This window comes from Nitrosospira sp. Nl5 (assembly GCF_900102495.1).
Classification (GTDB): domain Bacteria; phylum Pseudomonadota; class Gammaproteobacteria; order Burkholderiales; family Nitrosomonadaceae; genus Nitrosospira.
In genome coordinates this window covers 173,015-398,196 of sequence record NZ_FMVQ01000001.1, presented here as the reverse complement: position 1 = coordinate 398,196, position 225,182 = coordinate 173,015, and the positions used below count along the sequence as shown (strand labels likewise).

249 protein-coding genes, 3 tRNA genes and 3 pseudogenes (2 of these 255 running past the window's edge) are annotated in these 225,182 nt (G+C 53.7%); 125 read left to right on the top strand and 130 right to left on the bottom strand.

Translation table 11 applies throughout. The features are described 5' to 3' along the window. Window positions 1-14: the start of a class I SAM-dependent methyltransferase gene (locus BLP45_RS02135; protein ID WP_090369302.1), read on the bottom strand. 775 nt of this gene lie to the left of the window's left edge; 14 of the gene's 789 nt are visible here — the first part of the coding sequence; its start codon is at window positions 12-14; its stop codon lies off the left edge, out of view. Between the two features lie 359 nt (window positions 15-373). Between BLP45_RS02135 and gloB the strand changes: the two genes are divergently transcribed. The 3 genes from gloB to gnd all read left to right on the top strand — a co-directional run bounded on the left by gloB (window position 374) and on the right by gnd (window position 3,904). After that, window positions 374-1,159, top strand: coding sequence for a hydroxyacylglutathione hydrolase (gene gloB, locus BLP45_RS02130; protein ID WP_256327639.1), 786 nt, complete (start codon window positions 374-376; stop codon window positions 1,157-1,159). Between the two features lie 566 nt (window positions 1,160-1,725). Next, window positions 1,726-2,850: a transaldolase gene (gene tal / locus BLP45_RS02125; protein WP_090369298.1), complete on the top strand. Its 1,125-nt coding sequence runs from the start codon at window positions 1,726-1,728 to the stop codon at window positions 2,848-2,850. A 148-nt stretch (window positions 2,851-2,998) separates the two neighbouring features. Next, complete coding sequence (gnd, locus tag BLP45_RS02120; protein WP_090369296.1) at window positions 2,999-3,904, top strand: phosphogluconate dehydrogenase (NAD(+)-dependent, decarboxylating); 906 nt, start codon at window positions 2,999-3,001, stop codon at window positions 3,902-3,904. A 198-nt stretch (window positions 3,905-4,102) separates the two neighbouring features. Here the strand turns inward: gnd and BLP45_RS02115 are convergent, their stop codons facing one another. Then, on the bottom strand, window positions 4,103-4,441 hold the full coding sequence (locus tag BLP45_RS02115) for a hypothetical protein (RefSeq protein ID WP_256327632.1): 339 nt from the start codon (window positions 4,439-4,441) through the stop codon (window positions 4,103-4,105). Between the two features lie 584 nt (window positions 4,442-5,025). Between BLP45_RS02115 and BLP45_RS02110 the strand changes: the two genes are divergently transcribed. The 4 genes from BLP45_RS02110 (at window position 5,026) to BLP45_RS02095 (ending at window position 11,198) form a co-directional block, all read left to right on the top strand. Beyond that, window positions 5,026-8,367, top strand: a complete 3,342-nt coding sequence (locus BLP45_RS02110) for a PAS domain-containing hybrid sensor histidine kinase/response regulator (protein ID WP_090369294.1) — start codon at window positions 5,026-5,028, stop codon at window positions 8,365-8,367. Further along, on the top strand, window positions 8,367-9,260 hold the full coding sequence (locus BLP45_RS02105) for a GGDEF domain-containing response regulator (RefSeq protein WP_090369292.1): 894 nt from the start codon (window positions 8,367-8,369) through the stop codon (window positions 9,258-9,260). Before BLP45_RS02110 ends, BLP45_RS02105 begins: the two co-directional genes overlap by 1 nt. Before the next feature lie 283 nt (window positions 9,261-9,543). Then, complete coding sequence (locus BLP45_RS02100) at window positions 9,544-10,578, top strand: chemotaxis protein CheB (protein WP_090369290.1); 1,035 nt, start codon at window positions 9,544-9,546, stop codon at window positions 10,576-10,578. A gap of 182 nt (window positions 10,579-10,760) precedes the next feature. Beyond that, window positions 10,761-11,198 (top strand): hypothetical protein, encoded by a 438-nt coding sequence (locus BLP45_RS02095; RefSeq protein WP_256327631.1) that lies wholly within the window; start codon window positions 10,761-10,763, stop codon window positions 11,196-11,198. Window positions 11,199-11,380: 182 nt separating this feature from the next. On the opposite strand, the pseudogene BLP45_RS15050 reads toward BLP45_RS02095, so the two are convergent. Continuing rightward, window positions 11,381-11,623, bottom strand: a pseudogene (locus BLP45_RS15050) (type II toxin-antitoxin system Phd/YefM family antitoxin). A 220-nt stretch (window positions 11,624-11,843) separates the two neighbouring features. Here BLP45_RS15050 and BLP45_RS02085 point away from each other — a divergent pair. The 8 genes from BLP45_RS02085 to pgl all read left to right on the top strand — a co-directional run bounded on the left by BLP45_RS02085 (window position 11,844) and on the right by pgl (window position 18,784). Continuing rightward, the gene (locus BLP45_RS02085) at window positions 11,844-12,359 is read left to right on the top strand and encodes a hypothetical protein (RefSeq protein ID WP_090369288.1); all 516 of its coding nucleotides are present in this window, start codon (window positions 11,844-11,846) and stop codon (window positions 12,357-12,359) included. After that, window positions 12,346-15,129: a M64 family metallopeptidase gene (locus BLP45_RS02080; RefSeq protein ID WP_090369286.1), complete on the top strand. Its 2,784-nt coding sequence runs from the start codon at window positions 12,346-12,348 to the stop codon at window positions 15,127-15,129. The genes BLP45_RS02085 and BLP45_RS02080 overlap by 14 nt, the downstream gene beginning before the upstream one ends. 323 nt (window positions 15,130-15,452) lie before the next feature. Continuing rightward, a complete protein-coding gene (locus BLP45_RS02075) occupies window positions 15,453-15,869 on the top strand; it encodes a hypothetical protein (RefSeq protein ID WP_090369284.1) in 417 nt (138 codons plus the stop codon). A gap of 167 nt (window positions 15,870-16,036) precedes the next feature. Beyond that, on the top strand, window positions 16,037-16,633 hold the full coding sequence (locus BLP45_RS02070) for a TetR/AcrR family transcriptional regulator (protein WP_090369282.1): 597 nt from the start codon (window positions 16,037-16,039) through the stop codon (window positions 16,631-16,633). Window positions 16,634-16,694: 61 nt separating this feature from the next. Then, the gene (locus BLP45_RS02065) at window positions 16,695-16,970 is read left to right on the top strand and encodes a DUF4242 domain-containing protein (RefSeq protein WP_090369280.1); all 276 of its coding nucleotides are present in this window, start codon (window positions 16,695-16,697) and stop codon (window positions 16,968-16,970) included. A 25-nt stretch (window positions 16,971-16,995) separates the two neighbouring features. Further along, entirely contained in the window at window positions 16,996-17,184 is a 189-nt protein-coding gene (locus BLP45_RS02060) for a (4Fe-4S)-binding protein (RefSeq protein WP_090369278.1), read from the top strand. A 300-nt stretch (window positions 17,185-17,484) separates the two neighbouring features. Continuing rightward, window positions 17,485-17,889, top strand: coding sequence for a DoxX family protein (locus tag BLP45_RS02055; RefSeq protein WP_090369276.1), 405 nt, complete (start codon window positions 17,485-17,487; stop codon window positions 17,887-17,889). Window positions 17,890-18,019: 130 nt separating this feature from the next. Then, window positions 18,020-18,784, top strand: coding sequence for a 6-phosphogluconolactonase (pgl, locus tag BLP45_RS02050; RefSeq protein WP_256327630.1), 765 nt, complete (start codon window positions 18,020-18,022; stop codon window positions 18,782-18,784). Between the two features lie 229 nt (window positions 18,785-19,013). On the opposite strand, the gene BLP45_RS02045 is transcribed toward pgl, so the two are convergent. Next, the gene (locus BLP45_RS02045; RefSeq protein WP_090369274.1) at window positions 19,014-19,673 is read right to left on the bottom strand and encodes a helix-turn-helix transcriptional regulator; all 660 of its coding nucleotides are present in this window, start codon (window positions 19,671-19,673) and stop codon (window positions 19,014-19,016) included. A 209-nt stretch (window positions 19,674-19,882) separates the two neighbouring features. On the opposite strand from BLP45_RS02045, the gene BLP45_RS02040 reads away from it, so the two are divergent. Continuing rightward, window positions 19,883-20,311, top strand: coding sequence for a hypothetical protein (locus BLP45_RS02040; RefSeq protein ID WP_090369272.1), 429 nt, complete (start codon window positions 19,883-19,885; stop codon window positions 20,309-20,311). A 27-nt stretch (window positions 20,312-20,338) separates the two neighbouring features. Here BLP45_RS02040 and BLP45_RS14525 read toward each other — a convergent pair whose 3' ends face one another. Together BLP45_RS14525 and BLP45_RS02035 are read right to left on the bottom strand one after the other, a co-directional pair. Then, window positions 20,339-20,494: a hypothetical protein gene (locus BLP45_RS14525; RefSeq protein ID WP_176754628.1), complete on the bottom strand. Its 156-nt coding sequence runs from the start codon at window positions 20,492-20,494 to the stop codon at window positions 20,339-20,341. Then, window positions 20,494-21,384 carry an N-acyl homoserine lactonase family protein gene (locus BLP45_RS02035; RefSeq protein ID WP_256327629.1) on the bottom strand — a complete coding sequence of 297 codons (891 nt, stop codon included), beginning with the start codon at window positions 21,382-21,384 and terminating at the stop codon, window positions 20,494-20,496. Before BLP45_RS02035 ends, BLP45_RS14525 begins: the two co-directional genes overlap by 1 nt. Window positions 21,385-21,394: 10 nt before the next feature. On the opposite strand from BLP45_RS02035, the gene tal (BLP45_RS02030) reads away from it, so the two are divergent. Then, the gene (gene tal, locus BLP45_RS02030) at window positions 21,395-22,525 is read left to right on the top strand and encodes a transaldolase (protein WP_090369424.1); all 1,131 of its coding nucleotides are present in this window, start codon (window positions 21,395-21,397) and stop codon (window positions 22,523-22,525) included. Here tal (BLP45_RS02030) and BLP45_RS02025 read toward each other — a convergent pair. Then, window positions 22,497-22,736, bottom strand: coding sequence for a hypothetical protein (locus BLP45_RS02025; RefSeq protein ID WP_090369268.1), 240 nt, complete (start codon window positions 22,734-22,736; stop codon window positions 22,497-22,499). The genes tal (BLP45_RS02030) and BLP45_RS02025 overlap by 29 nt on opposite strands. 295 nt (window positions 22,737-23,031) lie before the next feature. Between BLP45_RS02025 and BLP45_RS02020 the strand changes: the two genes are divergently transcribed. Next, a tRNA-Asn gene (locus tag BLP45_RS02020) sits at window positions 23,032-23,107 on the top strand. A gap of 212 nt (window positions 23,108-23,319) precedes the next feature. Here BLP45_RS02020 and BLP45_RS02010 read toward each other — a convergent pair. The 51 genes from BLP45_RS02010 to BLP45_RS01760 form a co-directional block, all read right to left on the bottom strand. Next, window positions 23,320-23,808, bottom strand: coding sequence for a hypothetical protein (locus BLP45_RS02010; protein ID WP_090369265.1), 489 nt, complete (start codon window positions 23,806-23,808; stop codon window positions 23,320-23,322). 104 nt (window positions 23,809-23,912) lie between these two features. Then, window positions 23,913-24,116 carry a hypothetical protein gene (locus BLP45_RS02005; protein ID WP_090369263.1) on the bottom strand — a complete coding sequence of 68 codons (204 nt, stop codon included), beginning with the start codon at window positions 24,114-24,116 and terminating at the stop codon, window positions 23,913-23,915. Window positions 24,117-24,198: 82 nt separating this feature from the next. Continuing rightward, entirely contained in the window at window positions 24,199-24,525 is a 327-nt protein-coding gene (locus BLP45_RS02000) for a hypothetical protein (protein WP_090369261.1), read from the bottom strand. After that, on the bottom strand, window positions 24,522-25,037 hold the full coding sequence (locus tag BLP45_RS01995) for a lysozyme (protein ID WP_256327628.1): 516 nt from the start codon (window positions 25,035-25,037) through the stop codon (window positions 24,522-24,524). The genes BLP45_RS02000 and BLP45_RS01995 overlap by 4 nt, the downstream gene beginning before the upstream one ends. Beyond that, entirely contained in the window at window positions 25,034-25,216 is a 183-nt protein-coding gene (locus BLP45_RS01990; RefSeq protein WP_090369260.1) for a YegP family protein, read from the bottom strand. The genes BLP45_RS01995 and BLP45_RS01990 overlap by 4 nt, the downstream gene beginning before the upstream one ends. Beyond that, window positions 25,213-25,419 (bottom strand): hypothetical protein, encoded by a 207-nt coding sequence (locus tag BLP45_RS01985; RefSeq protein WP_090369258.1) that lies wholly within the window; start codon window positions 25,417-25,419, stop codon window positions 25,213-25,215. Before BLP45_RS01985 ends, BLP45_RS01990 begins: the two co-directional genes overlap by 4 nt. Then, complete coding sequence (locus BLP45_RS14520; protein WP_176754627.1) at window positions 25,416-25,586, bottom strand: hypothetical protein; 171 nt, start codon at window positions 25,584-25,586, stop codon at window positions 25,416-25,418. The genes BLP45_RS01985 and BLP45_RS14520 overlap by 4 nt, the downstream gene beginning before the upstream one ends. Before the next feature lie 2 nt (window positions 25,587-25,588). Then, window positions 25,589-25,765 carry a hypothetical protein gene (locus BLP45_RS14515; protein WP_176754626.1) on the bottom strand — a complete coding sequence of 59 codons (177 nt, stop codon included), beginning with the start codon at window positions 25,763-25,765 and terminating at the stop codon, window positions 25,589-25,591. A 9-nt stretch (window positions 25,766-25,774) separates the two neighbouring features. Then, a complete protein-coding gene (locus tag BLP45_RS01980; RefSeq protein WP_090369256.1) occupies window positions 25,775-25,996 on the bottom strand; it encodes a hypothetical protein in 222 nt (73 codons plus the stop codon). Next, the gene (locus BLP45_RS01975) at window positions 25,993-26,811 is read right to left on the bottom strand and encodes a heparin lyase I family protein (protein ID WP_090369254.1); all 819 of its coding nucleotides are present in this window, start codon (window positions 26,809-26,811) and stop codon (window positions 25,993-25,995) included. Before BLP45_RS01975 ends, BLP45_RS01980 begins: the two co-directional genes overlap by 4 nt. Beyond that, entirely contained in the window at window positions 26,808-27,833 is a 1,026-nt protein-coding gene (locus BLP45_RS01970) for a hypothetical protein (RefSeq protein ID WP_143002371.1), read from the bottom strand. Before BLP45_RS01970 ends, BLP45_RS01975 begins: the two co-directional genes overlap by 4 nt. A gap of 26 nt (window positions 27,834-27,859) precedes the next feature. Further along, the gene (locus BLP45_RS01965) at window positions 27,860-28,225 is read right to left on the bottom strand and encodes a hypothetical protein (RefSeq protein ID WP_090369249.1); all 366 of its coding nucleotides are present in this window, start codon (window positions 28,223-28,225) and stop codon (window positions 27,860-27,862) included. Next, on the bottom strand, window positions 28,222-28,533 hold the full coding sequence (locus tag BLP45_RS01960) for a hypothetical protein (RefSeq protein ID WP_143002370.1): 312 nt from the start codon (window positions 28,531-28,533) through the stop codon (window positions 28,222-28,224). Before BLP45_RS01960 ends, BLP45_RS01965 begins: the two co-directional genes overlap by 4 nt. Window positions 28,534-28,541: 8 nt before the next feature. Next, window positions 28,542-28,817 (bottom strand): hypothetical protein, encoded by a 276-nt coding sequence (locus BLP45_RS01955; RefSeq protein WP_090369246.1) that lies wholly within the window; start codon window positions 28,815-28,817, stop codon window positions 28,542-28,544. Between the two features lie 2 nt (window positions 28,818-28,819). Beyond that, on the bottom strand, window positions 28,820-29,686 hold the full coding sequence (locus BLP45_RS01950) for a hypothetical protein (RefSeq protein ID WP_090369244.1): 867 nt from the start codon (window positions 29,684-29,686) through the stop codon (window positions 28,820-28,822). Beyond that, window positions 29,687-32,947: a phage tail protein gene (locus tag BLP45_RS01945; protein WP_090369242.1), complete on the bottom strand. Its 3,261-nt coding sequence runs from the start codon at window positions 32,945-32,947 to the stop codon at window positions 29,687-29,689. After that, the gene (locus BLP45_RS14275; RefSeq protein WP_143002369.1) at window positions 32,929-33,288 is read right to left on the bottom strand and encodes a DUF6950 family protein; all 360 of its coding nucleotides are present in this window, start codon (window positions 33,286-33,288) and stop codon (window positions 32,929-32,931) included. Before BLP45_RS14275 ends, BLP45_RS01945 begins: the two co-directional genes overlap by 19 nt. Then, complete coding sequence (locus BLP45_RS01940) at window positions 33,227-33,535, bottom strand: hypothetical protein (RefSeq protein WP_143002368.1); 309 nt, start codon at window positions 33,533-33,535, stop codon at window positions 33,227-33,229. Before BLP45_RS01940 ends, BLP45_RS14275 begins: the two co-directional genes overlap by 62 nt. Before the next feature lie 41 nt (window positions 33,536-33,576). Continuing rightward, window positions 33,577-34,161, bottom strand: coding sequence for a hypothetical protein (locus tag BLP45_RS01935; RefSeq protein WP_090369239.1), 585 nt, complete (start codon window positions 34,159-34,161; stop codon window positions 33,577-33,579). Beyond that, on the bottom strand, window positions 34,158-34,769 hold the full coding sequence (locus BLP45_RS01930; protein WP_090369237.1) for a hypothetical protein: 612 nt from the start codon (window positions 34,767-34,769) through the stop codon (window positions 34,158-34,160). Before BLP45_RS01930 ends, BLP45_RS01935 begins: the two co-directional genes overlap by 4 nt. Next, entirely contained in the window at window positions 34,766-36,784 is a 2,019-nt protein-coding gene (locus BLP45_RS01925) for a tape measure protein (protein WP_090369235.1), read from the bottom strand. The genes BLP45_RS01930 and BLP45_RS01925 overlap by 4 nt, the downstream gene beginning before the upstream one ends. After that, window positions 36,785-37,219, bottom strand: coding sequence for an HK97-gp10 family putative phage morphogenesis protein (locus BLP45_RS01920; RefSeq protein WP_090369234.1), 435 nt, complete (start codon window positions 37,217-37,219; stop codon window positions 36,785-36,787). It abuts the gene before it with no gap. A 208-nt stretch (window positions 37,220-37,427) separates the two neighbouring features. Beyond that, window positions 37,428-37,772, bottom strand: coding sequence for a hypothetical protein (locus BLP45_RS01915; protein ID WP_090369232.1), 345 nt, complete (start codon window positions 37,770-37,772; stop codon window positions 37,428-37,430). Further along, window positions 37,773-38,429, bottom strand: coding sequence for a phage tail tube protein (locus tag BLP45_RS01910; RefSeq protein ID WP_090369230.1), 657 nt, complete (start codon window positions 38,427-38,429; stop codon window positions 37,773-37,775). It abuts the gene before it with no gap. 12 nt (window positions 38,430-38,441) lie between these two features. Next, entirely contained in the window at window positions 38,442-38,906 is a 465-nt protein-coding gene (locus BLP45_RS01905) for a hypothetical protein (protein ID WP_090369228.1), read from the bottom strand. Then, entirely contained in the window at window positions 38,907-39,473 is a 567-nt protein-coding gene (locus tag BLP45_RS01900) for a head-tail connector protein (RefSeq protein WP_090369226.1), read from the bottom strand. Then, window positions 39,470-39,772 carry a hypothetical protein gene (locus BLP45_RS01895; RefSeq protein WP_090369224.1) on the bottom strand — a complete coding sequence of 101 codons (303 nt, stop codon included), beginning with the start codon at window positions 39,770-39,772 and terminating at the stop codon, window positions 39,470-39,472. Before BLP45_RS01895 ends, BLP45_RS01900 begins: the two co-directional genes overlap by 4 nt. A gap of 7 nt (window positions 39,773-39,779) precedes the next feature. Further along, window positions 39,780-41,531, bottom strand: a complete 1,752-nt coding sequence (locus BLP45_RS01890; protein ID WP_090369223.1) for a M14 family metallopeptidase — start codon at window positions 41,529-41,531, stop codon at window positions 39,780-39,782. Continuing rightward, a complete protein-coding gene (locus tag BLP45_RS01885; RefSeq protein WP_090369220.1) occupies window positions 41,532-42,350 on the bottom strand; it encodes a putative Ig domain-containing protein in 819 nt (272 codons plus the stop codon). Window positions 42,351-42,779: 429 nt separating this feature from the next. Continuing rightward, window positions 42,780-43,172, bottom strand: coding sequence for a hypothetical protein (locus BLP45_RS01880; protein WP_090369218.1), 393 nt, complete (start codon window positions 43,170-43,172; stop codon window positions 42,780-42,782). After that, window positions 43,165-43,362 carry a hypothetical protein gene (locus BLP45_RS01875; RefSeq protein WP_090369216.1) on the bottom strand — a complete coding sequence of 66 codons (198 nt, stop codon included), beginning with the start codon at window positions 43,360-43,362 and terminating at the stop codon, window positions 43,165-43,167. The genes BLP45_RS01880 and BLP45_RS01875 overlap by 8 nt, the downstream gene beginning before the upstream one ends. Window positions 43,363-43,405: 43 nt before the next feature. After that, window positions 43,406-44,599 carry a phage major capsid protein gene (locus BLP45_RS01870; RefSeq protein ID WP_090369214.1) on the bottom strand — a complete coding sequence of 398 codons (1,194 nt, stop codon included), beginning with the start codon at window positions 44,597-44,599 and terminating at the stop codon, window positions 43,406-43,408. An 84-nt stretch (window positions 44,600-44,683) separates the two neighbouring features. Next, window positions 44,684-45,412 carry a head maturation protease, ClpP-related gene (locus BLP45_RS01865; protein WP_090369212.1) on the bottom strand — a complete coding sequence of 243 codons (729 nt, stop codon included), beginning with the start codon at window positions 45,410-45,412 and terminating at the stop codon, window positions 44,684-44,686. Continuing rightward, window positions 45,384-46,643, bottom strand: a complete 1,260-nt coding sequence (locus BLP45_RS01860) for a phage portal protein (RefSeq protein WP_090369210.1) — start codon at window positions 46,641-46,643, stop codon at window positions 45,384-45,386. The genes BLP45_RS01865 and BLP45_RS01860 overlap by 29 nt, the downstream gene beginning before the upstream one ends. Then, window positions 46,640-48,160 carry a terminase large subunit gene (locus tag BLP45_RS01855; protein WP_090369209.1) on the bottom strand — a complete coding sequence of 507 codons (1,521 nt, stop codon included), beginning with the start codon at window positions 48,158-48,160 and terminating at the stop codon, window positions 46,640-46,642. The genes BLP45_RS01860 and BLP45_RS01855 overlap by 4 nt, the downstream gene beginning before the upstream one ends. Continuing rightward, window positions 48,148-48,567 carry a hypothetical protein gene (locus tag BLP45_RS01850; RefSeq protein WP_143002367.1) on the bottom strand — a complete coding sequence of 140 codons (420 nt, stop codon included), beginning with the start codon at window positions 48,565-48,567 and terminating at the stop codon, window positions 48,148-48,150. Before BLP45_RS01850 ends, BLP45_RS01855 begins: the two co-directional genes overlap by 13 nt. A gap of 1,009 nt (window positions 48,568-49,576) precedes the next feature. After that, window positions 49,577-49,810: a hypothetical protein gene (locus BLP45_RS01835; protein ID WP_090369201.1), complete on the bottom strand. Its 234-nt coding sequence runs from the start codon at window positions 49,808-49,810 to the stop codon at window positions 49,577-49,579. Further along, a complete protein-coding gene (locus BLP45_RS01830) occupies window positions 49,807-50,172 on the bottom strand; it encodes a hypothetical protein (protein WP_090369199.1) in 366 nt (121 codons plus the stop codon). Before BLP45_RS01830 ends, BLP45_RS01835 begins: the two co-directional genes overlap by 4 nt. 169 nt (window positions 50,173-50,341) lie before the next feature. Then, complete coding sequence (locus tag BLP45_RS01825; protein ID WP_090369198.1) at window positions 50,342-50,620, bottom strand: hypothetical protein; 279 nt, start codon at window positions 50,618-50,620, stop codon at window positions 50,342-50,344. 270 nt (window positions 50,621-50,890) lie between these two features. After that, window positions 50,891-51,199, bottom strand: coding sequence for an HNH endonuclease (locus BLP45_RS01815; RefSeq protein WP_090369194.1), 309 nt, complete (start codon window positions 51,197-51,199; stop codon window positions 50,891-50,893). Further along, window positions 51,200-51,640: a recombination protein NinB gene (locus BLP45_RS01810; protein ID WP_090369192.1), complete on the bottom strand. Its 441-nt coding sequence runs from the start codon at window positions 51,638-51,640 to the stop codon at window positions 51,200-51,202. A gap of 268 nt (window positions 51,641-51,908) precedes the next feature. Continuing rightward, window positions 51,909-52,202: a hypothetical protein gene (locus tag BLP45_RS01800; protein ID WP_090369188.1), complete on the bottom strand. Its 294-nt coding sequence runs from the start codon at window positions 52,200-52,202 to the stop codon at window positions 51,909-51,911. Continuing rightward, the gene (locus tag BLP45_RS01795) at window positions 52,199-52,639 is read right to left on the bottom strand and encodes a hypothetical protein (RefSeq protein WP_090369186.1); all 441 of its coding nucleotides are present in this window, start codon (window positions 52,637-52,639) and stop codon (window positions 52,199-52,201) included. Before BLP45_RS01795 ends, BLP45_RS01800 begins: the two co-directional genes overlap by 4 nt. Continuing rightward, a complete protein-coding gene (locus tag BLP45_RS01790; protein WP_090369184.1) occupies window positions 52,636-52,848 on the bottom strand; it encodes a hypothetical protein in 213 nt (70 codons plus the stop codon). The genes BLP45_RS01795 and BLP45_RS01790 overlap by 4 nt, the downstream gene beginning before the upstream one ends. Then, a complete protein-coding gene (locus BLP45_RS14510; RefSeq protein WP_176754625.1) occupies window positions 52,838-52,984 on the bottom strand; it encodes a hypothetical protein in 147 nt (48 codons plus the stop codon). Before BLP45_RS14510 ends, BLP45_RS01790 begins: the two co-directional genes overlap by 11 nt. A gap of 26 nt (window positions 52,985-53,010) precedes the next feature. Then, on the bottom strand, window positions 53,011-53,250 hold the full coding sequence (locus BLP45_RS01785) for a helix-turn-helix domain-containing protein (protein WP_090369182.1): 240 nt from the start codon (window positions 53,248-53,250) through the stop codon (window positions 53,011-53,013). Then, window positions 53,250-53,678, bottom strand: coding sequence for a replication protein P (locus BLP45_RS01780; RefSeq protein ID WP_090369180.1), 429 nt, complete (start codon window positions 53,676-53,678; stop codon window positions 53,250-53,252). The genes BLP45_RS01785 and BLP45_RS01780 overlap by 1 nt, the downstream gene beginning before the upstream one ends. After that, window positions 53,656-54,396, bottom strand: coding sequence for a YdaU family protein (locus BLP45_RS01775; RefSeq protein ID WP_090369178.1), 741 nt, complete (start codon window positions 54,394-54,396; stop codon window positions 53,656-53,658). The genes BLP45_RS01780 and BLP45_RS01775 overlap by 23 nt, the downstream gene beginning before the upstream one ends. Further along, a complete protein-coding gene (locus BLP45_RS01770) occupies window positions 54,393-56,924 on the bottom strand; it encodes a DNA methyltransferase (RefSeq protein ID WP_090369176.1) in 2,532 nt (843 codons plus the stop codon). The genes BLP45_RS01775 and BLP45_RS01770 overlap by 4 nt, the downstream gene beginning before the upstream one ends. Then, window positions 56,921-57,388, bottom strand: a complete 468-nt coding sequence (locus BLP45_RS01765) for a phage regulatory CII family protein (RefSeq protein ID WP_090369174.1) — start codon at window positions 57,386-57,388, stop codon at window positions 56,921-56,923. The genes BLP45_RS01770 and BLP45_RS01765 overlap by 4 nt, the downstream gene beginning before the upstream one ends. A gap of 190 nt (window positions 57,389-57,578) precedes the next feature. Then, complete coding sequence (locus BLP45_RS01760) at window positions 57,579-57,767, bottom strand: Cro/CI family transcriptional regulator (protein ID WP_090369172.1); 189 nt, start codon at window positions 57,765-57,767, stop codon at window positions 57,579-57,581. A 71-nt stretch (window positions 57,768-57,838) separates the two neighbouring features. Here BLP45_RS01760 and BLP45_RS01755 point away from each other — a divergent pair, with 71 nt between their 5' ends. From BLP45_RS01755 to BLP45_RS01645, 24 genes are all read left to right on the top strand, one after another. Continuing rightward, window positions 57,839-58,315 carry a hypothetical protein gene (locus tag BLP45_RS01755; RefSeq protein WP_090369170.1) on the top strand — a complete coding sequence of 159 codons (477 nt, stop codon included), beginning with the start codon at window positions 57,839-57,841 and terminating at the stop codon, window positions 58,313-58,315. Then, entirely contained in the window at window positions 58,312-58,557 is a 246-nt protein-coding gene (locus BLP45_RS01750) for a hypothetical protein (RefSeq protein WP_090369168.1), read from the top strand. Before BLP45_RS01755 ends, BLP45_RS01750 begins: the two co-directional genes overlap by 4 nt. 36 nt (window positions 58,558-58,593) lie before the next feature. Further along, window positions 58,594-58,836 (top strand): DUF1902 domain-containing protein, encoded by a 243-nt coding sequence (locus tag BLP45_RS01745; RefSeq protein ID WP_090369166.1) that lies wholly within the window; start codon window positions 58,594-58,596, stop codon window positions 58,834-58,836. Window positions 58,837-58,839: 3 nt separating this feature from the next. Further along, a complete protein-coding gene (locus tag BLP45_RS01740; protein WP_090369163.1) occupies window positions 58,840-59,034 on the top strand; it encodes a type II toxin-antitoxin system HicA family toxin in 195 nt (64 codons plus the stop codon). Window positions 59,035-59,046: 12 nt separating this feature from the next. Beyond that, on the top strand, window positions 59,047-59,286 hold the full coding sequence (locus BLP45_RS01735; RefSeq protein ID WP_090369160.1) for a hypothetical protein: 240 nt from the start codon (window positions 59,047-59,049) through the stop codon (window positions 59,284-59,286). A gap of 813 nt (window positions 59,287-60,099) precedes the next feature. Beyond that, window positions 60,100-60,552, top strand: coding sequence for a hypothetical protein (locus BLP45_RS01725; RefSeq protein ID WP_090369156.1), 453 nt, complete (start codon window positions 60,100-60,102; stop codon window positions 60,550-60,552). Then, entirely contained in the window at window positions 60,549-60,815 is a 267-nt protein-coding gene (locus tag BLP45_RS01720; protein ID WP_090369154.1) for a hypothetical protein, read from the top strand. Before BLP45_RS01725 ends, BLP45_RS01720 begins: the two co-directional genes overlap by 4 nt. After that, the gene (locus BLP45_RS01715; RefSeq protein WP_090369152.1) at window positions 60,812-61,006 is read left to right on the top strand and encodes a hypothetical protein; all 195 of its coding nucleotides are present in this window, start codon (window positions 60,812-60,814) and stop codon (window positions 61,004-61,006) included. Before BLP45_RS01720 ends, BLP45_RS01715 begins: the two co-directional genes overlap by 4 nt. After that, window positions 60,999-61,187: a hypothetical protein gene (locus BLP45_RS01710; protein ID WP_090369150.1), complete on the top strand. Its 189-nt coding sequence runs from the start codon at window positions 60,999-61,001 to the stop codon at window positions 61,185-61,187. The genes BLP45_RS01715 and BLP45_RS01710 overlap by 8 nt, the downstream gene beginning before the upstream one ends. A gap of 80 nt (window positions 61,188-61,267) precedes the next feature. Next, entirely contained in the window at window positions 61,268-61,918 is a 651-nt protein-coding gene (locus tag BLP45_RS01705; RefSeq protein ID WP_090369420.1) for an ATP-binding protein, read from the top strand. Window positions 61,919-61,920: 2 nt separating this feature from the next. After that, window positions 61,921-62,535 carry a hypothetical protein gene (locus BLP45_RS01700; RefSeq protein ID WP_090369148.1) on the top strand — a complete coding sequence of 205 codons (615 nt, stop codon included), beginning with the start codon at window positions 61,921-61,923 and terminating at the stop codon, window positions 62,533-62,535. Window positions 62,536-62,548: 13 nt separating this feature from the next. Beyond that, entirely contained in the window at window positions 62,549-63,322 is a 774-nt protein-coding gene (locus BLP45_RS01695) for a hypothetical protein (RefSeq protein ID WP_090369145.1), read from the top strand. After that, complete coding sequence (locus tag BLP45_RS14505; protein WP_176754624.1) at window positions 63,319-63,459, top strand: hypothetical protein; 141 nt, start codon at window positions 63,319-63,321, stop codon at window positions 63,457-63,459. The genes BLP45_RS01695 and BLP45_RS14505 overlap by 4 nt, the downstream gene beginning before the upstream one ends. After that, window positions 63,447-63,626, top strand: coding sequence for a hypothetical protein (locus BLP45_RS01690; RefSeq protein WP_090369144.1), 180 nt, complete (start codon window positions 63,447-63,449; stop codon window positions 63,624-63,626). The genes BLP45_RS14505 and BLP45_RS01690 overlap by 13 nt, the downstream gene beginning before the upstream one ends. A 110-nt stretch (window positions 63,627-63,736) precedes the next feature. After that, a complete protein-coding gene (locus BLP45_RS01685; RefSeq protein WP_218117922.1) occupies window positions 63,737-64,240 on the top strand; it encodes an HNH endonuclease signature motif containing protein in 504 nt (167 codons plus the stop codon). Further along, window positions 64,230-64,481: a hypothetical protein gene (locus BLP45_RS01680; protein ID WP_090369140.1), complete on the top strand. Its 252-nt coding sequence runs from the start codon at window positions 64,230-64,232 to the stop codon at window positions 64,479-64,481. Before BLP45_RS01685 ends, BLP45_RS01680 begins: the two co-directional genes overlap by 11 nt. Before the next feature lie 2 nt (window positions 64,482-64,483). Next, window positions 64,484-64,810: a helix-turn-helix domain-containing protein gene (locus BLP45_RS01675; protein WP_090369138.1), complete on the top strand. Its 327-nt coding sequence runs from the start codon at window positions 64,484-64,486 to the stop codon at window positions 64,808-64,810. A gap of 27 nt (window positions 64,811-64,837) precedes the next feature. After that, on the top strand, window positions 64,838-65,032 hold the full coding sequence (locus tag BLP45_RS01670; protein ID WP_090369136.1) for a phiTE_015 family protein: 195 nt from the start codon (window positions 64,838-64,840) through the stop codon (window positions 65,030-65,032). Beyond that, window positions 65,029-65,370 carry a phage protein NinX family protein gene (locus tag BLP45_RS01665; protein WP_090369134.1) on the top strand — a complete coding sequence of 114 codons (342 nt, stop codon included), beginning with the start codon at window positions 65,029-65,031 and terminating at the stop codon, window positions 65,368-65,370. Before BLP45_RS01670 ends, BLP45_RS01665 begins: the two co-directional genes overlap by 4 nt. Continuing rightward, window positions 65,363-65,590 (top strand): DUF3310 domain-containing protein, encoded by a 228-nt coding sequence (locus BLP45_RS01660; RefSeq protein WP_090369131.1) that lies wholly within the window; start codon window positions 65,363-65,365, stop codon window positions 65,588-65,590. The genes BLP45_RS01665 and BLP45_RS01660 overlap by 8 nt, the downstream gene beginning before the upstream one ends. Next, complete coding sequence (locus tag BLP45_RS15045; protein ID WP_090369129.1) at window positions 65,574-65,777, top strand: DUF4224 domain-containing protein; 204 nt, start codon at window positions 65,574-65,576, stop codon at window positions 65,775-65,777. The genes BLP45_RS01660 and BLP45_RS15045 overlap by 17 nt, the downstream gene beginning before the upstream one ends. Continuing rightward, complete coding sequence (locus tag BLP45_RS01650) at window positions 65,777-66,862, top strand: tyrosine-type recombinase/integrase (protein ID WP_256327627.1); 1,086 nt, start codon at window positions 65,777-65,779, stop codon at window positions 66,860-66,862. The genes BLP45_RS15045 and BLP45_RS01650 overlap by 1 nt, the downstream gene beginning before the upstream one ends. 94 nt (window positions 66,863-66,956) lie before the next feature. Continuing rightward, a tRNA-OTHER gene (locus BLP45_RS14500) sits at window positions 66,957-67,031 on the top strand. A 103-nt stretch (window positions 67,032-67,134) separates the two neighbouring features. Then, complete coding sequence (locus tag BLP45_RS01645) at window positions 67,135-67,317, top strand: hypothetical protein (protein ID WP_090369127.1); 183 nt, start codon at window positions 67,135-67,137, stop codon at window positions 67,315-67,317. On the opposite strand, the gene BLP45_RS01640 is transcribed toward BLP45_RS01645, so the two are convergent. From BLP45_RS01640 to BLP45_RS01630, 3 genes are all read right to left on the bottom strand, one after another. Beyond that, entirely contained in the window at window positions 67,310-67,753 is a 444-nt protein-coding gene (locus tag BLP45_RS01640; protein ID WP_090369125.1) for a Pycsar system effector family protein, read from the bottom strand. The two genes, BLP45_RS01645 and BLP45_RS01640, sit on opposite strands and share 8 nt — an antisense overlap. Window positions 67,754-67,855: 102 nt before the next feature. Further along, window positions 67,856-68,548 carry a hypothetical protein gene (locus BLP45_RS01635; RefSeq protein ID WP_218117921.1) on the bottom strand — a complete coding sequence of 231 codons (693 nt, stop codon included), beginning with the start codon at window positions 68,546-68,548 and terminating at the stop codon, window positions 67,856-67,858. A 39-nt stretch (window positions 68,549-68,587) separates the two neighbouring features. Then, on the bottom strand, window positions 68,588-68,854 hold the full coding sequence (locus BLP45_RS01630) for a hypothetical protein (protein ID WP_176754623.1): 267 nt from the start codon (window positions 68,852-68,854) through the stop codon (window positions 68,588-68,590). A 691-nt stretch (window positions 68,855-69,545) separates the two neighbouring features. Here BLP45_RS01630 and BLP45_RS01625 point away from each other — a divergent pair. The 4 genes from BLP45_RS01625 to BLP45_RS15040 all read left to right on the top strand — a co-directional run bounded on the left by BLP45_RS01625 (window position 69,546) and on the right by BLP45_RS15040 (window position 70,731). Beyond that, entirely contained in the window at window positions 69,546-69,746 is a 201-nt protein-coding gene (locus BLP45_RS01625) for a hypothetical protein (protein WP_143002365.1), read from the top strand. Window positions 69,747-69,748: 2 nt separating this feature from the next. After that, the gene (locus BLP45_RS01620) at window positions 69,749-69,979 is read left to right on the top strand and encodes a hypothetical protein (protein ID WP_090369122.1); all 231 of its coding nucleotides are present in this window, start codon (window positions 69,749-69,751) and stop codon (window positions 69,977-69,979) included. Window positions 69,980-70,282: 303 nt separating this feature from the next. Then, a complete protein-coding gene (locus BLP45_RS01615) occupies window positions 70,283-70,546 on the top strand; it encodes a DUF1902 domain-containing protein (protein WP_090369121.1) in 264 nt (87 codons plus the stop codon). Continuing rightward, window positions 70,543-70,731, top strand: a complete 189-nt coding sequence (locus BLP45_RS15040) for a type II toxin-antitoxin system HicA family toxin (protein ID WP_090369119.1) — start codon at window positions 70,543-70,545, stop codon at window positions 70,729-70,731. The genes BLP45_RS01615 and BLP45_RS15040 overlap by 4 nt, the downstream gene beginning before the upstream one ends. A gap of 22 nt (window positions 70,732-70,753) precedes the next feature. On the opposite strand, the gene BLP45_RS01605 is transcribed toward BLP45_RS15040, so the two are convergent. The 3 genes from BLP45_RS01605 to BLP45_RS01595 are packed head-to-tail and all read right to left on the bottom strand — an operon-like array spanning window position 70,754 to window position 73,115. Beyond that, entirely contained in the window at window positions 70,754-71,032 is a 279-nt protein-coding gene (locus BLP45_RS01605; protein ID WP_090369117.1) for a hypothetical protein, read from the bottom strand. 56 nt (window positions 71,033-71,088) lie between these two features. Then, window positions 71,089-72,363 (bottom strand): three-Cys-motif partner protein TcmP, encoded by a 1,275-nt coding sequence (locus BLP45_RS01600; protein WP_090369115.1) that lies wholly within the window; start codon window positions 72,361-72,363, stop codon window positions 71,089-71,091. A 5-nt stretch (window positions 72,364-72,368) separates the two neighbouring features. Continuing rightward, window positions 72,369-73,115 (bottom strand): DUF5131 family protein, encoded by a 747-nt coding sequence (locus BLP45_RS01595; protein ID WP_090369114.1) that lies wholly within the window; start codon window positions 73,113-73,115, stop codon window positions 72,369-72,371. A gap of 327 nt (window positions 73,116-73,442) precedes the next feature. On the opposite strand from BLP45_RS01595, the gene BLP45_RS15035 reads away from it, so the two are divergent. The 4 genes and pseudogenes from BLP45_RS15035 to BLP45_RS01575 all read left to right on the top strand — a co-directional run bounded on the left by BLP45_RS15035 (window position 73,443) and on the right by BLP45_RS01575 (window position 75,553). After that, complete coding sequence (locus BLP45_RS15035; protein WP_090369112.1) at window positions 73,443-73,880, top strand: VOC family protein; 438 nt, start codon at window positions 73,443-73,445, stop codon at window positions 73,878-73,880. Between the two features lie 282 nt (window positions 73,881-74,162). After that, window positions 74,163-74,441 carry a hypothetical protein gene (locus tag BLP45_RS01585; protein WP_090369109.1) on the top strand — a complete coding sequence of 93 codons (279 nt, stop codon included), beginning with the start codon at window positions 74,163-74,165 and terminating at the stop codon, window positions 74,439-74,441. Window positions 74,442-74,643: 202 nt separating this feature from the next. Continuing rightward, a pseudogene (locus BLP45_RS15030) lies at window positions 74,644-74,757 on the top strand (DUF2442 domain-containing protein); the annotation flags it as partial. 271 nt (window positions 74,758-75,028) lie between these two features. Beyond that, entirely contained in the window at window positions 75,029-75,553 is a 525-nt protein-coding gene (locus tag BLP45_RS01575) for an SRPBCC family protein (RefSeq protein WP_256327624.1), read from the top strand. Between the two features lie 267 nt (window positions 75,554-75,820). Here the strand turns inward: BLP45_RS01575 and BLP45_RS01570 are convergent, their stop codons facing one another. The 5 genes from BLP45_RS01570 to BLP45_RS01550 all read right to left on the bottom strand — a co-directional run bounded on the left by BLP45_RS01570 (window position 75,821) and on the right by BLP45_RS01550 (window position 79,125). Beyond that, window positions 75,821-76,006, bottom strand: coding sequence for a CsbD family protein (locus tag BLP45_RS01570; RefSeq protein ID WP_090369107.1), 186 nt, complete (start codon window positions 76,004-76,006; stop codon window positions 75,821-75,823). Between the two features lie 378 nt (window positions 76,007-76,384). Further along, complete coding sequence (locus tag BLP45_RS01565) at window positions 76,385-76,888, bottom strand: NUDIX hydrolase (protein WP_090369105.1); 504 nt, start codon at window positions 76,886-76,888, stop codon at window positions 76,385-76,387. A 516-nt stretch (window positions 76,889-77,404) separates the two neighbouring features. Next, complete coding sequence (locus tag BLP45_RS01560) at window positions 77,405-77,893, bottom strand: DUF4385 domain-containing protein (RefSeq protein WP_090369104.1); 489 nt, start codon at window positions 77,891-77,893, stop codon at window positions 77,405-77,407. A 19-nt stretch (window positions 77,894-77,912) separates the two neighbouring features. Continuing rightward, window positions 77,913-78,122, bottom strand: coding sequence for a hypothetical protein (locus tag BLP45_RS01555; protein ID WP_090369102.1), 210 nt, complete (start codon window positions 78,120-78,122; stop codon window positions 77,913-77,915). A gap of 151 nt (window positions 78,123-78,273) precedes the next feature. Next, a complete protein-coding gene (locus BLP45_RS01550) occupies window positions 78,274-79,125 on the bottom strand; it encodes a CAP domain-containing protein (RefSeq protein ID WP_090369100.1) in 852 nt (283 codons plus the stop codon). Window positions 79,126-79,856: 731 nt separating this feature from the next. Between BLP45_RS01550 and BLP45_RS01545 the strand changes: the two genes are divergently transcribed. Next, entirely contained in the window at window positions 79,857-80,015 is a 159-nt protein-coding gene (locus BLP45_RS01545; RefSeq protein ID WP_090369097.1) for a DUF3309 family protein, read from the top strand. 234 nt (window positions 80,016-80,249) lie between these two features. Here BLP45_RS01545 and BLP45_RS01540 read toward each other — a convergent pair whose 3' ends face one another. The 4 genes from BLP45_RS01540 to BLP45_RS01525 form a co-directional block, all read right to left on the bottom strand. Then, a complete protein-coding gene (locus BLP45_RS01540) occupies window positions 80,250-80,525 on the bottom strand; it encodes a hypothetical protein (protein WP_090369095.1) in 276 nt (91 codons plus the stop codon). A gap of 647 nt (window positions 80,526-81,172) precedes the next feature. Beyond that, on the bottom strand, window positions 81,173-83,077 hold the full coding sequence (locus tag BLP45_RS01535; RefSeq protein ID WP_090369093.1) for a glycosyltransferase family 2 protein: 1,905 nt from the start codon (window positions 83,075-83,077) through the stop codon (window positions 81,173-81,175). Window positions 83,078-83,430: 353 nt separating this feature from the next. Next, window positions 83,431-84,096 (bottom strand): LuxR C-terminal-related transcriptional regulator, encoded by a 666-nt coding sequence (locus BLP45_RS01530; protein WP_090369091.1) that lies wholly within the window; start codon window positions 84,094-84,096, stop codon window positions 83,431-83,433. Window positions 84,097-84,123: 27 nt separating this feature from the next. Beyond that, window positions 84,124-84,606 carry a response regulator gene (locus BLP45_RS01525; RefSeq protein WP_090369089.1) on the bottom strand — a complete coding sequence of 161 codons (483 nt, stop codon included), beginning with the start codon at window positions 84,604-84,606 and terminating at the stop codon, window positions 84,124-84,126. An 824-nt stretch (window positions 84,607-85,430) separates the two neighbouring features. Here BLP45_RS01525 and BLP45_RS01520 point away from each other — a divergent pair. Then, a complete protein-coding gene (locus BLP45_RS01520; protein WP_090369087.1) occupies window positions 85,431-85,667 on the top strand; it encodes a hypothetical protein in 237 nt (78 codons plus the stop codon). A gap of 269 nt (window positions 85,668-85,936) precedes the next feature. Continuing rightward, the gene (locus BLP45_RS01515) at window positions 85,937-86,152 is read left to right on the top strand and encodes a hypothetical protein (RefSeq protein ID WP_090369086.1); all 216 of its coding nucleotides are present in this window, start codon (window positions 85,937-85,939) and stop codon (window positions 86,150-86,152) included. 214 nt (window positions 86,153-86,366) lie between these two features. Here BLP45_RS01515 and BLP45_RS01510 read toward each other — a convergent pair whose 3' ends face one another. Further along, window positions 86,367-86,960 (bottom strand): hypothetical protein, encoded by a 594-nt coding sequence (locus BLP45_RS01510; protein WP_090369084.1) that lies wholly within the window; start codon window positions 86,958-86,960, stop codon window positions 86,367-86,369. A 48-nt stretch (window positions 86,961-87,008) separates the two neighbouring features. On the opposite strand from BLP45_RS01510, the gene BLP45_RS01505 reads away from it, so the two are divergent. From BLP45_RS01505 to BLP45_RS01490, 4 genes are all read left to right on the top strand, one after another. Next, entirely contained in the window at window positions 87,009-87,455 is a 447-nt protein-coding gene (locus tag BLP45_RS01505) for a carboxypeptidase-like regulatory domain-containing protein (RefSeq protein ID WP_090369082.1), read from the top strand. A gap of 250 nt (window positions 87,456-87,705) precedes the next feature. After that, on the top strand, window positions 87,706-88,230 hold the full coding sequence (locus BLP45_RS01500; RefSeq protein WP_090369080.1) for a hypothetical protein: 525 nt from the start codon (window positions 87,706-87,708) through the stop codon (window positions 88,228-88,230). Between the two features lie 99 nt (window positions 88,231-88,329). Then, window positions 88,330-89,403, top strand: a complete 1,074-nt coding sequence (locus tag BLP45_RS01495) for a DNA topoisomerase IB (protein WP_090369078.1) — start codon at window positions 88,330-88,332, stop codon at window positions 89,401-89,403. 386 nt (window positions 89,404-89,789) lie between these two features. Next, window positions 89,790-90,278 carry a hypothetical protein gene (locus tag BLP45_RS01490; RefSeq protein ID WP_090369076.1) on the top strand — a complete coding sequence of 163 codons (489 nt, stop codon included), beginning with the start codon at window positions 89,790-89,792 and terminating at the stop codon, window positions 90,276-90,278. A gap of 78 nt (window positions 90,279-90,356) precedes the next feature. On the opposite strand, the gene BLP45_RS01485 is transcribed toward BLP45_RS01490, so the two are convergent. Next, window positions 90,357-90,746: a hypothetical protein gene (locus tag BLP45_RS01485; RefSeq protein ID WP_090369074.1), complete on the bottom strand. Its 390-nt coding sequence runs from the start codon at window positions 90,744-90,746 to the stop codon at window positions 90,357-90,359. A gap of 424 nt (window positions 90,747-91,170) precedes the next feature. Here BLP45_RS01485 and BLP45_RS01480 point away from each other — a divergent pair, with 424 nt between their 5' ends. Beyond that, complete coding sequence (locus BLP45_RS01480; RefSeq protein ID WP_090369073.1) at window positions 91,171-92,184, top strand: methyltransferase; 1,014 nt, start codon at window positions 91,171-91,173, stop codon at window positions 92,182-92,184. 186 nt (window positions 92,185-92,370) lie between these two features. Continuing rightward, window positions 92,371-93,060, top strand: a complete 690-nt coding sequence (locus BLP45_RS01475) for a PEP-CTERM sorting domain-containing protein (RefSeq protein ID WP_090369071.1) — start codon at window positions 92,371-92,373, stop codon at window positions 93,058-93,060. Window positions 93,061-93,190: 130 nt separating this feature from the next. Here the strand turns inward: BLP45_RS01475 and BLP45_RS01470 are convergent, their stop codons facing one another. Next, on the bottom strand, window positions 93,191-93,778 hold the full coding sequence (locus BLP45_RS01470) for a diguanylate cyclase (protein WP_090369069.1): 588 nt from the start codon (window positions 93,776-93,778) through the stop codon (window positions 93,191-93,193). 2,527 nt (window positions 93,779-96,305) lie between these two features. On the opposite strand from BLP45_RS01470, the gene BLP45_RS01450 reads away from it, so the two are divergent. From BLP45_RS01450 to BLP45_RS01435, 4 genes are all read left to right on the top strand, one after another. Further along, window positions 96,306-96,668 (top strand): hypothetical protein, encoded by a 363-nt coding sequence (locus tag BLP45_RS01450; RefSeq protein WP_090369062.1) that lies wholly within the window; start codon window positions 96,306-96,308, stop codon window positions 96,666-96,668. Window positions 96,669-97,097: 429 nt separating this feature from the next. Further along, window positions 97,098-97,772, top strand: coding sequence for a PEP-CTERM sorting domain-containing protein (locus tag BLP45_RS14840; RefSeq protein WP_176754622.1), 675 nt, complete (start codon window positions 97,098-97,100; stop codon window positions 97,770-97,772). 90 nt (window positions 97,773-97,862) lie between these two features. Beyond that, window positions 97,863-98,552: an esterase/lipase family protein gene (locus tag BLP45_RS01440; protein ID WP_176754621.1), complete on the top strand. Its 690-nt coding sequence runs from the start codon at window positions 97,863-97,865 to the stop codon at window positions 98,550-98,552. Window positions 98,553-98,654: 102 nt separating this feature from the next. Next, window positions 98,655-99,746, top strand: coding sequence for an aminopeptidase (locus BLP45_RS01435; protein ID WP_256327623.1), 1,092 nt, complete (start codon window positions 98,655-98,657; stop codon window positions 99,744-99,746). A gap of 16 nt (window positions 99,747-99,762) precedes the next feature. Here BLP45_RS01435 and BLP45_RS01430 read toward each other — a convergent pair whose 3' ends face one another. Further along, on the bottom strand, window positions 99,763-101,727 hold the full coding sequence (locus BLP45_RS01430; RefSeq protein WP_090369055.1) for a GumC family protein: 1,965 nt from the start codon (window positions 101,725-101,727) through the stop codon (window positions 99,763-99,765). Between the two features lie 605 nt (window positions 101,728-102,332). On the opposite strand from BLP45_RS01430, the gene ygiD reads away from it, so the two are divergent. Continuing rightward, entirely contained in the window at window positions 102,333-103,160 is an 828-nt protein-coding gene (gene ygiD / locus BLP45_RS01420; RefSeq protein WP_256327622.1) for a 4,5-DOPA-extradiol-dioxygenase, read from the top strand. A 20-nt stretch (window positions 103,161-103,180) separates the two neighbouring features. On the opposite strand, the gene BLP45_RS01415 is transcribed toward ygiD, so the two are convergent. The 3 genes from BLP45_RS01415 to BLP45_RS01405 form a co-directional block, all read right to left on the bottom strand. Beyond that, window positions 103,181-104,269 carry an NAD(P)/FAD-dependent oxidoreductase gene (locus BLP45_RS01415; protein WP_090369048.1) on the bottom strand — a complete coding sequence of 363 codons (1,089 nt, stop codon included), beginning with the start codon at window positions 104,267-104,269 and terminating at the stop codon, window positions 103,181-103,183. 41 nt (window positions 104,270-104,310) lie between these two features. Beyond that, window positions 104,311-104,769, bottom strand: coding sequence for a hypothetical protein (locus tag BLP45_RS01410; protein ID WP_090369411.1), 459 nt, complete (start codon window positions 104,767-104,769; stop codon window positions 104,311-104,313). A 153-nt stretch (window positions 104,770-104,922) separates the two neighbouring features. Next, a complete protein-coding gene (locus BLP45_RS01405) occupies window positions 104,923-105,942 on the bottom strand; it encodes a PEP-CTERM sorting domain-containing protein (protein ID WP_090369046.1) in 1,020 nt (339 codons plus the stop codon). Window positions 105,943-106,186: 244 nt separating this feature from the next. Between BLP45_RS01405 and BLP45_RS01400 the strand changes: the two genes are divergently transcribed. Both BLP45_RS01400 and BLP45_RS01395 read left to right on the top strand, forming a co-directional pair. After that, a complete protein-coding gene (locus tag BLP45_RS01400) occupies window positions 106,187-107,191 on the top strand; it encodes a phosphotransferase (protein ID WP_090369044.1) in 1,005 nt (334 codons plus the stop codon). A 6-nt stretch (window positions 107,192-107,197) separates the two neighbouring features. Next, window positions 107,198-107,926 (top strand): HAD family hydrolase, encoded by a 729-nt coding sequence (locus tag BLP45_RS01395; RefSeq protein WP_090369041.1) that lies wholly within the window; start codon window positions 107,198-107,200, stop codon window positions 107,924-107,926. Between the two features lie 44 nt (window positions 107,927-107,970). Here the strand turns inward: BLP45_RS01395 and BLP45_RS01390 are convergent, their stop codons facing one another. Together BLP45_RS01390 and BLP45_RS01385 are read right to left on the bottom strand one after the other, a co-directional pair. Continuing rightward, window positions 107,971-108,810 carry a hypothetical protein gene (locus BLP45_RS01390; RefSeq protein WP_143002364.1) on the bottom strand — a complete coding sequence of 280 codons (840 nt, stop codon included), beginning with the start codon at window positions 108,808-108,810 and terminating at the stop codon, window positions 107,971-107,973. A 393-nt stretch (window positions 108,811-109,203) separates the two neighbouring features. Continuing rightward, the gene (locus BLP45_RS01385; protein WP_090369038.1) at window positions 109,204-109,389 is read right to left on the bottom strand and encodes a hypothetical protein; all 186 of its coding nucleotides are present in this window, start codon (window positions 109,387-109,389) and stop codon (window positions 109,204-109,206) included. A 186-nt stretch (window positions 109,390-109,575) separates the two neighbouring features. Between BLP45_RS01385 and BLP45_RS01380 the strand changes: the two genes are divergently transcribed. From BLP45_RS01380 to BLP45_RS14265, 10 genes are all read left to right on the top strand, one after another. Beyond that, window positions 109,576-109,890, top strand: a complete 315-nt coding sequence (locus BLP45_RS01380) for a phage protein NinX family protein (protein ID WP_090369035.1) — start codon at window positions 109,576-109,578, stop codon at window positions 109,888-109,890. Between the two features lie 92 nt (window positions 109,891-109,982). Next, the gene (locus tag BLP45_RS01375) at window positions 109,983-111,581 is read left to right on the top strand and encodes a phospholipase D-like domain-containing protein (RefSeq protein WP_218117920.1); all 1,599 of its coding nucleotides are present in this window, start codon (window positions 109,983-109,985) and stop codon (window positions 111,579-111,581) included. A 447-nt stretch (window positions 111,582-112,028) separates the two neighbouring features. Then, window positions 112,029-112,829 carry an XrtB/PEP-CTERM-associated transcriptional regulator EpsA gene (epsA, locus tag BLP45_RS01365; RefSeq protein WP_090369029.1) on the top strand — a complete coding sequence of 267 codons (801 nt, stop codon included), beginning with the start codon at window positions 112,029-112,031 and terminating at the stop codon, window positions 112,827-112,829. Window positions 112,830-113,343: 514 nt separating this feature from the next. Next, a complete protein-coding gene (locus BLP45_RS14835; protein WP_256327621.1) occupies window positions 113,344-113,880 on the top strand; it encodes a PEP-CTERM sorting domain-containing protein in 537 nt (178 codons plus the stop codon). A gap of 201 nt (window positions 113,881-114,081) precedes the next feature. Next, window positions 114,082-114,579, top strand: a complete 498-nt coding sequence (locus BLP45_RS01355) for a hypothetical protein (protein WP_090369026.1) — start codon at window positions 114,082-114,084, stop codon at window positions 114,577-114,579. A 40-nt stretch (window positions 114,580-114,619) separates the two neighbouring features. Then, window positions 114,620-116,005 carry a Dyp-type peroxidase gene (locus BLP45_RS01350; RefSeq protein ID WP_090369024.1) on the top strand — a complete coding sequence of 462 codons (1,386 nt, stop codon included), beginning with the start codon at window positions 114,620-114,622 and terminating at the stop codon, window positions 116,003-116,005. Between the two features lie 631 nt (window positions 116,006-116,636). Beyond that, window positions 116,637-117,788: a PEP-CTERM sorting domain-containing protein gene (locus tag BLP45_RS01345; protein WP_090369022.1), complete on the top strand. Its 1,152-nt coding sequence runs from the start codon at window positions 116,637-116,639 to the stop codon at window positions 117,786-117,788. 151 nt (window positions 117,789-117,939) lie between these two features. Next, entirely contained in the window at window positions 117,940-118,413 is a 474-nt protein-coding gene (locus BLP45_RS01340) for a CreA family protein (protein ID WP_090369020.1), read from the top strand. Between the two features lie 327 nt (window positions 118,414-118,740). Beyond that, the gene (locus tag BLP45_RS01335) at window positions 118,741-119,187 is read left to right on the top strand and encodes a CHRD domain-containing protein (RefSeq protein ID WP_090369018.1); all 447 of its coding nucleotides are present in this window, start codon (window positions 118,741-118,743) and stop codon (window positions 119,185-119,187) included. Window positions 119,188-119,429: 242 nt separating this feature from the next. Beyond that, window positions 119,430-119,669: a cell wall protein gene (locus tag BLP45_RS14265; RefSeq protein WP_143002363.1), complete on the top strand. Its 240-nt coding sequence runs from the start codon at window positions 119,430-119,432 to the stop codon at window positions 119,667-119,669. Window positions 119,670-119,716: 47 nt separating this feature from the next. On the opposite strand, the gene BLP45_RS01330 is transcribed toward BLP45_RS14265, so the two are convergent. After that, on the bottom strand, window positions 119,717-120,994 hold the full coding sequence (locus BLP45_RS01330; protein ID WP_090369409.1) for a c-type cytochrome: 1,278 nt from the start codon (window positions 120,992-120,994) through the stop codon (window positions 119,717-119,719). 136 nt (window positions 120,995-121,130) lie between these two features. After that, the gene (locus BLP45_RS01325; RefSeq protein WP_371128723.1) at window positions 121,131-121,874 is read right to left on the bottom strand and encodes a c-type cytochrome; all 744 of its coding nucleotides are present in this window, start codon (window positions 121,872-121,874) and stop codon (window positions 121,131-121,133) included. 364 nt (window positions 121,875-122,238) lie between these two features. On the opposite strand from BLP45_RS01325, the gene BLP45_RS01320 reads away from it, so the two are divergent. Next, window positions 122,239-123,744, top strand: coding sequence for a RimK family protein (locus BLP45_RS01320; protein ID WP_090369405.1), 1,506 nt, complete (start codon window positions 122,239-122,241; stop codon window positions 123,742-123,744). A gap of 476 nt (window positions 123,745-124,220) precedes the next feature. Further along, window positions 124,221-124,415 carry a hypothetical protein gene (locus tag BLP45_RS01315; RefSeq protein ID WP_090369016.1) on the top strand — a complete coding sequence of 65 codons (195 nt, stop codon included), beginning with the start codon at window positions 124,221-124,223 and terminating at the stop codon, window positions 124,413-124,415. Window positions 124,416-124,587: 172 nt separating this feature from the next. Here BLP45_RS01315 and BLP45_RS01310 read toward each other — a convergent pair whose 3' ends face one another. Together BLP45_RS01310 and BLP45_RS01305 are read right to left on the bottom strand one after the other, a co-directional pair. Further along, window positions 124,588-125,148 (bottom strand): NADPH-dependent FMN reductase, encoded by a 561-nt coding sequence (locus BLP45_RS01310; RefSeq protein WP_090369013.1) that lies wholly within the window; start codon window positions 125,146-125,148, stop codon window positions 124,588-124,590. A 10-nt stretch (window positions 125,149-125,158) separates the two neighbouring features. Then, window positions 125,159-126,157, bottom strand: a complete 999-nt coding sequence (locus tag BLP45_RS01305; RefSeq protein WP_090369012.1) for a glutathione S-transferase family protein — start codon at window positions 126,155-126,157, stop codon at window positions 125,159-125,161. Between the two features lie 179 nt (window positions 126,158-126,336). Here BLP45_RS01305 and BLP45_RS01300 point away from each other — a divergent pair, with 179 nt between their 5' ends. Then, window positions 126,337-126,693: a hypothetical protein gene (locus BLP45_RS01300; RefSeq protein ID WP_090369010.1), complete on the top strand. Its 357-nt coding sequence runs from the start codon at window positions 126,337-126,339 to the stop codon at window positions 126,691-126,693. A gap of 91 nt (window positions 126,694-126,784) precedes the next feature. After that, window positions 126,785-127,291, top strand: a complete 507-nt coding sequence (locus tag BLP45_RS01295) for a GNAT family N-acetyltransferase (RefSeq protein WP_176754620.1) — start codon at window positions 126,785-126,787, stop codon at window positions 127,289-127,291. Window positions 127,292-127,499: 208 nt separating this feature from the next. On the opposite strand, the gene pelG is transcribed toward BLP45_RS01295, so the two are convergent. The 7 genes from pelG to BLP45_RS01260 form a co-directional block, all read right to left on the bottom strand. Then, window positions 127,500-128,870 carry an exopolysaccharide Pel transporter PelG gene (pelG, locus tag BLP45_RS01290; protein WP_090369006.1) on the bottom strand — a complete coding sequence of 457 codons (1,371 nt, stop codon included), beginning with the start codon at window positions 128,868-128,870 and terminating at the stop codon, window positions 127,500-127,502. After that, window positions 128,867-130,459, bottom strand: a complete 1,593-nt coding sequence (pelF, locus tag BLP45_RS01285) for a GT4 family glycosyltransferase PelF (protein ID WP_090369004.1) — start codon at window positions 130,457-130,459, stop codon at window positions 128,867-128,869. Before pelF ends, pelG begins: the two co-directional genes overlap by 4 nt. Beyond that, on the bottom strand, window positions 130,444-131,541 hold the full coding sequence (locus tag BLP45_RS01280; protein WP_090369001.1) for a protein PelE: 1,098 nt from the start codon (window positions 131,539-131,541) through the stop codon (window positions 130,444-130,446). The genes pelF and BLP45_RS01280 overlap by 16 nt, the downstream gene beginning before the upstream one ends. Then, complete coding sequence (locus tag BLP45_RS01275) at window positions 131,541-132,821, bottom strand: protein PelD (protein WP_090368999.1); 1,281 nt, start codon at window positions 132,819-132,821, stop codon at window positions 131,541-131,543. Before BLP45_RS01275 ends, BLP45_RS01280 begins: the two co-directional genes overlap by 1 nt. Continuing rightward, window positions 132,818-135,550 carry a tetratricopeptide repeat protein gene (locus BLP45_RS01270; protein ID WP_256327620.1) on the bottom strand — a complete coding sequence of 911 codons (2,733 nt, stop codon included), beginning with the start codon at window positions 135,548-135,550 and terminating at the stop codon, window positions 132,818-132,820. The genes BLP45_RS01275 and BLP45_RS01270 overlap by 4 nt, the downstream gene beginning before the upstream one ends. After that, window positions 135,501-138,221 (bottom strand): endo alpha-1,4 polygalactosaminidase, encoded by a 2,721-nt coding sequence (locus tag BLP45_RS01265; protein WP_090368997.1) that lies wholly within the window; start codon window positions 138,219-138,221, stop codon window positions 135,501-135,503. The genes BLP45_RS01270 and BLP45_RS01265 overlap by 50 nt, the downstream gene beginning before the upstream one ends. A gap of 450 nt (window positions 138,222-138,671) precedes the next feature. After that, entirely contained in the window at window positions 138,672-139,781 is a 1,110-nt protein-coding gene (locus BLP45_RS01260; RefSeq protein WP_371128722.1) for a CAF17-like 4Fe-4S cluster assembly/insertion protein YgfZ, read from the bottom strand. A gap of 133 nt (window positions 139,782-139,914) precedes the next feature. Here BLP45_RS01260 and BLP45_RS01255 point away from each other — a divergent pair, with 133 nt between their 5' ends. Continuing rightward, window positions 139,915-140,391, top strand: a complete 477-nt coding sequence (locus BLP45_RS01255) for a protein YgfX (protein WP_176754619.1) — start codon at window positions 139,915-139,917, stop codon at window positions 140,389-140,391. A 154-nt stretch (window positions 140,392-140,545) separates the two neighbouring features. Beyond that, window positions 140,546-141,490, top strand: a complete 945-nt coding sequence (locus BLP45_RS01250; protein ID WP_090368993.1) for a CysB family HTH-type transcriptional regulator — start codon at window positions 140,546-140,548, stop codon at window positions 141,488-141,490. Window positions 141,491-141,536: 46 nt separating this feature from the next. Here the strand turns inward: BLP45_RS01250 and BLP45_RS01245 are convergent, their stop codons facing one another. Further along, window positions 141,537-142,352: a hypothetical protein gene (locus BLP45_RS01245; RefSeq protein ID WP_090368991.1), complete on the bottom strand. Its 816-nt coding sequence runs from the start codon at window positions 142,350-142,352 to the stop codon at window positions 141,537-141,539. A gap of 337 nt (window positions 142,353-142,689) precedes the next feature. Next, the gene (locus BLP45_RS01240; RefSeq protein ID WP_090368989.1) at window positions 142,690-144,519 is read right to left on the bottom strand and encodes an ABC transporter ATP-binding protein; all 1,830 of its coding nucleotides are present in this window, start codon (window positions 144,517-144,519) and stop codon (window positions 142,690-142,692) included. Between the two features lie 128 nt (window positions 144,520-144,647). Between BLP45_RS01240 and BLP45_RS01235 the strand changes: the two genes are divergently transcribed. The 4 genes from BLP45_RS01235 (at window position 144,648) to BLP45_RS01220 (ending at window position 147,089) form a co-directional block, all read left to right on the top strand. Then, complete coding sequence (locus BLP45_RS01235; protein ID WP_090368987.1) at window positions 144,648-144,890, top strand: hypothetical protein; 243 nt, start codon at window positions 144,648-144,650, stop codon at window positions 144,888-144,890. Then, window positions 144,890-145,822 (top strand): zinc dependent phospholipase C family protein, encoded by a 933-nt coding sequence (locus BLP45_RS01230; protein WP_090368985.1) that lies wholly within the window; start codon window positions 144,890-144,892, stop codon window positions 145,820-145,822. Before BLP45_RS01235 ends, BLP45_RS01230 begins: the two co-directional genes overlap by 1 nt. Next, the gene (locus BLP45_RS01225) at window positions 145,819-146,247 is read left to right on the top strand and encodes a hypothetical protein (RefSeq protein ID WP_090368983.1); all 429 of its coding nucleotides are present in this window, start codon (window positions 145,819-145,821) and stop codon (window positions 146,245-146,247) included. Before BLP45_RS01230 ends, BLP45_RS01225 begins: the two co-directional genes overlap by 4 nt. A gap of 299 nt (window positions 146,248-146,546) precedes the next feature. Further along, window positions 146,547-147,089 (top strand): DUF4142 domain-containing protein, encoded by a 543-nt coding sequence (locus BLP45_RS01220; protein WP_090368981.1) that lies wholly within the window; start codon window positions 146,547-146,549, stop codon window positions 147,087-147,089. A 220-nt stretch (window positions 147,090-147,309) separates the two neighbouring features. Here the strand turns inward: BLP45_RS01220 and nadB are convergent, their stop codons facing one another. Further along, window positions 147,310-148,908, bottom strand: coding sequence for an L-aspartate oxidase (nadB, locus tag BLP45_RS01215; protein ID WP_090368980.1), 1,599 nt, complete (start codon window positions 148,906-148,908; stop codon window positions 147,310-147,312). Between the two features lie 251 nt (window positions 148,909-149,159). Here nadB and rpoE point away from each other — a divergent pair, with 251 nt between their 5' ends. From rpoE to BLP45_RS01140, 14 genes are all read left to right on the top strand, one after another. Further along, window positions 149,160-149,762 carry an RNA polymerase sigma factor RpoE gene (gene rpoE, locus BLP45_RS01210; RefSeq protein WP_090368978.1) on the top strand — a complete coding sequence of 201 codons (603 nt, stop codon included), beginning with the start codon at window positions 149,160-149,162 and terminating at the stop codon, window positions 149,760-149,762. A 1-nt stretch (window position 149,763) separates the two neighbouring features. Beyond that, window positions 149,764-150,318: a sigma-E factor negative regulatory protein gene (locus BLP45_RS01205; protein ID WP_090368976.1), complete on the top strand. Its 555-nt coding sequence runs from the start codon at window positions 149,764-149,766 to the stop codon at window positions 150,316-150,318. Further along, on the top strand, window positions 150,315-151,304 hold the full coding sequence (locus BLP45_RS01200; protein ID WP_090368974.1) for a MucB/RseB C-terminal domain-containing protein: 990 nt from the start codon (window positions 150,315-150,317) through the stop codon (window positions 151,302-151,304). The genes BLP45_RS01205 and BLP45_RS01200 overlap by 4 nt, the downstream gene beginning before the upstream one ends. Window positions 151,305-151,643: 339 nt before the next feature. After that, window positions 151,644-153,092, top strand: a complete 1,449-nt coding sequence (locus BLP45_RS01190; protein ID WP_090368970.1) for a DegQ family serine endoprotease — start codon at window positions 151,644-151,646, stop codon at window positions 153,090-153,092. A 31-nt stretch (window positions 153,093-153,123) separates the two neighbouring features. Beyond that, window positions 153,124-153,378, top strand: a complete 255-nt coding sequence (locus BLP45_RS01185) for a glutaredoxin family protein (protein WP_090368968.1) — start codon at window positions 153,124-153,126, stop codon at window positions 153,376-153,378. A 259-nt stretch (window positions 153,379-153,637) separates the two neighbouring features. Next, window positions 153,638-155,434 (top strand): translation elongation factor 4, encoded by a 1,797-nt coding sequence (gene lepA, locus BLP45_RS01180; RefSeq protein ID WP_176754633.1) that lies wholly within the window; start codon window positions 153,638-153,640, stop codon window positions 155,432-155,434. Window positions 155,435-155,483: 49 nt separating this feature from the next. Then, entirely contained in the window at window positions 155,484-156,287 is an 804-nt protein-coding gene (gene lepB, locus BLP45_RS01175; protein ID WP_090368964.1) for a signal peptidase I, read from the top strand. Between the two features lie 45 nt (window positions 156,288-156,332). Continuing rightward, entirely contained in the window at window positions 156,333-157,007 is a 675-nt protein-coding gene (rnc, locus tag BLP45_RS01170; protein WP_090368962.1) for a ribonuclease III, read from the top strand. A 78-nt stretch (window positions 157,008-157,085) separates the two neighbouring features. Then, complete coding sequence (gene era, locus BLP45_RS01165; RefSeq protein WP_090368961.1) at window positions 157,086-158,012, top strand: GTPase Era; 927 nt, start codon at window positions 157,086-157,088, stop codon at window positions 158,010-158,012. Window positions 158,013-158,042: 30 nt separating this feature from the next. Then, window positions 158,043-158,771, top strand: a complete 729-nt coding sequence (recO, locus tag BLP45_RS01160) for a DNA repair protein RecO (RefSeq protein ID WP_090369399.1) — start codon at window positions 158,043-158,045, stop codon at window positions 158,769-158,771. Beyond that, window positions 158,768-159,493, top strand: a complete 726-nt coding sequence (pdxJ, locus tag BLP45_RS01155; protein ID WP_090368959.1) for a pyridoxine 5'-phosphate synthase — start codon at window positions 158,768-158,770, stop codon at window positions 159,491-159,493. The genes recO and pdxJ overlap by 4 nt, the downstream gene beginning before the upstream one ends. After that, entirely contained in the window at window positions 159,490-159,867 is a 378-nt protein-coding gene (acpS, locus tag BLP45_RS01150; RefSeq protein ID WP_090368957.1) for a holo-ACP synthase, read from the top strand. The genes pdxJ and acpS overlap by 4 nt, the downstream gene beginning before the upstream one ends. After that, window positions 159,867-160,916, top strand: coding sequence for a beta-N-acetylhexosaminidase (nagZ, locus tag BLP45_RS01145; RefSeq protein WP_090368955.1), 1,050 nt, complete (start codon window positions 159,867-159,869; stop codon window positions 160,914-160,916). The genes acpS and nagZ overlap by 1 nt, the downstream gene beginning before the upstream one ends. A gap of 117 nt (window positions 160,917-161,033) precedes the next feature. After that, window positions 161,034-161,471 carry an Hsp20/alpha crystallin family protein gene (locus BLP45_RS01140; protein WP_090368954.1) on the top strand — a complete coding sequence of 146 codons (438 nt, stop codon included), beginning with the start codon at window positions 161,034-161,036 and terminating at the stop codon, window positions 161,469-161,471. Between the two features lie 77 nt (window positions 161,472-161,548). On the opposite strand, the gene BLP45_RS01135 is transcribed toward BLP45_RS01140, so the two are convergent. Next, window positions 161,549-163,012, bottom strand: coding sequence for a DUF4139 domain-containing protein (locus BLP45_RS01135; RefSeq protein ID WP_090368952.1), 1,464 nt, complete (start codon window positions 163,010-163,012; stop codon window positions 161,549-161,551). 22 nt (window positions 163,013-163,034) lie between these two features. After that, window positions 163,035-165,605, bottom strand: coding sequence for a glycosyltransferase family 39 protein (locus BLP45_RS01130; protein ID WP_090368950.1), 2,571 nt, complete (start codon window positions 165,603-165,605; stop codon window positions 163,035-163,037). A gap of 485 nt (window positions 165,606-166,090) precedes the next feature. Between BLP45_RS01130 and BLP45_RS01125 the strand changes: the two genes are divergently transcribed. After that, entirely contained in the window at window positions 166,091-166,459 is a 369-nt protein-coding gene (locus BLP45_RS01125) for an exosortase system-associated protein, TIGR04073 family (protein ID WP_090368948.1), read from the top strand. Window positions 166,460-166,598: 139 nt separating this feature from the next. Beyond that, the gene (locus tag BLP45_RS01120) at window positions 166,599-167,678 is read left to right on the top strand and encodes a phosphotransferase (protein WP_090368946.1); all 1,080 of its coding nucleotides are present in this window, start codon (window positions 166,599-166,601) and stop codon (window positions 167,676-167,678) included. 195 nt (window positions 167,679-167,873) lie between these two features. Here BLP45_RS01120 and BLP45_RS01115 read toward each other — a convergent pair whose 3' ends face one another. Next, entirely contained in the window at window positions 167,874-168,317 is a 444-nt protein-coding gene (locus BLP45_RS01115; protein WP_090368944.1) for a hypothetical protein, read from the bottom strand. Window positions 168,318-168,570: 253 nt separating this feature from the next. On the opposite strand from BLP45_RS01115, the gene BLP45_RS01110 reads away from it, so the two are divergent. Further along, entirely contained in the window at window positions 168,571-169,236 is a 666-nt protein-coding gene (locus tag BLP45_RS01110) for a hypothetical protein (RefSeq protein WP_090368942.1), read from the top strand. Between the two features lie 166 nt (window positions 169,237-169,402). Here BLP45_RS01110 and BLP45_RS01105 read toward each other — a convergent pair whose 3' ends face one another. The 9 genes from BLP45_RS01105 to BLP45_RS01065 all read right to left on the bottom strand — a co-directional run bounded on the left by BLP45_RS01105 (window position 169,403) and on the right by BLP45_RS01065 (window position 182,637). Further along, window positions 169,403-170,026, bottom strand: a complete 624-nt coding sequence (locus tag BLP45_RS01105) for a DsbA family protein (protein WP_090368941.1) — start codon at window positions 170,024-170,026, stop codon at window positions 169,403-169,405. Between the two features lie 62 nt (window positions 170,027-170,088). Continuing rightward, the gene (gene typA, locus BLP45_RS01100; protein WP_090368939.1) at window positions 170,089-171,903 is read right to left on the bottom strand and encodes a translational GTPase TypA; all 1,815 of its coding nucleotides are present in this window, start codon (window positions 171,901-171,903) and stop codon (window positions 170,089-170,091) included. Between the two features lie 337 nt (window positions 171,904-172,240). Beyond that, a complete protein-coding gene (locus BLP45_RS01095) occupies window positions 172,241-172,540 on the bottom strand; it encodes a ComEA family DNA-binding protein (protein ID WP_090368937.1) in 300 nt (99 codons plus the stop codon). A 328-nt stretch (window positions 172,541-172,868) separates the two neighbouring features. Further along, on the bottom strand, window positions 172,869-173,861 hold the full coding sequence (locus BLP45_RS01090; protein WP_143002362.1) for a hypothetical protein: 993 nt from the start codon (window positions 173,859-173,861) through the stop codon (window positions 172,869-172,871). A gap of 34 nt (window positions 173,862-173,895) precedes the next feature. Continuing rightward, window positions 173,896-174,975, bottom strand: coding sequence for a metal-dependent hydrolase (locus BLP45_RS01085; RefSeq protein WP_090368933.1), 1,080 nt, complete (start codon window positions 174,973-174,975; stop codon window positions 173,896-173,898). Window positions 174,976-175,017: 42 nt separating this feature from the next. Next, the gene (locus tag BLP45_RS01080; RefSeq protein ID WP_176754618.1) at window positions 175,018-175,650 is read right to left on the bottom strand and encodes a TetR/AcrR family transcriptional regulator; all 633 of its coding nucleotides are present in this window, start codon (window positions 175,648-175,650) and stop codon (window positions 175,018-175,020) included. Between the two features lie 59 nt (window positions 175,651-175,709). Continuing rightward, the gene (locus BLP45_RS01075; RefSeq protein ID WP_176754617.1) at window positions 175,710-179,774 is read right to left on the bottom strand and encodes a translocation/assembly module TamB domain-containing protein; all 4,065 of its coding nucleotides are present in this window, start codon (window positions 179,772-179,774) and stop codon (window positions 175,710-175,712) included. A 34-nt stretch (window positions 179,775-179,808) separates the two neighbouring features. After that, window positions 179,809-181,605, bottom strand: a complete 1,797-nt coding sequence (locus BLP45_RS01070; RefSeq protein ID WP_090368930.1) for an autotransporter assembly complex protein TamA — start codon at window positions 181,603-181,605, stop codon at window positions 179,809-179,811. 261 nt (window positions 181,606-181,866) lie between these two features. Beyond that, entirely contained in the window at window positions 181,867-182,637 is a 771-nt protein-coding gene (locus BLP45_RS01065) for an MlaA family lipoprotein (RefSeq protein WP_090368928.1), read from the bottom strand. 494 nt (window positions 182,638-183,131) lie between these two features. Between BLP45_RS01065 and BLP45_RS01055 the strand changes: the two genes are divergently transcribed. Then, the gene (locus BLP45_RS01055) at window positions 183,132-183,620 is read left to right on the top strand and encodes a hypothetical protein (protein ID WP_090369397.1); all 489 of its coding nucleotides are present in this window, start codon (window positions 183,132-183,134) and stop codon (window positions 183,618-183,620) included. A gap of 166 nt (window positions 183,621-183,786) precedes the next feature. Here the strand turns inward: BLP45_RS01055 and BLP45_RS01050 are convergent, their stop codons facing one another. From BLP45_RS01050 to BLP45_RS01035, 4 genes are read right to left on the bottom strand one after another with little or no spacing between them, the layout of a single operon-like run. Beyond that, window positions 183,787-184,443, bottom strand: a complete 657-nt coding sequence (locus BLP45_RS01050; protein ID WP_218117919.1) for a PqiC family protein — start codon at window positions 184,441-184,443, stop codon at window positions 183,787-183,789. After that, window positions 184,440-186,113 (bottom strand): PqiB family protein, encoded by a 1,674-nt coding sequence (locus BLP45_RS01045; protein WP_090368924.1) that lies wholly within the window; start codon window positions 186,111-186,113, stop codon window positions 184,440-184,442. The genes BLP45_RS01050 and BLP45_RS01045 overlap by 4 nt, the downstream gene beginning before the upstream one ends. Further along, a complete protein-coding gene (locus BLP45_RS01040) occupies window positions 186,110-186,751 on the bottom strand; it encodes a paraquat-inducible protein A (RefSeq protein ID WP_090368922.1) in 642 nt (213 codons plus the stop codon). Before BLP45_RS01040 ends, BLP45_RS01045 begins: the two co-directional genes overlap by 4 nt. A 36-nt stretch (window positions 186,752-186,787) precedes the next feature. Beyond that, window positions 186,788-187,351, bottom strand: a complete 564-nt coding sequence (locus BLP45_RS01035; protein WP_256327619.1) for a paraquat-inducible protein A — start codon at window positions 187,349-187,351, stop codon at window positions 186,788-186,790. A gap of 304 nt (window positions 187,352-187,655) precedes the next feature. Between BLP45_RS01035 and ftsH the strand changes: the two genes are divergently transcribed. Together ftsH and BLP45_RS01025 are read left to right on the top strand one after the other, a co-directional pair. Further along, a complete protein-coding gene (gene ftsH, locus BLP45_RS01030) occupies window positions 187,656-189,503 on the top strand; it encodes an ATP-dependent zinc metalloprotease FtsH (protein ID WP_090368919.1) in 1,848 nt (615 codons plus the stop codon). A gap of 530 nt (window positions 189,504-190,033) precedes the next feature. Beyond that, window positions 190,034-191,413: a DEAD/DEAH box helicase gene (locus tag BLP45_RS01025; protein ID WP_090368917.1), complete on the top strand. Its 1,380-nt coding sequence runs from the start codon at window positions 190,034-190,036 to the stop codon at window positions 191,411-191,413. Between the two features lie 172 nt (window positions 191,414-191,585). On the opposite strand, the gene BLP45_RS01020 is transcribed toward BLP45_RS01025, so the two are convergent. Together BLP45_RS01020 and BLP45_RS01015 are read right to left on the bottom strand one after the other, a co-directional pair. Next, window positions 191,586-191,972 (bottom strand): group II truncated hemoglobin, encoded by a 387-nt coding sequence (locus BLP45_RS01020; RefSeq protein WP_090368915.1) that lies wholly within the window; start codon window positions 191,970-191,972, stop codon window positions 191,586-191,588. Window positions 191,973-192,042: 70 nt separating this feature from the next. Next, window positions 192,043-192,831: a DUF6962 family protein gene (locus BLP45_RS01015; protein WP_256327618.1), complete on the bottom strand. Its 789-nt coding sequence runs from the start codon at window positions 192,829-192,831 to the stop codon at window positions 192,043-192,045. 195 nt (window positions 192,832-193,026) lie between these two features. Here BLP45_RS01015 and BLP45_RS15025 point away from each other — a divergent pair. The 3 genes and pseudogenes from BLP45_RS15025 to BLP45_RS01000 all read left to right on the top strand — a co-directional run. Beyond that, window positions 193,027-193,092, top strand: a pseudogene (locus BLP45_RS15025) (hypothetical protein); the annotation flags it as partial. 301 nt (window positions 193,093-193,393) lie between these two features. Then, window positions 193,394-193,522 carry a hypothetical protein gene (locus BLP45_RS14830; protein ID WP_371128725.1) on the top strand — a complete coding sequence of 43 codons (129 nt, stop codon included), beginning with the start codon at window positions 193,394-193,396 and terminating at the stop codon, window positions 193,520-193,522. A gap of 160 nt (window positions 193,523-193,682) precedes the next feature. Next, a complete protein-coding gene (locus BLP45_RS01000) occupies window positions 193,683-194,699 on the top strand; it encodes a pyridoxal-phosphate dependent enzyme (RefSeq protein ID WP_256327617.1) in 1,017 nt (338 codons plus the stop codon). 272 nt (window positions 194,700-194,971) lie between these two features. On the opposite strand, the gene BLP45_RS00995 is transcribed toward BLP45_RS01000, so the two are convergent. After that, window positions 194,972-195,604, bottom strand: coding sequence for a response regulator (locus BLP45_RS00995; protein ID WP_176754616.1), 633 nt, complete (start codon window positions 195,602-195,604; stop codon window positions 194,972-194,974). A 51-nt stretch (window positions 195,605-195,655) separates the two neighbouring features. Then, complete coding sequence (locus tag BLP45_RS00990; RefSeq protein WP_090368909.1) at window positions 195,656-197,026, bottom strand: cache domain-containing protein; 1,371 nt, start codon at window positions 197,024-197,026, stop codon at window positions 195,656-195,658. A gap of 130 nt (window positions 197,027-197,156) precedes the next feature. Here BLP45_RS00990 and BLP45_RS00985 point away from each other — a divergent pair, with 130 nt between their 5' ends. From BLP45_RS00985 to BLP45_RS00965, 5 genes are all read left to right on the top strand, one after another. Beyond that, window positions 197,157-199,163, top strand: coding sequence for a carbon starvation CstA family protein (locus BLP45_RS00985; RefSeq protein WP_090368907.1), 2,007 nt, complete (start codon window positions 197,157-197,159; stop codon window positions 199,161-199,163). A 21-nt stretch (window positions 199,164-199,184) separates the two neighbouring features. Next, window positions 199,185-199,373 (top strand): YbdD/YjiX family protein, encoded by a 189-nt coding sequence (locus BLP45_RS00980; protein WP_256327638.1) that lies wholly within the window; start codon window positions 199,185-199,187, stop codon window positions 199,371-199,373. A gap of 157 nt (window positions 199,374-199,530) precedes the next feature. Next, complete coding sequence (locus BLP45_RS00975; protein WP_090368903.1) at window positions 199,531-200,298, top strand: glycine-rich domain-containing protein; 768 nt, start codon at window positions 199,531-199,533, stop codon at window positions 200,296-200,298. A 159-nt stretch (window positions 200,299-200,457) separates the two neighbouring features. Continuing rightward, window positions 200,458-200,847, top strand: a complete 390-nt coding sequence (bamE, locus tag BLP45_RS00970) for an outer membrane protein assembly factor BamE domain-containing protein (protein WP_090368902.1) — start codon at window positions 200,458-200,460, stop codon at window positions 200,845-200,847. Between the two features lie 202 nt (window positions 200,848-201,049). Continuing rightward, on the top strand, window positions 201,050-202,207 hold the full coding sequence (locus BLP45_RS00965) for a DUF3466 family protein (RefSeq protein WP_090368900.1): 1,158 nt from the start codon (window positions 201,050-201,052) through the stop codon (window positions 202,205-202,207). 422 nt (window positions 202,208-202,629) lie between these two features. Here the strand turns inward: BLP45_RS00965 and radA are convergent, their stop codons facing one another. Next, a complete protein-coding gene (radA, locus tag BLP45_RS00960; RefSeq protein WP_090368898.1) occupies window positions 202,630-203,979 on the bottom strand; it encodes a DNA repair protein RadA in 1,350 nt (449 codons plus the stop codon). A 351-nt stretch (window positions 203,980-204,330) separates the two neighbouring features. Between radA and BLP45_RS00955 the strand changes: the two genes are divergently transcribed. Continuing rightward, window positions 204,331-204,999: a hypothetical protein gene (locus BLP45_RS00955; protein ID WP_176754615.1), complete on the top strand. Its 669-nt coding sequence runs from the start codon at window positions 204,331-204,333 to the stop codon at window positions 204,997-204,999. Window positions 205,000-205,035: 36 nt separating this feature from the next. Here BLP45_RS00955 and tilS read toward each other — a convergent pair whose 3' ends face one another. Continuing rightward, complete coding sequence (tilS, locus tag BLP45_RS00950; RefSeq protein ID WP_090368896.1) at window positions 205,036-206,424, bottom strand: tRNA lysidine(34) synthetase TilS; 1,389 nt, start codon at window positions 206,422-206,424, stop codon at window positions 205,036-205,038. Beyond that, complete coding sequence (locus BLP45_RS00945; protein ID WP_090368894.1) at window positions 206,393-207,361, bottom strand: acetyl-CoA carboxylase carboxyltransferase subunit alpha; 969 nt, start codon at window positions 207,359-207,361, stop codon at window positions 206,393-206,395. The genes tilS and BLP45_RS00945 overlap by 32 nt, the downstream gene beginning before the upstream one ends. A gap of 297 nt (window positions 207,362-207,658) precedes the next feature. On the opposite strand from BLP45_RS00945, the gene BLP45_RS00940 reads away from it, so the two are divergent. After that, complete coding sequence (locus BLP45_RS00940) at window positions 207,659-209,263, top strand: ABC-F family ATPase (RefSeq protein WP_090368892.1); 1,605 nt, start codon at window positions 207,659-207,661, stop codon at window positions 209,261-209,263. A gap of 132 nt (window positions 209,264-209,395) precedes the next feature. On the opposite strand, the gene ampD is transcribed toward BLP45_RS00940, so the two are convergent. The 5 genes from ampD to ispB form a co-directional block, all read right to left on the bottom strand. Beyond that, the gene (gene ampD, locus BLP45_RS00935; RefSeq protein WP_090369392.1) at window positions 209,396-209,941 is read right to left on the bottom strand and encodes a 1,6-anhydro-N-acetylmuramyl-L-alanine amidase AmpD; all 546 of its coding nucleotides are present in this window, start codon (window positions 209,939-209,941) and stop codon (window positions 209,396-209,398) included. 16 nt (window positions 209,942-209,957) lie between these two features. Continuing rightward, a complete protein-coding gene (locus BLP45_RS00930; RefSeq protein ID WP_090368890.1) occupies window positions 209,958-210,197 on the bottom strand; it encodes a PP0621 family protein in 240 nt (79 codons plus the stop codon). 360 nt (window positions 210,198-210,557) lie between these two features. After that, on the bottom strand, window positions 210,558-210,848 hold the full coding sequence (locus BLP45_RS00925) for a GIY-YIG nuclease family protein (RefSeq protein WP_090368887.1): 291 nt from the start codon (window positions 210,846-210,848) through the stop codon (window positions 210,558-210,560). Between the two features lie 288 nt (window positions 210,849-211,136). Beyond that, window positions 211,137-211,213 (bottom strand) — tRNA-Pro (locus tag BLP45_RS00920). 333 nt (window positions 211,214-211,546) lie between these two features. Further along, window positions 211,547-212,515, bottom strand: coding sequence for an octaprenyl diphosphate synthase (gene ispB, locus BLP45_RS00910; RefSeq protein WP_090368883.1), 969 nt, complete (start codon window positions 212,513-212,515; stop codon window positions 211,547-211,549). Window positions 212,516-212,707: 192 nt separating this feature from the next. Between ispB and rplU the strand changes: the two genes are divergently transcribed. The 7 genes from rplU (at window position 212,708) to BLP45_RS00870 (ending at window position 217,849) form a co-directional block, all read left to right on the top strand. Then, complete coding sequence (rplU, locus tag BLP45_RS00905; protein ID WP_090368881.1) at window positions 212,708-213,019, top strand: 50S ribosomal protein L21; 312 nt, start codon at window positions 212,708-212,710, stop codon at window positions 213,017-213,019. A 12-nt stretch (window positions 213,020-213,031) separates the two neighbouring features. Further along, entirely contained in the window at window positions 213,032-213,289 is a 258-nt protein-coding gene (rpmA, locus tag BLP45_RS00900) for a 50S ribosomal protein L27 (RefSeq protein ID WP_090368880.1), read from the top strand. Window positions 213,290-213,388: 99 nt separating this feature from the next. Further along, the gene (cgtA, locus tag BLP45_RS00895) at window positions 213,389-214,468 is read left to right on the top strand and encodes an Obg family GTPase CgtA (RefSeq protein ID WP_090368878.1); all 1,080 of its coding nucleotides are present in this window, start codon (window positions 213,389-213,391) and stop codon (window positions 214,466-214,468) included. Window positions 214,469-214,473: 5 nt separating this feature from the next. Continuing rightward, the gene (locus BLP45_RS00890; protein ID WP_143002360.1) at window positions 214,474-214,869 is read left to right on the top strand and encodes a DCC1-like thiol-disulfide oxidoreductase family protein; all 396 of its coding nucleotides are present in this window, start codon (window positions 214,474-214,476) and stop codon (window positions 214,867-214,869) included. Window positions 214,870-214,906: 37 nt separating this feature from the next. Then, complete coding sequence (gene proB / locus BLP45_RS00885; protein ID WP_090368875.1) at window positions 214,907-216,025, top strand: glutamate 5-kinase; 1,119 nt, start codon at window positions 214,907-214,909, stop codon at window positions 216,023-216,025. Between the two features lie 97 nt (window positions 216,026-216,122). Beyond that, the gene (locus BLP45_RS00880; RefSeq protein WP_176754614.1) at window positions 216,123-216,455 is read left to right on the top strand and encodes a protein tyrosine phosphatase family protein; all 333 of its coding nucleotides are present in this window, start codon (window positions 216,123-216,125) and stop codon (window positions 216,453-216,455) included. Between the two features lie 644 nt (window positions 216,456-217,099). Next, window positions 217,100-217,849 carry an MBL fold metallo-hydrolase gene (locus BLP45_RS00870; RefSeq protein ID WP_090368869.1) on the top strand — a complete coding sequence of 250 codons (750 nt, stop codon included), beginning with the start codon at window positions 217,100-217,102 and terminating at the stop codon, window positions 217,847-217,849. An 80-nt stretch (window positions 217,850-217,929) separates the two neighbouring features. Here the strand turns inward: BLP45_RS00870 and BLP45_RS00865 are convergent, their stop codons facing one another. The 6 genes from BLP45_RS00865 to BLP45_RS00840 all read right to left on the bottom strand — a co-directional run bounded on the left by BLP45_RS00865 (window position 217,930) and on the right by BLP45_RS00840 (window position 223,198). Continuing rightward, entirely contained in the window at window positions 217,930-218,448 is a 519-nt protein-coding gene (locus tag BLP45_RS00865; protein WP_090368867.1) for a CNP1-like family protein, read from the bottom strand. Continuing rightward, window positions 218,445-219,035 (bottom strand): DUF3501 family protein, encoded by a 591-nt coding sequence (locus tag BLP45_RS00860; RefSeq protein WP_090368865.1) that lies wholly within the window; start codon window positions 219,033-219,035, stop codon window positions 218,445-218,447. Before BLP45_RS00860 ends, BLP45_RS00865 begins: the two co-directional genes overlap by 4 nt. Before the next feature lie 87 nt (window positions 219,036-219,122). After that, the gene (locus BLP45_RS00855) at window positions 219,123-220,451 is read right to left on the bottom strand and encodes a heterodisulfide reductase-related iron-sulfur binding cluster (RefSeq protein ID WP_090368864.1); all 1,329 of its coding nucleotides are present in this window, start codon (window positions 220,449-220,451) and stop codon (window positions 219,123-219,125) included. A gap of 112 nt (window positions 220,452-220,563) precedes the next feature. Beyond that, complete coding sequence (locus tag BLP45_RS00850; RefSeq protein WP_090368862.1) at window positions 220,564-220,983, bottom strand: rubrerythrin family protein; 420 nt, start codon at window positions 220,981-220,983, stop codon at window positions 220,564-220,566. Window positions 220,984-221,255: 272 nt separating this feature from the next. Continuing rightward, a complete protein-coding gene (locus BLP45_RS00845) occupies window positions 221,256-222,206 on the bottom strand; it encodes a D-2-hydroxyacid dehydrogenase (RefSeq protein ID WP_090369390.1) in 951 nt (316 codons plus the stop codon). A 92-nt stretch (window positions 222,207-222,298) separates the two neighbouring features. Beyond that, on the bottom strand, window positions 222,299-223,198 hold the full coding sequence (locus BLP45_RS00840; RefSeq protein WP_090368860.1) for a DMT family transporter: 900 nt from the start codon (window positions 223,196-223,198) through the stop codon (window positions 222,299-222,301). A 104-nt stretch (window positions 223,199-223,302) separates the two neighbouring features. Here BLP45_RS00840 and dapC point away from each other — a divergent pair, with 104 nt between their 5' ends. Both dapC and dapD read left to right on the top strand, forming a co-directional pair. After that, window positions 223,303-224,496, top strand: a complete 1,194-nt coding sequence (gene dapC / locus BLP45_RS00835) for a succinyldiaminopimelate transaminase (protein ID WP_090368858.1) — start codon at window positions 223,303-223,305, stop codon at window positions 224,494-224,496. Window positions 224,497-224,562: 66 nt separating this feature from the next. Further along, window positions 224,563-225,182: the 5' portion of a 2,3,4,5-tetrahydropyridine-2,6-dicarboxylate N-succinyltransferase gene (gene dapD / locus BLP45_RS00830; protein WP_090368856.1), read on the top strand. Its footprint extends 202 nt past the window's final position; 620 of the gene's 822 nt are visible here — the first part of the coding sequence; the start codon lies at window positions 224,563-224,565; its stop codon lies off the right edge, out of view.

The window sequence follows — 225,182 nt, the reverse complement described above, 5'->3', positions numbered from 1 at the left end:
TTTTTTGTTGGCATGTATCACGTCAAAACGACAAAAAGGACTCAATTATCCTAAATCCGGCATTTGGACAGGGTGGAGTGTGCGGTTTTTGGAGTACAGGACAAGGCGCAACGACGCGGAATGGCCATTCCATTCCAAGGAGTTGCAACGCAGCCATGTGCCGCAAAAACCGTGCAATCCGCCCTGTAGCGAACTCACCTTATTTGTGAACGTCAAGTGACATAAAAAATCTTTGTGAATCACTACAACTAAATTAAAAAACGAGCGGTCAACTGACGGATTTAGGATTATGGACTAATATGAATACTTATTTGTTCCTCCAGCCCACCTCATCACCTTCCTCACTACAACATATTCGGCAACTGCCATGACTATTCCGCATATCGTTGCGATTCGCGCTTTCACCGACAATTACATCTGGATGATCCGTGATCACTATCACGCCGCCGTGATCGATCCAGGCGAAGCCTCGCCCGTGCTGGACTACCTGCAACAGGAAGAACTGAAACTCGTCGCCATTCTCAACACCCATCACCACAATGACCACGTAGGAGGCAACGCCGCGCTGCTGCGGGAATTTACAGTACCGGTTTACGGCCCCGCAAGCGAATCCATTCCCACCGTCACGCGCCCTCTGAAGGAATGCCCCGACCATGAGAACGAGGAGGGCAACGCCTATCTCCCGGACTTCTCGCTTACCCTCAGGGCGCTGGATATTCCAGGGCATACCGCCGGGCATATTGCGTATTATGGCGCAAACCTGCTGTTTTGTGGTGATACCCTGTTTGCTTGCGGCTGCGGACGGCTATTCGAGGGCACCGCCCAACAAATGGTTGATTCGCTGCGGAAACTGGCGGATTTGCCCAAGGAAACCGAGGTTTATTGCGGTCACGAATACACGCTGAACAATATCCGCTTTGCCAGGGTGGTCGAGCCCGGCAACCAGGCATTGATCGAACGCGAAATAGCCGTCGAAGCATTGCGCAAACAGAATATTCCCACCCTGCCCTCAACAATCGGGATGGAAAAAGCCATCAATCCGTTCCTGCGTTGCGATCAGCCCGAAATCATCCGGAATGCCGGCGTTTATACGGGCAAGCCATTATCCGATCCTGTCAGCGTGTTTGCGGCGCTTCGGGACTGGAAAAATCATTTTTAGCACGCTCCCGCTATTTCAAGATTTCGCCATCATTCCTTCCGAAATACCTGCTTCCCCTTTACCCTGTCATTCCCGCGAAAGCGGGAATCCAGACGCTGGCTGGAACAGCCGTCATTCTGCAGTAGGTGAATTCGGGCGACCGAGAATCCGTAGATTCCCGCTTTCGCGGGAATGACGAAACTTTGTAGATGGGTGAAGCGAAGCGCAACCCATCAATCAATCGGCTTCCGCACCCCTCCGCGGTCGCTTGTCCCGCCGTGCTCCCCCCATTTCCGTGGTTGGCATGTCTTTTTTATATGGTTTCGATGGATTATGCCCTTGCTCCATCATTTCGGCATAAGCCCTAAACCGCGAATGCGTATAAAGCCCTTATCAAACAATGTGAATGATCGCGCGCTTGCATTGTCATAAGAGTGTGCTTTACTTCGTTAAGCGCGGCAGCGCACCGCCAGGTGCGAATGCAGTCACTCAATCCGGCCACTCGTTGCGTCACGGCGTAAAGGCGGAAATGCCTTTTTCCGCCTGGATTGTTTATCCATAACGACAAACATGGGAGATTAAACTACATGAATCCATTACAACAGGTCCTGCGGTGCGGCCAATCCATCTGGCTGGATTCGATCAGCCGCGATCTCATCAATAGCGGAGAATTGCAACGGCTGGTAAACGAAGACAAGTTGCGCGGCGTGACCAGCAATCCAACCATTTTCGAACAAGCAATCGCTCACGGCAATAGCTACGACAATGCGCTGCGCCAAGTGCTGCGAGCCGACGAGCGGCAAACCGACAAGGCCCTGTTCGAAGCACTGGCGGTCGCCGATATTCGCATGGCTACCGACGTCCTGCGGCCCGTCTACGACGAAACAGACGGTGGCGATGGCTACGTCAGCCTCGAAGTCTCCCCACATCTTGCCTACGATACGGCCGGTACTATCGCCGAAGCGAAGCGGCTATGGGATGCGGTGCAGCGCCCCAACCTGATGATAAAAATACCCGCCACCCCGCCCGGTATTCCCGCAATTACGCAGTCGATCGCCGCAGGCATCAATATCAACGTGACCTTGATGTTTTCGCTCCAGCACTATGCGGACGTGGCGCAGGCTTATATTGGCGGGCTGCGGGCCATAGCGGAGTCACGAGGCAAAGGAACCCGGTGGCCGGTTTCGGTGGCGTCATTTTTTGTCAGCCGCATCGATGGAGTGGTCGATCCCCTGCTGGAAAAAATCAGTTCGCCCGCAGCGCTCGGCCTGCGCGGCAAGATCGCAATCGCCAACGCCAAACTGGCTTACCAGCGCTTTCGGGAAACATTCTACGGCGAGCCGTTTGCAGCGTTGCGCAGCAAAGGCGCACGCATACAGCGCCCACTGTGGGGCAGCACCGGCACCAAGAATCCCGCTTATTCAGACGTGCTCTACGTGGAGCAATTGATCGGGCCTGATACCATCAATACCTTGCCGCCAAAAACCCTCGCCGCATTTCGCGATCACGGCCACGTCCATGAAACACTGACTGAAAATATTGCGCAAGCGGAAGCGGATATCGCGCGGCTGCAGGAACTCGGCATCGATCTGGATGCCATCACCCGAAAACTACAGGATGACGGCGTGGCTGCTTTCGCGGCATCTTACGACAAACTGCTTGCCGCACTGAAACCCAAGCGGCAGGAGATCCTCGCCAACCACGTCGCTTGAGCGTTGCGTAGCGTTATATAGGATGGGTGAAGCAAAGCAAACAACCGCCCCGCCGCCTGCGATATGCAACAAAGCAAAGCGCAGTCATCCATCAAAACCGGGGCATCGCTGCCTCAGGTGCGCTTTTTAACAACATGGGAGGAAATAAATGGAACTCGGAATGATCGGCCTCGGACGCATGGGCGGCAACATGGCACAACGGCTGATACGCGGTGGCCATCGCGTCGCCGGCTTCGTCCGCAACGCGGCAGCGCTCCAGGAAGCAGAAGAAAAAGGCATCGCGCCTGTGACAACCCTGGAAGCGCTAACCAATGAACTGAAAGCACCGCGCGTGATCTGGCTGATGATCCCCGCGGGCGCCGCCGTGGATGAAACGATCGCGGCCCTATTACCATTGCTCTCGGCGGATGACATCATCATCGACGGCGGCAATTCGAATTACAAGGATACCCAACGCCGCGCGCAAATGCTGAAAGCGAACCGGATTCACTATGTCGATACAGGCACAAGCGGCGGCGTATGGGGGCTTGAAAACGGCTATAGCATCATGGTGGGCGGCGACGAACAGGTGGTCGAAAAGCTGCACCCTATTTTCGAAACCCTCGCGCCCGCGCCGGACAAGGGATGGGGGCGCGTCGGCCCGAGTGGCGCCGGCCATTTCACCAAAATGATCCACAATGGCATTGAGTACGGCATGATGCAGGCTTATGGCGAGGGGTTTGCGATCCTGCGCCACAAGAAGGAATTCGACCTGGATTTGCACCAGGTCGCCGAGATCTGGCGCGACGGCAGCGTGGTGCAGTCATGGCTGCTCGATTTGACCGCTGCCGCATTGGCGGAAAATCCCGGCCTTGAAGGGATCGCTCCTTACGTGCCCGATTCCGGCGAGGGACGCTGGACGGTCGCCGAGGCAATCGACCTCGACGTTGCCGCACCGGTCATTACCCTGGCGCTATTGCAACGGTTGCAGTCGCGGGATTCCGAAGCATTCTCGAATAAGCTGCTGTCGGCGTTGCGCAACCAGTTCGGCGGCCACGCAATGAAGAAGGTATAACCACATAAACCGGAAAAGCGGACCAGCAGATCCGCTTTTCGGGTAACCCACCTACTTAAAGGAAATCGGCTGCAAAAGCCTCGGCTCGTTCCTATTTCGCCGCTTTCTCGGCCAATCGAATGACCATTAGCCCTTAAACGTCAAGACCTACTCTCACACCATCACTTTTTAGCTTCGATTCTTCAAGTTCGACAGGTGCTACGGATTAACCACCTGTGCCCTGAATTCAGCGGCCTGCTGAGAGACGAATTTTTCCGCCTGGTTTTTAGGTTTTCCCGTTTTCGAAAAGTTTTCACCGGTTTTGTATCCATTCTTCCAGGCGGCGTTGCATATGGGGTCGCCAAAAATATTCCGCTTTTGTGCGATATTTTTCGCTAATTCGCTCAAAAACTTGTCGCCCGATCCGGAAAAGTAACCGCCTACGGTGCACAAAGGATAGTCCTTCTCAGCGGCCGCGCCTGAACTGGGAAACGCAATACCTAACGCCAGTGAAAAGAATACGGGTAAAGCCGCAAAGCTATTTTTCGTTCCCATCATGATACGTCCTTTCGCATTTTGGTTAACGAGAATCAACATGCCCAATGATCGTATCCTACCGGGGGAAAAATACTTTGTCAACTTATTTATGTTTAAAGTGTATTAAGTGTGAATTGCAACGGCGCCGGGCCGGTTGTAGGGCGTCAATAAGCGAAGCGCATCGCGCCATATAAAAACCCCACCTCCTTTGAAATATGCCGGTTAAAAGGTATCGCAACCCCCCTGTAAGATGTTACAGCTATCCAGGAACAGCTCTCCGTTATCTAATGGTTGATCAGAGCAGGCGGATTTAGGTCTGGCGACGGGGCGGGCGAAGCATCTACCAGGCCTGCCATCAGCCAGATCCGCTTGAGCACGGCTTACCACAGCCATACCTTTACGGGTAAGGCCTGCAAAGCCTTTACATCTTCGTAAATAAAGAATATGAGCCACCGCAGACCCAAACAATACGTACTCGCGCCAGCCGCATTGGCCCAAATCCAAAGCACAGTAGCGAATAATGCTCCGTTTGGCGCAGCGACGGGAGCAAATATCGTTCGTCCTGGAGCTTTCGGCGCAGTGCGGCGCGTGCCGCCGGAGAGATCGTGACAATCCGGAGGTTAAGTAACATCTTTTATCTCGTGACCGGAGTGCTTCTCTCCCTGCTTGTTCTTTTCAGCGTGCTCCGCTTCTTGGGGCAGCGGGAATTGAATCACGTCCAGGACGTCCGCTTTGCGTCGTTCCTCGTTGCCGACGAGCTGCGCCAGTCTTCCGATGATCTGACGCGCATGGCGCGTACTTATGTTGCCACCGGGGACCCGAAGTTCGAGCGTTTTTATTGGGAAATACTTGCAATCCGTAACGGCGAAAAGGAGCGACCGCTGCACTATGAGCGCAGTTACTGGGATCTCATGGCCGGCGATACGGATTTCCAGCCAAGATCAAGCGGACAGAAGATTTCTTTACAGGAGCAAATGAAGGGACTCGGATTCACTGCGGCGGAATTTGCAAAACTTCAGGAAGCCGAAAATAATTCCAACCGCCTGGTCCAGTCCGAATACAAGGCGTTTAATGCGATGAAAGGGCTGCGTCCGGACTCGACAGGCCAATTCGGCGTGAAAGATACCCCCGACCCAGAACTGGCGCACCGCATTATGTATGACGAGAGCTATCACCTCGCGAAAGCCGAGATCATGCAACAGGTAAACAAATTCCACGAATTGTTCGACGCGCGCACGTTCGAGGCAGTTGCGGCCGCACAACACCGCACTCAGCTCTATATTTTCGGTGTCTTCCTCACGCTTGCCCTTCTCGTAGCCTGGCTCGTTCTTTCGTCCCATATCGTGTGGCGAAAGGTACAAAAACTGGTGCAACTCGAAGATGCGACCCGGAACAGCGGAACAACCGATCGTGCCTTTCAATTCGAGATCGATTCGGACGACGAGATAAGTAATCTTGCCCGTGCCTTTACTGCCGCCCAGACGGAACGCGACCGCTACTTTAACGAGTCTCTCAATTTTCTTGCCATCTCGGATTTCGGCGGCTGCTTCAAGCGCTTGAACCCGGCATGGAAAACCGTTTTCGGCTTCACGCAAGAGGAGTTGCTGTCTCGACCGTTCCTGGACTTCGTGATGTCCGGGTCCCGCGCGGAGACCGCGGCGGAATTGGACAAGCTGATCATGGGCATTCCCGTTTCCTTTGAAACCCCGATGTGCTGCAAGGACGGCTCTTCCCGCTGGATTTTATGGAATATAACTGCCGTGCAGGAAGTGCGTGAATTCTATTTTTCCGGCCAGGATATTACGGCAAGGAAGAGTATCGAAACGGAACTGCACAAGGCGCGTAAATCGGCCGAGGCTGCCAGTAGGGCCAAGAGCGAGTTTCTGGCAAATATGAGCCATGAGATTCGCACCCCCATGAATGGCGTGCTCGGCACTGTCGGCCTGCTTTTGAATACTCCGTTAACTGCTTCTCAGCGCGAATTGGCAGGATTGGCGCGCGCAAGCGGGGAGACACTGCTCACCATCATTAACGACATCCTTGATTTCTCTAAAATCGAGGCTGGTAAGCTGGTTATTGCGCCTATTCCATTTGACCTGCTCCAGGCTGTTGAAGATGTAGCCGGCATGATCGCCATGCAGCCAACGAGGAAGAAAGACGTGAATGTCATCGTACGCTACCTTCCCGACGTGCCACGCAATGTAATCGGTGACTTGGGGCGTATTCGTCAAATACTGACGAATTTGACGAACAATGCCATCAAGTTCACTGATAAGGGCCATGTGCTTATCAATGTCGAATCTGATTCTGTCTCCGAAGACGAGGTCACGGTTCGCATCAGTGTCGAGGATAGCGGCCTGGGGATCGCGGAAGCTAAATTGGGAGATCTCTTCAATAAGTTCACGCAGGCCGATACCTCCACCACCCGCCGCTACGGAGGCACCGGCTTGGGCTTGGCCATCAGCAAGCAATTGGTGAAATTGATGGGGGGGACCATCGCTGCGAAAAGCCGTGTAGGGGCCGGATCGACGTTCTGGTTTACCCTCCGCTTGCCGCTGCAGGGGAAACAGCCGGTTGAGGTGAGGTCGCACACGGAACTGGCACGTGTTCGCGTGCTGATCGTGGACGATAACGCAGTTAACCGCCTGGTATTGCAAGAGCAGATCCGCGTCTGGAAGATGCGCATCGGAACTTCCATATCAGCAGCCGAAGCGCTCCGGGCGTTACGTGCTGCTCAGGCCGCCGGCGACCCGTATCAGATTGCGATCCTCGATTATCAAATGCCTGACATGGATGGAGAAATGCTGGGCCAGGCCATCAAAACGGATCCTTTGCTTCACGATATCCAGTTAGTGATGTTAAGTTCGCTGGGACAACAGGGCGATATCAGGGACCGGCTAAAGAGTATCGGTTTTGCCGCCTATCTGGTCAAACCGGCGCGCCAATCGGAACTGTTGTCGACCCTGGTACATGTGTGGGAAGCCTACTGCAATCGCCGGCCCATCGATCTTATCAGCGATCATCAACTCCTTCCAGGAGCCCATGGGGCACATACAAGTGACCTTACAGGTCCGCCGTTTTCCGGTATACGCGTGCTGCTTGCGGAGGATAACATGACCAATCAAATTGTCGGGGCGACAATGCTGCGAAATCTGGGCTGCGACGTTGATGTCGCCACCAACGGCCGGGAAGCCGTGCAAAGGACCGAAACGGCCTCCTACGATATCGTGTTCATGGATTGCGAGATGCCCGAAATGGACGGCTTCGAGGCCACTGCTGCAATTCGCCGCCGGACTGGCAACAAATCCCCGCTTCCAATCGTTGCGGTAACGGCGCAAGCGATGCAAGGAGATAAGGAGTACTGCCTGCTTGCCGGAATGGATGATTACATCAGCAAGCCGGTTAAACAGGAAGACTTTGCGGCCACCCTGAAAAAATGGACGCCTGCAGTACGAGGGGAGCGGAAGAGCGAGGCACAACAGTATCGCACCAGGAATGAGAACGACGCTGCCGTTGAGAGCCTGGTCGCCCCTTTAACTCCGATCTCTTCATTTCTTCCCAAAGTTTCATCTTCGCTAAACGCCGAAGTCGTTGCACGTTTACGAACACTGGGAAAAGAGACCGCAGAACCGACCTTGATGAGCCGGATATTTGCGACTTTCCTGAAGGAGGGCGCCGAACGCATTGTTGTTTTGCGGAATGCTGCGAGTGAGGGGGATGCCGGGCTCCTGGGCAAGACAGCCCACGCCTTCAGAGGAGCTTGTGGCAGCGTGGGCGCGCAGCATTTGGCCGATATTGCCCAGCAACTGGAGGCTCTCGATAAAACTCGCAGCGTGACGGAAGCTGCTGCGCTGATAAAACAGATTGAAGGCGAATTTGAACGGGTGAAGGTCGAAATTGCCGCGCTCGATATGCAGCCCGAACCGTTATCAGGCAAGGCCCTGTGATGAAGATACTGATCGCGGAAGATGATACCACCTCGCGCCTTCTGTTCGGCGCAACCCTCAGGAAACTCGGATACGCGGTAACGGCGGTGGAGAACGGGCAGAAGGCTTGGGATGCATGGAAACAAGACGGGCACTCCCTGCTTATCTCTGACTGGATGATGCCGGATATCGATGGACTGGAGTTATGCAGGATGATCCGTGCCGAACCCAGCCTGCAATATACGTATATCATTCTTCTTACCGCACTGGACAGCAAGGGCAGCTATCTCGAAGGCATGGACGCGGGTGCCGACGATTTCATCACCAAGCCTTTCGATGAAGAGCAGCTGGCAGCCCGGCTACGGGTCGCCGAACGAATACTTGCCCTGCACAAGAAGCTGCATGTGCAGGCGACGCACGACCGCCTCACCGGCGTATGGAATCGTGCCGCAATCATGGACTGCCTGGAAAGGGAGCTGGGACGGGCGGCGCGCGAAAGCAGCCGCGTTGGCGTTGTACTGGCCGACCTCGATCACTTCAAGCGGGTCAATGATACGCATGGACATCCCACGGGCGACGCGGTATTGCAAGAGGCAGCGCGCCGCATGCGCCTGGCGCTGCGTCCTTACGACCGGATCGGGCGTTACGGCGGCGAGGAATTCCTCGTCACGGCGCCGGGGTGCACGTTAAGTGAAGCGATGGCCCTGGCCGAACGAATTCGTGATTCCATCAGCGCAGGGCCTGTCGACTGCCAGTCAGGAGTGATTCCCATGACCGCCAGCCTGGGTGTCGCGGTCGGTGGCAACCGGACTGGCGAGGACGCCGGCATGCTCATCGCCGCCGCTGATGAGGCGCTTTACCGGGCAAAAAGAGCAGGCCGCAACCGGGTTGAATTCTCAAAACGGGAGGTGTAACTCCTGGTAGCAGAATGTTAAAAAGCTGATTCATTGCGGCGCACGTGAGCCCAATGCGCTCCTTCCACTTGATGCAGAGCCTCAAGCCATCCTCCGGATGTAGAGACTACCTCGCTCCTCATAGCGGCTAGTAATTTAATGAAGTTCTGCACGTCCGACCCTATCTCATCCTTGTTATACTTGCGTGCAATCCCTTAAAAAGCGGCATTTTCAATGGCTGGATTCAGGCGAAGAGTTCTTATCCCTTCTCATCTCTATTACTTTCAGCGAGGAGACTAAGAATATGTTGCCAGCACGCATTGTAACCATAGGTGCATCAGCCGGCGGAGTGGAAAGCCTGTCTGCCCTGGTTGCATCATTGCCTGCCGATTTGGATGCGGCAATTTTTGTGGTCTTGCACATTCCTGCAAATTTCGTGAGTACCTTGCCGGAGATCCTGTGTAAAAAGGGGCCGCTAAAGGCAGTACATCCGGCGGATGGGGATGAGATCGAGCGGGGGCGAATCTATGTCGCCGCGCCCGATCACCACTTGCTGATCGAGGCCAACCGTGTTCTCGTAACCAGGGGCCCCAAGGAAAATCGCAACCGGCCATCTGTCGACGCACTATTTCGCTCCGCCGCCTATTCTCATGGCTCTCGAGTCATTGGTATCGTTCTTTCCGGGGCACTGGATGATGGTACCTCCGGTTTGTGGAGTATCAAGCGCATGAACGGAATCACGATTACCCAAGACCCTACTGAAGCCTCCTTTGATTCAATGCCGTCAAGTGCGCTCAGCCAGGTTGAAATCGACCACTGCGTGTCGGTCCATCAAATGGGCGCGCTGTTGAAACATCTTACGCAGCAAGCGTTGAAAGAGCCAACATATGACGTGGCGAACGACAGGCGAAAAATGGGGATCGAAGTCAGCGTCGCTGTGGATGGCGACGCGTTTGAGAAAGGCATCATGGATGTCGGACCTCTCACTCCTTTTACCTGCCCGGAGTGCCAGGGCGTATTGGTAAAGCTAAACGAAGGGAGGCTTAACCGGTTCCGCTGTCACACCGGGCACGCCTATTCCACCAGCGCGCTGCTTTCCGGCGTAATGGAAAAAATAGATGAAAGTTACTGGGCGGCGATGCGCAGCCTGGAAGAAGCCGCCATGCTGCTTGAGCAGACAGGCAAGGATTTCGCCAAGGAAGGAGAGAATAAGGCCGCGGCGGTATTTCTTGAGCATGCGCGTGTCGCGACCGAGCAATCGCGCCTGCTGCGTAACACCGTGCTGTCGAGCGAACGTTTTAGCGGTGATAGCTTGCTCAATAAGGCGGGACAAAAATAGAACAGCGTTTTCCCGAACTGCTAATGAATACCGTGGAGTTACGCTGTCACACTTTCTCTCCTCTACTTTAAACATAATAACGTTGACAATGTCTCGGAGTTTCGGTATTGTTCATCTACGTGTAATTCCCACGCTTGAGAACGTATAGCTCCATTAAGAATACCAGTGAATAAAAAAGTCCGATGATGAAAGCGCGAAATACAATTGTCAGCTTGCCGTTGTTCTGCTTGCTTGCAGGGTGGAGTGCGTTCTCGATCGCGGCCGGGACCGCTGAAGCCCCCGATACTCGTCCCGCTTCCGGGAATGCTGCGCCGCAAAGCGATCCCAAGGCCGTGGTCAAATCCTATGAAGATGAGTCGAGCAAGATGCATGAGGCCGTGGCCAAACACTACGAAGATGTAGCCAAGGAATTACAGGCAAAGATTCAGGAACAAAAACAGCTATTGGCGCATTACGAAGATAAAAGCTATCTTTATGGCAGACGGGCCCAGGATCTGCAAGCCCACGCCGACGCCCTGGTCCGCAAGTACGAGGAAGCCGCAAAGGCAAACCTGAAAGAAGCCGCTTTGCATCGGCAGATGGCTTCGAAGATTAAAGAGAATAGCGGCAAGTCGAGCTGAAGAAAGTAGTTCGACGGCAATGATTCGTTACCTGATCGTTACGTCCTGTTGCGCATATCCGCCCTTCTCCCCCTGGCGGACTCATTCTAAGCACCCTGTCAGAAGCGCTTTCAGTTTCAAATCCGATGCAGCCAGCTTTTTGGCATTGTTTTGCGCCTGCCTAGTGTATACAAGCGGCCAATTCACCAGCCCGGTTCCTCCATGAATGCATCCACGGGGGTGTCCAGGTCGTCCCGAATCGACTCACGTATACCGGGGACTGACAGGAGAGACAACGTTTCCTGTATCGCAGCCCACTCCTCTTCAGCAATAAGAACAGCTCGATTTCACCTGCCCGAGATAGCCAGCGGCTGATGTGAGGACGCAGCAGCATCAATCGGCCGATACAGATTGGCGCGGGCTTCACTTGCTGTCATGCCAGACAGTCATGATTACCTCCAGGCAAGTCTCATCACCGTCATGATAGTACGCTATTCCGTACGTTCGTCGAGAGCCCGGCACAAAGCCCACACGCAGCTGCTGGCGGAAGAGGTCATTTAAAACGCAAAATTCTTTCCTTTTCTGTTTTTTGAACTATAAATGGAAGGAACCAGGCGATTCCAGTGACCAATTTCCACAGCCCCACAGCGATAGGGAGAACAAAACATGGTGAGCCGCAAGATCACATTCCCTTGTCCCGTCCGCCGCATCAGCGTCGTCTGGCGGGAGGGCGCGTGGATTATCGAGAATGATATCCGCGTCAGGAGCATGACCCTTCCCAAATCCGACGAGCTGCCCGAAGCCGCGCGTGGCCGTGGCGTGACAGGCTTCTGGTACGAAGCCGTCGATAGACAGGGCCGCACCATCTACCGGCAAGTGATGGAAGACCCATTTCTCGGTATGGAGGTCTTCGGTGGCAATGGCGGCAATGGTGGCAATCGCGGCAACGGCGGCAATAGCGACAATGGCAGGATCAGAAGAATTAAAACGCTACACCGCCAGGTTAGCCTGGAAATCCTGGTACCGGATGTGCCGGACCTCGACGCGCTTCATATCTACTCAAGCAACAAGCCTTCGCCCCATGAAGTGGAAGCGCAGGAAATGCCCAGGGAACGCAAGGCCGAGCGCATTGCCGTGATACACCTGCACGGCGAGAAAGGAGGCGAACATGGGCATCAATGACGGCATGGTCCTCGGTTCGTCAAAGATCCTCGATAACGGGCCTGACGACCAGCGCATGAATATCGTGCTGGTAGCGGAGGGTTTTCAGGCTGGCCCGCAGCAAACCGAGTTCGATAATTTGTGCGATGAATTCGTCGCCGCACTGGAGGCTGAGCCGTGGTATCCGGCTGTCGGCGGAGCAATCAATGTCTGGAAGCTCAACGTCACATCAACCGATGTGGGCGCAGATGATCCGGCTGACTGTCCCGACCAGGCCGGGGACGGGACCGTCGCCGACACTTACTTCGACGCCACTTTCTGCACCAGCGATATCCACCGGTGCCTCGCACCCGATTTTTTGCTGGTGAAAACAACGCTTACTGCCAATGTCCCGGTGTGGTATGCCGGCGCAGTCATTGTCAATACGCCCAAGCGCGGCGGCTGCGCGTCTTCCGGAGACCGGATTTTTGCCACTGGTTTGGGCGCCAGTTCCGGCGAAAGCTGGACCGACATCGCCCTGCACGAATTTGGTCACGCGGCTTTCAGCCTGGCCGATGAATATCCTTATGGCGAGGGAAACAACGCGCCGGCAGGCGAACCGTTCAAGCCAAACATAACAGCGGCCACCACCCTCGCCGACCTCGCCGCTACCGGCCATCCGGTCAAGCTGCTCTGGACGGAAATGGTGGCACCCGAGGTGCCGATCCCCACCATGCAAAATCCGGACTGTACGGCGGAAGACGAGAGCCCAAACGTCCTGGACAGCGATTTCCAGATCGGCTTATTCGAGGGGGCCGGCTATTACCATTGCGGGCTTTACCGGCCCGCTTATCTTTGCCGGATGCGCGTGTCGAAAGAACCCTTCTGCGGAGTCTGCATTCAGGGAATCGCGGACAGGCTCGCCGAATTTATCTCGCCCACTCCGCGCATGGAAGTTGTTACCGGCAACGGATCGCTGCTGCTGGATTTCGGCCAGGTCGTCCACGGCCTGACGATGCATCGCTTTTTCGAAGTGCGCAATAATCGCGTCGGTTTTCCTGGCACCCTGCGTGTCAACCTCTCGGCCATCACCGGACAGTTCAATTATATTCCCGACACGGACCTGAGTTTCACACTCCCCGCGCCCGTCAACGAGCCCTACACCGCGCGGCGAATCTTCATCGCCTTCACTTCGACCGATGTGGGCGGGCCAAGCTTCCCCGGCAGCCTTCAGGTCACAACGCCTGACGACCCCGCAAATCCCCTGGAGACAGTGGATCTGCTGGCGCAAGCGATACCACCGATGCCCATCGATACCGTACTGGTCTTTGACAGGTCGGGCAGCATGGGCGAACCGACCGGCGTTCCGGGCCAGCGAAAAGTCGACCTCGCCATCGAGGCGGGCAAGCTTTATGCCGCGCTTATCAAGGATAACGATCGTATAGGCGTGGTGCGCTTTAATAACGTTGCCAATGATCCGGGAGACATCCTGCTGGATATGGAAGTCGCCGGCGCGCAGGGTGATGGGATGGGGCGCGATAACGCTACCAATATCCTGACTCCGGCCAATCTTAATCCATCCGGCAATACCTCGATCGGCGCGGGCATTCTACTGGGCAGCGATGTACTGGATGGAGCGGTCGCCGACAGCCGTGCCCTGATTGTCTTGACCGACGGTATTCAGAACACGCCGCCGGATATTCCCGAAGCAACGGCTACAGTCTCAACCAAGATGCCGAAACAACGCGTGTTCGCGGTGGGGCTGGGGCTGAATCAGCTCGAAGACAAACTCGTGCAGATCGCAAGCGTGACCAATGGCGTTGCCCACATCACCGGTGAGCTGGTTGGTTACAAGGAGTTTTTGTTGCAGAAACTCTATGTCCAGATTCTCAGCGATGTCAGCGACGAGGCTTTTGTCAAAGACCCGCTGGGCATCGTGCTTCCTGGCCAGAAACGGGCAACAAAAGTGTACCTGGGCGAAGTCGACGTGGCAGCGGATTTCATCGTCGTCTTCCGGCGGACGTTCGTGTATCCCAAGTACATACGCGTCTGGCTGGAAGCGCCGGACGGCACAATTGTCACCCCGAACGATGCGGGAGCGCTACCCAATGTCGATTTCGTCGCCGGGAAGTCCCACATGTTCTTCCGCTGGGTATTTCCCGCCTTCCCTGACCGGCCGACAGCGCATATCGGACGCTGGCGGGTGTGGGTGGAAAATTTCGCCAGGCAACGGCCGACAGTTGGGACGGCGGCCGGTTCGGCAAGCGGTGGCGAACCTTTTTACTACTCGGTGATGTGCAAGTCGCGCAGCGATCTGCACTTGGGAGGGTACCTCGTTCAATCCAGCTACGCGCCCGGCTCTACCATGACAGTGGTTTTGGAGCCAACCGTATACGGCCAGCCGATCAAGCTCAACACGCCGCCGGAGGTCCAGGTCATCAGGCCCGACAATGTCCTGCGCACGCTGGTGCTCGATCCCGGCGCAAATGGAGAATACCGTGGAAACTTTACCGATACGCCTCTCGTAGGCCCCTATACATTCTCCACCGAAGTGTCGGCGACCTCTCCAGGCGGAAATCGCGTGACGCGCTTCCGGCAGTTCACAGGGCTCATCTTCTATCCCGGCAGGCCGGACGGCCAGGATGGAACCGGCGGCCACGACGATTGCAAAGAGGCACGCGAATTAGTTCGTCGGCTGAACAGGATCATCGAACGCTGCTGTTGCAAAAATCCGCGAATCCCGCAAGCGTCGACAGCGGGGTCTCTGGTGGAACCTGAACCAGGAGCGCAAAAGCCGTCCAGGCCAGCCTGAAAAACCGCCGCTTGCGGTAAAACCTGGCTCACTTCCTCGAAGCCTTCTATTACATCTCCTGTTACCACAATTGATGCGTCTTTATATCTTCCAGGGCACGGTAGAGTGCATCGGTCTAGCTCTGCCGCCACTACAGTCCAACGCTGCCGCTATTTTTGCAAAAAAACCTCAACTTCCGCAATATAAAATAGTTTAAACATAATTAAGTTGACAAAGTATTTTGAATTGGGTAAGATTCGAATCAGGAAAGCTGGAAATGAAAAGAAACGATCTGCCCCTGGGTAAAGACATCCGGGTTAAAGAATAACCTCACGAGATAAATGATGAAGACTAAGAATATTTTTGGAGTCTTATCCGTAATCGGCTTACTGGCAAGCCCGCTCGCAACTGCGACCGAAAATCCGGAAATCCTTAGCGCTGCCAAGAATGCCGTAACCCGCAGCGATCACGAAGCTGTCGCAAAATTCTATGAAGACGAGGCCAGGCAGATACAGGCAAAAGTAGAAGAGCAGAAAGGATTGCTTGAGCAGTATGAGAACAAAAGCTATCTCTATGGCAGGCAAGCACAGGATCTGCAATCGCATACCGTAGCGTTATTGCGCAAGTACGAACAAATCGTGAATGAAGACATAAAGGAAGCCGCCGCCCACCGGCAAATGGCTTCAAGGCTCGGACAAAGCGACCACGCCGCATCTGACTCGCAACAACTTGTTACCGTTGGCGCGTCCCGCTCGGAATAATATCCGTGATAATATCGGAAGTATCGGCAAGCCGGTTATGCTTTGCTAACCCGGCTTGCATTGCGTATTGATCCCGATTTCCTGATTCCTATCAATCCAAGACGTCTGATCCAGCGCCCTTCCTTTTTTTGTTTGACATTCGAGACGACCGGTCATATTATTGCCTTATGCTCACGCCAACCAAAAAAGAGATTAATAGAGAAAGCCTGTTAAGCCAGGGTGTTACGATGTTGATGGAGCAGGGTTATCATGGCACCGGGTTGCAGCAAGTTCTAGCTGCCGTGAATATTCCCAAAGGTTCTTTTTATAATTACTTTGGCAGCAAGGAAAATTTTGGCGCGGAAGTCATTCAACACTACATTGATCCATTTATTACCCAATTAACCGCCCATTTGCAACAATCCGATAAGGATGCGCTGGGTGGAATACAGCGTTACTTCGATGAGCTCATTGCGGAGCTCGAGAAGAACAGGTTTAAAGGTGGTTGCCTGCTGGGGAATTTGATGGGAGAAATAGGAGATACCAGTGATGTCTGCCAAAAATCTCTCCAATCGGCCGTTAATCGCTATCGGGATTTATTAAAATCCGGCTTGGCCAAGGCGCAACAACAAGGCACGGTAAGACTGGATAAATCAGCTGAAGAAATGGCTGACCTGCTATTGAACACCTGGCAGGGGGCTTTATTAAGGATGAAAATAGAAAAATCATCCGCGCCGGTTAAACAGTGTTGCCAGGATTTACTGGGTGATTTTTTCAAGCCTTGATTTTTTTTCATCTATTATAAGACGACCGGTCATATACTAAAATTTTACCAGGAGACAGACAATGCCAAAATATCTTATTGAACGTGAAATTCCCGGGGCCGGCTCACTGACTCCCCAGGATCTACAGGCTATTTCCCGGAAATCATGCGGTGTCCTGAGCGGCATGGGCTCGCAAGTCCAGTGGCTGGAAAGCTACGTGACGGAGGATAAAGTCTACTGTATCTATATCGCGCCTGATGAAGCCGCTGTCAGGGCACATGCCGAACAAGGCGGCTTTCCCGCCAACCGCATTTCTCGCATTAAATCCGTAATCGACCCGACCACCGCCGAAAATTAATTACCACGCCAATAAGAGGACCGCCATGCAAATAACCTGGGATCAGAATATATGTTGCCATGCCGGCGTTTGCGTTAGTTCGCTACCGGAGGTTTTTAAGGTACAGGATGGCAAATTTATTATTAACCCATCCGCAGCAACCGAGGAGGAGATTATGTCCGTTGTTGGCCGGTGCCCGTCAGGGGCGTTGCAAATAGAACATTGCCAGCGATAAAGCCGGAAAACGGAGTATAAGGAACCCTCGTGAATCTCCAACTTCTGCTGGCGCTCCGATGATCTACGCGAACATTCATCGCGCACTGGGATATGAAAATTCATCCATGAATTAAAATCTGAAAAAAATGGAACCGACAGACGTTTGTCCGGGACTAAATATAAAGCCTTTAAACGTTTGCCGGGATCCAATACTTTGATTGTCGTCTTCTTCGTGGAGGCGATAAGCTATCTAAGCAGTTTGTCGCGCTTTTCACCCTATATCTTGAATTCGATCGTTAAACTTTAGAAGGAACGCGCGATGCGCAATCCATTGCAAAATGATGCCTTGGGCAAGTTGATCCTGCGCCTTACGGTAGGCTTCCTGATACTGTTCCACGGAATATTCAAGATACTCAATCCCGGTTCTCTCGATTTCATCAAAGTACAACTTGCGAACATTAATTTGCCCACTGCGCTGGCTTACGGAGTCTACGTGGGCGAAGTCATTGCACCGCTCATGATTATCCTGGGAATTTTTTCACGCCTTGGCGGTTTGCTCGTTTTTGGCAACATGATATTCGCATTGGTGCTGGCACACCGCAGCCAGTTATTTTCGTTAACCGGCACTGGCGGCTGGGCACTCGAATTGCAAGGTTTTTATTTATTTTCCGGCCTTGCGATATTATTCCTTGGTAGCGGTAGAATGGCGATTAGACCAGACTAGTATAGTGAGTCAGAGATATCGTTACTTCCCGGTTTATTCATTTGAATCGGTTATGTAAACGTTCTCTGACTCACTACACTAGCGGCCTGCCGGACTTGAACCTGAATGCGGCAGCCCACTAGGCCATTTTATGGACAAATTGCTAATGGATGTAGGCTCTTCAAAACTCATGAATTCCATCAACGCGAATTCCCCCAAAGCCGATCAGTGCCGGTGGCGTTCCGTCGCCAATCCGGCTGAGCTGAACGATATCGCGTTGAGCATGATTCTCGCCAGCGCCGCTGCGGCAATCCAGAAACGCGGAGAGTTTCACCTGGTACTCGCCGGTGGCGATACACCGCGCGCAATCTATAAAAAACTGCGGGCGGTACAGACCGACTGGTCGGCCTGGCATATCTATTTCGGCGATGAACGATGTGTGCCGCCAACCGATCCGCGGCGCAACTCCCTCATGGCCGGAGAGGCCTGGCTCGATTATGTCCAGATCCCCGCGGACCAGCTGTATACGATTCCAGGTGAACTCGGCGCGGATCTGGCGGCTTGCGAATACGCACAGACCTTGAATAACGTCGGCATCTTCGATTTGACCCTGCTTGGGCTCGGAGACGACGGACATACCGCAAGTCTGTTTCCCGGCCACGAATGGGGAACCGAATCCGACTCACCCGACACGCTGGCGATACTGGATTCGCCCAAGCCACCGCCGCAGCGCGTCTCATTGAGTGCTGCCCGGCTCAGCCGTTCACGGCAGGTAATATTTCTGGTTAGCGGAGAATCCAAGCGGGATGCGGTGGCGCAGTGGCGTGCCGGCGAAAATATTCCTGCAAGCGCAATAGCCTCGGAGACAGGCGTCGATGTGCTGCTGGAATCCGCCCTGCTATCGCCGCAAAAGTAGCCAAGGTAGGATGGTTGAAGCGAAGGGCAACTTATCGTCTCCCAAAAACCTCATCGCTTCACCGCCGCCAACCCGTTCCTGACTGATGTGTGAGTGCGAATAGGCGAACCGGGAATGCGCCTTCGATTCCCTGCCTATAACACTTCGGATGTGAGCCTAGGCCAAGATGGGTAAAACAAACGTAAATCCGCCGGTTAGCGTAACCAGCGGATTTAGTGGATTTGACGGATTAGCGGCTTTCGTCTTTTGGCTCGTCTTGTTCCTTGAATCTGAACCTGCACACATCGCCGCCACGGGCCATGCATTCATGGTGTTCAACCTTGCTGTCGGTAAAGGTTTCCATCAGCCCCATGTCCAGATGGCAAATTTCCACGTCTTTTACCGCCATCCTGTGAAACACGCAGTTATCGGCTTCGATTACCGGCTCGCCCCCCGGCAAGGTGGTATTTTTAGCGTTGTAACCTAGCTGGTCCATTACCTCGGCCAGCTTTTCCACCTTCTCCTTGTGCGTCCTCAAACCGGGATACTCGCTGCGTATCTGCCGTGCAACGCCAGCCCCGATTTCATTCAGGCGCTTGCCCATATTTTCAGCACCTTCTTCATGCTGGATCGATGACACCATTAACTGCGCAAGCCACGAGTATTGGCGCGGAAAAGTTTCTTCGCCACGCTCGGTTATGACGTAAAGCTGTTGGGGGCGTCCTCCCCCTGAAGGCCGCATGGCCCCGCCTTGCACAAATCCCGACCCTTCCAGTGCGGCAAGATGTTGCCGCACTGCGTTTCGCGTAATTTCAAGTCCTTTCGAAAGCTCATCCACACTCAGGCCCGGCTTGCTCCTACGCAACAGCTTAAGCAGCTGTCTTTGCCGCTCTCCCATTGTATTAAGCATTTGGCTTTCCCTCCGTTCTCCCTATTGGTTTAGTTATATGAAATTGTTATGGAACACCTCGTTACTAATGCCACTATATACCATATGGACACTTTAAACATAAAAAAGTTGACAAAATAGCGTCGATCTCTTATAGTTCCCCCAAAGATCGGGATAATATAACTGTTTTTTGCTTTGTCAATGGATCGGATTTTAAAGGAGATACCATTATGAAAACAAGGACATTATTGGCAGCCATGTCTCTCGGTTTGTTGGCTTCCTGTGCTCAGATCACGCCCCTCGAGGCGGTTCAGAACACAAATGTTCGCAAAGCTTCCCAGAACGCCAGAACGCGGGGCGATCACGACGCGTTGGCAAAGTATTTTGAAGATACAGCCAGGGAATTGCATGCAAAGGCTGAGGAACAAAAGAAATTGCTGGAGCATTACGAGGAAAAAAGCTACCTCTATGGCCGGCAAGCCCAGGATTTGAAATCGCATACGTTCGCTTTACTGCGCAAATACCAGGAAACCGAAGAAGCAAGCATAAAAGAAGCGGCCCTTCACCGGCAAATGGCGCAAGAAGCAGCGCAGCGTCACGCAGGCAAAGAGGGCCCGATCGTAAGCGACGCAGCGAAACCACGTGTAGATCACAATTGAAATAGACGAAGCTGGGCTTTCGTTACCTTACCCCTTGCCGGTTGCGCTCGCATGGCGCACCGGACAAGGGGTTTTACGTTTTAAGTTGTTAAAATCGTAAAACCCGCCTACCCATGCGTCATGGACACCAGTTTTCCGCTTGGCCGTTTCCTGCGTTTCATCGAACAAACCTTTCAGTTTCACTAATCTCTCCACGCCGGAAAACCGGGTAAACCCCGGAAGAAATCAATGTCATGGTTGGGCCAGAGCTGGGCGTCTTCCGTTCGTGCCAGCGCTTTCAGTTTACGAATGCTGGCAAGAGCCAGCGCTTCGTTATCTTGCCAGCAGAATCCCGGAGCAATCTCCTCGACCAGATTCTCGCTCAGGTCGGCTGCATCACCACAAAGAATGACCGGTCCGTGCCTCGGCAATTCAATAAATAGCGACATATGACCAGCCGTATGACCCGGACTGGCGATCGTCTGTACACCCGGCGCCACGGCATATTCACCCGTTTTTATCCGCCACTGATCCGCGTTGGCCAGTTCATCCGCAAACACAGCGCCATCCAGGCCGGTACGCGCCGCAGCCAATTCATCGCCCTGGATATGCACGTCGCAGCCCGGCAAATCGCAAAGCCCGCCCGCGTGATCAAAATGCAAATGGCCGATAAACACGAGGTCGATATCGGATGCCGTGAGTCCCAACTGAGCAAGGTAGCTTGGAATGCGTTGTCCTTCCTGCATTTTGGGCGGCTCCACTTGCGGACGCATGGGGTCGAAATACGTGGCACGCAGGGCTGGATCTGCCACCTTACGATAGTCGCATCCCACGTCGTAGAGGATGCGTCCGTGGGATGTCTCAATCAGATAGGCGAGGATCGGCGCGTCGATGAACTCACCATGGCCGCAGTTGCGCGTCGAGATGGTTTTCTCATAGCGAATCGAGCCTGTGAGCAGTGGCCAGACCTTCAGGGCGCGAGGCATGATGAAACTCCTGGAGAAAGTAGTGCGGACTAATGCAAACTCTGGCACAAATACGTTAATCTTCGATACGCTATCGCAAAGCTCTCCGACCTGCAAAACAGTACTCACGAGGGTACTCATGAATATACTACGCCAGTTGAAAGAACACGGGCAGTCTGTCTGGCTTGATCACACCGATCGTCACCTTATCCGCAGCGGTGAATTGAAAGAAATGGTGGATAAAGGAGAAATATGTGGCGTGACCACCAATCCCGCCATCCTTGCAAAAGCGGTTGGTTCTGATGCCGGATATGCTGAGGATATACGCATCCTGTCCAGCCAGGGGCAAACGCCTGCGGCCGCGCTGGAGAAACTTGTCATCGCGGATATTCGCGCAACCGCCGATATTCTGCGCCCGATCCATGAAGCAACGTGCCGGCGCGACGGTTACGTCTCGCTGCAAATCGCGCCAGCCCTGGCCGACGATGCGGGGAAGACAATAGCCGAAACGCGGCGCTTATGGCGGGAAGTCGCCCGCGAAAATCTTTTGATCAAGATCCCGGCTACCGAAGCCGGATTCCCTGCCATTACACAGTTGACTGCCGATGGCATTAACGTCAACGTTACCCTGCTCTTTTCCCAAGCCCAATACGAACGCGCCGCTCAGGCTTATCTGGACGGATTGGAGCAACGCATTGCAGGCGGCGGAAACCCGGCCAACGTCACCGGCATAGCCAGCTTCTTCGTCAGCCGCATCGATACCACGGTCGATGCCATCATCACCTCTCATCTGAATCAGTGCGGCTGGATCAAGATATATGACGCCCTGGAACGGGAATCGCTCAGAAACCTGCTGGGAAAGGTGGGCATCGCCAACGCCAAAGTCGCTAACGAGCGCTATCAAGCTATTTTTTCCGGTCCCCGCTGGGACGTCCTAGCTGCGCAGGGAGCACGGAAGCAGCGGCTTCTCTGGGCCAGTACCGGCATAAAAAATCCCGCTTACCGGGACGTAAAGTACATCGAGGAACTGATCGGTCCCGACACCATAACCACAATTGGTCCCGCGACCCTGGCAGCCTTCCGCGAGCGCGGAAGAGTGCGTGATACCTTGCAGGAAAACATGGCAAACGCAGCTATCCAGCTTAGCACGCTCAAAACGCTGCGCATTTCACTCGACGATATCGCCGGCAAATTGTTATCCGAGGGAGTCAAACAATTTAACGCCGCGCACGAAAAACTCCTCAGTTCGATTCAACAGCCTCTTCCGTAACGTCTGACGGGTGGTGCATTTTCTGATAGAGAAAATGTGCTGAAAGATTCATCGCGAAAGGCACGAGCAGGATAACCACGAGCAGCGCCAACAACACCGTGCTGGCGCTGACCCCGCTTTCACCTTGCATGACCTTCCTGAAAATCCACACGCCCAGGCAAACGAGACCAACCAGGAGTGTCAGGCCACTGATTACAAAACCGGTATCCACATTGTTTCCCTAATTCGATCCGAGAATATTACCGCAATCAGTTTATATTCTACAAAATCATCAGGGTGACCAAACAGCTGGATCGACGTGGTCAACGGAGTGAGCGGTAGCGTTGTGCGCAATTACTCTAAAGAACGACTGCAGTATTCAAAAATTGAAATTCATTCCAGACGTAACAGTTTGAGTATGACGATAGGACCGGACGTAATGCAAATACTCCCCGTAAACCGGGCATTCCGGGCTTATTTAATTGACCGGGGGACCTCAAACAATTAGTATATGCACCTCTTCCAATTCCCCGATAGCTCAGTCGGTAGAGCGACGGACTGTTAATCCGCAGGTCCCAGGTTCGAGCCCTGGTCGGGGAGCCAATAACAGCAAGCCTTTCAGCGATTTCTAAGTAAAAATTCTGCTCCGCAAAATAGGGTTTGCTCCGCAATTATTCTCATTATTCAGTTGTACGAAAAAACCGTACGACTGTAATTCGGTGTAATTCCACCATTTTAAAACCATCGATTTCGAGGGAATTGGGATCATGTTGGTGACGTCAACGAAATGATCCGATATGGGAATTCCCATATCGCTACTCCACTGCCTGCTGATCCCTGACCCACCCTTGCAACCCAATTAGTTGCTCTGTGTTGGCAAGACAGATTTCGGTTTCCCGCTCTTTCTGGCGCTCAACGTCTGTGAGTGTAACTCCTGAGGGGCTTTCATCAATTCCGCGGGAGGCGTCGGGAACTGTCCCTTGATTGGCGCTATTCCACAGGCCGACAAAGTAATTAGGAATGACGCAGCCAGAATCAGTGCGTAGGGTGACTTCATATGGAACCTCTCTGTCTCGATAAACAATACGATCTCTGAAAACTGTCCTGATCTTCTCCTGCACGATTACCGCTTGCGTTCCAGCGTCGGCAGTTACTTCATCCTGGGCCTGATCGATCCTGATCTCTTCTTTCTGAGCCGTGATGGTCTCAGCCTTGTGAGATGCGCTATCCCACTTGACGCCAGCATACATTCCTATGCCAAATGAGACTACGGCGATAATCCCGAAAATAGCGAAAATTGGCATGGTTACCTTACCCTATCCGGCTGTATTTAAATCGATTGTAGGGCTTTATAATCGCCCGATTTTTAGGCAATTGGAGCGCCATTACTGACGCCCCTTTCTTTGCTTTAGCCTGCTGTCGCAGCGGCCTTTTTCGCGGCTCCGGCTTTGCCCAGATTCAGCAATCCGCCTACCAGGCCGACGACTTCGCCTTCCACCGCCAGGGTGGTTTCGTCATCCATGTCAAAACAACGGACGCGAAGATCAGCTTTGACTTTCGCGTTCTCGCTGTCGTCTGCTTTCAGTTCACTTGTGATTACGATTTGAGCCATCTTTACTTCTCCTTTAGGTTGCCATTTGTGTAAGTAACCCTCACGGTCGGCGGGTTGCGGGCAAGACGCCCCATTTGCTACATCAAACCGGAAATACCTGATACAGCCAAACCTTTTTCGGCGCGCATCCGTTTTTGTAGCGCCACCAGTAAACCTCGACATATCCGCGCATCCGGCAAAACTCGGCGATCGCTTTCCGGTCAGCGGTCGTCGGGCCGCGCCTTCCACCCCATGCCTTGATCTCGCATTCGTATTCGTCAACCTCGGCCACCACGCAGGCAGAAAGGACGTCCCCGGGGATCTGGCTCGCGTCAACGTGGAAGCGGAACAGGAAGGACTTTTGTCCCTCTGGCAAGACTTCCACGGTTGTCGCTCCATTGCGCCAGCAGAAGGTAACTGCATGGCTCATGCCTCGCCCCTGCACAACTTGCTTTCCTCCGCCCGCCGTTTCACCAGCCCAGGCAATACTTTCCTACCCGGCCCATACTTGAATGCATTGATGCGCTCGCAGGCTTCCGAATATTTCCCGGCATTGATCAGGTCAATCAGATTAGGCGGTTTGCCGGGCTTTGCCTTGCGGCAGAAGGCCGCAACCCCAATGTTATAAACCAGGCTCACATATGCTTCATATTCGTGCTGGTATAGCGGCACAGTGACGCACTTTTTCACTCCGGCGGCATAGACGCCCTCGACTTCATCGAGCAGTCTTACAAGCGCACGTGGAGGAGTAATGCGGTCGCCCATACGAACGCCATCGGTGCTACCAAAACCGATAGTAGGAACATCACCCACAACAGGAATGTATGCCTCATCTTTATAGCCCTCGTGTACGGCGATCCCGACAAGCGTCGACGCCGCCAGAACCATGACAGCAACCGCGGACCGGGCTTGCCGGATTTGTGTTGGAGATGGCTTGATCACTCGATCACCTCCACAGGAGCGTCCCTCATCGACCGTATTAGCTCTATCGCGCGCTCAGCGCCTTCACGTTCGTTGTACAGTTGCCGCGGATCGATCTTTTCATTATTCGCGGCGACGATTGCGAAGCGCCATTGCCCCGCGTACCGCCCCACTTTCAATTGCTTCAGAACGAATTTCATTTCACGGCCTCCGTAGTCTTAAGCCGCAGGAGCCAGTTGATAGCGTTATTCGCCGCGCATACCAGGAGCAGCGCGACATACACCCAGCCGGGTACAAATTCTTTCAAGAAGCCGGTGAAGAATTCCAGCCCGGCGAGCCCGGTAGATAAAGCGCCAAGCAGACCATTAAACCAGAGCGTCTTACTCTTCCGCTTCTGCTTCAATGTCCGCGCTCCAGCATGCGATCGATTCGCGTATGCGCCTCGACCAGAGATTTTTCGGCGTGTTCAATGCGTTGATGGATGCTGCGTATGTCGGCGCGTATCCCGCCGTAAATCGCAGCTGCCACAATTAACTGTCCGGCAACCCACATCACGACATTCGCATCCACGATTAATAGGCTGCCAGCAGGACAATCAGCGCAATAGCGATCAGGGCGACCCCGCCCAGAATCAGGCCGGTATAGCGCGACTCTTTTACCTTCTGCAGCTGCTCGTCGGCCTTGTCATCCAAAACATCATTGAATTTCTCGGCCTCGGTTTTCACTTTTTCCCACACGGCTCTCGGCATTTCGATCTCCTAAAGTAAAAAGGCCGCAGATGCGGCCCCTATTGCGAAAAATGATAAGTCCAGCGTTCCGACCCTTCGCCAATCCCAATCATGTTGATTCAATTCGCGCATGAACGCGCCGAGCATGACGAGAAGCGCAGCTTCCCACCACGGCAGAGGCCACATGAAAGCGCACATAAAAGCGAACGCAACAGTGAAATGCGCTGTCTGGTCGATGATTTCTTTGTTCACGTTGTCCGCCTGATGGTCGCGGCTTCGAGTGCGGAATGACCGGTTACCTCAAGGTAAGACGATGTGCTGTCGCCAATCACCACGCCTTTGCTGTAACGGACGCGCGTTATCGGCGAGAGCGGACCGTAGTATTTGTAAAATCCCGTCTTGAAGAACGGCCCGGCCGTATCGTTATATGTATTCGGCGCGCCGGTCTCGCTGTAGACCAGCCGGCGATCCTTATAGAGATGAAAGAATCCGTTGGAGCTCGCGGCCCAATTGACGTGCAATACCCACTCGATCCACACCATTTTGACTAAAGGCCACGAACCATGAACGGTTAAGTTCGGTGCGACGAGCGTTGTAGTGGCAGCGGTATCATAGGTGCGCAGGAATTTAATCCGCTGTCCCTGCACGTACATTGCAAATTGCGGGTAATGCCCCGAGTCTGCGACATCGTCATAAGCATGCCCCTGCGCAATGATGTCCTTCGTGCCGCTCAGAAGGCTACTCTCTGCATTGGCGGGTCCGGGTATCTCATCCACCCAATCCGCAGGGAATAAATCCCACCAGGCATACCATAGCTCGCCGAAATCAGGACCGCCGGACACGATATCCTTTTGAAACGGGCGCATTTCCGTGCGCGCTAGTGTGGAGGAAATTGCAGTGAGTTTCGCGACAGGATCGGTCCCAACCGGATCGGTCACGATCTCGTATTGCCCAAGCACCCCGCCGGCATAGGGCGGCTGGTCGTCACCTGACGGCGATAACTCTATGCGGTTGTAAGCGCTGAAATCAGGCGTCGTGGTGAAACGCCCATCGAAAAGAAGCGTCATAAGTCGCTAGCCGATAGGCGGTGATAGCGCGTCGCAGCGATCCGCCGCATCAGCGTGTCAATATTCGAAGGTAGCGAACCAGTCCAAGCGAGCACGTGATAATCGCAGAATCCGGCCGCGTGCGAGTTGGTGGAGTTCACCCCGCCGAGCCGCAGGTCAGTCGTGAAATTCAAAGCTGCTACGGTCGAAAGACTCAGCGAACCGATATTCAGATCCCGCTCGCCATCGATCCACACCGTTGCCCTACCCGTCGGGCCTTCAAGCGCCAGGGCAATGTGATGCTCGGTTGTTATTGAGCAGGCCTCGGCGGCTGACGTGGCGCTGATTACCGTGCCGGCATGCGCGACCTGCAAGTTAAGTTTGCTGGTATCCGCCGAGCCGATGTTAAAGCGCGGGCCGTGGCTCGCACCGCTGACGCCATTCCCGAAGAATGATCGCCCGGCGACGAGCGTGCCGAACTTCGCACGGAAAAAGCAAAGGAATGTATCGGTTGGCCAGACGAATTGCGCGGATAGAGCCGCCACCGGCAGACGACCAACGGAACCATCCACGCTGCCGCTTGAAATCGTGCTCATGTAAGGGAATGTCGCGAACACTTGCGTATCGAAGATGTCGCCGTAAAGCAGGTCATTCCCCTGCCCGCTCCAGTCCTTCACGAACGCCGGATAAATGGTAACGTCACCGGTCCCCTGTGATGTGATATCCACTATGCCAGTTCCGGCGAGGGCTGCCGCTTCCGTCAGGTGCAGAGTTAACCGGTCGGCAGTTGGCTTTCCGGCATAGTAGACGATGGTGGACGAAAGCCCGGCGGGAAAGGTGGCAGTAGCCCTGACTTTTACAGGTGTTCCAGCCACTGCCCAGGCCGACGATGTGAATCCGGTGATCCAGTTATTTGTCGTGTCGATGGCAGCCGTGCCGACCTGAGTGAGAAAATCCCAAGTGGTTGGCGATAGCCACATCGACATCGGCCAATAACCGATGTACTTGGCGCTCGGTACCGCATCGGCCGAGCCTGACGACACGATCAGGTTTGAAACGCGCTCATTGATCATACCGGCACTTTCCCGCCAATCGCTATTTTGCTGGCGCCCGTTTCGGCCGTGTGAGACTTGATATCAACCCGGTAACAGGGCGTCTCCGCGCTGAATTGGAACGTGCGGCGCTCGTCGAGGAACACCGTTTCCCGGCTGGTTGCCACCCCTAGCTTGGTGGCCGCGTCGGCTGTGTCCAGCGCATCGAACACGACATAGATAGCCTTCCCCGCAGCGCTGCCCATATCGAAATAGGCAAGCGTCAGGGAGAGTAGACCAGACGCGAATGTTTTGGATGCCGGTGTTGTGGACTGGTTGTCGATCTCGTCGGACGTGCCGATGCCTTCGACTTCAGCCCGAATGACGACTGGATAACCGCTCATATGACCTCCGCTGTGCAAGTACCGGTGAGCGTGACGCGGATTTCTATTGCGTCAGCGCCCAGGTATGGATATTCGATTTGATTTGTGGCTGCCGCGGCTGTATAGATGTACAGGCCTGCTGTGATCGTCCCTGCCGTATTACGCGCATCGACTGTGCAAGTGCCTGTGCCTTTCAGGAGCAATCGGAAAAGGGATGGAACCTGTTTCCACTCCCCGGTGGGCAGCGTGCGCAGTATGTTTACTGCGTCCAGGTTCGCGTCGTACTCTTCAAGAGTGAGCGCTGACCCCTTGGTTATGCGTTTCGTCACCGCGCCCATTATTTGCGTGTCGCCCGTAGGGCCGCCTGAGCCGCTTTGTGTTCTTCAATTCTTGCTGTATCGCCCTCGGTAATTGCGCGAATTATCTTGAGGTCTGCCGCATCTAACTGAGCATCCACAATTGCATTGAACTCGGCATTTGAAAGAACCGGCGCTCTCAACGCGTCAGCCTTTGCCTTGGTTATGGGCGTTAGCTCAGGCCGTATAAATTTGTCTTGCGAGCCGTCGGATTCGAACTCATAGACGTTATTTTGCGCATCTTTGAAATATTTCATACTCACCTCAGTTCAGTCCAGCCGACTATTGATCCGGTCCCCGCGTTAACCGTGGCCTTATAGGTTTCTCCAGCAGGGACCACCCATGCAACGGCTGAGCCACCTGCTCCGCTAATCGATGATCCTTGGACAACCACTCCTGAACCGAGAGTCAACTGGGCTGTATGGCCAGCAGTCGAGGACAGTTGCACGTTTACTAAAATCGGCCTGCCCGTTGAATTGGTGTAGACGGTGTTATAAGCACGGCTGGCGACTAATTGCTGACTTGTTTGCCCGATGCCAATAACCGTGGCGCCCAAGTTATCTGGCGTGACCACTCGGGCTGCGTCCGTCCCTGCCTGCGCTTCGGCATCCGTGGCGAGTTCCGCCACCCCAGTCGCCGAGGTGGTGGCGGCTTGTTTTATCGCCGTGAAAGCCGCCGCTGCGGTGGCGGCACCGGTCCCGCCTTGAGTGATCGGAGCAATCCTGTCAAGAGCGACAAGCTGCCAACCGTCGAGCGTGCCGCTGACAGAGGCGATAGGCCACGCCATCAATACATCATTCGCCGCCGTGGTGACGCTTGCTCCACCTGGGCAGCGCAGAGTCGTCGCGTTGTGCGTGATCGTCACTATTCCTGCGAACCGAAGCTGAATCGGCCCTCGGTAGGTCGCCCCCAGCGATGTTATGGGCCCGGTCGTGCCGGTGATCCTGAGCTTTGTCGATAACTGAGCGCCAATGTCGAGCGTTGCGGCAGACGCCAGATCGAGTTCAGACTTCTGGAAAAATTCATTGATGGCAGTCCATAACCTGGAAAAACCGAGCCGCGCTGTGGCGTTGCTCGGCAATGGGTAGGTATCGGATACCTCTGTTACTGCTGGCAGTAGTGACATTTAATAGCCCTGAATAAAGAGATCGGCTGTTGCGCCTGAAACTGCGATGTGTGATGCGTTGTAAGCCTTGATCGTTGGCGCTAGTGGAGATGTCTTATCAATCTCGACCGTCACCGCGCCCGAGCCGTTAGCCTGTAGCTGGGCGTTTACAGTTTTGATGCTGGTGAAATCTTTCGTGTAAGGGATGGCCGTCCCGCTAGAACTGATGGCAAGGTCTGCAATGCTCTCGACAATATCCGGCGCATCAATCGTCACCGTCAGGCCCGAAATCTTGCCCTGCGCGTCCCCCGAGCCGACGGTGATCCGGAACTGGTAATCGGCATTCTTCGCGCTAATCTGCCCTGGCCAAGGCAGATACACCGCCGTGCCTGTCCCGTAGAAAGAACCGGTGGAAGAAAACTCCGCCAGATCGACGGCAACGAAACTATCCGGGCTTGCCGGGTTGAAGTTCGCTACATCAACCGCATAAAACGAGTCCGGGTTATTTGCATCGAAGCCTGTCGATGTAATAGCGTCGAACGCCTCCGGTCCCGGGACATAGAAGCCGTCACTGTCAGCGCCATAAAACGATTCGCTGTCCGGTCCGTAGAACGATCCTTCGCCTGAAATCCGATACTCGACAACGACATCCACGCCCTCTGTGACAAGGGCAAGCGTCATTTTCGATCCGGTCAGCACGGATGCGACCGTCATTAGCTCCGTTTCGTAGACCATCTTTCCAAAGCCAGCGGCTGGCTTATAGAAAGAGTTGGCATCCAGGCCAAAGAACGACTGCGCATCGTCTCCATAGAATGAATCGGCAGCGTTCGCAATGACGACGCCATCGGATACGGTGCAGTTATCCAGCGTGCCGGGGAATGTCGGCCCGAACTCGTTTGTCGCTAAAACGTTGGCAACGGGCGCATCACCAAGATTGGCGAACACCGTGGCAACGTTGACCGACTCGTTGCCGCTCGTATCAACTGCTTTCCCCATGATCGTCACGGAGCCGTAGGGCAGCGCGATCAGGTTAAAGGGCGAGTCGGTTACTATGCCGCTGTGAAGCGCAACAGCGGTTCCCCAATCCAGATTTGTACCGAAGTGGTAGCGGAAAACGTACCCGGCCAGATCAAGATCAGTGACTTCCGTCCATGTCAGGATCGCGCCGTCGATGGATAAATCCGTGATATCTGCCGGCGGCTCGCTCTTGCCGAGTACTTCGTGTAAATCCGCATAAACCCAATCGGATTTAACGTTGAAGTACGGATTGACCGTACGCGCTCGCACCACATACCAGACTGCATCTTCCACCGGAGACAGGTAAGCCTCGGTTTCGTCGCCAGTGACTGTCGTTTTACGCCATGCTGTTTCCGAGTCGCGCTTCCACTCGATCTCGATTAAGCCGGACGCCAGCGCAGTCGTGCCGAGGGTGACATGGATCCGCGAAACAACCGTGCCGTCTTGCTGAATCAGCAGCGCGTCAGTGCCTGAATCGCAGGTGACGAAACTCAGCGGAGCCGAGACGAACGGATCGGGTAGATCGGAATTCGGCGTATCGTCAATTGTGACGGTATCGGCCAGGTCCCAGATGCTTGCCGCGTCCTCTTTCATCGTCAGCTCGATTGACGAATCCGGAGAATATTTCTTGTCGGTTACGCGATAGACCTTGAGCGTCTGACCGAAGAAAGCGCCTGTAAATGTAACCCGATCACCTACGTGAATATCCCATGCTTTATACGAGAACTGTGCTTTAAAGGTGAAACCGTTACGTTGGTCTTCTACCTCTATCCGAGCGAGGTTATGCACCCGCTGCGCAGTGTCGGTGAAAGGGTAATTTATGTCAGCGTACTTGTCCTTTCCATCCGAAGCGAGATACGTCGCATTTTGGTAAGGCGGATAGTCCGTGGCGACGTAGAGATTCTCTGCCGTTACATTCTGCCCACGCACCCCGTTCATCAAATCCGCATGAGAAATTCCAGGGGTAACGGCTAAAGAGCCCACAATATCTTGTTGCGTCAGCGCTACTGTTGGTGCGACATACTTGCCGGCAAATATCTCCCATGTGGTAGAGGTGATGCCGCCCGCCATCGAATCAGCCATTGCTTCCAGCACATTGGCTTGATCCTGATCAGCCGTGACCGTGCCGTTGCACGTGTACAGGTTGCCGAATGATTGCGATTCCTCGCAGACGTTCGCCGCGGTGATAAAGTGTGCCGCCGGCAGATCGTCCGCATCGACTCCGCAGAAATCCGACGTCAAATAATCGTAAATGACCAGCGCCGGGTTATCGCTCCATGCGGTCAGGCCGGTGCGCAGGTCATACAGTTTCTTGCCGCGCAGCAATACTTCGACACCCGGCAGCCCGCCTTGGAATGCCGCTTGCCGCAGATCGAGCCGAACAACCGTGTAGCAGAATCCGCGTAGCACCGCGGTCGACGCCCATTTCGCCGGGACTTCAGCCAGCAGCGAAGCGTCCGCCGTATCATCCGCCGTACCGAGATGCCTCTTCACCCTGACTTGCGACGTGTTTTTCTGGTACTGGTAGGTGACCCGGTAATCGATAACCTGCACGCCAACTATCGCCGGGTTTGCCGGGGGCCGTACGGAAACCGTACCGGTCACGGTAATCGTATTTCCTGACCGCGTGTAGGCTGCCTCTCTATGTTCTATCCAGGAGACGCCGGGCCTTAACAAATCCGTGAAGCGTGCCTGGGCGATAACCTTGACCGCGCTGCTCGGCGCATGCGCCAGAGTGAACGGGGATGTAGCGAAGGTCTCGGTTTTATTCTCCGTGGTGGTGGAGTAATACTCCCCGCTGGTGACAAAGCCATCCGCATCCAGCGTGCCAAGCGCCTTGCCCTCGATGTAGATTTCCTCGATTGCATCGCACTCATGCGCGGCATGGATGCAAACAAGGTGTTTAAATTCTTCGTTCTCTCCGCTTGAAAACACGGCGACGACTGCCGATCCTACGCGAGACCGGCCATAAACAAGAACGTGCGGCGCTTCAGTCGCGATGCGTGTGAGCGTGCGCTCTTGCAGCGAGTTGAGAAAATCTTCACGCGCGCGGGCTGCCTGACGTTTCGCTTTCTTGGCAGCTGCTTTTTGCTGGACCGCACCAAATACCGTCGTGCCGATTGTTAGGGCAATGGAGGCAATAGTGGCAACCGTCGACGCAATTGCCGCCTGCGCGGCTGTTAACCCTATCGCAACGAATAATGCGGGGGGCATCGCGTACACCGGCCATGGCAGCAGCAGTAACGCTAACAGCGCCAGGCGCATTCGGCTCTCGTTCTGTCTGCGTACTCCAATCCATTGAGACCGACAGAGACCACATGTCGGCCACTAAACAAGCTGGCGGTGCCGTCGATAATCGTCACGTCGCCGTCTTGAGCCATGTTTGGATTGATGCGTTTTAAGTTTTCGTTGAACAAAAAAAAGAGACCGCCGAGGTCTCTAAGTTTTCTTGCTGCTTGTTTAGCCGTTCGCCACGGCCTATGCTCCGTCAGGTAATCATGCCCTGTTTTAATTTCAATCCATCCCGCTGCAAACGTGCAGCAGTCATTGTCGCCCCACTTGAATTTCTTGGTGAGATGCGAGGTTATGTATTCGTGCAGCGTCATTTACTCTTTTGTAGCCCTTGTCTTTCATGCAAGCGAGCATCTTCTTCTCAAACAGATACAGAAACACATCATTTAATGTGGTGCCCACTTCTTCTTTTGCGTCAGCCCATGACGCATTATGGCAATGAGACTTATCCGCTCTGTATTCTTTGGGAATATCTCCGTCGCGCGTGAAGTTGTAGCCCCATGGGGTATGAGCACATCCCACCAGCACCGCCACCATAAGCACCGCAATCAACCTCATCATTCGCTCCTGTTGAATAACAGGATTAAATTATAACGAGTCGCTCAATTAATACTACGTTGAAATTTCTTTGAAAGCCACACGACCGGGTTTGCAATGATGTCCGTCAGGTAATCGAAACCAGTATCAGTCGGATACTTCTTTTTCTGTTGCGCCGCGTTCAGTCTCAATGCTGGCTGGCGCTTTAATCCGTAGGCCGAGGTCTCGCACTTCAGGCTAATCTGCCCTTCCTGTCCCTCGATGCCAATCGCCATCAGATCCATGATGCCGCGCCAGCATAGCTGCGGCGTGCCGACCATGAAAAACGATTCGTCAAGTGGGCAGAAATACAACTTTGCAGGCAAGCCCCGGTATTCCTCCACATCGCCCACAGCCAGCGCAAGATATGACGGCTGGGCGACATTCAGCGTAAATGTCAGTGACTTCGATTCAACGCCGTCTGATTCCTCAATCGGGCTGATGCCCCCTACCGAGCCTTGGCCGATCCAGTCATGACCGCCCCAGGTGATGGTCTGATTTGCCGAACAGATGTACTGTGTGCCGCTAAGAAGCTGTAGTTCCACAAAGTATACAGTGCGCGTCACCGGCTTCTCAAGCTCGGCCTGCTGCGATGCGGATAAAACGCTCACGTGCGCCAATCCTCGATCAGGTCAAGCACAAAACCATCCACCACCGCGCCGTAATTATTCCATCCGAATCTGCTATCAACGCGCCTGAATAGTGCTTTAGGCTGATCCCATGTAACTGATTCACCGGCCAGGAAAGCGTTGCGCAATGGCGGCTCAACCGTGACTGAGATGATGCCCGAACCGTCGCTAGTCGCATCCTCGACCACCATTACGACTTGCTGGGTCAAGAGGCTGCCTATGCCGAGATAATCGCCCTGCAGGAGCGTTTTGGACGCCTGTCCACTGGCGATAATGGATAGTGTCGTCGCGCCTTGTGCCGCAGCGGAATTCAGCGTCATTGTGCCGCGCATCGTGCCGAGCGGGATAGGCCTAGCCAAATCCCACATAGCAAGCTGATTTGTCTTGCCGCGCAACTGCATACCGAGTGCCTTGAACGGGCCGCCGTTTGATTCCAGACGAGGCGTGCCTTCCAGCGTGACAGCCCACAATGGCCCCGCCGCTTCTACCGCTTGAGAGCCGAACGCGGAACGGAACTCAATATCGTTCCTCACTTGCGCCCAAGTGCATCGGGCTACCTTCAAGGAAGATGAAAACGTGATGACGCTCATATCCTGCCTTGACGCTCAAGCAGGGAGATTAACTCTGCCTGACCTTGCTTATTCACTCTCTGCATGTCCTGCATTACCGATGCCCGGTCTGCCCTGCTATCAATGTGCGTGACCGGCGCATAAGTAACGTGAACTCCCCTGCCGCCGCCGCTCAGAATATCCTTCGTCTGATTGGCATTGAATATGCGTGATGGGCCGGTTGCTTCCAATTCAGGGCCCTGCTCGCCTACCAATCGCAAGCCGCCCATGAAGTCGCCACCAGAGGCGAATTTGGGCCAGAGGAATTGGCCGAAGTTGGACGAGCCGAGTTTTGTGCCGGATTTGCCGCCGCCGAAAAGAGACCCGAGGATGTTTAAACCGCCTTTTAACAATCCACCTTTTCCGTTTGCACCGAATACCGAGTCCGTAACTTTGGAAGCCAAACCGGCGGACACCATACGAAAAAGCAAATCCGTCCACAGGTCAAATATCCCGTCGAAATTTCCTTTCATGCCGTTATACAACCCTTGGCCAAGCGTGCTTTGCACATTCGTCTGAAAGCCGATAGCTGCTGCACTCATCTTGCCGAACTCATCCTTGACCACGCCCGTTGTCTTGCCGATACTTTTTTCCACAGCAAGATTGAAAGTGCGCTGATCGATCACGCCCTTGCTGAGCAGCTCCCGGTAACGCGCCAACTCCGCATTCATCTTCGCCAGCGGATCAACGGACAATTTCAGGCTCTGCCCTTCCCTGTTGAGCGCATCGAGCGCGTCCTGAGAGTCCTTTGCGGCCTTTTCCCTGTCCTTGTGGAATTTGCTGAATATCTCCAGTTCGGATTCCATTTCGTGCTGGAGTAACTTTTGCCGCTCGTCGGCAGCGGCTTTCGCGGCTTTCTCGGCTGCTTTTGCAGCACCACTGTTTACGCCACCGCCAAGCATGCTGCGCAGCCTTTTTGCTGCCGCTTCATCGACTACGGGCGGCTTGATCGCGAGCTTCTTGGGATTGAGTACTTGTTGCTCAAAGGCATCAAGCTCTTTGCGCGCGCGGTCAGCGTCGGCCCTCACAGCCTCGCTGATTGCTACAAAACCTTTTAAATCTCCTCGCCCGAGAGCCGCGAGTTGTCGCCCAATACCGGTTATTTCGTTGTAAACAGTTTTAAAGACGAAGGCGACGTTTGCGCCAAGGACAACGATGGTTTCCAGAGCGATCCGTCCCGCCTCGCCGATGAAATTAGCCGCTTTGCCGCTTGCGCCGGTCAGTTTGTCCAGTTCTCCAATGGTCAGGAGTAGTTTATTGCTCAGATCGGTTAAGGATGCGCCGATGGTATTCGGCAAGGTCTCGGCCTCTTTCAGCAATTGCGGCAGTTGAGAGCCGAGGGCTTCAACGAGTATGTCCCGGGTGATCTTTCCTTCCTGCGCGAGGTTACGCAGCTGCCCGATAGGAACGCCCAGCGCGTCGGCAAGTGCCTTCATTGCTCTTGGCGCCGCCTCGTTGACCGCGTTGAATTCTTCGCCACGCAATACACCAGAGCCGATAGCCTGGGAAAATTGCAGCATGGCAGACGCGGACTCAGCGGCATTCGCTCCGGACAGTCGCAAGGCAAGCGCGAGGGCTTGCGTGGTACTGGCGACCTGCGCTTGCGTGCCGCCTACGTCCAGCAATGACTGCGAGATGCGGGTGTAAAGTATTGCCGTCGATTCGAGTGGACTTTTGGAGCTTTCCGCGATGCGCTTTATATTCTCGTTTGCCTGCGCGAATTCCTCCGCGCCACGCGTAGCGAGTTTCAGCCGGGCCTGGATGTTCTGGAACGAATCGGCCATCGCGCCCAACTCACGTACGCCCAGCGCCGCAGTGAGTCCGCCGAATACATTTCGGATGTTTCCGCCGAGCCGAGCAAAAGACTGGTCAATGTTCCGAGAGGTTCGCTCCGCGTTCGTCTGGAACCTATTTAAATCGTTCGTGACCTTATCGACGGACGAAGTAAATCTGGCTACGTTCGCATTGAAATCAACGGTAACGCCGCGTCCTGCCATTTATAACCCCAATTTACGCGCCAGCAGATCAGCCGAGGCTGTCGCTGTACGCACGATTAAATCTACCGCTGCCGAGCGCTTCTGAACGAATGCGCGGTCTATGAATTTCTTGCCGGGAACGAGCCTTTTCCCTGCTCGCCAGCCATCCTCTTGGAATGGTGCATAGAACGCGCCGTTTTTACCCTTTCGGACGGAGATATAGACGCCGATCAGATCCTGCGAGGCACGGCCTCTGTGGATCTTCGATCTGGAAACGCGGATGCCGCGCCTAAGTTTTCCGGTCTTAACCGGAGCGTTGATCTGGGCCTGCTTTCTTACGAGGTTAGCGCCCTGACGCAACGCGCCGAGAACAACGCGATCCCCGAGCTGTTGCGAGTATGAATACAGCGCTCTCTGCGTCTCCCGTAACCCAGTTACCCTGATCGTTTCGGCCATTCGAAGTCCCTGATTGCGACAAGTTGAATCAGCAAAATTTCTATGTCTGTAACACCGTGAATCCCGCAGAGAACAGGCAGCGCGTCGTAGTCAATCTTCTTGCCCATCATGATCCAAATGATCTTTGCTGCCGCCAGCTCTAGCGGGACTCCGACTTGTAGCGTTTCGCCCGGCGGGACAGGAACCGTTAATTCGTCCAGCCAGGCTGCTATTTTTTTTTCGCTTCCTCGACCTTTGATTGATGCTCAGCAGATTGATCGTTTATCGCTTTGGCAAGTTTCTCCCAATGATCCTGGTGATCCTTGAGCCACCACGAGTAAATCTCTTTTTCGAAAGGAACTGGAGTCGCATCCCCGCCTGGGTAGAAATCTTGCTCCGTAAAGCCATCCCAGGATTCGGAGCAGTGCAGTATCAAGGAAATAAGCGTCTTCCCTATTTCCGGGGTCTCTACGAACTCGCCCAGCAGAGGCCTACGAACAGAAATATATTTACCGGGCGCGACTTCTACGCGCGTCTGTATGGACTGTCTGAACTTCTGAATTAGAGGATTCATTTAGGGTTTACCGTACGTTGGCGCGCCTTCCATCGACACCGCAGCTTGCGTCGTGGTCAGACCTTGGTTGTCGCCACCAGGCATACCTGAATAGCCTACGGTCCCGTAGAAAACGGCGTACTGACCGCCGGGCCATTTGATCTTGAAGGCGCGGGCCTCGCGCTGCTCAAATGCTTCACGCATCGCAATTTGTGCGGCTGCGGACGGGTCCCATTTCATCGTCATGTTGTAGCTCATGGCGGTAGCGCCGACGACAGTCTCTTTGTCGACCAAGTCTGACACTTCGGTCGAATCGACCTTTTTGATCTCGCCGCCGGAAGGCGTAAAGCCTGTGACGCCAGAGAGCGTAGTTCCGAATGTGATGAGCTTAACCGTGCCAGTAGAGAACACACCCCAATCTGTCGTGTCGATTCCGTTAGAACCGGTAGTCGTATCCTTGAATTGGAACGTGTTTACGTCCTTGTTCACGATCTCAAAAATCCGCATGTTTGCTTCCACCATGCCCTGATATTCCGCGAGCACGAAAGCGCCGTCTGAAAGGCCATGAGCGGTTGCGGTATGTATGCCCGGCGCGTCATTGGTTACGCCGGTGACCGTGATTGCTGCAGCTATTGCGCTTTGGAGCGCCAGTACGAGACCAGAATTTGTAAATGCCATAATTAATTGCTCCTAAATGAATGTTTCCGGTGAACCTTCTTCTGTTGAATAGGTGACACGCCATGACGTGACGACCTCGCCGTGATCTATGCCGCCCTCGAAATCCTCTATCACTACATCTATGTCTGTGTTGACCAACTCGAAAGACTCAATCTGTTGAACCTCATCTCTTAATGCTGATTGCGTGAGTTTTGTTTCGATCTCGGCTGCGCATTCATCCATCCGATCCTCAACAGTGTATGTATCGCCGGTACCGGGCAGTTTGAGTAACCCCTTCACTATCACCGTCAATTCCCGCCTGTAATCACAAGGATCGTTGACCGTGGATTGGGTTGGTTCCGACACAGCAAAGACCATGAGGTAGGGCCAGACTTGCCGAGTAGACGGAACGCGAGACTTGTGCACCAACTGCCAGGCAATAGGCTGCCGCGAGAGGATGGTTGCGACCGCCTCTCTGATAGTTTGACGAGCGTGCATTTATAGAAAGTCGAGTCTGAAGCCGTCCAGCATGTCGCGGACTGCGTAAGGTATTCTTGAAATGGTTATGCCGCCCTCATTCTGCGGCTGGTGATTCATCCAGTGTCCAACCAGCAAAATGATTGCCTCTTTGATGAGCGCCGGGACAAGTAAAGCTGTTGCGCCATAGCCAGCGGTAAACTGAATCCGAACGGCGTTTCTCTCCGCGCGCGTAGAAGGCCAGGAAACGCCATAGGCTGCGCGAACGTGCGGAATGAACGTGTACGTGTCCAGAACGTAATCAGATGAACCGAGCGCCGTTTCCGTGCCGTCGCTGTCGATGTATTTCACACTGATAATGGTCAAGGCAGATGGCAATGCATGCTCATCCAAGAAACAATCCCAGCGGATTTCTCTGGTCTGCGTGATAAATGCACGGCCGGTATAACTTTCCGCCCATGAGCGAGCCTCGACAATTCGGCGGGAAATTAGCGCATCGCTGACCGTATCGGTGTCCAGTATGCCGATCTGCTGCTTGACCTCTGCCAAGCTGACCGGCTCGATTGCTGGCTCGGCGATAATCTTCATAGATCGTCCCGAACCGTAACAGTGATCAAATGCACGTTCTTCAGAATGAAACCACCCGCATCGGTGATCTTGACCTCGAAGGCCATGGCTGGCGGATAAAGCTCGCCGGCCAGGAATTTATAGCTGCAAGTCCCAGCGGCAGCCGAGACGATCGTCATTGTCTTGTCAGCAATAGTCCCGGCGGCTTCCTGCCAGCGCAGTTTTATAGTGCAGCCAGTCAGATCAATGGCCGCTCCAGCATCATCAGCACAGGTGAGGAGCAGAGTCGAGCCGGTATCGCCTGAGACGAAATCTGCCATATCGAACCTAGTTAAATTTGACTGAGACGGATTTGCTGCGCTGGAACTTTGTGCTGCGTGCTACTGTTCTGCGGAATATTGCCGTTACCTCCACCGTGGAGAGAATCGGCGAACCGGCGAGACTTATTTCCGCTCCAGAAGATATATTGCCCTGCGTGCTACTCGCCGCCGCCAGAATATGTATCTGAACGATTGCAGATGCTGCCGCTACGTTATCCTGAACGCTTGGCGCATGAACCAAGACGTGCGCCTGAGTTATCCCAGCCGCGCTTGCAACATTGCCTTGTGTCGATGCTGCTGCCGTGAGATTAACCGCAACGCCTAGCGTTACCGCTCCCGTTCCAGCAAGATTCGACTGAGTCGACGCGGGACCGGTTAGAGCATGAGCTTGTGTGATGGCTGCTGTGCTGCTCGCATCGGCTTGAGTTGAGTTCGCGCCGGTTAAGTTATGTTCTGTGGCTAATACCCCACCATCCTGATCCACAACTTCTAACGATTTAAACCAGTTCTGCCCAATTTCCCCGAAGTACGTCTCCGTGCTGCCTGCCATCGATGGCATTTCGACGTTAATAAATACTTTAGCTGACAGGACTTCGCTGCCGAACCACAGGTCCGTGTTGTCGGTGTCGGTTAGAGACAGAGTAGGAGCGTGTCCCCATATCGTCTCACCAGCAGTCAAGATCGCCTGTATTGCCGGCCTGCGTGTTGCCGGGTCGTAATCCAGCGGTCTGAGCCATGTCAGGAAGTTATTGGTCGCGTATACGTCTCCGTGGAAAGAAAAGAACGCATCGCACGATCCGCTAACGTCATTGCTAATCACATGCTTGAGTGTCTGTATTTCCTCTAACGATGATGTGCTGGAAAGGATTGACCAGTTACGGTTCGGGTCATTTGTGTTTCTTGGAGTCGTTCTAGAGCAGCCACCCTCTATGCCGTTTGGGTTGACGTTAAAATATAAATATACATCCCAGTTCGCGCGGAGATTCGCCGCCGAGGTGTCGGCACTCGTTATCAGCCATTTGACAGCTTCAGAAAATGCCCACCATGACTGCGCCTCACCCGCCGCATGGATACCGTACATCGCAACCATCTTGCGCTTGCGCTGCCCATCCGTCGTGCTACCGCCGAAATCGAGTTTAATGGCGTAGCGCGGATGACCGCCGACCGCCTGACCCAGATCGCCATTCTCGACTGTCGAATTGGCATACACACCGCCGGTGTAGGCTGGGTCTGCGGGAGCCGCGATAGCTGCATTGTCCACCAGCAGCCACTGAGCCAGAGCCTCCGCTTCTTCCTGCCTTCCATATACATTATGCGCGATATAACTGCGCCCCGCCGGTAACGCGGCAGCAAATTGGAAGTCGAACGTGCCGCTCGTGCCACCTACAAGCGTAGGTGTGTCGGACTGCGTCCATGTGACAAAATCTGTCGTCTGAACCCCACGCCACTGCGCCAAGTCGTATGTGGTCGACGCGTCCCGATACTGCCGGCTTATCTTGAATACCGGCTTGCGGCCTTCCGCGTTTTCAATTGCTGATGTGAAGTGCCTCCAGTGCCCACTTGTGGCAGCGTTTGGGGCATACCTGCGCTGGTAAAATATCTCCGGCGCGTGGCCCATCGGGTCAACAATCGTGACCGCGGCTTCGTCGAAAGAGCCGTTGTCGATATGGCAAAATACTTGGACGTTCGTAGCGTCAGAGGAATCTGATACTCCGAATATGAGCTTGCTGTGCTCCGTGCTGGTATCAAAAAGATACACTTATGCACCTATATCAACGACGGGCACGCGCCCTGCGAAATGCAGATCATCAGCAGGAGTCGCTCCTGCCTTATACAGCGACAAATACCCGTAATCTCCGACCGACAACGATGTGACGCTATCTATGTCGAGTTCGATAACGCCTGAGCCATCCAGGGATGCCGTATCGGTCTTGAGCAGCGGAGCCCCTGCCGCCGTTGCGGAGTCCCAAAAGCGAGCAGTAATAGCAGTTACTGACACGACCGGCTCCAACGATGCGCGGCTATTAAGCGTTATCTGTATCCCTTTGGTGGACACGATAGCCGCCGCTATGTCGATGCTGAATGTATTTGAATCGGCTGTGCTTGTGGCTGTATCTGTGCCGCGTATGACAATGCCGGCCTGTGTTTCCACGCCTGTTGGAGTGCCGGATATGACGCTGCCAGATAACGACAATCCTGCTGGTAGAGTGCCTGCTTGCAGTGAATAGCTGAATGGCGTCTCACTACCTGAGAAATACGAGCTTACATCGAGGCTGAAAACTGAATCTACATTGCCATTTTGTGTTGCTATCGTGCCGGAAAATGCAATCGTCGTAGAGCCTGTGGTATACGGTAGCGGGTCTGTGCCATCCGTTCCGAAACCTGTTCCGACTCGGGTGAGAACGTGCCCACTACTACCTGTGATGGTCGCCGCGTTCGCGGCCATATCCCACAGCTCGACAATGTTGGCGCTAAAATCGTCCACCAGAACCTTGGTGCCGTTCGCCAATGCAACCAGATCAGCGTCTGACAGGCCAGTACTCAGCAGCGCGACCCAGGATATATGGCCTTGCGCCATCCTAGTGGAGCTCAGGTCAGAGCGGCATCCGATGTATAGATTGCCGCCGTCACAGACGCCAGATTCTGACCTGGCTACCGACTGATTGTGCGTAAAAGTTGAGAGGCTAATCTCTCCCGTACGTACTGACCCGGAAATCCTTCTGCCGTAGCACAAAGCAAACTGCCCAGTGGTCATCGATACTGACGTCTGGACATTCGGACCATTCATCGAATAACCGAGCGAGCTTGTTGAGCTGGCTACAAAAAGGTTAACTGCGTTGGCCGAGTCAATGGGCCCATTGCTCAGAAAATACTTGGGGTTAGTTGAGCTGGCGGTATAAGGCGCCATCACCATGATCCACGTATGATCACCAGAGAGAGTGAAATCAGCGTGATCCGGGCAGGAAAAGTACCTCCCCGTATTGTTTGTTCCGAAATTTACTGACATTTAGGTAGGCTGTTCGGCAGTGTAGGTAAGTGCGGGAAAGTTAACGGTATTCCCGCTTGTTACTGACTGATCGCTTGTTTCGTCCGTGACCCACAGCACTTTACTGTTCAAGGTATCCACGAATGCAATGTGCAAATCATCAACGCCGTTGACCGAATTGCCAGAAGCTACGCCGCTCTTGATCGCGGAGGTCATCACGCGGGCGGCATTATCTGCGCCGGACAACGCAAAATCGCCTGTAGCTACGGCAACCTCACAGATATTGTTCGTGACATTCACCGTCGCATAGGCGTCTGCATCAGCGTAAGCCTTCAGCAGAATCATCTTGTTGCAGTTCACCTTGAAGTAGGTAAAACCGCCATCGAGGAAATCTGCGTGAGCGTATTTAGCCATTCTTTATTCCCTCGCAATAAGCGACCGCGTCAGGATGCGGGTCGACTTGGCCGACCAGCGCATTAAGTAAATCGTCATCAGCCTCGATAATCTGATTCGGCTGGTATGCCACGCCGTTCACTGACAGAGCCAGAAGAACGCGGGCTTTCTTGGTAGCTTTTGCTACCTTTTCACTCTTTATCTTTGCCATTTCTTCCCCTCAGGAAGCGGCCCCGAAGGGCCGCGCCTTATTCTTAGGTGGCGGAGTTCACGTACAACTTCACGGCAGCGGTGTCGAGCAGGTTGCCGCCCGATCGTGTCCAGCCGCAGAATCCGACTTGGTTCGACAGGGCAAACGCGCTGTCGTCGAAGCGGCGCAGAACGGTCGTATTGGCTATGTCGCGGATGGTGTACTTAGAGAGGTCACCAAATGCGATCGACTTGGCGTTTGCGGCCATTACAGCCACGTCATCATTGATGGCAACCGGGAAGCCTAGAAGCGTATCGGGCGCGTCAACAACCACGCTAGGGACCCATATCGGGCGGCCTGTGGTGTCTTTGAGCTTCGACACGACGGCGACCGACAGATCGTTCATCATGAAGCGAGCGTTCTTGCGATACGCGCGGTTCACGGAATGTTTCAGATCAACCAGATCGTCGTAAATGACGGTCAGGGTCTGTCCCGTAGTTCCAGTCTTGCCGGTGCTCGACTTCGGAATCACGCCATCAGGGAGGGTTGTGCCGGCGCCGGTCGTAAAGTGTGTGTTCTGGATGCGCGCGATGCGGGTTGCTAGGCGGTCAACCACGTAGGCCACGACGTCGATGGCGCTGTCCTGGATTAGTTCCAAGGGCAGGGCAATCTTGTTCGAGGTGTAGTAGAACGGATTCAGTCCGATGGTTCCGAACGTGATGTCTGCGGCGTTAACTGCAGTGTTCTGCCCGACGATCGCGCCCACATCCGCAGTGCCGTCCGAGGTCGGCCAGTTCATGTTGACGCCTGTCTCTGTCGTCAGGATGCTCGCAACCTCGCGCATACCTCCGAATGCCTTTAGTTTGTCGATAACCATAGCCGCCACTTCCGACGGCACGGTGTAGCCGCCTTCGGTAGTCGTGGTTGTTGACATCGCGTTACGGATCGCTACAGCCTGCTCTGGGGTAACATCGCTGCCATGGCGCATATACAGGGCAACTGCGGTCAAGGCATCGATTTCATCTTCGCCGCGTTTGCCAATGTCCTTACTGGTGTTCTCGAAGAACTTGTCGGCATCCAGTTCGCGGAGGCGCTCTTCTGCCTTGATCTGACTTTTGGTAAGCTCGATCTCGTTAGCAAGATTGTCAAACTTGGCCTGATCTTCAGAGGTCCAAGTCTGATCGCCCTTTTCGGCAAGAATGTGCTTAGCTTGGGTAGCGAGGTTTGCAATCTTCTCGCGCAATGCTTGAATATTCATCTTTCATTCCTTCATAAAAAAAGCCCCAGAAGGGGCTTAATTGCAAGGGCATCCGGCCCTCTTCGGTGTTATGCGCGAGAAGCGCTAAACAATCTGTAGCAGCCGTAACTTGTTCGCGTTTGTTAGGGTCATGGTTGGTTTCTTATCTGACGGCTTTTCCTCCTGCGCTTTTTCAGGCCCAGGCATTAGTAGGGATGCAGGGGCATTGGCAAATGCCGCAAGATTCCACGTGTTTTTGGCCTTTGCAGTCGTAGCCAACCGGTCAACGAAACCATTGTCGATAGCTTCTTGAGCCGTGAACCAAGTCACCGCGTCCATCCATGCGACTACCTGCTCAGCGTCCTTTCCTGTCTTTGTCGTGTAGTCATTGATAATCGCGCCTTCGATCTTTTCCAGCAGATCGGCAGTTTCCCGCATATCCGTCTTGTCGCCCCAGACCAAGCCGGACGCGTTGTGAATCATGAAGAACGCACCATCCGACATCTCGACCTCATCGCAGGCCAACGCAACACTGGTCGCAGCGCTGGCGCACAGACTGTCGATGTGCGCGATAGTCTTGCCATCAAATCGGCTAATCGCTGCCATGATCGCGCGGCCTTCAAATACGTCACCGCCCGGACTGTTGATGTGAATATGCAGCACTTTCGCATCTCCGGCCTGAGCGATAGCATCGATTACGCTCAGCGCGCTCACACCCCAAAAAGGGTCTATCACGTCATAGATATAGATCGTCGCCTCGCTCTCACTGCGCTGGAGGTTGACGGGCAGCCTCTCGCGATCAGCGTTATCCCGCAGGAGTTGCAGTATTTTCATTTTTTTTCCCGTTCGTTGTGCGCGGATCAAAGATTTCTGCGCAAGCTCCACCAAGCGGCTTCAGACCCTTGGTCTTGCGTATTTCATCAACCATCATCCAGCCCATACCTGTACCAGGCCCACCAAGGGCAGCGCGGTTGTATTCGGCCTGCGCCTTGCTGTCTCCCTCGATCAGATCACCCAAATCGAAGCGGACGAAACGGCCGGTATCGCGAGGAAAAAGTTTACGGTTCAGCTCTTGCTCTAGTCGCTTAAGATGCAAGCGCAACGTGTGCATCACGAAGTCACGAGCTTGCTGCTCATAGCCAGCGCCGACAGCGGAGCTTCCCGTTGTCTCCCCGATCATATGGGGAGGAACGCCAAACGCACGAGCAATGTCCGTCACCTGGAATTTGCGCGCTTCAAGCAGTTGCGCATCTTCCGCTGACAAACTTATTTCTTTGGCGTCCAATCCCTCTGTAAGAATTAGAGGAATCTTATGGAAATTGTCTGGGCCTGAATATTTGCTGACAAAAGATTCGCGAAGCTGCGTTTTCTGATCCTCGCTCATCTTGTTGGGCGCTTTGATTACAATCGAAGGATGCGCGCCGTTGGCGAAAAACTTACCGCTGTATTCGTCCATAGCAAGGGCATTCCCGACTGCTGCCTTCGCCCCATAAGCGATCACGCTCATTGATCTCACGCCATCAAACCCGTGACCAGGGAAATGGAGTATTTCAGATGGGTGCAACCATGTCGTTATACCGTAATCAGGTAAAGAGACGTAATAACGCACGCTTCCATCCTGCTGACGCACCGGTGACACGCCCGACCACGGTAAAGGTAGCAACTCTCGGATGCTGTTATTAGGTGCGCGGCGAATCCACGTATAGCCATCGCCGCGCAGCAATTGAGCAGTGATCGAGTTTTCCCAATGACTCGTAGCCGTAAATTGCGCTGCTGGCTGTTCGTTTAGCTTGTACCAAAGGTCATCACGAGGGAGCCTGACCTCGTTCTCACCATCCTGCATCAGCACATCCAACCGAAGCGTTGAGATGGTGCCTGCGATCTTTTGCACGCAAGCGGAGACGGCAGACACGCGCATAGCAGAGATAGCGTTCACAACAAATCCCGACGAACCGGGCAGAACGCCGAACGCCTCCATCACAGCGTCACTATAAGTAACGTTTTGCGGACGCGAAGACCCCCGCCAGCCTTTAACCGCAGTGGTAATCGCTTGAAATAGGGTCATAGGTCAACAAATGCTTGCGTGTGAATCGATTCACCTTCCATCGACATCGCCATGCCCACCGCCATAGCGAGAGCCACCATGCCGTCAATACGGCCAGTCTGTTTCGCTTTGGTAAATTTGCGATTCTCTGCCGGGTCTTTAACCACCGTGGCATTCGCTGCGCACATCGTTAAAACAGGGTGATTGCCATGTTCTAACTTGCTGGCCAACAGAAGCGATTCCAATTCTCGAATAGCAGGAGACATCGAAACAAACCCCTGCCCGAACTCGATGAACCGCTCCAATTCTTCCTCGGTGAATCCAACGCGCTCAAGCCACGGCTTCAGAAACCGCATGTTGTAACGGTCGAAGGCGATGGCCTTCACGTTGCAATAGTCAAAGACACCGCGCAAGTATTCAGCAACGAACTCATATTCGATTGCGCGGCCGGGAGTAGTCTCAAGAAATCCTTGATTCGCCCAGACATCGTATGCAACGCGATCAGCGCGCGCCTTCTCAGCCAATCCTTCTGAAGGAAGCCAAAAGGTGGGTTTTATGTGCCACGTATCGGCTGGTCTGGCCAGCAGCACCAGGGCGGTTAAATCGGAAACGCTGGATAAGTCCAGGCCGCCGTAAACATCCATTCCGGAGAAGTCGTCAACCGGCTTGCCTGAGTTATCCAACCATACTTGTCGCGAGACGAAAGGTGATCGCGCCTCGACTCGTTGATTCAGTATCAGGTTTCTGTAACCTGCTTCAGACGACGGCATGCGCCTGGCGCTCGCCGCTGATTTCATGACCTCCTTCTTGTTCATGAAGGTGTCGAAATGCGGGTTTGCTTTGCGTATCGTCTCTACGTCGAAAGCGTCAGCATCAAGCGGAGCTGTGTAGAGCCGTACCTTTAATTCTGGATCCGCGCCAGTAATCGCGTCATCAATCAATACGCTCAACAGATCAGCGTCTGTGGGCGCTTGCGTCGATATGATGATCGAGAGAGGCTCTTCCTGTGCGCCGCATGCGGTCTCGATCGCTTCGTACAGCGGAGACTTCGGCCCCTTTACTTGTCCGAGTTCGTCATGCACGACGAATGCCGGCGACTTCCCCATGGAGGTCGCTACATCAGCCGACATTGCGCGGTAAAGCGTTCCTATTTCAGGACAGGCTAACTGTTTCGCCGTGTCCCGGATCAGCACATACTGGGTCAGGTCCGGAGAAAATCTGACGATTTTTGACGCCAGGTCAAAAAGTAACGCTGCTTGTTCTTTGCTTTGCGCTGCGCTGATTAGCTGTGAATTCTGCCGCGCTTCCGGCCCGCACAAGTGGAGCAGAAGCAAGAATGCGGCCGTTGCTGTCTTGGCGTTCTTCCGCGCCATCGACAGGATGAATGTTCTTGTCGGGCTGTCGTATATCGCCCTGATCCATTCTTTCTGATCCGCGGATAGCTTAACCGGCCTACCTACAAACTTGCCTTCCGGTATGTGGCAATACTGCTCGATCCATGCAATATTCCGCTCGGCGCGAGTCTCTACTTTTGCCACGGCCTGGCAATGCCAGCTTTCGCAGATGCTGTTGCGGCTGAGCCTGTCGTGTACCGCGCCTGCTGAGTAAGGCGCATCTTTGTGGCGAAAGACTGAACCAATCGAGCTTGCCGCTCTTGCATGGCATAAAGCTTGTCTTCGTCTTTCAGATCAAGACAATTAGCGAACACCCCAGCTTCTAAAGCGTCAACCCTTGCGGAAATTATCTCGTGTGAGGAAATGGCCTTGACGTACCCGACAAGGAGAGCTTGGGCATCAACAGTGAACCAGTCCGCGGGCTTAGCCGATACGATCTCAACCCACAATTCCTTTTGACGCGCTGTGAGCGACGCCGGCGGAATAAGACGAGAGTCTTTGCGCGGCAGTGTAGAAACCGACGCTAAACTAGCGGCAGATTTTTTAGCCATAAACTTGGATTTTGTTACGATTTATGAAAGGAAAGGATTGAGCGCGGTCTGAAGCCAGAAGCGGTAGACTTTTGATGCCCCCCCACTATATGTAGTGGCCAAAGGTATATAACTCCGCGATTCTCAGCACTCGATACTAGATGTTGTGTCTTCTTTGCGCTCTACCAGGTCAAACGTTCTTGATATAGTCTCAACGCTCACGCCTGGATTAATTAGGAACTCTACTGTGTGTACTGTCGTAGGTTCCCCTGCATTGCACCTGATAGTGAGTTCCTTAATCTGCCTGTCACCAAGCCCAAGCGCGTCGCACAACTCCTTCTCAAACTGTCTGTTCATTATTGAGTTATATCCGTATGATTAGCGAATCCGCTTACTACAGGAGAGAGCTATGCCGGATTGGAAAGTAACTTATCTACCCAGAAGTCCATCAAACGACCCTATTGGTCCATACACAGCTTCTGGTAATACCCGTGATGAGGCGATTGGGAAGGTCTGCACCATGATTCAACGGGAGTTCCCGGACATCGATCTTGCGCAAGATTACAATCCACAACCCGTTACTGAGCCACCCGCCTAACTCCTAACGATTCCAATGATGATTAGGATCAATCGGCCTACCTGACACGTCACATCCAGCTACACGTCCAGACTTCTCCAGCCGTTGCTTGTAGCTGTCATGGCATAGCTTGCACAGCGCTTGGTGATTCGACTTATCCCAGAATCTGGCTTGATCGCCACGATGGGGTGTGATGTGGTCTACTACTGACGCTATCTTGTTGCACTTAACGCAGTACGGATGACTGCGTAGGTAACCTATTCGGTACTTCTGCCACGCAGCGCCATAGCCCCGCTGTGCTGCGGTTGCGCGTGTCTGCTTGGGCATATAGCCGGGGGAATGGGCGTAAAAATACCCGCTCGGCGGCGGGCTACATTTAGGGAGGATTTATCTGTGCGCGGAATACTCACACGGTAACAGAAGCATATCCTATATTGGGGGGCTAATCAAGAGTTATTTTTTTAATGATTGTACGTATCGACGATAAATTTCATCTCGTAATTTAAGCAGTCTGCTTCCATGTTCCGGCAAGTAACCTGGATCGCGCAAATACTCAGAAAACAGATTGGTTATCCGTACCATATCTTCATTCTTAGCAGGATCAGCTTTAGCCATCAATTCTCGCATCGCTTCATCACATCTGAGCAACGCCCGATTCAGTTCCAAACTCGTCGTGTTGTCATTCACGCCACTTCCTCCCGTTTCTTCTCATGCAGCCATTCGAGCGTATTGCCGATCTTAACATATGCCTCAGTCAAACATTCCCGGTAGACGCGCCGAGACCGGCCGAATAGATGCGCCTTGTGTGATTCGCTGATCGCCGTTGACAGGTACTCTGTCCACAGCACAGCTTTGCATAGTACGGGCAGCAACTCATAGGCCTTCTCCGTGATAACGCATTCTGCGTCAATGCCTGGATCCCGGAAATGAGTAGTAGTGGGCGCCAGGCGCACGAAACTGACCTGGGATGGATACCCCAGCGCTACCTGGGTTTGCATCTTCCATTTCGCCCACCTAAGCAAACGATTGACTACCAGCGCCTCGATCATAATCCTCCTTTCGCCTTCCTGACCAAAGCCTTCAGCCGGCGTGATTTATGCTTCCTATGAATTTCGGCCTTCCGCGCCGCTTCTTTCTTCTCCTGCGCTGATTTGGCTATGAGTCCATCTGCTATCTTGCTCGGATCTCCATACATCCAAGATGGAAGAGCTGTGGATTTCATCGGCCAGAAAACTCCAGTTTCTTCTCTGTCTCTTCTGTTTCGTTTAGGTCGCCAGGGCGGATGGGGAGAAGATATTTATCCTCGCAGCCGCACTTTTTCGAGAGATTCGCATGCTCAATAACCCAAACGTCTCTGCAAACCTCCCATTTTTCGGCAGATGTGTTTAGCAGCAGCGCCAAGCGGTGAAAATAAACAACATCGACTATCCACCCATAAGCACTGTGCTCCGGGTCGAGTACAATCGCCATATCGCCTTTCTTGCATCTCAGTGCCATCTCACCTTCCCTCCGCAATCGCACGATTCGTCATAGCCAGCAAATCAGTATCCGTCAGTCTCCACATAGCCTTGAAAGCGCGTCTATGGAGGCCGTGTACGCCTGTTGAGCCTTGGTGGTGCTCTGGGCATAGCGCCGCTACCGCAAAGTCATCTGCAGGCACTGTGTCGTGATGCACATGTACTGGCCGAGTTTCGACTCCGAGCTTATAAAGGCAGATCACGCACGGGAGTTGCGCTACCTTGTCCATGTGGTTTCTGGCGGCTTTACTCATGCGAATAACGCTCCTTGATGAATCGATTTGCGCTCTCGTATTCCCGCCCTGCGCATCACTGCATCATGCGAGTTGTGGCACTTCTGGCAGAGCGCAGCAAGGTTAAGCAGGCTCGATGCCTCTGGCCGATGGTCGTATACGTGCGCAGTGGTCAAAACAACAATGCTGCCAGTGACAGGATGTGGCTTGCCATTCTCAGCGCCGCACCACTCGCACTTACCTTTAGCCCTGAAGAACCGGACAAAGCGACTGCGTAACTTCCAGTCTTTCGGGTAGCGCGCTCGCATCTCAGGACGTATCGGCATTTACGCGTATCTCCTGTTCATCATTTCCTCGTCGCTCTCTCGTTTCGGCTCAGACCAAACCACGCCCTTATCCGCTCCGTAGGCGGCCACATACTCAATCACGCTTGCCATGCGGCTTATGGACATCTGGGCTGATGACTCGCGGATATTCGTAAACTCGCCCTCAAGGCCTGGCACAACATCCGCTCCGATTCCGGTAGCAACAGCGTGACCTGAAATAAACAACACCTTCCATTGATCCTTGGTCAGCCATCGACTCATGTACTTGCACTGCCGCGCTACGTCGCCACACATGGCATGAAACTTCTCGCTCTGCTCTTCCCTGCGAGTCGCTTTCTTTATCGTGCAGACGAAATCTCCGGGCGCCTGATCGATACACTGCTTTGCGAAATCCTTCTGAACTCTGCCGACGAGGAAGATTGGAGGGATACGGTCAGTCATAACGGACTCACCTTCACAAACTTCACCGAGTAATTGACTATGTCCAGTGGCGCGTAATGGTGGGCCGTGATTAGGACTTGATACTCTGGGATCGCGTCGGAGTCCGGCACATAGTCAAACACGTCTCCAAGAGCGACGTACTCAACTACTCGCTCATAAAAGGAATCCGTGGCCCGCACAACCACCACTCGTCCAAGAGCCAATGCAACGACCCCCGGATCCCTGTCTATCAGATCCCGATGAACCGAGAACTTACCTATTCTTCTGCTCACGCCTCCAACTCCTTAACAACCCGCAACACGTCATCCAGTGACTCAACGATGAAATACAGCCCTTTCCAAGAGTGCATGAAGCCCATCTCGCCCTCGGTTAACTGGCGCTTGCTTGGCGGGAGTCTGCCGTCCTTGACCTCAACTGCCGCTGTATGCCCACGTGCCACAATGAGGTCACAGCAATTCTTGAGTTGAGAGATGATGAGGACTGAGCAGCCGAGTTTTCGGAATGCCTCAACTATTTCCGATTGGTTCGCGTCCACCCTTGCTGCTCTACGCAGAACCGTCATGATTGCCCCGCCATGTAGCCGCGCACTTCCATTTCCGTGCGCAATCTGTCCATCGATTGAACATGGATGACATCAAGTGCGTCATAGGCTTGGTTGCGGTATGACGCCGCCTTGAGCATTCCGCAATTCATGGCTTTGCGTATCTCGCGCAGTCCGATTTTTTCCCCGCAGTAGGCCCGGATAATCTTTTCGATGCTCCTGCGGCTATGCAACCCTGTACCGAAGGTGTGCGCCAGATGATTCGAGAGCACCGGAAATCCAGAGGCTTCTCTGCCAAACTGGATGCGCACATAGGCCATATGCAACACCGGCAAGACCCTCTCGCAAAGGCCAATAATCAGCGCGGCCTCGCTGTGCCGGTCTACGTTGTCGCCAATAGGTCTGCTGTTAGTCTCATAAGCCCAACGTAGAGCCCGTTCTGGATTTGCAAACTTCACGCTACCCTCCCCTTCGCATATCCACGCTGCAGCCTGTCCCGGCATGGCGCACATACTCCCTCAACGAGCCGTCCTGACCATTCACCGCAATCCATGCAATCACCGGGCTTACCTACCGGAATATTTGCCGCGGCTTCGCGTACCTTTGCTATCGCTGAATCGGTAGTGGCGATTATTCGGTCATTGGTTAGGTCGATCTCATCGCCCATTTTCTGCCGCCTTCTTAGCCAGTTCCGCGCTATCAAAAAATCCCATAATCCTGTCCTTATCGCCCAGCAGCCAGAGCGTGTATTTCGGCTTGCCGTCTATGAATGCTTTGCTGATGTTGTGAGTACCGTTTGTCATGGCGTAGTCAGATAACCGTGTCCAGGTCATTCAGGGTCATGGTCGAATGCCCTGCGCCCCGCCCTATCCAGAAACTCCCGCCATACGCTATCTGGCAGCTGTCTGAACCCATGCTCGGCGTTCTTGAATTGCTCCGGATCGATACCGAGTTCCTTTGCCACCTCCGCATATGTCCATCTGGCCTGTTCGCGCACCAGAAAGATATTGCGCGGCGTCTGAGGCGTGTTTGTGTCTAGGTAGCTTTCAGCTAGGGTTGAGAAGCCCATTACGCGCTCACTTTGGCGAACAGTTTTTCAGATATATCCCTGACCTTCTTTAAGCCAGCCTCGCGCTCTTCCTTGGTCATCTTGTGGGTGAGCATCGGCGGGAAATCTCTGTGCATCAGTGGGACAACTGTGGTGCAGGCCTTTAGGAATTCAGTGAGCGACGGCGGCCAGTCGTAGAGCTTCCGGCATTGGGCAATCCCGGCTTTAACCTGATGTGGCAGGATCCGTTCATCATCGAACGCCTCTGCCCAGGTATCGCGCCAGTTCTGCACACTGGTTTCGTTTTTGTAGCAGGCTATCCATCGGCCCGGGTACATCGCATCCATCTTGTTGAACAGGTGATCCATCATCGTCACGCCGAGCGTCGGATGGACTTGCAGCCACAAGCTGACGTTGGCTTGCTGGTTAGTGCTCAATGACTTTTTCATCGTACTCACTCGGCTTTTTGGCAAATCGGTTAACGAAAGCAACGGGATCAAACTTTTCGGTTCTCTTCGGCGGTCCGTAATCGTTCTCAAGCCAACTCGCTTTGAATCCCGCCCATCCCTGCTCACAACATCGTCTTAAAACCGCTTCCAGGGAAAGGCCTGATTTCGCGACTTCGTTCACAAAGCCCTCAAGTCCGGTTTCTGTGACAGGCAGACGCTTTGCTTTACGGACTTTCAACCAGTCGTCAACCAGCTTCCTGTCCTGGATTTCTGGAAACACATCAGCGCCAACGGCGCGTGGTTTTGTTTGTTTCTTTTCTTTAATGGTTATTGGTTCTTGGTTATTGGTTGGGATCTGATTCGTTTCTGATATCAGATGTGATTTAAGAGCGAGATCAGATTTATCAGCCTTCCAACGGGATTTATTGGCTGATTTGGCGCGCTCTGCCTTGGCTTTGTAGAGGGAGATTTCTTCATCGCAGCGCTTATTTGTGTAACCTTCTTCTGATTTCAGAAAGAAATCAGATAAGACATCCGATACTTCCTGCATGTGATCTCGCATTCCGATCAGACGCGCCACCTTTTCATGTTCAAGTGGCAATGGCTTCTCGTTCGTGTAATAGAGGTCGAGCATGCGGCGATAAACCAAGTCCTCAATTAGGGTTAAATGCTTCGTATGAGCGGCGTAGTCGCCCAGATGGAACGAATAGAAGTTCATGCTGCGGCCTCTTCAAATGCGAAGAGCGAAGGCATAGAAATCTCTCTCTCAATCGCCTTGAGATACTGAATGCCGTCGAAGAAATACGATGTGTTTAGCTCGCTGGCGCGGCCTTTTCTGCCGAGCTTGATTGCCCGGTAAGGAACAGTCATTAAGCCGCCAAACGGGTCATAGACGACCTCATTAGTGTTGGAGTACCGTTCTATCAACCGATCAACAATATCGAATTGAAGCGGACAAACATGATTCTGTAAGCCGCGCTGAGTCTGCGCGCCATTCAACGTGATCATCCTGTTTACATCATGCCAAACGTCCTGATGATGACTGCCTGGGGCAAGGCTCATGAACGTGGAAGGCAAGGCAGACATTGCCTCAAGCTCTTCACCTATCCGCACGTGGAATTCGTGGTCATAGACGTTCTGCAGGCTGTAATCGGTGAACATCTTGGCAAGCTTGGCCGGACCGTAGCTGACCATCTCTTCCGCGGTGAGTTGCCTGTTGCCGCTGGAGCGCCAGAATGCGTGCGCATCAGTTTGCCACCGGGCCCGGGTGTAATCGCTCTTGCTCTTGGTTACCGGAACATCGGCATACCCTCGCGTACGATCGCTCTGAGGTTTGCGGAACAGCAACACGTACTCAGGTGACCCAACGCCCATCTTGGTGCCGTCCTTGCACTGCTCCGACCAGCCCAGGCGGTAGGTTTGATTGTTCTCGCGCACTACATCAGTAACTACCGTGATCATGCCCATGTAATCGAAGCCGTGTTTCCTGGCATGCATGATCGCTTCGCAGTGAAACGGGCTTACGGTCGGTACGCCGGCGCCGGTCACGTTTCCAAACAGGATCCTGTCCTTGACATGGCAGGCGTACATCCGTCCGGGCTGCAAGATGCGCAGTAACTCGGGCGTAAGGAAATCCATCTGCTCCCAGAAATGATCGTTGTTCTCTGTATGGCCGAAATCGTTGTAGGAAGGCGTGTACTCGTAGTGATTGCTGAAAGGGATGGAGGTTACGATCAGACCTACTGAATTCTCAGGCTGCCGACGCGCTTCTATCACGCAATCATTGTTTGCCACGGCAAAGTGCTCGCCGCTTACCTCGAGTCTTTCGACGCCTATGGTTCGGGTCAGCAGGTCAGCCATGGAAATATTGCTTAATCCATGGAGCTTTATAATTTCGGTCATTTTTTTGGTCATCTCCTCGTGCTGTGCCCACTTCGCCAGCAGCGTCCGCAGGATCTCGCGCTCGGCTTCGCTGTAAACAACGTCGATGCGAACGGGATATGGTTGCTGGAAGCGCTGCACGCGGTGAATTGCTTGAATGAAGTCTTTGAATTTGAAACCGATGCCGGCAAATATCTCGCGGTGGCAGTGGCGTTGAAAATTACAGCCACTGCCTGCAAGAATCGGCTTGGTGGAAAGAATGCGATGTATTCCATTGCTGAAATCTACGATGCGACGTTCGCGCTCATCCAGATCCTGACTTCCCCAAACGCTTACCGCCTCCGGGATGGCTTGCTGAATTGAGTGCCGCTCGGACTCAAGGTCATGCCACACGATGAAGTGATCCTCGGAAGCCTCTTGTATTAGCTCGAGCGTTTTCGCCACACGGGCAGACAGACTGTGGCGCTTTTCGGTGGCGGCTGCGGAAAGCCCTAAAGCAGGATCCGGGAACATCAGCCCCTGCCCTACTTTGTCAGCACCGGCCATTCCATAATCGCTAGGTACTTCGTGATAACGGATGTCCAGCGCGGGCAAGTCATAGCCTTCATCGCTATATCCAAGGTCGGATGGCTTTTGCAAGAAAATAGCCCAGCTGCTCACCCACAACCAGAACTCGGCTTCTTTGTGGGGATACAGCGTCAGGTTGTTGGCCTGGGTGCTATCGCGTTGGAAAAACCGTGTCAGGCATTGGCCTGTATCCATGATGCCGAGATACCCAGCATAGTGAATCAGTTCTTTGTAGCGGTTCGGTGAGGGCGTTGCGGTGGCAACGAATCTGAATTCGACGTCGGCAAATAAAGGCAAGAACTCTTGATAGGTTTTGCTCCCGTATGAGCGCAGCACATCGGCTTCATCCAGTGATGCGGCTCCAAACTTGCGCGGGTCCAATTTCCCTTCCCGCACGGATTCGTAATTTGTGAAGTACAGCGTGCGTTCGTCATCGATCTCGCTATCGGAGCGGATGAAACGCGCACTGATTTGATAGTCGTCCTGGAAGCGCAACTGTATGTCACGTTTGAATTCTTGGCGCACGCCGAGCGGCATAACTATCCCGCGTAAACATGGGCGATGAATCCCAATGAGCCGCATGATTTCAAGCTGCGTAGCGGTCTTGTGCAGGCCGAACTTCGCAAAGATGGCGCGCTGTCCGCCCTGCAGGGCCCACCGTACGATGTCTCGAGTGTGCGGCTTTAGGTTTGGATTGATCTCTTCTGGAGAAACGTCAAAGCCGCGTAGGTTTGCAAGCCGGACTTTCTTCCGCAGGAAATCGATGTAATCCTGATGCGACACAGGGCTCGGGTTCATTTCTCCCTCGCCACTTTCCGTCTTTCCTGAACCATTCCATCGATACGGCTTGTTAACTCGGCAATGATCGCTATGTGGTCACGTGATTCCTTCTTGATTCGGGCTGCCTCGCCCGGGTCGATCCTGCCGTCAGAGAGTGACTGTTGAATCGTCTTGAGCCAATCCGCCTTTTCGACTTCCATGTTTATAAAGAGGTCGAGCAACTCCATATCAGAGGCGCCCTGATGTTCGGTAATGTGGAAACAAGCCATGTTCCGACGAGCGCAGTACTCTTTGGCAAGATCGTCCGAATCCGCAAGATCAGCGATCTGAGCCGCCTCTTCCGCATACGTGTGATGCGTGTCGCAATTCGGATTAACTTTGTTTTGAAGAACCGCGGGGCTTTTATCCATCCTAGCGGCGAGAGCTTTAATCCCACCTGGATAGCCATGAGCGATGCGATAAATGACGTCGTTTATGCTCACGGTGAAACCGTCCTGTGATTAACGTGTTTTTCCGATCCGGAGAGGCGCATGATTCGATCATGCGATTTCACAGACATACCGCCGAGCAAAGAAAAACCCCGACCAAGGCGCGAACGATGGCCGGGGAAAGTGGAGGTATTTCCAGCACGTGTCACGTGCGTAGAAGGCTTACGAACCGAGCCAGCGCGGGTCATGCGGCTTCCTTTGATTTGGAGGGGGTGTCGAACGCGTCGGGACGCAGTAGCTTGAGATACATGAGGCGTGCCTTTGGTATTCCATCGGTTCGCCATTGAGACACGGCGCCGACAGTTACCTCGCAAAGCTCAGCAACAGCGGAGGAACCGCCAAGAGAATCTATAATTTGGTCATCTGTGATCATGGGAATTATCTTAGCAAACTAAGAATAATAATGCAAGCATACTAAGATAAATTTTCTTTACCATACTAAGAATGGAAACGCTCGCAGATCGCCTTAAGAAATCGCTCGCCAAATCGGGAAAGAAGAAGACCGATATTTGGAAGAAGTGCAAAGTCAGCTCTAGCGCGGTGACGCACTGGTTTAATGGCTCAACTCAGGAGTTACTAGGGGAGCATCTCTTGTGTGTTGCGCGAGTGCTAGAGGTCAATCCTGATTGGCTGGCAACAGGAGAGGGGGATGCATCGCTCTCCGCTACTGCAAAGTTTAAAAATCAGATAGTGGAGTCACTCGCGACGATGCGGGAAGATGACGTGCGGCATGTGGCCGAGTTGTGCGAGAAGCTCACTCGCAAGCAAGGATCCGCACGAGACGAGAGGAAGCATGTTTCGTCGCACGCTCCAGAGCGACGATTGGGGCCTAATATCCCCCCCGATACCTACGATACCAGCTTATTCGAACATGGCCGGACAGACGAGACCGACCGATTACAGGAGAGAAAAAAGAGATGACAAAACCATTTACTTTTGTTCGCGAGACCATCTCTCACGATACTGCCGAGGCCTTTGAAAACCTTGCGGCCAGAGCCAGGAGCGGAGAAATAACTGGGGGGGCGGCAACATTTACCACCAGAGACAAAGGGTTTGGTACAGTGGCAACCGGGCTTTTATACGAAAGCAAGACCTTTGCTGTTGGAACAGTTGTAATCCTTCTCTACCGTATGGTGATGAGAGCAGTCGGGCGAGACAAGTGATAGCATCCTGCTTTAAACCCAACCATAGGAAAGAAAATGGAAACCAAAACCCCGTTAATCGTTAATGCTATGTGGGATGAAGAAGCTGGTGTGTGGGTAGCCACAAGCGAAGATGTGCCTGGCCTGGTTGCCGAGATGCGCACTATGGAAGGTCTGGTGGAGGAGCTAAAGGGGATGATACCGGAACTTCTTAATCTAAATGACCGAAGCAGTGATGATGAGATTCCCTTTCAGGTAAATAGTCAACTTACCGCTGTTGCCCACCGCCATGCAGCATAAGCCGTGGCTGACTTTACAGCACCGCTAAAAAAGATTTTGCGCGAGCATAATTGCTACTACGAAAGGCCGGGGAAGGAAGACCATGAAATATGGTTTAGTCCGATAAGCGGGCTTCGGTTTCCTGTCGATAGCCGCATTAAATCCCGCCATACCGCCAATGCCGTGCTGAAGCAAGCTGGTCTACCTAAACAGTTTTGATGTCTCAACAGAATGATGAAATATGACGTAGAACTCGAATACCATGCGCTTGGTCCTGTTTCGGCAACCGCAAGCACAGATGGAGAGCTGGTTGTTATAGATTTTTTGAGCGTAGACGACCAAACAAAGGCATTGCGCCTGATCGTCCCTTCATCTCAGTTACAAAATTATATAGCCGCAATCTCTGCTGTTCAGAAAGCGGTGGATGACCCGGCAAGCGGAATACACTTGGTTCCAGAAATCTCACATTAGGCAAACGCTTCATTCATCACCCCCTGCCCTCACCAGAGGGCTTTTTTACGCCTGCGGCTTGTCTCTCGGTATAGGGTTATGCTGTCCCCTCTTCTCATACGGCCTCTCGTTCAATTTAACAATTAGCGCCAAGAGCGCGAACGCCGCGACAAACGATCCAACCAGTATCCCCATAAACACCAATACGCTTCCCATATCCCCTCCGAGTTAACCGCGTTGCGCTCATTGTAGCAGAATTTCTTAGTTTACTAATATTTCTCTTGACTACTATATCTTAGTTTGCTAAGATTCTCCCATGCCGTAACCATCGGCTACCCGAACAAAAATGATTGGCTAGACCGTAAATCGTAAGCGTTGGCCTGGCGAAACGAAATAGCTCCCTGGGCGCGGCCAGGTTAAAAGCCCGTAACTAGTGCGCAATGCCTTGAGCAAGCTGACTTTCCGGGGGAAAGAACCGGGCCGAATACAGGAGGGAACCATGGCGATTATCAAATCAACAATAGGGCAGAGACGGCAGCTTGCGCCTAGTCGCGTGGCGACTGGTTTCATCATTTGGAAATCATCTGAGACCACGACGACTGAATGCGAGTTTTACATCAAAGATGGCGCTCTCCATAACGCATACACGGGAAAGCGTCTGTCATTTGAGTATGGGAAAGAGGGTCTGATTAGGGCTGTTGAGAGTTAACAGGAGGGAATCATGTTCACAACCATCGACACAATCATCGCATTCTGGATCGTTCTATCACCGCTATTTTCGTTGCTTGCCGGGATGTTTATTGCAGCTGGTGATGTTGAGATAGTGGAGCAGTCATGAGCCATACGGAAGGGAAATTAGAAGTAGGTGACGGATCAGAACATCAGAGTGTGACGACGATTTACGCGAATGATGCACTCGGTAACGCTATCGCAGACTGCTATCGACCGCACAGCCTGTCAATGACACATGAAGAGATGAAAGCCAATGCCCGCCACCTAGTCGCTTGCTGGAATGCGTGTGAGGGAATCCCAACTGCGAAACTCGAATTGGATGGAGATGTGCTGATCTGGATTGATAAGGTGGCATTAAGCAATGCAGCTCTGACCAAAGACTGCTGCGAGTTGGTGGATGCCCTACGCATAGCAGCCGACTATCTCCCAGACCTAATAGGCGAATGGGCTTGGAAAGAGGGAGAGATTGCGGGTAATGCAAAGCAATACGATGATCTGGTGAATGCATCAAAAGCCGCCAATGCCATCCTCGCCAAATACCCGGAGCAGTCATGAGCGCCCGCGAAGCCTTGAAGTGGCACGAAAGAGAGTTTCGCAAACACTGGACAGAGCCGCGAGTCGAGCCGCTTGAAATGACCGGTGACGAGATAGTTTCGTTCCTGACCGACTACTGCCCGTTCTATCAGTGTGTCGATGCAACAAAAGACACGCCGGCAGTTTTCATCTTGGAATGCGAAGAGGTTGGAACTGTGCGGGCCGGGACGCTGCGGGAAGCGGTGTGCTTGGCTGCGGCCAAGCTGAACGAGGCGAACCAATGAAAATCGATTCCATAGAAATCATCAAAGCGATCTCCGCGATGCAGGCCGCAAAGGCATTCATGGAACGCGAGTGCGGCTTTGGAAGCGGCCGAATAGAGCATTACAAACGGCTTGACCATGCGTCCCACGCTCTATCGAAGGCTCTCGGCGGAATCGAAATCACGGTAAAGGAAGCTGAGCGCGATGAGTAACTTCGACTCCACCCTAGCCGCCCGTATCGACATTAAAGCCGCTCTAGCGCGTGCCGAGATACGCAAGATGGCGCAAGAGGCGACTATCGCTATCTACGCAATGACCGAGCATCACAACCGCAGCGCCGGACAGTCTCGGCGGTTTTGGAATGAGAGGAGCAAGCGAGGTAATTATGGATGACGGCGGGTTGCAGTACTGGCAACAAACCGGGCAACACGAACAAGAGCTATCCGAACTTAATGAACAGGAGCAAAAAGAAAATGAGCATCGCAACATTCATTCTAGGGGATTCTGGCACAGGAAAGTCTGCGTCACTCCGCAACCTGAATCCAGAGAAAACCCTATTGATTCAAATCAAGCCCAAGCCACTGCCATTTAAAGCGGCCGGGTGGAAGAAGCATTCAAAAGAGTCGCCCGGAAACATAGTTGTTGGCAGCACATCGGACCTGATTGTGGCCTATCTCCAGAAAACCCAGCGCGACATCATCATTATTGATGATTTTCAGTACCTCATGGCCGGGGAGTTCTTTGACCGAGCCTATGAAAAAGGCTACGAAAAATTCACCGAGATTGCGCGTCATTGTTATGACGTTTTGCAAGTGGCGACCACCCTGCCGGATCAAAAGCGTGTCTACATGCTGTGCCATACCGATACGGATATGAATGGCCGGATCAAGGCCAAGACCATCGGCAAGATGCTTGACGAAAAGCTCACCGTCGAAGGCCTCGTGACCATCGTCCTGCGCACAGCTGTAATCAATGGGCAGTACCTCTTCACCACCAAAAACAGCGGAAACGACACCACCAAATCCCCGATGGGAATGTTCGATGACGAACAGATTGGAAACGATCTGCAGGTGGTCGATCAGGCCATTTGCACTTACTACGATTTAACAACAATAGGAGCATGAGCATGAGAAGTTATGACTTGAATCCGGAAGCCGCAAAACAAGCCGAACAGGGGCGCATCAGCGAAACCGGCAAATACGCCGGCGCATTTACCAGAGCGGAGGCCGTGACAAGCAAAAAAAGCACAGAGGGCATTGAATTCACGTTTCGTTCCGCGGACGGAAGGGACGCTGATTTCTTGACACTCTGGACATATAACGCGGACGGGAAAGAGTTGTTCGGGCTGAAGGTACTAAATGCCTTGATGACCTGTATGCGTGTGAAGCAGATTAAGCCGGTCCATGCGCAAATCGAGAAATGGATGGACGGCGGCAAGCAAAAAACAGATGCCGATGTATTCCCTGAGTTAATGAATAAGCCGGTGGGAGTTCTGTTGCAGAAAGAGCATTACACGAAAAACGACGGATCGATGGGCTCAAAACTTAATTTGGTCGGATGTTTTGAAGCTTCTACCGAAATGACCGCAAGCGAGATTCTCAATAAGGCCACGAAAGCTGAGCGCCTGGGCAGCATAGTTAGCAGCTTGAGGGACAAGGCGTTGCCTGCCGCAACAACTCGCGCTGTAGCGCCCATGGGAGCCTCTGGGTTCGAAGATATGGATGACGATATACCCTTTTAAGGACGCCTGAGATATGAGCCATTGGTATGAAAAAGACGGGAGTCCGAAATATACCGTCATCGGGAAAAACGGTAACGAGCGCGATACGACCCTTAGGGATGCGCGTCAGCTTGGCCTCGCTCCAAGCGTGACAACAGTCTTGGATGTGCTTAACAAAGCGGCGCTGGTTGAGTGGAAGGTAAAGCAAGGCATCCTGGCTGCCCTCACTCTCCCGCGGGCTTCTGGCGAAAGCGATCAGGTTTTTCTTGCGCGTGTATTGGACGACTCTAAGCAGCAAGCCATCCAAGCGGCTGAAGAGGGTACACGCATTCATGATGCGATTGAGGCAAGTTTTAAGGGGCTGCAAGTACCCAACGATTACCGAGACCATGTTTCGGCAGTTCGTTCAAAACTCCATGAAACGTTTCCAGACGTGAATGATTGGGTTGCCGAAACCTCTTTTGCTTCGACGCTAGGTTACGGCGGAAAGGTTGATCTACACAGTCCGTCACACGGCATTGTGATTGACCACAAGAGCAAAGATATGGCGCCCGGCGATACAAAGAAACTCGCTTATGACCAGGATTGGCAATTGTCTGCTTACCACCGTGGCTTGCAACTCCCGGTTAACGTTTGCGCCAACATCTTTGTGTCACGCACGGTACCGGGCTACGTGGAAATCCATGTATGGAAATCTGACGAGATCGTAAAAGCTTGGGACGTTTTCTCGTGCGCCCTTGCAACATGGAAATGCATTAAAGGTTACGACCCAAGCTGGAATGAACTAGAAGAGTTGTGTGTGCCATGAACGAGCCACAAATCACTTGGCGTGGCTTTCTGGTCATCTTCGCCATCGCTGCGGTAATCGGAACGCTCGGTTTCATTGACAACAAAAACCGCGAACTTATCAAGGCACAACAGGAGATTGCGAAATGCAGAAGTTAGAAAAGGAATACGTTAGCTCTGGCTGGCATCCGGATTACTCGATGACAATCCGGGATTCTCGTTATGCGTTCGGAGTCCGTTATCAGCCGGCGAAGAAAAACCGCGACTGGCTGTGGTTCCTCGGTTCGCTGGCCATGATTATCTCAGTTGGCGCGGTATTGGTATGAGACGTCAATGGACGGAATCCGAGAAAAGGATTCTGCGTGAAATTTATCCTGACAGTCCGACACCACACGTAGTGACCATATTGGGCCGCCCTGAGCGAGCCGTCTACCACATGGCCACGATGCTCGGAATCAGGAAAAGCGATGCGTATTTAGCTAGTCCGGCCGCCTGCAGGTTGCGGCGTGGTGACAATGTAGGCTCTGCGTCCAGGTTCAAGAAAGGACAGAGCGCGTGGAACAAAGGTATTCATTTTGATAGCGGCGGACGTTCGGCAGAGACGCGCTTTCGCCCCGGCACTGTTCCGCCAAACCATAAGCCAGCCGGAACAACACGTATTAGCAAAGATGGGTATCTCGAGATAAAGATTGCCGAGGGCATGTATCAGTGGCGCCTACTACATCGCGAAATATGGAAAGAAGCGCATGGCGAGTACCCGGCTAGAGGAACGGCCCTCATATTCAAGGACGGCAACAAGCAGAACTGCAACATAGCGAATTTGGAAGTGTTAACAAGGAAAGAGTTAATGCTGCGAAACAGCGTTCACAACCTTCCTGAAGAGATCAAGGAAGTCATCCGATTAAACGGCGTTATCAGGAGAAAAATTCATGGCAAATAACATCACGGAACTGCGCTTACATTTATTCGAAACGATTGCGGCGCTGAAGGACAAAGATAAGCCCATGGACATTGATCGCGCAAAGGCTATTTCGGATGTGGCGCAGGTGATAATCAATAGCGCTAAAGCGGAGGTCGATTATATCAAGGCTACAGGTGGCGTAATCGAGAGTGATTTTCTCGGCGCACCGGTTAACGAAAGGCCGCGGCTTGGAGTTATCACGCACCGGCTCAAGGGTTAAGCATGATCTGTTCCATGGACGGCATGCCGCGTCAGATCGTGCGCAGATTAAACCAGAGATCAGAGTTGATCCCAAGCTACTCCACTGTGCAACTGTTAATGATGGACGTTCAGGAAGCAATGCTCGCCACGACTCCGAAGCGCACGCGATACGAGAATCAGACCAAAGAGTTTCAGGATCGCGTTCAGGAGGTCGTTCCGCAAATCTTGGAATGGATAGACGAAGGGCTGAGTAAGAAACAGGCCGCGTCGAGATTGGGCGTACACGTCACGACCGTTTATGCGTATTTGCACGAGTATGAGCGGATGAAAGGAGACCGAGATGACTGAGCAGAAACAGCGCGAGGAGTTTGAGAAGTGGTGGCAGGAGCCGTCGTGGTAACCGTCAGCGATCAAGAATTCGAGCAGTGGGCAAAGCCGCGAGGTTACAACTTGGCCCGCTGGCACGACGGTTACGCTTGCCTTGTGACGCAGCACACATGGCTAGGCTGGTCAGCGCGGGACAAGTTTGTTTCAGAACTGGAAGCGAAAATTAGGGAGCGGGAGAAATGAAGGTAGCAGAACTCAAAGGTGCATTACTGGATTACTGGGCGGGCAAGACCGATGGTAAAAAGGTTTTCATCCATGCGTGCGTAAACGGTGCCGCTTGCAGCGTCCATGACAGAACCCAATGGTCAGAATCAAGCAATTACTCTCCCTCCACGGACTGGTCGCAAGGTGGGCCGATCACAGAACGTGAAGGGATAGAAATGTTCTACATCACTAAGGGTGATGTGAAGCTCCCCTACGCGTGTTTCAAAGGACTGCAATACAGTGGCCCGGATCCCCTCATAGCCGCAATGCGCTGCTACGTCGCTTCGAAGTTTGGGGAGGAAGTGCCGGATGAGTAACTCAGCACTCGACGTCCAAGTATCCGGCGACCACTACAAGAAGCTGAAGATTCAGCCAGTCGAATACATTCACGCCAACGGTATCGGATTCTGTGAGGGTAGCGCCATCAAATATTTAACGCGCTGGCGGGACAAGGGCGGCATAGCCGATCTCGAGAAAGCGAAACACTTTATTGAACTGTTGATTGAATTGGAAACGAAAGATGTTCCTCACGCCTGACGAGATAGCCAAGTTGACGGGGCGAAAGGTTAGGCGCCTGCAGGTCGAACAACTGCGGACCATGGGCATCCCGTTTTATGTGAATGCTGTCGGCCGGCCGGTAGTGGTGCGCTCTATTCTTGAGAGTAAGAAAGAGCCCGCTCAACCTCGTGAACGTTGGCAGCCAAAGGTATTGCGAACTGCATAATGAACGATCAGAATAAGCGCATGGGGAGAAAGCCAAGCAAGAATCTGAATTTGCCGAAAGGCATGAGGGCGCGAGTGCAGCGCTCCGGCCGCGTGTTTTACTATCTGGATTCCGGTAGCAAGCCTCGGCATGAGATACCGCTTGGCAGCGATTACACGTCGGCCGTAATGAAATGGGCGGAGCTAACCGTCACAGAGCCGACTCCGGCCGTGACGTTTCAGGCTGTAGCGGAGCGGTATACGAGGGAGATTATTCCAACGAAAGCGCCGAGGACCAGTAAGGATAATCTGGTTGAGATTGCCAACCTTCTGAAGTTCTTTGACGAGAAGTGTTTGCTGGATGACATTGAACCGCTACACGTTCGGCAATATCTCGACTGGCGCGGAGCAAAGGCAAAGGTCAGGGCAAATCGCGAAAAGGCATTGCTATCCCACATCTGGAACTTCGCGAGAGAGCGCGGATTAACGGCACTTGCCAATCCATGCAAGGGGGTTCAGGGTTTTAAAGAAGACGGCCGCGACGTATTCATCAATGACGACGTATTCAACGCGGTCAGGGACTCTGCAAGTGCGGCCGTACGCGATGCGATGGACCTAGCTTACCTTACCGGCCAGCGACCGGCCGACACGCTTAAAATGCGCGAAACTGATATTCGGGATGGCGCTATTTTAGTAAAGCAGGGTAAAACTAAAAAATCAGTGCGGATTCGGCTAATGGATGACGCTGGCGTGCTGAATGGTCTTGGGTTGCTGATAGAGAATATCACCGCAAGAAAGAAGGGAAGCTCAGTCCACAACCTCGCGCTGATCATCTCGCAAGGTGGTTTTGCTCTGTCTACTTCTGGACTGGACAACGGATTCGAGAGAGCGAGGATTAAGGCGGCCGACAAAGCGGATAGAAGCGGCCAACCTGATCTGGCAGCGAGGATAAGAGGGTTCCAGTTTAGAGACCTTCGGGCGAAGGCTGGAACGGAAAAAGCAGACAGTCATGGACTGGTTGAAGCGCGTCGGCAGCTTGGCCATTCATCGGTTAAAATGACTGAGCATTACGTCCGTCTTGGGCAAATTGTAACGCCCACAAAATGACAAATGCGCTCCGCAAAGGCAACGCACATATAGCATCCATGCGGGTTGCAGACTAGCTGTTTTTCTGCTCTTGCGGTGCAGAAACGATTACAACACCCTGATTAGAAACGAGAACTTTAGCGGACTGTTAATCCGCAGGTCCCAGGTTCGAGCCCTGGTCGGGGAGCCATATAAAACAATGAGTTGAAATGATATTGCCGCAACTCATTTTTCTTTCTTTGCTAAATGTAACTGATTTGTAACCAATCCTATGAAAAGCTAACGGAGGAAATATGGCAAAAGATGAAAAGTCTTCGCAGAAAACGGCCAGTTTGGCCGGTAAGGTTTTGCAGCAAAAAACTGCAACCAGTGCAGCAAAGAGCCTTGCAGGATCAGTTTTAACTCAAGCGCCGGACAAAAGAAGCGGAAAAATAGGACAACCTACCCCTGTTCGCAGAACCCGGTCACCTAAATAGCCCAGGTTAATAGCGCTACTCCTGGCGTGAGGCACGCGAGTATTATGCAATTATTGAGCCATTCACTTTTTTCTGCATTGAATGTCCCGGCCCGCTCAATCCTTTCTTGCATGTTCAGAAGCTCTTTCTCACGCACTTCTTCGAAATCGTACAGCTTATTATTAAGATTCTTTGGCTCATTCCATACAGCGGGGAAAGTCGCAAACATTAAGCATTTAATGCTTAGCAGCAGAGCGATGGCGAAAAGCCAGATGCTCACGGCCATGGCCACAGCCATTAAATTTGTTTCTTTAGCTGCAAAATATAGAGCAGCACCGGCGCCAGAAAGTAGCAAGGTCAGTAACGTGACTGACTCTTTTCTCAAAAGACCACTGATTTGCGCATTCTCCTCAAGGTTTTCTATCGCCGCCCGCTCCACCCACTCCAATCTATCCATTGATTCCTCCCTGCCTCTGTAGGTCTTCATTGTCGAGGAATGCTATCTATTGCTGAGCTTTATATCAAGGATAGATGGGAATAAAAAACCCGCTGAAGCGGGTTAATTGGCGGGAGTAAAACTCTCAATAACCTTGTATTTAATTTGCTGGTTATTGGCCTCAATTACTTCTATCTTTGCACCCTTGTATCCAATAAGCATCGACTGTGAAAGGTCGTACTCGACGTTATTACTGAAGGCCGGCCGAGTCATATTTCCCGAGTACTCGCGATAGCCAATGTTAATTTTGTCGCCTAGTCGGCCGCCATAAATAAGCGTTTGCTCAAACGAGCCGGTGTGTGCAAGGGGTTTTTTGCGTCGCTCGAAATAATTCTGGTGCATGGTATTACAGGTCGCCACATTGAACATCGTGATAACGCATATGGCGGGAGGATCTTTCCTTGCCATAATACTTTTCCATGGATCGGCAAGCATGGCCTTGTCAACATGCCCCGGCTCGTCGCCGCCAGGATAGTAGTATACTCCAACGTCATCTTCTCCCTGCTTCAGATAATAGCCGGGCATGAGTGTATACGCCCAAATGACATCTATCTTATCTTTGACGTAGATCGAGTCATGCTCCTTATATTTCCCTTGACGCAGCATGATGTCTCCGACATGACTCGTATTTGAAGAACCTAATACGGGCTCGCGGACAGACGTTTCCAGAGCGGTATAGTTGTATTTCGGTGTGGCGCATCCAGTTATCGCTGAGGCAAAAAACAGGGCCATTAAAAGGCCCATGATGAGTTTCATTATTTCTCCTTATTGTTGAGCTGGCAGTATCATTTTATGTCACTTCTTCAGCGCAATAACCTGATCAACTCTGTCGTCTTTGTCATAGCTCACTTCGTAGGCCATCTCGTCACCGCTAAATGTGCCTTCAACTGGCGTTCCTACGATTTCCCATAATCCTAATGTTAATACATCGGCAGCGCCATGAAAGACAGCTCTGCCGGCTTTCGCCCCGGCGCTATAGCCTTGCACGAATTTGTATATTTCGTGCTTCTTGCCGTCTCGTAATTCGCTGACAGTTGGCATGCCGAATTCTGCCAGCAGCATGCTTCTAGGGGTCCGATTTGGAACAAATCCACATTCTTTTTATCTGGTTGTTTTGCGGCCATGAAGACAGCGCAGCCCGAGCTGAGAAGCATGAAACACATAAGCGTTAATACGGACAAGCTTTTCATTTGCATGCTCACTGAAAGAAGCTATTGATAGAAGCAGGCAACGAGGTTTCAGCGATCGCTCGCGAAGGGTTAGCTGAGCTGAGTGCAGAACAAACGGGTGAGCCAAGAAAAGTCAACCAAAACACAATCAATATTTTTTTCATTCTTCTTCTCCAGAAATGCGGCATCAAACGTTGTCGTGCACATTCTGGCATTGTCGCCGGGTATCAGTTTGATTCCCATTGGACTGAGGTACATCAGAGTATCAATGTGGGCATTCTCATCAATAACGGCTCGCTACGCCGCTTCTTTAACGTGTACTGTCAGTACTGAAACATCGATGTTGTTTGTGACGCTGCCAGTATGCGAAGGATCACAGCCTCTATATCCTCCAGCATGAAGCCCGACAGTTAAAGCGTGGGCTATGGACTGACAAGTCCCCTACTCCACCGTGGGAATGGCAAAAATCAAGGCGCCATACCGCAATTGAGCTAATACATTATGCATGAGCCGGTAGACCTCAAAGAGTGCATGGCGCTTGTCGACAAGTTAGTTCAGATTTCCGGCAAAGAGGATCTTGCCGAATGTGCCGCCTGTTAGCGATGAATGTTGCGCACTATGAAATTACGTATGGCGTGTTGCCACTGGAAGAGCACGTGGCGATGGGTTATTCAAATGAACTCAGTGATGAGCAGAAGAACATGCTGCTGATCCGAGGAATGGAAACCATGGCTGGTGTTTTAGGCAATGTCATCCAGGGGCTGGATGACAAGACCGAGCATTGATTATGTCCGACACCTTCTATAAGCTCGTCGCCAACTTGAATGCCATCGGGGCTATTGCAAACGACCTTCCCAATATAGGCAAGCGATCACAATTGAAGACGAAGGCGGAGCAGATATTTGTTTTGTTGGAATCAGCGCAACAACATGCGATTGCTTTGAATAATGAGGCGCTAGGGAAGGATGCAATATCCCCGGGAGTTCGATTTGCCAGACCGAAGGATGCTCGTAAATAAGCCATCCGTACAATAATGGGAGGCATTTGATAGCACCGGTGGATATGCTACCCGTTCCATCAGCGACAGAGAGGGCTTGACAAAGACCTGATTTAGCGCTTGCTAAAGGTTGCTTTATAGTAAACAATACGTGGACGTACAGTTGCGCAAACGCAACGTTTTTTATTAACAGCACGTCATTCAAAAATACTCTTGTGAAGCAGTTACTTGCAGATACCTGGGAAGATTAATAATTAATCCGTTCCCATCGCTTAGAACTTTGATGATGATTTTGCTCGTCCATAGAATTGGAGGGTAGTGCTAATGTATAGAATCGGATTCCCCTTTTGGAGAACTCTGGGAAGCGCCGGCGTTACGTTGAAGTTGCGTGTGGACGTTTTGCATGATAAAGAGGCCAATGTGTTTGTTGCTACAAGCAATGATCTGCGTGGCCTAGTCTGCGAAGCGGAAACCCTTGATGAGTTGGTGAAGGAAGTCACAAGTTCAGTAGGCGAGTTGCTTGACCACCAATTGCACAGCAGCCATGCCCCCCGACCGGTTACCGACCTGCGCCTATTGGGCGCATGAATGGGTATTACCCCAGAGTAATTGATCAACTAAAGAAGCATGGGTTTATCTTTATTCGTCAAGGTAAAGGATCCCATGAGTTATGGGGAAAAGGATCGCTAGCGGTAACCGTCCCTTTCAATTGCAATTCCAAGTTTACGGCAAACGGAATAATGAAGGACGCAGGAATCAGACATCGCTTCTAATACTCGTCAGTCAGAAGCCCACCTAATCAGTGGGCTTTTTTATTGCCCGCCCTTCCCTGCCCTCACCGAAGGGTATTGTTTCCTCAGTCCGAACCGCCTCAACAGCCATCCAGAACCTGTAGCGGTATTTACCCTGCTTTCCAGTCATGCGCTGGCATTTAAACCGCGTCGTTCCAGATACTGGCAACTCGATAATCGTTTCCTGAAAATCTTCCTTTGATGTCTCGACGTTCGGCGACGCCTGAAGAGCTGCCGCAATATACTGCCCGCCTATTTTCCGCAGGATGTCTTCACTCACCATCTACACTCTTTTACCAATTAACGGAAAAGAAAATATCTCAACCTGCTTCGACGGCTTCATTGCTGAAGAAATATAGAACGCTGTGCAGGAGGGACAATCTGATCGCTAGGTTTTATCTGTAGCGCAGACCTACGCCTGACACCATCAATACTAATCACTTCGATTTCCTTATGCTGGATCAGATGCTCCAACGCGCCCTTATAAATGCTCGCTGAAGCCGGCGAGTTGTTGCATGTAGTTGCAAAGAGAACGTCAAAATTAACGCCGTCATCATTGGCGTAAACCTTGCGCGGAATTTGATCTTGTAGCGCGACAATACTCGCCTTTCGTGCGATGTCATCAAACTCAAAACCAAGGCTGTCTTGGCCGAGACGGGCAAAGTCATGCGCCGGATCATAGCCAACCATTTGGAACATATCCAGCCCAGCTCCACCATAATGGATGAAGTAATTATTGTTATCCCAATGAACCTCGGTCATTACATCTCGAGCCTTGTAATGCTGGGACAAATGGATCAGCCAGTAATCACCATGACCTCTTCCATTTCTTATAAAAAAAGGGGTGTAGTAAGTCGCGCCGCAATTGCCTACTAAAGAGCGATAAAGCGTGCTCTGAATAAAAAGCCGCCAATCACGATCTGAATCTTTAAGGGCTGCAATTGATCGCCCTCGCAGCACATCCGGAATTCCGATCTGCTTTAGGAGATTTTGGGTGAACGTGCCATCATTGGCGTAGTTAATGAACGAGTCGATGCCAAAAGTTAGTATTACTTCGGCACTCGGCAGGTTTGTAAAAATGCTTTTGATTAGATGAGTGGGTACATCTTTATAACCGTACTGGTCTAACGCAAAAATGGAACGCCCGTTACGAGGATTCTTGCGCTTGATGAACGCAATGATATTATCAACCTCCTCCTGAAACGTAGATTTCCGTAGATGGACACTTTTACCTATTTGGTCACCATACCCGCCTTCGATTAGAACTTTCTCTAGATATTTACAAGCATGGCGATTCGGTTCGACAAAAAAGTAATCGACATCGAAACGAACTGGTTTTCTGCGCGCTTGATTAATTGAATATTCTGCCTCCTGAGTTGCTTCGAGAAATATAAAGGGAGATCCTTTAACTAACGTGCCCATCTCACTGTGAATATAGTGACCGCCGCCGGCAAACCCATCAATTAGCGTTAGACTTAGTACGTCCTGATTAGGATTGCTGACTAACGTCTTAAAATAGGCCGCTAGATAAGAACGTAATACGCGATGCTTCGCAATACTGTGCGGCTGAATGGCATCTGGGCCATCTTTCCAACTGTAGGGTTTGGCTGGCATGCGAATTAAGCATTGATCGATAACGCTGGCATGTTATCCCAAGTTCGTCCATTCAGCACCCTGCCATTTGTTTTTTTGTCGCGCTTTACTCCGTCTGAGCCCCATCCGCCCCACTGCTTAAAGAAGAACGCCACACCCACTTCTTCTGCCTGCCTTTTTATGCTTTCTACCCACTCAGGTTGCATGGGTCGCGCCTTGTGACCTGACTCGCCACCCACGATCACCCAATGTATGTCGGTTAGGTCAATCTCGCCCACATCCTCAAGCAACGGTTCGACGGATAAAAAGCGAACGCGCGCATTCACCTGGCGCAAGTGACCAATCCGCGGTACGCCATATTGTTTGTCTTCCACGGAAACACCCAACCAAACATTATCTGGACACGTCCTATGACGAAAGTATTCCGGTAACCGTTCGGCCCGCTTCGTCAATATTTGATACGTGTGTTGCGACGTCTTCTTGATAACGTCAAACACCCGATCCAGAAACTCATCAGAGACGTCATCGTGGAATAGATCGCTCATCGAGTTTACAAAATAAACCGTGGGCTTCTTACGCTTTATAGGTTGCTCCAGTCGTTGTGGGTGCAACGTCAATTTGAACTCGTTCTCGTAGCCCGCCGCACCCATGGCATGCAGACGGCGCGCCATGACTTCTGCGTAACAATTCTTGCAGCCTGGCGAGACCTTTGTGCAGCCCGTTGTTGGGTTCCACGTCTGTTCCGTCCATTCGATTGATGATTGCGTTGCCATAATCCTCCTGTTGAATTCAATTATATCCGTTACTGCGACAGCTCTTGTATCTCTCTCTAGTGAGTTACTGTAATCCGATCCGGTGCGTTCCTGTAATTCGATCTAGTGAGTTACCGTAAGTTCTCTATTCCGCGCGCTGCGCTGCTGTCGGCCTCACAATGTGCCTTGATGTTGCGATGGAATGCTGAATGACCACTCTGTATTGTGAATCAATGGGGTCAGGTTCGATTGATCTTAAATTGTTCTTGCCGTACGGTCTTACAATCAATCGAACCTGACCCCATTGATCTTCATCTGCTTATCGGCCGTTATTAGTAGATTGGGCACATGGCACTCAAACGGATGGATAACATAGGGATCGTCGTCGATGACCTCGGAGAGACGATTGATTTCTTTCGTGAGCTCGGCCTCGAACTCGAAGGTCGGACCACGATTGAAGGCGAATGGGCCGGGCGTGTCACTGGACTGGGCAATCAGCGCGTCGAGATTGCAATGATGCGCACGCCGGATGGCAACGGGCGGCTTGAGCTCTCCCGCTTCCTGACGCCACCTGCCGTTGCGGATCACCGCAACGCTCCTGTAAACGCCCTAGGCTACCTCCGCATCATGTTCGCCGTGGACGATATTGACGAGACGCTTGAAAGGCTCCGCAAGCGCGGCGCGCAGCTTGTAGGCGAAGTAGTCCAGTATAAAGACGCGTATCGACTTTGCTACATCCGAGGGCCTGAAGGTCTTCTCATCGGACTCGCCCAAGAACTCGGCTGAGCGAGCGCGTTGCAAAAAGGTAAATATTGCATGCAAGGAATCAATGAATCAATGGGGTCAGGTTCAATTGATCTTAAATTGTTCTTGCAGTACGGTCTTACAATCAATCGAACCTGACCCCATTTGATCATTCGGTAGATCTTCTCTCGGGACATGACATCAAAGAAACAACACATTTTCGTTTGTAAAGCTTGAGCTACTGAGAACTACAGCTACATCGTGCTATAGCGCCAAATCTTAATGCTGGTTAAGGTAGGGCATCTTCATGATGGAGGAACTTTAATGGGAGACCTGTCGACATTCGAACGTTACTATCAACTGGCTGATGGCTTAATTGAGCAGTCTTCGAAAGAAGAGCTCGCCCAGTGTGCGCGATTGCTCGCCTTAAATCTTGCTCACTACCAGACGTTACACGGAGAAATACCGCTGGATCAAATGATAGCCGCCTTTGGTGGAAGCGAGCCCGACGAAACGCAGCTCAAACTGTTAAGTTACGGGATGGAGAATTTTATTGGGATATTAGGCAATGTTATGAGTGGCCTAGGTGAACAAAAACACTAAGTGACGTAGAACAAGTTTTCATGTTAACAGGCTCAACCATTTGAGCGAACTTCGGAGTGGCGCCAGCGTCGAGTGGAGATGGCAGGCTTGGGAACCGAGACAGTCGAGACTTAACGTCCCATCGCGCATATATGCTCGGCGTTCCCCTGGCGTAGTTTCCCCGGCTGATGCACGCTAATTCGGACAACAGCAAAAATACGAACTATCGATTAACGGCATTCGTTGGGACAATCTTGACGAAGATGTCTCGATAGCGGGGCTCCTGGCCGGGCAGCGAGATTCTACGCGCGGCAAAAAGAGCGCGGTGGAGAAATAAAAAGATACTGCCACGAGCATAGGCCGGCAATGACTTGTAAAATGCCCGAGTACATTCGCCTGCGAGTCCCGCTTGATCCTCCCGCATGAGCAGAATGCACTTCTGAGTTCCATGGGGGCTCACCGGCAGCGATTTAGATGGTCTGTTTATAATTTACAGCAGACTCGAATTTCCCTCCCATTCCACGGGTAATTAACCCGCCCCCCCTCTCCTGTATGTGCCAATGAGAAACGCTTCCTTCCTGCTATTCATGTGGTCCATGCTATTTACGATGACGGCGCTGGCAGGTCCGATGGAGGTTAAGGATATTGATGTTCAGGTAAAAATGATTGAGGAAAACGTTATTGTTGATGTAATTTTTACCGTTCCAGCCACCCAACAGGAAGTCTGGGTCGTGCTAACCGACTTCGACCATATGGTCAACTTTGTCTCCAACTTGGAAGAGAGCAAGGTAGTCAGCGTTTCTGGAGAAACGTTGACGATTTTTCAGCGCGGCGTTGCGACTTACGGTCCCGTCAGCTATCCATTCGAGTCAACACGGGAAATAAGACTGATGCCTTTCCATAAGATCCGGACACACCTGATCAGTGGCAACATGCGCAAGATGGAAGGTACCACCCAGCTAATCACTGAAGGCGAGCAAACCCGTGTTATCCATCATACTGATACCATCCCGGAGATTTGGATTCCTTTGGCGGTGGGAAAGCTCTTCATCGAGCATGAAATGCGGGAGCAGTTCCATGAAATCCGAAATGAAATAATCAAGAGAAAGGGCAAGGCGAAGTCCCGGAAATGACCAGGCCGGATCGGATAATAAAACTGGGCTGCGCTCCCTTTACCCGATATACATAATCAATGGGGTCAGGTTCGATTGATTGTGAGATCGTACGGCCAGAACAATTTAAGATCAATCGAATCTGATCCCATTGATCCTTATGATAATCAATTGAGTTACCGCGAGTTTGGCTAATCTTATTGACGGTAGAAACAGCACCGAAGAAGCGGGGCTAATAAACAAAAACCCGCCGGAGCGGGTTAGAAGAGGAGTGTCGGAACGCAGAGCTTAAAGCTCGTCCGCTGCGTCCTTTGCGGCATCCTTGGCATCTCCATATTTCTTTTGGGCTTTGCCGGAAACTTGTTTGCCGACGCCTTTGGCTTCATGCTCTTTACTTCCTGCCGCCCTGCCGGCTTCTTCCTGAACTTTTCCTGCGACGTCTTTCGCGGTTCCTTTCACTTGGTCTTTATTCATGATCAATCTCCTGTTAAAAACTTACGTTTGATTACCGTAGTCAGTCGCACTGAAGTGCTGACACAAGTACTGAGACTGAAAACGACATGGGAACAGGTTAACGTCTTTTAACCGCTCATACTGTTCGGTAGGCCACAGTCGAGGCTACCGCAGCAGATTGTTGAAGTGGGCCCTGACGCTGAACCTGGCAATCATTGCCTTCATGTTCTACCGCCTGTTTCATATAGATCGCAAGAAGATAGCAAATGCGAGCTAATCGCTCGGTCAACGCCGACGGAAAAAAGCAGCCCACTGGATGCATCCATGGTGAAGAATTGGGGTACATCCGTTTTTACCCAAAATGAAGCAGGACTTGACTCATGGGGCCTGTTAGGACATTTAAGGATGAGATCCATCCCCGGCAGTTTCACCCCTGAGCTTTTTCCCGGTCAGCTTCTCATGCAACTCCTGAAGAAATCCTTGTTGACCGGGAACAATGCGGCGAGCGGCCTCTGCTATATTAAACCACTCAGCGCGGTCCACCTCAGGGTATTCCCGGATTTTACCGGACCCCTTTGGCCACTCTATGGTGAACGTATTTGAAACCAGGTTGGAAGGATCCCATTCGCTCTCGGCTGCCCATACCTCAATGCGTTTTCCACTCGGCTGCCTGCGCCGTGCAAGAGGTAAATATGGTGCCGCCGGCTGATGCCCCGTTTCCTCAAAGAATTCTCTCAACGCGGCCTGGAGAGGATGTTCGCCTTCTTCATACTCGCCTTTCGCTATTGACCACGCCCCGAAGTCCTTCTTCGACCAAAATGGTCCGCCCGGGTGAACAAGCAGCACCTCAATGCGATCGGGTTTTAATCGATAGGGAAGGATTCCGGCACTGGTTGAGGTCATATGTAACTCTCCGAATACCATCAAGTATTAATGAGACACTTATTCTGCATTTGCTCGTCGTGCCAACAATTGAGGCTAAATGGATCAATCACTAACGTGGCGTTCCAAAAGCTGGGTCCAGTAAATTACCGTGTCGCTTTTCGGGTTAACGGCATAAGCGGCGCCCATTTCGGTAAAATTCCCGTTCATAATATTGGCAATGGCCGGGACTTGATAGCCAGCCCTCGACCACCTGCTCGGGCTGGCCCTACCTGTCGCCACGTTCTCCCAATCCTCCCGTCGCAGATAGCCCTCGTCCCTTGTGTACAATCAATGTGTACAATCAATAGGGTCAGATTCGATTGATCTTAAATTGTTCTGGCCGTACGATCTCACGATCAATCGAATCTGACCCTTGATTTATTTCTATTGATTTATTTATAGACTCGAATATAAGAACTGACCGGCCCATGTTTTTGTAGCCAATCACGCGAGCAAATTCGACTGACGCGACTTGTCCAAGCGAGCGAGCTCAGCTTATCCATATGTCTCACGCCATGCTTTCTTGCGAGAGGCATAATAAGGATGCGCTTCGGCCTGCTTCCATTTTTGGTAAAAAATGGCCGCGCTTTGCGCTTTCAATGGATCGCCTGTGCCTTTCTCTTTCAAAGCGTAATCCTTGTTTTTATCATATTTGATCCCGCTTTTATAATTCGCATATCGCCGTGCCCGGGTATAGCCCATTTGCAGGAACTTCCTTGCGAGATCAGCGCCGACAAAATCCTCCGCCTCTAGGTATTTTTCAAACATTTGATAAAGGATTACGCTGCTGATTTTTGCCATTGCCGGCGTTTTAAAGCGCCAATGCGGCGTCAATTCGCTTTTATAGGGTTCACATATCAATACCCCCTGTTCGCCTTTACCTACCCGGTATTTTTGAGGCTCCTTCCGATAATCGATATCCGGTTTCCACGGATAGCTTTGCTTATCGAAATTTAAATAAGACGGGATATCATGATTTGTCACGACTTGTTTCCCCGTAAAACTACTGAGCCCAGTAGCTCTCTCCCTTAACCATATTATCGATCAGTACGTAAGCATGGATGTCGCACCCATGCTTCTTGCAGGCCAACCGCAATTTATTCAGATAAAACCGGTAATCCGCTTCCTCGGAGAAAACCGCTGTACGATTATTCCCCCGCAGAATGACATGCTGCGGTTGGCCGGGGATGATGAACCTGGGCAAGCGCGCCACTGCAATCTCTTATCTCTTATCTCTTATCTTGGAAAACGGCACTATATCCCGCTTTTGTCTTACAATCAATCGAGTCTGACCCCATTGATATTGCCCATTGATATTGCCTTTTGCTCGTCGTGCCAACAATTGAGGCTAAATGGATCAAACGCTAACGTGGCGTTCCAAAAACCTGGGTCCAGTAAATCACCGTGTCGCTTTTCGGGTTAACGGCATAAGCGGCGCCCATTTCGGTAAAACTCCCGTTCATAATGTTGAGGCAATGGCCGGGACTTGATAGCCAGCCCTCAACCACTTGCTCCGGCTTGGCCCTACCCGTCGCCACGTTCTCCCCAATCCTCCGCCACAGATAGCCCTCGTCCCTTGCGCGCACTGCCACGGTACTGCCGTTGCTGCCCTTATGCCCGAAGTAATTGTGTTGGGCCATGTCACGACTGTGTGAGAGCGCGGCGGCTCCCAGTTTTGCGCTCCAATGCAGCGGGAGTACCGCTTCATAGTACGCACTGCCGCAAGCGCGCCCTTTGGCACGTTCTGAATTCACCAGCTTCAATACCTGGCGTCCCGCTTCCTGCCAGTCCCCAATATCGGGACCCAGCAGCGGCTGCGCCAGCAGGATTTGCCATTCCCGGCCCTGCCGCGACACGCCGGCTACCGAGTAACGCCGGCTTAGTAGCAGACGACAGTTGAGCTGCGCGGCGAAGCGCATTGCCGCGCCCGCATCCGACGGCCCTGATAAGGTTATGACTTCGGCACGCGCTGCCAGAAAACCAGCAGCACGCAGTACCTCCTTCAGTTGTCTACCGGCTCCGAGTTCCATCCGGGCGAGAGCTGAATTGGACTCCAGCGGCGGTAGCGGTCCTTTCGGCACACCCTCGCAAGATGGAGGATCCGCACGGTAAGCGTTAATCAGATCGAGTAGCTCGCCGTCCGGCGCAGCCTGTACAGTCAGGGGCAGCGACGCGCCCGCAAATACGATAATAGGAAGAACGCAATTTGCGTTCATACGAGTTACCAGCCTAAAAAATGCGGCCTACACGGGAGGCTCACGTACTTCGAAAGTTCTAAACCCGGCCAAGGACAGGGAATCACCTGTGCCAATGTACCGGAGATAACTTCTATCCACGCTCCCTCAATACCTGTTTGATTCACGCGTAATAATCCCTACCCCGCTCCCGCCGTTTTTATTGCCAATAAAAAAGCCCGGTAGCAGTCGCACCGGGCCCATCGCCATCGATTCATCTCAACCTACTACCAGCACTCCCAAACTAGCGATAAGCACAAGAATATATGTACTCCAAAACATTAGAAAGTCGTTCATGGCGCACCTCCTTGCATTGGCTACAGTTTATTATTGTCCTTTTCCCTTATTCATTCTGTTCGAAAGGCCACATTGTGGCGTAGTCTTTGGCGCGGCTTTTTCCTCAGTTCACTTTAACCACCTCAGCAGCCATTCGGAACCTGTAGCCGTACTTACCCTGTCTTCCACCACGCTCTGGCTAGAGGAACTGGAGCCGGACTCCCATTTTTAGGAATATCAGCGGACCGCGCTGCTCTCCCAGAGGAAATCAATAGGGCCAGACTCGATTGATCTGCGTTTTTTGTTCGCCAACGAACAGAGAAGATTCCGATAAAGAGGCAATAATTCGAACAATGATAGGGGCGCAATTGCGTCTTTGCCCTGAATGTCAGACCGTCAGCTCATCCTGATGTAAAACTAAACGAGGAGAAGCCAAAATGACTATCGGAACTGTTCTTTTGATCTTGCTGGTGCTTGCGCTTGTGGGTGCGATTCCGACCTGGGGTTATAGCAGCGGCTGGGGTTATGGCCCGAGTGGTGGTATCGGCCTTGTGCTGTTAATCGTTCTGATTCTGGTTCTGTTGGGGCATATATAATTTACTCCCCTCTAGACACCGGCGCAGACCCCGCATTGGCTCCCAAACGCCTTGGCTTGCACGTGGAAATTTGTGCTGAATGGCGGATGTAGCCTGCAGTAGCCAATGGCGCTGGATAAGCTTTTACTGCCCTGCTTGGCGGCAACGTGGAACTTGATGAGGCTTCTACGAGGTAGCCCTTGGAAGCTCGGCGGATTTTGCGGATGACAAAGCTGCTGCTTCAGCGATAACGATCTACATCTCCGGAGGCTCCAGACTCAGGCCCGACATCACGACGATCTCCATTGGCGCGAGGTGGCTGAGGTTGGATGCTCTTGCTATCGCATCCTGTTCCTGCAAAAGCTGATACTGGAACACGTCCTCGTACATATCCTTGACCAGAAGGTTCACGGCTCTCTTCGGCCACCCGATCATCCACCGGTTTGCGATCTCGATCCCAATCTGTCCCGATTCCAGTATCGTTTCCCGAACTTGATCCGGATATATGTCCGGGTTATATAGTGATTGCATTATTGCTCTCCTGATTCGTTTCAGGCCTTTTAACATACTTTTGCTGGTTCTTGCTTAATTAAACCCTCGCCGCGCTCCGCCACGCAACTTCTACCGGCCAGACCTCGACGGATGATTCTCCCCCATTTCGTCCCATAATTCGTGTAATTCCACAAATTAAACCATGATTCACCGTATCCGTACCATGGGAAGTCGGAAACCGGGAAGCTCCCGGGCGAGGCAAACTGAAAAAGAAAGGGTAATAAAAAACCCGCCGAAGCGGGTTAAAGATGAGAGGAGTTAGCGCTTGATCCTGGCGCAAATTATTATTGAGCTGTTCATGATCAAAATATTGTGGATATGTATGATATGGACACTCGATTCAACGCTCTTTCCGGGTTGTGGTTGTGATTTTAACCGTTTATTACAACATTGGTAGATCCAGGTTATCTCCTCATTTCCGGGCTGTGGTATCATCATTTTGCAAATTATACGGTCTCCTCAGAACCACAACGCGCTCTTGGAGCCAGAAAACCGGAAAGACGATATCGAGCTCCTCTTTCTTACTTACCCCAATTTCTTCCAGTTTCCTCGCAGCCGCCTGAAGCGGACCGCACGGAAAATCGCCAGAAGTATCCCGTACATTTGTCCTCTGATATTCGGTGTTTTCATGCCCGCCGGTGACTTTGCACGCGTGGCGATTCCGCTACGGAGCTTGTTGCCCGCCCGGGTTTCCTGGATGCCGAGTCAATCACGTCGCGGAAGAAGCTGGCCAGTTCCGGCGCATGATGATCAAAGGTGAAAAGGTGCCGTTGTTGCCAAACCCGCTCACGGACGGTTTGCAACTGCTCGCGGTCTCGTAGCTGGGCGGCCAACTCATCCGTCTTATCAAAAAATATTCCCACGCCAAGCTGCTTCGTCAATGTTTGCGTGGCGACGATTGCGCCGTCATTTGCCTTTTGCAGCATCGGCAGGCCGGCTACCGCAAGGGTGCTTAGCCGGGCCGGGTAGTTCAGGTCGTCCCAGTTTGCCCTCCGGATTTCCCCTCCATTGCCGCTCTCAAAGAGGTGCAGCCAACCGGCATCGTATTGGGAAAACTCCTGGGTCCAGCGGCTTTGATCCACGTTGGGATGCAAATGCAGATACCCGGATGCCATCGCCTGAGTCTTTTCAATCCACTGGAGCCACTGTCCATGGGTGATCTCCCCGTAAAAATGCAAATGAATGCCGTAGGCGGCCAACTCCGCCACGTTATGTGGATGCAGGCCGATCGGGCGGCCTGGCGAGACTGTATGAATTTCGCTATCGGGAGTGGAACGCGGCGTGCGCGGCTGGTCAAACCAGTCGCGCTTGGGCAAATCGCCATCCAGTACATGAGTAGGTTTGCTCAGCGACAGGCCGGGGACGACGGTATCGAACCAGTCCCGCATTTCCGGACTCGAGAAGATCTGCCCATCCGAATACCGGTGCAGATCGACCAATTGCGGCCAGGTTCCCTTTTCGAGGCAAATGAATGGTCCCTCCTTGAAATGCCAGACGAATGGAACGCCGGGAGTCGCCATTAATACCTCATGCGCAAACGGCACCGCCTGCCAGTTGAGCAAGGCATAGATAACATCCGGCTGCACCTGCTTTATCGCTTCGCGCCAGTTGTCTCGCGGCAGATCCTTGACATGTCCGAAAGGTACCGGTCCCACGGTGTTGTACCAGTGCGGATTCTGCATCCACAACCCATACAGCCTGTGCCCCTGTTCTTCCAATGCAAGCACGCGGTCGGCGTTATACGCCAGTTCACCGACCAGGAGTATTTTCAGCCCATCGTCGGCTCGAGGCGTATCCGGCCGTTCGCGCATCATTCGATAGTGGTCCACCTCATCAATCGAATGGCCTACCGATGTGTGAAAGCGCATCGGTTCTTCGACCCGGTAATGCGAGCGAAACGGATTGATGCCACCTTCAGGTTCCTGCATGATCTTGTGCCGTTGCATCGGATGCGACACCCACTCGCAGGTGATGGTGTCAGTGCCGGCAAAAACGCCGAGGGGCCGTAGCAGCACCCAGTAGAGACGCTCCAGGTCATCCGACTCCAGTTCCGGGCGCTCCAGCCAACGCGCCGTGGTCTTTCGGTGCATGCACTGCACCAGTTGCAATGGAAATCCGGGAATCTGCCCGTGGGCGTGGCGGTTGTAATGGTGGCATGCCCCGGAATAAGCCAATACTGCTTCCGTCTGTCCCTCAAGGCATGCCTTCAGGCTGTGCAGGTGATCCCGATAATACACATCATCGCTCGGCAAGTAAGCAATAAGAGGCGCTTCCGCTTTGGCAATACCTTCATTCAAGCTACGGCCAAGCCCCTGGTTTTCTTCTGTCAGCCGGTAATAACGGATCCGCACGTCCCTCAAGTATGCGGATACCACTTCCGCTGTTGCGTCCCGCGAACCGTCGTCGATAACGATCGCTTCCCAATCGGTTACGGCTTGCGCCTGCAGGCTGTCAAGCGCGCGTCCGATGAATGGTGCTTGCTGGTAAGTCGGAATTACTACACTGACCGATGGAGAGTATGGCTGCGGCATTGTTGTTTCCTTCTTATCGTTGCGTGCCCGAAGCCGGGCTACCCTGCGGGAGAGATAAGTATAATCATAAGGCGACTATTCGGTGGCGGTTTCTGATACACCCCTCTAATCAGCCGAACATGGGATTTTTATTCGCAGGCAACGGTACGCGCGGGTTTCAGCTACGATGGGAACCTTTTCAAAGAAAACCGAGGCTCCTGTTCCACTGACAAGGAAGCACCAAACATTCCTTTAACCTGATGAAGGGCGACCATCGATTGCGTTTGCAGCTACCGGTGTGCCCTGAAAAAACAAGGAGGGTTAAACTTGCCTCCCGAAGGGGAGGATCGAGAAATCTGACAGAAGGGGAAGAACTAATGCGCTGTTCTTGACGGAGCACCGGGCGTCATCGAGCCTTTCACGATCAATGCCAGCTTAAGGCGATCAACAACGTCCAGCTTACGAAAAACCTCGGTCAAGTGTGCCTTCACGGTACGCTCAGTAATGTCCAATCGCCGTGCAATTTGCTTATTGGACTCGCCATTCCCGACAAGTGTGGCAATTTCCTGTTCTCGCCGGGTCAGATTTGTAAGCAAATCACTAACGGCTTGCTTGATTCTGTTCTTCTCCTGCGTGATCATGACGAGTTCATTCAGAAGGTGCCAGCTCAGCGCCCGCCGGATCCACAATTCCCCCCGCTGAACGCACTCGACGATATTCTTCAGTTGGTCGGGCTCAGTATCACTTCTGCAACAACCTCTTATTCCTGTCCTGAATAAAGCCCATTCGACTTCGTCGGAGATAAGCCGGGTCAAGACAATCACTCTCGTTTCCGGGTTCAATTTCATCAGACCCAGAACCCCGTCCGTTCCATCCAGTTTCGGCATATCGTGATCAAGCAAGAGAATTTGTGGCTTTATCCGTACCAGTTCACGCTTTACCGAATCGAGAGCAGTTGAACAGAAGATAGGAGCAAGGCTTTGCACCGCCTGCTCCCAGCGGGAGAGGTCTTCCTGGGAAGAGCTTGCAAGTAATATCAAGAATTTCTCCTTCTGATATTCATCATATCAATGCAATATTCTATCCATGATTTTACCGAGCATTCTTCGCGTCACCCAGACCTCGCCCCGGTCAACCATGCGGACCGCCTTTAAAAAATAGGAGGGGGCTGCTTCGTGGTCCAGGCAACCGCGTGCACCGTTGGCCAACGCCTCGATTATTTGCTCCTCTTCCGCCGATTTATCGGTCAACAGGACCAGGAGCGTTTCGGGATACTCGCGATGCAAAGCCTGCAATAGAGCGAAGCCGCCGGTAGACTGATCAAGATTGACAAAAAGGATACGAGGTTTGAGGCGGCCAATTCGTGCAATCACATCTTCAAATTCCGTAATGTCTGCACCGGAGTCGAGCTGATGATCGGTGGAACCCTCCCTTCCCTCCGATATGATGTTTGTGAGCACCTTGATGTCTTGCTCGCCCTGCAACGATTGTTCCAGTTTTGCGCGCCTTGCCAGGTCTGTGTCAGCTATGGCTACAGTAACCTTTTGCATAGTTCCTCCAATTCCTCAATCTTGCTGTCAGGGGTTGAACAGCAAGTATCCGGCACTTTTATTGTTCGCTTAGAACGCTCTTTTATTGCGATGCTTTTGCGCATTGCTTCAGGCATTCATAGGTCAAAACCTATGAGGAAACCTTCCTGGGCCCAAAAGCGTGTACCGCGGTGCAACCTTTGCTCTACGCTATTCGGCCTGCATGGAGTAGAACTCATCGGACTGATAACATGATTGGACCATGCCCCGCACTTAGTGGATAGCTGTAAAATGTTACAGGGTACGCAACCGGTAAAAGATGAGTTGTCACTTGACCCCGGCTACGCCATGATGGATTCCCAGCGGCAAGCACCCCAACTTGCTTTTGGCTTCGGACGTTCGCTCCGAAGGCTCCGATCCACGCCGATGCTTCGATAATCTAGACACACATAACTTAATCCTCAAATACTGATGTAGTTGAGTCAGAGATATCGCTACACTAGCTCCAACTCACTCCCATCACTCCCAGCCCCGCAAGAAGTATCAGAATAAAGGCACCCCAGGAGATCAAGTTGTTCATGGCGTACTCCTATAGAAGTTGATTAACGCCATATCATTCCCCCACTTCATGCGCCGCATCTGTGCGCTAAGACGCATAGCGTGCCGGCCATCTTTCTTCCCTCACCCGAATTCAACCTCGGGTCCCGCAAACAAGCCAATGTGTACTTCAGTCCAATTTCCAATACAGCCAAAACCCGGCATATTGCAGTTGCTTGCTAATTTTTCACCCAGTGGCATCAAATTCTCATTTCTGTAGCCGTTGTTAACCGGAACTTTGAGCAATCATGGCGCACTATCAAAACGCTAGCTTCCTTATTCAATCCCAACATATCAAGTTTGATAAAAAATATCCTGCCGGCGCCACCGCGCCGGATTCCGGAATTTACCGATGCAACGGCTGTGGTCATGAAATTGTCACAGCCAAAGGGCAGCCACTTCCCATTCAAAACCACCATCAACACGCCTTCGAGTTTGGCACTGTGAGCTGGCAACTTATTGTGTGCCCTGTTAGCGTGGATTGATGGAAAGTAACGGTGCCGGATATCTTTTTCTGTCTTTATGGCTGTTGCCTGTCGACACCCGACTTCGCCTTATCACGTGCAGGGCTGCGGATATGTGGGAGACCGCACAGAATTTATTATCGTGGAGTGAGAGCATTTACCAAGTGCGAGATCCCTGTTCCGCAGTGATCAAGCCTACGCTCCGCTCGGCTCCTTGAACCGTTCGAGGTGTAAAGCCGGTAAGGCCTCATAAGCTCCGCCGGTTTTTTTAAATCTACAGGGAGCAAACGATGAGAAATACCGAAAATACCGGATTAATAGATATATTCGGCTTAAGCGGCAATCCGGCAGATGATGACCGTCTGGATGACTTGCTTCTTCGCCTGGAATCAGAGACCCCAAGCGTACATCAGGAGAACTCAAAACGTACCGTTTACTATCCTTTATCAGCATATACATCTGAAACGAAGCTTTCTACTATTTCAAAATCGCAGCGTCCATCCTAGTGTAGTGAATCAGAGATATCGGTACATAACCGATTCGAATGAATAAACCGTGAAGGAATGTTAAAAATGACTGGGTTGTTGTCAGACAAGGCGCGAGGAGGCGCATAGTTATTCATATGCAACGACGCGCAACGCAGTATGGCGGCAATCCAGTCATTTTTAAGTAGCGATATCTCTGACTCGCTACACTAGCCCCCAGGTGATCTGTACTGGACTACTGCAAGGATGAAAGAACCGCATCCGTCCATGGTATATAGTCTTCGATAAGAAAGCTTACCACTGAAGAGTTCCGCATATCCTCCTGGTATGCTGTGTATGGCACCAAAACAACGTTTTTGGTGCAAGCGGACGCAGGGTCCAACGAACAATCCAGAGTCAGGGTAAAGGGAGCGGGCGCATGTTTTACCCTTTCCACTGCGACGGCGGGCACAGCGGTATGCAGTTTCTTCGTCTGGAGCATTCCCCATGCCTGAAGCACAGCAAAAGCCAGGAAGCCGTATACAAGAAAGGCAAGTACATAAACACCGGCTTTTGTTGTTCCCTGGGTTGAAGTGACAATTCTCTTGTAACCGTTGACCATGTTCCATCCGCAAAGAAAAAATGCTGTCAGGATGAGGAGGATGCCAACAGCGGCATTGATGGTTGCGCCAAAGGGCTCCAGCTCAGTGCGAAACTTGATGACCCCGGCCCCCGCAAGGGTCAGGGTTGCGCAAATTATTACATTTCTCAGGTTGTCGAAGACATGCTGGAATAACGCGTCCTGGTCGTTGGTTGCAGGCTGATCCTCTATTAAAATAAAGGTACGCATAACTGAATTTCCGGGCCGAAGCGTATTTTTTGAAAAGGATTGATCTCGATGAAAATGAATACTGTTCAGTTAACTATAGTTTTAGCTGGGATTTTTTCAACCTTAAGTTTCGCCGAGATAAGCTCTTCGCTTCCGCCCGTGAAATCGCAGGGCCAAACACAATTTATTTCGGGAGGCATAGGCAAGGATGAGTCGGAAGCGATGCTGAAGGCAAGAAGCGCATGGTCACTGGCGCTTGAGCTGACGCAGGCAACGGGCTCCGGAGCCGAATACATCAGTGACGTCCAAATAACAATTAAAGATAAACTGGGCAACACTGTTCTGGATACGATCGCCGAAGGCCCCTACTTGCTGGTAAACCTCTCGCCCGGAAAATACTCCCTCGACGCCACCTATCAATCAGCCACCCTTCATCGTAACCTGAACCTCCAGGAAGGGGCCGCTAAAAAAATGACTTTAATCTGGCCTGAACCAAAAAATACAAAAAATAATTAACCTGTTCCCGACCGAGTTGAAGAGATCGATTTCAACGAAATGGCATAAGGCGTACGAATCCTCTCTTTACTCTCTTTAATCCGGGACGCCAGCGAAACGCTGCCGGGCCAAGCTTGTCCAAGCAGGTAATTCGTCCTTAGCCATTGGCAAAATATCCGCAGTTACCATAAATACCAATAACAAGCCGCTGAATAACCCGCACGCGCAGGGACGGCCGGGAAGACAGGTAATCCAACCAAGGAGAAATTTTATGGAAAATATAATTGCAGGACGGTTTCAAACAGAAGATGAGGCCAGATCAGCTGCGGCCTCGTTGGGCGAGTTTGTGAGCAAGAATGATATTTACATTTTTTTTAACAACCAGCCCGGTGCTCACGACTCGGATAGGGAAGCCAAAAGTTCCGGTGACCGCGGCGCCGGGGAAGGTGCGGCAACAGGAGCGGCCTCCGGAGGGGTTGTGGCAGGCACGATTGCGACCCTCGTAGGTGGTCCCGCGGCCGGCGCGGTCGCAGCCGCGGTTGGGGGTTACACCGGTTCACTTGCAGGTGCGGCGAGAGGTTTACCGGAAGAAGGTGAAGGTACGAACAAAGGCCCGCATTTACGGCCGGCCGGAATGATGCTGGCGGTGCGTGTCGCAAATGCCGGTAACACGCAGCGGATAATTGATCACTTGAGACAACACGGCGCTGCCGACATCGAACGGGCGCAAGGCAAGTGGGTAAATGGTAATTGGGTAGACTTCGATCCGGCGGCTCCTCCGCAACTGGTGAATTGATTCGCTTTCGTTGCTGCCACCGGTTGTGACAGAAACTGCGGACTCCAGGTCTGGCAGGAGGCTGAGCGAGTTCAAAGTTTGCAAACAGCGGAGTAGTGCATGGCTTCGTCGCGTCATAAGAACGAATCCAGCGCGATAAGCGCGGAGGCTTTGGCGGCACAGGCGGTAGCCGCCGGGCTGGTCTATGTTTCTGACAATGAGCCTGGAATTAATAGATTACGCCGCGGCCGTGGATTTCGCTACGTTGGCCCCGATAAAAAAGCGCTTACCGACAAGGCTGAGCTTGAGCGTATTGCCAAGCTGGCGATACCACCGGCTTATACCGACGTGTGGATCTGCCTTCACGCCCAGGGGCATTTGCAGGCCACCGGGCTCGATGGGCGCCAGCGTAAGCAGTATCGTTATCATCCCTGCTGGCGCGTGGTACGGGACAGCATCAAATTTAATCGCATGGCGGAATTCGGAGAAGCGCTACCCAGGCTTCGGCAGCATCTACAGCGTGACCTGAGACGGCGCGGCCTGCCGCGGGAAAAAGTTCTCGCGGCTATTGTAAGCTTGCTGGACACCACCCGCGTGCGTATCGGCAATCTGTCCTATGCACGCGACAATCATAGCTTCGGCCTTACCACCCTGCGCAAGCGCCATCTTTCCGCCGTCGGTAAGCGACATGCGCTGCTGAGATTTCGCGGGAAAGGCGGTGTCGAACATGAGGTCAAGATTGATGATAGACGTATCGTGAAAATCCTGCGGGATTGCCAACAGCTGCCGGGTCAACATCTGTTTCAATATCTGGATGATGACGGCAAACGCCATTCCGTCGGCGCGGAGCAGGTAAACAGCTACCTCCACGAAACAATGGGTGGCGAATTCACCGCCAAGGATTTCCGGACCTGGGGCGCTACGCTGAGAGCGTTTGAACTTATGCTGGATACGCCATTGCCGCAGCGCCGAAGCAAGCGCGCCCTCAAAGCCTGCATTGTATCCGCAACAAGAAAAGTTGCTGAGGAGTTGCGCAATACCCCCGCAGTCTGCCGAAAGTCCTACATTAACCCTTTGATCTTTTCCGCCTGGCAAACAGGCCTTCTTCACCAATGCATGCAAGAACAGGGAGGGGAAGTGCGCGAGGAGCTAGAGTGCATGGTTCTGGCTTTTCTTCGTCAGGAGCAGCCCTGAGGCGCACATGGATCGTGCATAAGGAACAATCCCGATCATTCTCCGCATCAATGAACCGCTGCGGCGCAACGTCGCATGTGGCATATTGCCGCATCATGGAATTGATGGGGACCAACCCAGTCTAACTTATATCTGGCCTGGATTCAGCGGCACACCCGGCCGGATAAACAGCTTTATCCGAGTTGTTTTTGCTGGCTTTTGCTGCGTCCCCGCCAGCCGCTTATTTCCATGACACTTGCCGTATTTTATGTTTACCCGCAGTGGCTCACTGGATGCAACTTACCCTTGTAAAGGTATTGACTTATACCCGACAGGGGTATATGTTAAAAAACAGAAAATTTCCCTGAAATTTAACCGAATTCTGCGTAACCGAGGACAAATTCAAAATGAATACATTAAGAGTTGCCACCCTTCTTGCTGGCGCGGCGTTGGCCGGAATATCCATGTTCGCTGCGGCGCATACCGAAGAATATTTCGACTCCGTCGAGTCGCCTCATGGCGGCCAAATGCGCATGTCCGGACCTTATCATCTGGAACTTGTCGCAAAGAATAAGGAAATCGTGCTTTATGTGATGGATCATGCCAACAGCAAGCTCAGCGCCGAAGGCGGCTCCGGTAAGGCCACTATACAAACCGGCAAGAACAAAGGCAGGACATCAATCAAACTGGAACAGGCAGGCGATAATATGCTCAAAGGGACCGGAGATTTCTCTATCAGCCCCGAGACAGTAGTCACCGTATTTATCGAACTGCCCGGGCAGGAAGCATACTCGGCCCGTTTCACCCCGCTAAAGCCCAGGGCCAAACTTGCCATGAAAGCTAAAGGTGCCACACCTCAAGCGGCTGGCAGTAGCGGGCACCATCATCATCACTGAGCGCGATAAATCACCCGGCTCAGCCACAAAGCGCCCCAAAGGCTTCCTTGGTAAACTCGTGCTGCTGGCTTCCTATACTCATACCGGCTCGCCTTTCACCAGGGAAAGCTGGGGGTCGGCCAGCAAGTTGTCAATAAAGCACTGGAAGCAACCGTCGGCTCGCAGTACAGCACGGGCATCGATGATGAGGCGTAAACGTCCGCTTTGCAGCCTCAACAGCTTCAGATAATTGGGGAAAAAATGATGCGCGGGTACGGCGATTCCGGAGCCCGGACGTTCAGTGGGATAACCCACCCATTCAGGCACCAATCCGGACTGGCGTATCGCGGCTTCGGGTTCTTCGTACACATACGCGGTGACGCCGATCGCATCGCTTTTCCACAGACTGATCGGTATAAGAGACTGGGCTGCGTGAGGGGTGGTGGACCGTCCTGCTTGCGCTGATGCGCGCTTGGGTTTGGCTGTCATGACAAGATTCCCTTTGTAAGCGATTTCAAAACTAACTCTCCCGACGCCAGTCCTGCCATTGCATTGCGATGATGGGCACAATCGAATCCAAAGGCAAGTGTCAATGTGGATTATTGGAGACGTTCCACTATCTTACGGATTTTTGGAATGTTGCAAATTGGACTGAAGTACATATACGTCAACCATTATTAAGGAATAGCTACGCCAAAACAAAAAACGGTAACCCACGAAATAATCATTGATACCAAAGTTGTGAAAATGTTAGTTCCCGTCGATTGGTGTTCCGTTATATAGTTCTAACGCACCTGCCCCTTGCTGAATTCCCGAATACGATGCGAAATACGATAATGGTCCGCCGGATTTTTTATCAAGACCCGCACTGGCCGGAATTATACCTTACAGCCTCTTTCCATTGGAGCCATCCATGAGCAACCATCCCACTCCCGACAATATTTTACAGACCGGCATGGCCTTCTGGGGATCAAAAACGCTTCTCAGCGCCGTCGAAATGGAGGTATTCACCGAATTGGCGGATGGCTCCCTGGACCTGGTGTCGCTGAGCGAACGGGTCGGGCTCCATCCCCGCTCAGCCTGCGATTTCCTGGACGCGCTGGTGGCGCTGGGTTTCCTCAAGCGTGAGGGTGGCCGCTACAGCAACACCCCTGAGACCGACATGTTCCTCGATCGGAAGAAACTGTCTTATATTGGTGGCATCCTCGAGATGGCGAACCGCCGCCTCTATCCATTCTGGGGTCACCTGACCGGGGCGCTTCGCACGGGTCAGCCGCAAAACGAATGCAAGACCGGCGGCGCTGGCCTCTTCGAAATCCTTTATGCCGAGCCTGCCCGGCTGCAGGAATTTCTCTCCGCGATGACTGGCGTCAGCCATGCGTCCAATCGCCTGATCGCCAGCAATTTTCCCTGGAAGGACTATCACACGTTTGTCGATATTGGCACCGCGCAGGGGGATCTTGCGGTACAGGTCGCACTCGCCAACCCGCACTTGCGCGGCTTGGGGTTCGATCTGCCCGAAGTCGCCCCGATTTTTCAGCAATACGCCGTCACCACGGGTGCCGCGGACCGGCTTACCTTCGTGCCCGGCGACTTCTTCAAGCATGATTTCCCGAAAGCAGACGTTGTGCTGATGGGACATATCCTCCATGACTGGGATCTGCCGACGAAAAAGATGCTCATCCGGAAGGCGTTCGAGGCCATTCCTGCCGGTGGCGCGCTCATTGTTTACGAGGCCATTATCGACGATGACCGCTCACAAAACGCGTTCGCATTAATGATGAGCCTGAACATGCTGATCGAAACGCCGGGAGGTTTCGATTATACAGGCGCAGATTGCAAAACCTGGATGAAAGACGCCGGGTTCTCCACCATGCGCGTAGAACCGCTGACCGGAGCGGATTCGATGGTGATCGGGATTAAATAGCAGCAGCTCCGGGATAGCATCTGCCGGATACACGCCTTACGTTTTCTTGTCCCCAGGTCCCCCAAGAATTAGGCTTCATTGCGCCAACGCTTGTTGGACGCGGAGGGTGTACTTTAGTCCAATAGACAACCTGCCACAAATCTATAAGATGCCGCTGGAATAACACCCTCCAACCAAGGAAAACAAATGAGCAGATTATTTGGGATAACAGGTATCGCAGCGCTTGTCCTGGGTGTCGCCTTGCCGGTCCAAGCGTTGCCGATCTACACCATGGCGGATTTCTCGGGCGATGTTACCAATGTGACCAAGTTCGGAGATGAACTAGGATTGCAAAGAACCAAAACATGTTCCGACTGCCCGGAAGGTTTCGTTGGCGGGCACGTAATGTTCGACTCCTCGCTTATCCCGGGGGCCGGAAGCGGGGTGGTGGATATTCCGCTGGCCTCAGTTGCTGGACTCTCAAACGATCTGATCCTTGATATTATCTTTGGCGGTAATCCCCTCGAATTCCATTTTGGCGATGCGGAGATTCAAGGCACCCCTGCTATCCAGTTCAAAAATGGCGTATTCAACGGGTTTGATTTTATAGAGGACTTTTTGCTGAATGGTAAATCTTTTGAACTCACCATGCAGGGAAAAAATTGGGATATAAAGGCAATGAATAGTAATGGCGTATATTCGCACCTTGCCGCGAGCGGCCATTTAAATGTCGGGGATACCAGTCTGACCAACCAGCGAATCTTCGTGCCGGCATCCGAACCGCTAGCAGAGCTTCCTGCCAGCGTTCCAGAACCCGGGACGCTGACGCTTCTCGGGCTTGGTATCCTGAGCCTGGCGGCGGCGCGCTTGCGCCGGCAGTCATCTCTCCCGTCTTGACCGAATCCCCTTGCAGGAGTGCCGTCGCGGAAGCGACGGCACATTGTTTTTTTCTGTTCGGCTCACCAGCTCAGGTAGGCCAATTAAAATTCGATATACAGGTACGATAGCGCCGTAATTGTGGAATCACTCAGTGTTTCCCATGCGTACGTGCCTTCGATGGCACAAGCGCCCCATGGTTGGCCCGTAGTCCGCGAATAAATTCTTCGACGTAGGGAAGCAGCTCGAACAAGAGGATAACCGCCATGATGGTCAGCACATAAGGGGCCGGCAAAGGCTCCTCCTTCCACGCGAGGTGGAACCGGGCGGTCTCCGGTCCCAGGCCGAAGAGCGCCTGGAATTGGCCCCAGTGAAGTGAAATGATGAACAGGATCGCCATCAGCGGTATCAACTCTAAAAAGCTGTGTACGTGCTGCTCGATGGGGGTTACATGGCGTGCCGTAACCGCGTAGCTGACATCCCATAGCGCCGTCGCCTCGTGGACGAAGAAAGCGACGATCATCAAAGCGATAATGCCGGCATTTACCTGCAGGAAGATCGCGGCGAGCAGCGGCAGGCCGATCTCGGCGAACATGAGGAGATGGAGCATCGACTCCTTGGCGCCGGTCGTTGTCTCGATATGCGAGGCACGATGGCAAAGCCAGTCGGCGCAACCGGCCAGCAGCCAGACCGGCAAGATGAAGTACATCAGTATGAGAACCGCGGGATCTTGCAGCATAATCCTTCTCCACTTCCCTGGCCGCCTTTCCCTCTCCATTATTCGACAGCGCCCTGATCTGCGCAGTTCCTGAAATGGATTAGCCGAAGCGGACTGGCCGGTCCAGCGGCTTGCGGAATAATTCCGACACTTGGTTTACACGAACCTGCGCCGATACTGATGCGCAATAGTGCTGTCCCACTACCAGGCCTCCGGAATTTTTTATACGAAAAAAGTCGAAATTACTATTGACATTTGGCAGTAATCCACATCTGTAGCACAAGCGACATATATGCTTGCAACACCTTCCCGAAAACCGCGTGAATGCTAGCTTTCCACATAAGATACTGATAACATATAATATTTTTCAAGTTCAAAAAATGGTCAATTGAGAAAATAATGTTACAGAAAGCCGACTTACCTTTCGTGTTCAAAGGTTATCAACAAACTTATCCACAGCAATTGTGGAGAACATAACTGACAGCGCAAGCTCACTATGCTAGTCCGTTTACCCGGCGCGGGTAGCGGAAGATAATTTTAATGCTTTTGCCGCTGTATCAACAGTGCCGTACCTAAGGAACCTCTGAACACGTCCTCCACGGAGCGGTTGCGGCAAAATCAGGATGCTCGCAAGGCGCACGAGAAGGCCGTAGTCTACGACACCAAGGAGTGCAACGCGGTGAGCCGCCCGATTCTGCCGCTCATTTGCCAACTGCGCGAAGGGACGGCGGCTTTGCGGGCGGGCTGCTTCGTCAAGCTCCCAGCGAAGGGGATCGACCATTCGCGTTGTCGCCTTTCCCGCATCTCATCCCGCAAAGCCGCCGTCGCGCCCCGTGGGACTTGTTCAGAGGTTTCCTGGGAGTTAAACAATTTGGGAAAGGACGCATTGCAAACGATCCAGAAATTGTTCGGTTGGAAGTTGATCTGGATGCAGGTTTCTCACATAGCAACTCCCCTCCCGTCCAACTTTTAGTTTCGCAGCTTTCCTTCCTGGCTTCCCTTCTGCCTCTCCTTCTCGCCTCTTTGCGGATGCCTGCTCTCAGAATAATTTTAATTTCACTTCCAATCTTCCAGCATCGCGCACTCCTTATATGTGCAACCCAGCGTCAGATTCTTTCCCAAAAAAAGAAAATTTCTCTTGACATTCAGAAATAATCCACATCGCGTCATAAAACTTTCACACTTGCACCGGCCAAACCCGCATGAATCTTTACTTTCATCGTAACCTATTGATAAAAAAGATATATTGATGAAGTTCAAAAAACAATCAAATAGGAAAAAATCGTTACAGGAAGGCAACTTACTCGCCATGTTCAGCGGTTATCAACAAACTTACCCACAGTAATTGTGAACAACAGAAATACTTACCCGACTGACATAACCTCTCAAAATCATCCTTTAAAATGGCGTACGGGGCAATGTTAAGGGGTTAAGGACATTATGAGAGACGCCTGTTTTGTGCGACCGGGAGAAACCGGGCCTCTGACACGAACTCAATCTCATACGCGCACAACGGACTCCCGGGATTCCCTGAACAATCGAGAATACGACGTTGATTTACTTTAAATCCGGCAGCCGGTAGGTTCGGTATCGCACAGTATTTTTCTATAGATGGATTATCTTTTGCGAAACATTCTGTGCAGGATTCGGGCGCGCACCCACATCGGATTTTTTGAGGTTCTTTTATTGCAGGTTTTTGAAGGAGAAGGCGGTGAAGAAACATGATCATGATGAGACATTCGAATCCTTCTCAGCTCTGCTTGATAAGGGGGCGGAAGTTTTTACGAAAAAAATGTTCAAACATTCACAATCAAAGGCTCAGGAACGCTGGAGCGATATGGAGCAGGACCGGCGGGGAAAGAAATCGTTTACCGTTAGATCGAAGTCCCGCCGAGACGAGTTGGTCTAATTTGGCCGGAGGATGGAGCACCGGTAACACGCATCCATTGCCCCCAAAAGGCCGCACGCAATGTGCGGAAAGCAGGAATCAATGATAAAGCCAGCGGTTGCTGAAGCATGCAACCAACGGCCCAAATTTCCCACAACCTGTTACCGCTACCTGAATGCGATATACGGATGCTCTCACCTTAATCGAAGATTTACGTCACGCAGACATTTTGAATTGTATGGATCATTCCCTATCCACCTCCCCGCTGAACAGGCACTCTTGCAATGGAGACCGGTCCTGAGAGACACCGCGATCTCGTGCAGATAGGGCCGGCCGTCCGGAACACCCTCGTAGTCGGCGTGTCCGCTCCACCATGCCGCAGGAGGATCGCGAAGCGTCCACACTACGCCTGTCAGTACGCCGCATTCGGATCTGGCGTACCTTGATGGTTATATGCAGGAACCGGTCGTAATAAAACTGGTCGAATATAATCATAGCTGCGCAAAGGCGTTTCTAATACGCAGATAATATTGCCGGCGATTCGGGGATTCGGCCTCGCTGTTGAAAGCTGCGAGTCAAAGCTGATTCGGTGTAATTTTTTAGCGGCAGTCAGCCCAACATTGCCGCGCATCAGTTCCATACTTGGAGAGGAGAGCGAAGATGACCATTTGTACCTTGCGACAGCACGAAAATCATACGCATCCACATGGCCCGAAGTGCGGTCATACAGGCATTATGCATGACGAGCATGTCGATTATCTGCACGACGGACATCTGCACTACCCGCATGGGGACCATATCGATGAGCATGTAATAGGGATAACGGCTGCAAATCCCGAAGATTGCACACCCGAACATGAGTGTGCGGGGCATTCGCAGGGACATATACACGGGCCCGGTTGCGGTCATGAGTCGGTGCCCCACGGCGAGCATGTGGACTACCTGGTCGACGGGCATCTCCATCATCCGCACAACGGCCATTGCGACAATCACGGCCCGGTGACGGTTCTGCTGGCAGTATAGCAGCAAGAAGTTCGGCGCAACGAAGGTGTCATTTTCGTTGAGTCGCAGGTTTCACCGCGATCGAACCCCCGGCATTTCTACGTCCCCCACGGCGGATTTGCCGGCATTCCTCCCTTGCATGATTTTGTCATATCTGGTGTATTGCTGATGTTCCCATCGGCCATGCTGCGCTGTCTGCTCAGCCACGTCTATCCATCCCCATCCTGTACTTTGGTCCAATAGAAAACCCTGGCTTGATGTACTTCTGTCCAATTGTGACAGCAAGGCAGACCAGTCATAGTTCGGCGTCACCTACTGATTCAAACGTCCCGGCCGGGTGACATGGGAGTAAACCGAATGATGGGTTGCGCTTCGCCCATCTGGAAATGCCCTGTAGAGGCATATAAAAAATATCTGATTTTACCTAATGAATTACAGGGAGAAAATAAAGTGAAAAGAAGCCTCGCCTTGATTATCGGCGTTTTATTTATTGCGCCTGCTCACGCAACACCCATGGATACGGCCAGCTGGACCAATTGGACATCATCGGCCCCCGGGAGCATCAGTGGCAGCTTTACCCAAGGGTCCAACACCATCGATGTCACTTACACCGGAAATGCGTTCGGAGTCGATTACGGTTCACATATTTATAACGTTCCTGCTTCATTTACCAACGCCGAGGTGACGAACACCCCTGGAACAAACGGAACGGTCCTGATGACGGGGGGTACGAACGAAATTAACGCCTTTCATTTTTCCCAGGCCGTGGTCGATCCTATCATCGATCTTTTTAGCGTGGGTCAGGCAGGAGTGGCGGTAACATTCAATTTTCTGGACGGCGCAACGTTCAGCATACTGAATCAGGGAGCCGGCAATTGGGGCGGTGGCTTGCTCACCCAAAGCGGCAGTTCTGTTACCGGGTGGGAAGGCAACGGACTGCTTCAATTTCATGGAACTTACACTGATATCTACTTTACAACGCCTGATTATGAATATTACTATGGCGCCACTGTCGGTGCGGTAAATGCCGTTCCCGAGCCCGCTACCTATGCGCTGATATTGGGAGGGCTGGGATTCCTGGCCTGGACAACACGCCGAAGAAAGCAAGACGTCAAGCAAGTGTAGACGCATCTCAGTTACAGGCCGCTGGAACGTTTGGGGATGGGCGCATTACGGCCCATCCCTTTTTCTGTTACGCTTGAGCGAGTAAATGTGATGCAAAGATCAGTCCAAGGAGTAGAATTGTCAGGTGCGGCGGCAGCCAAAGACACCGTCGTGCTTGTGCATGGGCTGTGGATGCATGGCTGGGTCATGAAATTAATGGGAATGCGGCTTCGGCACTGCGGCTTTCATCCTGTCTTCTTTTCTTATCCTTCCATGCGCAAATCGCTGTCGCAAAACGCGTTGTTGCTGTCGCATTTTGTTGCCGGCATCGACGCGCCGCGGGTCCATTTTATCGGTCATAGCCTGGGTGGTCTTCTCGTGCTGCAAATGCTTGCGGAATATCCGGAACAGCGTACCGGGCGCGTTGTGTTGGCCGGAAGCCCCTATCATGCGAGTTGCGTGGCGGCGAAGCTTTCACGCAGAGGGCCGGGGCGATATATTCTAGGCCATAGCATGCTCCAGTGGCTTCGACAGAACACGCTGGAGGGTGACCTCCCATACGAGCTCGGGGTAATCGCCGGCTGCAAGAGCATGGGTGGCGGCAGGCTGATATTCCGGTTGCCGCATCCCAATGACGGTGTGGTCACGGTTGAGGAAACGCGGGTACCGAATATAAGAGACCGGATAGTGCTCAACGTGAGTCATTCGGGAATGCTCTTTTCTGCCGGCCTGGTCCGTCAGGCATGCGCATTTTTGCGATCGGGGTATTTTTTGCACGATTCAACCCAGATAATCCATTAGGACGCGAGATTCCACGACCCGCAAGAACTTTTTTTGCACTTAACTCTCCATTACTCTCTCTCCCTCTTTGATAAGCTCCCCAATACTGCCGGATTCAGGATAATGACGATACGAATTTCACGCATATTAAGGCAGAATTGTGCTGTCGTTCTTGCCGCTTTGCTTGCAGGTTGCGCCAATCTCGACTATTACGCCCAAGCCGTGGATGGCCACATGGACATCCGGGACCGAACCCAGCCGATCAGCACGATTATCGCCGACCCCGATGCCAATCCGGCGTTGAAAGGCGCGCTGGCTGTCGTGGTCAAGCTACGCCAATTTGCCAATCATCAACTTAAACTTCCTGACAACCAGAGCTTTACGACTTACGCTGACGTGGGACGCCCCTACGCGGTGTGGAATGTAACCGCCGCGCCGGAGTTATCATTGGAGCTGAAAAAATGGTGTTTCGTGGCGATCGGCTGTGTCACCTACCGTGGCTTTTTCTCCAAGGCCGAGGCGGAACGCTTTGCCGAAGGGCTCAAGGCAAAAGGTTACGACGTCACTGTTGGGGGGGTACGCGCTTACTCCACCCTGGGTTGGTTCAAAGATCCGATACTCAATACCTTCCTGGGCTATTCCGAAACAGAACTCGCCCAACTCATGTTTCACGAGCTTGCCCACCAGGTGGTGTATGTGCGTGATGACAGCACCTTCAATGAGTCTTTTGCGACTGCGGTAGAGCTGGAGGGCGTGGCCCGCTGGCTGAACAGCAACGGAACAAGTGAACAGCGATCAGCCTTTGATGCGGCGCAAAAAAAGAAAGACGCGTCTGCCGAAATCATGCTGAGTCACCGCAAAAGACTGGAGGAAGTATTCGCCTCCAACGTAACAAATGCGGAAAAGCGTGCCGCCAAGGCACGCATCTTAGCGGAGTTGCGCGATAAACTCTCCGCATTGGAAGCCACCACAGCCGGGGTCAGCACTTATGAACGCTGGTGGGCGCAGCGTCTCAACAATGCATATCTTGCCTCGATCTCGACGTATACGCACCTGGTACCCGCGTTCCAGGCACTGCTTGCGCGGCAGGACGGAAATATCGAACGGTTCTACGAAACTGTAAAAAGAATCAGTACCTTGCCGGAGGCCGAGCGGACATCGTTACTGCACAGAACGGTTTCGGGCAACCGGACCGCCGCGAGTTCAACCCCTTAGCAATCAGTGCATCCGTTCAGGCGCCGTTGATCAATGCAGGATGAAGCAATTCAATCTCGTCCAGATGGCGGCCTTGCTGCGGCGGCGAATAGGCGCTGTAGCGCGAAAGGGTGGAAGGCTCCAGGTAACCTGTGATTTGTTCGAGATCCGACAGCCTGAGCCCCTGGCGAACCAGGTAGGCGATATAGCTATGCCGGATCGTGCCAGCGGTAATCCTCTGCGGGTCCGGCAAGCCCGAGTCCACCGCGGCGCAGACCAGGGCGGCGGAAAGCTCGATCCGCAACCCCGGATCATCCGGATTCCAGGCGGGACGGCCGCCCGATCGTTCAAATAATAGTTTGAGGGAGTTGCTGATAGGAATGATCCTTGGCGTCTTTCCCGCGACGGTGATGGTTGCCGCCCGCAAATCGATCTGGTGCGGTTGTAAAGAAGCAGCTTCATCGATACTGAGGCCGCTGAGTAACAGGCTGATCAGTTGCTTTCCTTGCAGGTTTGCGGCACCAAGCAAAATTCTTAGCTGATGGCTCGAGAGCTCGCGGTCCGAAGGAGCCGCCAGCACGGCGCTGGTTTTATGGGCCAGAGGACTGGGCACACTTTGTGAATAATTAACCAGTTCCGCGCCGGCCGATGGATAATTATGTATCCCGAAAACCGTAACAGGCGGTTGCTGCCCCCCCTTTCTCTGAGTTAAATACTCGAAAATCCAGACACTGAAAAGACCTAACAGTAGAGAGCCCGCAATCGCTATCAGCGCATCACGGCCATAGTCCGGTCTCACCGGGTCCCTGGGCTCGTACGCCCGGCTAATAACCGTTACCTGCGGGTATTTCTCTTTGTGGCCGGCGCCGAGTTGCACCAGTCGGTCCTGCGTTTCACGGTAGAGGTTTTCCAGGCTTTCCAGATCGGCTTTTAACGCATCGTGCTTGGCGAACTTTGTGGTAAACGCCGACGCCTGATGCTTGTGTTCATCCAGCTGATCACGAATTTCTCTTACGGTCTGCTGCGCAGCGGCATAAGTCACTTCCGCATCTGCCAGCACGACGTTACTGCCCTCCTGCTGTTTACCTTTGATTGCTGTTTCCAGTTCTGCAATTTGCTGCGGGATAAACTTGAATTCGGGGTGCAGATTGATATATTCTCGTGTAAATTTTTTATCCAGCTCCGTCAGCTTATCGCGCAAATCCCGTACCCGCAGTTCAAGCGCGAGCAAACCTGCCTTTTCCTCATTGGGAACCACCGCCTTCCCGCGAGAAACGGCTGATTTTATCGCGGCAACATTCGCCCTGGCCTTGACTTCCTCTTCACTGGCTTTATTAAGCGAGTCGGTCAGACCTTTAAGGCGGGCTAACGCTTCGTTTTCTTCGCGCCCGATTGAAGAAATATCGTTATTCTTTCTGAAAATCTCCAGTTCGGACCGGGCCACATTGACTTTCCCGGCCAAGGCCTTCAGTTCGCCTTCAATAATACGTGTTGTATCGCCCGTGAGCCGCTTGACCTCTTCAGTCCTGGCATCCAGGTAGACATCTATCCAGGTATTGATGAGCACCGGCAGGAATTTCGGGTCCAGATCTTCCGCCTGTATTTCAACAAGGTTGGTATCGGCGACAGGTTCGACATGCAATAAATTTTGTATATCGGAGATCGTCAGCTGAAGCCGGGATTTATCGGTGGCTGACGCCTTGAGCCGCGACAGGGTCTCGGCAACAAGTTCATGCCCCAGTAAGAACTGCCTTTGAATAGCAACGTGCTGGATATCCGGATCGCCACTTTCACGATCGATGGCGGTCATTGCGGAGGTTAGCAGTGTTGCGCCGCTGCGGTAAATGGCTGGACGGCTGTAGTTGTAAGCCAGGCTGATAATGGCGCTGATTAAAAAGACAATGCTAAAAATGCTTAGCCGGCGCGATCGATACCAAGGCTCGTTCGAGACGGCAGGCGAATAGACACCACCGGAAAAATGCGGATCGGCTCTGTTTTTCATCGAAGCCGTGATCTCAGCATGAAGCCCTCGCATCTGATGATGGGACGGTTGCAACGAGAAAATCGATTTTCAGATCAGCAGAATATTTCATGATCACTCGCTCCACACCCACGGGACAACATAACCAATGCCACGCTATAAATGATACTTCTGTGCGGTTCCATACAAACAGCAAACGTTTATACGAGGACAATATGCGGAAAAATGTGAGCGGGCGTTTTCACATTCCTGTAAAAGTTTTGTTTTAAGGTAGCTATTGTAAGAATATTTTAAATGATGGGTTGCCCCGTTTTGGTTTACTCCATTTATTAAGGAATCGAGAAAATGATAAAATGCAATGATCAAAATCCGTTCGGTATGGCTTTGGCTGGGGCTGATCACAGATCGGTAGCGTTCAGGCAAAAAATGCTTCACCACTTTCACTCGAAAGGCCGACCGACTTGGAGAGATATCGAGATATTGCCGGACAGAAAAGCAAATGCTCCTGTGATATTTTCGAAGGAAAGCGCCTGACCCGCACTTGCAGCCGCGGTCACCTCCACCTGTCGCCCGAATAAATTGCAGCAGGTTCGCAATTCCCTGAGCGCGCAAGCGCGAGAGTTTTAATGCGCCACAATTCCCCCGATCTTCCTCCTCATTCCCATTCCCCCACTCGTCGGTCCCTTATGCCGGCAATATTTGTGGGGCATGGCAATCCAATGAACGCGCTTAGTAACAACGCCTATACAACGGCATGGTCCGCTATTGGCGCCGCGCTTCCCCGCCCTACCGCCATTCTTTCCATATCGGCACATTGGTATGTGCCGCAAACAGCAGTCACCGCCATGGCAAAGCCGCGGACTATCCATGACTTTGGCGGATTCCCGCGAGAACTTCATCGAGTCCAGTACCCCGCGCCAGGCTCGCTTGAACTTGCTGCAAAAGTGGCGGATTTGCTTGGACCGGGCTTGGCCACCATGGATACGGGCTGGGGCCTGGATCACGGAACCTGGTCCGTTCTCATGCATATTTTTCCGCATGCCGATATTCCGGTTGTTCAGTTAAGCATCGATGAAACCAGGGAGGCAGCCTGGCATTACGATATTGCCCGCCTCCTGGCGCCGTTGCGCGAGGAGGGAGTGCTTATCCTGGGGAGTGGAAATATTGTGCACAACCTGCATACCTATTCATGGGGAAACCGCAAGGTCGAACCGTACGATTGGGCGCTTCGATTCGAAAACGTTGTGCGGAAGACGCTGAGTTCGGGCGATTTCCAGCCTCTTATCGAGTATGAAAAACTGGGACAAGATGCAAAACTATCCGTGCCGACGCCGGACCATTACCTCCCGTTGCTCTATATCCTCGCCCAACGCCAAAAAGATGAAGAAACAAGCTTTCCGGTGGAAGGGTTCGATGGCGGTTCAATTTCCATGCTGGCGGTGAGAATAGGCTGATTCCAGGATCAGGCCTGCAGCTAAAGTTCTCGATAACGGTAAGCCACTGCTGTTTCATGGTGCCGCATGGCACGTGCGTGGATCGAATCCTCATACGCTGCAAATACGTCATGTTGGCCTGCCGTCCGGATCGCCTCCAGCAACGCATGTGCCCCCCGCTGGGCGGATTCAATCGCCAGCTCGATTCCCATGCCGCTGAGGGCGTCCGGCGCAAAAGCCGCATCGCCGACGGCGATCCATCCCTCCCCGGCTGCCTTGCTGAATGGCCGAACGTCAGCGGTACGGCCGGTTATGCGCGAGATTCTCGCGCTGCGCGTGTTGCATGGATTGCCTTCGGCGCTTGTCATCAGGGGAGTGAGCAGGCGCGTGCGATGAAGCTCCCGGGAAAAAAAGTCGCGCAGGGACGCGTCCCGCTGCTTGACCACCTCCCGGCTGGTGCAAAAACCGGCAAAATGACGGCCATCGGCAGCGGGTAGCGCATACCACCATCCATTATCCATGGCTTCGACATGGAGGGCGTGACCTGGAGCATCTGACTGTTGGCCGAGTGACGCCATCAGCGCGATTTGCGATGATTCCGCCATCGGCGTCTGGTCAAAAAAACGCGCCGCTGCGCGTCCGGTTGCAAGAACAACGAAACGCGCATGCAACAGTTCATCTTCCCCTTCTCCCAAGCGTAGGGAGAGCTCCCAGCGGTCGCTGCGGCGCGCAATACCCACCACCTTGGTATCGGGAATAACGGATACTCCGGCGGTGCTTGCCAGGTTGCGCAATGCCCGGTCTAAAAGCTCGCGTTCAAGCGCCACACCGGCGCCCCACGGATTAAACATCGCGCTCGACCTGACAGGTCCCGGCGTGCCCCACAGCGATACCGTCTCGTTAACTTCTATGCCAGGCGCGACTTGGAGAAAAAAGTCCGGGCAATGCTGCTCGATAAGACGGCGCGCGCGGCCCGATACGAGTTCGATGCCGCCGATGCTGTAGCCATCCCAATGCACGAGACTCACGCGCGCGCCACCCCGCGCAAGCGTCAACGCACATATCGCGCCAGCTGGCCCGCCTCCCACGACAACAGCATCGATGCTTTGCCTACTCCCTGATTGAGCCATTCACTGGAGAGTTCCTACGTCCTGGCGCCTCATTTCCGCGCCTACCTGTCACTTGCCAATCTGCCGGCATCAGAAAAAACTTGTTTGGCAATACCTTCCAGCCCAAGCGGACTATTGCGGCCGTAGGTGACACACTTTTCATACCCGCTCACGGCGAAACAGATACTGGTGCTCGCGGAATCCGGCATGCGCAGCGCCTCTGTCCCCACAGTTCCGTCGTCTTTCAGGAAGACCGAATATCGGGTGTTGTATTGCGAGGGAAGGTCGAAAAAACGGATCTTGTAAAGCGCATTCAGGAGAGCCAGCAGTTCCCTATTTCCATAGGAAAACTGCATCCTCTCGCCATCACGCTCAAGTGTTGCGCCGCCGGTGCCGGACAGGATGACGCGCCGGATGGGCAAAGCGGGATTGCCGGAATGACGGGTCAGGCGCACGCTGACCTCGTCGAGGCGATAGGTAAGCGGCGGGCCACCCTCTCCGAGACTCAGCTCTGTGGCCATGGACACTGTCCCCATAAAACAGGTACCGAAAACAAGAAGGCTGGCCAGAAAAGAGCGACGCAATATCCGCATCACCAGCATTTTCCCGAATGCGAAACTGGGGAACCGTTCCAGGTTTCGCGCCGCGGAATCACGGCATGAGGCCCGCCAAGGCTATGCGGCTTTCCGGCGCCGCACCACCCAGCCGATCATGCCCAGCCCGGCGAGCAGCATCGCGTACGTCTCGGGCTCCGGTATGGCCGCCACGGTATAGCCGAGATCCGCAAGCATGCCGACTTCGACGGCGTCATAGTCGCGCGCATAGGGGCCTGCCTCCGAAGCTGCGAGCATCATCCTTCCCGCGAGGGCGGGATTCTCATCATCAAGATGGGAAACGCTGCTGCCCTCCTCCCACGTTGTCGGCGTGTAAAGGCCCACCGGGCTGCCGCCGTTTGCGGCCACCGCGTTGGCTCCATCGAAAAACAGTCCCCCCGCCGGGCTGGGGCCGCCGATGCTGGCGGCATTCCAGGTTTCCTGATTCAACGCAAAATTTGCTGGATCGATAATCCTGGCGCCGTTCTTGTCGGTGAGAAAACTGTCGAAGGTGCTCCAGCTTCCGGTGTCCTGGGTGCCGAATATGGGTTCGCCGGATTGCCCCATTGTCGAAGTAAAACCGAGGGCATGCGTAAACTCGTGAAACAGGGCTGAGTAAAAGTCGTATTCGGTATTCGAGGGCGTTGCATTGAAGTCCAGCTCCCAGAAGTTGCCGAAGTTGACATCCAGCGAGCCGTCCACGTTGTTCCCGTTGAGGTCCGTACCGGTTAGCAGCTTGGTCCGGACGACTTCGCCAAGATTGAACCCGGCCCCGCCGAGATTGATGAGCTTGCTACCCGCCGACGCCAGCGTATCATCGTTGGCATCGTCGCTCGCCGTGGCCTGCAGCACAACCGTGCCCGAGTTGCTGAAGTGGCTGCCGAACATATCGGAGAACTTGCTGGCCGCCGTGTTCAAGGCGGTTTGCCGGCTCGAGCCATCAGCTGGATCAAGAAACCCGGTACCAGCGGGGTCGGCATATTGAAACTGAAAGGTGACTGCCGCATTAGCGGATCCGAACGATAAGCAGGCTGCCAGCAGCCCGTAGTTCACCATTGCATGCGCAACCCGCCCAACCCGAGTTTGTTTCTGGCGCTTCATATCGCGTTCTCCCGTAGATAAAGTTGGTTGATACACCACCCATGCCAGCGAACATCAGCAGTCAATGCAAAATAAGCATGGTTCGGTACTGCGTTCTGCGTCCTGTCACACAGGCGATACATTACATCGGAGCGGTCGCGGGGTCAAATTCAGCGGTCATTCTCGCCCGGCCACTTTTTCGCATCGATTCTTCAAGTCCGACAGGCTGCTAGCTTTTTTTAAGGTTACCTGCTATCAATAAGGCATGAAATATATCGGACAGCTTCCCGCCGGTGACCCTTTTTACGGATACCTCCGCTACGATATCCTCCCGCTCCTCGGAACCGACGCGAAGTCCGGCGTTCCCGAATTCCGGGTGTACAAGCTCCCGGCCTCCAACCATGTCTATCTCTACGAAGACCCGCACAATCAGATCCGGGTCATCGGAAAATTTTTTGGCGGTGTTCCAGACGTGGCGCCGGAGACCGCGTTTCATCATATGGAGTGTGAGTTCAATAACTTGAGCTATCTACGCAGCCTTGGTTTTGATTGCTATCCACATTACGTCGTTCGACCCCTTGGCCGAAACGCCAGCCTTAATTACGTGCTCGTCGAGGAATTTTGTTATGGCACGCCGCTAGCGGACTTCATTACCAAAGCCATACGAAAAGGCGACCCCGATGTGCTTTATCCAAAACTCACCGCTCTCGCCTATTTTCTCGCCACCCTGCATAACCGTACGGCAGGCGACAGCACCGTGGACTTCAGCAAAGACTGCTTCTACTTCAACCACATCCTGGAACAGTTAATGGAATCGGGGCGCCTTAACCCGCATGAGGCTGGGAGGCTCCATCAGCTTAAGGACCGGTGGCGCGAGAAACCATGCATGTGGGAAGACTGCCAAGTCCTTATCCATAGCGATGTCACACCGGCGAATATCCTGTTTGGTGATGGTCTTTGGGTGATTGTCATCGACCTTGAACGGATGAAATCGGCGGATAGGGTCTTCGACCTGGGAAGGGTAGTGGCCGAACTCCAGCACTTCTTCATGCAGCAAACCGGCGACAAATGGCTGGCGGAGCCTTTCATCGGCCACTTCCTGTGGGAATATGCCTGTCACTTTCCCGACCGTGACGCCGCTTTTCGCGCAATCACGCAGCGTATCCCCTTCTATGCGGGACTCACCCTCCTGCGCATTGCGCGCAATCGATGGATACACGGGAAATACAGCCGGCGGCTATTGGATGAAGCCGCGAAAACACTGGGTTAGTACTTCATGGCGATAAAAGGCATTCTGTTCGATCTCTATGGGACACTGATAGATATCGAGACCGACGAATCCATGGATGAAATCTACCGTGGCATCGCGCATTATCTGACCTATCACGGCGTGTATTTACACCGCTGGGAGGTGCGGGAACGCTACTACCGGATCATGCAGGAGCAGAAAGCGGCTAGCCATGAAGAGCATTCGGAAATCGATGTGGAAGCGATCTGGAACGATTTTCTCCGGCAGGAGGGGGTTAAGCAGGCACAGGCCAGAAAGGACCTTGCAGTAATTCTGGCCCAGCTCTACCGGGGCATTTCCCGCAAACGCCTCCAGCTTTACCCCGGCGTGAAGATCGTGCTGAACGATTTGCGTATTCACTACCGCCTGGCTCTTATCTCCGATGCCCAGCCCTGCTTTGCATTGCCGGAAATTCAGGCGGTCGGCTTGAATGGCTATTTCTCCCCGATTATTATCTCCGCCGATTACGGTTTCAGAAAACCCGATCCGAAGCTTTTTCAGAAAGCTCTCCATGCCATGAAACTCAAATCGACCGACGTGATCTACGTGGGCAATGATATGTTCCGGGATATTTACGGCGCAAGCCTGCTTGGTATTAAAAATATTTTTGTCGATTCCAATCAGGGCGCCAAATCCTATAAAGATGTGGCGCCCGGCTACCGCGCCCAACACATTGAGGATGTTCTCATCGGCGTGGCGGCGCTGGCATCATCCTAGATCCGGTGGTTGACTCGTGGAGGCCGGATTGCCGTTTACAATCACTACTGCGCGACAAAAGGCGTTATCAGCGCGAAGTCGCGTTCTCCCGGAATAAAAATGTTGCAGCTGTGCTCCGCTCCCTCGTGATTCACTGTGAGATTGGCGGTAATTCCATTGTCCGTTTGCTTCGTGACAGGAATCTGTAGTGTCCCGGTGTTCAGTCTGTAGCCAACCGGCAGAATCCGCCGGGCGGGAACATCTTCGAATTTCGCGGCAGCGCCTCTGCTCAGGAAAGAATGCTGCACCAGGGGCGGCGAAGAATCGGTCTTTGTCCAATTGATATTCAGGAGAATTTCCTCCTCCTGGGAGACGTGCGGCGCGGCCCAGCATGTAAGGCCTTCACGCTTGCGCATGCATGTCGACCAGGCACTTGCCACAGGCTGGGCCACAGCCTTCTGCATCAGGAACTCGGCCGCCCGCGATGCATCCGCTGACGAATTGGTCGAGCAGTAGGCGCTCTTCCACTGGGAAAATCGCGCTTCGTTAAATAATGCATCCGACGAAGGCACGGCAGATTGCGCTCCACCCTCGCCGGGGCTGAAGAGTCCGTAAGAGCTACCAAGCGAACTATCGATCCCGGACTTCTGGGCGCGATTGATGATATTCCGGGCGTGCTGAAAGTTTGATGAGCATAATTCGGCATACATCGCTCGATCCCTGAGTCGAGGGTTACTCCCGGAATACTCATTGTGGAATTCCTCCGCCAGAATCTTGCGGCACGGGTTCTCGACAAATGCGCCAGCTGTCGCGAGGTGCAGAACGGACAGAACACATGCCATCGCAATAATCGAGTTCTTCATCATCCTCCCCTGCAATACGCCAAGTATAAGACGCGGTCTCATAATAATTCAAATGCCGTTTTCTTCTCGCATTGCGCCCGATCTCTTGCCGCACAGGCGGATATTATACTGTCGGCATTGCGAGAGCAATGCGCCGGTTTGGTGTATTGTGAATGGATGTGAAATTGAACAGCATGAGTTTGCGGCGACGCCGGGAATTTGCATGTGTTGAAGCTCGCCGAGCGGTGAGCAGGAAGCTGAATCGACAGTGCGGAAACTGCGGGACGCAGGAGTTCAGGGCTGAGAAAGCGTTGAGGATCCTGGCGCTGGACCACTCAAACGTTCTGGTATCCATGCTGTTGACCGCTTAAGGTCGGCCACTCCTGCATACCAAACGGGCTGTAAAATAAGACCGGACGTTCGCCCGATTCCTTTCGAGAAGCCTGCCAGCTCTTCCTAATCCCTCTTTTGACTACTGTCGGGTTTCTCTTTCGTAACCGGATTCTGCAACGTATAACCTTCCTCTTTCGCCTTGTACCCGCCGTACGCGCCCGCGCCGCCCGCCGCGAGCAGCCAGCAGCCCGATAGCGCTGGAACCACGAGTACGAGTATTCCCAAATAGAGCAAACTCCTTGCTTTCATTCAACCTCCCTCATAGATTTGGCGAAGATACCGGATCATTGCTGCGCGCCAGGTTCGTACTGAACGCTAAATATATGTGCTTCGGGTTGGAAGCTCTGTGCGGTTGCAAACATTCGCTGCCGTACGAGCAGAGTATACTAATTATTTTTCCGGCACTGTCTAAAAATTACACGTGGAGAGGCGAACATGAAGGTGTCCGAGCTTAAGGACGAACTACTCGATTATTGGGTGGCAAAAGCAAACGACGTGACGGAAGTACGCGTGCTGGACTCGCATTGCCTCGTTAATCATGCCCGCTGGGAACCATCGGCCGACTGGTCCCAAGGTGGGCCAATCATAGAACGCGAGGGAATAAATCTGAGCCACAGCCTGGAGGCGGGTTCGGAGCATTGTACCGCTTATATGCGGTCAGGCAGATACCGGCAAAGGGGATTGACTCCCCTCATCGCCGCCATGCGCTGCTATGTCGCTTCCAAGTTTGGCGACGAAGTGACGGATTAAGTGACGGCGCGTGTGCGGGTGCCATGACGCGTGGAAGACCTTGGAACAGGACATTGAACAGTAATGCCGAAATAGAAATGGAGCGATGACAGGTGGCTACTGTAAAGCGGAGAGAAAGTTCTCGCGAAGCGATGCCCGCAACGCGCGCCTTGGCGGCTCAGGCTTTCTCGCGCGCAGCCGGCGCTCCACTTGTCCACGGCAACAGCATCCGCCTCCTCAAGGACGCCAGCGGAAACTATCCCGCATGGCTGGACGCGATTTATTCGGCGAAAGAGACGGTTTATTTCGAAAATTATATTATCCGGGACGATAACATCGGCCAACAGTTTGCCGATGCGCTCATTGCAAAGGCGGAAGATGGCATCCGGGTAAGAGTGCTTTACGACTGGCTGGGTGCCCTGACCCAAACGTCGGGCAGCTACTGGCAGCGGCTGAGAGATGGCGGTGTTGAGGTCCGGTGCTTCAATCCGCCGCGCTTCGATAGCCCGCTTGGCTGGGTGAGCCGGCTCCACCGAAAATCGATTTGCGTGGATAACCGCGTTGCGTTCGTCAGTGGATTATGCGTCGGAGAGATGTGGATAGGGTATCCGGAACGCGGTATTCCGCCCTGGCGAGACACCGGTATCGAGGTACGCGGTCCGGTCGTGGCCGATATTGCGCAATCCTTCTCCCGTGCGTGGGCGGAAACCGGACCCGAGGTGCCCGCGGAGGAACTGACGGAGCGGGATGCGATCCCGGTGGCAGGCGAGGTCGACATGAGGGTGCTGGGTGATATCGCGGCCACTGCGGGATTGTACCGGCTCGAACTATTGATTGCGGTCCTGGCCAAAAAGACGCTCTGGCTTACAGATGCCTACTTCGTCGGCTCCACCAGCTATGTGCAAGCGCTGAGAGGAGCGGCAATGGATGGCGTGGATGTGCGGCTGCTGGTGCCGGGATCGAGCGGCGACCTCAGGTTTCTGCGGCCGATCTCCCGGAGCGGCTATCGCCCCCTGCTGGAAGCCGGCGTACGGGTATTTGAATGGAATGGATCGATGATGCATGCCAAGACGGCCGTAGCCGATGGCCGCTGGGCGCGTGTAGGATCGAGCAATCTCAATATGGTCAGCTGGCTTGGTAATTGGGAACTGGATGTGGCGGTGGAAAACCTGGCCTTCGCGCATGAAATGGAGCAGATGTATCTGCGGGATCTGGAGGGCGCGACGGAAATCGTGCTCAGTGAAAAGAATCGTGTTCGCCCGGTCCCGAGAACCGGATCGTCCGGGCTCGAGTCATCCGGCCACGCGTCCTCTCCTTTTTATAGACGTGGCGGGGGCAGGCGCAGGGGTGGCAGCGCCGGCCGGCTCACGGCGGGTGCGATTCGTGTTGGCAATACCGTCGGAGCTGCCATTACCAACCGGCTTGTCCTCGGCGCGGCCGAGGCAAAGATCATGATGTTCGGCGGCACGACGTTGCTGGCCCTGGCCATACTTGCATGGCTGCAGCCGATGCTGCTGATCGTCCCCTTTGCCCTGATCGCTGGCTGGCTGGGCATCTCGCTGCTGATCCAGGCATATCATCTGCACAACGGCGCGCAAAATAACGGGGCATCCAAAGACATGAATGGCAAGATCGAGACCGCCATGCGGTCCGCTGAGCCCGTTGATGAGTTGCCTCCCCGATCACCGCGTGATACGCCCAGCCCGCCTTGAAATACTCCAAAATTCGATTTATGGAAGACCAAGTTCAAGTTCATGGCTGCCCATAACGCAAAGCACCCGTACAAGCAGGAATAGCGGCGCATAATCGGCAGGTGATTGCCGCCTCGTTCCATTACTTTCCCTCCCGAAATCCATTATTCCACGTTACAAGCGGACTGCCCGCCCACCGGGTCATACTGACGCATCGTGAACAGATCACGACCTTCGTGGTGCGCCTTGTGAACATCCCCCGATTTTTCCGCCATCCTCCGCGGAAGACGCCTTCCGGGGCTTTCCCGGCAGTCGGCATTTCTTACAGTCTATCAAAATCCATCCTTTTTTATTTTTTTGACTATTGATCTAATTGAAGTTTTATTTCTGGAACGATTATTGCTTTATAACAATCAGTTATTCATCCATCATTCCATTAACGACCGGACCGGATAGACTCTGCCGCTTATGGTTTTTTCCTCATCGCTCTCCGACGAGCATCTCGAACGTTACTTCCGAATCGTCAGGGAAGGGATAGCGGTACGCAGACATTCCGACCTGTTGAAATGGCTGCAGGGAGAGGTGCAGCATTACCTGCCCCATGAGATCATGCTTGCCGCATGGAGTGATTTTGGTGCGAAGCATTTTCGGCACGATCTTGTTTCCGCATTGCCTGGAGTCAGAACCGAGCATTTGAATCCGGAAAATCTTTCAGCCTTTTCAGCCTTGCTGCGAGGGCTCTATAGTTGCTGGGTGGAACTGGGAAAAATCCCCTTCAAGCTAAGCGTCGGCGCATCCGGCTTCCTGCTTGAAAGCCATCGCCCGCAATGCGCTTTCGGTGAAGCATTGCACGGCATGCGGTCTTTGCTGATACATGGCATCAGCGACGAACGTGGATGCCAGGATTGCCTCTATGTGATATTCAGTTCTTACGATAATTTCAACGACTCAACGCTCGAGGCCATGGAAAACCTGCTGCCTTATCTTGATACGGCTTTGCGCCGGGTCAGACCACTGGGACATGGCCATCAGGCAGCGGCACTCCCCGCAGACGAGCCGAGAATCCCGGAAACTCGCGGATTGAGTATACGTGAAGTCGAAGTCCTGGAGTGGGTCAGAATGGGCAAAACGAATCCGGAAATCGCCTCGATTCTTGGCATCAGTACCTATACGGTAAAAAACCACTTGCGGCACATCTTCAAGAAACTTGACGTGTACAACCGGACGCAGGCCGTTTCGAAGGTTGAGCCCAGCCTCAGCCATGGCTGAAACGGATCCGACACTCCCTCCGCCTCCTTCTTGCGCGATGGTTTGCCGGCAAACCGGGAGCTGCATGGATATTGCCAGAGCTTGCTGAAAATCCTGGTTCTAACGCCATATCCGGCTCGTGGAAACATCCAGGAGTTCAGTTCCTTCGATTATCCTTCCTCGCGCACTTGCCTTCAGCCCCGGCTGAGAATGTTCATGCGCATCCTCACAGCCCATCCCGAAGGGCTTTGCTGTTGCTCTTCCCGGCTTTACCCACCCGATTACATTGACTCATCCTGCACCCCCAACGCTGATCAACTTAAGGTGGATTAGCGCTTATCTATTGATCTTTTCCACTACTGCATAGGGCCATGGTGCAAACCAAAAGAACCATGGCACTACAGCTAGTAGAGTCATTTCAAATCCTTGTTTTTCAGGAAATAATGCATTCACCTGGTGGAAGAGCGAAGGGATTGCATGCGAACCGGGTGGCCCAATACATATTGTCGATTAGAAAGACTTGGAGGAAATGATAATGAATAAAAAAAATAAATTTTCCGGAATTCTCGCGGTAGTCGTTAGTGTGGCGTTCTGGATTCCGGCCGCACACGCCATCCCCTTCATGCTTGACACCAAAATAGGAGAGTCTAATCTTGGAAATTCTGGAGATGGGACCGAGCTTACCGCCATGGAGACATTTGCAAATAACAACAACCTGGTTCAAGACCTGAAGGATACTTCACCCACTGCTTTTGTCAACGCTGCAGGTGAATGGTACCTGGATGTCGGTCCGACCGAGCCGGGTTTTTTCCTTTTGAAATTCGGTACAGGGGGCACCGGCGCCACAGCCGACACTTTTTTCTTCCAGAACATCGGAGAAATGACGAAGCTGGTATGGTCTGATGCGCAAGTGCAATTCCTCTCGGGAGGCCTCAGGAATACCAATATCGAGAGGCTGAGCCATTACACCACCTTTAACGGAGATCCTACCCAGGTTCCGGAACCGGTGACCCTTGCTCTTCTCGGTCTGGGGCTCGCCGCCTTCGGCCTCACGCGCAGACGCAAACAATAGCGCTCTCAGATAATAACCCCATACAGACCCGCTTCGGCGGGTTTGTTGTTTTTGGGGCACCCCATACTTGCTTCCCGCCAAAACTCTTTGCAGCATCGGGTCCTTAGCCATACAATGCCATGCAGCGCGGGTCAAAGACGGCAGGCATATGACTTGCGATTGTTGTCAGAGGGCGTAGCGCCCGTTTTCAGGAGGAAATCCATGGATCCATTCCACGACGGCAGTGACAAGGATAGCGGGCCCGCCCCCGTGGCTTCCGCACGCAGGACAGTCCAGAGTCCGCTCACCCTGGTCATGACCATCCGTTCGCCCGAAGCCTTCCAGGCCCTCAATACGCTTATACAAAAAATTCAATCCGCACCGCCGGAACAAAATCCTATCTGGGCTGCCCTCGATAAACTCAGGATCGTACATTTCGCCCGTTTTGTATTCCTCGAAAATAATACCAGGCTTGCCATCATCACAACTTATGACGGCTCGTTCGAAGATTACCTGAACGAGTTCATCGACGAGATCGGTGATATTTTCAATACGCTGCTCCAGTACATGGACGGCGCACCTCCCTTGCCGATTCAACAGAATCGCGGCGCATTCAGGGACTACGTTAAAGCCAACGATCTCGGCGCCATTGGACCATTCTACAGCGCCTACCCCCAGGCCACAGTACTCGATATCCAGGCGGCGCTGGGAGAAGTCTAAGCGGGTCCGATCACACGATCGCCGGAATTTGAAACCTATCATGCCTGATTTGCCACACGCCGACATCCAGGGATTCATCCTCCGCACTTACGCCATGCCGGCGCTGCGCGTATTCGCCTTGACGATTGCGCAACCGGCCGCTGCCAGGCAATTTCTTGGCGGGCTGGTAAATGGCGGCAATTCGCCTCAACTTTCAACCGCCACCGATTGGACCGTGAAACCGCCATATTGCCTTAATGTCGGGCTTACCTACACCGGTTTGGCTGCTCTTGGGCTTTCACCTCTTTCGCTGGCGTCATTCCCGGAGGAGTTTGCCGCAGGTGCGCCAGCCCGCGCCCAGCGGGTGGGCGATACCGGAGAAAGCAGCCCTGAGCATTGGAAAGATCAGTTCGCGAGCCCAGCCCTGCATCTCCTGCTGTTCCTCTTTGCCGAAACGGAGGAAATCCTGGAGCACGTTACTGGGCAGCTCCGGGAACTTTATTCGGGCAGAAATGCGATGTCGGAGCTTTCCGTGCACGATGGCAGAAGCCTACCCGGAAACGTGGCGCACTTTGGCTACCGCGATGGCTTCGCACAACCCACCATTGATGGCGGGCTACCACCGCTCATGCCGGACGTGCTTCCGAAAGCTCCGGCTGGAGAATTCCTGCTGGGTTACCCCAGCCAGTATTCGGACTTTACCTACCCGGTGCCAACACCTGACGCGCTGGGCCGTAACGGCAGCTTCGTGGCGTTCCGCATTCTGTCCCAGGATTGTCGTGGCTTCGAGCAGTTTCTGACGGAAGCGGCTCATCAAACGGGCTTTGACCGGGAACTGATAGCCGCCAAGCTTTGTGGTCGCTGGCGCGACGGGGTTCCTCTTTCCCTCTCGCCACATTCCGCCGACGAACGCATTCCTCTCGAGAAACGCAATAGCTTCGACTATGTGCCAGGCGATAGCATGCCCGACGCCTTCGATGATCGCCGCGGCTATCGCTGTCCCCTGGGATCGCATATCCGGCGCATGAATCCGCGCAACGCGATTGTGGCTGGAAACAGCGGTCTCAAGCATCGTATTGTCCGCCGCGGACTTCCCTATGGGCCTCCTTATGATCCGGCCAATCCTGATGATGGGATCGAGCGGGGATTGCTTGGTCTTTTTATCGGAGTAAGCCTCAAGGATCAGTTCGAGTTTTTAATGTCCGACTGGGCCAACAAGGGAAGCTTCGCACCTGGCCTGGGCGGCACCAGAGACCCGCTGATTGGAGATAACGGAAACAATGCAGGATCGGCCGCAACTTTCCTTATCCCGATCGAAGGCCAGAGGCGTCCCGTCGAAGTCACAGGCCTCACCAGTTTTGTCACCTGCCGCGGAGCGGCGTATTGTTTTCTCCCCAGCGCCACCGCAATCCGCTATCTATCAGCTTTGCCTGCTGCAACCAGTTAAAAGAGGGGTACGGCCCCGGCCCCGGCCTGCCCCTGTCTTTTTCACCCATGGCGCCGATCAATATTCCAAAACACCTCATTCGGCATTATCCGTCCGCCATCCCCGGGAGATCGCATGTTTTTTCTAGAAAATACTGTGGGAAGCAATCTTGACCGATCATGACGACTCAATAGCCAGCGAATTCCGCCGCATCAGAAATTCAGAAATTATTATGGCGTCGCAATATGTTGCTGTAGCCGAATGTCAACATGCGAAAGACATTAAAAAGCCTTTCGCTTGACCCATGCTTGCCTACCGCTGATGTCATCTCATGCTGTCGCGCTGGAACGACGCCATAATATCCAGCGGTTTCATTCACTTAATCAAGGTATTCAAGATAGATGTCGCGCTTTGGAGACGATAATTTTTTACCTCTAACGTTTTATTGGTCATAACTCTTTAATTATTAATGTATTATATATTTGGCACAATATTTGCTTAAGTCATAGGGCTGCGCTATTTATGCCCTTTGTAGATGGAAGGCATCATACTCACTGAAACTGAATCTTCCGGGAGGGGATTTTAGCCGGCTGCAACATTTTTTAATCTTTCTTTTGGAGAATTACATGATGCATAAAGCTGGAGAACTCCTATGACGAAAACCAAAGCGATTGTGACCACCCTCTTGGCTCTGTCCGGCCTTGCAACCCAATCTGCCTACGCAACCACGAGTGCGACGGGGAGCGTAGCCGCCTCTGCGGCAGTGCCGGCGCTGCATGCCACGAGCAATACAACGGTATCCACGCCGGTGCTCGAAACCACAAATAAGGCAACGGTTGTCACACCGGCAGTTGATGCCTCGGGCAAGGCCGCTGTCACCACGTCAGTACCCGACGCCACGACCGATGTTAACGTGGCCTCAGCAGCTCTCGACTCCTCGGGCAAGGAAATACTTCCGGCCCAAGCGCTAGGCGCTACCGGTAAGGTAACCGTGGCCGCGCCAGCACTCGATGTGACGAGCGAGGTAGCGGCCGCACGAGCGCTTGATGCCACTGGTACGGTAACTGTCGCTTCACCCGCGGTTGATGCGATAAATAAGGTAACAGTTTCTACTCCGGCCCTGGATACCGCGAGCAAGGTGGGTACTTCCGTCTCGGCACTTGATGGCGCAAGCGAAATAGCCGCCGATGTTGGTTCCCCGGCCTTCGGTGCCAATGCAGGGGCCGGCGCGGAGGTCAGCAGTCACGCTACGGGTACATTGAATGCAAATGCCAATTCCGCGTTGGGTGTTAACGTTAACTCCGCGCTTCAGGCGGGCGGCACTTTCGACACCTCCTTAGCGAGTGGGGCGATTGATTTGCAGGCGGATAAAATCGTTGCCGCCGATGCAGGATTAGCTGCAACGGCTGATCTTGCGGCGAGCAAGGTAGGCGCCTCCGTCTCCGCACTTGATGCCACAAGCGAAATAGCCGCCGATATTGGCTCCTTTGCCTCCGGTGCCAATGCAGGAGCCGGTGCGGAGGTCAGCAGTCCCGACGGGGTTGTTTTGAATGCAGATGCCGGCTCGGCATTGGGTGCCAATGTTAACTCTGCCCTCCATGCGGGCAGCACTTTCGACACCTCCTTAGTGGGGGGGGGGATTGATTTACACGCGGATAAAACCGTTGCCGCCCATCCAGGGTTGACTGCAACAGCTGATATCACACTGGCTGTTCCGGAAACCGATACCTATGCGATGTTGCTGGCCGGGCTGGGTTTAATGGGCTGGATAGTACGCCGCAGAAAACCCGCCGTTGTGATATAAAATGTAACACAGGGTCCCTGGCAGCCGGTATTCGGGTGAAGGGGACCTTGGCCTGGGAGAGCCAAACGGGTTGGCGCTCCCGGCAACCAAGCTGCGCCGCTTTGAATGAGAGTGACAGAGCATACTAAGCATAACCCGACAGGAACCGCAAATGACAGGAATCAGAATCACGTTAGGAATGCTGGCAATAGTCTGTATCCCTGTCAAAGCCGAGCTCATCGGCGAAGTGGACACGGCTTTCCGCTGGCTTGGAAAGGATGACCGGGTGGTTATCGAGGCCTATGACGATCCCAAGGTCCAGGGAATAACCTGCTATGTTTCCCGCGCAAGAACAGGCGGAGTAAAAGGTACGGTCGGACTCGCGGAGGACAAGGCGGAGGCGTCCATTGCTTGTCGTCAAGTGTCCGAAGTGCTCCATTTTTCCGGGAAACTCCCCGTGCAGGAGGATGTGTTTACCGAACGCATGTCCATTCTGTTCAAGCGCCTGCATATCGTCCGACTGGTCGACTCCAAGCGAAACACGCTTATCTATCTCACTTATTCCGACAAATTAATAGAGGGAAGTCCGACAAATAGCGTTACCGCCGTCCCCGTTGCGCACGGAAACCCTATTCCGGTTAAATAAGCCGCCAACCCGAATGCTGGCTGCGGAAGCACCGTCAGCCATTCAAACGTTTTCGCCGCTCCTGGTCTTGATACTCTCAATGGTTACGGGTAAGGTTTAGGTCTTTAACACCTCGCAACTATTATCAATAAGCTGCTGTATTGTCGGCACTGCGTCGTTGTCCAATACTCGTAGGATTGAGAATCATTAACTTACGTACGCTACCGTACTGACTCATCCTTAAGTGTTAAACATACTTTTGCCTATCGAGATGGCAAGCAGGAAAAAACGAATGGAACCAGTTAGCCGGTGACGTAATTTTTTTATCAACCTGAAGGAGGCACACAAATGACTACAATTCTTCGCAAATCACAATTCACCCTGGCTATTATTGCGTTGATAGCCGTCGCTTTTGCCGGAAGCGCGGGAATGGCGACAGCTGGTGAACTCAAGGTTAACCTGAGCGGCGATCAGGAAGTGCCTCCCGTCCAAACTTCCGCGACCGGCACCGGCACCATAAAAGTTGAGGATGACAAATCCATCAAAGGTACAATAACCACCTCCGGCATCAAGGGCACGGGCGCGCACATTCATGAAGGAGCGGTTGGTAAAAATGGGCCGGATATTATTACGCTCAAGAAGGCTTCCGACAACGAATGGTCCGTTCCGGCCGGCGCCGCACTGACCGACGCGCAATACGATGCCTACAAAGCGGGAAATCTTTACGTCAATATTCATAGCGACGAACACAAGAGCGGAGAGATTCGCGGCCAGTTGAAGAAACGCATGGAGTGATGTGCGCCAATCCCTCTGCCCCGTCAGAGGACGGGGCATGGTGGTAGTCCGTAAAGCTTGTCAGCTGGCGTGCGTTTCCCGGTGTATTTGTGACTTATTGTCAACTCCGTGCAGTACCCTTATCCCCGGACTCGCTCTTCGCCTTTTTGGCAAGTCCGCCTTTCCACCTTGCAGCGCCAAAACCCGAATCGCCGCCAATTCCCGCATTGAGATCCAACGGTTATTTCCGAAAGGGCCTTATCATGACAGACCTTTACTCCCAAAATCGGCCCAATGGCCCCGGACGGCCCGGCAGGCCTGACACGCCCGAACCTTCTCCGGACAAGCCGATACAAGATCCCCCTCGTCCCATCGATCCCGACAAGCCACGGAAAGATCCCCAGCCATTCGATCCGGATAAACCGGTGGATCCACGACCGTTCGACCCTGACCCGTCCCCCGGAGATCCGATCGTTGACCCCGCGGACGAGCCTCTGCTCTAAAGTTCCGGCTTTGTGACTATCAAGCCGGGGTGGTGCAGTGTATTACCTTAGTGGATACCTTCGCGGCTCCTGTCGACCTGAGCCGCTGTGACCAGGCTGGCACGGTTGCCCCACATATTGCGGATATACGACAAGACCAGCGCGACCTCGTCGTCGCGCAACACTTGCGCAAACGGCGGCATGCCGTAAGGACGTGGATTGCCCGCGGTGGACGGCGGGTAGCCTCCATTAAGGATGCTGCGCACCGCGTTGACGGGAGGTGTCATGGTAACTCCCCGATTGCCCGCCAGTGGGGGGTAAATGCCGGGTGCGCCCTGCCCTGAATCACCATGGCAATCCTGGCAATGTTTCTCGTAAATCCTGGCACCGCGCTGGAACCAGTTTTTCACCTGCTCGGTCAGCACGGGAGCCGTTGCCCGGACACGCGGACTGCTTTCGGGCAATGACTTGAGGTAGACGGCCATTGCCCGCGCGTCCTCCTTGCTCAAATGTTGCAGGCTTTGCCTGACGACTTCCGCCATGGGACCCGATGCGGCCGAGCGCGGCGAAATGCCAGTGGTGAGCAGCTGGATAATATCCTCGATCGGCCAATTAGCGGTACCTGCCTCCAGGCTTGAGGTTAAAGACGGTGCATACCAGTTCGAACCCATGATCTGCCCTCCCCCCAATGCATCCTCCCCCGTGGCACCAAGCGGATTACGTTCCGCATGGCAGGCATTGCAATGTCCGAGGCCCTGCACCAGATAAGCACCACGGTTCCATTCATTGCTTTTGGCGGCTTCCCGCTGATAAACGCCGGGCTTGAAGTAAATCGCGCGCCAGAGGCTTAGCAGGGGCTGAAAATTGTAGGGAAAATTAATCTTGCTCGGCGGATTGTGCTGCGCGATGGGGGCGAGCGTCTTGAGATGCGCAAAAATGGCATCCGAATCCTCGCGCGTGATTTTCGTATACTCGGTATAAGGAAATGCGGGGTATAAGGGCCGGCCATCGCGTGATTTGCCCTCGTGCAATGCTTTCCAGAAATCCTGCTCGCTCCAGTAGCCAATTCCCGTTGCCTTGTCCGGCGTAATGTTAGGCGTGATAAACGTGCCAAAAGGGGTGGACAGGCTACGCCCCCCCGCGTAGAGCCGGCCGCCAGGGGCCGTGTGGCATCCCATGCAATTGCCTGCCCGCGCAAGATAGGCGCCGCGGGCCTGGCGTTGCGGAGCGGGAAGAGCCTTCCAGACCCCCGCTTCTTTTTCCGCAGCCGCAGCATCCATCAATTCAAACGAAAAACCGAGGCCCGTCAGGCATGCGATGATGATGGCAAGGATGGCCGGTTTCATGAACCAAAGCCGGGTAGCTGGGCAAGCCGCGATCCATCCCGTGGCCAGCCCGCCAAGGGGCGTATGAAGCGAAAGGAATACAAGAAAATATTGCGCATTATGGGATTTGATTCGAAATGGGTTGAAAAGCTGGCGCTCAACCGCCGGATTCAGGGTGCGCACCGCCCCGCTGAACAATGCTTCCGCAACGCCGGGCCATCTCGGCGGAAAGCGCGGACACCGGCGCCGCATCCTCCGGGACCGGCTGAGCAGCGAGCCAGGCTGCAATGGCGTTCGTCTCGTTAGGAGTGAGCTGCTTTGCGATTTCAGACATGCAATCGGGGGCCTGTCCCCGCATCAACCCCCCAGTCCGCCACGCCCCGAACTGGGCGACCAGGTAGGCGCGTGGCAAGCCCAGCAAGCCCGGAATAAATGGCGCCGTACCCATCAGTTCCTTGCCATGGCACTGGACGCACGCGGGAATTTTTCGGGAGGGGTCTCCCCGATTGATCAATTGTTGCGCCAGCTTGATTTCACCAGGTGAAGCAGACATATGCTCGGGCGGAGGATAAGGCTGTTTAAGCGTGGAAAAATAAGCAGCCATTTCCAGCAGGTACTGATCCGACACATCTGCAAGCAGTAGAGCCATGGGCCGGTAATAACGGCGGCCATCACGAAAATTGCGCAGTTGATTGAAAAGATAGCCCTCGGGCTTGCTGGCGATACGGGGATAATATCCATCTCTTCCCGTTCTGTCTTCCGGCCCATGGCAGGCAATACAGGGCTTTACGCGTTCCGCCATCGTGTCGGGCACGTCGACCGGGGCGGCGGCGCTGCCAAGCCCGGCGGCGGCGGCGAATTCGGCGGCAACTATCAATGTTATAAAAGCAATCGGTCTCACGAATTCGCCACCTGTTTTTCTTAAGAATCGCCTTGATAAGACTCCAGGGGAACCGCGAAGTTGCAGCGGCATAGCGGCATCCAAAATTAGTGGAATCTGACGGCGGCAGCCGCAAGGGAATGCCATTTGCATGCTGGCGCCGCGCTTGTTCCCTGCCCATACCGCTGCTGCCAGGCAAAATTCAGGCACCTTTAAAGCCACCGTTGTTCCATGCCAAAAAACGGCGGGAGATGCGGCCTGCCCGGACGGCTTGGCAGCCGATTTCCTTTAAGCCGGGCAGGCTGCTAGACTTCATTATGCACATTATTCCGGTTAATGCATGGATGGCAATGGAAAGCGGGTTTTTATGAAAGGGAGGTTCCCCGTGGCCATCCTCATCGTCGTCGATGACCCCCGCGACTGGCCGCTGGAAATTCCCCACGCAACGGTCGTCGCCGCCCACACTTATCTCACTGATCCGGCGTATGCCGCCAATCATGCCTCCACTCACGTCCCAAGCCATTCCATCACGATAGTCAATCTGTGCAAATCCTACCGCTACCAGAGCCTGGGCTATTACGTATCGCTGCTTGCGGAGGCGCGGGATCACAAACCGCTCCCAAAAGTGGGCGCAATCGAAGACTTGCAGTCCCAGAATCTGCTGCGGTACCTTACCGGGGACCTGAGCGCGCTCATCCAGCGCTTGCTGGCGCCCCTGAAGCCGGACAATTTCGAACTCGGCATCTACTTCGGTCGCGCCACCGTGAGCCGCTACGACGTGCTCAGCCGGCAGCTTTTCGGCCTGTTGCCGATACCGTTGCTGTGTGCCCGGTTTGAACGCCAGCAAGACCAATGGAATCTCCGCAGTGTGCGGGCTATCGCCGTGAACGACATAGCCCCCCGCGACCGGGAGTTCGTCGCGATTGCCGCGGACAGCTACTTAACGCGTCGCGGGCAGGGGGCGAAGAGGCGCGCTTCCCCGCGCTTTGATCTCGCTATTCTGCACGATCCGGATAACCCGGAGCCTCCCTCCAACGCAAAGGCCATGCAAAAATTCAGGAAAGCCGCCGAGGAACTGAACATGCGCGCGGAATTAATCACCCGCACGGACATCAGCCGGCTGCCGGAATTCGATGCGTTGTTCATTCGCGACACAACTTTCGTCAACCACTACACTTACCGCTTTTCGCGCCGGGCATTCGCCGAGGGACTGGTTGTCATCGACGAGCCAGATTCCATCCTCAAATGCAACAACAAGGTTTATCTGGCCGAGCTTCTGGCGCAACACAATATACGAACCCCACGAACGCTGCTGGTACACCGGGACAATATCTCCGTTATCGCTTCCCGTCTCGGCCTCCCCTGTGTCCTGAAGCAGCCGGACAGCTCGTTTTCGCGTGGCGTGATAAAGGTCGAAGCTGACGCTGAGTTGCTGCCCGGGGTAACCGGATTGCTGGAAAAATCGGCACTGATTATCGCCCAGGAATGGTTGCCCACCGAATTCGACTGGCGGGTGGGCATACTCGACCGGCGAGTAATTTTCGTCGCCCGATATGGCTTTCCTGCCGGACATTGGCAGGTCATCAAACGGGATGAACAACAGCACAAGCTGAGTGAAGGATTCACGCAAGCCGTCGCAGTGGATGAGGCGCCGGAAGACGTAGTCAGGATTGCGCTTAAGTCCGCCAATCTCATCGGCGATGGATTTTATGGCGTCGACATCAAACAGGTCAATAACCGCTGCTATGTTATCGAAGTCAACGATAACCCCAATGTGGATGCCGGCAACGAGGATGCCCTGCTCAAGGATGCGCTCTATCGCGAGGTCATGAGCGTGTTCCTGAAACGTGTCGAAGCGCGCAAACGGGGCCATTCACCATCTCATCGCTGAATACAAGGTTCGCGCGCGGCAGTGGTGGCAACGGAATCAGCTGAAGCATCATTTTAAAAGGGCGTTAATGACGAGAATCTTTACAGTTAGCCTGGCAGGACAAGCGTCAGCAAGAAAACCAGGCAAATCGGTATCTGCAACCGTCTGTAATTCAACGTAATTTTTCTAACTGACGGATAACTGGCACGAGTTATGCATGAGAGTGAGATGGGGACCACTCCCCTACAAGGGGGATGGCCCGGTCGCGGCGATCCCGCGCCGGGCCTTTTTTTTGCAGCCTTCGGACTTGAAGAATCGAAGCGAAAAAGTGGCTGGGTGAAGATAGATTTTGACGGTTTTGAAGGCTAATAGTTATTCTATTGTCCGAAAAAGCGGCGAAATATAGGCCAGCCAGACGCTTTTGCAGCCTATTTCTTTCATGTCTGACAGGCTGCTAACTTGTCAAACTGCAGCCACAAATCTTGAAGGCGTTTGAAATGCGTAAAATTATTGGTTTTGCCGGTTCGCATGTGCTGTATTTTCTGGCCGACCGCGTAGACGAAGTAATGAATAAAACGGGATCGAAACGGCTTTTTCCCGTCTATCGGAAATTGCTTGTTCGTTCGGCGGAGGTGGAAAATTGGGGTGGCGGCGGTGGCGCCTGGGGTCCGCTCTGGGCAAAGCAAAGATAATTTATCCGGGCCCCGATGAGCTAGCGGTGTGCGAAGCACACCAGGCCAATAAGCACCGCAGGGAAAGCGAAGTGCGAGCAATCTTTCGCGGCATACAGTATTCGCAGGCCGGGTTAGCGCAGCGTCATCCGGCGGACCACCGCTCCAAACGGATACAACAGGCGAGATAGGATCAAGCCGGCCGCACCGTCTTCAATGCCGTACTCCAGGCAATCAACTGATCCAGCATGCTGTTGAGAGACTGCTCTTTGCGCGGATCGGGTTTGAAAACGCTCATATTCTCGAAATCGGTAAAAAGCGAAAGCATGACCTGAGAGCGCACCGTAGCTACCTGTAGCTCGGCCATTATCAACCGCAGTTGCTCCACTGCCCGCGTTCCGCCCGCGCTGCCATACCCGACGAAACCCGCGACCTTGTTGTTCCATTCCTTATACAGGAAATCGATCGCATTCTTGAGCGCGCCGGAAGTCCCGTGGTTATATTCAGGCGTCACGAACACGAAAGCGTCAAACGGATCAATCTTCGCCGCCCAGACCTTGGTATGCTCCTGACTGTATTTACCCAGAGAAGGCGGCATGGGCTCGTCGAGCAACGGCAGGTTGAAATCCTTGATATCCACCAGTTCAAAGCTGGCGTCGCTGCGCTTTTGGGCGATCTCGTTTACCCAATGGGCGACTGATTCACCTAACCGCCCCGGACGTGTGCTTCCAATAATAATTGCAATTTTGATCATGCCGCTCTCCTCATGAAGCCGGACTCGATCCTGACAACCGCGCGCGGCCGTGAGGCTGGTCGAGATCCAGGATCGGTCCCGCCGGCACGATGCCGTTGGGATTGATGGTGGGGTGACTCCGGTAGTAATGCTCCTTGATGTGGCGCATATTCACTGTCGCGGCTACGTCTGGCCATTGGTACAGCTCGCGGGTAAAACCCCAGAGGTTCGGGTAATCCACCAGGCGCCTGAGGTTGCACTTGAAGTGGCCGTGGTAAACCGAATCGAAGCGAATCAGGGTGGTAAATAGCCGCCAGTCAGCTTCGGTAATGCGGTCACCCACCAGATAACGTTGGCGGGAAAGACGTAGCTCAAGCTCGTCCAGGGTTTCGAACAGTGTCGCCACGGCACTCTCGTAGATCTCCTGGCTGGTGGCGAAACCCGCCTTGTACACCCCGTTGTTGACGTTATCATAGATACGCGCATTGATCTCATCGATCTGCGGCAACAGCGCCGCCGGCGCATAATCTCCTTCCGCCGCCCCTGCGCCGTCGAAGGCGCCGTTCAGCATGCGGATAATCTCACCCGATTCGTTGCTGACGATGGTGTCTCGCTGCAAATCCCAAAGCACCGGCACCGTCACCCGTCCAGTGTAATCGGAATTGGCGCGCAGGTAGACTTCGTAGAGATAATGCGCCTGATGCACGAGGTCGTACACCACACCCGGGGCCTGTTCGAATGTCCAGCCGTGTTCACCCATATAGGGATTGACAACCGAAACACCGATCATGCCCTTCAATCCTTTCAGGGCGCGAAAAATCAGCGTGCGATGCGCCCAGGGACAGGCCAGCGATACGTACAGATGATAGCGTCCCGTCTCTGCGGGAAAACCGCCATCTCCGGAAGGTCCCGGGCTCCCGTCGGCTGTGATCCAGTTGCGAAACTGCGCGCTGGTGCGTACGAAGCTGCCCCCAGTTGCGGTAGTGTCATACCATTCATCGACCCACTTGCCCTTGACCAATAAGCCCATTTTGATTCTCCGGGAATCAGGAACTGTACGAAATTTCTTTTCAATGCATAAGTTGTCACTGGTTCATATTACAACGTCTTTTCAGGAAAATAACAACAATAGATTCCAGAAAAAGCAACCGGGTTCTCCCGCGTGTATCACTGGCGACGAAAAAAGGCCCGCGTGCAGCGGGCCCTAAGATGAAGCGTGGTGTAAACACCTATTCTTTATTGTTTTTTTCGATTTGCGGCGTGCTGCGCAGAAGCCAAGCATTCCCCCCGGTGCCGCGTTGGTACCTGTTCCTGGTCTCGGTAGCAATCAACTCAGCAACCTGTATCCCGGTATTATTCGTACTCGTTATTTTAATTTTACTGACATCCATCGAACCCGCGCGTGCGGGTGCGGCTGCAATGCAAACAGCGACAGCCGGGCCGATAACAAAGGCGCTTTGCAAGTTTCCTGAAACGAACTTTCATTATTTTTATCTCGAACTGTTGTGTTATCTCAAATTAAGCAATAACCATGCCACTTTAGTCGTAGAAATATTATTTATATGAAAGAGAGGCTTATGTTCCCCTGGAATTTGTCCATCTCCTCATGTGTGAGATATCTCGACAGCCAGACGCAAGCCGGGGTAGCATCGGAGGGATGAAGGGCAAAGCACTGGCACTGAATACACGCGTGGCTGAGGAAAGGGATGCGGCAACTGTCGGCGAATTAACCGAGAGGGCGTACCGGGCGGACGGATTCCTGATCAGCGAAAAGTATGCTGCGCGGCTGCGTGATGCGGCCGCGAGGATATCCGGCGCAACGGTGCTGGTTGCGGAACTGGAATGCAGGATCGTTGCGACCGTGACCCTCGCGGCGCATGGAAGCCAGTGGGCCGAAATCGCTAAACCTGATGAGCTTGAAGTGCGGATGCTAGCGGTTGTCCCCGAAGCAAGGCGCCAGGGTATCGCCGCAAAGCTTCTGACCGACGCCATGAGGCACGTGCAGAATCTGGGATTGAACGCCCTGGTGTTATCAACCGAGACGCCCATGTCCAATGCCCATCGGCTCTATGAAAAACTGGGCTACGTCAGGCAGCCGAACCGCGACTGGTCGGTCACAGGGTATGAGCTGCTGGTATACCGCCGCGATGTGAATCGGTCATGATACCCAGTGGAAATAGCAGAAGTAGGCCGGATTAGTGCCGCGCAACCACCGAAAGTTCTGTGGTGGCAGCAGAACGTCCATTTCGTCGACATCCATGAATACGGTACGGAAGGAATCTCGGAGCAGAATCATGACGCTCTATGCGGAGGAATAGCGGGAGAGGTGAATTTCATCGGCATGTTTGCGATTCTTCACCGGCGGTCATCCGCTAGTTCTGCAACATAAACGTTTCATACTCCAGCCGGTTGAATTTATGTGACAGGATAAACAGGCTGAGAAAGGCCGACAGCGTCACCGAGGCGGCGAACCCGTAACCGAAGGTCTCTGCGCCCAGATGCAATGTGGCGAAGGTGAATATCAGGTTCGAGATAAAAAAACATGCTGTAATGATCAATACTTCCCGGCGGGCGTCGAGATAAAAAAGCACGTTGAGTATCGCCATCAGCAACACCTGGACACTCACGGCAACGACATCGATATAAAATAAATGGATATATAACGGAGAAATACCCACCACGTGCAATAGTTCTCTGCCCCATAGCAGGCACAGCACGACCGTTAAACCCTGCACCTTGAAAATCTCGTAGATCCCCTGGCGCGCGGCATATACCATCCGGTCCCGCCGGTATTCGATATGCATAAGCGTGTCGCCTTCGCGGACCGCGCGGTAAAAGCGTTCGTGCTGTTCGGCGAAATCGGCTTCCATACTCACCAAAAATACGGCCATGCCGGGCAGGATGAACAGGTAGGCCAGGAAAATGGGAAGGTCGTAAATGATGGATGCCCGCAGCGGACCGATCACGGCCTCGGAGGTAACCGGCACAAACCAGAAAATGAATTTATCGACCCATATCGCCAGATAATAAAGCGTGCCGACCGCGAACAGGGTATAAAAACTGCGGCGGTTGTGGAGAAAATCAAATTTGACCAGGGAGCGTCCCGGGTATTCGCGAACGATGTGGTGCAGAAACGAAAATAGCAGGTAGCCATGACCGATCAACACGCCCAGCAACAAGCCGTTCAGTTCCCATGAAGAGGCCAGGAGCGCCACGACAATGCCAACGGAATAACCCCTGACCAATGTCCAGACGATCAGGCGGTAGGCTTTCATTCCCGATAGAAAAATCAGATTGATCCACAGGCCGCTCAGAATAATGAAATTGCTCAGCAACAATAACTGTTGAAAAAACGGCCCCGAGAAAGACAGGAAAATGAAAGGCGCGGCCCACGCGAAACCGCCCCCCATTGTGACCAGCAGTACGCCAAACAGGTTTGGCAGTACTTCCGCCCTGCGGCCCGCATAAGTCTGATCCGCAACAAAACGCGTAAACATCAGTTGCATGCCGCCAGTCCAGATTAACGAACCAGCCATCAGATAGGTCACACAAATCTGAAAAGCATTCACCTCCTTCTGGGCCACGCCGAGAATAACGGCAAGAATGCCGATCATCATGATGCTAAGGATGGAGAGTACCCAGGGGCCGCCGCTGACCAAGCCTGCATAACCATAGGCGCGCAATACCGACCAGTAGCTGTCGCGCTCCAGGATTTTGCGAATTTCGGAACCGATGCTTGTCATATTCGAACAGGGCTGGATTGCGCGGCGGCAGTGAGCGACTGCATATACAGGTTTCGATAGGAAGAAAACATCAGCTTGTCGTCATAGTAACGCTTCACGCGTTCAAGACCGGCCCGCTGCGCCGCGCGCCAGCGTTCGGTGTTATTGAGCAACTCCAGCGCCGCTTTTGCCGTCCCTTCCGGATCTGCGATAAAAACAACGCTTCCGGCCGCGCCCAGCGCGCGGTCTTCATCGCCGCTGCCCTCGATGAGTTCGCGGCAGGAGCCTACATCCGTTGCCAGGCATGGCACGCCGCTGGCAAATGCCTCGAGCACCACCAAGGGCAGGGCTTCGCTGATTGAAGTCAGGACCGTCAAGCCCAATTGTGGAAGAATCTCGGTCACATTCTGAAAACCCAGGAATTTGACATGATCTGTCAAACCGAGACTGGTAACCAGTTCCTTGCATTCGGCGACATACGCGGGATCCTCATCTTCCGGCCCGACAATCCATCCCTCCGCGTCGGATCGCTCATTGACCAGCATTCGCAATGCGCGGATAAATGTTTTGATATCCTTGATGGGCACCACGCGGCCGATCAACCCGAGGACCGGTGGAATTCCCTCGGGACGTTTTGCAAGCGCGCCCTGATAGCGTTGCAAATTGATCCCGTTGGTGATGACACGCGTTTTCTCCGGCGCTGCGCCATCCGCAATCTGCCGTAGGCGATTGCCTTCATACAACGTAACGATGCGTGATGCTTGCGCGTAGGCCATGCGGCCGATCTGCTCGTAGAATTTGATCCAGAGGCCCCGGATATATCCCATTTCATCGTGCAGCGTATTGCAAACATCATCGTTATAATCATGAATCCAGGTTGCCTGGGATAAATCGATTTTCCGCTCTTTGGTGTAGATGCCATGCTCCGTGAGCAGGAACGGGATGCCGCGCCGCAAATGAATCATCGCGCCCAGCAATCCGGCATAACCTGTCGAAATAGCGTGCACTGCCCTGACTTCGGGCAAGCCGGCGGCAATATCCGCCAGCACGAACAGGGGGGCATGCATGGCGCGTATGGCCCAGAAATAATCGACAAATGAAGGGTCCGTGCAACGTTCCCGGTACTGCTCGGTAATGTACTTCCATGAAGCTTCGCTATACAGAAAGTCTTCTTCGCTGACCCCCTCCCGGGAGCCCAGGCGGGCAAACGCCTTCATCATGTCCGCGCCGGACATTTGTCCGGGCTGCCGCATGTGCGCATGCAACTCGCCCATTTCCGAAAAAGCCCGGGGATTGCCCTTGCGCGCGCCTCCTTTATGCGGTTTGTCGGGATTCAGCAGATAGTGCGTTTCAACATGGGTGACGTTGGGTGGAAATTGATACTGCGCGGCGCCATACATTTTCTGTTCGCCACCGATAAAAATAACGGCGAATGTGAGTTCCGGCAAGCCGCTGATGATCTGGTGAACCCAAGCCGAGACACCGCCGCGGATGTAAGGGTAAGTGCCTTCGAGCAACAATGCGATATCGGCCACCGCGCCGCTGGCCTGTACTGCCGGCACCGCCTGTGCCACGCCTGTCCCGGCGGGACTATTCACTTGTTCCACCATACTTTCACCTGCGCCAGTTCCCGCCCCTTTTCTCCCGGCCTTGTCAGTGCCGTCATACAGCGCTTCACTTCTGAAAATTTCCGTTCATTGAACGCGATCTCTGCAAGCCACGGCAGGATCTTTTGTTCATCCACGCCCCCCGCCCGCGCGCTGGCGAAGGCCTCCCTCGCCGGCGCGAGATCACCCGAATCCAGCAGAATCCGCCCATATAATAACCAGCTGCCCGCGTCGGCGTTCGCATGGGCGGGCGAATCGGCGGGCGCATCGTCATCGTTAATGGCAGCCATGGCAGGGATAGCCGGTATAGCGGACGCATCGGAATCGGACGGTGCGGATGTGGCGATCCTTGGGCCAAGCACACGCTCCATATGGCGCCGGGAGGTCTGCAACCAGTGCTGCCTGACCGCGCCTTGCGCCAGACGGTGATATACCATCTCCCAGCATAACGCGGCGATTGTCTTATGGTAGCCGTGCTGCATGCGAGCCGGAACGCCAGGCAGCGCTTCGGTCAATACCCGGATCTGGTCGGTCAGTTTTTTTTCGCTATCATCCTTCATGGCGTAGGCCAGCAGCCGCACGTCATCGATGGGATCACGGGTCGCCTTTGACCACACCATCATGGCCTCGCGTGCCGGCATATGCCGCGTCGCCATTACCGCTCTTAACCGCTTCAATGGCCGTTCGGCAAAATGCACAATCTGGCGCAGCGCCCCCTGGCTGTAGGGCGGTACGGGGACAATGATGGGTGGCGAGAACGGCAGCTCAGGCAAGGCAACGATTTTCACGGTTTGTGAAGAACGGCTGCGCGGGCGTTTCAAGGCGCCGATAACGCTCCATAGCAGTCCCAGCGCACCGAGCACCGGCAGCATCCATAAAAATATGAACAACAAACCCAAGCTTCTCCGCGCGGGCAATTTATATCGGCGCGGCAGCAGTTGCCAGAAACCCCGCGCAAGATAATAGGATGAAACAGCGTGCAGCATGACGGCGGCCAGCACAATCCAGTAGCTCCCGCCCACCCAGAGCAGCAGGCCAGCCAGCACCTCTGCCGCCAATCCCAACAGCATGGGCGGGCGAACCATCAGCGGATCTCCAGGGAACGAATCCTTTGCGGATCGATTTGATCAATGGCTAACAGCTCGCTTGTCACCTTCGCAAGCCCCCCCTCCGCCCGTTGCATCCATACCTGTGCCTCCGCGGCACCGGTTAAAGGCAGCATGATCCAGATCACTGGCTGGCCGTTATCGCGGGCCATGCAGATCAGATCAATGGCGCGGATCGAAGTCCTGAGCTTCTCATAAGCGCCCGTAACGTCGGCCGATGCACCTGACAATCTCAGGAGCATTGCGTCGAGCTTGAATTCTTTAAAATCCTGATACATCCGTTCAAACGCGCTGATAAAACGTGTGCTGGAGGAAGCGGCCGCGCCAAAACGAAGGTGATCGACGCCATGCGCCACGAGCACCGCGACCAGTTTCAGGTTGTTTTCGTGAAACGCAAAAAATGGCATGGATCGTATCAGCAGCATGGCGTGGATCTCACCGCTTGAATCAGCCACGGGAATAGCGGCCAGCAGCTGGTTTTGATCTATCGCATTTTGGGTGAGGAGGTTTACCGCCGCCAGCTCGCCACTTTCAAACGCGGCCCCCAATACCGGGTCGCTGTCATCGATCGTGAATTTTTCGCCGACGCACGCCAGAATCTCGGTGGTATCAATATGGTCCCCCCGTATGCCGACGATGCATGCCTGTGTGAGTGAGCCGTAGTCCGCCACGAATTCAAGCAGTTTTTGCAGAGAAGCCGCGGTTAATCCATTGACGCCATCGACGCCATCAAGCGCCGATTGCAAATGCATGATGCCCTCACGCAACGAAAGCCCGCTATTCGCCACGGTTTGCTCCAGGCGATCATGGGATAAGCGCAGCAGCTGATAATTGCGGGTAAATTCCTCAAGACGTTCCGCGCGGTACTGGTACGCGCCCTCCAGGCGGTGCAAGCGGCGCCCCCACATATCCCGAAACTCTCCCGCCACCATGGCCATGACAACAACACCGAGCGCCCACGGTAGCGGAAATTCGGACGCGATTTGCCATTGCTGATCAATAGCCACGCCCAATATCGCCAGGATAAGCAATGCACTGACGAAACCGTAAACGAATCCATAGCGTAACCCGGCCAGCAAAGGACCCAATACCGGCCATGGAAAACCGCCGCCCAACCGGAAAGGGTCCTGCTGCTGCGTCACGAACGATGCGGCCATCACGATAGCGGTCAATACGAACGTTTCCAGCCATCCGCTCCATGTCGATGCGGAAGTGTCGGCGTTAACGACTTCGATGCCCTCCAGCCAGGGTTTTTTCATGGCGTTATCTGCTCCTGCTCTGGTGTGGATGTCTCCTGTAATTCGCGAATCTTCGCTAGCGTCTGCCGGCAGACATCCAGCTCATCGTTCAACGTGCTTCGATTCGGCGCCGCTTCTCCCGCCAGCCATCGTCCGGCCCGATCGACATCATCAATGGATAACGGGGGCATGCCTTCGGGTGAAGGTCCGGCCGGCTGCTGCTGCAGGTGATTGGAAATCGCCGTTAATTTCGCTGATACCGCGGCCTGTGCCTGCGGATCGTTGCTTCTTGCCGCATCGGCAAACTCTGCCCAAGCCGGCAACGAAAGGCGTTCAAGTTGACGCTTCAGCGCAAAGCGGCCCGCATTATCCATATTTTTTGAAAAACCCCAGCGCTCGCGTACCGATTGCCATTTCTTTGAGTCATCTACGCCAGCGGCCTGCGCATTCGAATCTTTCGAATCAAGGAAATATTCGGCTAAACGTGGCGGATATTGCACCCCGGCTTGATTGGAACGTCCAGACGCAAACATTTTTAGCGCGCTGAACCGGGCATGGTTGGCATTTGCGGGGCATCCCGCCCACTCCATGTTATCGGCTAATGTCAACGTCCATAAAAAATTCCTTGGTCTTGTCGTCAGCGATAGCAGGTACCACTCCGCCGCCTGGGGCGATTTGCCCAAGGTGTGCTCTGCAGCCGCCAGTGCTTCCGCCAGGGGCGGGCTGACCACTGCCTGTCCGCGATACCGGTGGACCAGCGCATCCAGCAATGGATTATCGATTTTTTTATCCGACAATAGCAGCCAGATCATCGCCTCGGTCGCTTCCGGATCGGGCCCTCGCAGCCGCAAGACCTCGCGCAGCGCGTGGCGTGCGGCGTCCCGCTCCCCCTTGCGCATTTTGCGTATCGATTGAAAATACCAGTAATCGGGCGCCTGCGCTATCGCCGACGGCATTTCTTCCGCCAATGATAGCCAATGCACCACTTCGTCCCAATTCTTCCGTTTCCATGAAAACCGCATGAGGCGCTGCAGATCTTCGATGCGGTGCAACCGTTCCCACCCATAACGCGCGAGGCGCTCACTTTTTTTCTCATCGCGGTGACGCACCGCCAGACGTTGCAGATTTTCGAGTATCTGCACGTCCGCCGGCCGGAGAGCCAGCGCCTTTTCGTAGGCTCTCTCCGCCTCGGCATCCTGACCTAACTGGGTGGAAACCTTGGCCAGCAACAGCCAATATGCTTCAGCATACTCAGGGTCGGGCGCATCGAACTCACGCAATAACTCGAAGCTTTTCTGTGCATGCCCCGCCTCTTCGTATAGCCGGGCCAGCGCCAGTCTCTGCTTCCCATTCCGCACCGCGGGCATTTCCTGCTGCACGGCGAGCGCAGCGCTGGGCTTGCCTTGAAGGACCAGCACCTGCGACAGTGCTTTCAGCGTTTCCGGCGGATTATCGAAACGTTCGGCATGGCTGCGCAATTGTTGTTCCACATGAGAGGGCTCCCCAATGGCAAGACCGGCGGCGACATAGGCTTCGGCTTCGGCGCCAGTCAATTCGCGGCGCGTCATGACGGCTTCAAGCAGCTGCACCAGGGCTTTATGGTCCGGTTTCGCCTGGGCAAGGGCAAAGGCGCGTGTTTCGGCCTCGCTGTCGGCATCATGCCGCGCAAAGGACAGCCATAAAGCCAGGGCTTCGTCCGGCTGCGCGTTCCAGTCATAGACGCGAGCAACCAGTCGATGGCGGTCACTGCCGATGACCAGGGAATTTTTCAGGCGTGCAGCATTCGCCAGGCTTTCGCTCAACAGGCCCATCGATAACTGTAATCGCATGATGCGCTCGGTTATTGCCCGGTTGTCGGGCGATAACCTGCTTGCCTCTTTCAACCACGCCAATGCATGCTCGCGATCCTCGAGTGGTTCGGCGATATCGGCAGCCAGCAATAAAAGCTCGGCATCGCCTTTGATGCTTCCCAGCATCCGCACCGCAGCCTTCAGCGCCTCCTGATCAATGCCCGCCTGCAGATAAGCGCGTAACGCGGATTTCGCAATCTCCGCCCTTTTCTTCGCCGTTCTTTCAAGCGAAAAAGCCTTGTAAAGATTCCGCGCAGCCAACAGAGGCTGGTTAGCCGACATACGCTGCTTCGCGGCAAAAACAAGCCAGCTCGATTTTCGATCGTCACTTTCGTCCAATATGACGAGTAGCTGCTCGAAGGTTTCGGCCAATACCGACGGTTCGGCAAACTGCTCCGCTGCGACGACAACCTGTCTTAATTCCCGGTCAGTGCTCGCAAGGTGCAACAGTGAAGGAATGAGCTCGGTGATGCGGGCACGCAGCCCCGCTTCGATGTCTTCCGGCGGATGCCGGTAGATCTGCTGCAAGGACAATTTGAGTTCCGCCAGACGGATTTCGTAGGTCAGGTCCGATTCGGGCACACGGTACAACGGATCAATAGCGCGAACCGCCTCATCAGTCAGACCCGCTTCCGTCAATACCTGGACCAATGACAAACGCAACGGGGCATTGTTCGGGTCGGACTGGACCAGGACACGAAGATAGGCGACCGATAACGCGTCCTTTGCCGACAGGTTGGATGGATCCCTGAATGCCGGCTGGCGGGGAAATAATATCCAGAAAGCGATTAAAAGCACCGCGCTCATGAACATCAGCGCGGGGGCGTTCAATAGCGATTCCCGCTGGGCTTCAGCACGCAAGGCGGAATTCCCCTGAAGCATTCCCTTCCGGAATTTCATACACGGAATGCCCGCCCTGCTGGCGGGCAGTCAATGTCCCGCCATCCACCTTGAGCGTGCAGGACGCGGGAACCCCGAGCGTTAAACCCCCGCGCGGCTCAAATAAAAACGTGGCGGACCCATCGGCATTGAGGTGCCATGATTTGAGCGGCGCGCTGGCGTCGATCAATCGTAAATCCGAGGCCTTGTCGCGGCTAGCCTTGAGAATGGCGTGGTTGCGCGCGAGATGAATATAGCGATCGGTGTCCCGGTCGGAATACCCGACAACATCGGTTGAAATTTGGGGAGTCATTTCCGGGACGGGTAATCGCACCGTTCTGAGCGCATCGCCGAAGAGCGACCAATCGCCATTGAGTTCGCGTGCAATGCTTGCCGTTTGGAAAGCCCGTGCACGCTGGGCATACTCATCGACCCAGAGACTCAGCACATTTTCTTTAAGCTGTTCGTCGGCCAACTGATCCAGAAGCTCCGCCCCGTGCGCATGTAACATTGCGTCGGCGTGAAACGAGATCGACGAGACACGCAGCCGGCGCGCGAGGTTGAGCTCCTGGTTCCACTCACTGATTTTGCCGAAATTCAACGCCTCGCCGTACCAAAGCCGTGCAAACAATGGCTCGCCGATTAAGGGCGTCAACACCTGGGTACCCCAATACGTTGGGCGCAGCGTCGGAAAAAGATCCGCTAACGATAACAGCCCGCTCTGCCAACTCAAGCCGCCGCCGCCATAATGCGGCAGAGCACCTTTTTCCGCAGCCGCCAGGGCGGCCGGACCAGGCTTCCCATCGCCGGACCAGATCAGCAACAACGGTGAGTCGGGTGCCACTGATTGCAGAAATTCAATGGTGCCCGCGGTCTCGCGCGTCATTTCCGCCGCATAACCCTCCATGAATACGCCATAGCGATAAGGCTGCTGGTCGGCGTCCTTTTTTCCCTCGAATATTCCCCAGTAGAAAGGATGGCTGTACGTATGGCTGGCCAATCGAACCTGCGGCATGGCCGCCAGTTGCTGGACTTTGCCGCGCTGGCTTTCGCTGGTTACCTCAGCTTCGATGACACCTAGCGTTATAGGCGTCATGCGTTTTTCGATCCATGCCTGAAGCCGGTCGATGACTTCAACATTTTGCGTGTCTTTCGCGAACAGGCGATCGCCACGCACCTCGACAATGCCCATCCGGCGTCCGTTTTCTGTCGTTAAATCAAACACGGGCTGCGTCCGCAGGCGCAACGCGGCTTTAAAAAAAGAAAAGGGATCCAGCAGCCATTCGCGCCGGCCGGACGCGCTTTCGGTCATTATGTGGGGGTGCAACGCATACCCTCCCCACGCGCCGACAGCAATCGGGTGAAACAGGTTGACTCCGTCGGTCAGCGTCAACCACGCGTCTTTCCCATCGGGAATACGGACATCGGGCGTGCCGCTGCCCACCACCGGCGCTATGGCTGGCCGGCCCAGGCGCTGGTTGGCGTTGCCAAGTTGAAGTTTGTGCGTTGTGGGTTGCAGCTCCCCTTGATAATTGATCAAGCTCCGGCAGGCAACGCCCGCGGGCAAATGGCCCATGAACACCACCGGCAAACCCGACTCAACTTCGGTTTTCAAATGCGCGCAGACGCTCTCATAGCGGCCCTCGCTGTCTTCGGGCAGCCATGCAATGATGCCGGCATAACGGCCGACGAGCGGCTCGATTGGCAAGGGAATCTGGTCGACATACCAATAATCGAGAGCCAGGCCAAGATATTCCAGCGGCATTGCGGCATGCTTGAACAACTCCTGGTCCATTTGCTGTGAAGGCGTTCCGCTCACGATAGCCAGCAGTTTGCGGGGAGCCAAACGCAGGCGACCATGCCCCAGCCAGGTGAGATCGCCGTTGGCCACCCACGGCATGAATCCGAGCTCGACAATTTTACGCGCTGTTTTTTCGGCTTCGATCCAGTCTCCCGGTTCGACATAATCCAGCACGGTAATCGGTACCTTGAATTCATCTTGCGCGCGCTTCAGCTGCTTGATCAGCCATTCACGATTTTCTTCCTTGGTCGGCGCATGCTTGCCGGTGACCGGGTCGAAACCATGAAAGAGCGATTCCGCAACCATTCCATCGGCATACTGGCTGGCGCGGTCCAGTACCTCGAAACCGCGGTTAAGAATGAGCTTGCAACCGGGAAAACGCCGCTTTATCTCCGCCAGCAACGCAACCAGCCCTTTTTCCTGCTCCTCGCGGATTTTTCCTTCGCTGGTTACAAGCATATAGCTATCAACGGTATCGAGAAAAAACGCACGGTATCCGGCGCGCCACAGGCGGTCGAAATGCTGCTCCAGCAGATATTCGTGCCAGCCGGGATCAGTCATGTCCATCACCAGGCTATTCCATGCCGGGTTAACGCCGATCGACCATTTGGTTTTGATACGCGCCATATCCTCGCTGTTGCGCGCGATCTCGCCGAATGAAACGTAAGCGAATATCAGCGAGTCCAGGTTCAACAACGCTGTTTTCTCATGCGGCAAAATCTGGCTGGGTTGAATGACGATCTGGTCGAAATGACGCAAATCTTCCACCGGAGGACGGCTTCCGTAGTAGAACACGATGTCGCGCTGTTCCAGGGTATCGGCAAACACGGTCGGCACCATGAGCATCAATGACGGCAACAGGCGGTAAATGAGGAAACGGAGAAACAGCATTTTGTGATTAACCAAAATCCGGCAGTTGTAGCGGTCTCATTAAAAAGGTGAAGAGCAGGCGGCAAAAAAGCCTCCGCGGGTCCTGGCGCTGCGTTGAAAATGGGTAAAAAGCGCAGCCACTCGCTGAATTCAGAGCTAAATATTTTCCGTTTATTTCCACAGGCAGCTGACGGGATGCCGGGCATGGAAGAAATGAAACGCCAACTTGGCCTGCCACTCCATCTCTCCGCCGCCAGGCGTTAGCAAAACCTGTCACGATAACTGGTTAGCGGAACCCTTTGAAAATCGATGAAGCGACTCTGACGGATTACCCATCAGAAAGGGATTTTTCGGCGGCTCCCCCGCGATTGCGCGGGCAATGCTGTGTTCACAGCATGGCGCTGGTCTTGCCCCTTTCCGCCGACAAATAAAAAGCGTCACTGATGTATGTCTTTTCCCCTGGGAAAACCCTCAGGCGTTCGCTAAATAAGGTAGTGGCATGATCTCAAGCTGGGGACCGCTTAAAGACCTCCAAAAAATTTTACCGGCTTCAATGCTGTTTGTCTGTGTGACAGCTAACACATCGAATCCGCCGCCCGGCGCAGGAGCCGCGTTGACCACCGTGCCGCTAGATTGCTCCCCCATATCGGTACTGAACAGCTCGTCTCCGGCGGCAACCGGCGTTATTGTGGACGATGCCGGCACCGGGATATTGGCAAGAACCATGCGACGCTTGATTTTACCCAGATACTCGGTGCGAGCGACGATTTCCTGTCCAGGATAACAGCCTTTCTGGAAACTTACCCCCCCGAGCGCCTCCAGATTTACCATCTGCGGTACAAAATGCTCCTGAGTGGCAGTAGTAATCACCGGAACGCCGGCTTTTATTTCCAGCCAGTCCCAACAGGGCGCTCCCACCGGCATGGCGTCTTTGCTCAAGCGCTCCCACACGACGGGAGCGTACGCGGGAGCGATGACGAGTTCAAAACGATCTTGCCCAAGACGGATTACACTTCCCTGCTGAGCATGGATCACTTCCAGATGCGAGACCGGAGCGGTGCCCAGAATTTCCCGCACTAACGCATGGGCATGGCTCCCGGCTACGCCGATGCGTATCCATGCATCGCTACTATCGGACAACCCGACTTTAGCGCGCAGGACAAACATGGACAGGCGCTTTTGGATAGCCGCCCGCAATGCCGCCGGCAACTGCATGACATAACCATTGGCGCCAGGGAATACGAGGTGCCAGATTAGAAAACTTGCCAGCATCCTGCCTTTGGGATTGCAATAACCCCCATAGAGAGCGGTCGAACGGTCAGCGGCGGTGTCGATCTTTCTGACGTCGCAAGTCAGCTGACCTTGCAGGAAGGATTGGGCATCCTCACCCGTAAAATGAATCAGGCCAAAGTGCGAAAGATCGGCCAGTACGGTAGCGGACCGAACGGTCTCCAGCTCGGCGGCGCTATTCCCATAGTTCACGACGCGACCGTCTTGAATCACCGCGTTGCGACTTTGCAGATAGGCTTGCCATGTGAAATTCATGCGCGACAACGAATGGCTGGTGAAAGGAAAATTCATTATACGGCCAATACAGGGTTCGGATAAACGGCTAATTGCCGCCAGCCTCCGGACTTGAAGAACGAATTGAAGAACCGTGCGAAAAATTGGCTCTTTAAGCTCGGCAAGCTGCCCAAGAGTGCGATAATTGCTTATGGTTGCTCCTTCGCTCATCATTCGTCTCGACCGCTCCATACGCCTCGCCATGACGCTGAGTCTTGCCCATTTTTTCGCTATCGGCATTCTCTGGCCGTTGATGTTGCCCATGGCAGCCAAGTTGATAGGCACCGTTATATTGGCTGCCAGCCTGATTTTCTATTTGAGGCATTACGCGCTGCTGCGTTCTCCGGGATCGGTGGTGTCTCTCGAACTGTCGGACGAAATGGTTTGCACCCTTGAAACACGGCACGGAGAACGCATTCCCTGCATGCTGCTGGGCAGCAGCTTTGTTGCGCCTTACCTGGCGGTGCTCGATTGGAAGCCCATGGAGCTGAGGGCATCCTTGCTGCCGTGGCAACGGTTTCCCGCACGCAGCGTAGTGATCCTGCCGGATGGAATCGACGCGGAAGAGTTCAGGCAACTGCGCGTACTGTTGCGATGGAAGTGGAAAGACGCGAAAAACGCGGATTGATGCGCTCTCATTTCCATGCAGTGCCTCCTGGCACGGGACTAATAATTTTGAGCCAGGGCGACACAATAAAAACGGTGGGTGATCTGGCCTGCCGAGACCCCAGATTCACCATATGAGAAATTTTAGCTGCGGCACAGACGGGACGGATCACAACATGAATTTCCAGCAGTTACGCATTATCCACGAAACGGTTCGAAAGAATTACAACCTGACCGAGGCAGCCAATGCCCTGTTTACTTCTCAATCCGGCGTCAGCAAGCACATCAAGGATCTGGAAGATGAATTGGGCATTGAACTGTTCGTGCGCAAGGGCAAACGGTTGCTTGGATTGACTGATCCCGGCAAGGAACTGGTAAAGATCGTGGAGCGCATCCTGCTCGATGCAAAAAACGTCAAGCGCTTGGCCGAACAATTCAGCAACCGGGAGCAGGGACGGCTGACGATTGCCACCACCCATACGCAGGCACGATATGCGCTGCCCTCCGTGGTGGCGCAATTCAAGAAGGCATTTCCCCAGGTGCATCTCGTCCTGCATCAGGCCAGCCCCGGTGAAATCGTCTCGATGCTGCTCGACGGCGTCGCGGATATCGGCATCGCTACGGAAGCGCTGGAGAGCGTTGCGGAACTGGCGTCATTTCCTTATTATTCCTGGCACCATGCTGTCATCGTGCCGCCCGGGCATCCGTTGGAGTCGAACCATCCGCTCACGCTTGAAGCGATTGCCGAGTTCCCGATTATCACTTACCACGAAGGCTTCACCGGCCGGACAGGAATTGATGAGGCATTTGCAAAGGCCGGACTGATGATCGACATCGCGATGTCGGCGCTTGATGCTGACGTCATCAAGACTTACGTCGAGCTCGGGCTGGGGGTGGGGATTGTTGCCTCAATGGCATTCAATCCCGCACGGGATACCCGGCTCCACCTGCTCGACAGTTCGCACCTATTCGAGAAAAATACGACAAATATCTCCGTTCGGCGCGGCCATTACCTGCGCGGTTATGCCTACCGCTTCATCGAACTTTGCCTGCCCTCCCTGAGTGAAGCGGCCATCCGGTCAGGCGTCAAGCCCGAGGCCGATGTAGAGCTTGATACCTGATCTGACTATCTGCCCTAAGATCTCCCTCTGCCGACGACTGTACACTTCAAAAGCCGGCTACGTTTCTTAGATGCTTATATATTTCTGGCCTATGTGAAGCTCCTTGCCGAAATGTGCCTCCCAAGCGACTTGGTACGCCTTTTCCATATTGATCTATAGAACGTAATATTTGAGCGAATGTGATAGTTTCTTCGGTACTAAATCTATCCAAACTCGCAAAGCGGATCTCTTGAGATGCTTCATTAATAAGTAGCGCTTTAGGCACTTTATTAAACACATCTATGAAAAGGACCGTCTCGGCACTCCATCGCGAATACTCTTTGCTGTTCCAACCCGGAAATTCCGTAGCCTCCTCTACCGCAAGTCCTAAAAACATAATTGCCGTCCAATTGAGAGCTATTATTCTACCGAACTCATCAGAGATCCCCGATATAGCAAGCTTCGCGACATCTAATGCGTTTCTGGCCCGTTTTCGATCCGGTAACGAATATCTATGTTCAAGTTCATTACGTGGCTCAATTATTAATTCGTGTACAACGGGTGGTATCGATATTCCGATTTTTTCTAGTACTTCAATTTTATGTGGATAGTTTTTTTTTAGGATTTTACCGAGATGATTTGTAATGAGTAGATTATCAAGTTTGCTGCATACCGCTAGCTTCGCGTTAGAAATACAGCTATTTAATCCATAGTTGCTCGCCTCATCGTAACCACATTGAGCCCATTCGAGATATGTCTTTGATGAAATTAGGCGTTTCTCCTCGAAATCCAGACACTTATGAATGATTGCCGTATCCTTTAGCATTTCAACGCCAATCATAATATCCTTAGGTCTAACTTCTTGAGTTACATATGTTTTCATTAAAAACTCATTCTCTATAAATTGCTGAAGCTTTCCAATTTCAATGGACAATCTACCTTAGGATAGTCGGCTCGGTTTTCTTTTAAGATTTATTTTCCGCCTATAGATCTGCTTGAGATCGCCAAGAAAAGTATCAACCACCTCATCTGTCACAGGCGCGGTACCGACGCCTTCAAGCAGGAAATCTTACGAAAAAAGCTTTCCTTCCATTGAGGTTTATATTTTTCTTGAGCCGTAATGCCTGAACTTAAGTGGATATCTGGTTCGGATAATGGTTGGGCTAAATCTATATGATTGCCAGACTGATTCCAAGCTAGGGGAGCTAGTCCTCAAAACGCTATGCGTCTTCCCCCAGGAACCCGCCGCTTTGGCGGTTCCACAGGCGCGCATAAAGCCCCCCGGACGCGATGAGGTTCTGATGACTTCCTTCTTCCACGATGCGGCCCTTATCGATCACGATCAGGCGGTCCATCGCTGCAACAGTTGACAGGCGATGGGCTATCGCTATCACTGTCTTGCCTTCCATCAATCGGTACAGGCTCGACTGAATCACCGACTCCACTTCGGAGTCCAATGCGCTCGTCGCTTCATCGAGCAAAAGTATGGGGGCATCTTTCAGCATGACGCGCGCGATTGCAATTCGCTGGCGCTGACCCCCCGAAAGTTTTATTCCACGCTCACCCACATGCGCATCGTAGCCTTTGCGCCCCATCGGATCATTCAGGCCTTCAATAAAGCTATGCGCTTCGGCCCGCTTCGCGGCAGCGATCATATCCGCATCGGTCGCCTCCGGCCGGCCGTACAGGATATTATCCCGCACCGAGCGATGCATGAGTGACGTATCCTGGGTGACCATCCCGATATTGGCGCGCAAACTGAGCTGGGTAACATATTTGATGTCCTGTTCGTCAATCAATATGCGTCCCTGCTCGACGTCATAGAATCTAAGCAGCAAATTTACGATGGTTGACTTGCCGGCGCCTGAGCGTCCCACCAATCCAATTTTCTCACCCGGCCTGATATGCAGTGAAAGATGGTTGATTACCGGAATATTCCCCCCATAGCAAAATACGACATCCTCAAACCTGATATCTGCATGATCGATCCGGATAGGTTTGGCATCCGGATAATCGGTCACCATATGCGCGCGAGATAACGTGCTGATACCGTCCCGGACCGTACCCACCTGCTCAAACAACGAAGCCATTTCCCACATGATCCAGTGAGACATGCCGTTAAGCCGCAGCGTCATTGCCCCGATGGCGGCAACCGCACCGACGCCTATCTGATCTTCGGTCCACAACAGCAAAGCCAGGCCAACCGCGCTGATGACAAGAATCGCTCCGATAATTTGATTGGCAATTTCAAAAGTGGAGACTAACCGCATCTGGCTATGCACCGTTTTTAGAAACTCCTGCATGGCCGACCTTGCATAACTCGCTTCCCTGCCGGCATGCGAGAAAAGTTTTACGGTCGCGATATTCGTGTAGGCATCGCTGATACGCCCCGTCATGAGAGAACGGGCGTCGGCCTGGGATTGGGACACTCGGCTCATCCGCGGCACGAAATACCGCAATGCAAAAAGATAGAGGACAAACCATCCCAGAAAAGGGATCAAAATCCAGGTATTAAAACTGCCGACCACCGCAACCAGCGTAAAAAAGTAAATCGTCACATAGACGAGAATGTCCCCCAAAATAAAGCAGACGTCGCGTAGCGCCAGAGCCGTTTGCATGACCTTGGCCGCTACCCGGCCGGCAAATTCATCCTGATAAAAGTTCATGCTTTGATTAAGCATCAGCCGGTGAAAATTCCATCGCAGCCGCATCGGAAAATTTCCTCCCAACACCTGGTGCTTGACAAGATTTTGCAATCCGACCAGCAAACCGCTCCCAATCAATAGCCCGGCAAACAGGAGAAGCATATGCCCTTCCTGTTCCCATAGACGGGAAGGCGGTGTATCGTTCAGCCAGTCGACAACCTTCCCCAGCATGGCAAATAACAGCGCCTCAAACGCGCCGATGGATGCGGTCAGCAGGATCATGGCAACCAGATACCGCCGCACGCCATCGGTAGCCTCCCATACGAAAGCTAAAAAACCCCTGGGCGGGATCCTGTCCGTCGTTTCGGGATAGGGATAAATTACTTTTTCAAAAAAACTGAACATTCAAAACCTTGGTCGTTAAGTACGCTAAACACCGCCTCTGCCGGCAGTGCGTGGTCCCTGAAAATAGTAATTCAGAGGGTTTTGGTGCAATATTCACCTGGAAATGTCTTTGATATGGTGAACAAGAGGTGAAGCTGAAGAGTATGGGCCGCGAGTATGGAACCGCTTGCCAGTTATCCAAAGTTTTCAACAAGCGTCGACTTAAGCGGCCGGCACTTGCCCGGGGATACCTTGATCTCGGTTTGAATCCTCAGCGGTACCATCGCGAGCAGGATATTCTTGCCCAAAGGCTGGCAAGATACAAGGGGAAGCAAGGCCGCACGCCGACAGCCAGGAAAACAGCCAATGGCTATAAAGCGATGGAGCGATAATGCCAGGTGCGTATGCACATCTTACTGTGGTGAATCTGGTCAGGGAACCCGTCCGGCTTGAGAAGCACGGGTTTATCCCTCAAGCGATCATCCCGGTACTGGATTATTTCCGCTTCTGCGAGCTTGGCGCAGTCAGCCCGGATTACCCTTACCTCGACATCCTTCATCCTGATGCCGCCCCTTGGGCCGACCGGATGCACTACGAAAAAACCGGCGATATGATTAAAACAGGAATCGGCCTGATTAAAACACTGGATGGCGCGCAGCGGCAGAAGGCGTTTTCCTGGCTGCTGGGATATGCCAGCCACCTGGTAACGGATGCCACGATCCATCCAGTTGTTGAACTGAAAGTAGGCGAATACCAGAAGAACAAGGATAAGCACAGGGTGTGCGAAATGCATCAGGATGCCCATATCTTTCAGCGATTGAATGTAGGTGAGATAGGGCTGTCCGAACACCTGGATTCGGGAATCTGGGGATGCTGCGATAAACCCGATAGCGGGAAACTGGACCCGGCAGTCGTAAACACCTGGCAGAGCATGCTGGAAACCTGTTATTCAGCGCTATATCGAACCAATCCCCCCATCATCGATAACTGGCACGGCGCATTCAAGGCTATCGTCGATAAGGCGGAAGAAGGAAATGTGCTCCCTCCGTTTGCGCGCCATGTTGCCGCCAATATCGGCCTCGCCTATCCGGCCGTTGCCGATCTCGATACGCAGTATTTGGAGAACCTGGCTACGCCCCTCGGCGCCATGAGTTATGACGAGATATTCGACCGGGCGATGGAAAATGTGCTTGGAGTGTGGTCGCTGATCGCCAGCGCCGTGTTCAAAAATGACACCCTGTATCAGACCGCAATCGATAACTGGAACCTTGATACGGGAAAAAACCACAATGGGACCTACGTCTATTGGAGCGGGCCGGCATGATCGTGACCAGGAAAACAACAACTGCCGTCGTGATTGCGGTCTCTATCCTGGCGGCGTGCGCGTCCAGCCAAAAATATCCCGACAGCGAGGAAATGTATGTGAAGGCTTCCGCGCTGACCAAATTGTCAGCCGCGGTGGAATCGACAGTGCGCTACAAGAATCCTCCACCGGAACTTGGCGAAAGCGAATTGCTCGCGCTGGCAACCGGGCATGACCCGGTACTACTGGAAAATTTCAAAGGCTACCGGGTAAAGGTGCTGCGCAAGGATCGGCACTCGGTGGTGCTCGTCTGCGATGCAGTTGGCACACATGCTTTACTGGAAGATGCCGGATGTACCGGGCCGATGGACCGCGAACGCTGGAAAGGGAGGTTGACGCCATGCGAGTTCTCGATCGATACGGCAGCGGTATGCGGGGGAGATTGAATGCCCCTTCAATATACGCTTCCCGAGACCGGACTTGCGGGCCAGAAAAACTGGCAGCTCGCCACTGGCGTAAAAACCGGGGATGGATGAGCTCGGTAAATGGCGAACCGCTCCCTCTCATCAATATCCTTCTCCTCGCGACCTTATTTCTGATTTTGCAAGATTTAGCAGAATTTAGCAGAAACAGCTTTTGTGTCTGCTAGCGAACAGAAGCGACTTGCGCGGCCCTCCATTATTACCGAGTCAATGTTTTATTGGCGAAACGCTCATTCGAACACATCAATCAAGGAGAAGAAACAATGAAAAATTTGCTCGCCGTGCTGGCAATTTCCCTGACGCTCCCCGCGTTTACCGCTACCGCCCAAACAGAAGGTATGAAAGGCGACCTCAATGATGCCGAAATTGCCCACATTGTCGTTACGGCCAACGACGTTGATATTGAGGCCGGTAATCTTGCAAAGAAAAAGGCAAAACATGAGGATGTTCATGGCTACGCTCACCGGATGATTTCCGAACACACCGACGTCAACCAGCAGGCGAAGGATCTCGTAAAAAAACTTGGTGTAACGCCGAAGGATAATGCGATCAGCCAGAGCCTCAAGGAAGACGGCAAAAAGAACCTCGATAAATTAAAGGATCTGAGCGGCAAGGAATTCGACAAAGCCTACATCGACGGTGAAATCACCCTCCACGAAAAGGTAATCAATGTGGCTGACAACAAGCTGGTGCCCAGTGTCAAGAACGAGGAACTGAAAGCCTTGCTGGTCAAGGTTTACCCGTCGCTTGTCTCGCACCTTGAGCATGCCCGGAAAATCAAGGGTACGCTGGGCGACAAGTACTAACAGAAGGCGCGGCCAAGACCGATCGCTCCGCCAGCCGTTGCCGACCGGTCAGGCGGAGCTGTCCATTATGTTGAGACGCCGTGGATACCTGTACCTGGTACGCGGGTTGCTCAATGGCAAATGCACCCATTGCTTCCGTTGTTTCTTCAACACGTTTTGGTGATTCCGCTTCCTGTACGGCTTGCGTCAACCCGTGCATTGATGCCGCACGTCAAACACGCTACCGTTTCAACACCGTATCCCGCGCCTCCGGCAGCAGCTCGGGATAATCCCGGCTGTAGTGCAAGCCGCGGCTTTCGTGGCGCAGCATGGCGCTCTGCACGATCAGGTCAGCGGTATCCACAAGATTGCGCAATTCCAGCAGGTCGCTGGTGACGCGGAAATTGGCGTAATACTCGTTGATTTCTTCGTGCAGCAGCTTGATGCGGTGCTGCGCGCGCTGCAGGCGCTTGCTGGTGCGGACAATGCCCACATAACTCCACATGAAGCGCCGCAGTTCATCCCAGTTGTGTGAAATGACGACCTCCTCATCGGCATTGGTAACGCGGCTTTCGTCCCATTGCAGCAGCTCGGCGGGCGGTGCGGAGGGTTGGCTGGTAATGTCCTCGGCTGCCGCCTGGCCGAAAACCAGGCATTCCAGCAGCGAGTTGCTCGCTAGCCGGTTGGCTCCATGCAGGCCGGTATGGGCGGTTTCGCCGATGGCGTACAAATTCTCCAGGTCGGTCTTGCCATCCCAGCCGGTGACGATGCCGCCGCAGGTGTAGTGCGCGGCGGGCACGACGGGAATGGGCTGCCTGGTGATATCGATGCCGAACTCCAGGCAGCGGCTATAAATGTTGGGGAAGTGTTCCCTGAGGAAGTTTGCGGGCTTATGGGAGATATCCAGATAAACGCAGTCAAGCCCCCGTTTCTTCATCTCAAAGTCAATCGCGCGGGCGACGATATCGCGCGGCGCAAGCTCCGCACGCGCATCGTGCTGCAGCATGAAGCGCGAGCCATCGGGAAGCTTCAGCAGACCGCCCTCGCCTCGCACCGCCTCGCTGATCAGAAAGGATTTGGCATGAGGATGATAAAGACAGGTGGGGTGGAACTGTACGAATTCCATATTCGCCACGCGGCAGCCCGCGCGCCAGCCCATGGCGATGCCATCGCCGGTGGCGGTATCGGGATTGGTGGTGTAGAGATACACCTTGCCGGCGCCGCCGGTCGCAAGAACCGTGTTATGGGCAGCGATCGTGTTGACTTTGCCCGCCGCGCTGTCCAGCACATAGGCCCCATAGCAGCGATTCCCATTCCTGCCGGGGTGGACCAATTTGGCGCCAGTAATGAGATCGATCGCGACATGATGTTCAAGCACCGTGATATTCGGATGCGTGCGCGCTTTTTCGCTCAGAGTCCGTTGCACCGCCTGCCCCGTCGTATCCGCCGCGTGGATCACGCGCCGCACGCTATGGCCGCCTTCCCGCATCAGGTGATAACCCGTTTCGCTGCCATGATCGCGGGTGAACGGCACGCCCTGGGTGATAAGCCACTGGATGGCCCGCGGACCATTTTCCACCACGTAACGCGTCACCGCCTCGTTGCAGAGACCCGCACCCGCGGCAAGCGTGTCCCGGATATGTGTCTCGGGCGAGTCTTCTTCCGATAGCACCGCGGCAATCCCCCCCTGCGCCCAGCCGCTGGCCCCATCCAGTAGCGCCTGTTTTGTGACCAGCCCTATCCTCCTGCTTTGCGCCAGGTTGAGCGCAAGGGTAAGGCCAGCCAAGCCACTGCCGATGATCAGCGTATCGAAATGAATCTGGGAAACCTGGGTTTGCATGGTTTTTTTCCTTGGAACAGGAAATCATAACAGACTGATAGCAAACTGGGGTTTTCGTCCAGCCTCTACATCTTTACCTAATAACCACGTTTTCAAGTGAACTAATTCAGATTGCCTGTTGTCTCTTGCTACAGACCGGGCACAGTATGCCTTGGTGATTTCCTCGATGACCTTTGAACGGGTATACTTGGGTGGCAACGTCATAACGTGGCAATCCAAATATAAATCATAATATTCAGGGGTCAGGCGGGATGGGTGACCGGGAAATCGATCAGCAGCTGGTGGAACGCGCGCAACGCGGCGACAAACAAGCGTTCGATCTGCTGGTGGTCAAGTATCAACGCAAGCTGGCGCGGTTGCTGTCGCAATTCATCCGCGATGCAGCCGAGGTGGAAGACGTGACGCAGGAAGCCTTTATCAAGGCCTACCGGGCGCTACCGTCGTTTCGGGGTGACAGCGCGTTTTATACCTGGCTGTACAGGATTGGGATTAATACTGCGAAGAATTTTCTGGTGGCGCAAGGGCGGCGGGCGCCGACTACCAGTAACGGATTTGATAGTGAAGATGCGGAAGGCTTCGAGGAAGGTGGCCATTTACGTGAGATGAACACGCCGGAAAGTGAACTGACGAGCAAACAGATCGCGCAGACGGTGAATCAGACCTTGCATGAACTGCCCGAAGAATTGCGCACGGCAATTACATTGAGAGAGATTGAGGGACTGAGTTATGAGGAAATTGCAGTCATCATGAACTGTCCCATCGGTACGGTGCGATCACGAATATTTCGCGCCCGGGAAGCCATAGCGGAAAAATTACGGCCCTTGCTGGGGACCGGCAAAGATAAGAGGTGGTAGCATGAAAAATGAAATATCGGCGTTGATGGATGGCGAGTTGGATCCTGAGGCCGCAGCCGCTGTCATTGCTCAACTCAAGAAAGCGGATGAACTCCGCGATGAATGGACAGTTTATCATCTGATCAGCGATGCTTTGGGACAGACGGAGGCAATGCCCGCAGATATTACGCGGCGCGTCAGGGCAAGGCTGGCCGCTGAGCCAACAGTCCTTGCGCCTCGCCCTGCAATAAGACATAAGACTAAAGTATTTGCAGCGGCGGCTTCGGTAGCGGCGGTAGCAATGATTGGATTAATGAACCTGCAGACCCCGGATCGTTTGACCGAAAACCACCTTGCCGAAGACAGATCGGCTCCCGCAGCCGCTAACCCGGCAACAAATACAGCTGCGTTACCAGCAGCTCCCGCTGTTGTTCCTGTTTCAGCATCACTGCCCGACCCGGCGCAAATCAACGATTACCTGCTGGCGCACCGGCAATTCTCACCGAGTACTGCGATGCATGGCACAGCGCCTTATGTGCTCACGGTTGCCGAATCGCGCGAAAATCCTCCCAGATGACACGCGTTGCACTGGCTGCCCTGCTGCTGGCATCCAGCATCATTCCGCCTGTCTTTGCCCAGCATTTCTCCAGCTCGTCCACAGAAGTCCTGAACTGGCTGCAAAAGATCGCCGCCGCTCCCCGTAACTACAACTACACCGGTACTTTCGTCTATTCGTCCGGCAACCACATTGAAACTTCCCGCATTATCCACATGGTGGATGATGCGGGCGAGCATGAAAAAACCGAGGTGCTCGACGGCGCGCCCAGGGAGATCATCCGTAACAACGATGAGATGAGATGTTATTTGCCGGAAAGCAAGACTGTCGTGACTGAAAAACGTTGGCTGCAGACCGTTTTTCCGGCATTGCTGCCCCAGCCGTTAACGAATCTCGATGATAGCTATATCGTTAAAAAAGGTGGACAGGAGCGCGTCAGCGGCTACGCCTGCCAGGTCATTGAACTGGTACCCAGGGATGATAAGCGCTATGGCCACAAGTGGTGGGTGGACCCGCATACCGGCTTGCTGCTGAAAGCCGCGGTAATGGATAAAGACCGGGTGGTGGAACAATTTGTATTTACCCAATTGAAAATTGGTGGCGAGATAGACAAAGAACTATTGAAGTCCGACTATTCGGCAAAAGCCGCGGATTGGCGCACGACCAATCTGGTCTCATCCACCATAGGAAGCGGAAAGCTGGGCTGGAAGGTGCAGGATGCGCCGCAGGGGTTCAAAAAGATTATAGAAATGAAACGTAATCTCTCCGCAAAGTCGTTGCCCGTCAGCCATATTGCATTATCGGACGGTCTCGCCGCAGTATCCGTATTCATCGAACCGCTATCAAAGCATTCTTTTCCCCCGATCGATGGATTCTCGCCCAGCCAGGGCGCCATCAATATCTATATCCGCACGGTAGCGGATAACGTTGTGACGACGGTAGGCGAAGTGCCGCCGGCCACGGTCATGCAAATTGGCAATTCGGTGATCAGCCATAAAGTCAAATGAGAGTCAAATGAGAGTCAAATGGAGCCAGGCGCATCGAACAAAATTGGAAGAGTGGTAAATAGCAAAACAGCGTGAATGTCATCGCCTCGAAAAACGGAAGCTCGCTTTTCACCCATTTTTCGGCTCGGACCGCAGCGGGCTACAAGAACTTTTTGCATCGCATGACCCTCATTTCCGGTGAATTCGCTACAAGGTCCAAATGCTGGAGTCAGGTTAAATCGCGTTTCATTCAAGCGCCTTGCACGCTTCAAATCCAGGCATTTTATGGATTGGCGGAAATTCGGGTTGGTATCTCAATCTGAGGTTTATTTATTCTCATTTTTATTAAGGACAGAAAAAATGATAGCTAAATTTATTCTGGTGGCGCTATTCGGGTTGTCTTCCGCTGGATTATCTTCCTCTTTGTCCGCACAAACCCAGATATTGCCGGATTTTACAGAACTTGTTGAGAAACATGGTGCTGCGGTAGTGAATATCAGTACCGTTCAAGCGCCGAGTATTGCCAGCGACCGGTTTTTTCCGAAAATGCCGGGCATTCCGGAGGATGACCCGTTCTTTGAGTTCTTCCGGCGCCATATGCCGCCTGGCGGGCCGCCTAGCGGCGGTGGGGGCATGCCCAAGGACTTCGAATCAAAATCGCTGGGCTCCGGCTTCATCATCAGCGCGGACGGCTATGTCGTGACCAATACGCACCTCGTGGATGCCGCCGAGGAAATTACGGTGAAGCTGACCGATAAGCGGGAATTCCGCGCCAAGCTGATCGGCGCCGATCGAAGGACCGATATCGCGCTCCTTAAAATCGAAGCCACCGGCTTGCCCAAGGTGACGCAAGGCGATCCGAATAAACTCCAGGTTGGCGAATGGGTCGTGGCAATCGGCTCGCCCTTCGGTTTTGAAAACTCCGTCACCGCCGGCATCGTCAGTGCCAAGGGGCGCTCGCTGGCACAGGAAAATTTCGTGCCCTTCATTCAGACGGATGTGGCGATCAATCCCGGCAACTCCGGCGGACCGTTGTTCAACATGAAAGGCGAAGTGGTAGGCGTTAATTCGCAAATTTACAGCCGTACCGGCGGTTTCATGGGCCTCTCATTTGCGATTCCCATCGACTTGGCCACGGATATTTCCAATCAATTGATCGCCAGCGGCAAAGTGAGCCGCGGCAGAATCGGCGTACTGATCCAGGAAGTCACCAAGGAACTCGCCGAATCTTTCGGATTGCCCAAACCCACCGGTGCGCTGGTTGCATCGGTACAAAAGGATGGACCCGCGGAGAAAGCGGGTATCGAAGCGAGAGACGTTATTCTGAAATTTGATGGCAAAATCGTGGATGCCTCCGGCGATCTGCCGCGCATCGTAGGTTCTACCAAGCCGGGAGCAAAGGTGCCGGTGCAGGTGTGGCGGAACGGCACCACCAAGGAGCTGACGGTGACAGTGGACGAAATGCCGCCGGACGAGAGAGCAGCCAGCCGCGGCGGGAAGCGGGGCAAGGCGCCGGATGCCAATCGTATCGGGCTGAGCCTGAGCGAACTGAGCGCCGAGCAGAAGCAGCAACTGGAAATAAGCAACGGCTTGCTGGTGGAAGATATGGTGCCTGGTATTGCCAGCCGTGCCGGTATCCGACCCGGCGACGTGATTCTCAGCATGAATAACCAGGACGTCAAGTCGGTCGATCAATTCAACCAGCTACTCAACAAAATCGAGAAAGGACGCAGTATCGCGTTACTGGTAAGACGGGGCGATACCGCGACTTTCATTACGATGAAACTGAACGGAGCCGACAATAGGTAGAACGCCAGCTACCGCACCCACTCCCGGCGGAATGTCCGATCCTTTGATATTGGTCGTTTACAGCCGGGAGCATTGCCATCTTTGTCACGACATGATCGCCGCCCTGAAGGAATTGCAGGCAGGGCTTTCCTTTCGCCTGGAAATCGTGGATGTGGATGGCAATGCCGATCTCAAGTCGCGCTATGGTGAACGCGTGCCGGTACTGGTAGCAGGAGGGCAGGAAATTTGCCATTATCATCTCGATCCTGTTGCGCTGGCCCGGATATTTCCCCAGATTGCGGGATGATGCGCTCGCGAAGGTCGAGGGCGCAAATGGAATTTACCAAAGGGCATGGTTCAAATTCATGAGGGCCGGCCGGGGAATGTCCGGGCTAGATGCTTATTTCCCCAAAATTCGCTAAAATGCACGCTTCTTGAATAAACAGGGCCTGCCGGATATAGGCAGAACTGCGGGAGTCGAGCCATGGAGGGCACAGTATGTGCCCTTTTTTAGTTGTGCTCGCGCCGTACCACCACCCTACCTACTTTGATTATCCATCCGATCCCTGATGCAGCACATCCGTAATTTTTCCATCATTGCCCATATCGACCACGGTAAATCCACCTTGGCGGATCGCATCATCCACCTGTGCGGCGGCCTGTCAGACCGTGAAATGGCGGCGCAGGTGCTGGATTCGATGGACCTGGAGCGCGAGCGTGGAATTACCATCAAGGCACAGACCGCCGCCCTGGAGTACAAGTCGCGCGACGGAAACGTATACTTGCTTAACCTGATCGACACCCCGGGTCATGTGGACTTTTCCTATGAAGTCTCGCGTTCTCTGGCTGCCTGTGAAGGCGCGCTGCTGGTAGTGGATGCATCACAGGGTGTAGAAGCCCAGACCGTCGCCAATTGCTATACCGCCATCGAACAGGGCGTGGAAGTGGTGCCCGTGCTCAATAAAATTGACCTTCCCGCAGCCGAGCCGGAGCGCGTCATTAAAGAAATAGAAGATATCATTGGCATAGATGCCCAGGATGCGCTGCATGCCAGCGCCAAAACCGGCGAGGGCGTGCAGGACATTATGGAAGCGGTGATTGCACGCATTCCCGCACCGAAGGGAGATCCCGCCGCGCCGCTGAAAGCCCTGATCATCGATTCGTGGTTTGACAACTACGTTGGCGTAGTGATGCTGGTGCGGATATTTGACGGCGTGCTTAGGCCCAGGGACAGGATATTGCTCATGGCCAGCAAAGCTGTTCACCTGTGCGAGCAGGTCGGCGTGTTCACACCCAAATCAAGAAACAGGGAATCACTCAGTGCGGGCGAAGTCGGATTCATCATTTCCGGCATCAAGGAATTGAAATCCGCCAAGGTAGGCGACACCGTGACGTTGTCGGACCGTCCCGCCAGCCAGCCGCTGCTCGGCTTCAAGGAAATAAAACCCCAGGTATTCGCCGGGCTTTATCCGGTGGAATCCAATCAGTACGATGCCCTGCGCGATGCGCTGGAGAAGCTGAAACTCAATGATTCATCGCTGCAATATGAGCCGGAGACGTCGCAAGCGCTGGGATTTGGCTTCCGCTGCGGTTTTCTCGGCCTGTTGCATCTCGATATCGTACAAGAGAGACTCGAACGGGAATACGGCATGGATCTCATCACCACCGCGCCAACAGTGGTGTATCAGATCGTCATGCGGGACGGCACGATAATCGAAATCGACAACCCATCCAGAATGCCCGATCTTTCTAAAATAGAGGAAATCCGCGAACCGATCATCACCGCCACCATCCTGGTTCCGCAGGAATATGTCGGATCCGTCATCACGCTTTGCATCGGCAAGCGCGGAATCCAGAAAAACATGCAATACATGGGCAGGCAAGTGATGCTTACCTACGAGATGCCGCTCAATGAAGTCGTGATGGACTTCTTTGACAGGCTGAAATCCACCAGCCGCGGGTATGCGTCGCTGGATTACGAATTCAAGGAATTTCGTGCTTCCGATCTGATCAAGCTGGACATACTCATCAATGGCGAAAAAGTGGACGCGCTGTCGCTGATCGTGCACCGCGCCAATAGCCAGTACCGGGGGCGTGAACTCGCGCAGAAGATGCGCGAATTGATTCCGCGGCAAATGTTCGATATCGCGGTGCAAGCGGCCATCGGGGCGCACATCATTGCCAGGGAGAGCATCAAGGCGCTGCGCAAGAACGTGCTCGCCAAGTGCTACGGCGGCGACATCAGCCGCAAACGCAAGCTCCTGGAGAAACAGAAGGCAGGGAAAAAACGAATGAAGCAGGTCGGTAATGTTGAAATTCCGCAGGAAGCCTTTCTTGCCATTTTGCAGGTCGGCGACAAATAACGAACAAATGCGGCATGGATTTTATTCACTTAAAGAATAAGGAATAAGAATGAATTTTCCACTCATCATGCTGATACTGCTGATCATCACCGGCGGTATCTCGCTGCTTGACCGCTTCGTGCTGCGCCGCCGCCGCGCGCCGGAAGCTCAGGGACCCTGGTGGGTTGAGTACCCGAAAAGCTTTTTTCCGGTAATCCTTATCGTTTTCTTTCTGCGTTCCTTCCTGGTGGAGCCCTTCAAGATCCCTTCGGGGTCGATGATTCCAACCCTGCTGGTAGGGGATTTTATCCTGGTAAACAAATACACCTATGGCATCCGGCTGCCGGTTATCAATCTTAAAATAATGGATGTCAACGAGCCGAAGCGGGGCGAAGTCATGGTGTTCCGTTACCCGGAGAATCCTTCGATGGATTACATCAAACGCATCATCGGGGTACCTGGGGATACAGTTACCTATCGCAACAAGCACTTGAGTATCAACGACGTTCCGGTGAAGATGGAACCTGACGGAGAGTATACCTACGTGGAATCGGGACTAACGTATATTTACAGCCGGCGCTTTACCGAATCGCTGGGCGAGCATGACTATAAAATCCTTATCAATCCGGAAGTTCCCGATATTCAGCTGGCGGGAGTGCGTCCGTTTCCGTACCGTGAAAATTGCACTTACGATGACGACGGGTTTACCTGCAAGGTACCCGCCGGGAATTATTTTACGATGGGGGACAACCGCGACAGCAGCAGCGACAGCCGATATTGGGGATTCGTCCCGGAGCGCAATATTGTCGGCAAAGCGTTCATGATCTGGTGGAACTTCAATGACCTTAAGCGGATTGGACTATCGATTGAGTAGCTGGAAGCGAAATGATCTTGAACGGTGTTCGTAGTTTACCGGGACATGAACAGCGACAGACTTTGCCGAAAGCTCGGCTATCGCTTCAACCATCCCGAGCTGCTACGCCAGGCGCTGACTCACCGCAGTCATAGCCTTCCGCACAACGAACGTCTTGAATTTCTCGGCGACAGCGTGCTCAACTGCGCGGTCGCCGGGTTGATATTCAGGCATTTCCCCGATCTTACCGAGGGAAATTTATCGCGAGTTCGGGCCAACCTGGTCAATCAGCAAGCACTGGCCGAGTTGGCGCAGACGCTCGAATTGGGAGAAGCGATCAGATTTGGCGACGGCGAGCTCAAAAGCGGCGGAGACCAGCGTCCCTCAATTCTTGCAGACGCTTTGGAAGCCGTATTGGGAGCGATTTATCTTGATGGAGGATTTGCACGGGCCGAGGAAGTGGTCATTGCCCTTTTTACGCCCTTGCTGCAAGGATTGGACCCCCAGACTTTAGGCAAAGACCCCAAAACCCTCCTGCAGGAATTTCTCCAGAGCCGCAGGCTGCCGCTGCCGCAGTATTCTGTTATCGCCACAACAGGAGAAGCGCATCAGCAGCAATTTCAAGTGGAGTGCCTGGTGCCGAAACTCAATATTCGCACGGTGGGTGAAGGCACCTCCCGTCGAGGAGCGGAGCAGGAAGCAGCGAAGGAAGCTTATGAAAAAATATCTCCATGCGGGTAGCGGCTTGCGGATGAGGCCAAAAATTCTTTCTATTTTTGCGAAAACAAGCACTGCCTCCTCCGGCGGTTATATCCGGCGATGACCATCGATCCCGACGATTCCAATTATCGTAGCGGCTACGTCGCCATCGTAGGGCGTCCCAACGTCGGCAAATCCACTCTGTTGAATAGCCTGGTCGGGCAAAAAATCAGTATTACCTCGAAAAAATCCCAAACCACCCGGCACCGCATCAATGGTATTCTCACCGACGCACAATCCCAGTTTATTTTTGTCGACACCCCCGGCTTTCAGACCCAGTATGCAAATCGCTTGAATAGCGCAATGAACCGCGCTGTTACCCAGAGCATGCGGGACGTGGATGTGGTGATACTGGTGATCGAGGCGTTGCGTTTCGATGATCGCGACAGGCAAGTGGTGAAACTCTTGCCCATCGGCAACAAACAGAACAACAAGCGAAATCAGCCAGTCATTCTCGCCATCAACAAAATAGACCGGGTGGCCGACAAATCGAAGCTGCTTCCGTTTCTCGAAAAGATGGCAAAGGAATTTACCTTCTCCGCAATCGTGCCGGTGAGCGCCGAGCAAGGCACGCAACTAACGGATTTAATCGGCGCCGTCCGGTCGTACCTGCCGCAAAGCCCGCCAGTGTTTGCTGACGACGAAGTCACCGACCGCAGTGAACGATTCATCGCCGCTGAGCTGATCCGTGAAAAACTGTTCCGCCTGCTGGGGGAAGAAATTCCCTATTCCATCAGCGTTGCCATCGACCAATTCACAACGGAGGGCGAGCTGCGTAAAATCCACGCCTCCATTATTGTGGACAAGGCTGGCCAGAAAGCGATTGTCATCGGCAAGGATGGCGAAAAACTTAAAGTAATCGCCACGCAGGCGCGTAAGGACATGGAAAAGAGCTTCGGCGGCAAAGTCTATCTTCAAGTCTGGGTGAAAGTGAAAAGCGGATGGGCCGACGATGCGCACGTATTGAAAAACCTCGGTTATGAATAAACATTGACTGGCCCGATTGGCGATAAAACGATAATAGCGGATAAACAGCGGCAGGATAGCCAGCCCGCATTCGTACTGCATACCTACCCCTACCTTGAGACCAGCCTCATCGTTGAGACATTCACCCGCAATTTCGGGCGGGTGCCGTTGATCGCGAAAGGAGCCAAGCGTCCCAAATCAGCGCTCAGGGGCCTATTGCTGGCATTTCAGCCGCTACAGCTTAGCTGGGGAGGGAAATCGGAATTGCGCACTCTGTACAAGGCCGAATGGCAAGGTGGCCAGTTGCCTTTGCAGGGGACAGCCCTGATCTGTGGTTTTTATCTCAACGAACTACTGGTGCGGTTATTGCATCGCAACGACCCCCACGAGCAATTATTCATATACTATCAGGAAACGTTGACTGCATTGAGCATCCGGAAGGATTACATTCCCATGCTGCGGCGCTTCGAGCAGCGCATGCTGCAGGAACTCGGCTACGCCCTGACACTCAATCGAGACGTCGCATCCGGCAGGCCCGTGAGCCCGGATGAAGATTACCGCTATGAAATCGAACGCGGACCGGTGGCACTGGAAGGGCATCATCACAGCCACGGTTTGCAACTGCGGGGACGAACGCTGCTGGACATGGAGCAGGACGATTATTCGAGCGCCGCAACCCGGCAACAGAGCAAGGCGCTGATGCGTTACATACTCAACCATTATCTTGACGGCCAGCCGCTGCATACGCGGCAATTACTCAAAGACTTACATCAATTATGATCGAATTGGGCGTCAACATTGATCATGTCGCAACCTTGCGGCAGGCTCGCGGCACGACCTATCCCAGCCCTATCGACGCGGCGGCGGTTGCGGAATCGGCCGGCGCGGATGCGATTACGCTACACCTGCGTGAAGATCGCCGTCATATTCAGGACAGCGACGTGGAAATCCTGCGGAGTCTGCTTAAGACCCGCATGAATCTGGAGAGCGCGGTAACCGACGAAATGATCGATTTTGCGCTACGCATCCTGCCACAGGACGTTTGCCTGGTACCCGAGCGCCGGGAGGAATTGACCACCGAGGGGGGGCTCGACGTGGTGCGGCATTTCGAACAGGTGAAACGTGCCTGCCACAGGCTGACCGAGTCAGGCATTCGCGTATCGCTATTCATCAATGCCGACAGTGCCCAGATCGACGCCGCGGTGCAAGCCGGGGCACCGGCGATCGAGATTCACACCGGTCACTATGCTGACGCGCTCACTACGAGCGAGCAGCGGAACGAGTTGGAGCGCGTTCGCGCAGCGGTAGCCGAAGGTATCGGCCGGGGACTGAAAGTGAATGCCGGCCACGGGCTGCACTATCGCAATGTCCAGCCCATCGCGGCGATATCCGGAATATCCGAGCTCAATATCGGCCATGCCATCGTTGCCCACGCACTGTTTGTCGGCTTTGCACAGGCGGTACGGGAAATGAAGAAATTAATGCAGGATGCGCGCAAATGATTTATGGAATTGGAACCGACCTGGTCGAACCCTCGCGCATTGCGCGGTTGCTCGAAAAATATGGCGAGCGCTTTGCCAAACGCTTGCTGACAGACGAGGAATGGCCTGAATATATCAATAGCAGTCAGCCCGCTATGTTTCTGGCCAAACGTTTCGCCGCCAAGGAAGCCCTTTCCAAGGCAATCGGCACCGGCATGCGCTATCCGGTGAGCTTGAGCCACATCGGCGTAACCCATGACCATCTGGGCAAGCCATATTTTGCATTTCATCCCGCGTTGAGCGCGCTGGTCAGGAATGAAGGCATTACCAGCCACCATCTTTCCATCAGCGACGAGTTGAACCTGGCCTGCGCGTTTGTCATACTGGAAAAATAATGTCGCTTGGCCCCATCATGCTCGACATCGAAGGCACGCGGCTTACCACCGGCGACAGGAAAAAGCTTCAGCACCCTCTGGTTGGCGGTGTGATTCTATTCACGCGCAATTATTCGTCCTTCAGCCAGCTTGTCCAGCTGACTACCGAGATTCACGCCCTTCGCTCCCCTCCACTGCTGATCGCGGTCGATCATGAGGGCGGCAGGGTGCAACGCTTTCGTGAAGGGTTCACCAGACTGCCGCCAATGCGTGAACTGGGGAGAATCTGGGATGAGCACCCCAATCGGGCGCGGGACCTGGCACGGCAAACAGGTTATGTGCTGGCGGCGGAATTGCGCGCTGCAGGGGTTGACTTGAGCTTTACCCCGGTGCTGGATATGGATCATGGACAAAGCTGCATCATTGGAGACCGGGCGTTTCACCACAGCGTGCAAGGTATTGCCGATCTGGCGCACAACCTTATGTCCGGATTGAAGCTGGGGGGCATGGCAGCGGTCGGAAAGCATTTTCCAGGGCACGGTTATATCCAGGCGGATTCCCACATTGAAATGCCGGTGGACGAACGGCCCTATCCTGATATCTCAAAAAAAGACCTGCTCCCGTTCAGCAAAATGATTGATTTCGGGCTCGCCGGCATCATGCCGGCGCATATCATTTATCCGCGAGTGGACGCGCGTCCCGCAGGTTTTTCGGAAGTCTGGCTGAAACAGATTCTACGCGGCGAACTGGGTTTCGAAGGTTGCATTTTCAGCGATGACTTGAACATGGAAGGCGCGTCGGTTGGCGGCAATGTCGTACAGCGCGCGAAAAGCGCGTTAAATGCGGGCTGCGATATGGCGCTGCTCTGCAATAATCCGGAGGCGGCGGATATGCTCCTGGCGGAATTACGATGGGATATCTCCGCCGTCAGCGTCGCCCGTCTCGCACGCATGCGCGGACGCCCTCATCCCGATTCGGTCATACAACTGCATGAAAACGCCACCTTTGTAAAAGCAGTTGAAAATATTGGAGGTATCGGAATCCGCAGCGGTGAATTGCCGTTGAGATAAAGTCAAAAAATCTCCGGACCCGGTTGAAAAAACAGCAAATAGACCTATATTGGTTATTGAGTGCTGATTGAAGTCATTTCAGTATTGATGCCAAACATTCACTTAAATGGAGGTAATATGGCTATTGCTCGTTATGAACCCTGGAGTTTGCTGCATCAGTTGCACAGAGAACTGGATCGTGCACGCGAGGACGGTGGAGGTGAGGGATCAGCAGTGACTGCCGAATGGGCGCCTGCTGTCGACATCAAGGAAGAAGCCGATAAATTTGTCTTGCAGGCCGACCTTCCAGGGGTAAAACCCGAAGAAATCGATATCAGTATGGAAGACGGGGTACTGACTATCAAAGGTGAAAAGAAAACTGAAGCGAAAACCGAGAAAGAAGGCTACAAGCGGGTTGAACGCACTTACGGCTCTTTTTACAGGCGCTTCAGTTTACCGGATACGGCAAATCCGGATGCAATATCGGCAAAATCGAACCATGGCGTGCTGGAAATCGTCATTCCCAAACGCGAAGCGGTCCAGCCAAAGAAAATCAGCGTCACCTCAGCCGGATAACTTCAAGCCAAGCAGTCAGAACGGAGCCATTCGGCTCCGTCTTTTTGGGCGATTGACTCAATCCTCAGACTCAATCCTCAGCCTCTGCCTGGATATTTGACACGTACCCGGTACGTCAGCGTAGCCTTGCCGTTCGCGGGCACCGGCACTTTCCATTCCGCGACACCGGAAGCCGCCCTGGTATGAGATTGTGACGCTGATACCATGGTCCAGTCCCCCGGCACGGGTTCCCGTACTATCACCGTCACCGCTTCTTTCCGGGCATTCTTCAATACAATCTGATAGGCGCTTTCAAATACGAGGTGATGGCGCCCTTCCTCGCCCAGCCTCTGGAAATCCGTCTGCTTTCTGCTGCCTGTCACGTCGAAGGCATCGCCCAGCTTCAAGCGTACAATCTCATTCGCAGGTGTATGATCAATCTGATCTTCACCCACAAACTGTGCATTCCCCTGCATATCTTTCTTGTAAACCCGTACTATCCCCTTGGGTAGCGGTACGCCCAAGCCTTCACCCTGATTCTGAAATTCGACCAATACACCGACTTTCAGCTTCTGACCGAGGTCGCCGTGTTGGCTGGAATAGTAGTGACTTGCACCGATCAATAGAAACTCTTTCCTGACCGGGGCGCGGATTGCGGACATCAGCGCTACCTGCTTGGTCTGATTCTCCGCCAATGTCGTGGGACGTTGCAGCGTATAGAGATGGTATTCAAACAGCGACTCCTGTTTCATTTCCTCCACATCGGCCATTTTTGCCGCAAAGCTCCTTACGTTGCGCGGCGGTGACGGTTGCTGGCGTATCCGGTTCAGATCTCCGGCTACCAATTGCAGCCTTGCATTCGGATAAGCCGTCCCGCTTTGATTGGTCAATGTCACCCAGCCGTTAAGATCAAGGTGGTCATCGCGTTCGTTCAATTCAGCCACATAGTCGGCGCGCCATGACAGCCCCTCGGTCAAATAGGAAAGCTCAAGGTGCTGTTCGTCCGCGACCGGATTGATGAGCGAAATAACCAGAGTGGGCCTGTCCCGTAAATTTTCCGGCACGCCGGGGAACGCCAGGCGGCCTGGAATGCCGGTTTCGATACGATCGCCAAATTTGAGCACCGTACCCCCGTTGGTGGCAAGGACGGTAGCTGCTTCCCTGGTTTCCGCACCCGTCGCCGGATTGGTGCGAATGACTGTTACCTCCTTGCCAAGATATTTCTCCAGCAGCTTTTCCGGCGTCAATAGATCAAAATCGAAATTCTGTTCGAGTAACCGAAATCCGGCAGGATGAGTGAGGTTGCGTAATTGCGCTGTTTCAGGAAGCATCTGGGCGGAGACTTCACGCCAGGCCAGCTTATTGAAATCCCGGTCAAGCTTGACCCTGCGCGTCTCTTTCACCAGCGCCAGATTGTCGTTATAAATTGTAACGCCTACTTCTTTTTGCTCCGCGGCGGCTGTGATTTTCTCATCTTTCTGGCTTCCGGCCACTGCGGCGCCATGGAGAGAGAGCATTATCAGACTCGCTGCCAACACATTCACCATCAATGCTTTCAGCATTTTATTTCCAGGTCTGATGAATTCATGGGCCCAGGTACCCCTGCGCGATGCGGTAGTATATTTTACGCAGTGGCTTGCCATCCCGAAGGATCGTCCGCTCCTGGATCGGGCCGGGCTGCACAAGCATCGGACTAATCTCGTTGCCCTGCCGGTTGTGTTCGAGCTCTTTTGGAATCATTCCCACCAGGATAACCGGCCGACTCGTCGGCGGCTCCGGTGGATACCAGAAATCGTACATGGCGGCCTTATCGCCAAATAGATTTCGGGAACGTATATCCATCGGCTCGCCGTTCTCGCTTTTATTGTAAAAGGCCAGGGAAGTCGCCACCGACCAGCGGCTCATGCCTACCACAAGCGGCTTCTGCCCGGTCTGGTGCTGAACCTTCTCCACAATCTGTTCGACTTCATGGGTTGCCTCGCGCCAGAAATAGTGCTCGCCAAAACCCACATAGGGAATGCCAGGAATGCCGAGCACCACATAATGCAGCGCGAATGCATAGAGGAACAGGAAAACTCCGATGGTGGGTTTCCATGCGGCTCGCACCCTGCTCGCGACATTACGCAGATCACCGGACTGGCCCATCATCCACGCCATGGCTGGCAGGAGTGCAAGCCACACCGGGCCGGTCCAATGAAACTTCGGTGCACCGAACAGGCTGAGCGCGAAGAACACCGCCAGCGGCACGCCGGTGAACACCCGTACGAACAGGCGGCGCCTCACTGCATGCGGATCTGGATTGTCACCGGGCCTTGGCCACAGCGCCATGGCGGCAGCCACCAGCCCTACCGGGGTCAGCATCAGCAGCATGTGAAGAAGCAGCCAGTGTAAAGAGAATTTGTTGCCTATTCCAGTGGCTCTCTCCGATTGGAATAAAATCGAAACCCAGTCATGCTGCATATTCCAGATGATGACAGGCGAAAACATCAGCAGGGCAAGCGCGGCGGCGAGATATGGCTGCGGACGGCGCAACCAGCAGCGTGAGGCGGGGTCCAGGATCACAAACAGCAGCGCCGCCGGACCGAGCAGGCCCAGGGTATACTTGGAGAGGATGCCCAGGCCGAAAGCGATGCCAATGCCGAGCCAGGCCCACCTGTCGTCCGCCAGCAACGCCCGTTCCATATAATATAGCGTGGCCGCCCAGGCTGCCATCAGCGGGGCATCCGCTGTCATTAACATGCCTGGGACAAAGCCGAACGGCAGTATGGCCAGCAGCAGCACCGCGCGCATACCGGTCGTTTTATCGTACAGGTTGCGCGCCAACGCGTATAAGTAGCCCATTGCGATCAGGCCGCAAGTGAATGCGCCGATCCGGACACCGAATTCGTTATCGCCGGCAATGGCGGTGCCCAGCCAGATCATCCATGCAACCATTGGAGGGTGGTCCAGAAAACTCAGATCCATGTGCTGGGCGTAATTCCAGTAGTACGCCTCATCAGGGATCAACTGGGCCTGGCCGAGGTAGATCAGGCGCAGCAGTACCGCAAATGCCACGATGCCGAGCGAGGCGACCCGCCAGCGCACATCCGCCGTCGGCGGGTTCTGCTTGACAGGGAATACGTAGAAGGCGGAGCCGAGATAATTGATGGCGGCAGTGGCGGCAATGGCGGGAAAAATGGCCAGCATGGAGGGCACATGCCAGCCATAGACCAGCAATGCCAGCACGCCACCACGCATCAGCAAGGCGAATATACCGACCGTCAGGAAGCGGGCAAAATGGCGCCATCGCAGAAAGCCGGCATGATGAGGCCGGAACGACCATTTCGAGTTGAGCGAGTAATTCACCGCGGCGGCGGCGAAGAAGCTCAGGATGTGCGCCAGCGCAAGGCCGGCGCCGCGGCTCATGAGCCACTGGAACAACAGTGCGTCGATGACGACGCCAAACAGCCCGACCGCCGCGAACCGGCTGGCAGTGCCAAAGGAAACCGTACCGCCAGCCAGGGTCATCAGGCGTTGCAGATAAGTCCATTGATGACGGAACGACAATTTGGAAGTGCCGTGCGTGCGATCGCGAAAGCAGATAGGCACTTCCACGACCCTGAGCTGGCCCTGGCCGGCCACAAGCAGTTCGAGCAGGATTTTGTACCCACGGGCACGTTCCGCTATCGTGGCCGCCAGCTCCCGGCGGAAGGCAAAAAATCCCGATGTCGCATCGTTCACATCGCAGACGGGAAGGGCAAGCCAACCGCCCAAACGCGATAGCCATTGGCGGTGCAGCGGCCATCCCTCGGTGCTGCCGCCAGGTACATAGCGGCTACCCACCGCTACGTCATGGCTTCCATCCAATACAGGAGCCACCAGGGCGGGCAACCGTTCCGGCGGATGGCTCAAGTCCGCGTCCATCACGACAATGACCTCGCCATGCGCCAGCGCAACACCGGCGAGAATCGAGCCTGTCAGATCCGGCTTTTCCCGGCGTTCAACCAGCCGCACATTCGCGCGATCCTCCCAGGCCCGCACCTTGTCGGGCGTTCCATCACGCGAGCCATCGTCAACAAAAATGACCTCGAAGCTGTCCGGTGCCAGATCCAGCGCAAATAACCGCGCCAATAACGGATCGATATTGTCTGCTTCGTTAAGCGTGGGAACCACCACGGAAAATCGCGTGGTGTTGGTTATAGCTGTGTTGGGCAGGCTACGTGACGTTGACGAACAAGGATGTAAAGATAGAAAATTAGTGGTATCCGGCAATTTGGTTAAATGCGTTCAGGTAATTGTTACTTTTTCGCGCGGGATCATTTGCAATTCTATTTTTTTAAATGATCAAACAGCAGTTAGGAGTTCAAATGTCCGTCAAAGGCCCTACGCTACCGGCCACGGGAAGCGTAGCACAATTCCTTGACGGGAGTGCGGCTGGTATCGTGCCGGAGGGGCTATCCGGATGCTTCCGGAAAATACTGCAATACCCCTCAGAATGATCCATTGTATGAAGCGGCGCATTCTCATTGGGCCGCTTATCCGCAACAGGGCAAAAAATGACTTGCGCATGGGATTTTGAATTTTGAGGTCGCATAATTCTTGCGGTATGCTAATATTGGAATTGATTTGGTTTTAATTTAATCAACTTTAGGGAGGTACAAATGAAAAATACATTGAAATCGCTACTGATACTCTCTGCGCTGTTCTTTTTTTCACCCCACGCGGCAATGGCTGACAGTTATGTCGAAAAAGTAGGCGACAAACTTGCGCACGGCATCGCGAATACGGTCACCGGTTTTGTGGGGGAGATCCCCAAGAACATCATATTAGCCAACAAGGAGAAAGGCGCCGCTTACGCAGCCACGGCCGGCGTGTTCACGGGCATTGTACATGGAATTGGACGTACATTAACCGGCGCCGTGGATCTGGTGACGTTTATTATTCCCACCAAACCAATAATCTACCCTGACTATATCTGGAAAGAGTTCGACAAGGAAACACATTACCATCCTGACTGGAAATTGCAGTAATACCCTATTGAACGCGGTCTTGTCCGCTTAGTTCCAAAAAAGGGAGCCTCACGGCTCCCTTTTTTAACGTCCTGGCCATGCCATCCAGATATCAGGATCGCACTACCGGTCATATAGATAGATCCCATGCACAACGAAAATGGACCATGACAACAGTCGTATTCTTGCGCACCGGCCCAGCGACCTGACTGTCGGCTGGGCGCAAAGAGTCGTTAACAATCTTTATTCCGGTGTAATTGTATCGCGGACGAATATCGCTTCCGTCAATATCGGCACGACAACCCGAATCCGTCTCGCAATCGAACATGATGGACCGGAGGATCTGCCTCGGCAATGGTTTGTAAAGCTGCCGTCGCTGGCTTGGCGCGCGAGGCTGATCACGGCGCTGCCCAGGCTGCTGCATACCGAGGTACGCTTTTACAAAGAAGCGGCGCAAACCATTCCAATCGCTGTCCCCCGGTTCCTGGCGGCGCAGAGCATACGGGGCAAAGGCGCAATACTGGTTCTCAAGGATATAACGGAATCCGGATCCATTCCCGGAAGTCCGGGGGACGCGCTGACCGCGGAGCAAGCGGCGCTGGTCGTTAAACAGCTCGCTCGCTTTCACGCCCATTTCTGGGATAAAGTGGATCTCGCGCAAACATATCACTGGCTGGCCGGCCCGGTCCGCCGCCTCGAAGATTTCCTTGGCGCAGCCTTGGCTGTTCCATTGATGAAAAGAGGATTACACCGGGCGGGAAAACTGATCCCTCCGGCTCTCCACGCACCGGCTATTGATTATGCGCGGCATCGCCGCCGCGTGATGCACTTTCTTTCGAATGCGCCACAAACGCTGGTTCATCATGACTGTCATCCTGGGAATATATTCTGGCACCGCTCTCAGCCTGGCCTTCTCGATTGGCAACTCGTCCGGATTGGCGAAGGGATTGGCGATATCGCCTATTTCCTGGCGACGGCCCTTCAGCCCGAGATCCGGCGGCTTCACGAAGCGAGTCTTCTGGCGATTTATATCCAGAGCCTCAAGGAGAGCGGAGTCAAAGGCATCGATACCAAGGGTTTGCTGCGCAGATACCGCTCCCACCTTGTTTATCCCTTTGAAGCAATGGTCATGTCCCTGGCGGTTGGTGGAATGATGGAACTGGAGAACAACTATGAACTCATTCGCCGGACTGCGGCCGCTGTAGAGGAGCTTGATGCCTTTGCCGCGGTTCCGATATGATGAATGTGTTTCCGGTCAAATCCGGGCTCGACAGCGCGAACAATGGCCACACATGCGCTATCGATCCGACGGAAAAATATTTGCAATGTCATAGTGGAGAAAGCCTTGGTGTCACGATGGCTGATCCGAAAGAACTCCGGGCCAAAGCCGGAATGACAGAACACGCATTTCTCGCCGGATCAACAGATCATGCATCTAATAGCCCATGCCTCCCGCACCTGGATTGCCGCCGCCCGGGTTGCCAAAGGGGTTGCCAAGGCCCTGATTGCCGGGACCAACCCCCGAAGGAGTAGCTCCACTACTAAACTTGTCACTCGCGGCAGTCAGTTCCGCATTGATTTTTGCGGACGCCTCACGGTATCGAACTTGTTGGGCGTTCGCCGCGTTCGAGATGGCCGCGGCATCAGCGTTGGCTTCCTTGATCATGCATTCGTCGTATGTCTGAAGTTGTTTCTGCCAATCGTTGACCGCGGCGATGCTCTTATTCAGCGTATCGACGCTGCTTGCGTTGACATTCGGCGCCTCGGGCATCGCGCCGCATCCGCTGGGTGACCAGTTTCCATTATCCAGGGTACCGGCGTTTGCGGCGAACATCACGGCAAGCGTAACAGGAACAGCAAGAAGAACGATGCGCTTCATATATTTTCCCCCTCGATTCTATTGATTATGGAGCATCCGGAAACGCCCCGGTGTTACGGCATTTTGTACCAAATTCTTCCCATACACCAGCTATTGCAAATAGCCTACTACGTCTCCCGTCATGCGTCGAGTCGCGAACGCAATTTCCCAATGCATGGGCCGCCTCGGGTGTAACCTGTGAATCTGTGGAAATTACGCTACACTGTAAACATCCCGGCTGGATTACCATTCAATTATTGCTTCAGGAACGACGATGACCGATATTCTCAAGACCAGGCTTGAGGCAATTGACGCTGATTGTGAAAGCGCGGCGAAAATCGAAGTTGACGAGCTCTACGACAATGCCTACCACGATGGTTCCAAATTTCACGTTCCATCCCCTCAGGCGGCCGAGCAAATCTGGCTCAAGCTTATCGCCAGGAAGGAACACGAGTTTGTTCAGGAAATGGCGCGAATTCTAAAGCCGGGATCTCCCGCCTTAAGCAAGGAAGCTGCCTCCAACATTGAGGGGACGGTTGACGATGTCTTTGCGGATAACCGGTATGTGGAGCGGATGCAGGACTTCTACCGGGAGGTATCACGTAAAGCACTGCTACATGAACCTTCTTTCGAGATGGAGGCCAAGAGGCTGGATCTTCTCGATTCCACATATCGCGCAGGCGTCTCGGATGCATTGCATAAGGCCCGGCGCAATATCCATGCAAAATTGGAGTCATATGTACAGAAACAGCCCGGCATCGCCGGGGAAACAGATTTTTTCTCCCAGTGGCGGCAATACTCCAGCCTGAGTCCGTGGAGATCTATCGTTACAATCGTTCTGTTAAGTTTAACGTCGTACCTTATCGCATTTATCATCGCCAGCGAGGCATTCCAGGAATTTCTGGAACGTTTTGGCTGGTCCGGCGGAACCGGCCTGTAGTTCATTCGCAATAGAAAATATGCCTTTGAACTACATCGGCAGAGTGCCGGTGTGGATGAAGCGTAAGCAACGCTCAATCGCACTGTGCTGCTCGGCTGGGCGGGCGCGCCAGGAAACTTTTGCAGGATTGCGGATTGCATCCGGAACGCGCGGCCTCGCCGATCCCCTACGTTTCCAGCCACTCGTCGAGTTGGGGACGCAGTTCCTTAAATGACCGGTAACCCGTGGTGAGCGGGGTGTAACCTGCCGCATTCTGCATTACCACCGCCGGAAAGCCGTGTACCCCCCACTGGCGCGCTTTGTTAAAATGGTCAAGGGTTCGTTTCCTTGCCGTATCCGATTCGAACACCCGCAGGAAACGTTGCGCCTCCAGTCCCACGCCGGCAGCCAACTGCGCCAGCACGGCAGCATTTGTCACATCCCGCTGTTCGACATAAAAAGCGGATTGCACCGCCTTGAAGAACGGGAAGATGACTTTCGGGTTGATGATGGACACCGCGACCACGCCACGGCTGGCGGGTTCGGTATCGTAAACGAATCCTTCCGGCATCGCGCCTTCGAAGTCGAACGGTTGCCCTGTCGTGCGCTGCACCGTCCGCCAATGACGCAAGATTTCTTCGCGTTGCGCCGAAGGCATCGGGTCTTTCGTCCCCGGCCGTAAACCACCCAGCAATAACTCCACTTTCAGACGGCCGCCATACTCGTGCCGGATCGATTCGATTACCGGCATGAAGCCCCAGCACCATGAGCACATCGGGTCGGCGATATACCAGAGGATTTTTTCGCTCATCGGAAATCCGCCTACGGATCAGGTTAATCCGCCCCGCCCTGCCTTAACCCAGATAAATAAAGTTACGCAGCGGCACGCGAGGCTTTCTTGCGTTCGTGTTCCTGCAGGAAACGCTTGCGGACACGAATGGTTTTTGGGGTGATCTCCACCAGCTCATCGTCAGCAATGAACTCGATTGCGGATTCGAGCGTGAGCTGAATTGGCGGTGTCAGGGTCACGGCTTCATCGGTTCCCGAGGCGCGTACGTTGGTGAGCTGCTTGCCCTTGATCGGGTTTACCACCAGATCATTATCGCGGCTGTGGATACCGATCACCATTCCTTCATAGAGGCGGTCGCCGGGGCTGACGAACATGCGTCCGCGCTCCTGCAATTTCCACAGGGCGTAGGCGACCGCTTCACCCTGCTCGGCGGAGATCAGCACGCCATTCCTGCGCGCCGCGATTTCCGGCCGCATGGGTGCGTATTCGTCGAATACGTGGCTCATGAGACCCGTGCCGCGCGTCATGGTCATGAAATCGGACTGAAAGCCGATCAAGCCGCGCGCGGGGATACGGTAATCCAGCCTTACCCGCCCGCGCTCATCAGACACCATATCCTGCAAATCGCCACGGCGCACGCCCAGCGCCTCCATTACCGCGCCTTGATGACTCTCTTCCACGTCCACCGTGAGCATTTCGAACGGCTCGCACTTGACGCCGTCAATCTCTCGGATCACCACGTGCGGGCGCGATACCGCAAGCTCATAGCCTTCGCGCCGCATGCTTTCAAGCAAAATGGTGAGATGCAATTCCCCGCGCCCGGAAACCAGAAATGAATCGGTGTCGCCGGTATCCTCCAGCTTCATCGCAACATTGGTCAGCAGCTCTTTTTCGAGGCGCTCGCGCAACTGCCGGCTGGTGACAAACTTGCCCTCCTTCCCGGCAAAAGGTGATGTATTCACCTGAAAATTCATTGTCAGCGTCGGTTCATCCACGGCGTGCATCGGCAGCGCTTCAGGCTGGTTGATATCGGCCAGCGTCACGCCGATACTGAGTTCTTCAATACCGTTGATCAGAACAATGTCGCCCACCAGCGCTTCATCCAGCTGCACTCGCTCGATGCCCCGAAATCCCAATACTTGATTGACCCTGGCTTTCTTCGGAGCGCTATCCCCTGCCAGCACCATCACGTCCTGGTTAGGCTTGAGCCGGCCACGGCTGATACGTCCAATACCGATGCGCCCGACAAAACTGGAATAATCCAGTGCTGCGATCTGCAGTTGCAGTGGCTCGTCGGAGTTGCCGACGGGCGCGTGAACGTGCTTGAGTATGGTGTCGAACAGCGGACGCATGTCAGTACTGGGCTGTTTCAAATCCATCATGGCGTAGCCGTTGAGCGCCGAGGCATACACCACCGGAAAATCCAGTTGTTCTTCATTGGCGCCGAGCTTGTCGAACAAGTCGAAGGTATGATTTACCACCCAGTCGGGACGCGCGCCCGGGCGGTCGACCTTGTTGACCACCACGATGGGACGCAGCCCCAGCGCCAGCGCTTTCTTGGTGACGAAGCGTGTCTGCGGCATCGGACCTTCGACTGCATCCACCAGAAGCAATACGCCGTCAACCATGGACAGCACGCGTTCCACCTCGCCCCCGAAGTCGGCATGGCCCGGGGTATCCACGATATTGATATGCACCCCTTCGTAATCCACCGCGCAGTTTTTTGCGAGTATGGTAATGCCGCGTTCGCGCTCGATATCGCTGGAATCCATCACCCGCTCCGCGATATGCTGGTGCGCGGCGAAAGAACCCGCCTGATGCAGCAGCTTATCCACCAAGGTGGTCTTCCCGTGATCGACGTGGGCGATGATAGCGATATTGCGAATGGAACGTGACATGGGAAATCCTCAGCCGGAACGGCAAAAGGGCAGCATTATATCAGATCGCAGAAGGACGCCCGCATCACATTGCGCCGGGCGGGAACCCTCGGATCGTGGCAACACTCGGTTGCTAAAAAATCCAACCTGCCAAGGTAAGGGAGAAAGATCAAGGTAACGTCGGGTGCGTTACTCCAAGCTGGTCTGATCATTGTTTCCTCACCAAGTTCCCTCAAGGCGACAAACCAGATAAACAAAACCCCGGATGAACCGGGGTTTGTCAGGCGGCATTGCGGTCATTGCCTTCCACTTTACACTTTTGGGGCCCTTGATTTTTTTGGTAGCCGCGCTTTTTCCCTTACTTGGACGCGGGCTTGCCTTCTTTCTTGATGACCGTGGGGCCGGTAATCGAAACCTCCCTGCGGATCTCATTCATATCCACAGTCGTGGGACTGATGCCTTCGACGTTTTCCAGCTCGTCCGTCGACCTGAACGCGCCGGCTTTGGTGCGATAGTCAATGATCGCCTTGGCTTTGGCGGCATTGATGCCGTTGATAGTCTGAAGCTCAGCCTGGGTAGCGGTATTGATGTTAACGGCTGCGCTGACTGCGCCGGGAAACGCTAACATTGTGACAAGAGTAATAAATAACTTTTTCATGGATTTTCCTTTAAATTAAAAAAACAGCGGGCAATGCAAAACTCCCATCACAGGACTATGAAAAATCTGCTGGGGGGCAAAAAAAACAAATGATAAAAGCCCATACGGAGAATAGCAGTATTCGCAGCTTTCCCTACCCTAAATTTTTCTCTGAAAGATATGTATCAAAAATAACCAGGCTCCTGTTTCCGGAATCGCAGCATATTCGCCAGGAACCAGTGAACATTGATGCTATATCCTGCAAAATTTCTTTCTTCTATGGGCGAATTATGAAACTGCCTGCCGTCTGAAAATTTGCCCATATCCTGATCTCCCATAATCCCGATATTTAATATAATTCCACCATAACCCTGGTATAACCTTCACAAATGAAAACAAATACCGTCCTGCCAGCGGTTGTACTAAGAGCCGGAGTGCAATATCTTGCTGTCACTCCTTCATACTTCTTGTCCCGAATCTCCAGGGCGGTTTTAATTTTTTTGTCGATATCGCTTTGATCCTTAATCAAATCGTTTTTTTTCAGGTCAATGTGATATCTCTCCAATCCTGGCGGATCTTTGGCAATTTCGAAAACACGGCTGATTAGCCTTCCACTTGCGCCGATAAGAACTTCCGACGAATAGGTATACGTCCCCGTGGCCGCCCGTTCGTTTTTGTCCTTGATGAAAACTTCGATATCATAATCCGTACTTTCTTCGCCTTTTAAAACAAAATTACCAGCTTCTTTTGAAGGTTCGCAATCCTTTGCATTCCAGGAAGCCCGTTTAGCCGTTAACCTCGTCCCCGCCCCTTCGCTAAAAACATAATCGGAATGAAGCCTGTACTTGCCTTTTAATGCCTCGCATATCCTTCCGCTAATTGTTGTATTAAGAGCGGGAGTGATTATTCCGGGCATCGGGATGACTTCAGAAATCGGCGTTGCTTCAGGAGATTGCCGGACCACACTAATCACACCGGTAAGTATGAGATAAAATTCCAGGCACAAAGGGAGTACCGCTGTCACGACCGAGACAATGAGAAGCGCCATAACCGAATTGGTCCGGGCTTCGATACCGCCAAGCTTAAGCGTCTGCGAGCTTCGTTCCGTCCCGACGACGGACTTCCCGAGAAGAATGAAAAGTATTGAAAAAAGAGACAGCAAGACCCCAAGTGCGGTGACGCTATAAAGAATATAAACATTCATCTCTTGCCCTGTTGGAAAAAACTTACGCTCTAACCAGGGTTGAAGCCCTGCATCTTCACAACGCGACGACTGCGGCGGCATTCCCCGGAAAACGTACACGCCCATTTTGGTCTTTAATTCAAATTGAACACTGCACACAGGACCTTATCACCTTATCCGGAATCCTCCCTTATCAGTCCATTCCGAACGCGCCACGCTTTTCATCGAGCCACCAGGGGCTGTCAGGACTGTCCCGGCACATGCCGAATACCAATGACGGCGGAAGTGAGGGTACGGTAAAGCGCAGGTCGCAGAACGATACGCAAATACCGGTTCCAGTAGACTCGATTTGATTAAGAATGGGGAATTCCGCAAACCTGCGAAAACGAGCAAAAATATCCTGGCTCCATGCTTCACGGGCAAGCGCATTTTCAGATTCCGTCTCGCCGAATCGCTCATGGTATCTCCATGTGGCCGTCGAAACGGGCTGATAACCGGAGGCGATTCTTCCCCACATGCCCAATATGCCAAAATCCTCGCTACCAGGATCGGATAACTTCTGTTTCTGGGTGCGCCACAGATTCACCAATGCTTCGTAATAGCCGTCCCGGTGCCCGACAATAATCTTCCAATTGAAAGGCGATAGTGGCTGAGGAATGGCGTGAACTTCGGCACCTGTTTCTACTAGTCCCTGCGTCCGGGCGTAAGCCTCTCCCACGTTGATGGCACGGGAGTGGAGTACTCCCTGAAACCCTACGTAGCATCCCAGAACCACCAGGGCGATGATGGCGGGATAGCGCCTTTGAGGCCCGAGCATGACAGCCGCCAGTAGTCCAATCGCAATAATCGCGGTGAAGTACAGGTCGATTATAAATATGAAAGGAATAGCGAAACGATGGTGGGAAAAAGGCGCCAGCACCATCGTGCCGTAAGCGGTGAAGATGTCGCCCGCGATGTGGATGCCAATGCCCAGGGCGGCAGTACCGTAAATTGCCCGCCACGAATAGCGCCGGGACCAGAACCGGGAAAGCAGCCATGCCAACACCAGCGCCCATGCGGGCAGGAGGATAATCGAGTGCGTGACGCCACGGTGCAGGTCCACATACGTCAGCGAACCAAACAGGCGCAACAGGATATCGCAATCGGGAAACCCTGCCGCCACAAACCCGACTGTCGTACGTACACGCGGCGTCAATGCACCGGGGTCTGGCGCTGCCGGAGCGGTTGCGCGCGCCAGCAAAGCACCGCTCAACGCATGGGTGATGGTGTCCATGCTGCGGGCGTGATTACAGAGAGAATATGCGGGATTGCAGACTCAAATAGTCTGCGGTGCTTTTTCACTGCCCGCGCCGCTGCTCCCGCTTTTGGCAGCGCCACGGCGGGTAAATACGACGCGATCCAGGCTTCCGGCGACTTTAAGGCACCCTTCAAGGAATCGGCTGGTTCTGGTCGAACCCGACGAATTATCGTTCATCCAGTGGAAAAATGCCGCCAGGTAAATTGTCGTCAATCCGGTTTCTTCGAGCGCACGCCGCACATACGTCGCATCCCGGCCCGCGGCCTCACGCATCCATTGCACGGTCCGGCTGATGCGCATCAGCCCGGGGACCTGAATATGGATATGTCCCGGCTCCAGTTTGCCATAGATCATCTGCCTGGTTGTCTTGCGGTAAGGATAAAGCGCCCCGAGCCATGTCATGATCAACCGGTGCAAACGCTGGCGTGGCGCCAGATAGAAAAAATTGGAAGCTTGCGCGGCCCTGAGCATAGCGCTATCGGCACGCTCGAACCAGGCATCAACGATATCCTCTTTTTCGCGGAAATGCGCGCGCACGTCTTCGAGGGTAATGCCTAGCGCAGCCGCCACATCGTGAAGACGCACGGCTTCCCACGACGTCCGCTCGCCGAGCTCAACCGCGGTGTCAACAATCTGATCAGTTGTTGCCATATTTCCTCCGATGAGTGGTTGATTCGGAAGAAGGAAGAATTTCAACTTTGCAAAAGCGCTCAGTCGAAACGCAAAGTATAAAGCACATCTATCGCATTATCCATCCCAGCCCGCGTGAGAACAGTGATTTTGGGAGTCAGGGTATAGGTGAGCTTGGTCACGCCGGACGCCGCTGTCAAATACTGCTCGTAGCTGATATAGGCCCGGTCAGAAAGGCGTTTGCCGACGACGCCGATCTGCCCTATCAAGGCGTCGCCGGTTCTGGACTGCCGTATGGATAGCTCATCCACACCGAGGGCCTGGCTGATTTTATCCGTGATGCCGCCGGATTGACCACCCAGGATAGCTCCCGCTGCTGCAAGCAGCATCGATGAATCGGCCCTGCCATCCGAAGGGCGGCCCAGCGCAATCCACGAAAGTTTCTCCAGATCAGGCACGTGGGGAGTGGACACCAGCCGGATTTTTGGCTGGCGTACGCTGCCGGTCACCTCGACCCCAGCTTCTACCGGCAAGCCCCTGCGCATGGCAAGCACATTCAACCCAGGATCGTCGATGGTGCCCTGGAAATTCACGATTCCGCGTTCCACCGCCAGGCGCTGCCCGTATGCGTCAAAATTTGCGTTACGGGCGATGATAGTGCCGATGGCGCGCAGTTGTTGCCCCGGCTCACCGCGCAGGCGCAACTGGCCAGCCAGCTGTCCTTCCAGGCCTGAGGCCCGAATATAGAATTGCTCGCCCAGATCCAGAGTGGCTTCCACGTCAATCCGCGGCCCTTTCCGATCGGGCGGCTTTCGCCCGATAACGACGACGTCGTCTGGCATCTGTGGACGGCCGGCAGGAGGCTGGGCAATCAAACCGGCATCTGCGACAAGTTTACCTTCCAAGGTCAGCACGTTTTCCTCCAGGCTGGCACGGCCGCTTCCGGAAGCGATAATCCAGCGATCCGGCCGCTGCGCCAACGGCACGCGGCTGGCCGTGATTTCCAGATTGCCATGCTCACCTACAAGGTTCATCGTACCTGATATCCGAAGGCTGCCGGGCCCTGATGGGAGCTTCAGGTTTTCAAGCGAGTGATCCCCGGGCGGTGGCCGTTGCGGGGATGTGAAGCCCGGAATACCATGCTCGCCTATGAAATTCATGATACCCGATACCCCCGAGCTGGCCGGATCGGTTGGACGTCCCGGGTTTTTGAGCAAGCGGTCCCTGGGTACGGGCTCGTGCGGGGCCGTAAACACCAGAGTGTCCATATGCAAGGATTCCTGATCGAAACGTGCTGCCAATGTGCCTTGCTCAAGCCGCACGCCCTGGTCCAACAAGGCAATCGCAAGGTCATCACCGCGTATCTGTCCTTTTAAACGCGGTGTACCGAAAGTGCCGATTACCTGCGCTTGCAATGCCATCCGGCCGCCACTTCTCGTATTGTTATTGATGACTGGCCCAATCCAGGAAATATCGCCCAAACTGATGGACAGCTCCCCGGCAAGGGCCGCACTGGGCAGCACTGTCCAATCCATGATGGAACCAGGAGATTTCGCCATGGGCGTGGTGACGCTGGCATTGACCACGCCCAGGCGCTTGCCTTGTGCTTTCAATTCTCCCTTTAACCTTCCATCAGCGGCATGCGCAGCAAGCTGAAGCGTTTGCAAACCCAGAGGAAGCGGCGCATTTCCCGGCAATACCCAGTCCCCGCCTTCACGCATTACGTTAAGACTGCCCACGAGCTGCGCACCGGATGAAATGTTCCATTCTCCGCCCAGGCGAAGCGCTTCCTTATTTTCTCCTTCCTTCTCCCCTTCTCCTCCTTGTTTCGCCATCTCCACGCCGGGACGCAATCTGATGCCGGTAAAACTGCCTGTGCTACTCCACTTCTGGGGAGTCCATTCGGTTCTACCGATCTTCACGCTGCCGCCTGCCACGGCAAGCGCCGCGGAATCGAGAGACACCTGCTTTGCACTGATATCCATGGGGGCCGCGCCCGTTAGATGAAAGGGCAATTGTCCAGTCACCGACAATCCGGATATTTCCCCTAGCCATTGCGCACCTTGCCACTGCTTCCAATCCCACAATTTTCGGGGCGCTTTCTTCAATTCTCCTCCGGCTCGGAGGGTCAGGCTCAGGTCCTCGTTCAAGTGGGCAATGGTTCGCAATTCGTGCCGCGCAGTGCTGCCCTTCACTTCCAACTGTAGGGTTCTCAGGTGGGTCGTGGTTGTTGTCCTATATTGTGCAGCTGTTACTTTTAATGCGATTGCATCATCGCGCAGTATGCCATCGATCGCAAAATCGCCTAGCTTATGATCGCCGGGAAAGGTAAGCTCGTGGCCCTTGGCGTTCAAAATCATATCCGGCCAGTTAAAACGGCCCGCCTTGCTGCTTTCCAATGGACCGCTGTCCAGCGTTGCCTGTGCACTGAGGGAACCGCTGAATCCGTGTCCGGCTTGCGCCAGGACGGGTGCGGCGAGTTCCAGTCGCAGCCGGTCGCCTTTGCGGCCAAAACCCCCTTGCACAATTAAGTGGTTGGCACCTAACCGCAGTTCTATCTCCCCTGAGCCCTGCCTTGTCGCACGCTCGAGATCCGCGACTTTGATGTGGCCATCGCCGCTCACCGGCTGACCCGCCACGCGGCTGTTTTCCATCTTGAAGCGTGCCGTTCCTGCCGTCCCGCCCGCGGTCCGGACTCCCGCCGGCTCCAGTTCTCCCGCCAGTTCGAGCGTTGCGTTGAGATCGGTGCGCGGCGTCTGTGCAAAGGCGGAAAAATCGAAGTGCTGGAGTCTGCCTTCGAAGAGAAATGGCCATTGCCCGGTCAACCCCAGCTTGCCGTGGCCTGTTAACGCGGACCGTCCATGACTGAGGTGCATGGTATTCAAGGTCACGATGTCGTCCGTCCTTGTCGCCGACACATTCACGTGCAACGCCTTGTCCCGCAGCGCGAGAACTGCTTGCTGGCCCTTGGCGCCGCCACTGATCTCCACCTTCCCGCTGAGGCTGGCTGCTCGCAGCCGGGTATCCAGGCTGGCCGGATCAATGCGGCTCACGGTCAGATCCGCCGACCCCCTCGCTTCCTGGCGCTGCCAGGCCACGTTGCCTGCAATTGTGCCGCCGCCGGTAGCGATCAGCGTCAAATCTTTTAGCTGGAATAATTCGGCGGAGAGTACAGGATGCGCACGCACCCGGCGCAGAGGCAACCCACCCTGATCGAGAGGCATGGAAGCGCTGTTTTCGACTGTTACGCTGCCTTCGAGCTGCCCTGGAGCGGTTTCACGTAAATCAGCCTGCAACGCGAGATTGGCTGTTGGCGCATCAAGTGAAAAAACATGCGGATCGAGACCATTCACCGATAACCGTAGCGCGGCGACCAGAATCGGGTCGTAAGGCCGCAGCCATGCCTCGCCGTCTCCCGTCAGCCCCGCGCCATTTCCATTAGCCCTGATATCAAGTTGCGCCAGGCTGCCGGTAATGGCGGCTGAAATGCGTGCTCCGGGCGTCTCCGGTAATTCAAGGCCCCCTATGTCAAGTCCGGCAAGCTCGGCTTGCGCGTTCAGATTGAAGGGGCTGGTTCCATCTATGCGGCCTGAAGCAGCTAATCTGCCGAAGTCAAGTCTCGCGCTGAGGTCGGATAAATGATGGGTCCGGCCGTCACTCTCCAGCCGTGCCGTGAGCTCCGTCGCGGTAAATACCGGCGCGCCGGCTTCCTCATGTGTTACGCGTAGCGTACCGATATCGAGCTTGTGCAAAAACACCTGAACAGGTAACTCGAGACTGACGGGCAGAGGTTCTGGCTGCGGGGACGGAGGCGAAACCATCTCCACCTCCTGTGCTTCCAGTGCCATGATTTCCAACCGGCCTGACCTCAACGCGCTCGGCCGCCAGTCCAGCTGTATATCTCGCGCAATGATAAGCAGATCGTCGCTCGCAAAGCGCATTCCCTTCGCATGGATCGAACCGGACAATGTGCCATCCAGTCCTTCGAACGACAAAGTACCCCCGCTGAAATGCGATACCACCGACCCGAGCGATCTGAGCCCCGAGTTGCTTGTTGCCAGCCAGACGCCGGTACCAGTAATAATAGCGATCAGGATTGCAATGAGCCAGGCAGGCCGGCGCCAGCGCCAGCGCCATTTTGTCACAGAGAATGTTTTATCCTGATTTTCCATGTCAGCGCTAGAATGCTACCGCAATCGAAAAATGAAGCCGCAATTTGCCATCGCTGTGGCCCCGGGCGAGATCCAGCGCCAGCGGCCCGACCGGGCTGCGCCAGCGAATACCGCCACCATAACCGACGGATATGTCCAGACGCTGGAGGCTATCGGCGGCACCGCCGGCATCGGTAAATATGGCCGCGCCCCATTCGTTCGTAAGCCAGTGGTTGTATTCGATGCTGCCGGTCGTCATCACCCTTCCACCTACGATGGCCTGGCCTTCCTGTACCCCTAAACTATTAAAATCATAACCGCGCACAGATTGAATGCCCCCGGCGCGAAACAGGTATTCCTGGGGAATGCCGAAGCGGGAGTCGGCAAACGTGTATCCCGCTTCGCCGCGCAGAAATAATACATGGCGTTTGCCTATGGGCTGCCAGAACTGGTGCCGCACATACGTACGCAGAAAATCCTGGTCCGACAGCAATTGCCTGCTGCCGCCGCCTACGCGCAATTCCGTCACGCTGCCATCACGGGGAAATAACCGGTTGTCCACAGAACGGTAATGCAATTGCCCATCCAATGCGAGGGTTTGCGTGACCTGGCGCAGGCCTCCCGTCGGCTGACGGTCTTCCCGTTGCCAGTTAAGGCCGGCCCGCGTTTCGAGCTTCCCCACGATCTGATTACGGCTGATACCTATTCTCTGGCGTATGGTTTCCAGTTCCTGGATAAAGGTCCTGTCCGCGAGCGTCCCTAAAGAAAACCAGCGGCCTTTCAGGTTGGGTACGCTATCGACTGTCGCGGAGAGGGTCTGACGCTTTTGCTCCAGGCGTAATCCCGCGCTAAGACGCAAGGCGCGATTCAGAAAATCGTAGTTGCTGTAATTGATTTCGCCCCGGGCGCCAGTATTGGAGCTGTAGCCTGCCCCGAACGATACACGCTGCGATTGCGCCTCCGACAGGACCACCTCAACAGGCGCCGCTTGATGCGTCGCCAAGCCGGGTTCAATGTTGACCACGACCGAACTGAATTGGGCCAGGTTCTGCAATTTTGTCTGGAAAGCGTTCAGTTGGTCGCGCCGGTAGGGGTCACCGGGTTTGAATGGAGCGAGGCCACTTACCAGCGTTTGATCGTAGCGATTCAGCCCCTTTATTACGATACTTCCATAGCGGAAAGGAGGTCCGGAGTCCACGGTGACCGTCAGCCGGGCATGGGATGAAACGGGATCCACCTCCGCCCTGCTTTCATCGATCACCGCCGCGGCATAATCCTCCTGTGCCACGCCGGATATCAGTGCAGCCTTGGCTTCTTCCCAGGCTGGCGACCGAAATGGCTCACCTACTCTCAGAGCCCAGGCAGACCGTAGCTTTGCAATACGCGCGCGCCGTTCGGGTTCGTCAGTAGTCAAATCTCCCTTGAACTCGATGCTGACTTCGGTGACCACCGCGCGCGGCCCCGGCGCCACCTCGAGCACTTCGGTTCCATCAGGCGAAGCGGGATGCAGTGTTATCGTGGGCGTGAAATAACCCTCGGTAGCGAGAAGCGCGCTGATTTCCTGTTGTGCCCGGCGCATGAAAGTGGCGCGCGCAATGTCATCCGCAAACGGTGCAGACGGTAGCCGGAAATGCGTCTTCAATAAATCCCGCAGCGATTCGGGCACAGAAATGGTGACAGGTGCCGGCTTATCCTTGGCTTCCGGTTGATGTGCCCCGGCCATGCCCATGCCCGTTGCCAGCGGGAAAAGGATGAACACCAGGATGAATGTCGGTTTCCATATTCGCGCTGGATAAATATAAGTGAAATATTCGGCGAGAGGCATGGCAAGGTAGGAATATCACGCTGCGGAAAGATTTATCCCCAGATCCACGAGATGTTCCTGATTGCAGTCAAATGGATTTTTGTATGGCCGCCAGGCGGCCAGGGATCCCGGATTCGGGGGTGCCATGCAAGCAATAGTCTGCTCCGTCATTCTCGCGCGAGCGGGAATCTATGGTTCCTGGGCCCGGGCCTGCTTTCGCGGGAATAACGGCCCGCCTGCGAAATTGATATTGCTTTGGGGCCCGCAGGCCGGGTTTATCCTTCAGCGTGAGGGCTTACGCTGAGCTTCATCCTGTGCGGGGTCGTCGTAGCTCTCCGGAGGAGGGTTCCCGTCATATATCAGATGCTTGCGCTGTTGCAAATAACCGTCACGCACAAATAGATAGGGCTCCACCGCGGCTTCGTCGCGGATCCGCATGGGACCGGATAATCTCGCCCGCTTGTCAATGACGCCGAGAATGGAAAGCGGTACCGTGACAGGGGCGCCGATCACAAAAGTACCGATATAAAAGAGACCATTGGTGAATACGGTGACGGGAATGCCGGGGACATCGCGATTGCTGCTAGGTCCGAGCAAAGGGATAAATATGTACGTTTTTGCGTCCACGCCCCATACGCCAAGCGTTTGTCCAAAATCCTCGTCATGTGGGGGCAAACCCATCGGCGAGGCCATATCAAAGAGCCCGCCCAGACCAATCGCCGTATTGACAGCAAAACGCAGCGTGTCCTGGAATCCCTGGCGTATTTTTCCCTGCAAGAAAGCATTCAGAATGACATTGGGGTACCCGATATTGTCATAAAAATTTCCAATCGAGCGCTGCATGGCATTAGGCACATATTCGATATAGTAATCAGCGACCGGAGCCACAATCTTCCGGTCGACCACGTCGGTGAACGTATAAGACTTGCGATTGATTTTCTCATAGGGATCGATCGGGTCTGTGTACTGGTCCTGGGAGCGCATGGTGGCGCAACCCGTAAACAGCACTGTGCATAGCAGCAACAGGACGGCCGTTGGATGGTTATGTCTCATAATTGGATAATGGATAAAACAATATAGTTATGCTTCTATCGGTTTTTGTTTTAATCATTGGGATGATTGGAGCAAAGCGCAACCCATCATTCGGCTTTTCCGCCCTGAGGAAACAATCCAATACGCGAGATGCTGTCCTGATGCGCGCCACCGGCCAGTTATTGGTACTGTATGGTTGGGGGTTACGCTATGCTTTCCGTTCCCCATGAATTCCATTTCACATGGGCTCCAAACCGGGATGGGCGCATAGGCATATTGGCTCATAGGCATACCAGGTAATGCGTCATAAAATATCGGACGTCGATTGCCGTCACGGTACGAAGTATAAACATAATTTGTTAAAATACCGACACATTCTTCTGCTCTGACTCTTAAAAGCCCAGCACTTGCCAGGCATAGCATGATGCTTGCTTGCGACAATAGCGCTTCGGGGCCAGGAAGATATACTTCACACATCATTTCACTTTCTTTCAATCGACATATCGTATATCCGGATGAACTGGACTGAACGTTCGGCAAATTGCCGCTTGCGAAACTGGCTGCTGGGGCTGGTTATTCTCCTCCAGATATGGTTGCCATCAACCTTGTTTGCCGCGCCGCTCCTGCTTCGGTGTGAAATTAGCCAGGATGGCGAGACGCGCATCCTGGACTTCACCCCAGGCAGCGATCCATATGGCGTTGAGGCGACAGATATCAACGGGAAATTCCGGTTCAAAGCTATCATCATCGGAAATGAAGAAGATATTGAATCCATCAAGATCTACACCTACTATCGCGAGCAGCATCAAGTGGTGCTGCTGCATGAAGCCAGGTATATGCCCCCCTTCGAGCCGGACGAGTCGTCCTTCGCTGCGCTCACAGGTGTGAATTACCTCTACTCCCCAAGTCTGGAGCAGGAACTGCAATACGGTTGCGCGCTTCTGGAAGCTCCTGAAGCTCCCTTGGAAGCTCCTCTGGAAACTTCCCCGGAAGTTCACCCCTAGCAGCCTGTCGGACTTGAAGAATCGAAGCGAAAAAGCGATTGGATGAGGACAGATTTTGACGATTTTGAAGGCCAATAGTTATTCTATTGGCTGAAAAAGCGACGAAATATGGACCGGCCAAGCGCTTTGCAGCCGGTTTCCTTTAAGTCCGACAGGCTGCTAGCTTTCAATAATCTTGTTTCTGGGTTGCACAGGTTGCAGCATGGCCCGATTCCAGCTCGATCAAATTCTTTGACACATCGGCCGCTACACTCGAAACAGCGTGTTGCATCCCTTTCACCACGCCCCCGATCCCACCGCCCACCGGTTCCGAAATCACCGAATAACACGCGGCGTTATGGCCATCGGTAGAACGCGTGATCGTCCAACCGAATCTTGCCTGTATTTTATCGCCGACGATTGCGTCAAACTGGCTAAGCTCGATCGCTATGCGATAGGTGGGCTGAGCGCGAACCCCACGGGTCTCGTTTACCGCTCCGGTTCGTTCAGCGATTCCGATAGCAAACGCGTCGCGCAACTCATGGTTAAAATGCGACGACCAGCGATCTCGCTCAAGTATCAAAAGCCGTGTTTCCTGCTCCGGTCCCGGTGAGCTGACGACAAGCTGCGGACGCGCGAGCCTTTCCGGCACATTGACCGGCATGACTTCAATAAAAATTGGCGTGGATGACGGGAGCGATTGCCGTGAAGCCTCCCTCACTTCGGATGGCTCGGATGGAACCGACAGCGTATAGAACCGCGTGGTGGGAACTGATGCGCAGCCAGCGAGCAATAATGGCATTATCATAGTGAGTGCACACATCGCACCTGGCTTAGACATCATTGTTTATCCTCCCGCTTGCCCCGGATTACGGATTCAGGATGACGCTGCAAATAGTCCGTCAAAATTCTCAGCGAAGCGGCCGCCCGCGCTAATTCCTGCAGTGTCTGCCGCAAATCCTGCTGTAATGGCGCATCCGCGGATAGCGTGCGCTCTGCGGCATTCAAGGTTTTATGCAGATCTTTCATCGCCATGGTGATTTCCGGCGCCACGTCGTTGTTCAGCCGCTCCGCCAACTGTCCCGTGCTGTCCAACGTTTGCTTAAGCATCGCTAACGATTGCTGCAAATCACTGCCGATTTGATCGAAGGGTACTTTACTTAACTTGAGCGCTATCTCGGAAACCTGTGTCTGAATTTCATCGGCACTACTGGGAATAGTCGGCAATTGCAGTAATGCTACGGAGGCATCCGTGCCAGCGATATTCCTGGAAACATCATTTTTTACCGGGGTAACTTTGGGAAAAAAATCAAGGGCGATATAAATCTGCCCGGTAAGAAAATTGCCGATACGTAACTGGGCGGACAAACCACGGTTGATCATGAATTGCAGGCGCTGCTGCGGGGTATACTTCGACCGCTTCCGCTCTTCGATAAATTTTCGACCCAGACGAGCTGGATAGACCTCTACCAGTACCGGTATACTGAATTCTTGCGTCTTCGGATCATACTCGATGCCTACCGACTTAACGTGTCCGATGATCAATCCACGAAAACTGACTTCGGCGCCTGGCGTCAGCCCGCGCACCGACTGCTTGAAATTAAGCAATATTATCTCTGCTTCGCCATCTTCCTCTTTAAACGCTTCAGCCTGGTTTACCGCCAGGACAAAAGCGGTATTTTCCTTGGCGGGAGGGCCGCGGTTTTCCTCAGGCGCCTGAAATGAAAGACCGCCGAGCACAACAGTAGCCAGAGACTGCGTATTGAGCGTGAAGCCATTGGCATTTATTTGCATATCAAAACCACTGGCATGCCAGAAGCGCGTATTGATGCCGACATATTTATCATAGGGGGCATTGACAAATATACGTATGGTTATGCCTCTGCCATCCTCATCCAGATCAAACGCCGTCACCTGTCCCACTTTGATCCGGCGGTAATAGACAGGCGAGCCAATATCCAGCGATCCGATATCGGTGGCATGTAAAGCATACTGCCTGCCGGAAGCATCGCGCGTAATGATGGGCGGCACCTCCAGTCCCGTAAATTTGTCTGCTTTCTCCGCCGAAACACCGGCGTCGGCACCAATATAAGGTCCGGACAGCAGCGTCCCCAGCCCGGATACGCCGGCGCCCGCAATACGTGGCCGCACGACCCAAAAACGGCTATCGGCCGCGGTAAAGCCTTTGGCTTCCTTTTTCAGTTGCACGCTGACCAGCACGTGGGAGTGATCTTCACTGAGTTTGATGAGTTGAACCATGCCGATCTCGACTTCTTTATACTTGACCTTCGTCTTGCCTGCTTCAAGCCCTTCGCCGGAGCTAAATGCAATGGTGATCTCGGGTCCTCGCTCTATCCAGGTGTTAACCGCGAGCGAAAGACCGATAACCGCGGCAACGATGGGGATCAGCCAGATTAATGAGGGGATCCAGTCCCGCTGCCGTACCTTCCTGGGCATAGGCACGGTTTCCGTCAAGCCGTCCGCCTTTCCCTCCCCTGTTTTCTCTTCGTTCATGCCGCTTTTCCGGACTCGGGTTCAGCAGCGTCCCACATCAAGCGGGGATCGAAACTGAGCGAAGCGAGCATGGTCAGCACCACCACCGCGGCAAAAGCGGCAATTCCCGCTTCAGCGTGCACCGTGGCAAAACCTTTTATCTGTACGAGTCCGGCTAGCAGCGTTACGACAAAGACATCCAGCATTGACCAGCGGCCAGTCACTTCAACAAGGCGGTAAAGCTTTGTGCGCTGCAAGAGGCGCCAGTCGCTGTGCCGCTGCGTCATGATCAATAGAAGAATCAATACCGCCAGCTTGAATAGTGGCACCAGAAAACTGGCGATAAAAACAATAATCGCCAATATCCACGAACCCGAAGCCCAGAAATAGATGATGCCGCTCATGATGGTGTCCTGCTGCTCCTCGAACAAGGAAACGGTCGTCATGATAGGCAGCACATTTGCGGGAATGTACATGATGCAGGCTGCGATCACCAAAGCCCAGGTCCGGTTAAGGCTATCGGGTCTGCGCGAATGCAGCGCCGCGCCACAACGTCCACAACGGTCATGCGCTTTAACCTCCTTCCACAACGTCGCACAATAATGACACGACACCATGCCCGATCTTGCCGCGGTCTTCATCAATGCTTCGGCCTCCATGATTTTGCCGGCCAATGGGCGGGACTGGCGGCTCTATTAGACATGTTTTCTCTCCTCCCTTTCCGGTAAGGAAATTTGCCAGATGTAGCGGGGATTAAACGAGAAAATTGATGCCAGGAGGATAGCAAGAGTGCCAAGCGCCCATAGCGCGACTCCAGGCAATACGGTTGCCATGCTGGTCAGCTTGACGAATGCAACAATGGCGCCGAGCAGAAACACTTCCATCATCACCCACGGCCGCAGGATTTGAATCATGCGCGCCAATAAATTGAACCCGGGGTGATATCCAGACCTCGTTATTGAGGCAAATAAATAAATCAGGCCAAGAAGTTGCATCAATGGAAACAGGATTGTCGTGACCAGCACCAGGAATGCCACCAGCGGCATTCCCTGAGAGTTCAAGGAAAAGACCGCACCGATGAGCGTGGTCCGGCTGGCAATACCCTGAAGCTCCATTTCAACAATTGGAAAGATATTGGCAATAACGTACATGAACAAACTGGCAACCGTCAGTGGCAGAACGCGCCTACCGAGGGAACTCATGTCGCGTTCCAGTTCGGCGCCGCAACAGTTGCAGAACGCAACTTCGTTATTATCCATCGCTATCCTGCGGTGAATCGCATCGCATTCTTCACAGGCGATCAGGTCCGGGACTTCCTGCATCTTAATTTATTGAAGGTTAATTTTTTTAAGGCTCTCGCCACGTCGGAGTACGCCATGGCGCAACCTGTACTATGGTTAAGGTTCATTACCGCCGCAGAGAAATGGACTCGGCGTCGTGAACGCAATTTCTCGCTTTGTGCATAGTGTCTCACGATTCTATACCCGTTTTTGCCGTTTGCCATGCTGAAACAAATCGCTCGCCGGACTGTCATTTAAATGAGGAACGCGGCAAGGAAATCCGATGGACAAGAAAACCAAAATCAACTTCTGGTACGTCATCATCGCAGTACTCGGCGTTTTGCTGGCCCAGAGCCTTTATACGCAATACACAAAGGTCGAGCCTATCCCCTTCAGCCGCTTTCATACGTTGCTGGATGAAGGCAAGATCGCCGAGATCGCCATCACCGAGAACCATATTTACGGGACGCTCAAAGATAAGAGTGCTGATGGATTAAAGGATTTCGTTACCACGCGGGTGGAATCCGATCTGGCTGAAAAGCTGGATAAGCATAACGTAATTTATACCGGAGTGGTTCAGAGCACCTGGGTCCGCGACCTGCTGTCCTGGCTGCTGCCGATGGCCGTTTTCATCGGAATCTGGCTGTTTATCATTCGCCGCATGAATCAGGGCGGCATCAGCGGCGGCGGCCTGATGTCAATCGGCAAAAGCCGGGCCAAGGTGTTTGTGGAGAAAGAAACCAAGGTTACCTTTGCGGATGTGGCTGGCGTGGATGAGGCGAAGGATGAGCTGATCGAGATTATCAACTTTTTGAAGGACACCAAAGGGTATAGCCGCCTCGGCGGGCGCGCGCCCAAGGGTATTCTTCTGGTTGGGCCGCCCGGAACCGGCAAGACGCTCCTGGCACGCGCCGTCGCGGGGGAAGCGGGTGTTCCGTTCTTTTCGATTTCCGGCTCTGAATTTGTGGAGCTGTTCGTTGGAGTCGGTGCCGCCAGAGTGCGAGACCTGTTCGAGCAGGCGCGTCAGATGGCTCCGGCAATCATCTTTATCGATGAACTGGATTCGCTCGGGCGCGCCCGCGGCGCCTACGGGCTGGGCGGCCACGATGAAAAGGAGCAAACGCTCAACCAATTGCTGGCTGAACTTGACGGTTTCGATTCCAAAAGTGGCGTCGTGCTGCTTGGCGCAACCAACCGCCCGGAAATCCTTGACCCGGCGCTGTTGCGTGCCGGGCGGTTCGACCGGCAAGTACTGGTGGACCGGCCGGACAAAGTGGGCCGTGAGCAGATCCTCGCTGTGCACTTGAAAAAAGTGAAACTTGATAACGACGTGAAACCGGAGCAGATTGCGGCATTGACCCCGGGTTTCACCGGCGCGGACCTGGCGAACCTGGTGAACGAGGCCGCCCTGCTCGCCACCCGGCGCAACGCCGCGTCGGTGGCGATGGGGGATTTCAACAACGCGATTGAACGCGTTATCGCCGGGCTTGAAAAACGCAACCGGCTGCTTAATCCGGTCGAGCGGCGCGTCGTGGCATTCCACGAGTTGGGCCACGCCATGGTGGCGCTGGCGCTGCCGGGTACCGACGAGGTACACAAGGTTTCGATCATTCCGCGCGGCGTTGGCGCCCTCGGCTACACGATTCAAAGGCCGACCGATGACCGGTTTCTGATGACACAAACAGAGTTGGAAAACAAAATGGCTGTATTGCTAGGCGGGCGGGCGGCGGAACAGGTGGTATTTCACGAGATATCGACAGGGGCGACGGATGATCTCGCCCGCGCGACTGATCTTGCCCGTGCCATGGTGCTGCGCTATGGAATGAGCGACGCCCTGGGCAATGTTGCCTATGATCGCGACCGTTCAGCCTACCTCCAAACCGGTATGCCTATGCCGCAGAATCGGGACTACAGCGAGGAAACGGCGCACGCAGTCGATAGCGCCGTGCGTAAACTCGTCGACCATGCGCTGGAGCGTGCTGTTGCCATACTCCAGCTTAACCGTGCCGTGCTCGATCGAACCGCGGAGGAGTTGCTCAAGACCGAGACGTTGAACCAGCCGCAGATCGAAGCGCTGAAACGCGAAATCATCATCGGACCCGCCAAGCCTTTGCTTCCGATAACGGCATAGCACCCGTGGAAATCAAACAGGCATCACGGACTAACTCGTGCCATGCCGCCGTTTCTATTTATAAAAATAATTTCTACATAGGCTCCGGTTCCTGTATACTCCGCGCGTCAATGGAAGGTTTCTCTATTTTTTACCTTTACCTTCTGTTGGTTTCATCGTTCCTGACCTCTTTTCGATTTTCAAGTCCCCAACGAAAATTGTGCGGTACCGTGGTTAGCGGCGATGTTTTATGTGTGCGCTAGCGGTACTTTGCCCATTAATCTCCGGCAGCCATCTTCTGCTCGCGCGCGTTAGGGCGCTTCTATAAAATTTCAACGTTCCAGCAGTCTGCCGGACTTGTCCGGCCGATACCAAGCAAGGCAGGCGCGAAGCGGCAATGATCCGCAACGCGAATGTCCGCAAGGAAATTTTGGCGTGCTGCATGTCAACTTATGCAAGCGTTAAAACGATTGAGCGCTGCCAGTCATGCAGCATGGAACCTGTAGCTTTATCGGACGCACCATATTTTCTCAATTTAATAGGAAAACAACGTGTCTTTTGAAAATCTAAATCTGCATCCACTCATTCTTAAAGCTGTTATTGACTCCGGCTACACCATACCAACTCCTGTTCAGGCGCAGGCCATTCCCGAACTGATCGCAGGGCACGATATCATGGCCTCGGCCCAGACCGGCACCGGCAAAACCGCCGCATTCATGTTGCCGGCACTGCATCGCCTTGCCACCCCTTCCCAGGTACACAGTCGCGGGCCACGTGTGCTGGTGTTGACCCCGACGCGAGAACTTGCGCTCCAGGTATCTGAAGCCGCCGCCAAATATGGCAAGCATCTGCCTCGGGCCAAAGTAGTGAGCATACTTGGCGGAATGCCTTATCCCTTGCAAAACAAATTGCTTTCGCAGCCGGTGGATATTCTGGTTGCGACACCTGGCCGTTTGATTGATCACATTCAACGGGGGCGTATCGATTTTTCGCGCCTGGAGATGCTGGTGCTGGATGAAGCCGACCGCATGCTCGACATGGGCTTCATTGACGACGTGGAGAGAATCGCTTCAGCCACGCCCGCAAACCGCCAGACTTTGCTGTTTTCCGCCACCCTGGACAGCGCAATCGACAAGGTCGCGGCACGCCTGCTGAAATCGCCCAAGCGCATCCAGATCGCAACGCAACAGGCAAGGCTCGATAACATCGAACAGCGGCTGCATTATGTTGACGACATGTCGCACAAGAACCGGCTGCTGGATCATCTGCTGCGCGACATGGCGCTGAAGCAGGCCATTGTCTTTACCGCCACCAAACGCGACGCCGATATGCTGGCGGACAATCTTGCCGCCCAGGGACATGAAGCCGCCGCTTTGCACGGCGACATGAACCAGCGCGACCGTACGCGCACATTGACCAGGCTCCGCCATGGCGGCCTGCGTGTGCTGGTGGCGACCGACGTCGCTGCACGAGGAATCGACGTGGTCGGCATTACCCACGTGATCAATTTCGATCTGCCGAAATTCGCCGAAGATTATGTGCACCGCATTGGCCGCACCGGCCGTGCCGGCGCATCGGGAATAGCGGTATCGTTTGCTTCAGGCAAGGATGGCGTCAACCTGAAAAAAATCGAACGCTTCACAGGCCAGCGGATTGCTTCTCATGTGGTACCCGGTCTGGAGCCACGATTCAAGCCACGCCCTGTTACCGGCGGCACCTCCAGGACTACGCCCAGCGTCGCCCATAAACGTAACCGTACATGGTCAAACGACAGCGGCCGCCACGCCACCGGCGCTAACAGCGCCAATGGAAATTGGGGCGATAGCCGTAGCCGTTCGTTTAGCGATAACCGGGAAAATACGCGAGGCAATGCCGGAGGAAACACCTTTAGAAACAGCGGCGTCCCGAGCCCTTATATCAGAAGCAAGTAGTATTCGGTTGATGGCAAAGTGGCCCGGCAAGTCCGGGCCATTTGCATGGGATAAGCGAAGCGCAACTCGCCGCAATCAGTGGTATGGCTTATCGCTTTCTTATCGCCTTCCCCCTTCCTGCAAAAACATCATGCAGGAAATAAGAATGGCCTGGACAGCCTCGGTCATTTTCCTACTCCGGCTGGTTGCGCATGAAATCCGCCGTCTGGTCAAACCCCATGGCAAGTTTTTTGCGTACTTCGTCGTCCAGTCCGATGTCCAGCATCGCCTGGTACATGCAGGATAACCATTGATCACGCTCGGGGCTGCCTATGGGGAAAGGCATATGGCGGGTACGCAAACGGGGCTCGCCGTATTTCTCCGTATATAACGAAGGACCACCAGTCCAGCCCGATAGAAACATAAACAGTTTCTGCCGGGAATGGGTCAAATCTTGCGGATGAAGCTTGCGAACACCGAAATACTCAGGTTCCTGGTCCATCAGATCGTAAAAGCGGTCGACTAGCTGGCGGATGACCCTTTCTCCGCCTATCCGTTCGTAGGATGTCGCAAGATGCATTTCACTCCTCCTTATAAAACCTTCAATTGCTTATTCCCCGTGTCCAACCAATATTGTCCGGTAGCTTTCGTTATTTATTTGATAATGGCTGGCGGCTTCTCAGCATACGCAATATCCAGTAAATAGCCAGTGCGGCAAGCAAATGCTTTATTGTATGGCCGCTTATCCACTGCCCAAGATCATAAACCTCCCGATCTCGCATTTCCGCCAGCTTGGCGACGCCATACAACGTCATCACTGTATAGATGTCGGCACCGCGGGTATATCTGGACGGAAAAAGGATTCCAAGCAGAAAAATAAGCAGCAGCGAATAGAACTGTACGACAATATAAAAGTTCAGGTTACCCGCCCCACGCTGTTCGCTCCAGTACCAATGCATCACGCTTCCAGCTCCGGCCGCAATCAGAAAGGGCAATAATTGCAAGCCCCTTCTGGGACTGACGCGTTCACCCAGCGTCGCGGCAAGCAGCGCCATGATGCCCATTGCTATTGGCAGCCGGTCCCAAACCAGCCGCTCATTGCCCGGCGCCAGATGATAGTAGGCTGAACCCAGCGATGCCAGCGCCACGCTCAGGAACAGAATCAGGTAAGGCCAGCGCTCGGGCAAAGCAACAAAGGCTTTGGCCGAATGGGATCCGCTGGATCGGAGTAAAAATCCTAAACCTGCTATTCCTACGAGCAGAAAAGCGCCGTTGGAAACAACATTCAAAAAATTAGGAATACCGAAATAAGTGCGTTGGTCGGCAAATCGGTGATATTCGGCAGGCTGGGCAATCGGTGGCACAATCGCGGCAGCCAGAAGCACCCCCACCGAGAAAATGCCCAATGTCCACAATTTGCGCTGATTACTCACGATCATACAAGACATGGCTAAAAGTGCTAAAGAATGACAAACGTGCAATATTCACCGCAGCAAACCAAGCCAACCAAAGCGCACCGCTACATCATGGATTTGGGAGAAGGCAACCAAAAACAACAGATAACCGCCTAAAATATAGAAGATAAAAAACATGCCGATCATAAGCACCTTCTATGGAATTATAATTCAAATGTATTGGCGCGATCGCCGCCGCATTTTCACGCGCAATATGCGGAAGATGAAGTATTGATCGACATAGGAACCTTAAAGGTATTGAGAGGAACAATGTCTCGTCGCGCGCTGGCGCTGGTGTTTGGAATGGGCGCAAGAAGACCGCGACGAACTCATGGAGGATTGGGAATTATGTCAAGACAGGCAGTCACCAAAGAAAATATCGCCGCTTCTGTAGTCCCGCCGATACAAATAAAAGCGCCGTGGCAGGTAAAGACAGTTGAACCGCTTGACGGCTACCGGCTACGCATCCAGTTCATAGATGGGCTAGAAGGCGAGGTCGAAATGGCCGAGTTTGTACACGCATCCGACGCCCGGAGTTTTTGCGGCTTTGGCCGACCCGGAAATATTCGCCCAGGCCCATGTAGAGCTTGGCGCGGTCACATGGCCGGGTGAGCTTGACCTGGCCCCGGACGCCATGCATGACGAGATCGAAAAAAACGGGGTATGGAAGTTGTGAAATGCCGCGCGACCCCTGGCGCGCCTAACCGCCTGCTTTCAGGAGCAACTCGGCTTACTGATCCAAATCTATGAACCCCTAAATAAATTGCGGTGCGATAATGTATTTCTCCAGCTTGTTATTTTGCTGGGGAAACTCATGATTGAAGGGGGAAAGGGAGGTGCGGAAGCCTGGACTGGATACCTCTTCGGCGTGGTTGTATCAATATCTGCCTCACTTTAAAGTCAGGCCCAACTTTGAATCACAAATGCCACTACATATTGAAACACCACTAATTGAATCCCGCTCGATCAGCCGTAAAGTGGGTCAATCCATTTGGCTGAAAATGGAGTCCGCGCAACCATCCGGCTCTTTCAAGGCCAGAGGAATCGGGTATGCATGCGAAGAATATTTAAAACGGGGGGCAAAACGCTTCATTGCGTCATCGGGCGGGAATGCGGGGCTGGCGGTCGCTTTTGCTGGGCGGCGTCTTTCGGTTCCTGTAATCGTCATCGTGCCGGAGACAGCTTCAAAGCGGGCGGTAAATTTGATGTGTTTAGAGAACGCGGAAGTTATAGTCCAGGGGAAGTCTTTGGACGAAGCGCACCGATTTGCCCTGTCACTCATGCAACCTGACGATGCATATATACATCCTTTCGATGACCCGCTGATTTGGAGAGGTCATGCCAGCCTGATTGATGAAATATTCCGTGCTGGTCTAAAGCCTGATGCAATCGTTCTGTCAGTTGGGGGCGGCGGTCTCCTGTGCGGCGTTATAGAAGGATTGAGGCGGAATAGAGGTGCCGATGTGCCTGTCATCGCTGTTGAAACTGAAGGCGCAGATTCCTATGGGAAATCCTTAAAAGCAGGATTTCTTGTCGAGCTTGCAAACATATCGAGTATTGCGACGACGCTAGGAGCGCGCATAGTTTGTGAACAGGCATTGGCATACTCAAGAGAGCACTGTATCCAAAGCGTTGTGTTGCCGGACCAGGCGGCCGTTTCTGCTTCTTTGCAGTTTTTGCAAGACCATGGAATTGTGGTTGAGCCTGCGTGCGGCGTTGCGCTTGCTGCAGTTTACGAAAAAGTTGCGGCGTTATCCGAATATAAAACGGTATTGGTTATCGTGTGCGGCGGTGTTGGTTCTACCGCTGATCATTTAGTCGAGTTGGCACGTCGGGAATATGACGGAATATAATCCCACTTTGGTTTGAGCATTGGCATTTCCTTGTTCAGCAAATGGGGTCAGGATCTTCATGGCGGTTGGATAATCATTTGCTTTGAAAGCTTTCAAGCCTTCATCAAGACCGGCAAAGCTAGAAGTTGAGAGTATTAAAAAAATTAGCCAAAATTTCGGCATAAAATAATCCTATTTAGAGAGGGTATCCCGGAATCTCCGGAGAGCGTCGTATATAAGAAAAATGCCCTACTCCTGCTACAGCTCTGCTTGGTTGGGAGCGGCATATAGGCTTATAGATCAACCCAGATATAATTTGGGTCATCGGGGTTGCCATAGCGTTTGATAGCCTCCCGATAAAGTTGAGGTGTATTCTTCAAATCGAGCTTCCACATAATATTATTGCGATGAGCTCTCACGCCAGGCAACTTTAAACCTAGGTCTTCACTAACTTCTCTAGTCGTCATCCACCTCGCGAACCGACGCATAACTTTTTCTTCGCTTGGCGTTAGTTTCGATGCGGGTAGTGGGTTTATCACTTTTATTTTTGGCAAATTGCGATCGAGATAAAACCCGCCAGCTAATACAACCTCAATCGCCAAAATTAATTTCGCAAGTTCTGTACCTTTCAACAAATATCCCCTTACGCCTATATTTCTGGCTTCTGTCACATGCCTGGGATCGTTGTCGCTGGTGTATATCAGAAGAGGCAAATCAGGGTAGAGGGTGCCGAACTCCATCGCCAGATTGATGCCATTTCCATCGGGTAGAAAGAGATCGATTATTACCAGATGGAGGGCATTGCATTGTGCGAAATCGCGCGCTTCAGCTAACGTTCCGGCTGCAGCCACGATGTTAAAAGTCGGTTCAGCTTGCAGGGCGTCAGACAGCCCCTTAATAAGCACTGGATGATCATCGACGATCATTATGTTGACAGATTCTCGATTGGGCATGATAGGGCCAGGGCAATAAAGGATTTAAGGATAAGGAACGGTAGCAACCAGGCGCGTACCATCAGATGGAGAAGAAGTAACGGCCAGTTTCCCACCGACGACCTTCAAGTCATCCTTCATGCTGCGCAAACCGATGCTCGAGTTGGGATTGTTGTAAACAAGCTCTACATCAAAGCCCTTTCCATTGTCGCGAATTTCCATCTTCACGCAGCTTGTTGTGCCTTCGAGGAGTACAGATGCGCGGCTGGCTCCTGCGTGCTTGATGATATTTTCAAGCGCTGTCTTTGCGCTCATAAAAAGAGCTTCATTGACCTCCAAAGGTAAATATTTTATTTCGCCGACTGCAGCGAACTCGATGGGTGTGGCAACAGTGGACATGGCAAGAGTCAGTTCGTTTAACTGATCGCTCAAGGAAAGGTTAGGATCGATGATGGAAGTGCCCTTCATTATTTTACGCAAGTCACCAAGGACGCCACCAAGTTGCTTGGCGGCCGATCTGAATGACGCAGACTCCTTTATTAACTGGGGCGTCTGCGGCAATGCCCTCAAGGCAGCTTCAATATTCACTTTTATCGCTGTCAGCATTGATTGAATCCCACCATGCAGGTATTTAATTCTCGTTTCTTCCTCCGCTCGTGCATCTATTAATCGCTGTGTCAATGCCATAAGGTTGCTGTTCGCTTCACTGAGCCGATCGTCCAATACGGTTCGCTCCCTGATGTTGCGCAACAGACCCAGGAATATTACAACCATTGCGAGAAATGCAATTCCTGCAATCCAGAGCATCGTGTCCTCAATGTTGCGGGATACTCGTGAATCGATTTCTGACAGTGCATCATCGATGTCATCCAGGTAAACCCCGGTACCGAGCATCCAGCCCCAGCCCGGCACTTCAACCACATAAGCTCGCTTGGGCTTTGGATCCAGACTTCCTGTAGAGTATTTGGGCCAGACATAATCTTCAAAACCACCCCCCGACCGTGCAACGCGGATCAGGTCCTGGATAAGGAACTTTCCTGCAGGATCCTGAAAATTCCACATGTTCTCTCCCACCGATTCTATCTGCTTTGGATGCGCCAACAGCGTGCCGTCAAGGCTATAAAGGAATAGATAGTTATCCCTCCCATCATCCATCTTCTCCAGGATGGCCCTGGCTTCCTCTCTGGCCTCTGCATCCGTTCTGCCTGATTCATGGAGATGGGCGATTGTTCGCATCGCGAATTCCACATAATTCTTCAGTTCAGCATCCTTCATCGCGAGATAGGCCGGCTTGATAACCTCCCGCTGCTGTTGAGACAACGATATTGCATGGTGGCGTACTGTCAGCGCGATAGCACATAGCGCCAGCACCAGCGGCAGAACTGCAAACAGGGCAATTTTTTCACGTAGGGTCATGGCGTAACTATATCGAGCGGTTTTATTTCTCGCATCATCATTTCGATGAGCCTTTCTACTCGAAGCGCCATTTTGCTCCTTTCTTCCTTGTGAAAAACTCCGAATATCGGGCTAATTGTCGGAGAAAGAAATGGGTCATTTAATAAGGAAGGGTGGCTGGTTTATGCTCGCGCTGGTCGGCGCCTCCGCGTTTGCTGTCATTGCCCTGCAGCGGGGAGAATCAATCGGCGCCATCTGGATTGTCATTGCTGCCCTCTGCGTTTACACAATTGCTTACCGTTTCTACAGCCGTTTTATTGCAGAGCGTGTGCTGAGGCTTGACCCGGCACACATGACGCCAGCCCACAAATTCAACGATGGGCTGGATTACGTCCCTACAAACAAATACGTCCTGTTCGGCCATCATTTTGCCGCAATCGCCGGGGCAGGTCCGCTGGTCGGTCCCATACTCGCCGCCCAGATGGGTTACATGCCAGGCATGCTTTGGCTGCTAGCTGGCGTGGTCTTTGGGGGGGCAGTGCAGGACTTCACTGTGCTGTTCATTTCCACTCGCCGTGATGGCCGCTCGCTGGGCGATCTGATCAAGCTGGAAATGGGGCGGGCCCCCGGCATGATTGCCTTGTTCGGGACCTTCTTCATCATGCTGATCCTCCTGGCGGTGCTCGCACTCATCGTCGTCAAGGCCCTGGCCGAATCGCCATGGGGCACCTTCACTGTGGCAGCCACCATCCCCATCGCCCTCTTGATGGGTGTTTACTCACGCTTTCTCCGGCCTGGCGCCATCGGCGAAGTCTCATTGCTTGGCTTTATCCTGCTGATACTCGCGATAGTGGGTGGCCAGTATGTGCAGGACACCCCCTCGCTGGCTGCCTTGTTTACCCTGACTGGCGAACAGCTCACCTGGCTGCTGATCGGTTACGGCTTCATTGCTTCAGTTCTGCCGGTTTGGCTGTTACTTGCACCCCGCGACTACCTGTCCACCTTCCTCAAGATCGGCACCATTCTCGGACTTGCGATCGGCGTTCTCTTCGTTTCTCCCGAACTTAAAATGCCGGCCTTCACGCAATTTACCGATGGGTCGGGGCCAGTCTGGTCGGGGAGTCTGTTTCCCTTTCTCTTCATTACCATCGCCTGCGGCGCGATATCGGGCTTCCATTCCCTGATTTCATCCGGCACCACGCCCAAGATGATCGGGAACGAAACTGAAGCCCGCTTCATCGGCTACGGCGCGATGCTGACGGAATCCTTTGTCGCGATTATGGCTCTGGTTGCCGCTTCCAGCCTGGAACCCGGCGTGTACTTTGCCATGAACAGCCCGGCGGCAATCATCGGCACAACCCCGGAATCAGCTGCGCAAATCATATCCCAGTGGGGCTTTTACGTCACGCCCGAGATGATCACCCAGACCGCGAAGGACGTGGGCGAACATTCCATTATCTCCCGCACTGGCGGCGCGCCGACATTCGCGGTAGGCATGGCGCAGATCCTGTCGGATGTAATGGGTGGAAGGAGCTTGATGGCGTTCTGGTATCACTTCGCGATCCTGTTCGAGGCGCTATTCATCCTAACAGCGATAGATGCCGGTACGCGGGTAGGACGGTTCATGCTACAGGCACTGCTGGGAACGCTCATCCCGGCGATGAAGCGGACGGATTCTATCGCCGCGAGCTTTATCGCAACTGGTCTGTGCGTAGGGGGATGGGGCTATTTCCTCTACCAAGGGGTGGTCGATCCTTTGGGTGGCATCAATACCTTGTGGCCGCTGTTTGGCATCGCCAACCAGATGCTCGCAGGCATTGCGCTGATTCTCTGCACCTGCGTGCTGTTCAAGACCAAACGCAGCCGTTTTGCATGGGTCACGATGGTCCCCGCTGCCTGGGTCATCGCGTGCACGCTTACCGCCGCCTGGCAGAAGATTTTCCACGCCAATCCACGCATCGGTTTCCTTGCGCATGTGGATTCATATACGACGGCCCTCGCAGATGAGGTCCTGCTTGCCCCCGCGAAATCCGCCGCCCAGATGCAGCAGGTCATTTTTAATGATTATGTCAATGCATCGCTCACGGCCATGTTCATGCTGGTACTGATCAGCATCCTGTTTTTTGGCATCAGAACGATTCTTTCAAAAGGAAAGTAAGGAGATATCCGAATGTTATCCATGACGATCAAGAGAAGCCTGGGCCTTGTGGGGCAAAGCCTGAGCTTGATGGTGGGTGTACCCGAATACAGCGCCTACGCCGAGCATATGCGCCACAGGCATCCGGATCAGGCGGTCATGACTCACCAGGAATTTTTTCGCGAGCGACAGGTAGCCCGCTATGGAGGGAAGGTGGGACGGTGCTGTTAGAAGCTCAGGTGTTTTTTTACTTAACGGCTCAGCGATGATCATCATTTTGATGAGCCTTCCTACCCGAAACACCATTTTGCTCCTTTCTTCCTTGTGGCCCACTACGGCTTTAGGCGCTGCAACATCATTGATACGTTTTTAAATCTAGGAGGAGACGATGAACGCTATAGAGGACTTGAACCTCAACAAGCAGCCTGATTTAGCCCCGATCTTGGTGAAACCAAAGCAATACCTCTTCGACGCACCTCTTGGATTGTGGCCGGTGTTTTTAGCAACGGCCTGTTTCTTGTTTTATATCTCGCTGGAGTCTTTCTTTTCAGCCGCAAGCATTTGGGGCCTGGTTTTTATTCTCGCGATTCCGATATCGGTTGCGCATGTATGGTTAAGTAGGAAAAAACGCAAACAGCAAGCTGTTTTTTTGGAAACCTACGAGTTTCCGTCCGCACTCAAGGATGAGGTCGCCGCACGCTATCCGCATCTGTCGGACGAGCAGTTGGTTTCGATAATTGAAGGGCTACGGCAGTATTTTCAATTATGCCATGCGGCAGGACAGCTGATGGTTGCCATGCCTTCCCGGGTCGTGGACGTTGCATGGCACGCATTTATCCTGTCCACGCATCTCTATGCGGAGTTCTGCAAAAACGGGCTGGGGTGTTTCCTCCACCACACCCGTGCGGAAGACCTAAAGGAATCTAAACCCATTGCCCAAGGGTTGAAGGTCGCGTGGCTGTATGCCTGCAAGTGGGAAGCAATCGACCAAAGATCTCCGTCCAAGCTGCCTTTCCTGTTTGCCCTCGACGCAGCCCTGGCTATCCCCGACGGATTCGACCATCCCCTTGATAATGACTACGCTACTGAAGACACGGCCGCTGCGGGCAGCGGCGGGTGTGGTGGCGGATGTGGCGGCGGATGTGGGGGTGGCTAAACGATATTGATCCTGAGGCCACCCGCGCGGCCAGTTTCAATGATGAACTGGGATTGTAAGAGGAGCGGCAGTACTTGATTAGATAAATAACATCAACTCGCAGCACAGTTGCAATACTCATAAAGCTGCTTTTAACGAAGGTCCATAGGAGGATAGGAAATGAAAATAGTAAAAAGTTTTGCAGGTACAGTTCTGGTTGCTTTAGTAGCTGGCTGCGCAACGCTTGGAAACGAGAAATTGAAAGACCATACTCAGTCGACAATTTCCCAGCAAATAACGGAAGGCAAGACCACAAAAAATCAGGTTATTGCCGCGCTGGGTCAGCCTTCCGTTGTCAGCTTTACCGATGCTGGCAACGAGATCTGGACTTACAAGCATGCGCGAGCAATCCCCCAGGCTCAAAACTTCATCCCGCTTGTCGGCTTGGTTTCAAGTGGCGCTGACGTAAAAACCAAAGAGCTGGTAGTTATGTTCAACAAGCATGATGTGGTTTCGAAGTACACCATGCGGGAGACAGAGGAGGTGGTAAAAAGCGGGATTGCCCATTAATGCTATTGACATGGAATGACACCTCCCGTTTTTCGGGACGTAACGCTCTACCACCTGGTTACGTACGTCCCGCTGCTTCGCAGGAATTTGAATTACGACTTACGGAAACTGCTTGTAGGGTGATAAAGGTAGTAACCCCAGGTCTTCACACGAGGACGCACCGATTAATCGCAGAAACAACTTACACTGGAGTCCCATTATTATGAAATCCTATCTCTGTTTTTTAGAAACACGCCTGCTTAACACAATCGTTGGAGCGGCCCTCGGCGGACTTGTTTTGGCCGCCCCTGCATCCGCCCAAAGCTACACTTCTTTTAACATTGGCACCCTGGGCGGACCCGGCACGTACGCCACTGATATCAACGAATCTGGCCAGATAACCGGAAACTCAGATACGGGTATGGTAGGCCAATATCACGCCTTTGTAACCAAGGCCAACGGCCTCGACATGGTTGATCTTGGGGCCCTTCCTGGAGGAAATACAAGCGAAGGCTACGCTATCAATGCCAGTGGCCAAGTTACCGGAATATCTGAGGCGCCCTCGGGTCTGGGCCAGACGATAGTGCCTTTCGCTTTTATCACCGACACCGGCAGAGGAATAAGACCGATCACGGACTGGCACATGAGTGCGGGCACAGGCATCAACGATGCCGGACAGGTGTCCGGTTATATTTATGCTCCCTTCCATACAGGGACTGACGCAATTGTCACGGGCCCTGATGGCCTGAATCCGCTGCCGATCGGTGGCCTACATGGGGAGGGTGACAGGGCATACAGTATTAACTCTTCCGGTCAAGTAGTCGGGTCTGGCCTCTTCAATTCCGGTTTTCATCATGCATACATTACCAGCCCAAATCACGCGAGTGCGCTGGACTTAGGCACTCTGGGTGGATATAAAAGTACTGCGACTTCAGTCAATGATGCGGGGAAAGTCGTGGGATCATCGACCACCGAATTTGGTTTGGAATCTCCGTTTCATGCCTTCATTACGGATGCGAATAGCGAGATGGCGGACCTTGGGACGCTGGGTGGTAAAAACAGCGAAGCCTATGACATTAACTCACAAGGAGTAGTGGTTGGCTGGGCAGACATAGCAATAGGAAATCGCAAGCATGCATTTATAACAGGACCGGACGGGGATGGCATGAGGGATCTTAACGAATTGGTGAAGCTCGAAAATGGACCCTTTTTAACTGACGCCCAAGGCATTAACGATATAGGGCAAATCATCGCTAATGCCAGTGATGGCTATGCTTACCTCCTTACCCCGGTGCCTGAGCCCGAGACCTATACAATGCTCTTGGCTGGGCTGGCGCTCATGGGCGCTGTCGTCAAGCGTAAGAAGATGACCGCAGCCTAACCCATTAGAGTCCATCTCTAGCATGTTTGATACGGACTGAGGAAGGCATTGCGCGAGCGTGGGGTGGAACGAGGCGGACGGGCTGTGAATTTAAGCTTTGAAGATGAAAAGCGTCGGAAAGAATTTCCGGCGTTTTTCTATACGGGTAGAGAAAGCGCTTACGGGCCGCTGTTTTCGTCACATGTTTCGTGAAGGTGGAATTATTATTCCAGGTGGGCGGATGGTTTGAGTGGACGGGCGAGGCCGGCAAAAAACAGCCGTGATTATCAAACGCAAGAACGATGATCCGGTCCTGATGGCAGGCTTAACGAATCACCGCCCATATAAATATCAAACTGTGAAAATCGAAACCTGTGGCTGCCGGACTCATAACCCGCTATAGACGTCCCTGCAACCAGCAGAGATTTGCGCAGACCGAATTTTCAGCGCATTTTCGCAACCGCTTCCTCCACCCTCTCCACCGCAATGATCTCCATGCCGATGAGCGGCTGTTTCGGCCTGTTGGCCTTGGGGATGATGGCCTGAATAAAGCCCAGCTTTGCGGCTTCCTTCAGCCGCTCCTGTCCGCGCTGGACAGGGCGCACTTCTCCAGCCAGCCCGACTTCGCCAAACACCACCATTTTTTCCGGCAACGACTTGTTCTTGAGGGAGGAAACGATAGCAAGCAATACCGCCAGATCGGCTCCCGGCTCGGTAATCTTCACCCCACCGACGGCATTGACAAATACGTCCTGGTCAAAACACGCGATCCCCGCGTGGCGGTGCAACACCGCCAGCAGCATCGCCAACCGGTTCTGTTCCAGCCCCACGCTTAGTCTCCGGGGATTCGGCGCATGCGCTTCATCCACCAGGGCCTGGATTTCCACCAGCAACGGGCGAGTGCCTTCCTGGGTCACCATCACGCAGGAGCCTGGCACTTGGGCGCCATGATGAGAAAGAAACAGCGCCGAAGGATTGTTCACTTCACGCAAGCCTTTTTCACCCATGGCAAACACGCCCAGTTCGTTCACCGCGCCGAAACGATTCTTGAATGCGCGGATCAGGCGGAAACTGGAATGGGTATCGCCCTCGAAATAGAGCACCGTATCCACCATGTGCTCCAGCACGCGCGGCCCCGCCAGCGCTCCTTCCTTGGTCACATGGCCCACCAGGATAATGCAGATGCCGCTGGCCTTGGCCAGCCGTGTCAACTGCGCAGCACACTCGCGCACCTGTGCTACCGAGCCGGGCGCGGATTGCAGCACGTCGGAATAAACCGTCTGAATCGAATCGATGACGGCGACGTCGGGTTTGCGTTCGGCCAGTACAGACTGGATTCTGTCCAACCGGATTTCCGCCAGCAAGTGCACGATTTGCGCATCCAGCGCCAGGCGTTTCGCCCGCAGCGCCACCTGCCGCGCTGACTCCTCTCCGCTCACGTACAGCACGTTCCGCATGACTGACATATGGCATAGCGCTTGCAGCAACAGCGTGGATTTACCGATGCCTGGATCACCTCCCAGCAATACCACCCCCCCATGCACCAGACCACCACCCAGCACCCGGTCAAACTCGGCCACACCCGTGGAATAACGCGGCTCCTCCCCTGCTTCCACTTCGCCCAGATTCTGCACTTGACCGGTTTCGGATACGGGAGTGAAGCGCGATACGGCTTTCTCAGCGACAGCTTCGACCAGCGTGTTCCATGCCTGGCAATGGGGGCACTGACCCTGCCATTTCAACGTTTGGCCGCCGCATTCACTGCAGGAATATATGGATTTCGGTTTAGCCATTTTCAATAAAACTATCTATCATATCAATGCGACGCCCTGTCTGCGCTCTGGAAAAAAACAGGGGGAAGCCCGGCAAAAGCTTATCGCCGAAATTCTCAATTTGCTTTTCAGCAGAATAGCCCTGCTTTTTGCTCCCCTTGACCTGTCATTTTAACGTTGTTCGCCAAACATCGCGGACGGGCTTAATCGCGCTACTGGCCGTTATTTTCGAGAGTGCAAGTTTGACCACGGCGTGCATATCTTTTTTGGATATGTTAGTGTTGAGGTTCTTCCGTTGCATTTCACCCATCTCAATTTCCCAGGTCAGAGCTATGAATAGAACAATAACCGATGTTTTTTAAGATTTTGGTCTTGAGTACGATTGTTATCGGATTGACGACAGGGTGTTCCAGTACCCACAGAGCCAGCCACTCTGCAAGAACAGCTACCGAACAGCTACTCATCAGTGAAGCCATAATACGAAGCCTTCCTCGCGAACCCAATGGTCCCCTGCCTATCTCCAAGGATTCAAAGATAATACTCGATATCTCGGGACTGACCCCAGACCAAAGTCTTCTGCAACAAGTTTTGACCGGCTGGTTGGGGCAACAGGGATACCTGGTACAGAAAGAAGAGAAGAATGCGACGCATCGCATAAGTGTAATTGTAGGCGCGTTGGGAACCGAGTTGGCCGGGACTTTTTTTGGCATGCCTCCGGTCCAAAGTGTACTGATCCCCTTTTCCCTGCCCGAATTATCGCTTTATAAAGCACAGCATCAGGTCGGGTACGTAAAATTCCATATGAACATATTCGAGATACCGGAAGGCAGGCTAGTCGGATCGACTCCCACCTTCCTGGCCGACACCTATTACAGCGATTATACTGTTCTTTTTTTATTGTCATTTACCTCGACAGATCTTATAGCTCCTCCACAAACCGGCTCCTTCCATCGCAATCCCCTTAATGCCCTGGACATTCGAATGGAAGAGGCAAAATTCTGGACCGGCAAGGAGAACAGCGAAACACCCCCGATGAAATAATAATCGGAAGAGAGCAAAAAATCGCTGTACGGTTTGTTACGTCCCGGATCGTCTTCCGGTTTTCCACTCCACCATCAAACCCGGCTCTCCCGCTGCCGCCTGGAAAGCACAGTCCACTCCGATTCCGGCCACCCAAACGAGATGCTCGCCGCTGAACATCAACGGCAGCGTTTCCCGCTCCCACGGCGGGAGCGACGCTTCCCGTAGGAGGTTTTTAAGACTGCGGCGGGGACGGCTGGAGTCCAGGCGCAGACGTTCGCCCCCCTGCCGCACACGAATCGTGACAGGGTTCTCCGTCAGCTTCTGAAGATTGATCCCCAGCCCCTTCCGGGGAGTGAATTTGAGAATGCCGCCCAGATCGCCAATAACCAGTTGCTTTTCTCCGTGCCACGCCAGCCGCCATTCCATATCGGGAAATGGATTGGTATTGCGGACGTGAATCGTTCCCCTGAAGCAGCGAATTTCGGCATTCCCAAAAACGATATGCAATTTCGAGCCCAGGCGGGCGGACAACAACTGGCGCAGGATTTCCTCCAGCTTTGCCGTGCTGGGCAGGATCGCGCCCTGCTGAGCCAGGGTGTAGCGCAATACGTTCCTGGCGCGAGGAAAGCTTAACTCCCGCAAACCTTCGATCTGAAGTTTTCCCGAAACAATACATTTTTTGCTATCGGCTGCTGCCAATTCATCCAGCAAATCCGATGCCTCGGCCATATGCCGGCTTGCACGCAGAAATGTCGTGCGATAGGAAGGAAAACGCGTCTCCAGGAGAGGGAAAAATTCGTGACGCAAGAAATTCCGGTCGAAAGATACGTCATCGTTGCTTTCATCGGTAATCCACGGCAATGCATTTTCCCTTGCGTAATCTTCGATCTCGCGCCTGGATACATCGAGCATGGGCCGCAATATCCGTGGGACTCTACGCGCTGTGGCGTCCGTGATTCCCGGCGCGGGATCCCTGATTACCGGCATTGCTCCCAGCCCCTTCACACCCGCCCCACGCAGCAGTTGCAGCAGCAGGGTTTCCGCCTGGTCGTCCAGATGCTGGGCCAGCACCACGTAATCGCCCTTCAATTTCCCGAATATTCGATAGCGTGCATCACGGGCGGCAGCCTCCAGGCTGACACCGGGTTCGCGGCTGATCTTCAGCCTGACGATTTTAAGGGGAATGCCTTTGAGCCGGCATAGATCGCGGCAGAATTTGCTCCACTTGCCGGCATTGGCGCTGATGCCGTGGTTGACGTGAACGGCGGAGAGAGCGAACTGCGCTTGAGCCGATAGTGCGGCAAGTAAATCCAGCAGCACAACCGAATCCACGCCACCACTCAATGCCACGACCAGCCGATTGCCGCGCGCAACCTGTTCACGCAGCACGTTTTCAACCTTGCCGGAAATGCTACTTGAGTTTGACTTCCTTGAACTTGCCATATCCCATCAGCCGCTCGAAGCGTTTTGCCAGCAACATTTCCGTCGAGTGGGCCTGGAAGTGCCTGAGCGATTCCTGCAACGCTTTCTTTACGGATTGCATGATAGCAGGATAGTCGCGATGCGCCCCGCCGGCCGGTTCGCTGATAATCCTGTCAATCAGTCCCATCGTTTTGAGGCGATGCGCGGTGATGCCCATGATCTCGGCGGCCTCCGGCGCCTTGTCCGCGCTTTTCCACAGAATCGAGGCACAGCCTTCGGGAGAAATGACGGAGTAAGTTGCGTATTGCAGCATCTGCACCACATCGCCCACCGCCACCGCAAGCGCTCCGCCAGAGCCGCCTTCACCGATAATGGTGCAGATCACAGGTACTTTCAATTCCGCCAGGACATAGAGATTTCTTCCGATGGCCTCTGACTGGCCGCGCTCTTCGGCACCGATCCCCGGGTAAGCGCCTGGAGTATCGACGAAGGTGAATACCGGCACGGAGAATTTTTCCGCCAAGCGCATCAAACGAAGCGCTTTGCGGTAGCCTTCGGGCCTGGGCATGCCGAAATTACGATGAATTTTTTCCTTGGTGTCACGCCCCTTCTGGTGACCGATGACCATTACCGTCTGACCAACAAATCTCGCCAGCCCGCCAATGATCGCATGATCGTCGGCAAAGCTCCGGTCGCCGTGAAGCTCTTCGAAATCGGTGAATAGATGCTGGATATAATCGAGCGTGTAAGGGCGTTGCGGATGCCGCGCAACCTGCGAAATCTGCCACGGCGTAAGCTTCGCATAGATGCTGTTCGTCAGCGAATGGCTTTTTTTCTGCAGGCGGAGGATTTCCGCTGAGATATCCACCGCCGAGTCGTCCTGGGCAAAACGCAGCTCCTCGATTTTTGCTTCAAGCTCGGCGATGGGCTGCTCGAAATCCAGGAAGGTGATTTTCATCCTAAATCCGGGCGTAATTTTGAAACCGCAATGATACAGGATCGCCAAGGCAAAAGAGCACTCCGTTTCAGGAGCAAAAAAAGATGGTTCAGTACCTTTCCTGATGGATCTCAATCCGCCGCCGAAAAGGCGGCATGGAGCAAACCCAATGTATTGCAGACGTCACGCGAGCAAGGACCAGCCTTTTAATTTGCTTCAACCGGAAGATCCAACAGCAGCCAAAACGATGTTCGGAATTCATTGAGAAAACAGTTAAAATAGCAGGTTTTTTGCAGCCTTCTTTTCAGGAAACAATCTTTGATAACCACCGCTAATATCACTATGCAATTCGGGGCAAAGCCCCTGTTCGAAAACGTCTCCGTAAAATTTGGCGACGGCAATCGCTACGGGCTCATCGGGGCCAACGGGTCCGGCAAGTCCACCTTCATGAAAATCCTCGGCGGCGACCTGGAGCCCACTGGCGGGAATGTCAGTGTCGATGCCGGCGAGCGCGTCGGTAAGTTGCGCCAGGATCAATTCGCCTTCGAGAATTGTCCCGTCATCGATACCGTAATGATGGGGCACGATGAACTATGGCGCGTCAAAGAGGAACGCGACGCGATTTATGCGAATCCGGACGCCAGCGAAGCCGACTATATGCACGCGGCCGAACTTGAGGCGCGCTTTGCCGAGCTGGATGGCTATTCCGCCGAAGCGCGCGCCGGAGAATTGCTGCAAGGAGTAGGAATTCCGCTGTCGCAACACCGGGGGCCGATGAGCGCGATAGCGCCTGGATTCAAACTGCGCATACTGCTGGCGCAGGCGTTGTTTGCCGATCCTGAAATCCTGCTGCTGGATGAACCGACCAACAATCTGGATATCAATACCATCCGCTGGCTGGAGGATGTCATCAGCGCCAGCAAGAGCACCATCGTCATCATTTCTCACGACCGCCACTTTTTGAACAGTGTCTGCACCCATATGGCGGATCTGGATTACGGTGAAATCCGTATCTACCCCGGCAATTACGACGACTATATGACCGCGTCCACCCAGGTGCGTGAGCGCATGCTGGCTGACAACGCCAAGAAGAAAACCCAGATTGCGGAATTGCAGTCCTTTGTCAGCCGTTTTTCCGCCAATGCCTCCAAGGCGCGGCAGGCAACCAGTCGCGCACGCCAGATCGAGAAAATAAAGCTGGAAGACGTGAAACCTTCCAGCCGCCAGTATCCCTATATCCGTTTTGAAGTGGACGATCGGGACAAACTGCATCGGCTGGCAGTATCGGTGCAAAGCATCGGCAAGCGTTTTCCAGGGATGGAAAAGCCGGTGCTGGAAAGATTCAGCGTTAATGTCGAAGCCGGGGAGAAAATCGCTATCATCGGCCCCAACGGTATCGGCAAGACGACACTGCTGCGCTGCCTTGCCGGCGATCTGGCGCCGGATGCGGGAGAAGTAAAGTGGGCGGAAAAAGCACGTCCCGGTTATTTCGCGCAAGATCACGCCGCGGACTTTGAGGGAGACATGTCGCTGACCGACTGGATGACACAATGGCGGCGTCCGAGTGACGACGATCAGGCCGTGCGCAGCGTTCTCGGCAGGCTACTGTTTTCCGGGGACGAAGTGAAGAAACCGGTGAAAGTCATTTCCGGTGGGGAAGAGGGACGCATGCTGTTCGGAAAGCTCATCCTGCAAAAGCCCAATGTACTGCTGATGGACGAACCGACCAACCATCTCGATATGGAATCCATTGAATCCCTTAACGGCGCCCTGGAGAAATTCACAGGCACGCTGATTTTCGTTTCGCATGACCGGGAATTCGTCTCCTCACTCGCTACTCACATCATCGAAATGAAATTCGATGGAATCACCGATTTCAAGGGCAGCTACGAAGACTACCTGCGAGGTCAGGGTGTCGTATAAGCAATTTCCAAAGACACACCCTATCCACCGGGTAATGACTATGATTCGTCATTCCAGGCTTGACCCGGAATCCATCGAAACCAACAATGGACCCGGTAGGAAGTGATACCGCTATCCCGTATAAACTGCTCATCAACTGGCAGCACTGAGCGCGGCACGGTAACGCTCCCAGTCAAAACAAGGGCCGGGATCGGTCTTGCGGCCCGCTGAAATATCGGAATGCCCGGCAATATCGGTAATGGGATAGGCCGCTTGCAGCGCCTGGGTGAGCGCTATCAGCGTGGCGTATTGCATGCCGGTAAAAGGGGTGGCGTCACTGCCCTCAAGTTCCACGCCGATCGAGAAATCATTACAGCGCGTTCGACCCCGCCAGCAGGACTCACCCGCATGCCACGCACGTTTTCCGCAAGGAACAAACTGGATGATCTCACCGTTTCGACGAATAAAAAAATGCGCGGAAACCTTGAGGCCATGCAGAGTTTGATAGTAGGGATGCGCTCCGGGGTCAAGCTTATTGGTAAACAACTCGACCACACCCTCTCCGCCAAACTCGTCCGGTGGCAGACTGATGTTGTGGATCACCAGCAAATTTATGGCGCAACCAACTGGACGATCGTCGCTATTAGGTGAAGAAATAAAGCGTACGTTGTCCAGGCAACCTGTCTCGTCAATTTGTATCGGGGAAGGAATCAATCTACTGCTGCAAGTGCAAACGGCGATGCTCGTCGCTACAAAAAAACTTGCCTTCGGAGAGAACGCTTTCGCTTTTCGGCAAATGCACACCGCAATGGGTGCAGCGCACCATGTCCTCGCCTTCGATGGACGGGGTCTCTTTTTTCGCCTCTTCCTGCCGCTTTTTTAATCCGTGCCGATAGCTACGTATTGCCCAGAAAACGAGCACGGCAATAAGGGCGAAGAACAGTAGTCTACCCAACGTGTTGTCTCCGTTGCCGCATCAAATTCATTATGCACAGTTTACACCACATAGATCGCTATTCCACTGATTGCAAGCTCCTGCATAAACGCGAGGGGAAATGCGAAATTTGCGGGGAAACGCCATGTGGCCAGGATCGAGCTGAAAAGCATCTTCCATCGCATCTCCTTCCAAACTGGTCCGATGGCGCTATCAGAGTCGCCTTCCCGTCCCATAAAACCTCTTACCGTCATTCCCGCGAAAAAGGGGAATCCACGGCCATAGCGCCCGCCCTTTCCGTCATTCCCGCGAACGCGAGAATCCAGTCACCGTCACAGCACCTCCTCTTTCGGTCATTCCCGCGAACGCGGGAATCCAGCACTAAACAATTTCCTGCCATAAATCCCTCCAGCCAGGATTGGTTTTTTCGATCAGATCAATCTTCCATGCCCGGTTCCATTTCTTGAGCTGCTTCTCACGCTGAATTGCCTCCGCCATTTCGTCGTGCATCTCGAAGTAAACCAGCGTATGCACCTGATATTTTCGAGTAAAGCCTTCCACCAGATCGTGCTTGTGCTCCCACACCCTCTTCACCAGGTTGCCGGTCACGCCTATATACAACGTGCCATTACGCTTGCTTGCAAGAATGTAGACCGCGGGAATCCGTTCCATCAAAACACATCGCAGATATCGTCATTCCCGCGAAAGTGGGAATTCAAGTAATTGGTCTGATGGAGACCCAGTTATCCAAATGTCATTCCCGCGAAAGCGGGAATCCAGAGTATCGTTTCCGAGAACACATGAACCAACTCGGGAAATCGTGGATTCCCGCTTTCGCGGGAATGACGAAGTAAGCGGAGGTCTGCCTTTGCTGCTTCTCAGATGACGAAGTAAGCGGAGGTTGCCGTTGCTGCTTCACCGGCGGCACTAAATTCGAAAGACCAATAGGGATAAACCGAATGGTCGGGGTGAGAGGATTCGAACCTCCGACTCCTGCGTCCCGAACGCAGTACTCTACCAGGCTGAGCTACACCCCGAATTATACCAACTCAACTACTTATATTTGCTTATCGCACGTCGCTTGAATACTCCAGGCGCGTGGGCAGCAATTGTACGCAGGAAGGTGTATCCGAGCAAATCCAATATTTGGGCCAGAAAGTGCTTGTTGACTGCAAATCCGGCCGAATCCGCGTGCCGGAAAATCCGGTCGGCGGCGTGCCGGACTTGAAGAATGGAAGTGAAAGAGTGACTGGTGAGGACAGTTTTTTGGGGAGCTTTGAAGGCCAATAGCTATTCTATTGGACCGGAAGGCCGACAAACATGGATCTGCTGGACCTTTTGCAACCAATTCCCGTTAAGTCCAGCAACTCCTAGTAGTTTCGCGCAACCGCAAACGTGGTCAGTTGTAGCAGGCATTCCTTATAATCGGAAGCCGGCAGCGATGAAATCGTCGTAGAGGCCGTATCGGATTCGGCTTGCGCCCGCCGCCGCGCATAATCCAGCGCTCCAGTCTGTTGAATCACTTCCAGCACCGGCCCGAAACCGCCCTCCCCGCCCTTCTCGATGGCATTGCGTATGATTGCTGCCTGTTCGCTTGATCCCGTTCTCATCGCATAAATCAGCGGCAAGGTGGGTTTTCCCTCGGCGAGATCATCACCCAGGTTCTTGCCGGTTTCCTGGTAATCCCCGGAATAATCCAGCATGTCATCGGTCAACTGAAATGCCGTGCCCAGGTGCATGCCATATGCGGCCATCGCTTCTTCCTCCGCCGGCGTGGCATTGCCGAGGATTGCGCCCAGGCGGGTCGCCGCCTCGAACAGCTTGGCAGTCTTATAACGAATCACCCGCAGGTAGTTTTCCTCGTCGACGTTGGGATCGCGGCAATTGAGCAACTGCAGCACTTCGCCTTCGGCAATGGTATTGGTGGCATCGGCCAATACCCGCATGACGCGCATGTTGTCCACCTCCACCATCATCTGGAACGCGCGGGAGTAGAGAAAATCTCCCACCAGTACGCTCGCGGCGTTACCGAACAAGGCGTTGGCGGTAGCCTTGCTACGCCGCAATTCCGACGCATCCACCACGTCATCGTGCAGCAGCGTCGCGGTATGGATGAATTCCACGACCGCCGCAAGGTTGAAATGATATTTTCCGGAATAGCCGAATGCGCCGGCGGCCAGAATCACCAGTGCTGGCCGCAGGCGTTTTCCGCCGCTATTGATGATATATTCACTTACCTGCCGGATGAGCCCCACATCCGAATAGAGTTTATCGCGGATAACCGCATCCACCGCGTCCATGTCCTGGGCGATAAGGCTTCTGATACGTTCAATTGACACAAAGGTTCCTGCAAAAAAGGTGCCATGGTAGGAATGCCGCAGCCAACGTGTCAAGTTCGACAATTGGGACAGCCGGGTATTTTGACACAAAACGCATTCGCGACAGGCCTTTGACCTTGGGGAGGCGGCTATGTATAATTCGCGCTTACCTCTTTCAGGGCGCTTTCCTGAGAGCAATAAATGGAGTCCAACATGTATGCGATCATAAAAACCGGCGGAAAACAATACCGCGTAGAGGCCGGGTTAAAACTTAAAATAGAACAGATACCGGCGGACATCGGAAGCGAGCTCCTGATTGACCAGGTGCTGATGATCGCCGATGGCGACAATATATCGGTGGGCAAGCCCCTTTTAAGCGGCACCTCGGTCAAGGCGACAGTGCTGAATCAGGGCAGGCACGACAAGGTGCGTATTTTCAAGATGCGGCGGCGCAAACATTACCAGAAACATCAGGGACATCGGCAGAATTATACCGAAATCCAGATCACCGGTATTTCGGCATAAGGAGAGTTTACCATGGCACATAAAAAAGCAGGTGGCAGTTCAAGAAATGGTCGTGATTCGAATTCCAAGCGCCTGGGCGTAAAGAGCTATGGCGGCCAGTTGATCCCGGCGGGCAGTATCATTATTCGTCAGCGCGGCACGCGGGTTCATGCTGGCGACAATGTTGGCATGGGCAAGGACCATACCCTGTTTGCCAAAATTACCGGCACAGTAAACTTCAGCATAAAAGGTGCGGCACAACGCAAAACGGTAAGCATCTTGCCGGCCTAGCTATTTTTAATAGCTCCCGCAAAAAAGCCCTGTCAATACGATAGGGCTTTTTTGCTTGCGCATGATATTTATGCGCGATAATGAACAGAAAGGCATCTTATGAAATATATAGACGAGGCAATCATCCAGGTAGTTGCCGGGAAGGGAGGTGACGGCGCCGCCAGTTTCCGGCGAGAAAAATTCATCCCGAAAGGCGGCCCCTCGGGAGGTGACGGCGGACGTGGAGGCAGTATTTTTGCCATTGCCGACCGCAACATCAATACGCTGGTTGATTATCGCTTTGCCCGCCTGCATCGCGCCAAAAAAGGGGAAAACGGGCGCGGCTCCGATTGTTACGGCAAGGGAGCTGACGACATCGTATTGCGGATGCCGGTTGGCACGGTTATCACCAACGCCGCCACGGGAGAAGTCGTCGCCGATCTGGAGCACCATGAGCAAAAAGTACTGCTTGCCAAAGGCGGTGCCGGCGGACTTGGCAATCTGCATTTCAAGTCCAGCACCAACCGCGCACCCCGCCAATTTACCTTTGGAGAACCGGGACAGGAATTCGATCTGAAACTGGAGCTCAAGGTTCTGGCGGACGTCGGGCTTTTAGGCATGCCCAACGCCGGCAAATCCACTCTCATCCGCGCGGTATCTGCCGCCCGCCCCAAAGTAGCCGACTATCCTTTCACCACGATACATCCCAACCTTGGCATGGTGCGCGTGGATCAGAATCGCAGTTTCGTGATGGCGGATATCCCTGGCCTGATAGAGGGGGCGGCGGAAGGCGCGGGGCTGGGCCATCAATTCCTCAAGCATCTCACGCGCACCCGCCTGTTGCTGCACGTGGTAGACATGGCCCCGCTGGATGAAAGCACAGATCCAGTGCGTGAAGCCAAAGCCATCGTTGAAGAACTCAGGAAGTATGACGAATCCCTCTACCGGAAACCGCGCTGGCTGGTGCTGAATAAAGTCGATCTACTGCCTGAAAATGAACGCGAAAAAATTTGCAAAAAGTTCATCCGCGGCTTGGGCTGGAAGGGGAAAAGCTTTACCATTTCAGCATTGTCCGGCGACGGCTGCAAAGCACTTACTTACGCCATTATGGAGCATCTGGAGCAGAATTCCGAAATCAAACATCAGGAGCCGGTAAAACCGGATGCACAAATACCTGACCCGCTACGCGGCCTGGGTTGAATGTCATGCCCACTGATATTGCCTCTAACCCGAACCGGTTATCCCTCATTTATGACGGTGAGTGCCCATTCTGCACAAGCTTTGCGGCATTCCATGCTGCCCGTGGAAATGCGGACGACATGGAGCTGATCAATGCGAGAGAGAAACCGGTCCTCGTACAGGAATTGCGCTCGAAAGGCATGGAAATCAACGATGGCATGATCGTCATTTGGCACGGACAGTATTATCACGGCGCGGAGGGCATGCATCTCCTGTCAACGCTCAGCGCTGAACCCGGAGCTTTCACCATGCTGAATAAATTCTTGTTCGGCAGCGGAAGCGTTGCGGCGGTGATTTACCCGATGCTTGCAGCTGGACGCAGATTGGCCCTGTTGTTGCTTCAACGGAAACTGATCCGCTGAATAAGAACGCGCACTCGATGGGCATAACAATTCGAACATGCTATCCATTGTAAAACAGTCGCGGCGCATCGTCGTCAAGGTTGGCAGCAGCCTCGTCACCAATCAGGGCCAGGGCCTTGATCATGCCGCGCTCGCGCGCTGGGCGGAACAAATCGCCCGACTCAAAAAAATGGGCAGGGAAGTCGTGCTGGTATCTTCCGGGGCGATAGCCGAAGGCATGCAGCGCCTGCAATGGAAGAAACGTCCGCATGCACTGCACGAATTGCAGGCGGCTGCCGCAGTGGGGCAGATGGGGCTGGTACAAGCTTATGAAACCTGTTTTCGCAGCCATGAAATACAGGCTGCGCAAGTGCTGCTTACCCATGAGGACTTATCCGACCGCAAGCGCTACCTGAATGCCCGGTCAACACTGATTACGCTATTAAACCTGAACGTCATTCCGGTGATCAATGAAAATGATACCGTCGCAACTGACGAAATCCGTTTCGGCGACAATGACACGCTCGCTGCACTCGTAACCAATCTGATTGAGGCCGACGCACTCGTGATCCTCACCGATCAAGGTGGGCTATTCACCGCCGATCCCCGCAAGGACGCAAAAGCCAGGCTGGTGGAAGAAGCGCGCGCGGGAGACCCTGCAATCGAAACCATGGCAGGCGGAGCCGGCAGCGATATTGGGCGCGGCGGCATGTTGACCAAGGTGATGGCCGCAAAACGGGCGGCGCGCAGTGGCGCCCACACTGTGATTGCGTCCGGACATGAACCTGACGTCCTGATTCTCCTCGCTCAGGGAGAAGCCATTGGCACCCAGTTGCTGGCCGAAACCATGACGCTGGCGGCACGCAAGCAATGGCTCGCCGATCACCTGCAAATGCGTGGAAACGTCACGCTGGATGCAGGGGCAGTAGAAGCACTGACAGGCAGCGGCAAAAGCCTGTTATCAATCGGCGTGACCGATGTCAGCGGTAATTTCGAGCGTGGCGAGGTGGTCGGCTGTCTTGATCCGACCGGCCGGGAAATCGCCCGGGGCCTGGTTAATTACAGCGCTGCGGAAACCAGGAGAATTTCGCGTCGGCCAAGCACCGAAATCGAAGCCATCCTGGGTTACGTCGACGAGCCGGAACTCATCCATAGGAATAATCTGGTTCTGCTTTAGCGCAATAGTATAAAGACCGGCGTAGAATATCCGTTCGGCAGAGTAAATTGCGAATTGATCGTCAGGGAAGTCCTGATACCCGATCCGAGGAATGCTCATGAAACCACTTACCAGAATTGATGCCAATTTTTCGGCCAGCCCGCAGATCGATGCGGAGGATTTAGCTGATATTAAGGCGGCCGGCTTCAAAAGCGTGATCTGTAACCGGCCGGATAGCGAGGACGGCGGCGCTCATCCGGATCACAATCTTCTTGAAGCGGCGGCAAAACATCTGGGGCTGGAATTTGCCTACCTGCCGGTCGTGCCTGGACAGATAAACGACACAAACGTTGCCAGTTTCAAGGAGGCAGTTAGCAAGTTGCCCGGTCCAATCGTCGGCTATTGCCGGCTGGGTATTCGTTCAAAGATCCTCTATGAGCGAGCGCGATAGCGCCACCGCGCCTTTTTCCATAAATACCGCGGCGATGGATGCACTGAATCTCCATAGCAGGATGTCCTCGCAATATTTTCTCAACAGATGCGGGGACTGATTCTCGGCATCCACGCCAGATAAAATAAAATTAACCAAAACAGGGGCTATATTCATACTCCTGTTCAATTTCTCCCGGTTTCCCAGAATTTCTTATTGCGATCGATTACGCACGGCCAGGACGCCGGGTAGGAGGCCGTTCCCTTTGTGCACTGGCGTACGGAACGTAAACGCCATTAAAGGCATAATTTTGCCTGGAATCGCTTGGTTGCTGTGAATTCCGCTTGTTAACCCACAACGGAGTACATCATGAATAATATTATTTATCTGGTTGGTTTAATTGTTATCGTCGTTGCCATCTTGAGTTTTGTAGGAATCGGCTAAATGTAGTGGAGTTAGACTAGCCCGAAAGTCTTTCCTTACGCTAGACTAAAACGTCCGGCCTGGATCCAGTCTCTACCAGCCGGATCGTTTTTGTCTGCACCACATGAGGCCTGCACGTTCGCCCAATGCACATGCGGCCGCTATCGAATTGACGTATGCCGATATGCAGGCGTATAAAACGGGGCAATAATAGAGCGCTTGAATGATTTCTTGTTTTTAAAATGATATTTCGTCAGCTGTTTGAACCGCTGTCCAGCACCTATACCTACTTGCTGGGCTGCGACGAAACTGGCAACGCCCTATTGATTGATCCCGTAATCACGTCGGTAGATCGCGATCTCGATGAGATCAAGCGCCTCGGGCTTAATTTAGCCTATAGCATCGAAACACATATCCACGCAGATCATATTACCGCCGCGCTTGAGCTGAAAAAGAAGACGGGTAGCAAAATCGCTGCGCCCGCTTTTGACCGGCGGCCCTGCACCGACCTGGGGATTGAAGAAGACAAGCACTTCCGGATCGGCAGTATTACACTACAGCCCCTGCACACGCCGGGACATACCGACGGGCATTTTTCTTATCTGTGCGATGACAGGGTGTTTACCGGCGATGCGCTGCTTATTGAAGGGTGCGGACGCACCGATTTCCAAAATGGCGATGCGGATGCGTTATTCAGAAGCGTAAAGGAAAAGTTGTTTTCTTTACCGGATGACTGCCTGGTGTACCCTGCCCACGACTACAACCATAGGCGGGTTTCCGCGATTGGGCAGGAGAAGCAACGCAACCCGCGACTGGGCAACAACCGCACCTTGGAAGATTTCAGGGAAATCATGGCAAATCTCAATTTGCCGTACCCGACATTTATCGACTATGCCGTACCGGGAAACCGGCTGTGCGGCGTGTGTCCCGATAATTTGCCGGATAATCTGCAAGGTTACTGCCGGCAGATGACAAATAGCCCGCAGGGGTAGCGCTGGATAGCCCCAACCGTCGAGTGATAGGTATAGGACTTTGTGAACACCGCTTAAAGCCTCTCGCAGCTTTGATAGCCCTAATAGCGAACCGCTCGAGGGTGGATGCCGGCTTTCAATGCGTCAATCGCCTCTTCCGGATCCTTCACCATGCGTACGCCCGGGCAGAAGAAATATCTTGAAAGTGCCCGCTGCGCGTAATTCTGGGCGATATTTTCGAGATCCACCCATTTCGATATCCTTGCCCGTGCCCAGCTCTTATCGTTGCGACCGAAGGCATAAGTTCTTTTTTCCGCGGTCTGGCAACGAATTCCCTCATAGCTTACATTCATCGCCCCTTGCGGTGATTTAATCACGAGAGTAAAACGCACCACCCCGTCTTCTCCTACCGTAATGGATGGGGCATCAACGTAATGAAGATTCGTGCTGGCCGGACCCGCGTCGAATTGCAGCAGGTTTTCGGGGTTGGGGTAGGCGGGCAATTGCGTCTGGAGCTCGACCCAGGGCCTCTCATGATCAAATTCATATTCGAATCCTTTTTGTTGCTGGGCGTAGGCCGCCATCGGCAGGAAACATAGCAACACCAGGATTTTTTTCATTGTATCGCCAAGTCATTGATTAAAGAATCGCATACTGCTGCGGTGACCGGCATAGCTGGAATCTTATAGGCGGAATGGTCGATCCCCATGCTCAAAGAAGCGCCCTCGCGTAACCCGTCGATCATATGCCGCGCCAGTTCAAAACGCAGGAAATGTACCGAGGAAGTTTTTTGTGCGGTTTCCCGTTCCAGGTCTTCGTCGGCAATGGCATAAACCGGATCGTGGCCGTTTACCCTTACCCATATCTTGTCTTCGATGCCGGTCAATTCCGCCAGCCTCGCGGCGCGCTCGACAGGGTCTGGATATTCAATCATCATGGTTGCCTTCCAGTTGCTCCCATCAGGAACCAGGGGACCATATGCATCCAGTTCATCGAGTATGCCCTTCTCCTCGAAGATTTTTTCGACCCGCAACATTTCTTGAATTTGATATCGGATGGTCAACTCATCCTCGAAAATGAGCGTTACGTTTTCTCCAAGATGTACTTTGCGGTTTTTTTTATGCGCCATCACCCGGGCGCGAAATTCCTGCCGTGCTTTGGCATAGGCTTCCAGGGTCATCAGGCTGTCACGGGCAATCTGAGGCATGATATTTTCATATAAAATGTATTCTGAATTGGAATAAGGACGATCAAGGGAAAGCTCTACCTTTTAAGCCCGTTCGATCAGGCGCATTCAAAGGCCATAAGCAATTCGGACGAGCGCCAACGGATGCTGTTTCTGCGCGCTGGTTTCACCCATACCCTGCTGGATGTGGCGTCCGGCAATGGCGCAGTCGGAGCTGATGTAATCCGGGCTGGTTGCAGCCATTTGCTTGAATACCGGCTTGCCGATTTTCATGGAATCGGCAAAGTGCTCGCTTTTGACTCCCCAGGTCCCGTCATGGCCGGAGCAACGCTCGACCACGCTCACTTTGGTGCCGGGAATCATTTGCAGCATGTCCCTGGTTTTCTGCCCGATATTCTGCACTCGCAAATGACAGGGAATATGGTAGGAAACATTCCCCAAAGGTTGCTTAAAGTCGGTTTTCAATAATCCGTCGCGATGACGCAGCATCAGATACTCAAACGGATCAAACATGGCGGCCGCTACCGCTGCCACATCCTCATCCTCCGGAAACATGAGCGGCAATTCCTGCTTGTACATCAGCGTGCACGAAGGCACGGATGTGAGTATCGCATACCCCTGCCTGGCCAGTTTCACCAGAGGCGGAATATTCACCGATTTGAGCTCTTTCACGGCGTCCAGGTCGCCCAGCTCCAGCTTTGGCATTCCGCAACAGACCTCTTTTTCTACTAGACACGCGGGAATCTCATTGTGCCCCAATATCTTCAATAAATCGTGCCCGATGCCCGGCTCGTTGTAATTGATGTAGCAGGTGGAATAAATCGCAACCTTGCCCGGCGTCCTGGCGCCGTCGCGAACCTCATAAGACTCATTGATTCTGGCATTCGGGCGAAATTTATGGCTGTCGTAATCGGGCAATTTCCGCTCGGCGTGAATGCCGAGTACGTTATCCAACAGTTTGCGTGCGGTTGGCGCCTTGGTAATGGCGTTGACCGCCTGAACCACTACCGGAACACTTGCCAGCTTACCCATGAGATCGGTACTGGACAGCAGCTTGTCGCGGAAACCGACTTCACCCTTTTTGTATTTGACCGCCTTGGCGCGCAGCATCAGATGTGGAAAATCAACATTCCATGGATGCGGCGGCACATAGGGACACTTCGTCATGAAACACATATCGCAAAGGTAACAACGATCCACCACCTCCCACAGATTCTGCTTCTCCACACCGTCCAGTTCGCCGGTAGTTCCCTCGTCTATCAGATCGAACAGTCGCGGGAAAGCCGTACACAGGCTGACACAACGGCGACAACCATGACAGATATCGAAGACACGCTCCATTTCGTCGAATAGCTTCGGCTCATCATAAAAATCCGGATTTACCCAATCGAGGGGATGCCGCTTTGGCGGCTCCAAGCTGCCTTCTCGATTGGTCATGGCAAAGAGAAAGTCGGAAGAGAAGTAAAGGAAAGCGGCATTGCAGGGTAGGACGGACCGGCCGGATCAAGTCCGAGGCTTCTCTCCGGTCCATCCCTTTTTATCATCTTGTTCAGTCGGCGAAGTTATCCAGGGCCTTCTGGAAGCGGTTTGCATGCGAACGCTCTGCCTTGGCCAGCGTCTCGAACCAATCGCCAATTTCATCAAACCCTTCATCCCGTGCCGACTTGGCCATCCCCGGATACATATCGGTGTATTCATGAGTCTCTCCGGCAATGGCTGTTTTGAGATTATCGCGGGAAGAGCCAAAAGGCAGGCCTGTAGCCGGATCGCCGCAGGTTTCCAGATATTCCAGGTGGCCATGGGCATGGCCCGTTTCGCCTTCGGCAGTCGAACGGAACACCGCTGCCACATCGTTTTGGCCTTCCACGTCCGCCTTGGCGGCAAAGTAGAGATAGCGGCGATTCGCCTGGGATTCCCCTGCAAACGCCGCTTTCAGATTTCCTTCGGTTTTGGATCCTTTAAGTTCCATGACTCGCTCCTGTTAAGTGACATAATGATAGTTGCATTAATCAGGGATTTTAGCCTACTTGAAAGTGGTATGCTGAATCGCCCGAATTCCTGGCTGCCTGGCAAACCAGGCGAAAACCAAACCGGGTACGAGACTATCGAAGGGCACCTGCCTTGTCAACTGCGCTTATCGAGGATATGTATTTCGCCTATCGTTATGATTCTCGGATATGTTTAATGGTCGCCTCCACCGGCAGCAGTAGGTGGTTGGCCGTCGGCGGATCAGGATCTTGCTCAGGTAACCAGATTCTGTGGCTTTCCGGCCACCCACGCCTCGATATTATCGATCAGCTGATTGGCGAGAACCTGCATCGCCTCGTCCGACGCCCACGCGATATGCGGCGTCAGAATGAAGTTAGGGCGGCGCACGGCGAGTAACGGGTTGCCGTTGGTGGGCGGTTCCACAGTCAGCACATCACAGCCCGCCCCGGCGATAAGGCCTTCGTTCAGCGCCTGAACCAGCGCGGCCTCATCCACCAGTCCGCCACGCGCTGTATTGATCAGCAGTGCGCTACGCTTCATCCTGCGCAGCTCATTGATGCCGATCAGGTCTCGCGTTGCCGGCGATAGCGGGCAATGCAGCGAAAGAATGTCCGACTCGGCGAGTACCTCGTCGAAGGGTGTCAGCACCACTTCCTTCCTCTTGGGTGAAGGATGGTAGGCAAACAGCACGCGCATGCCGAAGCCGCGCGCGATGGCAGCTGTGCCCTGCCCGATCGCTCCTTCGCCGACAATGCCCATGGTGGAACCGGACAATTCGGTAATACGATGCGTGAATAAACAGAACTGTTCCGATTTCTGCCATGCGCCCTGCTCAATCTCTTGCCGGTACGCCAGTAAATTCCGGCGCAACGCAAGCACCAGCGCGAACACGTGTTCCGCTACGGTGTGAACCGCATAATTGCGAATATTCGACACCGCGATCCCGCGACTGCGGCAGGCGGCGATATCAATGCCGTCATAACCAGTCGCCGTAATTGCCACCATTTTCAGCCTGGGCAATTCCCCGAGGAGCGCATCGCTCAACTGCACTTTGTTGATGATTGCCACGGTGGCCTGCCGCAGACGCGGCACGATCTGATCAAAAGCGGTGTGCGCATATTCTTCGTAAGTGTGCTCGAAGCTCGGCCTGCGCACTTGCGCCTTGATGGAATCCCGCTCCAGAAAAACTACGTGGTGGCGCATATTCTCCTCCTCGTTTGGATCTGTAGAATGTAAAGCGGCGATGGTGGCAACAGCGCCCATGCCGCCAGGGACAGCGGCGCGGAAGAACCATGTTACTCCCGATTCATCCTTGCGGAAAACAGGCTGGCCGAAACAATCATTGCACCGCCCACCCACTCCTTGAGCGTCATGGCTTCGTCGGTCAGGAAATATGCCGCCACCGCCGCCACCACTAATTCGAACAGCATAATCACGATAGCCCGGTTTGCGGGAACGTGCGTGAGGCCATACTGCACAGCCACGCTCAGAACAAATATTGTTACTCCCAATCCCAGCAGGAGCACGTACACATCCGGGGAGATGTCACCCAAAATTGATAGATCGGGCAGAAACAGGCTGTAAATCAACGCCATTAGGACCACTCCAATCCATACCGCCACGGATTTCGACTGAATATTATGATACTGGTCTTTGCGGCTCATCACGTTCGAAAGCGCAAACATGAAGCCGGCTGACAGTCCCATCCAGTCGCCGAAGGATGCGGGCAGCAGCGAACCGCTTTCGGGTACCCACAACATGGTTGCCGCGCCGGACAATGAAAGGGCCATAACCAGGTATCCGTGCAGGCTTAATTTTTCCTTCAGCAGCAGGCGTGAGAACACGACGGTCCACAGCGGCGCGAGATAAAACAGCAATAGCACGCGCATGACTTCGCCATGAATTACACCAAGTACATACGCGAGATTGGTCCACCCCGCGCATAGCCCGATCCCGAACAACAGGTATGGCTCGCCGCCGACGATATGCGATATTCGCAAATCTTTGCGGAATGACGCCAGCCCCAGCAGCAAGGCAATAAAATATGTCATCGCCGTCGCGACTGACCCGCTTATCTCGGCATGTTCCAGCAACCGGTAGGGGTACCAAAGCAATCCCCAGATGGCAGCGCCGCCGAGCAGGGCCGTTACCGGCAAAAGGTTTTGTTTGTTGTGCTTATTTTGCTTGGTCAGCAAGCCGCCAGCCCTTTATAATTTCGCTTCGATCCAGTCACAACAGTCCGGAAAGGTAGCGGTTCCGCCAGCAACCCGCCCAACCCGATTAAAGGGCGCGCCCTAAATTGAATCCCAACCTCGACCGCCTGCAGCCTTATCCTTTCCAGAAGCTCAACAAGCTGTTCGAGCAGATCACGCCGAACCAGGACTTTCTACCCGTCAACCTGCACATCGGAGAACCCAAGCACGCGACGCCCGCGCTCATTCACCAGGCGCTCGCGGATAATCTCGCCGGCCTGGCGCATTATCCCACAACCCTGGGAGCCGGACCCCTGCGCGGGAGCATAGCGGCCTGGTTGATGCGGCGTTATCGTTTGCCTGCTATCAATCCGGAAACGGAGGTCATTCCCGTTAACGGCAGCCGTGAAGCGCTGTTTTCCTTTGCCCAGGCGGTGATTGATTCATCTCTTTCACAAGCGGCGGTAATTTGTCCGAACCCGTTTTACCAGATATATGAAGGCGCCGCGCTGTTGGCCGGCGCCACTCCCTATTTTTTAAACACGCTGCCAGAAAACGGTTTCGCGCTCGACTATGCAGAACTTCCGGACGATATCTGGTCCCGTGCGCAACTGGTTTATGTTTGCTCGCCGGGTAACCCAACCGGCAGGGTAATTTCAATGGATGAGTGGCGGCAGCTCTTTGCGCTTTCCGACCGGCATGGATTCATCATCGCCGCCGACGAATGCTATTCCGAGATTTATTTCGACGAAACAGCGCCTCCGCTTGGCGCCCTGGAGGCGGCGCATCATCTCGGCCGCAGCGGCTTTCCCCGGCTCGTGGCGTTCAGCAGCCTGTCAAAACGGTCAAATGTACCGGGCATGCGTTCGGGGTTCGTCGCGGGAGATGCGGCAGTACTGAAAAAATTTCTTCTCTATCGCACTTATCACGGCAGCGCGATGAATCCAGCAGTACAAGCAGCGAGCAAGGCAGCGTGGGATGACGAGTCTCATGTTGTTGAGAACCGGCGTTGTTACCAGAAGAAATTCGCAGCCGTCACTGAGTTGCTGCAAGGTGTCCTGCGGATCTCGATGCCGGATGCGGCGTTTTATTTGTGGATAAAAACACCGATCAGTGATGTCGAGTTCACGCGGCTGCTTTATCGCGATTATAATGTAACGGTTTTACCCGGCAGCTACCTCGCACGGTACTCGAATGGGATAAACCCCGGTGAAAATTTCGTGCGTGTCGCTCTGGTCGCACCGCTTGAGGAATGCGTTGAAGCAGCCGGGCGGATAAAAATGCTGATGTCCTGTTTATAGCACCCCCGTAAATCCGGTTAATCGGGTTCAGCGGAAATATCTATCTTGAGGAAATAAAGGAAAATCATGGATCAGCTCCAAGGCACCATTGACGAAGCATTCGAACGCCGCGCCGAAATTACACCGCGTAATGTCGAGGCCAGGCTCAAGGAATCCATTGCGCAGGTATTGGAAATGCTGGACAGCGGCAAACTGCGGGTAGCGGAAAAAATAAATGGCGAATGGAATACGCGTCAATGGATCAAGAAAGCGGTGCTGCTTTCATTTCGCATCGAGGACAATAGCTTCATCAAGGGTGGCTTCTCCAACTATTTCGATAAGGTGCCATCCAAGTTTGCGGACTACAGCTCGAAGGACTTCCGTAACGGCGGCTTCCGCGTAGTGCCGCCCGCTGCCGTGCGCAAAGGTTCGTTTATCGCCGGCAACGTGGTGTTGATGCCCTCTTACGTCAATATCGGCGCTTACGTTGACGAAGGTACCATGGTCGACACTTGGGCAACCGTCGGCTCCTGCGCCCAGATCGGAAAAAATGTGCATCTATCCGGCGGAGTCGGCATAGGCGGGGTGCTGGAACCGGTCCAGGCCAATCCTACCATCATTGAAGATAACTGCTTTATCGGCGCACGTTCGGAAATCGTCGAAGGCGTGATTGTGGGAGAGAATTCCGTCATTTCGATGGGCGTATA

Coding starts and splice junctions, on each gene's coding strand:
- BLP45_RS02040 (WP_090369272.1), top strand. CDS start 19,883: ATGAAAACAAGGACATTATTGGCAGCCATGTCTCTCGGTTTGTTGGCT.
- BLP45_RS01630 (WP_176754623.1), bottom strand. CDS start 68,854: ATGCTGCTGGCAGAATTCGGCATGCCAACTGTCAGCGAATTACGAGAC.
- BLP45_RS01525 (WP_090369089.1), bottom strand. CDS start 84,606: ATGCAAAAGGTTACTGTAGCCATAGCTGACACAGACCTGGCAAGGCGC.
- BLP45_RS01095 (WP_090368937.1), bottom strand. CDS start 172,540: ATGAAAAAGTTATTTATTACTCTTGTCACAATGTTAGCGTTTCCCGGC.
- BLP45_RS01480 (WP_090369073.1), top strand. CDS start 91,171: ATGAGCAACCATCCCACTCCCGACAATATTTTACAGACCGGCATGGCC.
- BLP45_RS14505 (WP_176754624.1), top strand. CDS start 63,319: ATGAACGAGCCACAAATCACTTGGCGTGGCTTTCTGGTCATCTTCGCC.
- BLP45_RS01440 (WP_176754621.1), top strand. CDS start 97,863: ATGCAAAGATCAGTCCAAGGAGTAGAATTGTCAGGTGCGGCGGCAGCC.
- BLP45_RS01310 (WP_090369013.1), bottom strand. CDS start 125,148: ATGATCAAAATTGCAATTATTATTGGAAGCACACGTCCGGGGCGGTTA.
- tal (WP_090369424.1), top strand. CDS start 21,395: ATGAATATACTACGCCAGTTGAAAGAACACGGGCAGTCTGTCTGGCTT.
- BLP45_RS01080 (WP_176754618.1), bottom strand. CDS start 175,650: ATGGCAACAACTGATCAGATTGTTGACACCGCGGTTGAGCTCGGCGAG.
- BLP45_RS01850 (WP_143002367.1), bottom strand. CDS start 48,567: ATGGCTAAAAAATCTGCCGCTAGTTTAGCGTCGGTTTCTACACTGCCG.
- BLP45_RS00860 (WP_090368865.1), bottom strand. CDS start 219,035: ATGCCTCAGATTGCCCGTGACAGCCTGATGACCCTGGAAGCCTATGCC.
- BLP45_RS01595 (WP_090369114.1), bottom strand. CDS start 73,115: ATGGCAACGCAATCATCAATCGAATGGACGGAACAGACGTGGAACCCA.
- BLP45_RS01650 (WP_256327627.1), top strand. CDS start 65,777: ATGAACGATCAGAATAAGCGCATGGGGAGAAAGCCAAGCAAGAATCTG.
- pgl (WP_256327630.1), top strand. CDS start 18,020: ATGGACAAATTGCTAATGGATGTAGGCTCTTCAAAACTCATGAATTCC.
- BLP45_RS01725 (WP_090369156.1), top strand. CDS start 60,100: ATGAGCCATACGGAAGGGAAATTAGAAGTAGGTGACGGATCAGAACAT.
- BLP45_RS01330 (WP_090369409.1), bottom strand. CDS start 120,994: ATGAAACCGGCCATCCTTGCCATCATCATCGCATGCCTGACGGGCCTC.
- BLP45_RS01700 (WP_090369148.1), top strand. CDS start 61,921: ATGAGAAGTTATGACTTGAATCCGGAAGCCGCAAAACAAGCCGAACAG.
- BLP45_RS01315 (WP_090369016.1), top strand. CDS start 124,221: ATGCGTAAAATTATTGGTTTTGCCGGTTCGCATGTGCTGTATTTTCTG.
- BLP45_RS01860 (WP_090369210.1), bottom strand. CDS start 46,643: ATGACCCTATTTCAAGCGATTACCACTGCGGTTAAAGGCTGGCGGGGG.
- BLP45_RS01120 (WP_090368946.1), top strand. CDS start 166,599: ATGGACCATGACAACAGTCGTATTCTTGCGCACCGGCCCAGCGACCTG.
- BLP45_RS02115 (WP_256327632.1), bottom strand. CDS start 4,441: ATGATGGGAACGAAAAATAGCTTTGCGGCTTTACCCGTATTCTTTTCA.
- BLP45_RS00965 (WP_090368900.1), top strand. CDS start 201,050: ATGAAATCCTATCTCTGTTTTTTAGAAACACGCCTGCTTAACACAATC.
- BLP45_RS01350 (WP_090369024.1), top strand. CDS start 114,620: ATGCCTGATTTGCCACACGCCGACATCCAGGGATTCATCCTCCGCACT.
- BLP45_RS00845 (WP_090369390.1), bottom strand. CDS start 222,206: ATGCGCCACCACGTAGTTTTTCTGGAGCGGGATTCCATCAAGGCGCAA.
- acpS (WP_090368957.1), top strand. CDS start 159,490: ATGATTTATGGAATTGGAACCGACCTGGTCGAACCCTCGCGCATTGCG.
- BLP45_RS01105 (WP_090368941.1), bottom strand. CDS start 170,026: ATGAGCGAAAAAATCCTCTGGTATATCGCCGACCCGATGTGCTCATGG.
- BLP45_RS01575 (WP_256327624.1), top strand. CDS start 75,029: ATGACGGCGCTGGCAGGTCCGATGGAGGTTAAGGATATTGATGTTCAG.
- BLP45_RS01225 (WP_090368983.1), top strand. CDS start 145,819: ATGATCGTGACCAGGAAAACAACAACTGCCGTCGTGATTGCGGTCTCT.
- BLP45_RS01190 (WP_090368970.1), top strand. CDS start 151,644: ATGATAGCTAAATTTATTCTGGTGGCGCTATTCGGGTTGTCTTCCGCT.
- BLP45_RS01305 (WP_090369012.1), bottom strand. CDS start 126,157: ATGGGCTTATTGGTCAAGGGCAAGTGGGTCGATGAATGGTATGACACT.
- BLP45_RS15040 (WP_090369119.1), top strand. CDS start 70,543: ATGAATGGGTATTACCCCAGAGTAATTGATCAACTAAAGAAGCATGGG.
- BLP45_RS01265 (WP_090368997.1), bottom strand. CDS start 138,221: ATGCTGTTTCTCCGTTTCCTCATTTACCGCCTGTTGCCGTCATTGATG.
- BLP45_RS01715 (WP_090369152.1), top strand. CDS start 60,812: ATGAAAATCGATTCCATAGAAATCATCAAAGCGATCTCCGCGATGCAG.
- BLP45_RS01870 (WP_090369214.1), bottom strand. CDS start 44,599: ATGAATATTCAAGCATTGCGCGAGAAGATTGCAAACCTCGCTACCCAA.
- BLP45_RS01435 (WP_256327623.1), top strand. CDS start 98,655: ATGACGATACGAATTTCACGCATATTAAGGCAGAATTGTGCTGTCGTT.
- BLP45_RS01015 (WP_256327618.1), bottom strand. CDS start 192,831: ATGATCGTGAGTAATCAGCGCAAATTGTGGACATTGGGCATTTTCTCG.
- BLP45_RS01200 (WP_090368974.1), top strand. CDS start 150,315: ATGACACGCGTTGCACTGGCTGCCCTGCTGCTGGCATCCAGCATCATT.
- bamE (WP_090368902.1), top strand. CDS start 200,458: ATGAAAATAGTAAAAAGTTTTGCAGGTACAGTTCTGGTTGCTTTAGTA.
- BLP45_RS00870 (WP_090368869.1), top strand. CDS start 217,100: ATGATATTTCGTCAGCTGTTTGAACCGCTGTCCAGCACCTATACCTAC.
- BLP45_RS01510 (WP_090369084.1), bottom strand. CDS start 86,960: ATGCGTACCTTTATTTTAATAGAGGATCAGCCTGCAACCAACGACCAG.
- BLP45_RS01050 (WP_218117919.1), bottom strand. CDS start 184,443: ATGATGTCTAAGCCAGGTGCGATGTGTGCACTCACTATGATAATGCCA.
- epsA (WP_090369029.1), top strand. CDS start 112,029: ATGGTTTTTTCCTCATCGCTCTCCGACGAGCATCTCGAACGTTACTTC.
- BLP45_RS01695 (WP_090369145.1), top strand. CDS start 62,549: ATGAGCCATTGGTATGAAAAAGACGGGAGTCCGAAATATACCGTCATC.
- BLP45_RS15035 (WP_090369112.1), top strand. CDS start 73,443: ATGGCACTCAAACGGATGGATAACATAGGGATCGTCGTCGATGACCTC.
- BLP45_RS01055 (WP_090369397.1), top strand. CDS start 183,132: ATGAACTGGACTGAACGTTCGGCAAATTGCCGCTTGCGAAACTGGCTG.
- BLP45_RS02100 (WP_090369290.1), top strand. CDS start 9,544: ATGTTGCCAGCACGCATTGTAACCATAGGTGCATCAGCCGGCGGAGTG.
- BLP45_RS01390 (WP_143002364.1), bottom strand. CDS start 108,810: ATGAGACCGCGTCTTATACTTGGCGTATTGCAGGGGAGGATGATGAAG.
- BLP45_RS02005 (WP_090369263.1), bottom strand. CDS start 24,116: ATGGCTCAAATCGTAATCACAAGTGAACTGAAAGCAGACGACAGCGAG.
- rnc (WP_090368962.1), top strand. CDS start 156,333: ATGAACAGCGACAGACTTTGCCGAAAGCTCGGCTATCGCTTCAACCAT.
- BLP45_RS01910 (WP_090369230.1), bottom strand. CDS start 38,429: ATGGCATTTACAAATTCTGGTCTCGTACTGGCGCTCCAAAGCGCAATA.
- BLP45_RS01475 (WP_090369071.1), top strand. CDS start 92,371: ATGAGCAGATTATTTGGGATAACAGGTATCGCAGCGCTTGTCCTGGGT.
- BLP45_RS01665 (WP_090369134.1), top strand. CDS start 65,029: ATGAAGGTAGCAGAACTCAAAGGTGCATTACTGGATTACTGGGCGGGC.
- BLP45_RS01875 (WP_090369216.1), bottom strand. CDS start 43,362: ATGGCAAAGATAAAGAGTGAAAAGGTAGCAAAAGCTACCAAGAAAGCC.
- BLP45_RS01535 (WP_090369093.1), bottom strand. CDS start 83,077: ATGCCGCAGCCATACTCTCCATCGGTCAGTGTAGTAATTCCGACTTAC.
- BLP45_RS01865 (WP_090369212.1), bottom strand. CDS start 45,412: ATGAAAATACTGCAACTCCTGCGGGATAACGCTGATCGCGAGAGGCTG.
- BLP45_RS01680 (WP_090369140.1), top strand. CDS start 64,230: ATGGCAAATAACATCACGGAACTGCGCTTACATTTATTCGAAACGATT.
- BLP45_RS01925 (WP_090369235.1), bottom strand. CDS start 36,784: ATGGCAGGACGCGGCGTTACCGTTGATTTCAATGCGAACGTAGCCAGA.
- BLP45_RS14265 (WP_143002363.1), top strand. CDS start 119,430: ATGACAGACCTTTACTCCCAAAATCGGCCCAATGGCCCCGGACGGCCC.
- BLP45_RS01615 (WP_090369121.1), top strand. CDS start 70,283: ATGTATAGAATCGGATTCCCCTTTTGGAGAACTCTGGGAAGCGCCGGC.
- BLP45_RS01280 (WP_090369001.1), bottom strand. CDS start 131,541: ATGGTTCGCCCGCCCATGCTGTTGGGATTGGCGGCAGAGGTGCTGGCT.
- BLP45_RS02070 (WP_090369282.1), top strand. CDS start 16,037: ATGCTCACGCCAACCAAAAAAGAGATTAATAGAGAAAGCCTGTTAAGC.
- BLP45_RS02095 (WP_256327631.1), top strand. CDS start 10,761: ATGATGAAAGCGCGAAATACAATTGTCAGCTTGCCGTTGTTCTGCTTG.
- BLP45_RS01720 (WP_090369154.1), top strand. CDS start 60,549: ATGAGCGCCCGCGAAGCCTTGAAGTGGCACGAAAGAGAGTTTCGCAAA.
- BLP45_RS01780 (WP_090369180.1), bottom strand. CDS start 53,678: ATGAAAAAGTCATTGAGCACTAACCAGCAAGCCAACGTCAGCTTGTGG.
- BLP45_RS01920 (WP_090369234.1), bottom strand. CDS start 37,219: ATGGCCGAAACGATCAGGGTAACTGGGTTACGGGAGACGCAGAGAGCG.
- BLP45_RS01675 (WP_090369138.1), top strand. CDS start 64,484: ATGATCTGTTCCATGGACGGCATGCCGCGTCAGATCGTGCGCAGATTA.
- BLP45_RS01625 (WP_143002365.1), top strand. CDS start 69,546: ATGTGCCGCCTGTTAGCGATGAATGTTGCGCACTATGAAATTACGTAT.
- BLP45_RS01485 (WP_090369074.1), bottom strand. CDS start 90,746: ATGACAGCCAAACCCAAGCGCGCATCAGCGCAAGCAGGACGGTCCACC.
- BLP45_RS01600 (WP_090369115.1), bottom strand. CDS start 72,363: ATGCCAGCCAAACCCTACAGTTGGAAAGATGGCCCAGATGCCATTCAG.
- BLP45_RS01270 (WP_256327620.1), bottom strand. CDS start 135,550: ATGAAATTCCGGAAGGGAATGCTTCAGGGGAATTCCGCCTTGCGTGCT.
- typA (WP_090368939.1), bottom strand. CDS start 171,903: ATGTCACGTTCCATTCGCAATATCGCTATCATCGCCCACGTCGATCAC.
- BLP45_RS01240 (WP_090368989.1), bottom strand. CDS start 144,519: ATGTTCAGTTTTTTTGAAAAAGTAATTTATCCCTATCCCGAAACGACG.
- BLP45_RS01405 (WP_090369046.1), bottom strand. CDS start 105,942: ATGAAGCGCCAGAAACAAACTCGGGTTGGGCGGGTTGCGCATGCAATG.
- BLP45_RS01490 (WP_090369076.1), top strand. CDS start 89,790: ATGAATACATTAAGAGTTGCCACCCTTCTTGCTGGCGCGGCGTTGGCC.
- BLP45_RS01955 (WP_090369246.1), bottom strand. CDS start 28,817: ATGAAATATTTCAAAGATGCGCAAAATAACGTCTATGAGTTCGAATCC.
- BLP45_RS02055 (WP_090369276.1), top strand. CDS start 17,485: ATGCGCAATCCATTGCAAAATGATGCCTTGGGCAAGTTGATCCTGCGC.
- BLP45_RS01785 (WP_090369182.1), bottom strand. CDS start 53,250: ATGGGCTTCTCAACCCTAGCTGAAAGCTACCTAGACACAAACACGCCT.
- BLP45_RS01880 (WP_090369218.1), bottom strand. CDS start 43,172: ATGGCTAAATACGCTCACGCAGATTTCCTCGATGGCGGTTTTACCTAC.
- pdxJ (WP_090368959.1), top strand. CDS start 158,768: ATGATCGAATTGGGCGTCAACATTGATCATGTCGCAACCTTGCGGCAG.
- BLP45_RS01585 (WP_090369109.1), top strand. CDS start 74,163: ATGGGAGACCTGTCGACATTCGAACGTTACTATCAACTGGCTGATGGC.
- BLP45_RS01255 (WP_176754619.1), top strand. CDS start 139,915: ATGGTTGCTCCTTCGCTCATCATTCGTCTCGACCGCTCCATACGCCTC.
- BLP45_RS01550 (WP_090369100.1), bottom strand. CDS start 79,125: ATGAACGCAAATTGCGTTCTTCCTATTATCGTATTTGCGGGCGCGTCG.
- BLP45_RS00980 (WP_256327638.1), top strand. CDS start 199,185: ATGACGATCAAGAGAAGCCTGGGCCTTGTGGGGCAAAGCCTGAGCTTG.
- BLP45_RS01900 (WP_090369226.1), bottom strand. CDS start 39,473: ATGAAGATTATCGCCGAGCCAGCAATCGAGCCGGTCAGCTTGGCAGAG.
- BLP45_RS00975 (WP_090368903.1), top strand. CDS start 199,531: ATGAACGCTATAGAGGACTTGAACCTCAACAAGCAGCCTGATTTAGCC.
- BLP45_RS00990 (WP_090368909.1), bottom strand. CDS start 197,026: ATGACCCTACGTGAAAAAATTGCCCTGTTTGCAGTTCTGCCGCTGGTG.
- BLP45_RS01975 (WP_090369254.1), bottom strand. CDS start 26,811: ATGACGCTTCTTTTCGATGGGCGTTTCACCACGACGCCTGATTTCAGC.
- BLP45_RS02010 (WP_090369265.1), bottom strand. CDS start 23,808: ATGCCAATTTTCGCTATTTTCGGGATTATCGCCGTAGTCTCATTTGGC.
- BLP45_RS01745 (WP_090369166.1), top strand. CDS start 58,594: ATGGAAACCAAAACCCCGTTAATCGTTAATGCTATGTGGGATGAAGAA.
- BLP45_RS01205 (WP_090368976.1), top strand. CDS start 149,764: ATGAAAAATGAAATATCGGCGTTGATGGATGGCGAGTTGGATCCTGAG.
- BLP45_RS01220 (WP_090368981.1), top strand. CDS start 146,547: ATGAAAAATTTGCTCGCCGTGCTGGCAATTTCCCTGACGCTCCCCGCG.
- BLP45_RS01040 (WP_090368922.1), bottom strand. CDS start 186,751: ATGGAGGCCGAAGCATTGATGAAGACCGCGGCAAGATCGGGCATGGTG.
- BLP45_RS01905 (WP_090369228.1), bottom strand. CDS start 38,906: ATGCACGCTCGTCAAACTATCAGAGAGGCGGTCGCAACCATCCTCTCG.
- BLP45_RS00850 (WP_090368862.1), bottom strand. CDS start 220,983: ATGGAACTTAAAGGATCCAAAACCGAAGGAAATCTGAAAGCGGCGTTT.
- rpoE (WP_090368978.1), top strand. CDS start 149,160: ATGGGTGACCGGGAAATCGATCAGCAGCTGGTGGAACGCGCGCAACGC.
- BLP45_RS01915 (WP_090369232.1), bottom strand. CDS start 37,772: ATGAATCCTCTAATTCAGAAGTTCAGACAGTCCATACAGACGCGCGTA.
- BLP45_RS01705 (WP_090369420.1), top strand. CDS start 61,268: ATGAGCATCGCAACATTCATTCTAGGGGATTCTGGCACAGGAAAGTCT.
- BLP45_RS01260 (WP_371128722.1), bottom strand. CDS start 139,781: ATGAATTTTCCTTTCACCAGCCATTCGTTGTCGCGCATGAATTTCACA.
- BLP45_RS01790 (WP_090369184.1), bottom strand. CDS start 52,848: ATGGGCGATGAGATCGACCTAACCAATGACCGAATAATCGCCACTACC.
- rplU (WP_090368881.1), top strand. CDS start 212,708: ATGTATGCGATCATAAAAACCGGCGGAAAACAATACCGCGTAGAGGCC.
- BLP45_RS01470 (WP_090369069.1), bottom strand. CDS start 93,778: ATGCTGCAAGATCCCGCGGTTCTCATACTGATGTACTTCATCTTGCCG.
- pelF (WP_090369004.1), bottom strand. CDS start 130,459: ATGGTGGAACAAGTGAATAGTCCCGCCGGGACAGGCGTGGCACAGGCG.
- BLP45_RS00880 (WP_176754614.1), top strand. CDS start 216,123: ATGAAACCACTTACCAGAATTGATGCCAATTTTTCGGCCAGCCCGCAG.
- BLP45_RS01775 (WP_090369178.1), bottom strand. CDS start 54,396: ATGAACTTCTATTCGTTCCATCTGGGCGACTACGCCGCTCATACGAAG.
- BLP45_RS01135 (WP_090368952.1), bottom strand. CDS start 163,012: ATGCTGAAAGCATTGATGGTGAATGTGTTGGCAGCGAGTCTGATAATG.
- era (WP_090368961.1), top strand. CDS start 157,086: ATGACCATCGATCCCGACGATTCCAATTATCGTAGCGGCTACGTCGCC.
- BLP45_RS01275 (WP_090368999.1), bottom strand. CDS start 132,821: ATGAAAAAACCCTGGCTGGAGGGCATCGAAGTCGTTAACGCCGACACT.
- BLP45_RS01940 (WP_143002368.1), bottom strand. CDS start 33,535: ATGATGAGGTTGATTGCGGTGCTTATGGTGGCGGTGCTGGTGGGATGT.
- pelG (WP_090369006.1), bottom strand. CDS start 128,870: ATGACAAGCATCGGTTCCGAAATTCGCAAAATCCTGGAGCGCGACAGC.
- BLP45_RS01450 (WP_090369062.1), top strand. CDS start 96,306: ATGACCATTTGTACCTTGCGACAGCACGAAAATCATACGCATCCACAT.
- BLP45_RS01660 (WP_090369131.1), top strand. CDS start 65,363: ATGAGTAACTCAGCACTCGACGTCCAAGTATCCGGCGACCACTACAAG.
- BLP45_RS01930 (WP_090369237.1), bottom strand. CDS start 34,769: ATGAGCGTCATCACGTTTTCATCTTCCTTGAAGGTAGCCCGATGCACT.
- BLP45_RS01070 (WP_090368930.1), bottom strand. CDS start 181,605: ATGCCTCTCGCCGAATATTTCACTTATATTTATCCAGCGCGAATATGG.
- rpmA (WP_090368880.1), top strand. CDS start 213,032: ATGGCACATAAAAAAGCAGGTGGCAGTTCAAGAAATGGTCGTGATTCG.
- BLP45_RS01085 (WP_090368933.1), bottom strand. CDS start 174,975: ATGGACACCATCACCCATGCGTTGAGCGGTGCTTTGCTGGCGCGCGCA.
- BLP45_RS01245 (WP_090368991.1), bottom strand. CDS start 142,352: ATGAAAACATATGTAACTCAAGAAGTTAGACCTAAGGATATTATGATT.
- BLP45_RS01950 (WP_090369244.1), bottom strand. CDS start 29,686: ATGTCACTACTGCCAGCAGTAACAGAGGTATCCGATACCTACCCATTG.
- BLP45_RS01645 (WP_090369127.1), top strand. CDS start 67,135: ATGGCAAAAGATGAAAAGTCTTCGCAGAAAACGGCCAGTTTGGCCGGT.
- BLP45_RS01185 (WP_090368968.1), top strand. CDS start 153,124: ATGTCCGATCCTTTGATATTGGTCGTTTACAGCCGGGAGCATTGCCAT.
- BLP45_RS01770 (WP_090369176.1), bottom strand. CDS start 56,924: ATGAACCCGAGCCCTGTGTCGCATCAGGATTACATCGATTTCCTGCGG.
- BLP45_RS01345 (WP_090369022.1), top strand. CDS start 116,637: ATGACGAAAACCAAAGCGATTGTGACCACCCTCTTGGCTCTGTCCGGC.
- BLP45_RS01825 (WP_090369198.1), bottom strand. CDS start 50,620: ATGGCACTGAGATGCAAGAAAGGCGATATGGCGATTGTACTCGACCCG.
- BLP45_RS01895 (WP_090369224.1), bottom strand. CDS start 39,772: ATGGCAGATTTCGTCTCAGGCGATACCGGCTCGACTCTGCTCCTCACC.
- BLP45_RS15045 (WP_090369129.1), top strand. CDS start 65,574: ATGTTCCTCACGCCTGACGAGATAGCCAAGTTGACGGGGCGAAAGGTT.
- BLP45_RS01515 (WP_090369086.1), top strand. CDS start 85,937: ATGAGAAATACCGAAAATACCGGATTAATAGATATATTCGGCTTAAGC.
- cgtA (WP_090368878.1), top strand. CDS start 213,389: ATGAAATATATAGACGAGGCAATCATCCAGGTAGTTGCCGGGAAGGGA.
- BLP45_RS01410 (WP_090369411.1), bottom strand. CDS start 104,769: ATGGCCACAGAGCTGAGTCTCGGAGAGGGTGGCCCGCCGCTTACCTAT.
- BLP45_RS00945 (WP_090368894.1), bottom strand. CDS start 207,361: ATGAAAATCACCTTCCTGGATTTCGAGCAGCCCATCGCCGAGCTTGAA.
- BLP45_RS01430 (WP_090369055.1), bottom strand. CDS start 101,727: ATGAAAAACAGAGCCGATCCGCATTTTTCCGGTGGTGTCTATTCGCCT.
- BLP45_RS02085 (WP_090369288.1), top strand. CDS start 11,844: ATGGTGAGCCGCAAGATCACATTCCCTTGTCCCGTCCGCCGCATCAGC.
- BLP45_RS01815 (WP_090369194.1), bottom strand. CDS start 51,199: ATGCCGATACGTCCTGAGATGCGAGCGCGCTACCCGAAAGACTGGAAG.
- BLP45_RS01385 (WP_090369038.1), bottom strand. CDS start 109,389: ATGAAAGCAAGGAGTTTGCTCTATTTGGGAATACTCGTACTCGTGGTT.
- BLP45_RS01335 (WP_090369018.1), top strand. CDS start 118,741: ATGACTACAATTCTTCGCAAATCACAATTCACCCTGGCTATTATTGCG.
- BLP45_RS00925 (WP_090368887.1), bottom strand. CDS start 210,848: ATGGAACGGATTCCCGCGGTCTACATTCTTGCAAGCAAGCGTAATGGC.
- BLP45_RS01520 (WP_090369087.1), top strand. CDS start 85,431: ATGGCGCACTATCAAAACGCTAGCTTCCTTATTCAATCCCAACATATC.
- BLP45_RS01885 (WP_090369220.1), bottom strand. CDS start 42,350: ATGGCGCAAGGCCATATATCCTGGGTCGCGCTGCTGAGTACTGGCCTG.
- BLP45_RS14510 (WP_176754625.1), bottom strand. CDS start 52,984: ATGACAAACGGTACTCACAACATCAGCAAAGCATTCATAGACGGCAAG.
- BLP45_RS02045 (WP_090369274.1), bottom strand. CDS start 19,673: ATGCTTAATACAATGGGAGAGCGGCAAAGACAGCTGCTTAAGCTGTTG.
- BLP45_RS14835 (WP_256327621.1), top strand. CDS start 113,344: ATGAATAAAAAAAATAAATTTTCCGGAATTCTCGCGGTAGTCGTTAGT.
- BLP45_RS01750 (WP_090369168.1), top strand. CDS start 58,312: ATGACAAAACCATTTACTTTTGTTCGCGAGACCATCTCTCACGATACT.
- tal (WP_090369298.1), top strand. CDS start 1,726: ATGAATCCATTACAACAGGTCCTGCGGTGCGGCCAATCCATCTGGCTG.
- BLP45_RS01035 (WP_256327619.1), bottom strand. CDS start 187,351: ATGGATAATAACGAAGTTGCGTTCTGCAACTGTTGCGGCGCCGAACTG.
- BLP45_RS01140 (WP_090368954.1), top strand. CDS start 161,034: ATGGCTATTGCTCGTTATGAACCCTGGAGTTTGCTGCATCAGTTGCAC.
- BLP45_RS00855 (WP_090368864.1), bottom strand. CDS start 220,451: ATGACCAATCGAGAAGGCAGCTTGGAGCCGCCAAAGCGGCATCCCCTC.
- BLP45_RS02075 (WP_090369284.1), top strand. CDS start 15,453: ATGAAGACTAAGAATATTTTTGGAGTCTTATCCGTAATCGGCTTACTG.
- BLP45_RS01500 (WP_090369080.1), top strand. CDS start 87,706: ATGGAAAATATAATTGCAGGACGGTTTCAAACAGAAGATGAGGCCAGA.
- BLP45_RS00890 (WP_143002360.1), top strand. CDS start 214,474: ATGCCCACTGATATTGCCTCTAACCCGAACCGGTTATCCCTCATTTAT.
- BLP45_RS02065 (WP_090369280.1), top strand. CDS start 16,695: ATGCCAAAATATCTTATTGAACGTGAAATTCCCGGGGCCGGCTCACTG.
- BLP45_RS14275 (WP_143002369.1), bottom strand. CDS start 33,288: ATGACGCTGCACGAATACATAACCTCGCATCTCACCAAGAAATTCAAG.
- BLP45_RS01395 (WP_090369041.1), top strand. CDS start 107,198: ATGGCGATAAAAGGCATTCTGTTCGATCTCTATGGGACACTGATAGAT.
- tilS (WP_090368896.1), bottom strand. CDS start 206,424: ATGGCAAGTTCAAGGAAGTCAAACTCAAGTAGCATTTCCGGCAAGGTT.
- BLP45_RS01415 (WP_090369048.1), bottom strand. CDS start 104,269: ATGGCTCAATCAGGGAGTAGGCAAAGCATCGATGCTGTTGTCGTGGGA.
- BLP45_RS00865 (WP_090368867.1), bottom strand. CDS start 218,448: ATGAAAAAAATCCTGGTGTTGCTATGTTTCCTGCCGATGGCGGCCTAC.
- BLP45_RS01545 (WP_090369097.1), top strand. CDS start 79,857: ATGACTATCGGAACTGTTCTTTTGATCTTGCTGGTGCTTGCGCTTGTG.
- BLP45_RS01540 (WP_090369095.1), bottom strand. CDS start 80,525: ATGCAATCACTATATAACCCGGACATATATCCGGATCAAGTTCGGGAA.
- BLP45_RS01635 (WP_218117921.1), bottom strand. CDS start 68,548: ATGAAACTCATCATGGGCCTTTTAATGGCCCTGTTTTTTGCCTCAGCG.
- BLP45_RS01605 (WP_090369117.1), bottom strand. CDS start 71,032: ATGGTGAGTGAAGACATCCTGCGGAAAATAGGCGGGCAGTATATTGCG.
- BLP45_RS01760 (WP_090369172.1), bottom strand. CDS start 57,767: ATGATCACAGATGACCAAATTATAGATTCTCTTGGCGGTTCCTCCGCT.
- radA (WP_090368898.1), bottom strand. CDS start 203,979: ATGGCTAAACCGAAATCCATATATTCCTGCAGTGAATGCGGCGGCCAA.
- BLP45_RS02000 (WP_090369261.1), bottom strand. CDS start 24,525: ATGAGCCATGCAGTTACCTTCTGCTGGCGCAATGGAGCGACAACCGTG.
- BLP45_RS00995 (WP_176754616.1), bottom strand. CDS start 195,604: ATGATCGTCGATGATCATCCAGTGCTTATTAAGGGGCTGTCTGACGCC.
- BLP45_RS01640 (WP_090369125.1), bottom strand. CDS start 67,753: ATGGATAGATTGGAGTGGGTGGAGCGGGCGGCGATAGAAAACCTTGAG.
- BLP45_RS01300 (WP_090369010.1), top strand. CDS start 126,337: ATGAAGCGTGGTGTAAACACCTATTCTTTATTGTTTTTTTCGATTTGC.
- BLP45_RS01110 (WP_090368942.1), top strand. CDS start 168,571: ATGACCGATATTCTCAAGACCAGGCTTGAGGCAATTGACGCTGATTGT.
- nadB (WP_090368980.1), bottom strand. CDS start 148,908: ATGCAAACCCAGGTTTCCCAGATTCATTTCGATACGCTGATCATCGGC.
- BLP45_RS01810 (WP_090369192.1), bottom strand. CDS start 51,640: ATGACTGACCGTATCCCTCCAATCTTCCTCGTCGGCAGAGTTCAGAAG.
- BLP45_RS01250 (WP_090368993.1), top strand. CDS start 140,546: ATGAATTTCCAGCAGTTACGCATTATCCACGAAACGGTTCGAAAGAAT.
- BLP45_RS02080 (WP_090369286.1), top strand. CDS start 12,346: ATGGGCATCAATGACGGCATGGTCCTCGGTTCGTCAAAGATCCTCGAT.
- BLP45_RS01735 (WP_090369160.1), top strand. CDS start 59,047: ATGATGAAATATGACGTAGAACTCGAATACCATGCGCTTGGTCCTGTT.
- BLP45_RS01495 (WP_090369078.1), top strand. CDS start 88,330: ATGGCTTCGTCGCGTCATAAGAACGAATCCAGCGCGATAAGCGCGGAG.
- BLP45_RS02105 (WP_090369292.1), top strand. CDS start 8,367: ATGAAGATACTGATCGCGGAAGATGATACCACCTCGCGCCTTCTGTTC.
- BLP45_RS01755 (WP_090369170.1), top strand. CDS start 57,839: ATGGAAACGCTCGCAGATCGCCTTAAGAAATCGCTCGCCAAATCGGGA.
- BLP45_RS01685 (WP_218117922.1), top strand. CDS start 63,737: ATGGCCACGATGCTCGGAATCAGGAAAAGCGATGCGTATTTAGCTAGT.
- lepB (WP_090368964.1), top strand. CDS start 155,484: ATGAATTTTCCACTCATCATGCTGATACTGCTGATCATCACCGGCGGT.
- BLP45_RS01340 (WP_090369020.1), top strand. CDS start 117,940: ATGACAGGAATCAGAATCACGTTAGGAATGCTGGCAATAGTCTGTATC.
- BLP45_RS01570 (WP_090369107.1), bottom strand. CDS start 76,006: ATGAATAAAGACCAAGTGAAAGGAACCGCGAAAGACGTCGCAGGAAAA.
- BLP45_RS01020 (WP_090368915.1), bottom strand. CDS start 191,972: ATGCATCTTGCGACATCCTACGAACGGATAGGCGGAGAAAGGGTCATC.
- BLP45_RS01620 (WP_090369122.1), top strand. CDS start 69,749: ATGTCCGACACCTTCTATAAGCTCGTCGCCAACTTGAATGCCATCGGG.
- BLP45_RS01690 (WP_090369144.1), top strand. CDS start 63,447: ATGCAGAAGTTAGAAAAGGAATACGTTAGCTCTGGCTGGCATCCGGAT.
- ygiD (WP_256327622.1), top strand. CDS start 102,333: ATGCGCCACAATTCCCCCGATCTTCCTCCTCATTCCCATTCCCCCACT.
- BLP45_RS01065 (WP_090368928.1), bottom strand. CDS start 182,637: ATGAGACATAACCATCCAACGGCCGTCCTGTTGCTGCTATGCACAGTG.
- BLP45_RS02060 (WP_090369278.1), top strand. CDS start 16,996: ATGCAAATAACCTGGGATCAGAATATATGTTGCCATGCCGGCGTTTGC.
- gnd (WP_090369296.1), top strand. CDS start 2,999: ATGGAACTCGGAATGATCGGCCTCGGACGCATGGGCGGCAACATGGCA.
- BLP45_RS01355 (WP_090369026.1), top strand. CDS start 114,082: ATGGATCCATTCCACGACGGCAGTGACAAGGATAGCGGGCCCGCCCCC.
- BLP45_RS01710 (WP_090369150.1), top strand. CDS start 60,999: ATGAGTAACTTCGACTCCACCCTAGCCGCCCGTATCGACATTAAAGCC.
- BLP45_RS01505 (WP_090369082.1), top strand. CDS start 87,009: ATGAAAATGAATACTGTTCAGTTAACTATAGTTTTAGCTGGGATTTTT.
- BLP45_RS01125 (WP_090368948.1), top strand. CDS start 166,091: ATGAAAAATACATTGAAATCGCTACTGATACTCTCTGCGCTGTTCTTT.
- BLP45_RS01230 (WP_090368985.1), top strand. CDS start 144,890: ATGCCAGGTGCGTATGCACATCTTACTGTGGTGAATCTGGTCAGGGAA.
- BLP45_RS00985 (WP_090368907.1), top strand. CDS start 197,157: ATGGGTCATTTAATAAGGAAGGGTGGCTGGTTTATGCTCGCGCTGGTC.
- BLP45_RS01965 (WP_090369249.1), bottom strand. CDS start 28,225: ATGAGCGGTTATCCAGTCGTCATTCGGGCTGAAGTCGAAGGCATCGGC.
- BLP45_RS01295 (WP_176754620.1), top strand. CDS start 126,785: ATGAAGGGCAAAGCACTGGCACTGAATACACGCGTGGCTGAGGAAAGG.
- BLP45_RS01565 (WP_090369105.1), bottom strand. CDS start 76,888: ATGACCTCAACCAGTGCCGGAATCCTTCCCTATCGATTAAAACCCGAT.
- BLP45_RS01045 (WP_090368924.1), bottom strand. CDS start 186,113: ATGAACGAAGAGAAAACAGGGGAGGGAAAGGCGGACGGCTTGACGGAA.
- BLP45_RS01115 (WP_090368944.1), bottom strand. CDS start 168,317: ATGAAGCGCATCGTTCTTCTTGCTGTTCCTGTTACGCTTGCCGTGATG.
- BLP45_RS14515 (WP_176754626.1), bottom strand. CDS start 25,765: ATGCCGAGAGCCGTGTGGGAAAAAGTGAAAACCGAGGCCGAGAAATTC.
- BLP45_RS01800 (WP_090369188.1), bottom strand. CDS start 52,202: ATGACGGTTCTGCGTAGAGCAGCAAGGGTGGACGCGAACCAATCGGAA.
- proB (WP_090368875.1), top strand. CDS start 214,907: ATGCTATCCATTGTAAAACAGTCGCGGCGCATCGTCGTCAAGGTTGGC.
- BLP45_RS01400 (WP_090369044.1), top strand. CDS start 106,187: ATGAAATATATCGGACAGCTTCCCGCCGGTGACCCTTTTTACGGATAC.
- BLP45_RS01945 (WP_090369242.1), bottom strand. CDS start 32,947: ATGCGCCTGGCGCTGTTAGCGTTACTGCTGCTGCCATGGCCGGTGTAC.
- nagZ (WP_090368955.1), top strand. CDS start 159,867: ATGTCGCTTGGCCCCATCATGCTCGACATCGAAGGCACGCGGCTTACC.
- ftsH (WP_090368919.1), top strand. CDS start 187,656: ATGGACAAGAAAACCAAAATCAACTTCTGGTACGTCATCATCGCAGTA.
- BLP45_RS01380 (WP_090369035.1), top strand. CDS start 109,576: ATGAAGGTGTCCGAGCTTAAGGACGAACTACTCGATTATTGGGTGGCA.
- BLP45_RS01830 (WP_090369199.1), bottom strand. CDS start 50,172: ATGATCGAGGCGCTGGTAGTCAATCGTTTGCTTAGGTGGGCGAAATGG.
- BLP45_RS01990 (WP_090369260.1), bottom strand. CDS start 25,216: ATGAAATTCGTTCTGAAGCAATTGAAAGTGGGGCGGTACGCGGGGCAA.